The 205,498-nt window shown below is 59.7% G+C and carries 170 protein-coding genes, 6 tRNA genes, 1 other RNA gene, 3 pseudogenes and 1 riboswitch; of the genes and pseudogenes, 28 read left to right on the top strand and 152 right to left on the bottom strand.

The annotated features are described in order from the left end of the window. Nucleotides 1-239: 239 nt before the first annotated feature. On the bottom strand, nt 240-3,041 hold the full coding sequence (gene ileS, locus AAA021_RS04025; protein ID WP_349088100.1) for an isoleucine--tRNA ligase: 2,802 nt from the start codon (nt 3,039-3,041) through the stop codon (nt 240-242). 486 nt (nt 3,042-3,527) lie between these two features. Between ileS and AAA021_RS04020 the strand changes: the two genes are divergently transcribed. Continuing rightward, on the top strand, nt 3,528-4,616 hold the full coding sequence (locus tag AAA021_RS04020; RefSeq protein WP_349088099.1) for an iron-containing alcohol dehydrogenase family protein: 1,089 nt from the start codon (nt 3,528-3,530) through the stop codon (nt 4,614-4,616). A gap of 46 nt (nt 4,617-4,662) precedes the next feature. On the opposite strand, the gene AAA021_RS04015 is transcribed toward AAA021_RS04020, so the two are convergent. Continuing rightward, a complete protein-coding gene (locus AAA021_RS04015) occupies nt 4,663-5,118 on the bottom strand; it encodes a DUF523 domain-containing protein (RefSeq protein WP_349088098.1) in 456 nt (151 codons plus the stop codon). Nucleotides 5,119-5,194: 76 nt separating this feature from the next. Next, nucleotides 5,195-7,087 (bottom strand): ATP-dependent zinc metalloprotease FtsH, encoded by a 1,893-nt coding sequence (ftsH, locus tag AAA021_RS04010; protein ID WP_171021520.1) that lies wholly within the window; start codon nt 7,085-7,087, stop codon nt 5,195-5,197. 122 nt (nt 7,088-7,209) lie between these two features. Here ftsH and AAA021_RS04005 point away from each other — a divergent pair, with 122 nt between their 5' ends. Further along, nucleotides 7,210-7,665 carry a cob(I)yrinic acid a,c-diamide adenosyltransferase gene (locus AAA021_RS04005; protein WP_349088102.1) on the top strand — a complete coding sequence of 152 codons (456 nt, stop codon included), beginning with the start codon at nt 7,210-7,212 and terminating at the stop codon, nt 7,663-7,665. An 84-nt stretch (nt 7,666-7,749) separates the two neighbouring features. Here the strand turns inward: AAA021_RS04005 and AAA021_RS04000 are convergent, their stop codons facing one another. The 4 genes from AAA021_RS04000 to thyA form a co-directional block, all read right to left on the bottom strand. Next, on the bottom strand, nt 7,750-9,099 hold the full coding sequence (locus AAA021_RS04000; protein ID WP_349088097.1) for an MATE family efflux transporter: 1,350 nt from the start codon (nt 9,097-9,099) through the stop codon (nt 7,750-7,752). Between the two features lie 124 nt (nt 9,100-9,223). Further along, the gene (locus tag AAA021_RS03995) at nt 9,224-10,138 is read right to left on the bottom strand and encodes an RNA methyltransferase (protein WP_349088096.1); all 915 of its coding nucleotides are present in this window, start codon (nt 10,136-10,138) and stop codon (nt 9,224-9,226) included. A 109-nt stretch (nt 10,139-10,247) separates the two neighbouring features. Further along, a complete protein-coding gene (locus AAA021_RS03990; RefSeq protein ID WP_349088095.1) occupies nt 10,248-10,766 on the bottom strand; it encodes a dihydrofolate reductase in 519 nt (172 codons plus the stop codon). Between the two features lie 9 nt (nt 10,767-10,775). Next, nucleotides 10,776-11,624 carry a thymidylate synthase gene (thyA, locus tag AAA021_RS03985; protein WP_055286410.1) on the bottom strand — a complete coding sequence of 283 codons (849 nt, stop codon included), beginning with the start codon at nt 11,622-11,624 and terminating at the stop codon, nt 10,776-10,778. Between the two features lie 218 nt (nt 11,625-11,842). Between thyA and AAA021_RS03980 the strand changes: the two genes are divergently transcribed. Further along, entirely contained in the window at nt 11,843-12,607 is a 765-nt protein-coding gene (locus AAA021_RS03980; protein WP_055286408.1) for a NifB/NifX family molybdenum-iron cluster-binding protein, read from the top strand. Between the two features lie 115 nt (nt 12,608-12,722). On the opposite strand, the gene ffh is transcribed toward AAA021_RS03980, so the two are convergent. The 27 genes from ffh to AAA021_RS03845 all read right to left on the bottom strand — a co-directional run bounded on the left by ffh (nt 12,723) and on the right by AAA021_RS03845 (nt 44,395). Next, on the bottom strand, nt 12,723-14,198 hold the full coding sequence (gene ffh, locus AAA021_RS03975) for a signal recognition particle protein (protein WP_271807279.1): 1,476 nt from the start codon (nt 14,196-14,198) through the stop codon (nt 12,723-12,725). A gap of 10 nt (nt 14,199-14,208) precedes the next feature. Beyond that, nucleotides 14,209-15,126, bottom strand: coding sequence for a signal recognition particle-docking protein FtsY (ftsY, locus tag AAA021_RS03970; RefSeq protein WP_152068077.1), 918 nt, complete (start codon nt 15,124-15,126; stop codon nt 14,209-14,211). Beyond that, nucleotides 15,126-18,662: a chromosome segregation protein SMC gene (smc, locus tag AAA021_RS03965; protein WP_349088093.1), complete on the bottom strand. Its 3,537-nt coding sequence runs from the start codon at nt 18,660-18,662 to the stop codon at nt 15,126-15,128. The genes ftsY and smc overlap by 1 nt, the downstream gene beginning before the upstream one ends. A gap of 10 nt (nt 18,663-18,672) precedes the next feature. After that, nucleotides 18,673-19,398 (bottom strand): ribonuclease III, encoded by a 726-nt coding sequence (gene rnc / locus AAA021_RS03960; protein WP_195503185.1) that lies wholly within the window; start codon nt 19,396-19,398, stop codon nt 18,673-18,675. A 3-nt stretch (nt 19,399-19,401) separates the two neighbouring features. Then, on the bottom strand, nt 19,402-19,644 hold the full coding sequence (locus AAA021_RS03955) for an acyl carrier protein (protein ID WP_055286398.1): 243 nt from the start codon (nt 19,642-19,644) through the stop codon (nt 19,402-19,404). A gap of 124 nt (nt 19,645-19,768) precedes the next feature. Further along, entirely contained in the window at nt 19,769-20,788 is a 1,020-nt protein-coding gene (plsX, locus tag AAA021_RS03950) for a phosphate acyltransferase PlsX (RefSeq protein WP_349088091.1), read from the bottom strand. 87 nt (nt 20,789-20,875) lie between these two features. Continuing rightward, the gene (gene rpmF, locus AAA021_RS03945) at nt 20,876-21,055 is read right to left on the bottom strand and encodes a 50S ribosomal protein L32 (RefSeq protein WP_022094017.1); all 180 of its coding nucleotides are present in this window, start codon (nt 21,053-21,055) and stop codon (nt 20,876-20,878) included. Between the two features lie 64 nt (nt 21,056-21,119). Beyond that, nucleotides 21,120-21,674, bottom strand: a complete 555-nt coding sequence (locus AAA021_RS03940) for a DUF177 domain-containing protein (protein WP_161145464.1) — start codon at nt 21,672-21,674, stop codon at nt 21,120-21,122. After that, nucleotides 21,674-22,171, bottom strand: coding sequence for an ATPase (locus tag AAA021_RS03935; protein ID WP_040358176.1), 498 nt, complete (start codon nt 22,169-22,171; stop codon nt 21,674-21,676). Before AAA021_RS03935 ends, AAA021_RS03940 begins: the two co-directional genes overlap by 1 nt. 68 nt (nt 22,172-22,239) lie before the next feature. After that, nucleotides 22,240-22,737: a pantetheine-phosphate adenylyltransferase gene (gene coaD, locus AAA021_RS03930; RefSeq protein WP_161145463.1), complete on the bottom strand. Its 498-nt coding sequence runs from the start codon at nt 22,735-22,737 to the stop codon at nt 22,240-22,242. Continuing rightward, on the bottom strand, nt 22,730-23,386 hold the full coding sequence (gene rsmD, locus AAA021_RS03925; protein WP_349088090.1) for a 16S rRNA (guanine(966)-N(2))-methyltransferase RsmD: 657 nt from the start codon (nt 23,384-23,386) through the stop codon (nt 22,730-22,732). Before rsmD ends, coaD begins: the two co-directional genes overlap by 8 nt. After that, complete coding sequence (locus AAA021_RS03920) at nt 23,383-25,560, bottom strand: ATP-dependent DNA helicase RecG (RefSeq protein ID WP_349088088.1); 2,178 nt, start codon at nt 25,558-25,560, stop codon at nt 23,383-23,385. Before AAA021_RS03920 ends, rsmD begins: the two co-directional genes overlap by 4 nt. 10 nt (nt 25,561-25,570) lie before the next feature. Next, nucleotides 25,571-27,232: a DAK2 domain-containing protein gene (locus AAA021_RS03915; RefSeq protein ID WP_349088086.1), complete on the bottom strand. Its 1,662-nt coding sequence runs from the start codon at nt 27,230-27,232 to the stop codon at nt 25,571-25,573. A gap of 27 nt (nt 27,233-27,259) precedes the next feature. Further along, nucleotides 27,260-27,616, bottom strand: coding sequence for an Asp23/Gls24 family envelope stress response protein (locus AAA021_RS03910; RefSeq protein ID WP_022093773.1), 357 nt, complete (start codon nt 27,614-27,616; stop codon nt 27,260-27,262). A 194-nt stretch (nt 27,617-27,810) separates the two neighbouring features. Then, nucleotides 27,811-27,885: transfer RNA gene (locus tag AAA021_RS03905), tRNA-Asn, on the bottom strand. Nucleotides 27,886-27,919: 34 nt separating this feature from the next. Continuing rightward, nucleotides 27,920-27,994, bottom strand: a tRNA-Asn gene (locus tag AAA021_RS03900). Nucleotides 27,995-28,154: 160 nt separating this feature from the next. After that, the gene (gene rpoD / locus AAA021_RS03895) at nt 28,155-29,501 is read right to left on the bottom strand and encodes an RNA polymerase sigma factor RpoD (RefSeq protein WP_349088084.1); all 1,347 of its coding nucleotides are present in this window, start codon (nt 29,499-29,501) and stop codon (nt 28,155-28,157) included. Nucleotides 29,502-29,611: 110 nt separating this feature from the next. Continuing rightward, on the bottom strand, nt 29,612-31,726 hold the full coding sequence (dnaG, locus tag AAA021_RS03890; protein ID WP_349088083.1) for a DNA primase: 2,115 nt from the start codon (nt 31,724-31,726) through the stop codon (nt 29,612-29,614). Beyond that, a complete protein-coding gene (ribF, locus tag AAA021_RS03885) occupies nt 31,719-32,726 on the bottom strand; it encodes a riboflavin biosynthesis protein RibF (protein ID WP_349088081.1) in 1,008 nt (335 codons plus the stop codon). Before ribF ends, dnaG begins: the two co-directional genes overlap by 8 nt. Continuing rightward, nucleotides 32,723-33,655, bottom strand: a complete 933-nt coding sequence (gene truB, locus AAA021_RS03880; protein ID WP_349088079.1) for a tRNA pseudouridine(55) synthase TruB — start codon at nt 33,653-33,655, stop codon at nt 32,723-32,725. The genes ribF and truB overlap by 4 nt, the downstream gene beginning before the upstream one ends. A 15-nt stretch (nt 33,656-33,670) precedes the next feature. Further along, nucleotides 33,671-34,714, bottom strand: coding sequence for a DHH family phosphoesterase (locus AAA021_RS03875; protein ID WP_349088078.1), 1,044 nt, complete (start codon nt 34,712-34,714; stop codon nt 33,671-33,673). Beyond that, entirely contained in the window at nt 34,707-35,117 is a 411-nt protein-coding gene (rbfA, locus tag AAA021_RS03870; protein ID WP_006234038.1) for a 30S ribosome-binding factor RbfA, read from the bottom strand. The genes AAA021_RS03875 and rbfA overlap by 8 nt, the downstream gene beginning before the upstream one ends. Before the next feature lie 11 nt (nt 35,118-35,128). Then, a complete protein-coding gene (gene infB / locus AAA021_RS03865) occupies nt 35,129-37,843 on the bottom strand; it encodes a translation initiation factor IF-2 (protein ID WP_349088076.1) in 2,715 nt (904 codons plus the stop codon). Nucleotides 37,844-37,934: 91 nt separating this feature from the next. After that, nucleotides 37,935-39,182 (bottom strand): transcription termination factor NusA, encoded by a 1,248-nt coding sequence (gene nusA, locus AAA021_RS03860; RefSeq protein ID WP_006234042.1) that lies wholly within the window; start codon nt 39,180-39,182, stop codon nt 37,935-37,937. A 1-nt stretch (nt 39,183) separates the two neighbouring features. Continuing rightward, a complete protein-coding gene (gene rimP / locus AAA021_RS03855; protein WP_227790729.1) occupies nt 39,184-39,678 on the bottom strand; it encodes a ribosome maturation factor RimP in 495 nt (164 codons plus the stop codon). A gap of 258 nt (nt 39,679-39,936) precedes the next feature. Then, nucleotides 39,937-42,513 carry a leucine--tRNA ligase gene (gene leuS, locus AAA021_RS03850; RefSeq protein ID WP_349088075.1) on the bottom strand — a complete coding sequence of 859 codons (2,577 nt, stop codon included), beginning with the start codon at nt 42,511-42,513 and terminating at the stop codon, nt 39,937-39,939. Between the two features lie 370 nt (nt 42,514-42,883). Continuing rightward, on the bottom strand, nt 42,884-44,395 hold the full coding sequence (locus AAA021_RS03845) for an IMP dehydrogenase (protein ID WP_349088074.1): 1,512 nt from the start codon (nt 44,393-44,395) through the stop codon (nt 42,884-42,886). A 193-nt stretch (nt 44,396-44,588) separates the two neighbouring features. On the opposite strand from AAA021_RS03845, the gene AAA021_RS03840 reads away from it, so the two are divergent. Further along, complete coding sequence (locus AAA021_RS03840; RefSeq protein WP_349088072.1) at nt 44,589-44,933, top strand: LysR family transcriptional regulator; 345 nt, start codon at nt 44,589-44,591, stop codon at nt 44,931-44,933. Here the strand turns inward: AAA021_RS03840 and AAA021_RS03835 are convergent. The 11 genes from AAA021_RS03835 to AAA021_RS03785 form a co-directional block, all read right to left on the bottom strand. Next, entirely contained in the window at nt 44,923-45,921 is a 999-nt protein-coding gene (locus tag AAA021_RS03835) for a PLP-dependent transferase (protein WP_349088071.1), read from the bottom strand. The genes AAA021_RS03840 and AAA021_RS03835 overlap by 11 nt on opposite strands. Before the next feature lie 213 nt (nt 45,922-46,134). Continuing rightward, nucleotides 46,135-46,704: a DUF4956 domain-containing protein gene (locus AAA021_RS03830; RefSeq protein ID WP_349088069.1), complete on the bottom strand. Its 570-nt coding sequence runs from the start codon at nt 46,702-46,704 to the stop codon at nt 46,135-46,137. After that, nucleotides 46,692-46,943: a hypothetical protein gene (locus AAA021_RS03825; RefSeq protein WP_349088068.1), complete on the bottom strand. Its 252-nt coding sequence runs from the start codon at nt 46,941-46,943 to the stop codon at nt 46,692-46,694. The genes AAA021_RS03830 and AAA021_RS03825 overlap by 13 nt, the downstream gene beginning before the upstream one ends. 235 nt (nt 46,944-47,178) lie before the next feature. Then, nucleotides 47,179-47,997 (bottom strand): hypothetical protein, encoded by an 819-nt coding sequence (locus AAA021_RS03820; RefSeq protein WP_349088067.1) that lies wholly within the window; start codon nt 47,995-47,997, stop codon nt 47,179-47,181. Between the two features lie 2 nt (nt 47,998-47,999). Beyond that, nucleotides 48,000-49,100 (bottom strand): AAA family ATPase, encoded by a 1,101-nt coding sequence (locus tag AAA021_RS03815; protein ID WP_349088066.1) that lies wholly within the window; start codon nt 49,098-49,100, stop codon nt 48,000-48,002. 656 nt (nt 49,101-49,756) lie between these two features. After that, on the bottom strand, nt 49,757-50,422 hold the full coding sequence (locus tag AAA021_RS03810) for an RloB family protein (protein WP_349088065.1): 666 nt from the start codon (nt 50,420-50,422) through the stop codon (nt 49,757-49,759). A 1-nt stretch (nt 50,423) separates the two neighbouring features. Beyond that, complete coding sequence (locus tag AAA021_RS03805; protein ID WP_349088063.1) at nt 50,424-51,641, bottom strand: ATP-binding protein; 1,218 nt, start codon at nt 51,639-51,641, stop codon at nt 50,424-50,426. Between the two features lie 308 nt (nt 51,642-51,949). Continuing rightward, nucleotides 51,950-52,177: a DUF2188 domain-containing protein gene (locus AAA021_RS03800; protein ID WP_349088062.1), complete on the bottom strand. Its 228-nt coding sequence runs from the start codon at nt 52,175-52,177 to the stop codon at nt 51,950-51,952. 371 nt (nt 52,178-52,548) lie between these two features. Beyond that, a complete protein-coding gene (locus AAA021_RS03795; protein WP_349088061.1) occupies nt 52,549-54,174 on the bottom strand; it encodes a hypothetical protein in 1,626 nt (541 codons plus the stop codon). A 725-nt stretch (nt 54,175-54,899) separates the two neighbouring features. Next, on the bottom strand, nt 54,900-55,226 hold the full coding sequence (locus AAA021_RS03790) for a hypothetical protein (protein ID WP_349088060.1): 327 nt from the start codon (nt 55,224-55,226) through the stop codon (nt 54,900-54,902). 119 nt (nt 55,227-55,345) lie between these two features. Further along, entirely contained in the window at nt 55,346-55,540 is a 195-nt protein-coding gene (locus AAA021_RS03785; RefSeq protein WP_349088059.1) for a hypothetical protein, read from the bottom strand. Between the two features lie 257 nt (nt 55,541-55,797). Between AAA021_RS03785 and AAA021_RS03780 the strand changes: the two are divergent. From AAA021_RS03780 to AAA021_RS03770, 3 genes and pseudogenes are all read left to right on the top strand, one after another. Further along, nucleotides 55,798-56,094: pseudogene (locus AAA021_RS03780) on the top strand (transposase); the annotation flags it as partial. After that, a pseudogene (locus AAA021_RS03775) lies at nt 56,095-56,283 on the top strand (transposase); the annotation flags it as partial. A 261-nt stretch (nt 56,284-56,544) separates the two neighbouring features. Next, nucleotides 56,545-57,240: a hypothetical protein gene (locus AAA021_RS03770; protein WP_349088058.1), complete on the top strand. Its 696-nt coding sequence runs from the start codon at nt 56,545-56,547 to the stop codon at nt 57,238-57,240. A gap of 141 nt (nt 57,241-57,381) precedes the next feature. Here AAA021_RS03770 and AAA021_RS03765 read toward each other — a convergent pair whose 3' ends face one another. Continuing rightward, nucleotides 57,382-58,320, bottom strand: a complete 939-nt coding sequence (locus AAA021_RS03765) for a hypothetical protein (protein WP_349088057.1) — start codon at nt 58,318-58,320, stop codon at nt 57,382-57,384. A 291-nt stretch (nt 58,321-58,611) separates the two neighbouring features. Between AAA021_RS03765 and AAA021_RS03760 the strand changes: the two genes are divergently transcribed. Both AAA021_RS03760 and AAA021_RS03755 read left to right on the top strand, forming a co-directional pair. After that, entirely contained in the window at nt 58,612-59,283 is a 672-nt protein-coding gene (locus tag AAA021_RS03760; protein WP_349088056.1) for a hypothetical protein, read from the top strand. A gap of 178 nt (nt 59,284-59,461) precedes the next feature. Further along, nucleotides 59,462-61,366: a transglutaminase domain-containing protein gene (locus AAA021_RS03755; RefSeq protein WP_349088055.1), complete on the top strand. Its 1,905-nt coding sequence runs from the start codon at nt 59,462-59,464 to the stop codon at nt 61,364-61,366. Here AAA021_RS03755 and AAA021_RS03750 read toward each other — a convergent pair. The 12 genes from AAA021_RS03750 to AAA021_RS03695 all read right to left on the bottom strand — a co-directional run bounded on the left by AAA021_RS03750 (nt 61,363) and on the right by AAA021_RS03695 (nt 74,916). Further along, the gene (locus AAA021_RS03750; RefSeq protein WP_349088054.1) at nt 61,363-62,604 is read right to left on the bottom strand and encodes a Coenzyme F420 hydrogenase/dehydrogenase, beta subunit C-terminal domain; all 1,242 of its coding nucleotides are present in this window, start codon (nt 62,602-62,604) and stop codon (nt 61,363-61,365) included. The two genes, AAA021_RS03755 and AAA021_RS03750, sit on opposite strands and share 4 nt — an antisense overlap. A gap of 13 nt (nt 62,605-62,617) precedes the next feature. Continuing rightward, the gene (locus AAA021_RS03745; protein ID WP_195239716.1) at nt 62,618-64,021 is read right to left on the bottom strand and encodes an oligosaccharide flippase family protein; all 1,404 of its coding nucleotides are present in this window, start codon (nt 64,019-64,021) and stop codon (nt 62,618-62,620) included. Continuing rightward, nucleotides 64,021-65,097 carry a polysaccharide pyruvyl transferase family protein gene (locus AAA021_RS03740; RefSeq protein WP_195239714.1) on the bottom strand — a complete coding sequence of 359 codons (1,077 nt, stop codon included), beginning with the start codon at nt 65,095-65,097 and terminating at the stop codon, nt 64,021-64,023. The genes AAA021_RS03745 and AAA021_RS03740 overlap by 1 nt, the downstream gene beginning before the upstream one ends. 3 nt (nt 65,098-65,100) lie before the next feature. Then, the gene (locus AAA021_RS03735) at nt 65,101-66,135 is read right to left on the bottom strand and encodes a glycosyltransferase family 2 protein (protein WP_195239712.1); all 1,035 of its coding nucleotides are present in this window, start codon (nt 66,133-66,135) and stop codon (nt 65,101-65,103) included. Between the two features lie 529 nt (nt 66,136-66,664). After that, complete coding sequence (locus AAA021_RS03730) at nt 66,665-67,660, bottom strand: glycosyltransferase family 2 protein (RefSeq protein ID WP_195239710.1); 996 nt, start codon at nt 67,658-67,660, stop codon at nt 66,665-66,667. Next, on the bottom strand, nt 67,653-68,768 hold the full coding sequence (locus tag AAA021_RS03725; RefSeq protein WP_195239708.1) for an EpsG family protein: 1,116 nt from the start codon (nt 68,766-68,768) through the stop codon (nt 67,653-67,655). The genes AAA021_RS03730 and AAA021_RS03725 overlap by 8 nt, the downstream gene beginning before the upstream one ends. A 194-nt stretch (nt 68,769-68,962) precedes the next feature. After that, on the bottom strand, nt 68,963-69,955 hold the full coding sequence (locus AAA021_RS03720) for a glycosyltransferase family 2 protein (protein ID WP_195239706.1): 993 nt from the start codon (nt 69,953-69,955) through the stop codon (nt 68,963-68,965). 4 nt (nt 69,956-69,959) lie between these two features. Further along, nucleotides 69,960-70,793, bottom strand: a complete 834-nt coding sequence (locus AAA021_RS03715; protein ID WP_195239705.1) for a glycosyltransferase — start codon at nt 70,791-70,793, stop codon at nt 69,960-69,962. After that, nucleotides 70,794-71,480, bottom strand: coding sequence for a sugar transferase (locus AAA021_RS03710; protein ID WP_349088053.1), 687 nt, complete (start codon nt 71,478-71,480; stop codon nt 70,794-70,796). A gap of 99 nt (nt 71,481-71,579) precedes the next feature. Further along, nucleotides 71,580-72,167: a hypothetical protein gene (locus tag AAA021_RS03705; RefSeq protein WP_349088052.1), complete on the bottom strand. Its 588-nt coding sequence runs from the start codon at nt 72,165-72,167 to the stop codon at nt 71,580-71,582. 327 nt (nt 72,168-72,494) lie between these two features. Next, nucleotides 72,495-74,258 carry a threonine--tRNA ligase gene (gene thrS, locus AAA021_RS03700; RefSeq protein ID WP_349088051.1) on the bottom strand — a complete coding sequence of 588 codons (1,764 nt, stop codon included), beginning with the start codon at nt 74,256-74,258 and terminating at the stop codon, nt 72,495-72,497. A 226-nt stretch (nt 74,259-74,484) separates the two neighbouring features. Next, nucleotides 74,485-74,916 carry a zinc ribbon domain-containing protein gene (locus tag AAA021_RS03695; protein WP_055251579.1) on the bottom strand — a complete coding sequence of 144 codons (432 nt, stop codon included), beginning with the start codon at nt 74,914-74,916 and terminating at the stop codon, nt 74,485-74,487. 406 nt (nt 74,917-75,322) lie between these two features. Here AAA021_RS03695 and AAA021_RS03690 point away from each other — a divergent pair, with 406 nt between their 5' ends. The 4 genes from AAA021_RS03690 to AAA021_RS03675 all read left to right on the top strand — a co-directional run bounded on the left by AAA021_RS03690 (nt 75,323) and on the right by AAA021_RS03675 (nt 80,073). Further along, complete coding sequence (locus AAA021_RS03690) at nt 75,323-76,777, top strand: NAD(P)/FAD-dependent oxidoreductase (RefSeq protein WP_349088050.1); 1,455 nt, start codon at nt 75,323-75,325, stop codon at nt 76,775-76,777. Nucleotide 76,778: 1 nt separating this feature from the next. Beyond that, the gene (locus tag AAA021_RS03685) at nt 76,779-78,125 is read left to right on the top strand and encodes an FAD-dependent oxidoreductase (RefSeq protein ID WP_349088048.1); all 1,347 of its coding nucleotides are present in this window, start codon (nt 76,779-76,781) and stop codon (nt 78,123-78,125) included. A gap of 4 nt (nt 78,126-78,129) precedes the next feature. Next, nucleotides 78,130-78,528 carry a DUF1667 domain-containing protein gene (locus AAA021_RS03680; protein WP_349088047.1) on the top strand — a complete coding sequence of 133 codons (399 nt, stop codon included), beginning with the start codon at nt 78,130-78,132 and terminating at the stop codon, nt 78,526-78,528. A 456-nt stretch (nt 78,529-78,984) separates the two neighbouring features. Further along, complete coding sequence (locus AAA021_RS03675; RefSeq protein ID WP_349088046.1) at nt 78,985-80,073, top strand: aminopeptidase P family protein; 1,089 nt, start codon at nt 78,985-78,987, stop codon at nt 80,071-80,073. A 222-nt stretch (nt 80,074-80,295) separates the two neighbouring features. Here the strand turns inward: AAA021_RS03675 and AAA021_RS03670 are convergent, their stop codons facing one another. The 30 genes from AAA021_RS03670 to AAA021_RS03525 all read right to left on the bottom strand — a co-directional run bounded on the left by AAA021_RS03670 (nt 80,296) and on the right by AAA021_RS03525 (nt 123,298). Then, nucleotides 80,296-86,022: an Ig-like domain-containing protein gene (locus AAA021_RS03670; RefSeq protein WP_349088101.1), complete on the bottom strand. Its 5,727-nt coding sequence runs from the start codon at nt 86,020-86,022 to the stop codon at nt 80,296-80,298. Between the two features lie 455 nt (nt 86,023-86,477). Further along, nucleotides 86,478-87,821 (bottom strand): Mur ligase family protein, encoded by a 1,344-nt coding sequence (locus AAA021_RS03665; protein WP_349088045.1) that lies wholly within the window; start codon nt 87,819-87,821, stop codon nt 86,478-86,480. Between the two features lie 280 nt (nt 87,822-88,101). After that, complete coding sequence (locus AAA021_RS03660; RefSeq protein WP_349088044.1) at nt 88,102-90,798, bottom strand: valine--tRNA ligase; 2,697 nt, start codon at nt 90,796-90,798, stop codon at nt 88,102-88,104. Nucleotides 90,799-91,135: 337 nt separating this feature from the next. Further along, a complete protein-coding gene (gene clpX / locus AAA021_RS03655; protein ID WP_349088042.1) occupies nt 91,136-92,545 on the bottom strand; it encodes an ATP-dependent Clp protease ATP-binding subunit ClpX in 1,410 nt (469 codons plus the stop codon). A 1-nt stretch (nt 92,546) separates the two neighbouring features. Beyond that, complete coding sequence (locus AAA021_RS03650) at nt 92,547-93,167, bottom strand: ATP-dependent Clp protease proteolytic subunit (RefSeq protein ID WP_022095182.1); 621 nt, start codon at nt 93,165-93,167, stop codon at nt 92,547-92,549. 163 nt (nt 93,168-93,330) lie between these two features. Continuing rightward, nucleotides 93,331-94,632 carry a trigger factor gene (gene tig, locus AAA021_RS03645; protein WP_349088041.1) on the bottom strand — a complete coding sequence of 434 codons (1,302 nt, stop codon included), beginning with the start codon at nt 94,630-94,632 and terminating at the stop codon, nt 93,331-93,333. 88 nt (nt 94,633-94,720) lie between these two features. Continuing rightward, nucleotides 94,721-94,804 (bottom strand) — tRNA-Leu (locus tag AAA021_RS03640). Nucleotides 94,805-95,225: 421 nt separating this feature from the next. Beyond that, nucleotides 95,226-98,057, bottom strand: a complete 2,832-nt coding sequence (locus AAA021_RS03635) for a molybdopterin cofactor-binding domain-containing protein (RefSeq protein WP_349088040.1) — start codon at nt 98,055-98,057, stop codon at nt 95,226-95,228. After that, nucleotides 98,057-98,959 (bottom strand): FAD binding domain-containing protein, encoded by a 903-nt coding sequence (locus tag AAA021_RS03630; RefSeq protein WP_349088039.1) that lies wholly within the window; start codon nt 98,957-98,959, stop codon nt 98,057-98,059. Before AAA021_RS03630 ends, AAA021_RS03635 begins: the two co-directional genes overlap by 1 nt. Nucleotides 98,960-99,201: 242 nt before the next feature. Further along, the gene (gene gdhA, locus AAA021_RS03625) at nt 99,202-100,557 is read right to left on the bottom strand and encodes an NADP-specific glutamate dehydrogenase (RefSeq protein ID WP_006234098.1); all 1,356 of its coding nucleotides are present in this window, start codon (nt 100,555-100,557) and stop codon (nt 99,202-99,204) included. A gap of 256 nt (nt 100,558-100,813) precedes the next feature. Next, nucleotides 100,814-101,209 (bottom strand): DUF3343 domain-containing protein, encoded by a 396-nt coding sequence (locus AAA021_RS03620; RefSeq protein ID WP_349088038.1) that lies wholly within the window; start codon nt 101,207-101,209, stop codon nt 100,814-100,816. 15 nt (nt 101,210-101,224) lie between these two features. Beyond that, nucleotides 101,225-101,857, bottom strand: a complete 633-nt coding sequence (locus tag AAA021_RS03615; RefSeq protein WP_349088036.1) for a molybdenum cofactor guanylyltransferase — start codon at nt 101,855-101,857, stop codon at nt 101,225-101,227. A 154-nt stretch (nt 101,858-102,011) separates the two neighbouring features. Then, nucleotides 102,012-102,108 (bottom strand) — tRNA-Sec (locus AAA021_RS03610). Between the two features lie 36 nt (nt 102,109-102,144). Beyond that, complete coding sequence (selB, locus tag AAA021_RS03605; protein WP_349088035.1) at nt 102,145-104,112, bottom strand: selenocysteine-specific translation elongation factor; 1,968 nt, start codon at nt 104,110-104,112, stop codon at nt 102,145-102,147. Next, nucleotides 104,112-105,566 carry an L-seryl-tRNA(Sec) selenium transferase gene (gene selA, locus AAA021_RS03600; protein WP_349088034.1) on the bottom strand — a complete coding sequence of 485 codons (1,455 nt, stop codon included), beginning with the start codon at nt 105,564-105,566 and terminating at the stop codon, nt 104,112-104,114. Before selA ends, selB begins: the two co-directional genes overlap by 1 nt. A 76-nt stretch (nt 105,567-105,642) precedes the next feature. Further along, a complete protein-coding gene (locus tag AAA021_RS03595; RefSeq protein ID WP_349088033.1) occupies nt 105,643-107,760 on the bottom strand; it encodes a molybdopterin-dependent oxidoreductase in 2,118 nt (705 codons plus the stop codon). 122 nt (nt 107,761-107,882) lie between these two features. Further along, complete coding sequence (locus AAA021_RS03590) at nt 107,883-108,722, bottom strand: formate/nitrite transporter family protein (protein ID WP_349088032.1); 840 nt, start codon at nt 108,720-108,722, stop codon at nt 107,883-107,885. Between the two features lie 39 nt (nt 108,723-108,761). Continuing rightward, nucleotides 108,762-109,265, bottom strand: a complete 504-nt coding sequence (hycI, locus tag AAA021_RS03585; RefSeq protein ID WP_349088031.1) for a hydrogenase maturation peptidase HycI — start codon at nt 109,263-109,265, stop codon at nt 108,762-108,764. Continuing rightward, nucleotides 109,265-109,846, bottom strand: coding sequence for a formate hydrogenlyase maturation HycH family protein (locus AAA021_RS03580; protein WP_349088030.1), 582 nt, complete (start codon nt 109,844-109,846; stop codon nt 109,265-109,267). The genes hycI and AAA021_RS03580 overlap by 1 nt, the downstream gene beginning before the upstream one ends. Next, nucleotides 109,847-110,629 carry an NADH-quinone oxidoreductase subunit B family protein gene (locus AAA021_RS03575; protein WP_022095195.1) on the bottom strand — a complete coding sequence of 261 codons (783 nt, stop codon included), beginning with the start codon at nt 110,627-110,629 and terminating at the stop codon, nt 109,847-109,849. 2 nt (nt 110,630-110,631) lie between these two features. Beyond that, nucleotides 110,632-111,348 carry a formate hydrogenlyase complex iron-sulfur subunit gene (locus AAA021_RS03570; protein ID WP_196022398.1) on the bottom strand — a complete coding sequence of 239 codons (717 nt, stop codon included), beginning with the start codon at nt 111,346-111,348 and terminating at the stop codon, nt 110,632-110,634. A 1-nt stretch (nt 111,349) separates the two neighbouring features. Continuing rightward, nucleotides 111,350-113,122 (bottom strand): hydrogenase large subunit, encoded by a 1,773-nt coding sequence (locus AAA021_RS03565; protein ID WP_349088028.1) that lies wholly within the window; start codon nt 113,120-113,122, stop codon nt 111,350-111,352. Nucleotides 113,123-113,126: 4 nt separating this feature from the next. Next, a complete protein-coding gene (locus AAA021_RS03560) occupies nt 113,127-114,692 on the bottom strand; it encodes a hydrogenase 4 subunit F (protein ID WP_349088026.1) in 1,566 nt (521 codons plus the stop codon). A 3-nt stretch (nt 114,693-114,695) separates the two neighbouring features. Next, a complete protein-coding gene (gene hyfE, locus AAA021_RS03555) occupies nt 114,696-115,349 on the bottom strand; it encodes a hydrogenase 4 membrane subunit (RefSeq protein WP_349088024.1) in 654 nt (217 codons plus the stop codon). Between the two features lie 10 nt (nt 115,350-115,359). Continuing rightward, nucleotides 115,360-116,817, bottom strand: coding sequence for a hydrogenase 4 subunit D (locus AAA021_RS03550; protein ID WP_349088022.1), 1,458 nt, complete (start codon nt 116,815-116,817; stop codon nt 115,360-115,362). Nucleotides 116,818-116,833: 16 nt separating this feature from the next. Next, on the bottom strand, nt 116,834-117,757 hold the full coding sequence (locus AAA021_RS03545; protein WP_006234113.1) for an NADH-quinone oxidoreductase subunit H: 924 nt from the start codon (nt 117,755-117,757) through the stop codon (nt 116,834-116,836). A 17-nt stretch (nt 117,758-117,774) separates the two neighbouring features. Continuing rightward, entirely contained in the window at nt 117,775-119,793 is a 2,019-nt protein-coding gene (hyfB, locus tag AAA021_RS03540) for a hydrogenase 4 subunit B (RefSeq protein ID WP_099431573.1), read from the bottom strand. Further along, nucleotides 119,786-120,403, bottom strand: a complete 618-nt coding sequence (locus AAA021_RS03535) for a 4Fe-4S dicluster domain-containing protein (protein ID WP_117746396.1) — start codon at nt 120,401-120,403, stop codon at nt 119,786-119,788. Before AAA021_RS03535 ends, hyfB begins: the two co-directional genes overlap by 8 nt. A gap of 78 nt (nt 120,404-120,481) precedes the next feature. Next, complete coding sequence (fdhF, locus tag AAA021_RS03530; RefSeq protein ID WP_082421866.1) at nt 120,482-122,704, bottom strand: formate dehydrogenase subunit alpha; 2,223 nt, start codon at nt 122,702-122,704, stop codon at nt 120,482-120,484. Nucleotides 122,705-122,779: 75 nt separating this feature from the next. After that, entirely contained in the window at nt 122,780-123,298 is a 519-nt protein-coding gene (locus AAA021_RS03525) for a 4Fe-4S dicluster domain-containing protein (RefSeq protein ID WP_022095206.1), read from the bottom strand. Nucleotides 123,299-123,725: 427 nt separating this feature from the next. On the opposite strand from AAA021_RS03525, the gene AAA021_RS03520 reads away from it, so the two are divergent. Both AAA021_RS03520 and AAA021_RS03515 read left to right on the top strand, forming a co-directional pair. Beyond that, nucleotides 123,726-124,049, top strand: coding sequence for a type II toxin-antitoxin system RelB/DinJ family antitoxin (locus AAA021_RS03520; protein WP_349088019.1), 324 nt, complete (start codon nt 123,726-123,728; stop codon nt 124,047-124,049). Continuing rightward, complete coding sequence (locus tag AAA021_RS03515; protein ID WP_349088017.1) at nt 124,042-124,518, top strand: hypothetical protein; 477 nt, start codon at nt 124,042-124,044, stop codon at nt 124,516-124,518. Before AAA021_RS03520 ends, AAA021_RS03515 begins: the two co-directional genes overlap by 8 nt. A 141-nt stretch (nt 124,519-124,659) precedes the next feature. On the opposite strand, the gene AAA021_RS03510 is transcribed toward AAA021_RS03515, so the two are convergent. The 17 genes from AAA021_RS03510 to glp form a co-directional block, all read right to left on the bottom strand. Further along, entirely contained in the window at nt 124,660-125,661 is a 1,002-nt protein-coding gene (locus AAA021_RS03510) for a hypothetical protein (protein WP_349088016.1), read from the bottom strand. A 334-nt stretch (nt 125,662-125,995) separates the two neighbouring features. Continuing rightward, a tRNA-Gly gene (locus tag AAA021_RS03505) sits at nt 125,996-126,069 on the bottom strand. 6 nt (nt 126,070-126,075) lie between these two features. After that, nucleotides 126,076-126,152, bottom strand: a tRNA-Pro gene (locus AAA021_RS03500). A gap of 91 nt (nt 126,153-126,243) precedes the next feature. After that, nucleotides 126,244-127,602, bottom strand: a complete 1,359-nt coding sequence (gene brnQ, locus AAA021_RS03495) for a branched-chain amino acid transport system II carrier protein (protein ID WP_349088015.1) — start codon at nt 127,600-127,602, stop codon at nt 126,244-126,246. A 67-nt stretch (nt 127,603-127,669) separates the two neighbouring features. After that, nucleotides 127,670-128,809 carry an aminotransferase class V-fold PLP-dependent enzyme gene (locus AAA021_RS03490; RefSeq protein ID WP_349088013.1) on the bottom strand — a complete coding sequence of 380 codons (1,140 nt, stop codon included), beginning with the start codon at nt 128,807-128,809 and terminating at the stop codon, nt 127,670-127,672. Beyond that, on the bottom strand, nt 128,806-129,057 hold the full coding sequence (locus AAA021_RS03485; protein WP_117736415.1) for a DUF3343 domain-containing protein: 252 nt from the start codon (nt 129,055-129,057) through the stop codon (nt 128,806-128,808). The genes AAA021_RS03490 and AAA021_RS03485 overlap by 4 nt, the downstream gene beginning before the upstream one ends. 19 nt (nt 129,058-129,076) lie before the next feature. Next, complete coding sequence (gene yedF / locus AAA021_RS03480; RefSeq protein ID WP_055286145.1) at nt 129,077-129,703, bottom strand: sulfurtransferase-like selenium metabolism protein YedF; 627 nt, start codon at nt 129,701-129,703, stop codon at nt 129,077-129,079. Between the two features lie 61 nt (nt 129,704-129,764). Further along, a complete protein-coding gene (selD, locus tag AAA021_RS03475; protein WP_349088011.1) occupies nt 129,765-130,814 on the bottom strand; it encodes a selenide, water dikinase SelD in 1,050 nt (349 codons plus the stop codon). Further along, a complete protein-coding gene (locus AAA021_RS03470; protein WP_349088009.1) occupies nt 130,807-132,024 on the bottom strand; it encodes a glycosyltransferase family 4 protein in 1,218 nt (405 codons plus the stop codon). The genes selD and AAA021_RS03470 overlap by 8 nt, the downstream gene beginning before the upstream one ends. 14 nt (nt 132,025-132,038) lie before the next feature. Next, nucleotides 132,039-132,803: an acyl-CoA dehydratase activase gene (locus AAA021_RS03465; protein WP_349088007.1), complete on the bottom strand. Its 765-nt coding sequence runs from the start codon at nt 132,801-132,803 to the stop codon at nt 132,039-132,041. A 155-nt stretch (nt 132,804-132,958) separates the two neighbouring features. Next, nucleotides 132,959-134,122 (bottom strand): double-cubane-cluster-containing anaerobic reductase, encoded by a 1,164-nt coding sequence (locus AAA021_RS03460; RefSeq protein WP_349088005.1) that lies wholly within the window; start codon nt 134,120-134,122, stop codon nt 132,959-132,961. Nucleotides 134,123-134,272: 150 nt separating this feature from the next. Then, nucleotides 134,273-135,556, bottom strand: coding sequence for a double-cubane-cluster-containing anaerobic reductase (locus AAA021_RS03455; RefSeq protein ID WP_349088003.1), 1,284 nt, complete (start codon nt 135,554-135,556; stop codon nt 134,273-134,275). A gap of 429 nt (nt 135,557-135,985) precedes the next feature. Next, nucleotides 135,986-137,056 (bottom strand): ATP-binding cassette domain-containing protein, encoded by a 1,071-nt coding sequence (locus tag AAA021_RS03450; protein WP_349088001.1) that lies wholly within the window; start codon nt 137,054-137,056, stop codon nt 135,986-135,988. 3 nt (nt 137,057-137,059) lie between these two features. Continuing rightward, entirely contained in the window at nt 137,060-138,502 is a 1,443-nt protein-coding gene (gene modB, locus AAA021_RS03445) for a molybdate ABC transporter permease subunit (RefSeq protein ID WP_349087999.1), read from the bottom strand. 68 nt (nt 138,503-138,570) lie between these two features. After that, nucleotides 138,571-139,446, bottom strand: a complete 876-nt coding sequence (gene modA, locus AAA021_RS03440) for a molybdate ABC transporter substrate-binding protein (protein ID WP_349087997.1) — start codon at nt 139,444-139,446, stop codon at nt 138,571-138,573. A 203-nt stretch (nt 139,447-139,649) separates the two neighbouring features. Further along, nucleotides 139,650-140,129 carry a MogA/MoaB family molybdenum cofactor biosynthesis protein gene (locus tag AAA021_RS03435; RefSeq protein WP_349087996.1) on the bottom strand — a complete coding sequence of 160 codons (480 nt, stop codon included), beginning with the start codon at nt 140,127-140,129 and terminating at the stop codon, nt 139,650-139,652. Between the two features lie 10 nt (nt 140,130-140,139). Continuing rightward, nucleotides 140,140-141,402 carry a gephyrin-like molybdotransferase Glp gene (gene glp / locus AAA021_RS03430; RefSeq protein WP_349087994.1) on the bottom strand — a complete coding sequence of 421 codons (1,263 nt, stop codon included), beginning with the start codon at nt 141,400-141,402 and terminating at the stop codon, nt 140,140-140,142. A gap of 210 nt (nt 141,403-141,612) precedes the next feature. Between glp and AAA021_RS03425 the strand changes: the two genes are divergently transcribed. Continuing rightward, entirely contained in the window at nt 141,613-143,034 is a 1,422-nt protein-coding gene (locus AAA021_RS03425) for a chloride channel protein (protein WP_349087992.1), read from the top strand. An 86-nt stretch (nt 143,035-143,120) separates the two neighbouring features. Then, on the top strand, nt 143,121-144,083 hold the full coding sequence (locus tag AAA021_RS03420; protein WP_349087990.1) for a diacylglycerol kinase family protein: 963 nt from the start codon (nt 143,121-143,123) through the stop codon (nt 144,081-144,083). Nucleotides 144,084-144,169: 86 nt separating this feature from the next. On the opposite strand, the pseudogene AAA021_RS03415 reads toward AAA021_RS03420, so the two are convergent. The 5 genes and pseudogenes from AAA021_RS03415 to AAA021_RS03395 form a co-directional block, all read right to left on the bottom strand. Next, nucleotides 144,170-144,481 (bottom strand): annotated as a pseudogene (locus tag AAA021_RS03415) (peptide chain release factor-like protein); the annotation flags it as partial. Nucleotides 144,482-144,633: 152 nt separating this feature from the next. Then, nucleotides 144,634-145,212 carry a xanthine phosphoribosyltransferase gene (locus AAA021_RS03410; protein WP_022095227.1) on the bottom strand — a complete coding sequence of 193 codons (579 nt, stop codon included), beginning with the start codon at nt 145,210-145,212 and terminating at the stop codon, nt 144,634-144,636. Between the two features lie 159 nt (nt 145,213-145,371). Next, a complete protein-coding gene (locus tag AAA021_RS03405; RefSeq protein WP_349087987.1) occupies nt 145,372-145,647 on the bottom strand; it encodes a hypothetical protein in 276 nt (91 codons plus the stop codon). A 21-nt stretch (nt 145,648-145,668) separates the two neighbouring features. Continuing rightward, nucleotides 145,669-146,676 (bottom strand): MFS transporter, encoded by a 1,008-nt coding sequence (locus tag AAA021_RS03400; RefSeq protein WP_349087986.1) that lies wholly within the window; start codon nt 146,674-146,676, stop codon nt 145,669-145,671. Between the two features lie 141 nt (nt 146,677-146,817). Continuing rightward, the gene (locus AAA021_RS03395; RefSeq protein ID WP_349087984.1) at nt 146,818-148,101 is read right to left on the bottom strand and encodes an O-acetylhomoserine aminocarboxypropyltransferase/cysteine synthase family protein; all 1,284 of its coding nucleotides are present in this window, start codon (nt 148,099-148,101) and stop codon (nt 146,818-146,820) included. A gap of 231 nt (nt 148,102-148,332) precedes the next feature. Here AAA021_RS03395 and AAA021_RS03390 point away from each other — a divergent pair, with 231 nt between their 5' ends. Continuing rightward, a complete protein-coding gene (locus tag AAA021_RS03390; protein WP_329737890.1) occupies nt 148,333-148,779 on the top strand; it encodes a C-GCAxxG-C-C family protein in 447 nt (148 codons plus the stop codon). 68 nt (nt 148,780-148,847) lie between these two features. Here AAA021_RS03390 and AAA021_RS03385 read toward each other — a convergent pair whose 3' ends face one another. The 3 genes from AAA021_RS03385 to rpsA all read right to left on the bottom strand — a co-directional run bounded on the left by AAA021_RS03385 (nt 148,848) and on the right by rpsA (nt 151,419). Beyond that, nucleotides 148,848-149,486, bottom strand: coding sequence for a YigZ family protein (locus AAA021_RS03385; protein ID WP_349087982.1), 639 nt, complete (start codon nt 149,484-149,486; stop codon nt 148,848-148,850). A gap of 78 nt (nt 149,487-149,564) precedes the next feature. Further along, nucleotides 149,565-149,926: RNase P RNA component class A (gene rnpB, locus AAA021_RS03380), an RNA gene on the bottom strand. A 326-nt stretch (nt 149,927-150,252) separates the two neighbouring features. Further along, nucleotides 150,253-151,419: a 30S ribosomal protein S1 gene (rpsA, locus tag AAA021_RS03375; protein WP_022095232.1), complete on the bottom strand. Its 1,167-nt coding sequence runs from the start codon at nt 151,417-151,419 to the stop codon at nt 150,253-150,255. 315 nt (nt 151,420-151,734) lie between these two features. Here rpsA and AAA021_RS03370 point away from each other — a divergent pair, with 315 nt between their 5' ends. Next, nucleotides 151,735-152,493 (top strand): HAD family hydrolase, encoded by a 759-nt coding sequence (locus tag AAA021_RS03370; protein WP_349087980.1) that lies wholly within the window; start codon nt 151,735-151,737, stop codon nt 152,491-152,493. Here the strand turns inward: AAA021_RS03370 and AAA021_RS03365 are convergent. Beyond that, on the bottom strand, nt 152,490-153,809 hold the full coding sequence (locus AAA021_RS03365; protein WP_349087978.1) for an L-serine ammonia-lyase, iron-sulfur-dependent, subunit alpha: 1,320 nt from the start codon (nt 153,807-153,809) through the stop codon (nt 152,490-152,492). The genes AAA021_RS03370 and AAA021_RS03365 overlap by 4 nt on opposite strands. A 271-nt stretch (nt 153,810-154,080) precedes the next feature. Here AAA021_RS03365 and rpiB point away from each other — a divergent pair, with 271 nt between their 5' ends. Then, nucleotides 154,081-154,548: a ribose 5-phosphate isomerase B gene (gene rpiB, locus AAA021_RS03360; RefSeq protein ID WP_035138007.1), complete on the top strand. Its 468-nt coding sequence runs from the start codon at nt 154,081-154,083 to the stop codon at nt 154,546-154,548. Nucleotides 154,549-154,699: 151 nt separating this feature from the next. On the opposite strand, the gene ndk is transcribed toward rpiB, so the two are convergent. From ndk to AAA021_RS03340, 4 genes are all read right to left on the bottom strand, one after another. Then, complete coding sequence (gene ndk / locus AAA021_RS03355; RefSeq protein ID WP_006234152.1) at nt 154,700-155,104, bottom strand: nucleoside-diphosphate kinase; 405 nt, start codon at nt 155,102-155,104, stop codon at nt 154,700-154,702. A 385-nt stretch (nt 155,105-155,489) separates the two neighbouring features. Next, the gene (argH, locus tag AAA021_RS03350) at nt 155,490-156,920 is read right to left on the bottom strand and encodes an argininosuccinate lyase (protein WP_349087976.1); all 1,431 of its coding nucleotides are present in this window, start codon (nt 156,918-156,920) and stop codon (nt 155,490-155,492) included. Nucleotides 156,921-157,038: 118 nt separating this feature from the next. Further along, a complete protein-coding gene (locus AAA021_RS03345; protein ID WP_349087975.1) occupies nt 157,039-157,209 on the bottom strand; it encodes a hypothetical protein in 171 nt (56 codons plus the stop codon). A gap of 231 nt (nt 157,210-157,440) precedes the next feature. Next, nucleotides 157,441-158,667, bottom strand: a complete 1,227-nt coding sequence (locus AAA021_RS03340; RefSeq protein ID WP_349087973.1) for an argininosuccinate synthase — start codon at nt 158,665-158,667, stop codon at nt 157,441-157,443. Between the two features lie 554 nt (nt 158,668-159,221). Between AAA021_RS03340 and AAA021_RS03335 the strand changes: the two genes are divergently transcribed. Then, nucleotides 159,222-160,049: an HAD family hydrolase gene (locus AAA021_RS03335; RefSeq protein ID WP_349087972.1), complete on the top strand. Its 828-nt coding sequence runs from the start codon at nt 159,222-159,224 to the stop codon at nt 160,047-160,049. Between the two features lie 266 nt (nt 160,050-160,315). On the opposite strand, the gene polA is transcribed toward AAA021_RS03335, so the two are convergent. After that, entirely contained in the window at nt 160,316-163,063 is a 2,748-nt protein-coding gene (polA, locus tag AAA021_RS03330; protein WP_349087970.1) for a DNA polymerase I, read from the bottom strand. Between the two features lie 166 nt (nt 163,064-163,229). Here polA and AAA021_RS03325 point away from each other — a divergent pair, with 166 nt between their 5' ends. Beyond that, nucleotides 163,230-164,627, top strand: a complete 1,398-nt coding sequence (locus AAA021_RS03325; protein WP_349087968.1) for an aminopeptidase — start codon at nt 163,230-163,232, stop codon at nt 164,625-164,627. A gap of 105 nt (nt 164,628-164,732) precedes the next feature. Next, complete coding sequence (locus tag AAA021_RS03320) at nt 164,733-165,542, top strand: YaaA family protein (protein WP_349087966.1); 810 nt, start codon at nt 164,733-164,735, stop codon at nt 165,540-165,542. Nucleotides 165,543-165,677: 135 nt separating this feature from the next. Here AAA021_RS03320 and AAA021_RS03315 read toward each other — a convergent pair whose 3' ends face one another. Next, a complete protein-coding gene (locus AAA021_RS03315) occupies nt 165,678-166,199 on the bottom strand; it encodes a hypothetical protein (RefSeq protein WP_349087964.1) in 522 nt (173 codons plus the stop codon). Nucleotides 166,200-166,262: 63 nt separating this feature from the next. Beyond that, nucleotides 166,263-166,378, top strand: a riboswitch (TPP riboswitch). On the opposite strand from AAA021_RS03315, the gene thiC reads away from it, so the two are divergent. Both thiC and thiD read left to right on the top strand, forming a co-directional pair. After that, entirely contained in the window at nt 166,371-167,705 is a 1,335-nt protein-coding gene (thiC, locus tag AAA021_RS03310; protein ID WP_346979693.1) for a phosphomethylpyrimidine synthase ThiC, read from the top strand. Its footprint overlaps the riboswitch before it by 8 nt. Nucleotides 167,706-167,886: 181 nt before the next feature. After that, nucleotides 167,887-168,717 (top strand): bifunctional hydroxymethylpyrimidine kinase/phosphomethylpyrimidine kinase, encoded by an 831-nt coding sequence (gene thiD, locus AAA021_RS03305; protein ID WP_195363330.1) that lies wholly within the window; start codon nt 167,887-167,889, stop codon nt 168,715-168,717. A 61-nt stretch (nt 168,718-168,778) separates the two neighbouring features. Here thiD and AAA021_RS03300 read toward each other — a convergent pair whose 3' ends face one another. The 4 genes from AAA021_RS03300 to AAA021_RS03285 all read right to left on the bottom strand — a co-directional run bounded on the left by AAA021_RS03300 (nt 168,779) and on the right by AAA021_RS03285 (nt 171,901). Continuing rightward, the gene (locus AAA021_RS03300; RefSeq protein WP_349087961.1) at nt 168,779-169,438 is read right to left on the bottom strand and encodes a GDSL-type esterase/lipase family protein; all 660 of its coding nucleotides are present in this window, start codon (nt 169,436-169,438) and stop codon (nt 168,779-168,781) included. 78 nt (nt 169,439-169,516) lie between these two features. Further along, on the bottom strand, nt 169,517-170,650 hold the full coding sequence (locus AAA021_RS03295) for a TIGR02452 family protein (RefSeq protein WP_349087960.1): 1,134 nt from the start codon (nt 170,648-170,650) through the stop codon (nt 169,517-169,519). Between the two features lie 137 nt (nt 170,651-170,787). Beyond that, nucleotides 170,788-171,483 (bottom strand): Bax inhibitor-1 family protein, encoded by a 696-nt coding sequence (locus tag AAA021_RS03290; protein ID WP_349087958.1) that lies wholly within the window; start codon nt 171,481-171,483, stop codon nt 170,788-170,790. A 79-nt stretch (nt 171,484-171,562) separates the two neighbouring features. Beyond that, nucleotides 171,563-171,901, bottom strand: coding sequence for a hypothetical protein (locus tag AAA021_RS03285; RefSeq protein ID WP_055309824.1), 339 nt, complete (start codon nt 171,899-171,901; stop codon nt 171,563-171,565). Between the two features lie 249 nt (nt 171,902-172,150). Between AAA021_RS03285 and AAA021_RS03280 the strand changes: the two genes are divergently transcribed. The 3 genes from AAA021_RS03280 (at nt 172,151) to AAA021_RS03270 (ending at nt 174,709) form a co-directional block, all read left to right on the top strand. Continuing rightward, nucleotides 172,151-173,200, top strand: coding sequence for an inorganic phosphate transporter (locus AAA021_RS03280; protein ID WP_349087956.1), 1,050 nt, complete (start codon nt 172,151-172,153; stop codon nt 173,198-173,200). Nucleotides 173,201-173,267: 67 nt separating this feature from the next. Next, nucleotides 173,268-173,891, top strand: a complete 624-nt coding sequence (locus AAA021_RS03275; protein WP_138112201.1) for a DUF47 family protein — start codon at nt 173,268-173,270, stop codon at nt 173,889-173,891. 287 nt (nt 173,892-174,178) lie between these two features. Further along, nucleotides 174,179-174,709 (top strand): nitroreductase family protein, encoded by a 531-nt coding sequence (locus AAA021_RS03270; protein ID WP_349087953.1) that lies wholly within the window; start codon nt 174,179-174,181, stop codon nt 174,707-174,709. Nucleotides 174,710-174,813: 104 nt separating this feature from the next. On the opposite strand, the gene AAA021_RS03265 is transcribed toward AAA021_RS03270, so the two are convergent. From AAA021_RS03265 to AAA021_RS03130, 28 genes are all read right to left on the bottom strand, one after another. Beyond that, complete coding sequence (locus AAA021_RS03265) at nt 174,814-175,932, bottom strand: IS1249 family transposase (RefSeq protein ID WP_349087951.1); 1,119 nt, start codon at nt 175,930-175,932, stop codon at nt 174,814-174,816. Between the two features lie 305 nt (nt 175,933-176,237). Next, the gene (locus AAA021_RS03260) at nt 176,238-176,912 is read right to left on the bottom strand and encodes a DivIVA domain-containing protein (protein WP_006234242.1); all 675 of its coding nucleotides are present in this window, start codon (nt 176,910-176,912) and stop codon (nt 176,238-176,240) included. A gap of 61 nt (nt 176,913-176,973) precedes the next feature. Continuing rightward, on the bottom strand, nt 176,974-177,219 hold the full coding sequence (locus AAA021_RS03255) for a YggT family protein (RefSeq protein WP_227790178.1): 246 nt from the start codon (nt 177,217-177,219) through the stop codon (nt 176,974-176,976). 57 nt (nt 177,220-177,276) lie between these two features. Next, complete coding sequence (locus tag AAA021_RS03250) at nt 177,277-177,999, bottom strand: cell division protein SepF (RefSeq protein ID WP_022094497.1); 723 nt, start codon at nt 177,997-177,999, stop codon at nt 177,277-177,279. 60 nt (nt 178,000-178,059) lie between these two features. Next, nucleotides 178,060-178,797 (bottom strand): YggS family pyridoxal phosphate-dependent enzyme, encoded by a 738-nt coding sequence (locus AAA021_RS03245; RefSeq protein ID WP_117746754.1) that lies wholly within the window; start codon nt 178,795-178,797, stop codon nt 178,060-178,062. Nucleotides 178,798-178,916: 119 nt separating this feature from the next. Beyond that, on the bottom strand, nt 178,917-179,774 hold the full coding sequence (locus AAA021_RS03240; protein ID WP_349087949.1) for a PhoU domain-containing protein: 858 nt from the start codon (nt 179,772-179,774) through the stop codon (nt 178,917-178,919). 92 nt (nt 179,775-179,866) lie between these two features. Continuing rightward, a complete protein-coding gene (pstB, locus tag AAA021_RS03235) occupies nt 179,867-180,670 on the bottom strand; it encodes a phosphate ABC transporter ATP-binding protein PstB (RefSeq protein ID WP_006234249.1) in 804 nt (267 codons plus the stop codon). Nucleotides 180,671-180,682: 12 nt separating this feature from the next. Continuing rightward, nucleotides 180,683-181,588, bottom strand: a complete 906-nt coding sequence (gene pstA / locus AAA021_RS03230) for a phosphate ABC transporter permease PstA (protein WP_055309816.1) — start codon at nt 181,586-181,588, stop codon at nt 180,683-180,685. A gap of 3 nt (nt 181,589-181,591) precedes the next feature. Beyond that, nucleotides 181,592-182,518, bottom strand: a complete 927-nt coding sequence (gene pstC, locus AAA021_RS03225; RefSeq protein ID WP_117820381.1) for a phosphate ABC transporter permease subunit PstC — start codon at nt 182,516-182,518, stop codon at nt 181,592-181,594. A 1-nt stretch (nt 182,519) separates the two neighbouring features. Continuing rightward, nucleotides 182,520-183,356 carry a phosphate ABC transporter substrate-binding protein gene (locus AAA021_RS03220; protein ID WP_055251678.1) on the bottom strand — a complete coding sequence of 279 codons (837 nt, stop codon included), beginning with the start codon at nt 183,354-183,356 and terminating at the stop codon, nt 182,520-182,522. Next, nucleotides 183,353-184,153 carry a polyphenol oxidase family protein gene (locus AAA021_RS03215; protein WP_349087947.1) on the bottom strand — a complete coding sequence of 267 codons (801 nt, stop codon included), beginning with the start codon at nt 184,151-184,153 and terminating at the stop codon, nt 183,353-183,355. The genes AAA021_RS03220 and AAA021_RS03215 overlap by 4 nt, the downstream gene beginning before the upstream one ends. 210 nt (nt 184,154-184,363) lie before the next feature. After that, on the bottom strand, nt 184,364-185,518 hold the full coding sequence (gene ftsZ / locus AAA021_RS03210; protein ID WP_022094491.1) for a cell division protein FtsZ: 1,155 nt from the start codon (nt 185,516-185,518) through the stop codon (nt 184,364-184,366). A gap of 198 nt (nt 185,519-185,716) precedes the next feature. Beyond that, a complete protein-coding gene (locus AAA021_RS03205) occupies nt 185,717-186,505 on the bottom strand; it encodes an FtsQ-type POTRA domain-containing protein (protein ID WP_239057629.1) in 789 nt (262 codons plus the stop codon). A 424-nt stretch (nt 186,506-186,929) separates the two neighbouring features. After that, entirely contained in the window at nt 186,930-187,841 is a 912-nt protein-coding gene (murB, locus tag AAA021_RS03200) for a UDP-N-acetylmuramate dehydrogenase (RefSeq protein WP_349087945.1), read from the bottom strand. A 5-nt stretch (nt 187,842-187,846) separates the two neighbouring features. Beyond that, nucleotides 187,847-189,265, bottom strand: a complete 1,419-nt coding sequence (gene murC / locus AAA021_RS03195) for a UDP-N-acetylmuramate--L-alanine ligase (RefSeq protein WP_349087943.1) — start codon at nt 189,263-189,265, stop codon at nt 187,847-187,849. Between the two features lie 97 nt (nt 189,266-189,362). Further along, nucleotides 189,363-190,478: an undecaprenyldiphospho-muramoylpentapeptide beta-N-acetylglucosaminyltransferase gene (gene murG / locus AAA021_RS03190; RefSeq protein ID WP_349087940.1), complete on the bottom strand. Its 1,116-nt coding sequence runs from the start codon at nt 190,476-190,478 to the stop codon at nt 189,363-189,365. Further along, nucleotides 190,468-191,829 (bottom strand): putative lipid II flippase FtsW, encoded by a 1,362-nt coding sequence (ftsW, locus tag AAA021_RS03185; RefSeq protein ID WP_349087938.1) that lies wholly within the window; start codon nt 191,827-191,829, stop codon nt 190,468-190,470. The genes murG and ftsW overlap by 11 nt, the downstream gene beginning before the upstream one ends. Before the next feature lie 167 nt (nt 191,830-191,996). Then, nucleotides 191,997-193,403: a UDP-N-acetylmuramoyl-L-alanine--D-glutamate ligase gene (murD, locus tag AAA021_RS03180; RefSeq protein WP_349087937.1), complete on the bottom strand. Its 1,407-nt coding sequence runs from the start codon at nt 193,401-193,403 to the stop codon at nt 191,997-191,999. A 9-nt stretch (nt 193,404-193,412) separates the two neighbouring features. Further along, nucleotides 193,413-194,432 carry a phospho-N-acetylmuramoyl-pentapeptide-transferase gene (mraY, locus tag AAA021_RS03175; RefSeq protein ID WP_349087936.1) on the bottom strand — a complete coding sequence of 340 codons (1,020 nt, stop codon included), beginning with the start codon at nt 194,430-194,432 and terminating at the stop codon, nt 193,413-193,415. 3 nt (nt 194,433-194,435) lie between these two features. Then, nucleotides 194,436-195,860 carry a UDP-N-acetylmuramoyl-tripeptide--D-alanyl-D-alanine ligase gene (gene murF, locus AAA021_RS03170; protein ID WP_349087935.1) on the bottom strand — a complete coding sequence of 475 codons (1,425 nt, stop codon included), beginning with the start codon at nt 195,858-195,860 and terminating at the stop codon, nt 194,436-194,438. 126 nt (nt 195,861-195,986) lie between these two features. Next, nucleotides 195,987-197,687 (bottom strand): penicillin-binding protein 2, encoded by a 1,701-nt coding sequence (locus AAA021_RS03165; RefSeq protein ID WP_306421710.1) that lies wholly within the window; start codon nt 197,685-197,687, stop codon nt 195,987-195,989. Nucleotides 197,688-197,869: 182 nt separating this feature from the next. Beyond that, nucleotides 197,870-198,340 carry a hypothetical protein gene (locus AAA021_RS03160; protein ID WP_055309808.1) on the bottom strand — a complete coding sequence of 157 codons (471 nt, stop codon included), beginning with the start codon at nt 198,338-198,340 and terminating at the stop codon, nt 197,870-197,872. 90 nt (nt 198,341-198,430) lie between these two features. Beyond that, on the bottom strand, nt 198,431-199,396 hold the full coding sequence (gene rsmH / locus AAA021_RS03155; RefSeq protein ID WP_006234266.1) for a 16S rRNA (cytosine(1402)-N(4))-methyltransferase RsmH: 966 nt from the start codon (nt 199,394-199,396) through the stop codon (nt 198,431-198,433). Nucleotides 199,397-199,416: 20 nt separating this feature from the next. Continuing rightward, nucleotides 199,417-199,851, bottom strand: coding sequence for a division/cell wall cluster transcriptional repressor MraZ (locus tag AAA021_RS03150; RefSeq protein ID WP_006234269.1), 435 nt, complete (start codon nt 199,849-199,851; stop codon nt 199,417-199,419). A 462-nt stretch (nt 199,852-200,313) separates the two neighbouring features. Further along, on the bottom strand, nt 200,314-201,255 hold the full coding sequence (gene xerD, locus AAA021_RS03145) for a site-specific tyrosine recombinase XerD (protein ID WP_349087934.1): 942 nt from the start codon (nt 201,253-201,255) through the stop codon (nt 200,314-200,316). Between the two features lie 2 nt (nt 201,256-201,257). Further along, entirely contained in the window at nt 201,258-202,919 is a 1,662-nt protein-coding gene (locus AAA021_RS03140; protein WP_006234274.1) for a CTP synthase, read from the bottom strand. A 178-nt stretch (nt 202,920-203,097) separates the two neighbouring features. Then, entirely contained in the window at nt 203,098-203,436 is a 339-nt protein-coding gene (locus AAA021_RS03135) for a hypothetical protein (RefSeq protein WP_349087933.1), read from the bottom strand. 256 nt (nt 203,437-203,692) lie between these two features. Next, nucleotides 203,693-205,174 carry a DUF1846 domain-containing protein gene (locus AAA021_RS03130; RefSeq protein WP_006234276.1) on the bottom strand — a complete coding sequence of 494 codons (1,482 nt, stop codon included), beginning with the start codon at nt 205,172-205,174 and terminating at the stop codon, nt 203,693-203,695. Nucleotides 205,175-205,498 lie beyond the last annotated feature (324 nt).

Below are 205,498 nucleotides of genomic sequence, written 5' to 3'. Positions count from 1 at the left end.
GGGCGGACCGGGACGGGTTCAACGGCAGGCCCCGCCGACCGATTGCAAGCGGTCGGCGGGGCCATTGTGGCTCTTGACAGCGGATTGGGTCATATGAGCGAAAGCCCGCCAGAGCGAGCAAGGTGCCCTGAAACGAGGCGGCATAGACCTTCTGGTCATGCCGCCGAAGTTGAAAGGCAGATTGCCGCTCTGGCGGGTTTGCAGTGTCAACCTGTTACGCGGTTTGAAAAACCGCGTAACTACAAGGCATTCGCGCAGCGCTTGCAGATATGCGCGTGGCCGTTGTACTCGCCGACGGTGGTGCGGTAGTTCCAGCAACGGTCGCAGCACTCGCCCTCGGCTGCCTCGATGGCAACGGAGAGCTCCTCGCCCTGGGTCAGCTCAACATCGGAGACGATGTAGAACTCGGCCAGGTCGACGGCCTTGTCGCCGGTCAGCAGCGCGTACATCTCGGCGGGAACGACCGCCTTGACGCGGACCTGCTGGCTCTTGGTGAAGGTGCCGGCAGAACGGGCATCCTCAAGGGCCTTGGTCACGGCGCTACGGAGCTCGAGAGAAGCCTCGAGCACGCCCTCAAACTCGTTGGCCTCATCGACCGTGATGGGCGACTTGTACCAATCGAGCAGCGCGGCGTACTTCTGGTGGTCGACGCAGCCGGCGGGCGCATAGGCCATGGCCTCGTCGACGGTGTAGGACAGAATCGGCTGCAGATCGCGCATGAGCATCGAGAAGAGCTCGGCCAGCACGGTCTGGGCACTGCGGCGCTCGAGCGAGCCGGGCTTGTCGCAGTACAGACGATCCTTCAGGGCATCGAGATACACGTTGGAAAGCTCGGTAACCACAAAGTCGTAGAGCGCACGGTAGGCGCGCGGGAACTCGTAGCTGGCGTAGGCGTCGTCGACCTCGGCCTGGACCTGGGTCAGACGAGCAACCATGAGCTTGTCGAGCGGCAGCAGGTCGGCAAAGGCGACGCCGTCGGTCTCGGGCTCAAACTGGCCCTCGAGCTCGGAGAGCAGGAAGCGCAGCGTGTTGCGGAAACGGCGATAGGCATCGGACGTACGAGCGAGAATCTCGTGGTCGATGGAGACGTCGGAGCTGGTGTCGACAGAGGCAACCCACAGACGGATGATGTCAGCGCCCATCTCGTCGCAGACCTTGTTGGGGTCGATGACGTTGCCGAGCGACTTGGACATCTTGCGGCCCTGGCCGTCGAGCGTGAAGCCCTGCGAGACGACAGCCTTGTACGGAGCGTGGCCGTTGGCACCCACCGAAGTGAGCAGCGAGCTCTGGAACCAGCCACGATGCTGGTCGGAGCCCTCAAGATACACGTCCGCCGGGTACTCCAGCTCGGGACGGTACTCGCAAACGGCCTTCCAAGACACGCCGGAGTCCCACCACACGTCGAGGATGTCCTTATCGGCCTTGAGGTGATGGCCGCCGCACTTGGGGCAGACGCAGGCATCGCCCAGGTAGCTCTCGGGAGCGTCAGTGAACCAGGCGTCGGAGCCCTTCTCGTGGAAGAGCTTGATGACGGCGTCGAGCGTGGCGTCGTTCATGACCTTCTCGCCGCAGTCGGCGCAAGTGTAGCTGGGGATAGGCACGCCCCAGTTGCGCTGGCGGCTGATGCACCAGTCGGGACGTTGCTCGACCATGGCGCCAATGCGGTTGGCGGCATGGGCCGGATACCACTTGACGTTCTCGCGGACCTCCTTGCCAGCCTGCTCACGCAGACCCGTCTTGTCCATCGAGACAAACCACTGGTCGGTGGCACGGAAGAGCACCGGGTGCTTGCAGCGCCAGCAGTGCGGATAGCTGTGCGTGATCTTCTTCTCGAGGACCAGGGTGCCGCGCTCGCGCAGGAACTCGATGATATGCGGGTTGGCCTCGTCGGTATCCATGCCGCTGAAGGGGCCGCCGGTACCAAACTCCTCGCCGGTGTAGAACTTGCCGTCGTCATCGACCGGCATGCAGATATCGGTGATGCCCTCCTTGAGGCAGGCAAAGTAGTCGTCGACGCCGTGGCCGGGCGAGTTGTGGACGATACCGGTACCGTCATCGACACCGACGTAATCGGCCAACAGCGCCACGCCCTCGACACCGTCAAAGATCGGCTGCTTGTAGTGGATGTGGTGGAAGGTCTCGGCGGGAACCACATAGGGCTTGCCGTCGACCATGACCGGGGTGTACTCCCAGCCAAACTCCTCACAGCACTTGGGAGCCAGGTCCTCGAGCATGACCTCGGCACGGCCATCGTGCTCAACGGCGACATAGGCGGCGCCGGGCTTGAGGGAAACGGCCTGGTCGGAGGGGATGGTCCACGGGGTGGTCGTCCAGATGATGAAGTCAACCGGGCCGTCGAAGTTCTCGAGGCCGGCGGGCTTGGAGGTCATCTCAAAGCGCACGAAGATGGAGGGGCTCGTCTCGTCGGAGTACTCAATCTCGGCCTCAGCGAGTGCGGTGTGGCAGTGCTTGCACCAATGGACGGGCTTGTGACCGCGATAGATCATACCCTTATCGAACATGGCCTTGAAGACCTCGATGTCGGCAGCGTCATGCTGGTGATAGAGCGTCAGGTAGGGGTTGTCCCAGTCGCCAAGCACGCCCAGGCGACGGAAGCCGGCCTTCTGCAGCTCGATGTTCTCGACAGCGAACTTGTTGCAAAGCTCACGGATCTTAGCCGTGGAGGTCTGGTTGAACTTCTCGGTGCCGAGCTTCTCCTTGACCTTATGCTCGATCGGCTGGCCATGGCAGTCCCAACCGGGAACATAGGGAACCTCATAGCCCTGCATCATCCAGTAACGGTTGATCATGTCCTTGGAGATCTTGTTCATGGCGTGGCCGATGTGGATCGGGCCGTTGGCGTACGGAGGGCCGTCGTGCAGCACGAACTTCTTGTGACCCTCGTTCTTCTTCAGAACCTGCTCGTAGACCTTGTTGTCCTGCCAGTCCTTGAGTCGCTTGGGCTCGGACTTGGAAAGACCGGCACGCATGGGAAAACCGGTCTTGGGCAGATTCATCGTCTGCTTGTACTCGTTTGCCACGGTACCCCTTTCATGTCGTGGGCGCGCACGCCCGTTGGGCACCAAAAAAGCGCCCGTCCCTACAAGCTGGGACGAAGCGCCACAAAACGGACTGTACGCCCGCAAAAGCTCTTCGTTTAACCACCCAGCTTAGATGCCCTCGCCCGCGTATTCGCGCGCTCGCATCCGTTACTCGGCTGGCCTGTATCGACGACCATCTCGGCGATATCTACTAAGACGAGCCTGTGCGACGCGTCCGTTGGGACCGCAGCTCCGGGGTGATTTTCATCGGTCGCATGCACGGGTTCTCAGCGCTCCCCGCTCTCTGTAACATGCGGACGGCCGACTACTCGTCCCCATCAACGCTTATGCGGAGTATGCTAGCACGTTCCGCGCCGGCGAAAAACCCTCAACACTGGTTTTATACGTTCGAAATTTCTCGCGGCTGTGGACCTTCTCTAGGAGCAAAATACCTGAAAGCACTTTATCGAAAGAAAGAAGGTTGCCATGCGCACGATTGGAATGAGTGATTATACCGTTGGCGAGGATTGCTTTACCGAGCTGCCCGCCGCACTGGCCGAGTACGGAGCGACCAAGGTCGCCATCATCGGCGGCAAGCGAGCCCTGGCTGCGGCGCTGCCGGGAATCGAGGCGGCACTTGAAGGTACCGATGTCGAGGTCCTGGAGACGCGCGTCTATGGCACCAACAGTACGCGTGCCAATATCGCCAAGGTCGTGAACTCCCCTGCCTGCCAGGAAGCCGACGTGCTCATCGCATGCGGCGGCGGCAAGGCGCTCGATACCGTCAAGACCGCAGCCATCGAGCTCAAGAAGATCGTCTTTACCGTACCGACGATTTGCTCCAACTGCTCGGCCGCGACCGCCATTGCCGTTGTCTACAATGACGATGGCTCGCTCGAGGGCTATTCGTACCCCAACCGACCGGCGCACATCTTCATCAACCCCAAGATCATCGCCGAGGCACCGGCAGAGTACTTCTGGGCCGGCGTGGGCGATGCCCTGTCTAAGCAGCCCGAGGTCGAGTACGCCACGAGCGCCGGTAATTTGGAGCACACCGCCGGTCTTGGCCTGGCACTCGCCCACACCTGCTCCGAGCCGCTGTTTACCTATGGCGTCCAGGGGCTTGAGGACGTGCGCCAGGACCTGTCGAGCGAAGCCGTCAAGCAGATCGCGCTCGACATCGTGGTCAACACGGGCTATGTCTCGAACCTGACCAACCAAAACGATTACTACTACAACTCGAGCGTGGCGCACGCGTTCTACAATGCGACGTGCAGCATTCCGCGCGAGGGAACCTATCTGCACGGCGAGGTCGTAAGCCTGGGCGTGCTCGTGCTGTTTGCCTATACTGGCGATACCGAGAACCTTGAGCGCTACGCCGCCTTTAACAAGCAGATGGGCCTACCCGTAACGCTTGAGCAGGTCGGGCTTTCCGAGGCCGACATCCCTGCCCTGTGCGAGTATGCCCACGCCACCAACGAGTGGAAGCAGGGTAACCCGGAGCCCTTCACCAACGAGAAGTTCGCCGCCGCCATCAAGGCAGCCAACGCCTACGGCCATTCTATCCTGGCCTAACCGACCAAAACCGCCACAAAGGGGACAATACCTTTGTGGCGGTTTTTTATTGCCGTAACATGCTCGAGTCGAACTCGCTAGCCGGGATAACGCGATAGCCGTGGCGCAGGAGCAGGTCAACGAAGACACCGTTACCTGTTGTGAGCGTGCCGCTGAAGGATCCGTCGTAGATATGGCCCACGCCGCACGACGGACTGCGATCCTGCAAAATGCACGCAACGATCTCGGACGGACCGCCCGCTTGCTCGCACATATCGAGCGCACGTTGAGCGCCCAGACGAAATTCGCGATCGACCGAGATACCCTCGCAGGTACGAACTTCTCCGTTCACAATCTCGGACGGCTTGCGCGGCGTGGGCAGGCCGCCAAAGACCTCAGGGCACACCAAGAGGACCTCGGTCCCCGTGCGCTCGCAAGCCTCGATCAGCTCTCGATGATAGTTGTCGAGCCCGTTATACTTGCAGCTCTCGCCCATTAAACAGGCGCTCACCACGATCTTCATATACAACACTCCCCACGCAAAACGCCCCATTTGAGATGGACACTCAAATGGGGCGATTGACACTGCGCAACTAGTATTACTGTTGCTTGGGCATCAGCGGATTCTCGCGCGTGAGGAGGTTCATGAACTCCTCGCCCGTGATGGTCTCCTTCTTATACAGATAACGAGCCAGCTCGTGGAGCTTAAACTTGTTCTCCTTCAGAATCTGCAAAGCGCGGTCGTGCGCATCCTCGATCAGCTTGGCGACAATCGCGTCCACGCGCTCGGCCGTACCGGGGGCGCAGGTGAGCGACGTGTCCTGATTGAGATACGCGTTCTGCACGGTACCGAGCGCCATCATGCCAAACTCGTCGGACATACCAAAGCGCGTCACCATATTACGGGCGAGCTTGGTGGCCTGCTCGATGTCGTTGGCGGCGCCGGTCGTCATCTCTCCAAAGATGAGCTCCTCGGCTGCGCGGCCACCGCAATAGACAGCGAGCTTGTCCAAGACCTCCTGGCGCGTCGTCAGGAAGCGCTCGTCCTCCTCGACCTGCATGGTATAACCAAGAGCACCGCTCGTGCGCGGCACGATGGTGATCTTCGTGACCGGCGCAGAGCCCTTCTGGCGGGCAGCGACGATGGCATGGCCGATCTCGTGATAAGAAACGACCTGCTTCTCGTGGTCGGACAGCACCGTGGACTTACGCTGTTGACCGGCAATGACGACCTCCACCGACTCCTCGAAGTCGTCCTGGGTTGCACGCTTGCGACCCTCGCGAACGGCGCGCAGGGCGCCCTCGTTGATGATATTGGCCAGGTCGGCGCCCGAGGCACCGGGCGTGGCGCGGGCAATCGCGGTCAGGTCGATCGGCGGCTCGGTCTTCACGCTCTTGGCATGCAGCTCGAGGATGTTCTTGCGGCCGGTCAGATCGGGCAGCTCAACGGGGATGCGGCGGTCAAAACGACCGGGGCGCAGTAGAGCGGGATCGAGACTGTCGGGACGGTTGGTTGCGGCAAGGACAACGATACCCTTGTGGTTATCGAAGCCATCCATCTCGGTCAGCAACTGATTGAGCGTCTGCTCGCGCTCGTCGTTGCCGCTAAAGCCGCCGCCATCGCGCTTCTTACCGATGGTATCGATCTCATCGATAAAGACGATACACGGGGCCTTTTCCTTGGCCTGCTTAAACAGGTCACGAACCTTTGCGGCGCCGCGACCAACAAACATCTCAACGAACTCAGAGCCCGAAATGCTAAAGAACGGAACACCGGCCTCGCCGGCAACAGCCTTGGCAAGCAGGGTCTTACCGGTACCCGGAGGGCCAACAAGGAGAGCACCGCGCGGCAGCTTGGCGCCGATCTCCTCGTAGCGCTGCGGCTTCTCCAGAAAGTCGACGACCTCCTTGAGAGACTCCTTGGCCTCTTCCTGGCCGGCGACGTCCTTAAAGGTCACGCCCACGTCCTTGGAGGCGATCACGCGCGCGCCGGACTTACCCAGTCCGCCGCCGCCAAAACCGCCGCCGCCAAAGTTCATCGACGGGCCGTCATCGCCCATAGCCTTCTTCATGCGGCGGTTGAGCCACCAACCGATGAGGAAGAAAATCGCCATGGGAAGAATGAGTGTGAGCAGGTAGTAGGTCATCAAACCCGAGTTCTTATCGGGAACGACCGACTCCAGCGAAGCGCCAGACTCAAGCACGCGATCGGTAAAGCCCGCATCGTTCGGCACACCGGTCGTCTTATAGGCGATGTTCTCGTCCTCGCCCTTCTTGGTGTAATAAATCGAGTAATCGTCCGTGTTGTACTCGACCTTGTCGACACTCTTCTTATCGAGCGCCTTGACAAACGTCGAGTAATCGGTCTTCGTAATCTGCTGCGTGTGACCGATGTTGGGGAACAGAACGGTCGAGAGCACGAGGTAGACGACGAAGGCGATGAGCACGTAGAGGATCATATTCCGTCTACGCTTGTTGTCATCCATCTCCATCTGCTTGAACTCCATCTACTGGGGTTGATAATGCTTTCTAGAATACCCAACCCGGACGGCGATAAACCGACGCCGGGCACGAAAGGACAGAGATGGCATCACTGTAAGTCGGCAAGGTTCAAATCTATACAGGCGACGGCAAGGGCAAGACGACGGCTGCGCTGGGGCTCGCGCTGCGCGCGACGGGCTACGGACTCGACGTTCTTAGGCTGCAGTTTGCCAAGAAACTTCACTGCGCCGAGCATGATGCGGCGCCCCGTTTGGGTCTGCGCATCGTACAAGCCGACCGCGACACGCCCGAGGCCTGCGCGGCGCAGATCATGGAGCTCGCATGCGAGCAGATATCACAGGTCGATGTTCTGATTTTGGACGAACTCGGCGAGGCCATGCGCCGAGGTTTCGTGACGCGCAAGGATGTGGAGGGGCTGATCGCACTGAAGCCTACCACCACAGAGCTCGTGCTCACCGGCCGCGGGCTGCTGCCGTTGGCCGACCTCGCGGACTTAGTCACCGAAATGCGCCCCGTCAAACACTACTTCGACGAAGGCCTCTTAGCCCGCCAAGGCATCGAATACTAATTGATCCGAAGGGGACGGAGGAAAACGGATCATCGACATCGCGACGGAGAGCAATGATCCATTTTCCTCCGCCCCAAGGGATCATTAGGCGGTGGCGCGGCCGAGCCAGTTGCCGCTGTGGTGGTAGATGGTGAACATCGTGGCGGTGATGAGCCAGGTTACGGGGTAGACCAGCAGCAGGTGCTCAAGCGACGGATCGAACGGCATAATCGCAAACACCCAGATCACCCTGAGCACGACGGTGCCAAAAATCGTGAGCAGCATCGGCTGCAAGCTCACGCCGGCACCGCGGATGGAACCCGAGGCATTCTCGATAATCGAGAAAATCGCATAGAACGGCGCGATGAAATGAAGAATCGTCGTGGTGTACGCCGAAATCGAAGCATCGTCGACAAACAAACGCGACAGAGGACCCGAGAACACCAGGAGCACGGCAGACAGGCCGCCAATGAGCATAAAGGACAGCACGAGCGACGTATGGTAACCCTTGCGCATGCGCTCGTAGTTGCGCGCGCCAAAGTTCTGTGCCGAGAACGTGGTGATCGACACACCAAGCGCCTCGGTAACCATCCAGACAATGCCATCCAGGCGGCCCGAAAGACCCCACGCCGTGGTGACATCGGCACCAAACGAGTTGACCGACACCTGAATCAAAACGTTGGAAATCGAATACGCAGCAGACTGAAAGCCAAGCGGCAGACCGCATGAGATCATGCTCTTACAAATGCCCGGATCGATGCCGAGCTTAGACAGCGAAAGACGCCATGCACCCGGAGCGTGCATCATACGAATCACAATCATCGTGGCGTTGGAGCAAATGGTCAGCGCCACCGCGATGCCGCAGCCCAGAGCCTCCATATGAAGCACGGCAACGAAGATGACATCCAGCACCGCATTAACAAGGCAGCCGGAAGCGATGATCACAGCAGGCCCGCGCGTGTCGCCCACGGCGCGCAGCAATGCCGTTCCCATATTGAGCAGCAGTGCCGCAACCATCGCGGCAAAATAACAGCGAGCATAGGCCACGCCCTCGGCCAATAGTTCATGCGGCGTGTTCATAAGCACCAGCATGGGCTCAACGAACACTATGCCAAGAATCGAGAAAACGATACCGCCCACCAGCGCGAGCGTCATGGCTGTATGGACCGAACGACCCAGTCGCTCATCATCGTGCTGGCCAAAATACTGACCGGTAATGACCGCGCAGCCGGCGCCGACGCCAACGCAAAAGCCAATGCAGAGCTCGGTGAGCACCATCGTGGCTTGAATGCCACCCAGCGCGAGCTTGCCGCCAAACTGGCCAACGATATACGTACCGATAAGCGTGTAGGCCTGCTGAAAAAACGAACTAAAAAAGATGGGAACGCACAGCGACAGCAGCTGTTGCCAAATGACACCCTGCGTTACATCGATAGCCGTAGATTTCTTAGCCACACGCCCTCCCCGCCAGCGTACGTCAAACAACATAACGGCAATTTAAGACCAAAGCCAATACTAGCTTAGCACCGACTGGCGGCGACCGAAACACCCCGAATTAGAGCACGGTGCGGAAAACTGCCTAGTGATACAAACCTGGCTGGTAGTGATACTCATTACTCACGTGCGGGCACAGCTGCCAAAAGGCGACGGCGCTCGCCGCGGCCACGTTGAGCGAATCGACCCCGTGCGCCATCGGAATACGCACGGCTCGGTCGCAGCCCGCAATGGTCTTGGCGCCCAAGCCAGCACCCTCGGTGCCCATAAAGATTGCCAGGCGATCAATCTCCTGCAGCGCGGGATCGTCCAACGATACGGAATCGTCCGTCAACGCCATGGCGGCACACGAAAAGCCGGCATCGTGCAGCGCCGCCAGCCCATCATGCGGCCATACGCGCGCCTCGCTGCCAATGCGCGTCCAAGGCACCTGGAAAACCGTGCCCATGCTCACGCGGGCCGAGCGACGATACAGCGGATCGCAGCACGTAGGGCTTACCAGAATTCCGTCGACATTGAGCGCGGCACCCGAGCGGAAAATCGCGCCGACATTGGTGTGATCGACAATACCCTCAAGCACGCACACGCGCACCGGACGATCCCCCGCCGCCTCGACGACGCCGCCCAAGAACTCATCAACCGGAATCTGACGCGGGCGACGGAACGCCGCCAGCGCGCCGCGCGTCACGTTAAAGCCCGTCAACTGCTCCATGAGCTCCATGGAGGCCACGAACACGGGAACCGGACCCGCTCCCTCGCGCACGACAAGCTGGTCAAACAGCGGCATCATCTGGTCGAGCCAGCGCTCGCCCAGAAGAAAGCTCACCGGCTCATATCCGGCGCGCACGGCACGCTCGATGACCTTGGCGCTCTCCGCAATATAGATGCCCTTTTGCGGCTCCAGCACGCAGCGAAGCTCACGCTCGGTCAGTCGCACGTAGGCATCGAGCCGCTCGTCCTCGAGCGAATCAATTCGCAGAACCTCAACGGCATCAGTCATAGCAGCCAGCCCACACCCTTCTTTACAGCACATCTATACCAAACGAGGCGACGCTAAGCGCCGCCCCATGCATTCAATCAACCCGATGATACCGTTCACGCCAGACGATTTACGCCTCAACGCGATGATACGTCACGAACTCATAATCGACGCCCTCGTCACCCTCACCGGCGGCAATCGTCGCGACCCCGCTACGCTGCGCAATCTCCCACGCGGGATCGGCGTCCAAGTCGGGAAAGTACGTGTCCACGGGATGGACGCAGTGGTTATGAGTGACCTCGGCCTCCACGCAGTACGGCAAAAACTGCCGATAGACATCGCCGCCACCGATCACCCAGGCAACGAGCTCATCGGCAACCGCAGAGAGCGCTTCGTCAACGCTATGCACCACGTCGACGCCCTCGGGGGCAAAGCTCTCGTCGCGGGTAAGCACGATATTGCGGCGGTTCTTAAGCGGACACCCGCCGGGAAAACTCAGCAGGGTCTTGCGCCCCATAATGACCGGGCACCCCTTGGTACACGCCACAAAATGGCGCATATCGGCGCGATTGAAGACGACCATGTCGCCCTCGCAACCAATGCCCCAGTCATCGCACACGGCGACAATGGCAGAAAGCTTACACGTCATGCGCGTCACCTACACCGCAATGGGAATGTTCTTAACCTGCGGACCGTGCTCGTAGCCCTCCACGATCAGGTCGTCGGTCGTAAACGCGTAGAAATCATGCACATCGGGGTTAAGCGTTACCTTGGGAGCCGCAAACTGCGGACGCTCGATAAGCTCGCGGACGATATCGACATGACGGTCGTAAATGTGGGCATCGGCAATCACATGCAGCAGCTCACCGGGAATCATATCGACCGACTGCGCGACCATCATCAGCAAAATGGCGTACTGGCACACATTCCAGTTGTTCGCGGCCAAAATGTCCTGACTGCGCTGGTTGAGAATCATGTTGAGCGTGGGCTTATCGTCCTGCGGGCGCTGCGTGACGTTATACGTCACGCTGTACGCGCACGGATACAGGTGCATCTCGGAAAGGTCGCTAAACACGTACGTGTTGGTCATGATGCGGCGGCTGTACGGCGTATGCTTAAGGTCGTACAGCACGCGGTCCATCTGGTCAAAGTCGCCCTCGGCATAATGGCTTTTCTGGCCAATTTGGTACCCGTAGGCCTTGCCGATGGAACCGGTCTCGTCGGCCCACTCATCCCAGATATGGCTGTTGAGGTCATGGACGTTATTTGACTTCTTTTGATAGATCCACAGGATCTCGTCCATCGCAGACTTAAGCGCCGTGCGACGCAGGGTGAGCGCGGGGAACTCCTCGCGTAGGTCGTAACGCGCCGTAACGCCAAAATTTTTAATGGTATAGGCAGGGGTGCCATCCTCCCACACCGGTCGGACCTTTTGACCCTCGGTGGTGGTGCCATGGTCCAGAATATCGCGGCACATGGATACAAACTGTTGATCAGCCTTACTCATTGACCCTCCTGTCGGTAGCCTATAGGCTATTTTTAATTCTATCCCAGGTGCGCGAGTGTCGGATTGGACACTTAGTTCGGCACATGCAATGCACGGCAGCGCGGCTCCGCAATCGCACACACAACTCCTCTGCATTTTCTGACATATGTCAATAATGCCTTGCGCTGCTCCACGCATGCGTTATCCTATTGTTGACATATGTCAGATAAGGAGCGTGTATGGCGGGAAGACGCGAAAAACTGCGCCGCGTCGGGATCATCCCCGAATATCGCGGCTTTACCCCCGATGGCCTTGCCAGCGGAGACGCTATCGATATGACGGTCGATGAGCTCGAAGTACTGCGCCTGTGCGATCTGGAGGGCCTCAATCAGGAGGCCGTCGCCCTGCACATGGGCATCGCCCGCGCCACGGTGGCTGCAATCAGCAGTCGCGCGCATCGCAAGGTGGCAAACGCGCTGGTCAATGGACGGGCGATCGTCATCGAAGGCGGCAACATCGCGTACTCCCCCATCACCACGACGACGGCCGCATGGCCAGCAAAGGAGGTCGGCACCATGAGGGTGGCAACAACGTACGACAACGGCAACATCTTTATGCACTTTGGCCGCAGCGAGCAGTTCAAGATCTACGACATCCAGGATGGCAAGGTGCTCAACGAGCAGGTCGTAGGCACCGGTGGCACCGGCCACGGCGCCTTGGCGGGCCTGCTTGCCAACGGTGGCGTTGACACGCTCATTTGCGGCGGTATCGGCGGCGGCGCTATCAACGCGCTTGCCCAAGCCGGCATCACGGTCTATGCGGGCGCCCAGGGCAGCTGCGATGCCTGCGTCGAGGCCCTCATTGCCGGCACGCTCGCACAGAACGGCGAGGCCACCTGCGACTGTCATGGTCATGACCACGAGCACACCCATGAGCATGGCGAGTCCTGCGGCTGCCATGGCCATCACGAGCACGTGGGCCACGAGGGCTGCGGCTGCCACTAGCGGCAAGCACCTCGTCGAGAACACGCTTCCACGCGTGCGACACCAGCGAACAAACGGCGAAGGCCGCCTGGAATACCATCCAGGCGGCCTTCGCCATACACGACTCAACTAGTCGTTACTTCTTGTTGCGCATCTGCGCTTCCATCTGGCGCAGCAGGTCCATATCGGACTTGGGGCCGCCCGTTCCCAGGCCGCCCATGCCGCCCAGCCCCATAGCATCCAGACCGGGAATATTGGGCATGCGCATCTTTTTGCCCTTCTTACCCTTCTTGCCCTTCTTGCCGCCGGCCTGCGCCTGATTGGCCATCGTGCGCATGCGGCCCATCATCTTGTTCATCTCGCCCCACTGCTTCATAAGGCTATTGACCTCGGTGGGAGTCACACCGGCGCCCTTGGCAATGCGGGCACGGCGCTGACCGTTGATGATGGAGGGACGCAGGCGCTCCTCCTTGGTCATCGACATGATGATGGCCTCGTTCTTGTCGAAGATGCCCTCGTCCAGGTTACCGCCCATCTGATTGAGCGCACGCTGGCCACCGGGGAGCATGCCCAGAATACCCTTCATGCCGCCCATCTTCTTGACGGCTTTCATCTGGTCGAGCATGTCGTTCATGGTAAAGCCCTCGCGCAGCATACGCTCGGCGGCCTCAAGCTGCTCGGCGTCGGCCGCCTCCTGGGCCTTCTCGATGATGCCGACAACATCACCCATGCCCAAGATTCGCTTGGCCATACGGTCGGGATAGAACGGCTCCAGCGAATCGGGCTTCTCGCCCATGCTCACGAACTTGATGGGCTTGCCGGTCACCTGGCGCACGGAAAGCGCGCCGCCGCCACGGGCATCGCCGTCGAGCTTGGAAATGATCACGCCGTCAAAGTCGGTGCGATCAGCGAAGGTCGAGACGACGTTGACGATATCCTGGCCGGTCATGGCATCGACGACCATCAGCACCTGATCGGGCTTGACGGCCTTCTTGATGTCCACGGCCTCCTGCATCATCTGCTCGTCTATCTGCAGACGACCGGCTGTATCGACGATGACCACATCGCGCAGGTGGTCGACGGCCTCCTGGATGGCGCCTTTGGCGATGTCGACCGGGTGCTCGCCGTCACCGCGGAAGACCGGCACGCCAATCTCGCCGCCAAGCGTGGCCAGCTGGTCGGCAGCTGCGGGACGGTAGACGTCGCACGCGGCGAGCAGCGGCGAGCGGCCCTGCTTCTTGAGCAGGTAGGCCAGCTTTACGGCCGCCGTAGTCTTACCGGAGCCCTGCAGGCCCACGAGCATGATCACATTGGGAATGCGGTTGCTAAAGACGAGCTTGCTCTCGGTGGAGCCGAGCATCTCGGTAAGCTCGTCGAGCACGATCTTGACGACGTTTTGTGCCGGCGACAGCGACTCCATGACCTCGGCGGTCATGCAGCGCTCCTTGGTCTTGGCGACAAACTCCTTGACGACCTTGAAGTTGACGTCGGCCTCGAGCAGCGCCATGCGAATGTCGCGCATAGCCGAGGTGATATCGGCCTCGGTCAGTTTACCTTTGCCGCGCAGGCGGTCAAATGTGTCGTTGAGGCGATCGCTCAGAGAATCAAACACTAGTCACTCCTTAATTGGACTCGCCCACCAGGGCGCGGCAGAAATCTTTGGCATTGAACTCCTGCAGGTCATCGACCTGCTCGCCCACGCCGATGCGCAGGATTGGGAGCTTGAGCTTCTCGGCCACGGCCATGGCGATGCCACCCTTAGCCGTGCCGTCCAGCTTTGTCATGATAATACCGTCCAGACCCAACGCCTCGTTAAACTCAAGCGCCTGGTTCAGACCGTTTTGGCCCGTTGCGGCATCGATCACGAGCACGACATAGACGGGCATGGGGCCGGCGGCCATATTGGCGGCGCGCTTACGCGTCACGTTGACCACCTTGGCAAGCTCGCGCATGAGCTCGGGGCTCGTGTGCAGACGGCCGGCGGTGTCGATGAGCACCAGGTCGCTGCCGCGCTTGTCGGCCTCATCGAGCACGTCGTAGCAAACGCTCGCCGGATCGGAGCCGCGGTCGCGCTTGATGACGGGAACGCCGGCGCGCTGGCCCCACACATCGAGCTGTTCGATGGCGGCGGCGCGGAAGGTATCGGCCGAGCCGATCACGACGTTCTTGCCGCGGGCAGCCATAGCGCTCGCGATCTTGCCGACCGTCGTGGTCTTGCCGGCACCGTTAATGCCCACAAACAGCACGCAGCTCGGCGTATCGGAGAACGGATCGCGCTCGATGGGCACAAAGTGCTGCTCAAGCTGCTCGGCCAGGGCGCGACGGAGTTGCGGGGCGGTCTTGAGGTTCTTCTTAGCCGCGGCATCACGCAGGTCATCGGAGACCTTTATGGCGACCTCGGCGCCCATGTCACCCATGACGAGGGTGTCCTCAAGGTCCTCCCAAAAATCCTCGTCGACCTCGCCGCCAAAGTAGAAGACCTCGTTGAGGGCCTCGCGGCTACGCTCAAGTCCGCGCGAGAGTGCGTCAAAGAATCCCATTATGCATTCACGACCTTTCCGGTTTCGCGATCGAGTTTTTGCGAGACGACGCGACTGACGCCGTCGGCTTGCATCGAGACGCCATAGAGGACGTCAGCGTCCTCCATAGTACGGCGCTGATGCGAAATGACCAAGAGCTGCGTGTCGGAACGCAGCACATCGAGGGCACCGATGAGCTTGGACAGGTTGGCGTCATCAAGTGCCGCCTCGACCTCGTCCAGCACATAGAACGGCACCGTACGCGTGCGATACACGGCAAAGAGCAGGGCGAGCGCCGTCAGACTCTTCTCGCCGCCCGACATGAGCATCATCTTGGTGATGCGCTTGCCGCGCGGTTGCGCCACGACCTCGATACCCGTCTCGGCAGGATGCTCGGGATCGGTCATCTCCAGATGAGCCTGACCGCCCGGGAAGAGCATAGCGAAGATCTCGCGGAAGTTCGCGTCGACCTTCTCAAACGTCACCAGGAAGGCCTTCCGCATCTTGCGATCAATGGCCACCGTGATCTTGGTGAGCGCCTTGCGCGCGCTCTCCAGATCGGCCAGCTGCTCCTCGATGTAATCGGCGCGGCGCTTGAGCTGCTCGTACTCCTCCATGGCAACTTGGTTAACGGGACCAAGGTTGTTGATCTGGCGCACAAGCTGGTTGAGTTCGCGCTCAGCGGCATCGCGGTCCGTGGGCGCCGGAAGCATGAGCGCTTCCTCGAGTACCGTGGTGCCATCGGCGGTAATGGCCTTAATGGCGGCCTCTACCTGCACCTCGAGCTTGCCATGCGCGACCTTGAACTCGTTTTGCGTGGCGGAGGCGGTATCGACTCGCTCCTTAGCGCGGGCAACCTCTGCCTTGGCATCCTCGATGGTCTTCTTGAGCGAAGCGGAGTCCGCCTCCTCCAGAGAGGCCTGGTCACGCAGGCGCGCTGCCCAATCCGACGCGCGCTCCAGCAGGGCCGAATAACGCTCGTGCATGGGATCAACGCGCAGGCGCAGCAGCTCGAGCGAGCGCGAGGCCTGGCGTGTTCCGCGGATACGACGGTCGATGCCCTCAAGACGATGCTCAAGGTCGGGCACGCGGCCCTTCAGCGAACGCAGGCGTTCGCTCGTCTGGGCTAGGCGAACCTTGGCGTCGGCGAGCTTGCCGGCAGCCTCGGAATCGTCACGGCGAACGCGGTCGAGTTCGTCGTTGGCCTCGGAAATCTGCAAGCCCAGATCGCTTGCCTGCGCGCGGACCTCGTCACGCGAACGGGTGAGCTCGTCAACGCGCGGGCGCGCAGCGCGAACGGCTTCGGAGGCCTGCTCGCGGCGCTTGGAGATGCGCACGCGCTCGACCTCGGCATTGTTGGCGCTTTGCTCCAAGCGGCCGATCTCGGAAAGCAGCGAGCGGCGCTCGCCCTCAAGACGGGCGATCTCACCGGCGGCATCGCCCTCGGCGGCACGGGCCTCCTCGACGGCAGCGTTGGCCTCAACGACCTGATCCGACACATGCTCAAACACAGCGGCCAAATCGGGCTCAAGCCCCTCCAGCTCGCGAATGCGACGCTTACGCTCCAGAGCACCCGACGCCTCGCCGGCATCGAGGCCCACACGCACCAGGCCGCCGCAGGCGACGCGGGCGCCATCGGGGGTCACGTAAGTCACGCCGTCAACGACCGGCGCCGAAAGCGCGGCAGAAAGATCGTCCACTACGTAATAGCCGCCGAGCAGCGCCTCGACGACGGGTCCGTAGCCTGCGCGCACGGACAGACGATCAACCAGGCGGGTACCGGCAGCGCCCTCAGCGGCGGTAGAGCCGCTCACGCCGCGCGCCACCAGCAATGCCTCGCCCGAGGCCTTCTTTTGGTCCAGAGCCGCACGACCGGCACGCTCAAGCGTGGCGGCGTCATCAAACAGCAGCGCATCGATATCGCCGGCGAGCAATTGCTCAACCAGGCCCTCAAGCTCGCGCGGGGCCTCCAGCACGTCGCCCAGACGACCCAAGACATCGTCGCCCAGCGCACCCACCAGACGGCTCACGAGCGGCGAGCTGTCGGCCATGCGGGCATCGAGTTTCTTTTGGCTGGCAAGCTCCGAGCGCACCTCGGACAGCTTGTTGCGCGCCTCACTCTCACGATTACGCAAGTCCTTCAGGGCTGCACGGGCGACCTCGGTGGCCTCACGCGCATCGGCCTGGGCCTGGCGCGCTTCCTCAAGAGCGCCTTCAAGCTCCTCGGCGCGGTCACGACGGCTCTCGAGCGAGGCCATGACCTCCTCGAGCTGCTCGTCAATCTGCTCCAGGCGCGAGGCATACATGTTGTCCTCGACCTCGGCATTGCTCAGCGAGTCCTTCACCTTGGCGAGCTCGAGCGCGGCGTTATCGGCTACGCGCTGAACATCGCGATGCTCACGCGTAAGCTGCGAAATCTGATTGTCGAGCGCCACGCGCCGCTCGTGGAGCTCAGCGGCGGCAGGACCAGCGGCGTCAACGTCCTCCTGGGCCTGCATATGCGCACCGGTCACTTCCTCAAGCTGCGCACGCGCGTCCTCAAGCTCCTCGACCACGCGACGACGCTGATGCTCGGAGCTCGAAATCTGCCCGCGCATATCAGACAGGCGCGACACCATGTTGTGACCCTTTTCCTCGAGCAGGCGCATGTCGGAGTTAATGCGGCCGACCACATCTTGCATATGGCGGCGCTGCTCGCCCAGGTCGCCCACAAACAAGCCTTTTTCCTCGAGCATAACCTGGAGCTTCTCGAGCTCGCGCTCCTTTTCGCCCATGCGGTACTGCGCAAGCTCCAGCTCGGCGGCACCTTCCTTGGAGCGGCTCTCCAGATCGTTCCACTGCGACTGCAGCGAACGCAGCTCGTCGACGGCCAGCATCTGCGTAAGCTCGTTCGCGCGAGAGGACAGCTCTTTGTACTTGCGTGCGCGATCGACCTGACGCTCCAGCGGTCGCAGCTGACGGGCGATTTCCTTATTGATGTCGCGGGCACGCGTCAGGTGCTCGTCCATCGACTTAATCTTTTTGAGCGCGCGCTCCTTGCGGCGCTTGTGCTTGGAGATGCCGGCGGCCTCCTCGATGAGGGCGCGACGCTCCTCGGGGCGGCTCTGCAAAATGGCGTCGAGCTTGCCCTGGCTGATGATGGAATGCGTATCCTTGCCCAGGCCCGAATCGTGCAGGATGTCCTGAATGTCCATCAGGCGGCACGGACTCGAGTTGATAAGGTACTCGCTTTCGCCCGAGCGATACATACGACGGGTGATGGCAACCTCGTCAAAATCGACGGGCAGCATATGGTCCGAGTTATCGAGCACCAGCGTGACCTCGGCGACACCCACCGGCTTGCGAGCCGACGAGCCCGAGAAGATGACATCCTCCATGGCCTGGCCGCGCAGCTGCTTGGCGCTCTGCTCGCCCAGAACCCACAGGATGGAGTCAGAGATGTTCGATTTTCCCGAGCCGTTGGGACCGACGATGACGGTCAGGCCCGGCTCAAACGTCATATGGGCGCGGTCGGCAAACGACTTGAACCCTTTGAGCGTGAGGGACTTGAGATACACGGTTCCTCGCTTACACGTGCTTCTTGTTCAGAATCACGCCGTTGGTGGTGTAACCCATGCGGTCGAGCGCTTCGAGCGCGGCGGCTCCCTCGGCTTCCTTCTTTGAGGAGCCGGAGCCGCGACCCTGACGAATACCATCGATCAACACCACGGCGGTAAAGGTGGGCGCATGCGCCGGGCCCTCGGAGCCAACGAGCTTATACGCTGGGGGCTCGTGACCGTCGGCCTGCACGCACTCCTGCAAAAACGACTTGGGGTTCGCAGGATGCTCGGCACGCTCGGAAGCCAAATGCGGCTTAAGCGTACGGTGAATGAACTCCGCCGCCGCATCCCAGCCGGCATCCAGGTACAGCGCACCCACGAGCGACTCATAGACGTTCTCGAGGGCCGAATGCAGGCCGCGCGCACCAGTACCGGTCTCAGAGGCACCAAAGATGATGATGTCGTCGATGCCCAGCTCGTGAGAAACCTCGGACAGCGTAGCGCCCGAGACAAGCGACACCTTCAGGCGCGTGAGCTTGCCCTCGTCAAACTCCGGATAGGACTCAAACAGGGAGCGTGCGACCACAGCGCCCAAAATGGAATCGCCCAAGAACTCAAGGCGCTCATAGCTGGCAGAAACCGGCTGTCCCTCGACTGCCGAGGGATGCGTAAGGGCCGCGCGCAGCAGCACCTTATTGTTGAACTCGTGGCCCAGGATTTCCTGGGCGCGCGTAAGTCGGTCGGATAAAGCCAAGACTTAGGCCTCCTTGGCAGCTTCGATAGCGTCGACGGCGTCGGCGACAGAGTTGAGCGAGAGCAGGGTCTCGTCATCGATCTCGAGGTTGAACTCGTCCTCGATAGCCGTAACCAGCTGCAGGCGCTCGAGCGAGTTGGCATCGAGGTCGTCAAAGGTGGTCTCCTCGCTAATTTCAGCAACATCGACGCCCAGAACGTCAGCAGCGACCTCGGCGATCTTGTCGAAGATTTCGGAGCGGTCCATAGCGCTTCCTCTCATAGTGCATGAATACCAAAAGAATGGTACCGCCCGGGCGGTACCAAGACACGGTTCTGATTCTACCCCACGGCGTGCACCGCGAAGCACATAACAGCGCTCTAACTCGCTCTTATAAAACGATACCATCCATAGAGTTGGCGACATTCTCGACCAGCCCGGCGCGCACGGCTTCGGCCGCCGCGAGCGTACCGTTTTTGACAGCCTCGACTGAGGTGGCACCATGGCCGATCAGGACCACGCCGCGCAGGCCCAGAAGAATCGCGCCGCCCTTGGCGTCGCCAGAGAGCTTGGCCTTAATCTCGCGCATCTGCTTTTTAATGAGCAGCGCGGCGATCTTGGTGCCGAGCGAGGCCATAAAGGCGCCCTTGAGCTCCTGCAGCAAAAACTTGGCAGCGCCCTCGGTGGCCTTGAGCGCAATATTGCCCGACATGCCATCGGCAACGATGACATCGAAGTTACCTGAGGTGAGGTCGGTGCCCTCGCAGTTACCAACAAAGCCGGGAACGGCGGCCTTCATAGCAGGGAAACAGGCCTTGGTAAAGTTGGAGCCCTTCTCGTCCTCGGTGCCGTTGGCGAGCATGCCCACGCGAGGATGCTCGATGCCCAGGACGACGCGGGCATAGGCGCTGCCCATCTGGGCAAAACGCACCATATCGTCAACCTCGACATCGGGGTTGGCACCCATGTCGCACAGCACCGTCAGACCGCCGGCGCGATTGGGCAGTGCATTGGTCAGACAGGGGCGCACCGGCTGCTTCTTGCCTTCGGCCTGATACCTAAACGGCGTCACGTAGGCGGTGGCAGCGGCGGTCATGGCACCGGTCGAGCCGGCGGAGAAGAACGCATCCGCGTTGCCCTTCTTAATGGCGCGGCAAGAAAGCACGATCGACGACTTACGCTTGGTCATCACGGCGCGAATGGGATCGTCATCCATGGCGATAACGTCAGGTGCCTCAAGGGCCTCAACACGTGCATGGGAAGCTGCAAAGGGATTGACGATTTCGGCGGGGCCAGCTGCCAAGACCTCGATATCGGGATCGGCGGCAAGCGCAGCCTCGATACCATCGAGAACAACCTGAGGTTTCTCGTCTCCGCCCACAACGTCTACACAAACGCGAACGTTACTCATATACATGCTCCTTATACAAAAATGGCCGACTCACTGAGCCGGCCATTGTGGTTCCATTTGGAACGGCATCGCATCCAGAGTATACCGTTACTCGGTAACGATAACCTCGCGGTCCTTGTAGAAACCGCAGCTGGGGCACACGTGGTGCGGAAGCTTGACAGCGCCGCAACGGGGGCACGTGGACTGAGCCGCAGCCGAGATCTTCATGTTGGCGGAACGACGGGTGTGAGTGCGGATACGACCCTGCTTTTGTTTAGGTACGGGCATAGTGACCTTCCTTATGAACTATCCAGTGTGGCGATTACGCGCAAGTAGCGATACTACCACAGTTTTACTCATCGAGCTTGAGATTCTTCAATGCTGCAAATGGATTTTCCGTGGCAGCGGCCCATTCTGCCTCTGCCTGGGCGGCGCAATCGCATTGCTCGACGTTGAGATTGCAACCGCAGGTGGGGCACAGACCACGGCAATCGGGCTTGCAGAGCACCACAAACGGCGTGTCCATAACGACCGCGTCATTGATGGGCTCACCCAGATCGACGATGCGGTCCTCACCCAGGAGCTCGTAGCCGTCCTCGTAGGCCTCGGGATCCTCGGGCTCCTCAAAGAGGTAGAACTCCTCGATCTCTCCGGCGATATCAAACGAGGCGGGCTCCAGGCAACGGTCGCACTCACCGGTGGCGTGCGCGCGGACCATGCCCGTGAGCAAGACACCGGTACCGGCATTGGTAAAGACAACGTCGTAGTCGATGCCGTCCTGTAGCTGGTACTCCTTCTCGCCCACCGTGTAGGTGGCGACATCGACCTTACCGGTCAGCGGAAACGAATCTCCAGGAAACTCGAGCTGCTCGGAAAGATCGACGGTAACGCTCGGGAACTCAGCCATTACCACTGACCATTCTGCTGGGCGGCACCCTCGTTGAGCTGCTGACGGCAACGGGTAACGGTGCCGGTCAGGCTCTTGAGGTTCTCCTCCAGGTGCGTAAAGACCTGCTCTGCGTAGTCCTCGGCAGCATAACGCGTCTCGCGCTCGTACTGCTGGGCACGATCGCGGATGTCGTCGGCCTGCTGCTGCGCAAGGCGGACAATCTCCTGCTCACCGGCAATGGTGAGGGCCTGCTGCTGAGCATCGGCGATGATGGAATCGGCCTGAGCGGCGGCGGAAGCCATAAGCTCCTCGCGCTCTTTGAGGATACGGCGGGACTTCTGCCATTCCTCGGGATAGCTCATGCGGATCTCATCGAGGATGTTGAAGAACACGTCGGCGTCGATGACCTTGAACTGAGCGTTCTTGCCGAAAGGCGGCTTGGCTTCCTCGATCAGCCCTTCGAGCTCATCGACCAAGCTGACGATCCTATCGCCAGGAAAATTCTCGCCCGGCATCCGGTCTCCTTTCATAGGTAACATATCATCGTGCTAGTTTACCACATGCCACCAGGCAATAAAAAACGTCACGAAAAGCGATGTCTGAGCGCTTCGACCACGTTGGGCGGCACAAACGTCGATACATCGCTGCCGAGCGAGGCGATCTGGCGAACGACCGAGCTCGAGATGTAACCGTACTGCGGAGCACTCATGACAAAGATGGACTCCAGCTCGCTATCCAAGCGATAATTGAGGTCGGCCTGCTGCAGCTCATACTCAAAGTCGGTCATGGCGCGCAGGCCCTTGACCACGGCCCCCGCCCCCTGCTCACGAGCGAAGTCGACCAAGAGGCCGGTAAAGGGCAGGACTTCGACGCCGTCGATATCACCGAGCGCCTCGCGGGCCAGCGCCACGCGCTCATCGAGCATAAACGTGGTGCCCACACCGTTTTTACCCTGCGACTCTGCAACAGCGACGATCACACTGGGAAAGATGCGGCGGGCGCGACGGATGACGTCGATATGGCCAAACGTGATGGGATCGAAGGTACCCGGGACGATCACGCGGTTGATGGTGTCACTCATGGGCGTCCTCCTGAAACGTCGTGGCATCGTTGTTATCAGCATCGGCGACGGCGCTAACGCCCTCACCGTCGTCATCGCCGACCCAACGAAGCAGGTCGACCGAGGTAATGCCGTAGCGCTTCTCACGTACAGTCTCAAAGCCTGCCGGATGCGCGCCCGCATCGGCGGCGGCATGCTCAAACAGGGCATAAGCGCCAGGTGCAAGCAGACCCTGCTGGGCCAGATTCTGCAGCAGTTCCTCGACCGGCTCGGCACCAAAAGCATAGGGCGGGTCGAGCAGGACCAGATCAAAGGGGCCGCCCGGTACACGACCGCGCGAGGCACTCGCCAGCATGTCGCCCGTGACCACGCGCCAACGCGCACGGTCACGGCAGAGCGACTCGATATTCTTGGTAATGAGCCGCGCGGCGTTGCGATCGATCTCAAACGTCGTGAGCGAGCGGGCCCCACGAGAGAGCATCTCTAACCCTAAGGCGCCGGAGCCGCCAAAGGCGTCCAGCACACGAACCTCTTCCAAATCGAAATCGAATGCCGACATGACCATAGATGCGCATGCCTCGCGCACGCGATCGGTCGTGGGGCGGGTGACATCGCGACCACGGGGCTCCTCGATCTTACGACCGCGCCATTCGCCGCCGATGATTCTCATCCTCCGCTGACCTCCTTAAAAATGTGTCGATATCGCATGGCGACCGCATCGCGCAGGGGGCGCGTCGCCACGGAGTCAAGGGTGCAAGCATACCGCAAGAGCTCGACCGCGTCCAAATGGGCCCACTCAATCAGCTCCTCGTCGGCATCCAGGTCGACAAAGCGCAGGGTCACACCGCCATGCTGGCGGTACCCCAGGATTTCGCCCTCGTGGCGCAGACGCAAGTCCATCTGGGCGAGCGTAAAGCCATCCGAGGTTTTTTCGAGCGATTGCAGGCGATCTTGCGCTGCCGAAGCGCCGCCGTTGCCCTTGGAGTGCGTCATGACCAGGCACGTGCCCGACACGCTGCCGCGGCCCACGCGACCGCGTAGCTGATGCAGCGCCGCCAAGCCAAACCGCTCACCGTTCTCGATGACCATGACGGTGGCGTTGGGCACGTCGACGCCCACCTCGACCACCGTAGTCGAGACGAGCACGTCAATCTCGCCACGCTTGAAGGCGTCGATCACGCGATCCTTCTCCCCCGCTGGCATACGGCCGTGAAGGCGCTCGATGGCAAGACCCGGCAACGCCAGACGCAGGCGATCGAGCTCGGTCGCCGTATCGTGCAGCGGCACGGGGACCGTCACGCGGCCCTCGTCGTCGCGGGCAATACCGGGCACGTCCTCCAGCTCATCGGCCGAATCGCTCGGCTCCACGAGTGGGCAAATCACGTAGGCCTGCTGACCCTTTTCGTGCGCCTCGCGAATGGCGCCATAGGCGAGGTCACGGCTCGACTCGGTGAGCACGCGTGTCGACACGCCAGCGCCAGGGACGGGCCGATAGCGGATGATGCTCGTATCCAGATCGCCGTAGACCGAAAGCGCCAGCGTACGCGGGATGGGCGTCGCCGTCATAACGAGCAAATCGGCACCCGGGCCCTTGGCGCGCAGGGCGTTACGTTGGCCGACGCCAAACCGGTGCTGCTCATCGATGACCACGAGCGACAGATGCTTGAACGCAACGTTATCCGAAAGGACCGCGTGGGTGCCAAAGAGCACGTCAAGCTCGCCCGATTCCAGCTGCACATGGATGCGCTCGCGCTCTGCGGCCGGCGTGGCACCCGTCAGAAGCGCCCAGGACATGCCAGCCTGCGAGAGCAGAGGGCCGGTCTTATCGGCATATTGGCGCGCCAGCACGCCCGTGGGCGCCATAACGCAGGCCTGCGTGCCACTATCGGCAGCCACAGCCAGCGCGCAGGCGGCAACGGCGGTCTTACCGGTACCGACATCGCCCAGCAGCAGGCGGTTCATCACGCGCCCGCTATCGCACATATCGCGCAGGACATCTTGGAACGCGGCCTCCTGCTCGTCGCTCAGCGAAAACGGCAAGGCTTGCTTAAGCGCGGCCAGGTGCTCGCCCGCGGTGTGGGCATAGGGAACCACATCGACCAGGCTGCCGTCGTTGCGCAGGCGCAGCGCCAGCTGCAGGTAGAGGCACTCCTCGTAGGCCAAGCGACGACGCGCGATGTCGCGCTCTGCCATACTCGATGGAAAATGGATTGAGCGCAGCGCGCGGGCATTGCTCATCAGGCGACGCTTAACGCGCAGCGGTGCCGGAATGGGATCAAAGGGATTGCCGACGACCTCGAGCGCGCCGCTCACGATACGGCGCATCCACGCCTGGCTCACGCCATCACTCACGTAATGGACCGGCAGGATAGTTCCCGCGGCACGTCCCTCCTCGAGCTTTTCGAAATGCGGAGAGGCCATCTGCTTAAAGCCGTAGGCAAACTCGACCTTGCCCATCACGGCCAGGCGGTCGCCCTGTTTTAGCTGCTGGGCAATCCAGGGCTGGCGGAAAAAGGCGACCTGAAGCACACCCGTCTCGTCAACGAGTGAGACTTCGGTAACCTGCATGCGCGGACGCGGCTGCTTTTGGACGATGCGGTCGACCGTGGCGACAATCGTGCAAACGGTGCCGATGGGCGCCATCTCGATGGACCACGAGCGGGTAAAGTCGAGGTATCGATGAGGGATATGGAGAAGGAGGTCCCCCACCGTCCGAATTCCCAGACGGCGAAGGGCCTCCTCACGTTTACCCGAAACATATTTGAGTCGCGCGATATCCTCGTCGAGCGCATTGCTCTGGGCAAAGCGCTCCGAGACGCGCGGCACGGAGCACAGCTCGGACATGGGCAGTTGCCTACTCGATCGAGAAGATCACGGGATAGAGCGGCTGCTCGCCACGATGGGCGTCGACCTCCAGATCGGGCTGAGCCTCCTCAATGGCGTCGACGATCTCCTGGAAGGCCTCATCGGACAGTTCCTCGCCGGCCAGAATCGTCAGCGCGTCGCCCTCCTCTTCCTCCTGCATACGGTTGATGCAATCGAGCGTGACCTGCTTCACGTCAGAGCCGACCACGTCGATGGAGCCGGCGATGATACCCATGACGTCACCGGAGTGAATCGGAGAACCGTCAGAGGCACTAGAGTCGCGCACGGCGCGGGTGACCTCGCCATCGCGGACCTCGCTGATGGCGTCGACCATGGCGGCGACGGCATCCTCGAGCTCGGAATCGGGCAGGACTGCGAACAGCGCGGAGAAGGCCTGCGGGACGGTCTTGGTGGGAACGACGGCGACCTTCTTGTCGGTGCAGGCAGAGGCTGCGGCCTCAGCGGCCATGCGGATGTTGCCGTTGTTGGGCAAGATGATGACCGAGGTCGCGTTGACCTGGTCCACTGCGCCCAGCAGGTCGGCGGTCGAGGGATTCATAGTCTGGCCACCGGAGACGACCACGTCGACGCCAAGGGACTTGAGGATGTCGGCCTCGCCGGAACCGGCGGCAACGGCGACAAAGCCCAGCGCCTTGGCGGCCTCGGCGGCCTTTTCCTGATCCTCGTGGATCTTAGCGGTACGGTCGTGGGCCTCCATCTCCATGTTGTGGATAAAGACCTCGTAGATCTGACCGAGCTGCAGCATGTGCTCGAGCACCAGGTTGGGCGTGTTGGAGTGCACATGGATCTTGTAATCGGGGTAGGCACCCACGAGCAGCTCGCAGTCGCCCATGGAGCCCAGGAACTTAAGGCACTCGTCCTCGTCAAACGGGGCGTCGGCCTTAAAGAGGAACTCGTTGCAGTAGCGGAACTCCGAGCCCTCCCAATCGTCGTTAGCCTCGATCTCAACGCGACCGAGAGCCGCGTCGCGGGCAGAACCGGCGGAATCAAACGTGGCGGAGAAATCCTCGACAACGGTGCTGCGGCCAAGCGCGGCGGCAACAAAGTTCTCCAGGAAGATGGCAAAGCCAAAGGCGCCGGAGTCGACCACGCCGTTCTCCTTCAGAACGGGCAGCAGGTCGGGCGTGCGGGCAACGGACTGGTAGGCCTCGACGACGATGGCATCGAGCGCGTCCTCGACCGAGAACTTCTTCTTTTCGCACTCATCGGCCTTGGTCGAGACATCGCGAAGCACCGTGAGGATCGTGCCCTCGATGGGCTTGCGAACGGCCTGAAAGGCGACCTTGACGGCGCGACGGAAAGCGAAGGCGATGTTGGCGGACGTAATGGGCTCGTCGACAGAGACGAGACCCTCGGCCACGCCGCGCAGGATCTGCGAGGTGATGACGCCGGAGTTGCCGCGGGCACCCATCAGGGAGCCGTGGGTGATGGCGCCGGCGATGGCCTCCATATCGGCATCGGCGGGAAGGGCGGAGAGCTCCTTGGTCACCGAGGCGAGCGTGAGCGACATGTTGGTGCCGGTGTCGCCGTCGGGTACGGGGAAGACGTTGAGCTTGTTGATCTCCTCGGCCTTGTCGGAAACGGCAGCCGCAGCGATCGGAAAACAGGTGCGAATGGTCTTTGCAATCATGGGTATTTGAATCTCCGTTTTCGGATGCTAGTTCAGACGGCTCTTGAGCGCGTCGATGTGGATGCCGATCTTAAGGCTGGCGGGATCGATCTGGGCGATCTCCTGCAGGGTGAAGGCAACAGAGCTCGAAAGATTGTGGCAGACGGACTTCATGTTGACGCCGTTCTCGAGCACGACGTGAAGATCGACCGTAAGGCCGTTCTCGTCGGCGGAGACAAGCACGCCCTTGCGGAGGCGCTGACCGGCAAGCAGGCGCACGCTCTCGGCGCCCTGGAGCTGTTCGGCCATACCGACGACGCCATAGCACGTCATCGCGGCATAACCGGCAATATCGGCAATAACGTCGTTCGAGACGCTCAGGCTGCCGTTAATGGTCTCAGACACAAGAATCTCCTTATCTGGTGCTCACGGCACCATCTCGTGGGAGCAATCATTCCAATAGTTTACAACGAGTGCGCCATGTTGAGGTGGCGGGGTTCGCGATTACATCCTCGACACGAAATGTTGATACGGTAACGTTCGCCACAGGCGATCGCGGCATGAAAAAACCCGCCGCATAAGCGACGGGTTTTACAACCTGGCTCCCCGGGTAGGACTCGAACCTACAACAGCGCGGTTAACAGCCGCGTGCTCTACCATTGAGCTACCGAGGAATTTAAAAGCCCAGCGGAATGGGCTGAGAAATTCTGGCTCCCCGGGTAGGACTCGAACCTACAACAGCGCGGTTAACAGCCGCGTGCTCTACCATTGAGCTACCGAGGAATAGGTGCGTGCTCTCAAGCAACGAAGTTTATTATACGGACGAATCAGCTTAGGGCAAGAACTTTTTTGAGAGTTTTTCCGACCTAGTCATTGGGGACGTCCCCAACGACTACATGAAAGCGCCCTCAAGCGGATGTGCTTGAGGGCGATTCTTGCTTGACTAGCTTTCGATGTAGTCTTTGAGCTTGCTGGAGCGGCTGGGATGGCGGAGCTTGGCCAGGGTCTTGGACTCGATCTGGCGGATGCGCTCACGCGTGACGCCAAACTCGCGGCCGACTTCCTCGAGCGTGCGAGGATGTCCGTCGACAAGGCCAAAGCGCAGCTCGATAACCTTGCGCTCACGATCGGCAAGCGAGTCGAGCACCTGGGTGAGCTGCTCCTGCAGCATGGAGAAGCTGGCAGCATCGGGCGGGACGATAGCCTGGGAGTCCTCGATGAAGTCGCCCAGCTGAGAATCCTCTTCCTCGCCGATAGGGGTCTCGAGCGACACGGGCTCCTGCGAAATCTTCTGGATCTCGCGGACGCGGTCGGCGCTCATGTCCATCTCGGCACCGATCTCCTCGGGGGTCGGGTCGCGACCCAGGTCCTGGAGAAGCTGGCGCTGCACGCGGACGAGCTTGTTGATGGTCTCGACCATGTGCACGGGAATACGGATGGTACGGGCCTGGTCGGCGATAGCACGCGTGATGGCCTGACGGATCCACCACGTGGCATACGTGGAGAACTTAAAGCCCTTCTGGTAGTCGAACTTCTCGACGGCGCGGATCAGACCGAGGTTGCCCTCCTGGATCAGGTCCAGGAACAGCATGCCGCGACCGACATAGCGCTTGGCGATGGAGACGACCAGGCGCAGGTTGGCGCTGATGAGCGCCTGCTTAGCCTCGAGACCGACGTTCTCGATACGGGTCAGGCGACGCATCTCGGCGCGAGTAAGCTCGATTTCGCCCGCCTCGGCGGCCTCGAGCTTCTCGGTGGCATCGAGACCGGCCTCGATCTTCATGGCCAGATCGACCTCTTCGGAGGCGGTCAGCAGGTCGACCTTACCAATCTCCTTAAGGTACATACGGACCGGGTCGCCGGTCAGCATCACCGTGGAGGCATCGATGCCACGCACGCGCGAACGCGAACGGGACGTGCGCACGGTGCGTTTCTTCTTGCTCTTGGAAGAGCCCATCTCGGCATCGGCCTGACGGGCCATCTTAAGCTCGTGATCGTCGAGCGAGCCGGTATCGTGCTCGTCGTCATCGAAATCGTCGGTATCGCTATCGTTATCGTCATCGTCGACGTCCATGGGGGCGTCGTCGTTACCGCTCGCGGAGATAATCTGGATGCCGCTGTTGCGCAGCGCGGAATACACCGCGTTGAGCTGCTCGTCAGATACATCGATATCCTTCAGGGCGACCTGAATCTCGTCCTCGGTTACCGAAGTCCTGTTTGAGCCGTTGCCCATGAGCTTTGCAACGTAGGATTCCAGCCCAGTACCCGTGCTCTCACTCTTATTTGGCACAGATTCTCCCTTCATAGTCCACAGGACTCATTACTTTAGCACACACATTGACGTCTATACCCAAAATTCAGACTGGATATAGGCGCGAATACGCTGGTTGACCACAACATCTAGGCCTGGTCGGCGTCCGCGGTCTCCAAACCGATCAAACGGAACGGGTCTGCCACGCCGCCGATCGACTTTTGGAGTTCGCGCTGGCGCTGAGAATCTTGCATCGCCTGCATCGTCAGCACACGGCGCGCCTCATCGTCGAGCGACCGGTCCTGGCGAAGCTTGGCCTGTGCGGCGCGCATGCGGCGCTTGATGGTGTAGAGCTCGAGGGTATCGAGCATAAACACGATGTTCGTCTCGGTGGGGTGCTTGCTCGTCGACGAAATGCGCCCGGCGCTGACAAGCGACGCTGCCTCGGGACACACCGCGCGCGCCGCATCCATGCACGCCGTGGGGTCGGTGCCCGGCGGCGTCGCGAGCACGGCCCACGCGATGGACTCGTGGCGCGGATCCACCCACTCGATCGAGCAGATGCGGTCGGCATACGTGCGGAACAGGTCGGGGTAGCTCGTGAGCATCGTCAGCAGCTCGCGCTCCCCCGCCAAAGACTTACGCTCCAGGTCGGTCAGCACGATCGGCATCGTCGGCGCCGCAGACGCGCCCGTTGCATCGGCAACCGGCGCCGCACCATCCATACCAACCGACACATCAATCGGCGGCATATCGTCGACGACCTCGACCGGCGCGGCCCCATAGGCCTCGAGCGGCACATAGTCGTACGGCTCTTCCTCGACCGGTGTGGACACCGCCGGTGTCGCCCCCGACGCCCAGGCGCCGCGAGACGCCCCCTGCGAACCGGACGCCCGACCGCCCGCGCTGCCTGCACGCTCGGCCTGCGCCCGCTGGCGCTCGTAGTTCTGCTCGCGACGACGCTCGGCATCCTCGCGCTTGGCAACATCGCGAAACACACGGCCCGAGCTCGAGCGCACCGTCTCCAGATCCAAACCCAAAAGGTCCGCAATCTGGATAAAGTACGTATCGATCATGTAGCTATCGCGCAGCGGATAGATGAGCGTCAGTGCGTCTTCGAGCGCCTTGGCGCGACCGCCCGGCGTGGAAATGTCGCTAGACTCCTGCAGTGAGCGGCACACAAAGTCCATGAGGGGCTCGGCGGCATCGATGCGCACCTGCAGTGCCTCGCCGCCATGCGCGGTGATGAACTCCATGGGGTCGTTGCCGTCGGGAAGCACCACGCAGCGCAGGTCCATCGAATCCTGCTCGATAAACTGAATCGCGCGGCGAGCGGCCTTTTGACCGGCGGCGTCGCCATCGAACATATACACGATGCGCTTGGCAAAGCGGGTGAGCGTCTTTACATGATGTTCCGTCAGCGCCGTGCCCAGCGTGGCGACGACGTTTTTAATCCCCGCCTCCCAGCAGGCGATACAGTCGGTATATCCCTCCACCACAATAGCGGTATCCTGCGCGACGATAAACTCCTTAGCCCAGTTAAAGCCGTAGAGGTTTCGCTTTTTATGGAACACGCTCGTCTCGGCGGTGTTGAGGTACTTCGGCTGGCCATCGCCCATAATGCGCCCGCCAAAGGCGATGTTATGACCCTGCTCGTCAAAGATGGGAAACATCACGCGGTCGTAAAAACGGTCGGCAAGCTGCCCGCGCCCACGGCTCACGGCCACGTTGGCGTCGATCATCTCCTGCGGGGTAAAGCCCGCCTGCGACAAATGAGACACCAGCGCGTTGCGACCCGGCGCAAAGCCCAGGCAGTAGCGGCGGCAGACGTCGCCACCCATACCGCGGCTCGCAAAGTACTCGCGCGGACGGCTATCCTTACCGCGCATAAGCATGGTGTGATAGAACTGGGCGGTTTCGGCACACAGGTCATAGATGCGGGCGCGCTTGGTGCCGCGCTCGCGATAAGCGCCGGTATCGTGCAGCTCAATGCCGGCACGGTCGGCCAAGTAGCGAATCGACTCGGGAAAGCTCAGGTTCTCGCGCTTCATGATGTAGGTGAAGACGTCGCCGCCCTCACCACAGCCAAAGCAGTGCCACACCTGCGTGGCGGGGATAATGTGAAACGACGGGGTCTTTTCGCCATGGAAGGGACAGCAACCCCAAAACTCATGGCCGCGGGGCTTGAGCTCAACCGTTTCCTGCACGATGGCAACCAGATCGGACGCAGCGCGCACCTGGTCTTTTTCCTCATCGCTAATCACGGATGCTCACCCCCTGCTCACCCAAATGATGACGAATATCGTCAATATTACCCTCGACGGTCGCGATAAGCTCGTCCAGCGAATCGAACACGCGCGACGGGCGCAGCCAACGCGTAAACGCCAGCGACACCGAGGCGCCGTACAGGTCGCCCGCATACCCGATCAAATTGGCCTCGAGATGCGCCGAGGCGGCATCGTCGGCATACGTCGGCGGCAGGCCCACGTTGACAGCGGCAGGCCATACGGTATCGTCGACCAGCACCAGGCCCTCGTAGACGCCATCGGCAGGCACCTGAATGCCCTCGGGCACCTGAATATTTGCCGTAGGAAAACCCATGTCGGAACCCTGGTGACGACCGCCGGCAACAATACCGCGCAACATGTACGGGCGGCCGAGCAGCTCGGCAGCAAGCTCAACATGACCCTGGCGCAGCTCCTGGCGAATACGGGTAGCGCAGATTGTCTGCCCATCGACGCACAGCAGCTCGTGGCCATAGACGTCAACTCCGTGCTCGGAACCCCATGTCTGCATCTCGGCAACGCCCGAGGCGCCGCCGCGACCCAGCCTAAAGTCGCTGCCCACACGAATCGAGCGGATATCGACGACGCGCAACAGCAGCTTAAGAAAGCCCTCATGGTCGAGAGCCGCCACCGCAGGCGTGAAGGGAACGGCCACGACCGCATCGACCCCGGTGAGAGCCAGGGCATGCAGGCGGTCGGCCGTCGTCATCAATTTTTGAGCGGGCGAAGAGCTCACCACCACGTCCGGGTCGGGATCGAAGGTGACCACAACAGCCTTGCAGCCGTGGTTACGCGCATCGCGAACGACCGCGTCGATCAGTTCGTGATGCCCCCGATGCACGCCATCGAACACGCCGATGGCAATCGACGCGGCGCCCAGGCACGCGCAATCATCAAATGCATCGGCGGTGACGATGCGGGCCTCTTCCGACTCGCCCGCGAAAAAAATACGCGCGAGCTCGTGGGAGGCCAGCATCATCGAACACCGCCGATCGCCTGCGGAAAGACATGCTCCATTACAAAGCGACCACCCTCGATGCGGGCAAGCGCCTTAAGCCCGCCATCGAGCACCAGCGCAAACGGCGCCTTCGACGCATCGAAGCCCACAAGCGCGCGCTCAATAGGAATGCGACGTCCGCACAGCAGATCGTCGGCAAGATCGCCCGGCAAGTCGACGCGCGTGGCGCCCAGTGCCGCAATGGGATCCAAGGCAAAGTCGGCAGCGGACTCGGCAGAAAGCTCCTCGACCGCATGGCAGGCACCGATGGAAACAACGCCGGAGGCTGTACGGCGCAATGCGGAAATATGCGCCGCGTTGTCACAGGCACGACCCAGGTCGCGAGCGAGCGCACGGATATAGGTGCCCTTACTCACCGAAAACGCCACGGTCCAAACGCAAGCATCGCCCTCGCCGCCCACGGCAATCAGGTCGGCGGAATATACCTCGACCGGACGCGGGGGCAGCGACACGGCATTGCCCTCGCGCGCAGACTTATAGGCGCGCACGCCGTTGACCGAAATGGCCGAAAACGCCGGCGGCACCTGCATCTGCAGGCCCAGCATGGCGGACAGGCGCTCGCGAGCATAGGCTGGATCGCGCAGCTCGGCGGCTATAGGCACCGTGCGGACGGCCTCGCCCTCCGCATCATCAGTATTGGTCTCGACGCCAAACGAGATGTCGGCGACGTAGCTTTTGGTATCGAGCGTGAGCATGCCCAGCAGACGCGTTGCCTGACCCACGCCCACCACCATGACACCCGATGCCATGGGGTCGAGCGTTCCGGCATGACCGACGCGCCGCTCATGGAGGGCGCGCCGGCATTGCGAAACCACGTCGTGTGACGTGCAGCCCACCGGCTTATCGACGGCGAGCAGCATATTAAGTTGAGAGGGTGTACGACGAGCCATGTACCATCCAAAAAGTTAGAGCTCGACGGTCACCGAAGCGGGATCCTCCCCTACCAGCTCGGCCAGCATGGGAAGTGCCGCGGTGAGCGTCTCGGAAATCGTTCCGGCGTTGGTAAAGCCGGCGGCAGCGTGGTGCCCACCTCCGCCAAAGTTGGCCGCAATCTCGGAAACATCAAGATCGCCCTTGGAGCGCAGGTTGCCGCGCACCTTGGTATCGCCCTCGATGCCCTTAAGGAACAGGCAGACCTCGACGCCCATCACCGAGCGAACCACATCGACCAGGCCGTCGCACTCATCCGAGGTGACGCCGCAGTCCTTAAGGTCGCTCTCGTACGCGTAGCTATATGCCACGCGCCCGTGCGCAACCGTCTTGATGCGACCCATGACGATGGACTTGAGGTGCAAGAACTCGACACGCATGCTCTGATAGACCTCGAGCGCGACGCGCGCCGGATCGGCACCGTGCGCCACCAGACGCGAGGCGGCATGAAAGGCTGCGGCATCGGCGTTCTGATACTGAAAACGACCGGTGTCGGTAACCAGGCCGCACAGCAGGCAGGTGGCGATGCTGTCGCTTGCAGTAATGCCACAATCGGCCAAAAAGCGGTCGATAATCATGGCGCAAGCAGCGGCATTGACACACCTAAGGCTGACCTCGGCAAACTCCTCGCGTGCCGGGTGATGGTCAAAGCACGCCACGTGAGCCGAACGACGCAACACCTCGGCGGAATTATTGAGGCGCTCGACGACCGGCACGTCCACCGAGATGAACAGGTCCGGGTTGTCGGTGTAGGCAGAGGCCGGTACCAGCAGATCGGCGCCCTCCATAAAACGGTAGATGCGCGGAACGGGATCGTCGTCTGCCAGCAGCAGGGCGATGTCCTTGTCGGGGAACACCTTCATGAGCGAAAGGCCCAGGCCCAACACGGAGCCCAGGGCATCGCCGTCGGGAGAGGTGTGACCCGAGATCGCAATGGAGGACGCACCCTCGATAAGCTCGAGGATGCGTCGTTTAATATCTGCAGACTCGCACAAGGCGAGATCGGCGGAATTAGTCATCTAAAGCTGCCTCCTGGGCGGCATCCGCTATCGGGTAGCCGTCCTCGTCCTTTTCGATCGCAAGCGTGGCCGGAACGTTTTCCAGCGCACGCGTAATGCGCTCGGCCTCATCGGTCGAGCGATCGATGCGAAAATCGAGCTCGGGCGTGACGCGCCAATCGAGCGAGCGAGCCAACAGGCTGCGAATACGGCCCTTGGCGCTGGCAAGCGCCTCCATGACCTCATCGTAGCGGCTCGCATCGCACGACACGTACACGCGCGCGAACGAACGGTCCACCGCGACCTCGACCGCGGTCAGGGTGACCAGGTCGAGACGCGGATCGGAAACCTCAAAGAGCAGGATATAACCGAGCTTCTCGCGAAGCTGCTCGCCCAAACGGCGGGTTGCCTGCGTTTGCTTCATAGCGCTACCCCCTACTCGGTACGGGCAACCTGGTCGATGCGGTAACCCTCGATCTGGTCGCCGGGCTTGATGTCCTGGAAGTTCTCCAGGCCAATGCCGCCCTCGGAACCGCTCTTGAGGCTCTTGGCCTCGTCCTTGTAGTGGCGCATCGAGGCGATCTTGCCGTTGAAGACCACGATGCCGTCACGCACCAGGCGCACGGAATCGGTCGCGGCGATCTCGCCCTCCTCCACGCGGACACCGGCGGCGATACCGACTTTGGGCACCTTGAAGGTGTCCAGGACGGTCGCGGTACCCGTGGAGACCTCGACCTCGGTGGGCTTGAGCATGCCGATGCGGGCAGCGTCGAGCTCCTCGAGGCACTTGTAGATGACGTCGTAGCAACGGATCTCGACACCCTCGCGCTCGGCAGCGGAGCGGGCCTTGCCGTCGGGACGCACGCCAAAGCCGATGATGATGGCGTTGGAGGCGTCGGCCAGGACGACGTCGGTCTCATTGATGGCACCGACGGCGGAGTGAATCGTGTTGATACGGACCTCGGACTGATCCATCTTGTCGAGCGAGTCCTGAAGGGCCTCGATGGAACCCTGGACGTCGGCCTTGATGATCAGGTTGAGCTCCTTAACCTCGGCGTCGGCGATGGTCTCGAAGAGGTTCTCGAGCGTGACGTGCTTCACGCGGCTCTGCTCCTCAATACGTGCCTTGAGCGAACGCTCATCGGCCAGGGCGCGAGCCTCGCGCTCGTCCTCGAACACGCGGAACTCGTCGCCGGCATTAGGCACAGACTGCAGGCCCAGGATCTCGACGGCGTCGGAGGGGCCGGCCTCGGTGACGGCGTTGCCCTTGGGATCGAGCATGGCGCGGACGCGGCCGTAGGTAAGGCCGGCGACCAGCGTATCGCCCACGTGCAGGGTACCGCGGGTCACGAGAACCGTGGCAACCGAACCGCGGCCCTTGTCGAGCTTGGCCTCGAGGACGTTGCCGGAGGCAAAGGTGTCCGGGTTGGCCTTGAGCTCGAGCACGTCTGCCTGGAGCAGCACGGTCTCCAGAAGGTCGTCGATACCGATCTTCTGCTTGGCCGAGATGTTGACGAACATGTTCTGTCCGCCCCACTCCTCGGGGATGACGCCGTACTCGGTGAGCTCCTGACGCACACGGTCGGGGTTGGCTCCCGGCTTATCGATCTTGTTGACGGCGACGACGATGGGTACGCCGGCGGCCTTGGCGTGGTTGATCGACTCGACGGTCTGGGGCATGACGCCGTCGTCGGCAGCCACGATCAGAATGACGATGTCGGTCACCTTGGCACCACGGGCACGCATAGCCGTAAAGGTGGCGTGACCCGGGGTATCGATAAAGGTGATCTTGCGGTCGTTGATCATGACCTGCGAAGCGCCGATGGCCTGCGTAATGCCGCCCGCCTCGCCGGCAGCAACGCCGGTGTGACGGATGGCGTCGAGCAGCGACGTCTTGCCGTGGTCGACGTGGCCCATGACGGTGACGACCGGGGCGCGCGGCTTAAGGTCGGCGGGATCATCGTAGAACGAGAAGGTGTTCTCCTCCTCGGGGGTGATGATCTTGATCTGACGGCCCAGGTCGTCGGCGACGAGCTCGACGAGGTCATCGGACATGGACTGCGTCATGGTGAGCGGCGTGCCCAGCAGGAACAGACGCTTGATGATGTCGTTGGCCGGAACGTCGAGCGCCTCGGCGAGCTCCTGGACGGTAACGCCCTGAGAGACCTTGATGGCGTCGAGGTCCTCGGGGTTCACACCCTGGGCCAACGCCTCCTCTATCTTGCGCTCCTCCTGAGCCTTGGCAGCCTCGCGCTCGCGCTTCTCCTTGCGCTTCTTGCGACGACCGGTGGACTCGCGAGAGGCCTCCTCGACGGCGGCACGAGCCTCCTCGAGCACCTTCTCGCGGCTGTACTCCTCGGCCTCGCGAGCCATGCGGCTGTAGTGGTCCTCTTCGTTGTTGTGACCGCCCTTGCGCTTCTTGCCCTTGCCCTGCTTATCGGGGTTGGGGAAGTCCATGCCGGCAGCAACGTTGTTGCTGGCGTTGGTGCGATGGCTGTGCGGACGGCTCTCGGAGGCGTTGCGCTCGGAGTTGTTGTCAGAGGCGTTGCGATCGTTACGACGGCCACCGCGGCGGTCGTTGTTGCCGCCACGACGGTTACCGCGCTCGGCAGCGCGCTCGGCCTTGGCCTTGTCCTCGGCGTCCTTCTTCTCCTTGAGCACGGTCTCCTGTGCGGCGATCTGGTCGAGCAGCGAACGGAAGCGCGAACCGGAGTCGGAAGCGGGAACGGCGCGGCGCTGGGCCTCGCGGGCAGCCTCCTCCTTCTCACGGGCAAGGCGCTCCTGCTCGGCCTTCTTCTTGGCCTCGGCCTCGGCGCGGGCAGCCTCCTCAGCAGCCTGGGCTGCGGCAAACTGGCGACGCTCCTCCTCGCGGGCCTTCTCGGCGGCGATGCGCTCGCGCTCGGCCTCGGCGGCGCGTGCGGCCTCCTCGGCGGCAGCTGCCTGCTCCTCGGCCTGCTTGGCGGCCTCGACTTCCTGGGCGCGGGCCTCGATCACCGAGGCGAGCTGCTTGCGGACCATGGCGACATAGGCGTCCTCCAAGGTGGAGGAAGCGGACTTAGCGGGAATCTTCATTTCGGCGAGATGACCCATCAGTTCCTTGGAGGTCATGCCGAACTCTTTGGCCAGGGTGGACACACGGACTTTTGCCATATGACTTCACCTACCCTTTCTGGCACCTTGGGTGCCTAGAGACTGAACGAGCGTGGGAGACGCGCCGGGACCCGCCCGGCGCGACCGCGCGCTAGATCAGGTCCTCCGCATCATCGAAGGCGTCGGTGTCGTGGACACCGCAGAAACGGGAGCCGGGACGAGCCTGGTTGCGGCACTGGATGCCGTCCTCGGACACATACTCGCAGCGGCGGACGTCCTCGTCCTCCTCGTCACCGATCAGGTCGGCGGCGGGCTCCTCGTGAACGGGAACGTTCTTGAGGATGTCGGCGGCAAGCGTCTCGGACTTGATGTCGATGTGCCAGCCGGTCAGGCGCGCGGCGAGGCGGGCGTTCTGGCCCTCCTTGCCAATGGCGAGGGACAGCTGGTCGTCGGGCACGATGACGCCGGCGTAGGCCTTCTCCTCGTCAATGAGGACGCGGGTGACCTTAGCGGGCGACAGGGCGTTAGCGACGTAGACGGCAGGATCGGCATCCCACAGGATGACGTCGACGCGCTCGCCACGGAGCTCGCCCACGACAGCGCGAACACGGCTGCCCTTGGGGCCGACGCAGGCGCCCACGGGATCCAGACGGTCGTCGAGCGAGTGGACGGCGACCTTGGAGCGCTGGCCGGGCTCCCGGGCGATCGACTTGATCTGGACGGTGCCCTCATAGATCTCGGGCACCTCCTGCTCAAACAGACGACGCATGAGCTCGGGGTGGGTACGGGAGATGACAATCGGCGGACGGCTGTGCTCGCCACGAACCGGCTGCAGGTTGGAGTTGGGGTCGCGAACGTCGATGATCACGGCCTTGATGTGCTGGTTGTGCAGGTAGCGCTCGCCCATCGGACGCTCGTTGCGCTCGTTCTCGTAACGGCGCTGGTCGAAGTGCGGCAGCTCGGCCTCGACGCCCTCGCGAATCTTGACAATCGTGAAGTCGGGTGTGGACTGCAGCACGGTACCGCTGATGAGGTCACCGATGCGGCCGGAGAACTCCTCGTAGATCTGCTCGCGAGCGGAGTTACGCACGATGGCGTTGATCTCGGCCTTGGCGTGCTGGGCAGCTATGCGGCTCGTGTTCTTGGGGGTGACGTCAATCTCCTCAAACTCGGTGAAGTTGCCCTCCTCGTCCATGGAATCGTCAATCGGCTCCAGGCGGTAGACGTAGATCTTACCGGTGGTGCGGTCGATGGTCACCTTGGCGCCCCACTCAAGATGCAGGATCTCGGCATAGCTCTTGGCGAGCGACTGCTCCAGGCGGTCGATCAGGTAGAGCTGGTCGATGTGCTTCTCCTGGCAAAGCTCCATCAGGGCGGACATCATGTCGGATGCTGCCATCTTACTTTCCTTCCTTCGCGGGCTTGAAGTCGTAGGTGGGCTTCAACTTGCACTTTTTAACATCAGAGAAATCGAGGGTAACGGACTCGCCGCCCTCGAGCTCAAGGGTCACGTTCGTCTCGGTGGCGGCGGCAATCTTGCCGGCGTACTTGCGACGGCCCTCGGTGGCGGTGGAGGTGAGCTCACAGTTCTCGCCCACAAAGCGGGCAAAGTCGCACGGGCGGCGTAGCGGGCGCGCCATACCCGGGCTCGACACCTCGAGCGTATAGCTCGAAGAGATGGGGTCGAGCTCCTCAATCACATCGCCGACCCATTTGGTGTTGGCTGTGACGTCGTTGAGCGACAGGCTCTGACCCTCGGCACCCTCGATACGCACGCGTACACAGGGGGCCTTGGTGGCACCCACAAGCTCGACGTCGACGATGTCGACATCGTGCTGGGGAGCGACGGCCTCGAGCGCGTCGATGATCGCCTGCTCGGTCTTGGTCTTGACCATTGCGGCACCTCCATCCATACAAAAAAGAAGCGGGGCCGAAACCCCACTTCTTTCAATTACAACTTCATTTGCAAACAAACTATACCAATAGCTGCGGAAACGTGCAAGCACAGTACGAACCTGCAGGTCAGCGTGCGCACAGCTTCTCCACAAGAATAGGACAATTGACCGCAGACATCAGGGCAGGTACATGAAAAACGAGGGACGACCCAACCGGATCGCCCCTCGTCTTTTATGCGTCAGTTAAGCGCGCAATGCTTACTTGACCACCAGGTTGACCAGCTTGCCGGGCACGCAGATGGCCTTGACGACCGTCTTGCCGTCGAGCCACTTGGCGACGGCGGCCTCGGCGGCAGCCTGCATATCCTCATTGGAGGCATCGCGGGCAACGTCGACGCGGCCGCGGACCTTGCCGAGCACCTGGACCACGATCTGCACCGTGTCCTCAACGGACTTGGCCAGGTCGAACTCGGGCCAGGCGGCGGTGTAGGCGTTGCCCTCGCAGCCGAGGGCCTCGTGCCACAGCTCGTCGGCCCAGAACGGGCAGATGGGGGCAAGGACGCTCACGATATCCTTAGCCACGCCGTAGCACAGCGCCTTGTCGCGGGCGGTACCCTCGGTGGCGTTGAGATAGGCGCTCGCCGCGTTGACGAGCTCCATGACGGCCGAGATCGCGGTGTTGAACTGGCCGCGATCGAAGTCCTCGGTGCACTTGGCGATGGTGCGGTGACGCTCGCGATAGAGCTTCATCGCAACCTCGTCGAGTGCGGACTTGTCGAAGGTCACGTTGGCATCGCCGGACTGGACGAGCTGCCAAACGATACGCCAGGCGCGCTTGATAAAGCGGTTGGCGCCCTCGACGGCCTTGGGATCCCAGTCGAAGTCCTTCTCGGGCGGGGCGATAAACAGGATCGCCAAACGCATGGTGTCGGCACCGTAGGGCTCGATGACCGAGCTCGGGGGCACGACATTGCCCTTGGACTTGGACATGGTGTCGCCGTTCTCGTCCTTGACCATGCCCTGGCACAACAGGTTAGTGAAGGGCTCGTCAACACTCAGCAGACCCAGGTCGCGTAGTGCCTTGGTAAAGAAGCGGCTGTAGAGCAGGTGCAAAATGGCGTGCTCGATGCCGCCAATGTAGTTATCGACGGGCATCCAACGGTCGGCGGCCTCACGGGAGAAGGGCAGCTCGGTGTTGTGCGGATCGGTATAGCGCAGGTAATACCAGCTGGAGCATGTGAAGGTGTCCATGGTATCGGTCTCGCGCTTGGCCGGGCGGCCGCAGACCGGGCAGGTGGTCTCGTAGAACTCCTTGCACTCAGCAAGGGTTTCGCCGGCGCCCAGGTCCAGGTTCTCGGGCAGCGTCACCGGCAGCTGATCCTCGGGCACGGGCACGATGCCGCAGTGCTCGCAGTGGATGGCCGGGATGGGGTTGCCCCAATAGCGCTGGCGGCTGATGAGCCAGTCGCGGAGACGGAACTCGACCTTGCGACGACCGCAGCCCATGGCCTCGAGGTCGGCCACGATCGCAGCCTCGCCCTCGGAGTGCTTCCCGCCGCGCATGCCGGTGTACTTGCCGGACTGGACGAGCGTGCCCTCGGCAGCGTGGGCGCAATCCCAGTCGACGGTCTCGGCATGGAAGGTATCGATGGTCTCGCCGCTGGCCTCGACGGCAGCACGGTCGTCATCGTCCAGGATGATCGGCACGATCGGCAGGTCGTACTTACGGGCAAACTCAAAGTCGCGCTGGTCGCCACAGGGAACGGCCATGACGGCACCAGTACCGTAGTCGGCAACGACATAATCGGCAACCCACACGGGGACCTTCTCGCCGTTGACGGGGTTTACCACATAGCGGCCCGTGAAGGCACCGTGCTTCTCGAGGGTGCCCTGGGCACGCTCGACGGCAGAGATATGCTTGGAGTCCTCGACGATCTTGGTGACGGCCTCCTCGTACTCCGTGCCCACGACGAGCTCGTGCAGGCCAGCGTACTCGGGAGCCAGGACAAAGAAAGAGACGCCAAAAAGGGTATCGGCACGCGTGGTGAAGACGGTGATCTTGCCCTCGTCGCCCTCGATGGGCTCGCCATCCTGGTCGCACAGGGTAAAGTCGACCTCGGCGCCCTCGGAGCGACCGATCCAGTTGGCCTGCATCTGCTTGACGCGCTCGGGCCAGCCGGGGAGCTTCTCCAGGTCGTCGAGCAGCTCCTGAGAGTACTCGGTAATCTTGTAGTACCACTGCTCAAGGTCGCGTTTCTCGGGCTCGGTGCCGCAGCGCCAGCACTTACCCTCGGTGACCTGCTCGTTAGCCAGAACAGTCTTACAGGTGGGGCACCAGTTGACCGGGTTCTTCTTGCGGTAGACCAGGCCCTTTTCCCACAGCTTTTCAAAGATCCACTGACCCCAACGGTAGTAGTCGGGACTGCAGGTCTTGACCATGCGATCCAGATCGTAGGAGAAGCCCATGCGCTTCATCGTGGCGAGCGCCTGGTCCATATTCTTATACGTCCAGGCGGCAGCCTGCGTGTTGTGCTTAATAGCGGCGTTCTCGGCAGGCAGGCCAAAGGCGTCAAAGCCGATGGGGTGCAACACGTCGTAGCCGCGCATGCGGGCCTGACGGGCCATGGCATCGCCGATGGTATAGTTGCGCGCGTGGCCCATGTGCAGGTCGCCCGACGGATACGGGAACATCTCGAGCACATACTTTTTGGGCTTGCTGTCGTCGGTGTCGACGGCAAAGAGGTTGGAATCCTCCCAGGCCTTCATCCACTTGGACTCAATGGCCTGCGCGTCGTAGGCAGGGATCTCGTCCTTATGATCTGTGCAATCGCACATATCAGCTCCTTTAATCTTAGCTGGGGTCGGTCGGCTTAGCTTTATTCGCTACTGCGGACAGTCCTGCGCAAGACGAAGAGCACATTAAGTGCTCTTCTTTGCGTGCGGAACTTGTAGCAAACAAAGCTAAGCCGACCGACCCTAAGGTTAACTTGACTGATGATAGCAAATACGACAAGCGAGATGCCTGCGACTTGCAGGCATCTCGCTTTATCTAAATAACGTGGTTGTGAATCAACCGCTAATTGTTACCCGCCCAAGCATGATCGGGTTTTCCAGGTGCCGCAGATTGCCGTGAAAGAGGAGCGCCGCGTACTTTGGTACGCGAGCGACGGTTTGAACGGCAAGGTGCGGTGCTTGGGAAAGCCGCTTAGCGGTAGCTAACGCTTTGCTGAGAATCCTTCACGACTACGTCGTGGGCGCCGCCTTCGACGATTGAGGTGGAGCTTACCAGGGTCAGGCGTGCCTTTTCCTGGAGCTCGGGGATCGAGAGGGCACCGCAGTTGCACATCGTGGACTTGACCTTGTAAAGCGTACCGCCCACGCCGTCCTTGAGGGAGCCGGCGTAGGGAACGTAGGAGTCGACGCCCTCGACGAAGCTGAGCTTCGCGGCGCCGCCCAGGTCGTAGCGCTGCCAGTTGCGGGCACGCGCAGAACCCTCGCCCCAGTACTCCTTCATGTACTGGCCGTTGACGTTGACGCGCTCGGTCGGGCTCTCGTCAAAGCGGGCGAAATAGCGGCCCAGCATCATAAAGTCGGCACCCATGGCAAGGGCGAGCGTCATGTGGTAGTCGTAGACGATACCGCCGTCAGAGCACACGGGCACGTAAACACCGGTCTCCTCGTAGTACTCGTCACGGGCGCGGCAGACGTCGATCAGCGCGGTGGCCTGGCCGCGGCCGATACCCTTGGTCTCGCGGGTAATGCAGATGGAGCCGCCGCCGATACCGACCTTGATGAAGTCGGCGCCGCAATCGGCCAGGAAGCGGAAGCCCTCGGCGTCGACGACGTTACCGGCACCGACCTTGACGTCCTCGCCGTAGTTGGCGCGGATCCACTCGATAGTGCGCTTCTGCCACTCGCTGAAGCCCTCGGAGGAGTCGATGCACAGAACGTCGGCACCAGCCTCGATGAGCAGCGGCACGCGCTCGGCATAATCGCGGGTGTTGATACCGGCGCCGACCATGTAGCGCTTGTCGTTATCGAGCAGCTCGTTGGGGTTAGTCTTGTGGCTGTCGTAGTCCTTGCGGAAGACAATGCCCATCAGGTGATCGTTGTCGTCGACAATGGGCAGGGCGTTGAGCTTGTTGTCCCAGATGACGTCGTTAGCGACCTTGAGGCTGATGTTCTTGTCGCCCACGATGAGCTGCTCACGCGGGGTCATAAACTCGGAGACCTTTGTCTGGTGATCATCGCGGCTGGGGCGATAGTCACGGCTGGTGACGATGCCCAGGAGCTTACCCTTGGGAGTGCCGTCGTCGGTGACCGGCATAGTGGAGTGACCGGTCTTCTCCTTGAGCTCGATGACCTGCTCCATGGTCATGTCGGGGGTCAGAGTGGAATCGGACTGAACGAAGCCAGCCTTGTGATCCTTGACGGCCTTGACCATAGCGGCCTCGGACTCGGCGCTCTGGGAACCGTAAATGAAGGACAGGCCACCCTCGGTAGCGAGCGCGACACCCATGTCGACGCCCGAGACGGACTGCATGATGGCGGAAACCATGGGGATGTTCAGGGTGATTGCCGGCTTCTCACCGCGCTTAAAGCGGGTTAGCGGCGTCTTAAGAGAGACGTTGTTGGGGATGCACTGCGAGGACGAGTAACCAGGGACCAGCAGATACTCCGAAAACGTGTGGGACTCAGCGGGAAAGAACGTAGCCATGTTTCTCCTTTTTCCATGCGACCGGTCGGCTGCAGGCCTCGTAGGACCCAGCCCAACCTTGGGCGCCCAATACTGGGGAAGTATCTTAACGCACTTTGACTGCTACAATGCATGTTTTAAGAAGAGCACACGAGGGTTTGACGCAGGCTTTGCGTTTGCCCAGCAAACACTTTAGCGGGGAGACGTGGAGCACATGGAGTACAAGACGACGGCAAAGTTGGTCATTCAAGCGTGCGACAAAGATCTGCCGGGCGTGTTCGGCCACGGCTGCGTCTTACTGCTGCAGGGCATCGCCCGCGAGCACTCGCTCAACCGCGCCGCCAAGAGCATGGGCATGGCGTATTCCAAAGCGTGGCGTATTGTAAACGAGGCTGAAGGCCAGCTGGGCTGCAAGCTCATCGAACGCGACGGAGCCCGCGGATCCACGCTCACCCCCGCCGGCGAGCGAGCCATAGCGGTCTACGAGGAGCTGCAGGCCGACATCAACAACGTCATCGCCACCAAAGCCGACGCCCTCATCGCAAGTATCAAAGAGTAGCTAACTTGCGAAGGGCGTTGTCGAGGGTGGCGGCTACCTGTAAAGGGTCGTCGGTGCCGGCGAAGAGGCGGATGGTGCTCCCCTGTTTGCCACGTAGGGCCGAAAGGCGCGTCGTTGCACCGCCGGCGGGCGATGTGCGGAACTCCCCCGGTAAAGCATCAAACAAATCACCCGCACTACGCCCGATTAGGTCAAACTCAACTGCCGGACCAAAGCCATGCTCGAGGATTCCCGTTGCAACCGCATGGTCGGGATGCAAGCTCAGACCGGGATAGCGCACGTCGCGCACCATCTCATTGGCAGCCAAATACTCAGCCAGCGCACGGGCGCGGTCGAAGTGTGCCTGCATGCGGGCATCGAGCGAGTCCAGCCCGCGTTCAAGCACTTCAGCCTCCTCAACAGACAGATCGAGTGCCGACGCATCGCAGTCCACAAACAGCGCATGCGTGCACTCGGCAGCAGCATCCACACGATGGCGCTTGAGCTGCGAGCGCGCGACCGATACGGCAACCAACTTTCGCGGAGCATCGCCGGCGCATACGCGATCGAGCGCCTCGAGCGACAGCGCAGCACCCAGCCGCAGCGGATCGCAGCCAAAAGCAGACGCCACGGTGTTGTCCACAACCAGCAGCGCATGGGCCTCACGCGCCGCCCGACCGAGCGTGCGCAGATCGGGCACGCGCAGTCCAAACCCGCCGATGGAGTTGACGAACCACCACAGGTGCGGCCCCTCGACCTCAACCGAAGTATCAAAGCCCTCAGACGCAGCAGCAAACGCCGCAACCGATGGCTCCCCCACCATAGCCACGTCGCAGCCATCAAAGCCGTGCGCAAGCACATCGACAAAGTCATCGGCAAACGCAACCAGGCGATCGCCGGGACGTACAATCCCCAACAAAGACAGCGCCGCCGGCACATGCGAGGCCGCAACAAGACGCGCCTCACGCGCACCAGTCCTTGCAGCCCAGACCTCTTCTAGCCGTTGCATGTCCACACGGCACCATCCCTTAATTAAAACCGAACCAAATAAACTTTCCAGGTTGAGAATAGCTAGCGAGCGGGCAGCTGCCGTGGCGAGGTGCCGCGAAAGAGGAGCGAAGCGTACTTCATGTACGCGAGCGACGGTTTGAGCGGCAGATCGCCCGGCAGATGCCCGCGCAGCGTCGAGCAGTCCGGCGTTCGTTAGAACGCCGGAACATAGTTATCCATGATACTCGCCGTTGTACTGGATGAGGGTCAGGTCCTCAACGCCATCGAGCGTGCGAATCGCGTCGGCATAGGGCATGTCCACGCCGTCCGAGAATACCTCCACGGCCATCTCGACTCTGTCGCCGTGCATCGTCTTGGACTTAACGGTGAACTTGGTACGCCCAAACGCGCGCACGATATCGTCGCCGGTGGTCTGGCCCGTGTAGTGAATGACCATCATGTACACGCGCGCCTTGTCCTGATGGCTCGCAAACCCGGCGATCATCACCACGATGACAACCGCCGTGAGCGCCACGAGTGCGTACATGCCGGCGCCTGCCGTAATGCCCGTGGTAATGGACCAAAACAAATACAGCAGGTCGAGTGGGTCCTTGACCGCCGTACGATAGCGGACAATAGACAGGGCACCGACCATACCGAGCGAGATGACCACGTTCGTCGAGATCGCGAGCGTGACCATGCAGGTAAGCACGCACATGCCCACAAGCGTCACGGCAAAGCTGCGCGAATACACCACGCCGGTAAAAAAGCGCTTGTACACGTGATAGATCAGGATGCCCATGGCGAGCGCCACGAGCAACGACAGGCCGATCTTGGCAGGGCCGACCTGACAAAACCCGCGCCCGGCGGCACCATATCACGCACCGGCTGCGAGCAAAACTCAGTAAACTTGACCTCCATCACCAGTTTGCCGGGCTCCAGTACGGGCAATGCGGACAGCGTTGCATCAAAAATGTCAAAGCTTCCCACCGCCACGTGCATGTTCATGTCAAACGAAATGCGCACGGTACCTTCGTCCATCACCCACGACTCACGCTCATAGTCCACGATGGCCCACGGGCGCATCATGTTGCAGATTCACTCGATGTAGAACTCGCGACAGAGCGGATAGGGGCTCACCAGCAAAAAGTCGTAGTCGCCAGCCAGAATCTGCTCAAACTCACCGCGTGTAAGCGGCGTGTCCTCCTTGTAGATCCAACTGCCGTACTTCTTTTTTGCGCTCGAGCTTAATCACCTTGTCGCTGCCGTTATAGATTTAGAGCAAACGAATACCCAAACCCCTCTTAATCGCCTTGTTCCAAACGTCGTTAAGCCTCTTGGGCCAATTTGCGATAAAGAAAATGCAGGTGCAACAAGCACAAAATGAACCATTCTGCAAACGACCAATCTCGTTGAGCAAAAGTTCAGAATGGTCAACGCCGGCCACAGCCGCAGCTAAGTCAGCCACAGACTCGTTTGCATTTTGCGTTACCTGCTCATTAGTTAGCCATAGCGACCTCAGGGCATGGACGGCAATAATGCAAGCAAATGTAAAACCATCAATACGCCCAATATCCGCAAGCGAATCTCCCCTCCTGGCAACCCAGTCCTTATAAGATCGCTGACCAAAAATCACATCTGAAGGAACAAGGGCGTCATCCAGAGAGTGATACTTCAGGGGATCAAAATCACGATATGCTTCAACCGATGGATAGCTTAGATATAGTTGACCCATATCAGTACTATCGCAGTAATAGTCTTGCATTAGCTCAAGCCGCTTAAAATCGTGCCGATTGTCCTGAGGATCTAAGTCAAATATGAGCAAGGTGTCAGTAAAACTGGATTCGAGAAGCTCTGTCGCATCATCTTTATCCGGAAGAAGCTCGGCAACAAAGGACCTAAGATCAACGGCCTCAAAATCGCAACCGTATTCTTGAAAGAGCTTGTCTAGAAAGTCATGAACATTAATCTCGACATGAATAATTTGATGATCATCTGCGAGGCTAAAAGAATCAAACATGCGCTCCATCAGCTGAGGCTCGCGTTTAGCACCTTCGACAATGAGCAGGACGTTCTTTACGGACGCATTGTTCATGACTAGTCAAACTCTCCAGCACGGAGGAGCTTCTCAATGTTGTTGCCAAGCCTCAACTCGCGATCGGTGGAATCGGCCAAAGTTCGAATGCCCCCTTTTGCAGAGATTTGATAAACGCAGTCAGGCCTCATTACGCCATTCTTAACAAGCGAGGTATTGTGAGTCGAGCACAGTATCTGACACGATGCCTTTGAAGCAAAGAACTTCAAAAGGCTCTCTGCCATCTCAAAGTGACAAAAAGCGTCAAACTCATCTATGAACAAAAAACTGGCCGACTCGTTAAGCTCAAGCTCAGAGAACAACTTAACCAGGGTTCTTGTACCGCTAGAACATGCCTCGACAAACGGGATGCATCGCATAGGGTGATTGAAATACAGAACAGGCGAGCCGTCGGACTCTTTAATAACGATCAGAGACTCATCGACTCCAAAATTGCGAATAAATGACTCAAATTCCGCAACTTTGTTCTCGCGTATGATCTTGTCGATTACCCTTCTTGTTTCAAACCCTTTTAATCGAAAAAAGTCCATGCGAATCAGCCTCATGCGCGAGACAAATCGTCGCAACTCCGCCAAGACGCCTAAAACATTAGTTGGAAGACTGCTCGTTATATATGAAAGAAGGCTCAACGAAGTATCGGAGAATTCAAAATTGATCCCAGCAGCACCGATTCGTTCAAGATGGTTCTCTTCGAAAACGCCGCGTGCATTATTAAAATCGAAAATTCGTTTCTTATCAATCGATAGGGTCTCGTGAAGCCAAGTAGTCGGAGAAGACTTCTCATAGCTGTAATTGATTTCGCGACCGTCAAATTCAAAGACATAGGTGAACTGTGCCGTACCTCGCCCGCAGTCAGCATTCAAAAACAGACGATCATCCTGGTCAGAATAATCGAATGCCTTTGGAAAGCCGAGCGTAATGTCGAATAAAGCTGAACCGAAATTCGATTTACCAGACGCATTTCTGCCGATCAAAAGTGCAGTTTTCACGGTTCCGTTTTTAACGTTATTTTCTGCAAACTGGTAATCACGAGAAGCTGCAAAATTAAACGAAACCGGAGTCGAAAAATTCCTATAGCCATCAACAGTAAAACGCTTAAGCATGAGAGTCTCCTATCTCTTGCCGTAATTATATTACGGCAAGAGATAGGAGACCTGCATCAATTATTTCACTACGGGAAACGTCATGTAACCAGAGCCCATCCGAACCGTGAAAACCTACTGCGAGAGCCGATCAAATCTGAAGCATGCGGCAAAATCTAGACATGCAGACCACACTGGACAGCGACAACGCTTCTACCAGCGGTTTTGTTGGGAAAAATCTGGTTGTGTTCGGCGATTTCCACAGACCAAGCCGGACATACCGTCGCAAGGCCTCATCACAATTGGATCTGTAAGGAAAAGCCCAATTCCGGTCAATCCCTTACCGGCAACCACAGCGAATGGAGACTGAGCAACAACACGTCAGCAAAGTTACATACGAGCAGAAAATCGCACGCAATTTCGCCTTTTCTTTATTGAGATGTAAATTTTGACAGTCCGAATCTTACATCCATACAAATGATGAAAAGGGGCGGTAATTCAAAAGAAAAGCCGCCCCCGCAGGACGCAGGCCCGTAGGTTGACTGCGTCAATACCGCTAGATTCGGCCTAGTATCCTATCGGGTCCCAAAAGGTCAATCCAGTTAAAGACGGCAGGCAGCCCGAAACAACATCTTTCATGAATCTCCAGTCCCATCAAGCCCGATCGAACTTGACCGTCAAACCAGATACGGCCCAATCACATCAAATATCTCGCCAACCTTAGTTGAAGGGTTTTGCGCAGATGGCTTAATGTTACCCAGTTCCCTATGGTACGCGACGAGGCGCCCAGCACGCTGCAATGCTTCGCCTCGCCTATCATCCACTGCCCCAAACATCCCGTCAAGGTTCTTGCGGTACTCGATGCCCAAATTCTTCGACATCTCCTGCGCGAGGGCATGCTGGCAGTCGGACGCGGACATATGCGCGGTCGTGTAGCGAAAGTGCAAAAGCGGCCACAGCTCGAAACAGGGGTTGGACCACAACGCGTGGAAGGTCCTCGAACCATCAGAGAGCTCGTTGCACTTACGTTCCATCGCGTCGAAGTCGGACGCAGGGAAGTCATCCTTGTCATACACGAGCCACACGTGGTCGAACGTCTCGGGCGCATAGAGGCAGTGTTCGACGGCGAAGTCGAGCAGGTCGAGAGTATGTTTGCCAGTCCCCTTAACGACTACGGCAACCTTCCGCTCGTTTGCTGCGCCCAACGCGGCGCGCACGCCCTCGAAGTAGCGAGGCTCAGTCTCCTTGCCCTCGGTCACCACGAGATGGCGCGTCATCTGTACCATGCGAGAGCGTCCCTCGCGCTTGCCGCTGCGCCAGTCCCTCGACTTTTTCGCGGCCATACTAATCCCACTCCTCAATGCGCGTGAGATACGGGTCGGCACCATAGCGGCCAGACAGGTACTGCTTGTCGAATGCCGCGTTCTTGCTGACCAGGTTGCCATTTGACTCGTGGATGTCGGCGAGCGACCATAGCTGGCTCGCCTCCCCCTCGCCGCGTGCGGCAAACCATATCTCGTCGCGGCGAAAAACATCGTTTCGCATAATGGACACGTCCTGAGACGAGAAGATGAGCTGCGCGCCGCTCTTGTTGACTTCGGGATCTTTGAACAGCAGGATCACGTAGCGCAGGAGCTTCGGATGCAACCTGGCGTCGAGTTCATCGACAACGACGGTACCGCCGCGTTCGAGCGCCGCCAGCAGAAACGCCGCCAGCCCCATGAGCTTCTGAGTACCGGCCGACTCCTCGGACAGGCGCAGCTCATAGCCCTTACCGTCCACCTCATGCTTTACGAAGACGCGCTGGCCCCGCCATTCCGGAGCTTTCTCAACCCTAAAGCCATCGATACGCACGTCAACGGCACGCAGAAAACGCGTGATCTCGGGTGAGTCATCCTCATCGAGCAACTGTTCGAGCATCTGCTCCAGATAGGAGCTGTTGTAGTTCAGGAATACCCCATCAAGAAACCAACTGGCAGCCTCCTTGATCACCGGCGCGTCAAAGTTGATGCAGAGAAACGACAGGTATGGCAGGCTCGGGTTGAATCTCGCGGCCGTCACGAGCTTACGCAGCGTGGGACCAAGCTCAACCCCCGTGCCCTCGCGCTCGAAAAGCATCGCCGTGCGTGACGCCCCCAATTTGCGCCGCCACAGTCCTTCGGACACGATCTCGTCCGCATGCACGGACAGGGCATAGCGGTACTCATGCTCACCCGCGCGATAGTAGAGCTCGAACTCGGTGGGCTTAGCAGCCGACACGTCATCGAACTCGAACGCAGAGCAACGGGGTATCGAAGGGCGATCACCCCCTGGTGCATCAGCACTGGCAGACAGCAGCCTAATCGGTCTGGCTACCGCCGAGCGAACGTAATCGAGAGCCTCGAGCAGGTTTGACTTACCGCCAGCGTTGGGTCCGTACACCGCGGCCACTGGTAGAAAGCCCTGCCCGTCAGGGCACACTATGAGGGAGCGCTCGAACTCCTTCATCGGCGTCGCCTGCATGGAAAGCTCCGCCTCATCGCGATAGGATCTATAGTTCCTGAAGGTGAACTGGCAAAGCATCGTCCTCAACATTCCTTTCATTGTTTTGAAAAGATATTTCAGAGTTTTTATTTGATTATAGACCTTAAATAGCATCAATCAAGTGTTTGCAGCATCTGGAGCAAAGGGTACAAGGCCAAAACTCGGAAGTATGCGGCAAATCCCTAGCGTGCCGAGCGCTCCGGAATGCCGTAATGCTTCTGCCTGCGGATCCTTTATGTGGAAAAGCTGTTGTGCTCGGGGGTTCCAGAATTTGCCGCATACTTCCGGCAGGCGTTGCGGCTGCGGACACGCTAATCCATGCCCGCAGCCGCAATGGCGTCAAGTCCCTATCCTCTCGGCGGGAAGGGATCGTGCCCATGGGAATCCTTTGCGCGGATCCTGCCATCAGGACGATGGGTGATTAGCTCAGAGTGCTGATTAGAACTAATTTGACGACCGCGCTTTATAGCTTCGCCCTGGGTCGTCGTAACAAAGGAAGCGCGACGCGCCCCCTCGCCCTTAACCTGCCAATTGCCATCCGACCGCTTCGTAACGTGCTGGTTTCTACCTTTCATACTCACCTCGCCTTCACGACCGATTGATTAACGTGCTCACAGCATGAGGCTCGCAGCAAGTTCACTCGTGCCGCTTTGCTTAAAGCATAAATACTGGCGCGGACATAAGCCGGACCTGAAAGGTGTCAGTATATGGAATCTCGAAGAAGTACAAGCCGGCCTCATGCTGAAACCGCCGTATCGCGCATAGCCCATTCCTATAAACGCAGCTAGTGCTACATAAACTCAGAAAATAAGGAGGATACACATTGAAAGTTAATTGGACCTGTCTCTATCTATAGGAAATCGGAAGGTCTTGATGCAAGAATATCTAAATCCGCCAACTGCAACAGCCTTGTTTCCCTAGCGCATGACAGCCCATCACCCTGCAATTACTCTTTCCGATCGTCGGCAGGTTTTAAGGCCTCAGTCAACTCGTTCAGCATGGTCGTAAGCCGAGCAATAAGTCTTTTCGCATCTTCTCTATGGTCTTCGGTGACCACATCGCCGTAAAGCCTATCGTATTTTGAGCCCTTACCGTGCGCTGCCCCCGCCGACCGAAGGTTCTGAAGATCACGGAGAGGCTTTAGGTCGATCACGATGTCATTCCCGCTAAGAAAGGCCTCCAACTTGTTAATACTACCCTTCGCATCAGCGTCCTTTAGAGCACTTTCATCAATGTAGTCGACGAGGGCTCTCGTGAGGGCCATAGTCACGGACTCAAATTCAAACTCGCCGTTGCCAGATGGAATGTGGATTTGTTCAAGAATGCCCTCGTCTGCACGGTGGAAAGGCCTATACAGCGCCAAGCCAAACCGTTTCCTCCATGCTTTATCAAGTTCCATTCGCGCTCGCATAAGCATGGAAACAGGGCCCGACGGATCTTTAACCCACATATTGAGCAAATCTGTCTTGAATACCTCATCAGAAATGCGCTGGTCAACGGGAGACATCTCGAAGGAAAGGAAATGAGTGCGCTCACTCTCGGGAAGATCGCGTCCCAAATCGCCGAGATAAACCATAACTCTGTCCGGGTCAACATTGTCAATCTCGCACCTCCACTGGCTCCCACATGAAATGTGACGCTCGCTGACATCGAAGTGAGGGCTACTCCTGTACTTATCAAGTACAGCGGGCTTAAAGAAAACGGGGGTTAAGTAATGTGGGGCGCGAGGCTCCTTATCAAAGTAGGTGCCAAGCTTATTCGGGTCACATGTGTATCGAACGAGCGAGCCGTCAGGCCGTTCGCCGATGACGAACTCGGGGTACCGTTCATTTTTCTCATCGAACGGCCATACGCCACAAGTCTCGACGTCGTCGGGCTCGATAAAGCTTCGAGCGTAGAGCATGGACAGCAGATAGCCTTCATCAATATCGCTCGTGTACCACTGTCCGATATGGTAGTTCCCTCCGACTTCATCACTCTCTGAAATGCACTCAGTGCTCCCCAAAGGATAGTTGGACGAAGATGCCAGCCGAGCGTCAACAAAGTAGACGAAGAAGCATTGCTTAGCTGCAATGAAGCGCAGTATATATTTGGTCCTGACACGCACCTCGTCTCCAGCAAAGTCAACGACTTTTTCTCTCTCGCCGCACTTGTCGACGCTATAGTAGCAACCGTCTTCGCCGCGGTAGAGTTCAAACAGCATGACAAATTCCTGGTTGACCAGAATCTGCGCTTGGTCGAGCGGATAGAAATACTGCTCGGCAACAATAAAGTCATAGCCCTCATCGCGCCCGTCATGATAAGTGACGTCATCTGCACATACGCAGAAGCCTGGCGAGAAACTGGAAGCATGCTTCAACCAATCATCACCTGCAAGAATCTCCTGCTTCCGTGCAAGGTCGGCAAAACAGGCAAAAACGGAAGGCCTTCCATCAGCAGCGTCATGGTGCGAATAGACGGTAACCCATGCTCCGGAAAGGGGGTTCTTGACCAGCTCGATCACTTTCTCCTGCTTGAATGGTTTAGCGTCGAGCCCCAGCCTGGCTAAAACCCTAAAAACCGCTTCGTTCATATGCACCTCTTACCATTTGGCACCATCACCGTAAAATGAAGCGAAAATGAACCGTGAGAAACTATCACGGACCAAAATCGTTTAAGGAAATTGTCCATCATTGCGGGGACAAAGAAAAACCGCCAGGACGACGGTCGGAAGCTTTAAAAGACTAATTGACAAGAAATAGAAGGTATTCCCATCAAATCTGACCAACGCATTCACCCATTAGCAAACCGCCAAGAATCGAATCGTACCAGCACTGCCGAGAAGACTAAACACAGCACTTAATAAAAAGCTTCCCGAACGGTGTTAGCCTAAAAACATGATGTACGCAATCAAACCGCCATCCATCAGAAGGCGTATTATCCTTCTTTATATTTCGGATCCTGTCAGAATCCTCAATCCCAAGATAATCGTCTTCCCCCTCGTAACAGTACGTTTCTTCGCTTAAAAGTTTCAGTCGCTCCAAGTTATTCAAATACAAAGACACATTCTCAGGACATTGAACGATAGCATCGAATACGTTCGTATAATTTTCGCAAAGCACTCGCCACCGAGCTTTAATTGGCATGTCATCGTCTTCGACAACGCGTAAGTCAATAACCGGAATATGATCTTTACCAAGCCCTTCAGAAAGCCACGACATCATTTTGGCTTCATCGGGAGTCAGTTGTCCGATTATGCTAACAAAACTCGGATGGACGAGAGGAGAAACCCTTTTATCCATAGAGGACGCGAGTAAATTAACGTACAGCCCCCCTTAGGTCCTGACTGTCGTACGAATATGACAGTTGCTGAATAGCCGGCACCACAACATTCTGTGCAGGCTCACAGAAGCAGTCCTCCGGGACGTCTTCCATCTTTTCTTCGATTTGCCGAATCGCCTCCTCAATATTGCTCTCGCCGTTAACCACCCATTTCTTCCAGGGGCCAAGCAATACGCCAACGGTTCTGGGAACTAAACTCAGAGTGTCTCCGACCGATGAGAGCACAGGATGCAGAGCATCATCATATGCTTTACTCAATACATCAGATGGCAGAGATGCAATTTCTTTGGAAAGCTCGTCCACTTTGTCTCACCCTATTCATACCGACATCAAGTCCATGATATATAAGGCCCACATTGATACAGCCAACAACGGGGAGGGATTGCAGTACCTAACGGCCTGACATTCTGAGTATCTCGCCCTCACTCCCCCTTCTTCTTGCGCAGCACATCTATCGCGTGTTCGCCCAAGATCGCCGAGGACAGCTTCAGTGCCGCACCCTTAACGGTGTTGAAGAAGTTCTCGAGAAACGGTGCGTTCATGTCGTAGTAGTTCATGTTCCTAAACAGTGCATAAATCGCGAGGAACGTTTGGGCAATGACCACTACAACACTCATTGCAAGAGCGTTGTAGGGCGACTGGGAAATCCGCACCAAGGGTCTCAAGCGCAGTTGGGCAAACCAATCTCCGGCGACCAACAATCCGTCTTGGGCAGTCTTAATAACCCATAGGGAAAGTAGTTGCGCATAAGGAGGTGACGCATAATTTCTTTCACAAATTGACAAACACATAGAGGGACACGGTCCACGCGTATTCATATGATTTCTGGCGACTAGACAATAAACCATCGAGGAAAGGGGCACGGGCAGTATATGCGAACATCGTATCAGTCGACGACGAGTCGTCCGAGCCCGTCGGGGCCGAACGCTACGAGAGGGCGGCGGGCCGGGAGGTCTACCGCAGCGGCCACTACGCGAGGAAGTTCGTCACCGAGGCCGGGGAAGTCGAGCTCGGCGTGCCGAAACTCCGCGGCGCGACCTTCCGGACGGCTGTCATCGAGCGCTACCGCAGGCGCGAGACCTCTGTCGAGGAGGCTATCGTCGAGATGTACCTGGCGGGCGTCTCAACCAAGAGGATCGAGGACGTCTCCGAGCTCCTCTGGGGGGCGCCGGTGTCCACCGCGAGGACGGTGAGCGACGGGTTCGCCGAGACACTGGCCTACACGGAATTCCCGCCGGAGCACTGGCGCCGGATCAGGACGAACAACGGGATCGAACGCATCGACCGCGAGATCAGGAGGAGGACGAGGGCCGTCGGGACCTACCCGGACGGCAACTCGGTCGTCATACTGGTGTCAGCGAGACTGAAGTACATAGCGGAGCACGAATGGGGCAAGAGGAGGTACCTGGACATGTCCAAACTGGAGGAGATGGACGAGCTGAAGGGAAAAGCGGAGGGCTAGAAGAGGACGAGGCCGAGGACGGCTAAATCAATTTACGAAAGTATCTTGACGGTACCCGAAAATGTGACCCAACCCCTCGCTTTGCCGTCGAGCCATTATGATAATTAACAACGTACAACGATGAGGAGCCCGATCGGAACTCAAGTAGACGGGAACAACGTGCAATCAATCGAACATCTAAAGTCCACGGACGGTCTGGGTGAAGGCAAAGGCGGCATTTGGAAAAAGTGGCCTTGGAAAGATCTAGATCACTATGAATTAATGTCTGATCTTATTCTTAAGGCCAACTACAGCATTCAAGACTTCAATGCTGCCATCAAAGACGGATTTTCTCCCAACATTAAGGACACCGTATTTCTAGTAGCACTCGCCACCTGGATTAAAGATGCATACTGGCAGATTAATTACACCTGTTTGAAAGAAGTAATTAGAACCAAATTCGAGTTCTCGAGACAGAATGAACTCACAGAGGCGCGTAATTATCTTGAAGCGGTTCGCTCAATCGTAATTGCTCACCCCCTGAATTCGACGAGGCATGAAGAATACGGCTTTGGTCCAGCGGGGCGAATTTGTATTGATGTGAGAGGGAAAAGCCTTCTCGACTCATATCCGGGCGCAGTAATCTATCGCATCTCACCAAAAGGATTAGAAGAGACTGATAACGTTGCTGAAAACGAAATCGCACTCATGACTTGTCGTAGCACTCAAACAGAAACTGGCAAGCTACATTTTGAAAGATGCTGTCTAGATATGCGCGATATCCGCAACTCAGCCCAGGTCTACATTGACGCTTTATACGAACTCGACCGATATCTCGGTCGGCTAAAGAAGAACGACTTTTTTAATGAAGCGTAGCCATAGATAGCTAAGCAGATCCTGGATTTTGCTGGGATAAAAAACCTGGGCTAATGGAACTCTGGACGCAGACTACCGGCAACCGCAGAGGCACCCGTCCGACCGCAAACATGAGCAGAACCGCAATGCTGGAGCTATTCTCTAGCGAATTGATCTGCGCTCAGCCGCAATTGCATTTCGAGCATCCTTTAGATGCTTCTGTGCCTTTCGGTGCATATCTTTTAATTGCTTAACTGGGTCAACATCAACTTCATCATAAACATGGGTCATATCGCCATCAACATATGCAACAAAGGAAGAGCCGCCCAGCTTGCCGACTGCTTTGCTGTGCTGCAATAGCAAACTCTGCATATCCTTACGAGCGGCGCGTATTCTGGGCTCGGCACATTTCAGGAAATGACAGAATAACTCAATAACAAGTTCGTTGTACCTCATGTTTGTATATCGAAAACAAAGATACGGACAATCGGATGAATCATGGTCTTTGATTTTCGAAATTGTCTTGTTTAGAAAGGCGCGAAGTTTTGGCGAGGTATTGTATTCGCGCATATCAACAATTTGATCAAGATCAAATCTAACCCTAGTCGCATCATTTTCCCTGACAAGCGAAACAACGGTTTGACCATGCTGAACTGGATTTCGAATCTCATACATAAAAACATAGAGGCCACCTTCGTCATACCAAGAAGAAGGCAGTTTCCAATAGTCTTTATAAAGTTCTTTATTTGAACCTCGGTCATACTTCCGCATAACTGCCTGCATTCTATCGACAAGACCACGGGCTGCGGAAACATAATTTCCAAAAGCAGCGTTAACAACAGTCCTCTCGCCAAAACCCCCATTGGCAAAGCCGTCGGGTAAGAAGTCAAACTGATCACACGGAACCAAGCGCCTCAGTTCACCATAGTTCCATCGAAACTGTTCATACAGTTGCTTAGCCTCCCAAAGTGACCGCACAACGTCGTCATACTCTTTCACTTTGGTTACAGAATCACCCTCGAGATACTCAATCTTTGAGAGCGCTTTCTGAGCTTCGACACTCACCGATTTGAACGGCAAAACATGGACTAAATCTGCCAAGGGAATCCCCCTAATAGAGCAATAGCCATACATATGGCAATTAACAACGTTCCTGGCAAGGCGAACACTAGGGATGCTAACACCAAATGCCAACGGTTTTGTGGACATGACAAATGGAGTCGACGCAGGTCTAAACTTCTTGACCGCCCAGTCATCTCGAAAAAGCACAGTCCAGGCAAACGCCACACACCACTCCCGCACGAGGATCCCACCAGACGCCCTTACCTTGGTAGCAAGCAACCCGGACGCACAAAGCGACCTGGGACATCACTACCAAAGAAAGGAAACACCATGCCCAACAACGACATCGTCTACCTACTTAAGTTCGCGCCCAAAGAGGCGTTCATCGAAGACCTACTGAACGGTCGCCTCTACATGAACGCGGCCGGCTACTACCATAGCCTGCCTGGCGAACAGGGCGATCCGCTCGAGGCGTCTATGGCTCCCGGGGTGTGTCTCTACGGATATACTTGCCTGCCCATCTACTGCATGTACACGGTCCGCGAGAACGATATCGTCGACAACGCCGTGAAAATCCCGATGCGAATGATCCAGGAGTTCGGGTGCGCGGACGGGTGGATCGGCATTGTGCAGTACGACAGCTTCACGCGCCTCGCCGACAGACACACCACCGACGACGAAAACATCTACGCCCACGGTCCCATCTCCTACGGCATCCCCGGGCCAAAACTAATCCGCGAGATCTTTGAGGGCATCCCGCACAATCTCGTTATCAAAACGCCCAAGTACGCATATCAGAAGGAGTATCGAATCATAGGGTCGCAACCGGTCGAATGCCGTCTTATACCCGACGAGAATCACCCTGGGTGCAAAATTGAAGAATACGACCATGTAAAGCTTGACCTTGGCAGCAGCCTCGCGGACTTTTCCTGGAAGGCCTCGGTGTCGAGTCTCGAAGAGGCGCAGGACGGCCTCATGTTGGAGTTGCAGCATCGAGCATAGTCAACCCGACGCGATCCACAACGCCACCGGGCAACCAAACACCCCTCCCCAACATCCCCCAGAAAGTTCGCTGATGTTGACTGGTGTTCCCGTAAAATAATCCCCAACAAAATATGTGCGGAGTGCTGGCCTGGAGCTGCCTTCGGACCCTATTGGCTGCTCACCGAGAGGCTCCGCTATGAAACGACCCCTTTACTACCTGCTCTGCGCGATCGCGTGCACGTCCATGGTCAGCTCGACGATGCCCATGGCAGCCATCGCGGAAGCCATCCAGCCTCAAGCAGCCGCCGAGCAGCAAGCGCAAGCCGACGCCACGAACAGCGACACAGGCAAGGCCGAAAACGGCACCAACACAAATGCGACAGCAGATACCGTAGAGGACAGCACCGCAACATCCACCGGCGCCAGCGCAGCCAACACGGAAAGCGCTGACGGCACCAGCGCAGCCAACACGGAAAGCGCCGACGACACCAGTGACGGCACCACCGCCGCAACCGGCACCCCCGCCCCATCTCTCCGAGCCCAGACCATCCCCACGCCCGAGGCAATCTCCATCACGTCACAAACCACCTACGCCCACTCCGCAACGTCAACCCAAAACGGCGTCACCTTCACCGTCTCGTGGAACGACGCCCCCGCGGGCACCGCGACGACCTTCCACGTAACCCAAACCAACGGCTCGTCCCAGGCCAAGGCGCGCATGGACGTGCCCACCTACTGGGACGGCGGCAGCCAGGAAAGCGTCTGCGACCCGTCGCGTCCGGCATGGGCCGGCTACTACAGCCTGGGCACCGCGGGCCACGACTTTACCTTCGACTTCACGGCATCGGGCACGTACCGCATCTATTTCTACTTTATGGACAGCGACAGAAACGACCCCCAAAACGACAAGGGGATCTACTACCTGCGCGCCACGGCGGAGGTGACCGTAAACGACGCCTCACGCCCAAGCGTCACGCAGATCGTCAACAACGCCGTGGCCCAGTGCAGGCAAGAGACAGACGGCTCGGAATACGACATGGCGCTGTGGCTCCACGACTGGACGCTCGACCAGCTGGAGTACGACCATAGCCTCAACTACTGCTCGGCCGAAAGCGGCCTCACGCGCCACCAGGGCACCTGCGAGAGCTACCAGCGCATCTACTCCAAGCTCCTTGACGCCGCGGGCATCGCCAACGGCCGCATCACCGGCAACGGACACACCTGGAACGCCGTAAAGATCGACGGCAAATGGTGCCAGATGGACCTAACCTGGGACGACACCAGCGACAACTGGTACGGAGACCTGGACCAGTGCCATCTGTACTTTGGCCTGACTGACGAGCTCATGGCAATCGCCCACTCCGACCACACGGCTAACTATCAGAAGGACGACTACACCTACCGCTCGACCGACCTATCCAACAATTACTTCGTGCGAAATGGCAAGGCCGATGAATGGGCCGAGAAGTATGCCGATCGCATTCAGCAGCACCTGGATGCCAAAGAAGAGAGCTTTTCCATCGATGCCGACAACCAGTCCTTCCCGCCGAGCATCTCGGGGATTCAGAACGGGACTGTTGCGTACGCGATGAACCAGAGGGAATGGAAAGTTCAAGGCGCCAAGGCTGAGCTTACTGCGGCATCAAACGTCTCCAAGGAATCGAACAGCAAATGGAGCGCCAGGTACGACCTGGCAGCAAAATACCGAATCGCAACATTAGAGAAAGTTATAGACGACGGCTCCTACCGCCTCGCGGCCGCCCTCGACGCCCGGATGGCCGTGTCGGCCTCCGCATCGGGCTGCTCGCTGTCCTCGGGCGCGGGCGCCCTCTCCCTCGAGCGCGACGGGGCGACGGGCCTCTACAGGGTCTCCTCGGGCGGCCTGATGCTGACCGAGTCGGGCAACCGGGCGGTGCTGGCCGAGGCGGACGGCTCCGCCTCGCAGCTGTGGCGCGTCTCGGCCCTGGGCGGAGGCCGCTACTCATTCACGTCCGCCTCCGGGCTGGCGCTGGACGACCGGGGGCAGCGGACCTCGGAGGGCAACACGGTATGGCTCTACGAGCCCAACGGGGGGCCCGCCCAGGCGTGGGTCCTTACCTAGTCTGCAAGATCTTTCAAATACTTTTTGACAATCTCCCGAAATGATTCAGGGAGAAGCCTTCGTGCTATTTTCTTAGTATAAAAAAATATTCCCCGCTCACGCCTTTTATACATACACTCAATGGCATGCCAACCACCTTCGACAAATGCGTCAATATAGAGCTGTCTGTCTTTTGGAAGGGTGCTCGGGCGGCGGAGCTGATCGTTGCCTTTAGCGATATCGTCAAATTCGACAGGGTACAAGTCCAGAGCGTTGCTGGATTCAATAAACTCCCTGCCGCGGTCGTTATTCACCAGCAAGCAGGAGACACCTTTCATCTGATTAAACTTCTCAGCATCTTTCAAAACGTCGGGCCTATTAACGTCGACGCCCCAAAAATCACCGATGGTAAGATCGCCGGCGCGAAATCTCCCTGCATAGGGGCACCTATAGCAGCTATCGCGAAGAGTCTTGAGGTTCAGGAACATGTCGTAGTAGGGGGATTTCGCCGCAGGAATGGTGACCTCTCTTCCGTCCTCAAGAAGAAGAAATAGAAGAAGAGAGTTGTCCCACCCCTCGCGCTTGCACCTAAACCGGAAATCAACCACGGGAGACCCAAGCTGTCTGCCATAGCCCTCAACGCAATCCGCGAACATGCGGCCGGAAGGGACGCCGTGGCAGACCAGGTCAACGGTTGTCAGGTTCTCATAATCGCCTCCGAGAAAGCCCCTAAGGCCGGCGACTTGGCAAGGCGTACCGCAGAAAAGAACCCGCCTCCCCTCGCGAAGGTCCGCCTTCACGTCGGCAAAACAAGCTCCGGCATCACTCTGCACATATTTTGAGTTAAGCAGTGGACGAAGCCCGTCAACGCTCGCCGCGCGACGGTGCCGCACCCGAAGGATGCTCCCCTCGCGCTCATAGGCAGCGCCATATGCGACCCCACCAGAAGCAATAAGCTCACGCGCAAATGCACCAAAAACGCCACCGGAGGCGGACTCCGAGACATCGTCCCTACCGGCGGCGGCAAAGAACGGTCCGGCGGAATTAAAGCCTATCCCTCGGTTAAGACCGCACGCCTTAATGCACGCGCCGCAGCCAATGCAAAGATCACCATCAATTACAGGAAGAACGAACCCATCCTTACCCTCGGACATGGTAACGGCGCCTCTAGGGCAACTAGCGGCACACGCTCCACAACCGCAGCAATGCGATGGCGACTCAAACAGCGTGGGAATTTCTCCCCTTTTCACAGTAGACATGCAGTTACCCCCCCTATTTATGAACCGAAAGCAACTTGCGCAGAATGTCCGCATTCATATAACCGAAAAAAGCCAACGCAATTGCAAGACAGGCAATAGCGCTCAAAAAGCCAGCACCGTAGGCTGACAGATAATAAAAGGCGAACACTCCAAGAATTGAAACCAAAGTCAGAATCTGCTCAGCCCGGTCTTCGACAAGCTTCGCAAACTTAGCGACTTTAATCCTGCGGTACTCATTCACCACGATCATCGCCAAGAGGGTTGCAAAAGACGCTCCATATAGACCAAAGCGTGGAATCAACAAGACACACAGCAGGGCGCAAAGAGCAGCAGACACCGCAGTAGTGGTTCCCATAATTCCAGTCTCTTTATGTGCGGTGAAGATACCGCCATAAAAACCGGAAATATTGCTGAAGTACGTCGCCAAGAGCAATATCGGTACATACAACATGCCCTCGCCGAATGAACCCTTAATCAGGACGCCATACACAAGAGGCATAAGCGCGGACATAAGCAGAACGACGCTCATCATGAAACGCCTTAGCGCCCGATACACAGAGTTATAGAAAGCCGACTCATCCTCATCAGAGTTTAGGGCTCGAGCTGAACTCTCCTTCCAAGACTGATAGAAAAAGCCATACACCTGATCCATGATACCGGGGAACTTGTACGACACTGCATACACGCCGGCAGCAGAAGGCCCAAGCGTACTCATGATAATGAGCCTGTCCAGCAAGTTATTAATAGTCCAGGAAACCTTATTAGGGATGAGCGGAAATGAATACCGTAGAAGGTTTAAAGCATAGGAGATAGAGAGAGCCGACGGATCGATATAACGCCAGAGCCTCCGCATTACCATGAACACGAGAGCAACACCGCCCTGCGCAATGACCGTTGCAGATAGCATACCCACAACGCCCCAGCGAAGAACGGCGATAAAGAGAACATTGAGCAAAATGGTAAAAGCACTCGCGGCAAAGTTCATGACGGAATATCCCACGGTATCCCCGAAACCACGAAGGACAGCAGAAGCCATCTGCAGAAGCGCGCCAGCAACAACAAGTCCCACGACCCAGCCAAGATTTTCAGGCTCAAAAAGCAACCATACCAGAATCGCCATGACTGCAAAGCATACGCATCCGGCAAGAAGTACAGCGCATGACGCTGTCACGGCTGTAGACCGATCCTCATCGGTACGGCAGTCAATGAGAAACCGAAACAGCGCTTCATCCATAAGCAGCGAAACCGCAGGAACGCAAAATAAAGCAATAGTATTGATGTAGTCTACGGTGCCGTAATCAGCAGTGGAAAGAACCGATGTATAGAGCGGAAGCAGAAGAAACGACACGAGCTTTGTTGCCATGCCGCCAACTGCGATAATGCCGGTATTTTTGATAAGTCGGCTTGTCTCTCCCATTACGAAAGCGCCTTTCTAAGATAAGCCCACGAATGCTCACGCAGAGAATCAAGAAGAGAGTCCACATCACCCCAGTCACAAGGAGGAACATCGTCGGCACACATAACGTTGACGCAACGGTCAGACAGCCCGATATTGCCCAGCAAGTCGCGCATACGCGCACCAGACTTATCTGTTGCATATACGCGGAAGGGCTTATGGAAGAGAACAGAGAATACAGTTGCATGAAAGGAATTGGTAACGATGAGGTCTGCGTGTGCGATAAGAGAAACGAACTCTTCAGGGCCAACGCCAAACAGGTTAATTGAATTTGGGATATCTAGATTATTCTCAGATATATAAGCCACCTTCATGCCTGTTGCCTCCGTCATCGCGACGGTGCTCTCGATAAGCTCAGGACATTCACGCAAAAGATACATGAAAATATATTCACCTTGCAAGACATCTTTAGATGCCATGTCGGTATAGTCATCGGATTCCAACAAAAGTGTGGGATCTAAAACAACGTCGATAGGCGTATCGACAAGTGGCTGAAATAGCGGAACCGTCTCCTCCTCGCGAACAGACAAAAAATCAAATCTTGAAAGTAAATCGGATACAAGTTGCTCATCAAAATTCTCCGGTCTAAAGAAAGTATGAGCAAGACTGGGAGCGTAAGCAACTCGTCGACTATCTCCGGCAAATGAAAGGAAATAGGGGCCAACAACACCTTGTGTGCAATCGAGATTCCAAATTTGATCGCTTCCGCAAATAAAACAATCAAACTGCTCAGCGAGTTCGTACATATCACTTTCTTTTTTCCAGAAATACGGTCTCTTTGTAAGCCTGAAATACTTTTTAGAAAATTCCGCGAATGCAGCCTTTCTAGACGACTGCTTACGCCAACAGCGCATTGCGCGCAGCGTCATCTTCGGGTGGCGAGGTTGGAAAAACCTATATTGCTCATAGTCACGAGAACGATAGTCGATTATTCGCACCTCATGCCCCATGCCTTTCAAGACTTCTTGAAGCGCATAAGACTGAAGTGCAGACCCGAAATTTAAAGCACCGTGGAAAGTAATCGTTCCAATCTTCATTATTTATCTGTTCCTGTTCACCCAAATATGAATAGCATCTGAAAGGCTGAGTCCAGTTACCCCATCAGCAGCTAGAGAAAGCGATGCGAGAAGATAGCGGCTGTAATCCGAAGTGCGCAGAGCCTTCTCAATATCCTTCCATCTACCATTCATCGAAGTACTCACCCTGCTGAACTCATCAATTGAATTGAACGTGTCACAACAACAAGCAAATAAAATCTTACGAGCGCAGTTGTCCAGAGCGACAGTTCTCCCAAGCAAGAGCGGTCCGAACAAAGGAAAAATGCGATTGAAGTCTTCCTGACTATAATTAATCCCCAGCTCTGCACGTAAAGAAATCAACTCATCAAGAACCCAATACGAATCAAGCCCTTTAACATTCGTAGGGGTAGACTGCATTATGGATCCAGGACGGATTCGGTAATAATAGCCACTCAAATCATAACAAGGTTCATCGTTAAAGCGACAATCTATCCATACCGGATGAATCAGATCTTCGTACCATGCACCAACGGGAAAACCTAGTCGATTCCAGACTTCACGACGATATAGTCTGCCCCACGGCACCATCCAACTAGCTCTATCGTTCTCTATCTTGCCAAGCAAACCATCATCAGACATATATCTAAAAGTCGATGTAACGAAATCCGCAGATGTTTCATCGAGTCTGCTCCGCATATCCTCAAGATACCCTGGCCCGATCATGTCATCAGAATCCACGAACATGATGTACTTACCGCGAGAAACTCTAAGACCCGCATTACGTGCTGCGGAAAGGCCGCCGTTTATTTGGTGAATTACAAGAACATTAGGCATTAGTCCATACGAATCGGCTATAACGCCAGAATCATCTTTAGACCCGTCATCTACAATAATAACCTCAAACTTGCCAGAAAACTCCTGTGTCACAATGGAATCAAGGCAAGGTTTGAGGTATTTTTCAACGTTGTATACAGGCACAATAATAGAAATGTCGTAAGATATGCCTTCCTTAAAAACAATAGGCATGAACATATTGGATGGTCTCTTGGAAACCATGCTAAGCTTCGCCTTAGACGCATAGGATATAGAATCGGAACGACGACATAACCTAAGTAAGCCATCATAAATAGGGCTAGAAAGTAGAAGTTTTATAGCCTTCTTAATTAAATTAAGAATATGCAACAATTGACTCCTCCCATCTTCAAAGTCGAATAAATATGCGCTTCCATCAATTCGGACATTTAAGTTATGATGCCCCAACATGCAATCAACAAGACCAATCGCAGACGGCACCCCATAGAGGAATAGACTACAAACAATAAATCACAAACGAAAGCGTCTATTGACTCATCCAGACCATGGGGGCGTTGGAGAACTTCTTTGAAAAAACGTGCAAAGACCAGCTTCTAAGCATCGACCGAAATAACTAAAGCCCAAGGAATGAATACACCGCACGACAAGACTGAACCTTTGATATCGGTTCAATCGTAAATTCTTGTCACTTAATTGAAAGCTAAGGACAAGCTCGGTCAGGACTAATAATGCTCCAACTAAATATATTAGAAAAAAGCAATAATGACCTGCATTATACAAATAGACGACGGAGACATTTAAAGCAGCTTAGTAAGTGCCGAGCAGAAAAAGAAACGATACTGCAATTTGACAAAACAAGACTATGAACTAAGTCCGGACAATTGCTGATTCGACTCTGATACTCGCTTTTAATTGTTTTATCAAATTGCCTTTTCACCTCTTTATCCACTTCACAATGCCAAAGAACTTCATCAAGATCACAATAGTGTCGACAGATACCCCTTTTGGCATTTTTTACTGAATCGCTCGACCATTCACTCGCATAACGAATCAACTCGTCGCTTACAAAGCTCCAATCAGTTATCTGATCCTCTTTAAACTGCTTCGTACTATTAGCGCCATGCTGACGATAGTAGTAAAGCGGCTCGTCAATGTGAAATAAACTCTTTGCAATATCGAAAACAGGAAGAAGTTGACAAAGATCCTCACCGTGCATAAGGCCAACTCGTTTCGAGTACCACTCATCACTGGCAAACAAATCTCTCCGAATGACCTTATTCCAAACGCTATTGAAATCGCATCCGCACAACAGGTTTTTAACAGCATCAAAAGATTCGCCCGTATGCATACCAGAACAGATATCAACTTTTAACGAGGGTTTAATAGGCATCAATCCCATGGTAAAGTCAAATGAAATGATATCAGCACCAGTCGAGGCAATTACATCGCATACCTTTTTGATGCAGCCTTCAAGAAGAGCGTCATCGGAGTCGAGCGAAAGAATATAACGCCCACTCGCCTTACGAAGACCGTCTCGACGTGCAGCGAGAAGACCTTCGTTGTCCTTATGAATAACGAAGGCTCTCTCACGCTTATCGCAATAAGCATCGCAAATCTCGGGAGATCCATCGGTGGAACCATCATCCACAAGAATCACCTCAAAAGAGCCGGTCCCTTGAATATCAATAGATTCCAGACAAGCGGGAAGAAAACGCTCGGTGTTATATACCGGTACAACAATACTGATGTCAGGCGTTTCGTCATGCATAAATAACTCCTAATAGCGCCGACGAATACGGAAAAAGATCGCAGCTGCCGCCATATACAAACGTAATGACAAAATAAAACACGAAAAATAAAAAGCCCAGAGTTCCAGTTAGAAACCGCTCTCTACCAAGGTTTTCAGATAAAAAGGGGTAAACCAAACCTGAAATGAAAAGAAAAGGGAAACTGAGTCGAATTAGCTCAGGACTGATGCTTGCAAATTGAGCGAATAAGGAAGAAATTATGCCACAGCTCGTATAAAAATTAAGTGTCCATCGATCAATGCTCGTGGTCAAACCCTTACTACCCAACATCCATATAGCAAGGCAAAATAGAAAATAAATAAGCATTGTGATATTAAATGAGCCCATTCCAGCGTGTTTGATCTGAAAGCTATATGACGACGTAAATAGAGACACGAGTTCCATTACATCCGGTCCAATCATAATCACACAAATAGCAAAAATGATAACGCCAACGCATGCAAGAAGTGCAACGGTCTTGTATGAACGTTCTTGTCTGCGGTTGAAGCATGAAATATAAATAATCCAAATTAAAAGTCCTATGATAGACATTTTGTGAAAGCCAACTGCAAGAGCCAAATAAACAATAGCGGGGACGCGCTTCTCACGGAACAGCTCATAGAGCATCATGACGAGCATACTAGTAGCAAGACATTGCCTAATTATGTTTAACGTATAACCGAACACAACGAAACAAAGAAAGAAACCTACGACAGGATACCCGCGAGGATACAACTTCCTAACAACTAAAATATAGGGAAGGAGAACGATGGCTTCACAAAGAAAAAGAACAGCGTGGAAATCACCAGTCAGTCTCCCCAGGATCCAGAAGAGAATTACGAATAGCGGCTCTTGATCTGAGCAAGCACCCATAGCACCTGTGAGCGAATAATACTGCGAGGCGTAAAAACACCTGAGAGGATATGCCGAGGTATCGGTACCGACAGATGCATCGCGCAGCCCCGCCACCAAACAAAGGGGGAGAACCGCGATAACCGCTAGAAGAAAACTGACGCGCTTATTAGGTATCTTTACCGAAAAATATAGCAATGCAATATGGGACACAAAGGCAATGAAATAGATTGGCATCTCTACACCTGCTTTGCATATCGTTTGTAAACCGTCGATTTACCTCCGGTCGAAACCACGTCGAAAACACCAACACAGCAGTTAAACACATCTTGAAAATAGATGTTATACAAAAAGCTGCCATGGCATTCAGTAACGTTAAACAGATACGCGCTAATAGAAAAACTCACCTTATCAACCTTTTATCACAGGAGTTACCCGATAGCCTTACCAGAAATTGCAGCATATAACGCATAGAAAGCGTTATGAACCCTAGGAGAGATAGAAAAGAGAGCACAGCGTAACCTCCATTTTGAACAAGCATATGGGTTCCTCGACGCCCTCCAGGCAAGCCCTCGAGCATTCCTCAAATATTTCTGGGCGTCAGCCTTACTATCAAATCCGTCCGGATCAACCCTCATTGCAACGCGAAGCGTACAGAATGATTGAAAACACTCAAACTCGCCCTGAAATTCAGACCCGGCAAATCGTCGAACAGTCTCAATAGTCCTGTCCATGTCTTTAGCATGCTTGGAACCCTGCTTTCTGAGCGTTGTAATGGAACCAGGTCTCGTCACGTATGCATAAAAGCACGCATCAGAGAATGCAACCTTTTGAATTTTGGAACAAATTTTAGCAATTACGCCCATGTCTTCGAAGAGCTGCCCCTCAGGAAAGACAAGGTCGTTAATAAGAGATCGTTCAAAGAGCTTTCCGCACGCAGAGCCGCTCTCACCGCTTAATAAAAGTAATTTTCGTAAATGCTCAATTCCAGATTCAACATGGAATTCTACATTCTGCCCCATCTTATAGTTATCAAGAACAGGCGTCTTCGCAAAGGAGCCGATAACGAGCGAAACTTGATACTTGTCAGCCGCTTCGACCATCAACTCAACAGTTCGCGAATCAATCAAATCGTCCCCATCAACATACATGACATAATCGCCGTGGCACCTTTGAGTACCAAAGTTACGAGCAGAAGAAAGACCGCCGTTTTCCTTATGCAAAATCTTAAATCGCGTGTCTGATCCAACGGCATCTTCAATAAGATCAATAGTATTATCAGTACATCCATCATCCACAATAATATATTCGATATTCGAATAAGTCTGACCAAGCAATGAGTTTACGCAAGGAAGCGCGAACATACCCACGTTGTACATGGGGACAATGACACTAACCAGAGGCTTAGCAACATCAGAAGCCATATATCTAAGACCTCCTGAGAACAAAACGATATATCAACGCTCTAACGGAATTTGGCATCAGACAGACGACGGCATGCGGTAAATAAGAACAGATATAATCGCATTTTGTGAAATAGCCACGCTCAACTTGAGCACGCTTAAATGCTTTAGCGTACTTAAGATACTGCGAGCCCCCCCTGCGAGCATAGAAATCCCCACTAACGCGCATCGCAACAAGCGGTTCCTTCAGGTTATCCGCCTTGCAGCCACATGCGAGCATCCTGTTAAAAAGGTCCCAATCCTCAAAGTAGAGAAAATCGGAACTGTAGTTACCAGCCTCCATGACTTTCGACTTTCTAAACGTCATAGGAGGATGACGAAAGGGATTTCGCCTTTTGGAATAAGAACGTATAGCGTCGATGCCCTTGGGAAGATCTGTGGACGCAACAGGTTCATTGGGAGTCGTGACGAATTCGATAACATCGCTTCCGACCATATCGAGACCACTATCAATAGCGGCAAGCTGTTTCTCCATACGATCCGGACGAGCTATATCATCAGTGTCCATGCGTGCAACAATTTCGTTAGAGCAAGCAAGGATGCCTTGGCGCAGTGCATACCCAAGTCCATGGTTTTTTTCATACGAAACAAAATTGAACAGTCCGGGATGCAGGAAGTCATAATCTTGGAGCACGTCTTCAAGCTCATGCGTAAGCGGACCATCCTTGACCATGACGATCTCGGCAGGAGAAACCGTTTGATTCAGCATGCTGTCTAAAGCTTGAATTAAAAAGGCAGGATTTTCTTTTTTGTAAATGCTCATCAACACACTGTAAGAAGAAGAAAAGTTTGTCTGCATCTATCGTCCCGTTCTCTTCTTTCCAAACATGGCACCAAAAGTGCCAGTAAAGCACTTCCAATCCATCGCAAAACAACGGTTTTGGACATAGCGAAGCTCAATCTTCTGGCGCAGGCCGCTCTCGAAGGTTGCCTCATTACGATCGGTTGCCTGCCAAAGACCAGTAATACCGGGCTGAACAGAGAGCAGCTCAGCCTTTTCCTCGTCGGAAAAGTGCTGTTCAAGCTCATCCCTTGTAATGGGACGCGGTCCAATAACGGAAAGATCGCCGTTAAGCACGTTCAGGAACTGAGGCATCTCGTCGATAGAGCACTTACGAATAAACTGACCAATCTTGGTAATACGAGGGTCATCGTCAACCTTGCGTTCGACTTCCCACTGATGTAGCTGCTCGGGACTCAGATACTTCTGTACATCGCCAGCATCGGCGACCATACTACGAAGCTTAAAAAGCTTGATAGTCCTTCCGCCTCTGCCGACGCGCTCTTGCGTATACATGGGGCTGCCGGGCGATTCGAGACTAATGAGCACGCACACGATGGCGATAGGAATAAGCAGCAGTACGCTCATCAAAAGACTGAACACCAGATCAAACAGCCTCTTAATAAAGCGGTAACCAAGCGTACCGCTCGGCTTAATCTCTTTAATAGCTAGTGCATCCCCCATTGATGCACAGCTCTCTGTCATTTCCTTAGCAGTCACAGTCAAACTTACGTCCCCGTTCCCCAGGGATCCCCCAATCGGTAAATTCAAAAATGCGAACGAATAGCTGGTGCGACGTCTCCCTTACGTTTTGCTAGGAACGTCGAGCGGTAGCAGCTCCCTAAATGCGGAGTCACCTTCGCCCACGTCTACCAGGCACCAGCGTTTATGGCGGTCGATCTTTTTAACGCGGGCCTCTTGCCCCACCAAGGGACCCTGCTCTATGTGCAACACGCCGTCTTCTATGCGCGCTACGCTGTTGCGCACAACACCGTCGTCCAACACGCTGCGGTACCAGTCCTGTGCATCGTCCGGCATGGGCATGTACGCCCGCTCCCTACTGCCGGCGATGCGACAGCCAAAGCTCAACTGGGCCAAAGCCCTATCGAGCGCGGCGGCATCGTGCGTAGCGACGAAGAAATATTCCTTGTACATGGGTTTGGTTTGGAGCGACCAGGCTCCGTCCCGCTTAAACCAGAACTCCTTTTGCATCACAAAAGCGTCCTGCATAAGGTTGTGCGGAATAATACGGCGGACCTTTTCGCAGGTCTCGCGCTCTTTTCCATGGGGGGTGTGAACCAGATACCAGCGGACGCGGCCGTGCTGGCTGTTGGTGGTGACGCCGTTAAATGCGCCCGGCAGCTGCTCTTGGCGCCGTGCCGTCTGTTCCATGTTCTCGCCCCCCCTCTTTTGGCTTTGCGATGCACGCAAATGCAGGGGCGTTTAGAACAGGCTTCTCGCTCGCAGCTAGGCGCAGTCGCAAAAGTACAGGTTTTTGTATCTTTCGACAGATGACATTATACGAGCAATAAAACAGCGTTTGCCCAAATTACGCAAAATGTACTGCTAGTAGGTACATCTCCATACCCCTCTACAAAAACCTGTACCTTTTTGTGCAACAAAAAAAGCCGCTCAACCAGCGGCTTTCTTATTTCGGCATGAAAAAAAGCGACCGCCCTGTGTGGACGGTCGCCTTTGTTAATTGTTGTGCAGCTTGCCTTAGGCGCGAGTCTCGATCTCCTCGGTCACCTTCGCAACAAACTCGTCAACACTCATCTGAACAGTCTCGTTGGAGCGATCGCGGACGGAGATGTTGCCGGCCTCGACCTCCTTCTCGCCCAGGATGAGCATGTAGGGCACGCGGTCGATGCTGCGGGCCTCGCGGATCTTGTAGCCAATCTTCTCGTCGCGGTCGTCGCAGACCACGCGGATGCCGGCCGCCTCCAGCTTGGCGCACACCTCGTGAGCGTAGTCGCGGCTCTTCTCAGAGACGGGAAGCGCCTTAACCTGCACGGGAGCCAGCCAGGTGGGGAACTTGCCCGCAAAGTGCTCAATCAGAATACCGATGAAGCGCTCGATGGATCCAAAGCACACGCGGTGCAGCATGATGGGGCGCTTCTTGGTGCCGTCGGCGTCCACGTACTCCAGGTCAAAGTTGAGCGGCATCTGGAAGTCGAGCTGGACGGTGCCGCACTGCCAGGTACGGCCGAGCGAGTCCTCCAGGTGGAAGTCGATCTTGGGGCCGTAGAAGGCGCCGTCGCCCTCGTTGACCTCGTAGTCCATGTGCAGCTGCTCCAGAGCGGTGCGCAGGCCCTCCTCGGCGCGAGCCCAGTCCTCGTCCGAACCCATGGAGTCCTCGGGGCGGGTGGAAAGCTCAACGTGGTATTTAAAGCCAAACTTCTGGTACACGGAGTCGATGAGGTTGACCACGCCCACGATCTCGTCGGTCAGCTGGTCGGGACGCACAAACAGGTGGGCGTCGTCCTGGCTAAAGCAGCGCACGCGGAACAGTCCGTGCAGGGCGCCGCGCAGCTCGTGGCGGTGCACCAGGCCAATCTCGCCGGCGCGGATGGGCAGCTCGCGGTAGGAGTGCGGTTTGGAGGCGTACACCAGCACGCCGCCCGGGCAGTTCATGGGCTTAATGCAGTACTCTTCGTCGTCAATGACGGTGGAGTACATGTTGTCCTTGTAGTGGTCCCAGTGGCCCGAGGTCTTCCACAGCTGCTTGTTCATGATGAGCGGCGTGGAGATCTCCACGTAGCCGGCCTTGCGGTGAATCTCGCGCCAATAGTCCAGCAGCGTGTTCTTAAGGATCATGCCGTTGGGCAGGAAGAACGGGAAGCCGGGGGCCTCGTCGCGCATCATAAAGAGGTCCATCTCGCGGCCGATCTTGCGGTGGTCGCGCTTCTTGGCCTCCTCCAGCATGTGCATGTGCTCGTCGAGCTCTTCCTTGGTGGCAAAGGCAACGCCGTTGATGCGGGTGAGCATCTTGTTGTCCTTGTCGCCCTTCCAGTAGGCGCCCGAGACGCCGGTGAGCTTAAAGGCCTTCAGCGCCTTGGTGTAGCAGATGTGGGGGCCGACGCACATGTCGATGTAGTCGCCCTGCTGGTAGAAGGTGATGCGGGCGTCGTCGTCCAGGTCGCCGATGTGCTCGACCTTGTACTTCTCGCCGCGCTCCTCCATAAGGGCGATGGCCTCGGCGCGGGGCTTCTCAAAGACGGTGAACTTAAGGTTCTCCTTAACGATCTTTTTCATCTCGGCCTCGATCGCGGGGAAGTCGTCCTCGCTGATCTTGACGCCCTCGGGCAGGTCGACGTCGTAATAGAAGCCGTTGTCGGTCGCGGGGCCGTAGGCAAAGTCGGCCTCGGGGTACAGGCGCTTGATGGCCTGCGCCATGATGTGCGCGGCGGAGTGGCGGATGACGTGCGTGACCTCGTCCTGCGGGAGCTCGGCCACCGAGCCGTCATTGTAGAGTGCCTTCATGGGTATGTTTTCTCCTCTCGGATGTCTGATGCAAGTGCGTGCGATGCGCTCGGCGTTTTTGACTTGCATCATTATAGGCAGGTTGCCTTGGTATACAAGCGCCCGCCGCACCTTAATGGCACGGCGGGCGATTTTCTACGCATGCTTCATCGTGTGGGGCGGGGCTGCGGGGCGCGCATGGCTTGAGGCGTGCCCGTGGCTTGCGGCCGGCCCGGCGATGGATGCGCTACTGAATGCGAGTTCGGCAGTAGGGGCAGACCTTCCAGTGCGCATCGAGCGGGCGATGGCAGCTGGGGCAGACGTTGCGAACCTGGGTGTCGCACACAGGGCAGACGACGAAGTCCTTCTCGATGGGCGCGCCGCACTGCGGGCAGGTGCCGTACTGGGCAAGCTGACGCTCGCGCAGGGCCATGTCCAGCTCCTGCTCCTCGCGGTCGGACGCGTAGGAGTGCGGGCGCAGGACCAGGTAGGCGATGAGGCCTACAAACGGGATGAGGGCGATGATGCCCCATGCCACGTAGGCGCTGGCGCCGCGGCGGCGAGCGTCGATGAACACATAGACGACCGACAGCACATACAGGGCGATGATAAAGCCAACGAAGGCATAGACGACGCCCATGAGCTGCGGCGACATGAGCTCGGAGATGTACTTGGACATTACGGGTACCTTTCGGAATATTAACAGTCCGGTCAAGTTTACCACGGGGTTTGTTTATATGGGACCACGGCTAGGGGCGGGGCTGGCGCGGACACAAACATCTCAATCTGTAACAAGTGGGAGCGGAATCCGGGTCTAGATGTTACAGATCGAGACAAACGGAGGACCCGCATGGCAAATGTCTCAATCTGTAACAGCCACTCGCCAAAAACAGTCCCAGATGTTACGGATTGAGACAAATCTCAGACACCAGGGACGGCAGACGAGGTTATCGACGTTACAGAGTCTCCCCTCGCCTGCCGTTGGCGGGTGTTGCGAGGCTGTTCGCCGCATTGCCGCCGCACTGGGGGTGTGCGGACCGTAGAATAGTCGTATTGACGGCCTGTCAACTCGTCTGGGAGGCACTGTGACAGAAACGTTTGATATCGCGATTGTCGGCGCGGGCATCACCGGATGCGCCATCGCGCGGCAGCTCGCGCGATTTGACCTTTCCATTTGCGTGGTCGAGGCGGCCAACGACATCGCCTTGGGCGCATCGAAGGCAAATGGCGGCCTGGTGCACGCCGGCTACGATCCGGCGCCGGGAACCGTAAAGGCACAGGTCAACGCCCGTGGTTGCGAGTTGTACGGTACGTGGGCACAGGAACTGGGCTTTCTGTTCTGCCGCACCGGGTCAATGGTGTTGGGCTTTAACGACGAGGACCGTGCGCATCTGGAGCAGCTACGTTGCAACGGCCTTGCCAATGGCGTGCCCGAGCTGTCGATCGTCGGACCCGACCACATCCACGAATTAGAGTCGCGCGCCAATGCCGATGCAACGTGCGCGTTGTGGTGCCCCTCGACTGGCTTTGTTGACCCGTTTGAGGTTGCCATCGCCGCGCTGGAGAACGCCGTGGCCAACGGGGTGACGTTTATGCGGTCCGCGCCGGTGGAAGCGATTGAAGTCGCGGGCTCGGGCGACGACGCGCGCTTTACGCTGGCGACGCCCGTCGGCGATGTGCGCTGCCGCTACCTGATCAATGCCGCGGGCAACGGCGCCGCGGACATCTCGCATATGGCGGGCGCCGAGGAGTTCCAGATGGTCTGGCGTCAGGGCAACATCGTGGTGCTGGACAAGGAGCCGCGCACGCTCATGCCGCTCTACCCCGTGCCGACGCCGGTGTCGAAAGGCGTTATCGTGACGGGCACCGTGCATGGCAACACCGTGATCACCGCCACGGCTGCCGTGCGCGAGCCGGGCGACACGCAGACCTATGCGAGCGATGTGAACGCGCTGCTGACCGGCGCGCGAAAGCTGGTGCCCGATCTGGATACGCGCCGCGTGGTGCGCGCATTTGCCGGCGGGCGTCCGGTCATTCAGGGAACGAACGACTTCTTTATTGGACAGTCGGCCGTGGTGCCGGGGCTTTTCCAGGCGGCAGGCATTCAGTCGCCGGGCGTGGCGAGCGCGCCGGCCATTGCCGAGCGCATGGAGCAGGTTATGCGCGACGCGGGTGTGGTTTTGCGCGAACGGGATGACTGGAACCCAATTCGCCGCGCGCCGGACGACTTTGACCGCGCACCACTGGCGCGCAAGGAGGAGCTGATCGAGTCCGATCCCGCGTGGGGCCAGATTGTCTGCCGCTGCGAGACGGTGCCCGAAGCCGAGATCGTGGCCGCGATCCGACGCCAGCCGGGCGCGGTTTCGGCCGAGGGCGTCAAGCGCCGCTGCCGTGCCGGTATGGGCCGGTGTCAGAGCGGCTTTTGCCAGAGCCGCGTGGTGGCGATTCTGACGCGCGAGTTGGGCTGCAACCCTAGCGAGGTATTACTGGAGGACGCCGGCTCCTGGTTGGTCGAGGGACCTTTGAAGGGGGTGCGCTAGGATGGAGGAGTTCAAATCGAGTGCGATTGATTGCGGCGTCGTAGAAGCCGTACAAACGCAAGCCTTCGACGTGGTCGTTATCGGCGGCGGGCCTGCAGGCATGGCGGCCGCGCTGGCCGCGCATAAGGCCGGCGCACGCGTGGCCATCGTGGAGCGCGAGCAGCACCTGGGCGGCATCCTCCGCCAGTGCATCCACCCCGGCTTTGGCCTGTCGCACTTTAAACAGGAACTCACCGGTCCCGAATACGCACAGCGCTTTATCGACCAGGTGCGCGCAACCGACATTACGCTGTTCCTGGACTGCATGGTGATTGGGATTGATTCGGGCGAGCCTACGGAAGACGCCGCGGTCCATACCGTCACGCTCATGAGCCCCGCCAGCATGCTACGGCTCACCGGGCGCGCGGTCATCCTTGCCATGGGTTGTCGCGAGCGCACGCGCAGCGAGATCAAGATTCCCGGCAGTCGTCCCGCCGGCGTGTTTACGGCCGGCCTGGCGCAGCGATACATCAATATCGAAAACCTCAAACCCGGCTCGCGTGCCGTCATCTTGGGCTCAGGCGACATCGGGCTTATCATGGCGCGCCGCTGCACGCTCGAGGGGATTTCGGTCGAGGGCGTGTACGAGCTCATTCCGTACGCTAACGGCCTGCGCCGCAATGTGAAGAACTGCCTGAACGACTTTGGCATTCCGCTGCACCTGTCCACCACCGTCACACGCGTGATCGGGCACGACCGCGTGGAAGCCGTCGAGGTAAGCCAAGTCGACGAGCGCCTGGCGCCCATTCCGGGGACCGAGCGCATCGTTCCGTGCGACACACTGCTGCTTTCGGTGGGCTTGATTCCCGAGAACGAGCTTTCGGTTGCCGCTGGCGTAGAGCTTGACCCGCGAACGCGCGGCGCCGTGGTGGACCAGAGCCTGCAAACGGGCGTGCCGGGCATCTTTGCCTGCGGCAACGTGCTGCACGTGCACGACCTGGCCGACAACGTAACGACCGAGTCCGAGAGGGCTGGCGCAGCTGCAGCGGCGTACGCGCTGGGGACCGGCGCGGGCACCGTTCCGGACTGGGAGCTCACGGTCTCCCCTGCCGGCATCGCGGGCTACGCGCTGCCGGGACGCATTACGACCGTGACACTCACCAGACTCAACTTCCGTGTGCGCCGACCGGTCGATGCCGCCCGCGTGCGTATTCTAGCAGGCGACGAGGAACTACTTACAGGCAAGGTCCGCCCGTTTAAACCGAGCGTCATGGAGAGCCTCCCGCTGCCGCCAAAGGTGATTCAGCGCGCACTCGACCTAGGTGCTAGCGAAATTGTCCTGTCCGTCGATCCCATCGAGGAGGCGTAAGACCATGAGCATAAACGCGATCGAAACGTTGCAGTTCAACTGCACAACCTGCCCATCTGAGTGCCTCCTGACCGTAGAGGTAGAGCGTGACGAAGACGGCGCCGTGGTAGAAGTGCGCTCCGTAACCGGCAACAACTGCCCGCGCGGCGATAAGTTCGCACATCAGGAGCTCACCTGCCCCATGCGCGTGCTCACCACCACCGTGGCCGTATCCGGAGGCGACGAGGCGTTGCTGCCCGTGCGCACGGCCGAAGCCATCCCGCTGGCACTTCACGCCCAGGTCATGGACCTCATCCGCGGCATGGTCGTCAACGCCCCCATCCGCATGGGCGACGTCGTGCTAGAGAACCTCCTCAATACCAATATCGACCTCATCGCCAGCATGAACATCGACCCTGCCTAAGCAGCTCATTTGGGTCGGGGGTCTTTTAGCTACCCCGCCATCCACCCAGTCCCACCTCAATTGCAGTGAAATAGTTCCTGATTTCCGCCAAAACCCCGGCATCCAGGAACTATTCCACCGCAACTATCCTTGGAATTGGTATTTAGTTTGTGCCTACTTTAGTGCCATTTCAAAACTATGCCGGATTACGGGGCTGATTCGGAGACCCCCATCCATACCGGCAATTTTCGATTTTTGATAAGCCGTCTACCTGCGGTTTTAATTTCGCGATTTTTCCCATGGTCAAGTAATACAGGTCCAGCCCCGTAATCCGCCATACTTTTGAAACCAGCCCATTTGGGACGGGCCTCTTTTAGCTGCTTTTGCCCGCATGGTTGCCAGAGTGACCATGCCAAGGAGTGTCCCAAAGTGCCGGGCTTGGGATACCATGGTGGCAACCTAGCGAAAGGATGATTCATGGCACATGTCGATGACCAGCGTGTGGCGCGCGTGCTCGATGCGCTCGAGGCTCAGCACCCCGGCGCACAGCTGCTCGTAAACGACCCATGGTCGATCTATTACCTGACCGGCTTTTATGCCGATATGTTCGAGCGTTTTTGCGGCGTGCTGCTCGCACGCGGCACCGAGCCGGTGATCCTAGTCAACGCCCTGCACCAGCTGCCAGAGTATGACAATGCGCGCGTCGCCTACCACGCCGATACCGATGTCGTGGCCGACGCCATCGCGCGCGAGATCGACCCGACCAAGCCGCTTGGCATCGACACCGTCATGCGCTCCGGCTTTTTGATGCCCCTTCTGGAGCGCCATGCCGCCAGCGAGTTTTTCCTGGGTGACTTTGCCGTCACCGCCGCACGCACCCACAAGGATACCGCCGAGCAGGAACTCATGCGCGTGTCCTCGGCCGCCAACGACGTCGTGATGGCCGATGTTATCAAGCTCGTCCACGAGGGCGTGACGGAGCGCGAAATTGCCGACCAGATGCTCAGTCTGTATCGCAAGCACGGCTGCGAGGGCTTTAGCTTTCCGCCCATCGTGAGCTTTGGCGCCAACGCCGGCGACCCGCACCACGAGCCCGACGACACGGTACTCAAGCGTGGCGACGTGGTGCTGTTCGACATTGGCGGACGCCATCGTAACTACTGCTCGGACATGACGCGCACGTTCTTTTGGGGCGAGCCGGACGAGGAGACGGCGCGCATCTACGACATCGTGCGCCGTGCCAACGAGGCCGCCGAGGCGCTCATCGCCCCGGGCGCGCGCATGTGCGACCTGGACCGTGCAGCGCGCGACGTGATTGAGGACGCTGGCTACGGCAAGTACTTTACACATCGCCTGGGCCACTCGATTGGTCTGCAGGACCACGAGCCGGGCGACGTCTCGCTTGCCAACGAGCAGGTTGTCGAGCCGGGCATGACGTTCTCCATCGAACCGGGCATCTACCTCCCCGGCCGCACCGGCGTCCGCATCGAGGACTTGGTCCTAGTTACCGAGTCCGGCGTCGAGATTCTAAACGCCTACCCCCACGATCCGGTCCGCTTAGGCTAACCTCATCCCCAAGTCCCCAAACTAAGTTGCGGTGAAATACGGACTGCTTAAGGCTTCTAGCCCATAAAATAGTCCCTATTTCACCGCAACTGCCAAGGGGACCAGGGTAGTCAAAAAGCCCCGTCCCAAATTAGCTGCCCTGATGGCAAAACGAAAGGCCTCCCGATTCCCCAACGAGAACCGGGAGGCCTTCTTGTGACCTAAAGCACTACGCTCTCGACGCTACTCCGCGCGATGGCGCAGTTTTTCGATCGCCGCGGCAATCAGCGCCAGCAGGCCGGTTCCGCCAAGCGCTGCGACGGCCACGGCAGTGTTGTCACCCGTCTCGGCCAGGCTTCCCTTAGCGGCCTTCTTGCCATTCTTCTTGCCCGAAGGATCCTTGGCATCGGGCTTGGCACCGTTATCCTTGCCGCCTGTCGGTTCCTGTACAACAACAGGCTCAACAACCTCGACGGTCACCGAAGCAGTGAGCTGCTGAGGCACCGGCGTCTCCGCAGCGCCATCTTCGGCAAGCGTCGCAATAGCCGCGGCGTCGCCGTCAACGGGCATCGTCGCCGTAATGACGACGGTTCCGTTCTTGAGGGCCTTGACCTTGCCGTTCTCGACCGTAGCGATCGTCGGGTCGGACGAGGTCCACGTCACGTTACCACGCAGCAGCGCGCCATCAGCCGCATTGCTCGCCGCGGCAGCAAGGTCAATTGCCTTGCCGCGCTCTACCTTGAGCACGGTTTCGGCAGTCGTGGCCTTCCCGTTTTGGTCAACGATAACGAGGTCCTTGGCTGCCGGGCGCGGCTTAACGCGCACCATGCAGCTGACCGTAAGCTCCGTGCCGCGAACCTTACCGCCCACGGTCACATCATCGGCACCCCAATCCAGTGTGGGGACATTCTCCCAATCGACGTCGTAGTCCTCCTGGCTGCCATCCTTCATCATCACGGAGACCTTCTTGGGCAGCGCCTTCAGCACATCGGCGACAGAGCTTGCCTCAAACACCTCAACGGGAGCGAACGTCGCAGGCCTCACGGGAATCTCGCTTGCCGGCGTCTCGACGACCAGCTTGCAGGTCGCCTTGAGCGTCGTGCCCTCAACGGAGCCCTCGAGCGTGTACTCGCCGACAGAGGGAAGCTGCTTGTCCAGGCCATCCGTATTCCATGTGACCACGGCCTCATCCGTGTGGCCATCGGAGTACGTCACGGCAACCTTCTTGGGCAGCTGCCCCGTCACGGTGTCGGCCTTGGCATCGCGCTCAACCGTAATCTGCGGCACATCGGCTACCTTATTGATCGTCGTCGTGGAGGTGACGACAACTTCGACAGGCAGGTTGCCGTTCACCGTCACGCCCTTGGCGACGACGCTGTTGCCGTACGCCGCAGCCGCGGCGGGAACCTCAGACCACGTAACCTCGGACTCCACCTTCGTCTTACCGTCTTTCATAAGGACCGTCGCCTTAACGCCCTTGAGCGCCTCGCGCACGGCGTCAGCAGACGAACCCTCGGGAACGCTAACGCCCGCGACAGGCTCAACAGACGCCGGAATCTCGGCATCGCTCTTCACGACCGTAATCGTGCACTCTGCCTTTTGATCGGTACCGGCAACCTTGCCCTTGACCGTGACCTCGCCCTCCTTGGCAAAGTCCTTGTCGGAGAGACCCTTGGTGTCCCACTTCACGTCGACATCGAACTCGGTATCATCCGAGTAAATCGCCGTGACCGTGGCAGGCAGCTTAGCCAAAACGTCGTCCGCCTTGGTGCCGCGCACGACCACAATGTCTTCAGCGACATCGATGTCGACAATATGCGCCGTCACCTTGACCTGAGCCTTAACGGTCATGCCGTTGTCCGTTAGACCCGTAACCTCAAACTCGGTGCCGGCACGGCCCAGGCTGTCGACCTGAGACCACTTAACGGGCGTCTCGTTCTTGGTCTTACCGTCCTTCATGACAACCGTCACCTTGGACGGCAGCTTTTCCATAAGGTCGCTGACCTTGGCATTGTCCGCAATCTCAATAGCATCGATCGGCTCGACGTGGTCGGGCGTCTGGGCATCCTGATCCACCACGGTCACATTGCAGGTCACCTTGGCACCGTTGAGCTTAACCGTGCCCGTGATCGCCACGGTGCCGGTTCCGTTGAGCAGCTTGTCCGTGACGTTCGAAAGATCCCAAACGTCAATGTCGAGCAAATCGGTCGAGCCGTCGGAGTAAGTCGCCACAACTTGCTTGGGCATCTGGGCGTACAGATCCTGCTTGGACGTGCCCTTGGCAACACTAAACGACTTGGCCTCGAGCTTGGTAATGGTTCGCGGCGCCTCGGAGACGTTGACGTACACGATAGCGTTGACGTTGTCGACATCCTTGAGCTTACCGACGAGTTTGTATGTGCCCTTCTTGGCGAGCGGCTTGGAGAGGTCGATGCCGTCGGTGTCGGTCCACTTTTCGATCTCGATGCCGCCTAAACTGCCCCGAGTATCCCGCGCTGAGCCATCCGAGAAATATACGGACACGGCATCTGGCAGCTCCAGCATCGATCCGACCGTGGTGTTGACCACGACCGCCTCGGGCTGCAGTGCAACCTTCTTTGCCTTCTTATCGGCAACCGTCACCTTGGCAGTCACGTTGCCGTTCTCATCCACACCGACCTTCTGGCCGTCATCGTCAAGCAGCGCCATAACAGCAGCGGCATTAAAGCCGACCACATGGCCCGTCGCATAGAACGTGCCAGGCCGCTCGTACTTCTCGGGCGCAATCGGATCCCAATCAATAGCCGCCGTCGAAACGGAGCCGTCGCTCATCTCGACCGCCATCTTGGAAGGCATGGCAGGCGCAGTGCCCGCCTTGGTGGTCACTGCGGTCTCGCCGTTATCGATTGCCTTCTCAACACCTTGGATAACGATCTTGGTCTGAACAGTGAGACCGGTGTTAGTGCCGTCACCGTATCCGTCGAGGCCGCTTGCAAACAGCGTGCCAGACACTGTCGTGACCTGACCCGACTCTCCGGTATAAACCGAGGGACGAACGTAATCCCATTGAACCTGGGCATTATGAGTTTTGCCGTCACTCGTGGCAACCGAGACATTCCACGGCAGCTCGGGGAAAACACCGCTGGCCGTATTAATGCGCTCAGGAACGCTAACGGAGGTGACGGAACAGACGTCAACAGTGATTGTCGCCTCGGCACCACCTTGGAGCTTGCCCTTCACCTTAAACGAACCGTCCTTGGCATACGCGTCTTCGGCGACACGGTCCCATGTGACCTTTTCGCGCTGGGGCTCAGAAGACACATCGTTGTCGTATCGAACCTCAAGGTATTCCGGCAGCATCGGCTTGGTGCCGGGGACGGTCCATATGGTTCCGCCCTGAACCGAGGTTGCCTTACTCGCGATCTTAACGGTGGCAGTAATCGGAACGTCAACCGCCTGCATGCCGTACCCTGCATTAAAGCTAATTGTTGCAGTGCCGCGAACAACGCCACCCTGAGTCCAATCAAAACCTTTCGTGTTCCACTTGACCTCGGCGTATTTATGCGAATAGTCCGGATGTTCTGCCACATCAGAACTGACAAGATCGACATAGCTGGGAAGCATAGCGGTACCGTCGCTGCCCTTGAGCACTGTAATGGTTTGTGGCTGAGCCTCCCAGTTTTTAGTCACGATGACGTGCACTTTCACGGGGATATTCGTTCCGACGACCGTTCCGGTAATCGTGCAGTCCTTCTGGGGGCACCTATCGTAGGTATCCCAGTTGACGCCAAGACTGTCAAAAGTCGTTCCATCCTGCAATACGCCGGACACGTAGAAGTAGTCCAGATTGACTTCCTCGCCGGGATAGATAACGCGCCAGTCCTCGTACGACTGTCCAAGCGTCACACCGTTATCGCTATAGTTGTTAACGCCCTTGACCTCGCCGCACGCCGCTGTCGCATGGATCTTTGCCAACGAGCCAGTGATAGTACCGGTAATTTCGTACTCGCCAGGCTTGCCGTCCAGCAGTTCTTGAGAAAACTCATCCCAGCTATAAGGCTGCCCCGACGAATACTGGGGATAGAACGAGCTGCCATCCGACAAATACAGCGTGGATGTGTAGCGCGGAGCCAGAAGTCCGGCGCCGGGAACATAAGCAATCTTGCCGATGTTGCTGTCCTCGAGATCGCAGACGTTGACCGTCGCCGTAGCCGGAATGTTAGAGCCGGTAAAATATCCGCTAACCGTAATCTGGCCAAGGTTCTTTAGGGCGTCCTGACTAATCGTCGACCACTGAACGGGGAAATTGCCTCGCGAGCCATTCCACATCGTGGCCTCGATTGAACCCGGCATATTGGGCTGGCAACCGATAAGCGTGCTTGTCGATGTCGAGGAAGGCATCTGCAGGGCGCGGACGGAGATGGTCGCCGTGACTCGGTTGCTGTCACCCAGCTCCACCTGAGTAGACGATGAAGATGAGGTATTGGTCCAATACGACAGCGAACCGGAAAGCTTAAACGACCCCTCGCTTGCCACCTGCGCGTCCAAAATGGGGTCCCACGCAATGTTGCACTGCTTCTTTGTACCGTCGGTGAATGCAACCTCAATGCTGTAGGGAAGACCGCCGCCCGTTGTAGGACGTACGCCGACGGGCGTGTTAACGGGAGCAAGAGCGTCGATAGAGGCAACTTCTTTGACCTCGACCTGAGCAGTTACCTTTAGGCCATTAGCGGCTGAAGATTCGTTATATGTCACAAGCGTGCCCGTGACCGTATAGGTACCTGCCTTTTGAAATTGAGACACGTCGGCGTTGTCCCAATTAACCTGATAACCTTGGGTGTATGTAGTGTTATTTGACTGCGTAAACGGGAAATAGACATACGTGCTAAGAGGAGAAATGTCGCCGACCACGCGCTCGAACCTCAGAGAATTAAGATCGAGTACGTCCTTAGGATCTTTGACGGTAACGGTGCAGGTAACCTCACGGTAATCAAAACCGTTTAGTTTACCTTTAACCGTAAACGAGCCCACCTTAGAGTAAAGCGACGCGTCGAAAGAATCCCAAGACACCGGGATCTGCTCGGTGGCGCCGCTATCAAAGACAACCGAAGCAGAATACGGCAGAGACGGGACCTCACCAGTTAGGGTCGTACACGTCAACTCGGTCTGGACGCTCTTAACAGAGCGGACTGCGACCGTGCACTGTGCGAGCATAGAGGGATAGCTCTTCAAATGTCCCTCGACAACAAAGGTTCCTTCCTTTTGGTACTGATCAGCCGAGATCTCATTCCACTCAACAGGGCATGTATAAGATTGACCATTTGAATAATTGACCGAAATGCTGGACGGAAGCGCGGGAGCAATACCAGCTGCAGTCCATACCCATGAGCCATTACTGGTTGAACGGGGAACGTACACCTTGAGCACACCACTCACTTTGTACGGCTCCGCGAGCGTGATCCAGTTGTTGTTCACGCTAACGCCGGTAATCTGTCCGGTAATGGGGACTTCGGATTCCTCCGTCGCCGTATCAAATGCCGTCTGCGACTTTTCGTCCCAATCAACATACGCCGAGGTCTCGGTGCCATCCGACAGCTTTACCTTAACGCTCGAAGATTGGATCTGGCCGTAGTAATCGGCACCGACGTATTTTTCCAGAATCGGGTTGGCGTCGATCGACTCGACCGTAATGCCACTTTCGTTACTCGTCTCTGTGACATCGGGGGCGTTTACTGCCGCCGGATCTACCACTGCCGGGTCCGCCGTAACAGCTTCGACAACCACGCGCTGCTTGACCGTCTGCGTGGTGCCGTCGACGGTACCCTCAAACTCATACGAGCCGGCAGGCAGCTGTACCAGAGTTGCCGGAGCATCAGCGCCGTTCAACTTCCAGGTGACGTTTTCCTGCTTGGTGGTACCGCTCTCGTAGGTTGCCGTTACAGTCTGGGGCAGCGTGGCGTCGGAACCCTCAGCAACATGAAGCTCGTTCAGGCTGGCAAAAGAGGCAATCTTATCTTCACTCTGGTCTTGCGAGGTTGCCTGACCGGTGTCCGCAGACGCGGCAGCCGCACCCGTCGCATCACTTTGTTCGGCAACGACTTGGGTGGTATCACCCTACATCATCTCGGCGAACGCCTGCGGCGGCACCGAGCCGACCGTCATCGTCAGAGCCAGACCCGCGGTAATGGCCGCGTTGACATGCCTTCTGTTCATGTTTCCTCCCGACACGCTCAACGGACCAAACAGCACTGGTCCGATTGGCAAGTTAAGTTGAGCGTATCCTTCGCCAATGGAGGTTTGCAATATGCCACAGGTTAAGCGGCATAAATGGTTTCGTAAACGGGCACCCAAGCGCAGCCAATTTGAGTTGCGGTGATATACGGACTGTTTGAGGCTTCTGGCTTGTAAAACAGTCCGTATTTCACCGCAACTGCTGAGGGGATGGGTTAGCGCAGCAGGCCGGCTACTTCGCCGGCTAGGGTGATGGTGCCGGCTGCTACGAAGGGCTCGCCCGCGGCATCGAGGGCTGCAAGGGCCTCGGAAACGCTGGGGTATACGCCCGCGAGCTTATCGGCGTCCACAAGGGCGGCGAGCTCCTCTGCCGGCAGGGCGCGATCGGAATCGGTCTGGGTTACGACCACACGCGGGAAGGCCGGAATCAGAACATCGACAATACCGGCCACATCCTTGTCGGCCAGTGCGGCGCACAGCAGCGTGGGGCGATTCTCGACGCACGGATCTATCTCGTCCAGCGCGCTCACAAAGTTCTCGCAGCTCTGGGGGTTATGGCAGGCGTCGATCAGCTTGAGCGGATCGGTTCCCAGCACATCAAAGCGACCCGGCGTGGGGCAGCCCATAAGAGAAGCGTCGAGCGACTCGTGGTCGAGCTCGCGGACCAGATAGCCCTCGCACAGCATAATCGCACACGCGGCATTCTGCGGCTGATATGCCGGCTTGACCATACTCGACGTATAGATCGCACGCGGCGTGGTGCAGCTGAACTCAACCGTGTCGCCCACATGCGCCGGCACCTTAGTCGTGGCGTGGCTCACCACAAGCGGCACGACGCCGCACTCGCGACAACGAGCATCCATCGCGCGTTGAACGCTCGCCTCGTGTGTACCCTCGCCCAAAACAACCAAGCGCCCGGGTTTGATAACCGCAGCCTTCTCACCCGCAATGGCCTCGAGCGTGTCGCCCAAAATACGTGTGTGATCGAGCCCAATGCCCGTAATGGCAACGGCGACAGGATCGGTCGCACTCGTAGCATCCCAGCGTCCGCCCATGCCGACCTCAAGCACGGCCACGTCCACGCAAGCCTCGGCAAACACCACAAGTGCGGCGGCCGTCAGCAGGTCAAACGGAGTAATGGTATAGGCGCGCTCCCCCGCCGCCACACGGTGCGCATTCACCCGACGTCCCGCCTCAACAGCGGCAGAAACGCCACGGGCAAAGGCCTCGTCACTCACAACGCGCCCATCGACCTCCATGCGCTCGGGATAACGCACCAGCTGCGGCGACGTATACAGCGCGGTCTTGAGCCCCTCGCCGCGAAGAATAGCAGCCGAAAAACGCGTGGTCGAAGTCTTGCCATTGGTACCGGCAACCTGAATGCAATCAAAATACTCATCCGGACGCCCCAGCTCATCGAGCATATCGACAACCGCCTCGAGCAGAGGACCAGCATCCCCAGAAATCCGCCCCGTATCAGCAGCCAGCCCAACAGCCTCATCAAACGAAAGCAACTCAAACGAGAAAGGAACGACATACGACCCAGAACGCTTAGCCATAACCCAAAGTCCCCCATAACAGAAAAAGAGACCCACCAAAAAGAATGAGCCCCTCGCGTTGACAATATCAGCCTTTATCCGCTTGCAGCGAGATCAAGGCCACAACCAAGTGGCCCCAACCTACCAGTTGTAAACAACCACGTAAGCGAACTAGGAGCGGCCCGACGCTTTGCTCGCCGCAAGTTCCGCACGCAAAGGACAGCACTTAATGTGCTGTCCGTCTTGCGCAGGACTGTCCGCAGCGGAGAGCAAAGCGTCGGGCCGCGTCCCCCAGTACCGCCTACGAGAAGTCAGCAACCTGAGCAGTCAGCGCCGCCAGGATCTCCTTGAGCTCAGCTGCACGGTCCCTCTTCTTCTGGACCACCGCGGGCGCGGCCTTGGCCACAAAGCCCTCGTTCGCGAGCGTCTTCTCGCAGCCGGCGAGCTCCTTCTGGGCCGCGGCAATCTCCTTCTCCAGGCGCGCCTTCTCGGCCGAAAGATCAACCTTGCCCTCGAGCACCACAAAGACCTCGACGCCGCTATCAACCACGGCGATGCTCGCAGCCGGCTTCTCGACGTTGGTACCCATGACCAGCGAAGCGGTGTTGGCCAGCGGCTCAATGGTCGAGCGCAGGCTCTCGAGCTTCTCGATGTCCTCGGCACCGGCGCGCACGACCACGTCGAGCTCGGCCTTGGGGCTCAAGCGATAACGCGAACGCGTGGCGCGGGCGGCGGAAACGACCGTGCGGCACAGCTCAAACGCGCGCTCGGCGTCCTCGTCAACATACTTGGCGTAGTCGGCGGGCTCCGGCCACTTGGCGATCATGAGCGCCTCGGCGCGGTTCAGGTTGCCCTCGGCGTCCAGGTCGAGCACGCTCGCCGGCATGTTGTCCCAGATCTCCTCGGTAACAAACGGCATGAGCGGGTGCATCAGGCGAATGGAGGTGTCGAGCACAAAGATCAGGTTGCGCTGGGCCTGCAGACGGCCCTCGCCCTTCAGGCGGGCCTTGGTGACCTCGACGTACCAGTCGCAGACCTCGTTCCAGAAGAACTGCTGCACGCCGCGGGCCATGTCGCCAAAGGTGTAGTTCTCAATACCCTCGGTGACCATCTTCACGGCCTTGGCCAGGCGGCTGAACATCCAGGCGTCGGCCGGCGTCTCCACGACGGGCTCGCCGGGCGTGTAGCCCTCCATGTTCATAAGCAGGAAGCGGCTTGCGTTCCAGATCTTGGTCACAAACGACTTAGCCTGGTCGGTACGCGGGCTGTCGATAAGCTTCTTGGTCTTCTTATCGATGTTCGCATCGAACTTGACGTCCTGGTTGTTGGTGCACAGCGTCAGCAGGTTGTAGCGCATGGCATCGGCGCCGTACATGCCAATGAGGTCCATGGGGTCAACACCGTTGCCCTTGGACTTGGACATGCGGCTGCCGTCCTTGGCAAGAATCGTCGGGTAGATGACGACATCCTTAAACGGCACCTCGTCCAGGAAGTACAGCGAGCTCATGACCATGCGGGCGACCCACAGCGCGATGATGTCGCGCGCGGTGACGAGCGCCGTCGTGGGATGATGGCCCTCGAGCAGCTCCGGCTTTTGCGGCCAGCCCTGCGTGGCGAAAGTCCACAGCTGCGAGCTGAACCAGGTGTCCAGCACGTTCTCGTCCTGATGCACGTGATGACCGCCGCACTTGGGGCACACATCGGTGTCCTCGGTCAGGGCATCCTCCCAGCCGCAGTCCTCGCAGTAGAACACGGGGATGCGGTGGCCCCACCACAGCTGGCGGCTGATGCACCAGTCCTTGAGGTTCTCCATCCAGGTGGTGTAGGTCTGCGTCCAACGCGCGGGGTGGAAGGTGACCTTGCCGGAGTTGACGGCGTCGAGCGCCGGCCCCTTGAGCTTGTCGACGGCCACAAACCACTGCTCGGACAGCCACGGCTCAAGCGCGGCGTCGCAGCGGTAGCAGTGCATGACGGAGTGATCGAGGTCCTCGACGTGATCGAGCAGGTCGTGCTCCTCGAACCACTTGATGACGGCCTCGCGGCACTCGTCGCGGTTCATGCCGGTGAACTCGCCATAGCCCTCGACGACCACCGCGTGCTCGTCAAAGATGTTGATCTGCGGCAGGTCGTGGGCCTGACCCATGGCGTAATCGTTGGGGTCGTGGGCCGGGGTAACCTTGACAAAGCCGGAGCCAAAGTTGGCGTCGACATGCCAATCCTCAAAGATGGGAATCTCGCGGTCGACGATGGGGAGCTTGACGGTCTTACCCACAAAGGCGGCCTTCTCGGGGTCCTTCGGGGAAACGGCGACGCCCGTGTCGCCGAGCATGGTCTCGGGGCGCGTGGTGGCGACGACGATGTAGTCCTGGCCGTTGACCGGCTCGGTCAGCGGGTAGCGCAGGTGCCACAGGTGGCCCTTCTCGTCCTTGTACTCGGCCTCGTCGTCCGAGATAGCGGTGGTGCAGTTGGGGCACCAGTTGACGATGCGCTTGCCACGGTAGATCAGGCCGTCGTGGTACCAGTCGCAAAAGACCTTGCGTACGGCCTGCGCGTAGTCCTCGTCCATGGTAAAGCGCTCGTTATCAAAGTCGACGGAGCAGCCCATACGCTTGATCTGCTCGACGATGATGCCGCCGTACTCGTGGGTCCAATCCCAGCAGGCATCGACGAACTTGTCGCGGCCAATCTCCAGACGACTAATGCCCTCGCTCTTGAGCTTTTTGTCGACCTTGGTCTGCGTGGCGATACCGGCGTGGTCGGTACCCAAGACCCAGCGCGTGGACTTGCCGCGCATACGGGCCATACGGATGATGGCGTCCTGGATGGAGTCGTCGGTGGCGTGGCCCATGTGGAGCTTGCCGGTCACGTTGGGAGGCGGAATGGTGACGGTGCAGTCGCCCACGCCCTCGCGGCGCTTATAGTAGCCGCCGTCGAGCCACTTCTGCAGGATCGCCGGCTCGTTGGTCGACGGATCGTAGTTCTTGGGCATCTCTTCCATATATCTCTCCCTTGCCCGTCGGCGTGTCCGCCTGCTTGGTTTTCGCTCGGTCAGGTCCTGACTCGCACGAAGAGCACATTAAGTGCTCTTCGGCTCGTGCGGAATCTACGAAAACCAAGCAGGCGGACACGCCTTAGGTATCGATTACTTCAGTCTGAAGGTACTAACTTGACAATCTCACAGAATAGCACAGGCATACCTGCCGAAAAGGGACAGGTTTATTTTGGTAGGTTTTATCAGGGGAAACGACATTTGCCCATATAAAACCGACCAAAATAAACCTGTCCCTAAATGGCAGGCCCCGCGGTGGTTGCCGCGGGGCCTGGATTCAATCTATTTACCCGTAGATGCGCTGGGGCTGCTCTTCGCCCTTTACGGAGGCTTCGGTCACGACGACCTTGGAAACGCCATCCTCGCTGGGGAGGTCGAACATCGTCTGCTGCAGCACGTCCTCGCAGATGGAGCGCAGGCCGCGGGCGCCGGTCTTGCGGGCGAGCGCCATGCGGGCGATCTCGTGCAGGGCCGCGTCCTCAAACTCAAGTTCAACGTCCTCGAGCTGGAACATCTTGCGGTACTGACGCACCACGGCGTTCTTGGGCTCGGTCAGAATCGACACCAAGTCGTCCTCGTCGAGCGCCTGCGTCTGGGTGACGACGGGCGTACGTCCCACAAACTCGGGGATCATGCCAAAGGCGTTGAGGTCCTGCGGGAGCACCTGGCGCAGCAGGTCGTTCTCGTCGACCGAGGTGGGGCCGGCGATCTCGGAGTTAAAGCCCACGCCCTTGTTGCCCACGCGGTCGGCGATGATCTTGTCCAGACCCACAAAGGCACCACCGCAGATGAACAGGATGTTGGTCGTGTCGATCTGCAGCAGCTCCTGCTGAGGATGCTTGCGGCCGCCGGTGGGCGGAACACTTGCCACCGTGCCCTCAAGAATCTTAAGCAGCGCCTGCTGAACGCCCTCGCCCGAAACATCGCGGGTGATGGAGAGGTTCTCGGCCTTGCGGGCGATCTTGTCGATCTCGTCCACGTAGATAATGCCAACCTGTGCGCGCTCAATGTCGCCATCGGCGGCGTTGATGAGCTTGAGCAGGATGTTCTCCACGTCCTCGCCAACGTAACCTGCCTCAGTAAGCGCGGTGGCATCGGCGATGGCAAACGGCACCTCGAGGATGCGCGCAAGCGTCTGGGCGAGCAGGGTCTTGCCGGTACCAGTGGGACCGAGCAGCAGGATGTTGGACTTGGCGAGCTCCACCTCATCCATATCATCGTCGAGTTGCGAGTCCAAGCCGTCGTCAAAGGCAGACACCGCAGCACCGCCCTCGATCACGCGACGGTAATGGTTGTACACGGCAACCGACATGGCACGCTTGGCGTCCTCCTGGCCCATAACATAGGCCGAAAGCTCGTCATAGATCTCGTGCGGCGTCGGCACATGTGTAATGACCTGACGGGCATCATCCTCGAGCTCAAAGCCCTCGGCCTCGGGGTCAACGGCGGGCTGGGACGCAGCCTGGCCGTGATCGTTGAGGAAGCCCGGCAGCTTGCCGTTGCGGGCAGCGTCCATAAAGTCCGAAGCCAGCGACTCCTCCAAGATCTCGGAGCAGGCGGCGACGCACTCGTCGCAGATAAAGATGTTGGTCGGGCCCTTCACCAGACGGCGAACCTGCCCCTGCTCTTTTCCACAGAAGGAGCAGCGGATGGGGTTGCCGTTCTCGTCGAAGTTGTCCTGCATGTTACCGGCCATCCTAGGCGTCCTTCGCGGCAAGGTCGCGCGAGGTGACGATACGGTCGATCAGGCCGTAGTCGAGGGCCTCGGCAGCGGTCAGGTAGTTATCGCGCTCGGTATCGGCCTGGACCTTCTCGATGGGCTGACCCGATGCGTCGGACAGGATCTGGTTGAGCTCGCGACGGGTCTTTTTGATCTCCTCGGCCACGATCTCGATTTCGGTCTGCTGGCCCTGGGCACCGCCACTGGGCTGGTGAATCATGACCTTGGAGTGCGGCAGGCAGAAGCGCTTGCCCTTGGCGCCGGCCGAAAGCAGCACGGCGGCCATAGACGCGGCCATGCCGACGCAAATGGTCGAGACCTGCGGCTTAATGAAGTTCATGGTGTCAAGAATCGCCAGACCGGAGTAGACCTCGCCACCGGGCGAATTGATGTAGAGCGAGATATCCTTCTCGGCATCCTGGCTCTCAAGATGCAGCAGCTGGGCAACGACCAGGTTGGCGCTGACGGAGTTGATCTCCTCGCCCAAGAAGATGATGCGGTCGTTGAGCAGGCGCGAATAGATATCGTAGCTGCGCTCGCCGCGCGGCGTCTGCTCGATAACGTATGGCACGAGGGCGGAATCGAACTTAGCGATCATACGCATCTCCATTTCTCTCTTGCGGACCAAATAGGTTCTAGATAAACGTACGGTGCCCGCATGCTATGCATTGGCTGGCACCGTACGAAGCAACCGGATAACCGGTGTATAACTTTACCCCATCACGGGCGCACCCATGCGCTCGCGGGCAAGGTGGCGAGAATTACTCGGCGTCCTTGGCGGTCTCGTCGACCTCGGTCACCTTGGCGTTCTCGACCAGGTGGTCGACAGCCTTGGAGCGACGGATGGACTCGCGGACGGCAGGCATGCGGCCATCGGCGATGAACTCGGCCTTGGAAGCCTCGACGTCCTTGACGCCAGCCTTCTCGAACTCGGCGTTGATGTCGTCCTCGGTGACCTCAATCTTGAGCTCACGGGCGAGGGCGTCCAGAGCCAGGGACTCACGGGCAACGTCGTTGGCCTGCTTGTGAAGGTCGCCGATGAACTGCTCCATGGTCAGGCCGGAAGCGGGCAGCCAAGTGTCCAGGGTCATGCCGCGGGCAGCGAGGTTGGACAGGAAGTTCTGGCCAAGCTCCTCAAAGACGGACTGCTCGTAGTCGGCATCCATCTCGTCGAGCTGCAGGCGCTCGGCGAGAGCGGAGACGCAACGGTTCTCCTTCTCGGCCGGCAGGCGGGAAGCCTTGTCCTGCTCGATCTCGATCTTGATGGCGTCGCGCATGGCATCGATGCTGTCGAAGCCAAAGTCGGACTTGACGAGCTCGTCGGTGAGCTCGGGGGTGTTGCGGACCTTGATGCCCTTGACGGTGACCTCGACGGTGTGGGTCTCGGCCTCCTCGCCCTCCTCGACCTCGTCGGTCCAGGTAACGGTCTTGACGTCGTCAACGTTAGCGCCGATCAGGGCCTCGTTGAACTCCTTGGGGTTGCTGTCGCTACCGGCGATGAGCATACGGCCCTCGGCGGCAAAGTTGTCAGCGTTCTCGACGGCCTTGAGGTCGACGGTGACGTAGTCCTCGGCCTCGACGGCGCGACCCTCGACGCCCTCGAAGGTGGCACGGTAGTTGAGGAGCATCTCGACCTGGTTGTTGATCTCGGACTCGGTGACCTCCGCGGGGGGCATCTCGATCTCGACAGCGTCGAAGGAGGAGAGCTCAGCAGCAGGACGCAGGGAGAACTCGACGGTGTAGGTGTAGTCCTCGTGATCCTTGGCGAGGTCGAGCTCCTTGTAGTCACCGTTCTTGGTGGGGACGATGTCCAGCTCGTTGAGGACGGCGGGCTCGTTGGCGGCGATCAGGTCGTTGGTGGCCTGAGCGAGGGTAGCCTCGGCGCCAAGTGCGGAGTCGATGACCGGACGGGGAGCCTTACCGGCACGGAAGCCCGGGAAGCGGCACTTCTTGGCGGTGTCCTTGTAGGCCTTCTTGATCGCGGCGTCGACGTCAGCGGCCGGGATGGTGACCGTAGCGGTGAGCTTGGCGTCCTTGACGTCAGAAGCGGTGATGTTCAACACGTTCCTCCTCATACTGCCCAGCTTATCTGAGGTGCTGGTACCTTTATGCAACAAAGTGTCGCGACGGCCGAGGCCGACGCTGGTGCGTTGGTGCGGGCGAAAGGACTCGAACCTTCACGGGAATCCCACCAGAACCTAAATCTGGCGCGTCTACCAATTCCGCCACGCCCGCATGAGCGCACAGACTAGGAATGATAGCAGATACGAACGACAAGCGCACGCACACCTTTTACAAGCTCACGACCTCACCACGAGTGCGCATCGGATCCCCCGCCGCCCCATCGAAGTTGCGGTGGAATAGGGACTGTTTGGGGCTCCAGTCCTCCAAAACAGTCCCTATTCCACCACAACTTCGGCGGGACTCGGCAGCCTGGCGATGCTGGCCATGCGCCGGAAAGCGTGTCCCGGTTTGGGGCCTCGGAATGGGATGTAATTTCCGCTATAGCCATCAACCGGAAACTGCAACCCGTTTTGAGCCCCTATTCCGGGATGCACTTTCCGCCAGGGGCCTCAAACGGAAACCGCATCCCGCAATTCGGACGAAAAGCGGGATGCGGTTTCCCCGGGCTTGCCAAAGGGCGGCGGCGCCTCGTCTACTCCCCCAGCAGGGCCTTCTCGGGCGTGATGGGCAGTGAGCGAACCTGATGGCCGGTGGCGTGCGCCACGGCCGAGGCAACGGCGGCGAGCGGCGTGTTGATGACGACCTCGCCGATCGACTTGGCGCCAAACGGGCCCGTCGGCTCGTAACTCGGCTCAAAGGCCACGCGAATGCTGCCGATATCCAGGCGCGTGGGCAGCTTGTAGCTCATAAAGTTGCCGGTGCGCAGGCGGCCGCGGTCATCGTGCTCAACAATCTCGTAGAGCGCGTGACCGATACCCTGGGCAATGCCGCCCTCGGCCTGGACGCGCGCGAGCGCCTCGTTGATCACGGTGCCGCAGTCGACGGCCGCCGCGTAGTCCACCACGGTCACCTTGCCGGTGGCCTTGTCGACCTCGACCTCGGCAATGCCGGCCATAAACGGCGGAGGCGAAACGGACAGGCAGGCAGAGGCATGCGAGGTGAGCGCGTCGCCGCCCGCGATGTTCTTGACGCACAGGTTGGCAAAGTCGCGCAGCGTGAGGTAGCGGTTCTGCTCGCGCGCGGCACGCTCGTCGGACAGACGAACGTACTGCCCATCGAAGACCACGTCGGCGGCGTCCACATCCCACATCTGGGCTGCCTTGGCGCAAATCTTCTCACGGAGCTCGCTCGCAGCGTTCTTGGCGGCAAGGCCCGTCACGTACGTTCCCGAGCTCGCGTACGAGCCGGCGTCGAACGGCGACACGTCGGTGTCCACGCCGCGCACCACGATCAGCGAGCTCTCAACGCCCAGCTCCTCGGCGGCAATCTGCGCCAGGATCGTGTCGACGCCCATGCCGTTATCGGTGGCGCCGGTGCCGATGGTAATGAATCCATCCTCTTCCAGGCGCATGTCGATGCCGGCGATATCCACGTTGGAAATGCCCGATCCCTGCATGGTGAGCGCGCAGCCCAGAGCACGCACGCGATCGCCCAGGTCAACGGCCAGCGGCTTGTCGCGCCAGCCGATCATGTCCATTGCGCGCAGCAGGCAGCGGTCGAGCGCGCAGGCGTTGAGTTTCTCGTTGTAGTACTGCGGCATGATCTCGCCCTCGCGCACGATGTTCTTAAGGCGCAGGTCGGCGGGATCCATGTGCAGCATGTCGGCGAGCTCGTTGACGGCGCTCTCCACGGCAAACTGGCCCTGGGTGGCACCGTAGCCGCGATACGCGCCGCCGCGGTTGGTGTTGGTGTAGACGGCGTCCCAGCTAAAGCGGCTCGCCTTCACATGGTTGTAGATGGGCAGGCTTTTGTGGCCCGAGAGGCCGATCGTCGTGGTGGCATGCTCGCCATAGGCGCCGGCGTTGGACAGCGTGTGCAGGTCGATGGCCGTGATGGTGCCGTCGTTCATGGCGCCCAGCTTGACGGTCATCTGCATCTGATGTCGCGAGTTGCCCGCGGTGATGGTCTCCTCGCGGGTGTAGCAGCAGTAGCTCGGACGACCGGTCTGCTGGGTCACGAACGCCACGAAGATCTCGCAGCAGCCCGTCTGCTTGGAGCCAAAACCGCCGCCGATGCGCGGCTTGATGACCTGCACCTGCGACTGCGGAATGTCGAGCGACTGCGCGACCATGCGGCGCACGTGGAAGGGCACCTGCGTAGAGGTGGTCACCGAGATGCGCCCAAACGCGTCGGTCGTCGCGAAGGCGCGGAAGGTCTCCATGGGCGCGGTCTGCGTGGCCTGGCTGGTGTAGGTGCGGGTGAAGACGATGTCACTCTGGGCGAATGCCTCGTCGAGGTTGCCAAAATCGCTGGTACCGCTGCACACCAGGTTGCGGGGCACGTCGCCGCCCTGCGGGAACATAAAGGTCACGTCGCCCTCGGGGTGAACCACGATGTCGTTATCGAGCGCCTGGGTAAAGTCGAGCAGCGGCTCGAGTACCTCGTAGTCGACCTTGATGAGCTTGAGCGCCTTGTCGGCGGCCTCCTCGGTCTCGGCAGCGACGATCGCCACCTCCTCGTTTTGGTAACGGACGAGGTTCTCGAGAATCAGGCGGTCGTAGGGACTCGGCTGCGGATAGCTCTGGCCGGCAATGGTAAAGCGGCGCTTGGGCACATCCTCGTAGGTGTAGACGCCCACGACGCCGGGCACCCTCAGGGCGCGCGACGTATCGATGGAGCGGATCTTGGCGCGGGCATACGGGCTGCGCTTGAGCTTAACGATAAGCGCGCCGGCGGGCACCATGTCGCCCGTGTAGACGGGACGGCCCTCGAGCAAGGCCTTCGAATCCTTCTTGGGCTGCTTGTGGGTGATCTGCTTGTACGCGACACCGTCGCAGCTCGTGTCGTTGACGGGCAGCTCGGGCATCTCGAAGCCCACCTGCACGCCGGACTCGTTGAGGAAGCGCACGATAGCACGCAGCTGGCTCTCGTAGCCGCTGCAGCGGCACAGGTTGCCGGCGAGCTGGCGCGAGAGCTCCTCGCGCGTGGCGACGAGGCTCGGGTCCTCCTTGGCGGCGCGGGCAAGCGCCAGCACGTTCATGATAAGGCCGGGGGCGCAAAAACCGCACTGCTCGGCGCCTTCGGCAGCCATCGCACGGGCGAGCGCCTCAGACTCGGCCTTGAGGCCCTCGAGCGTAGTGATGGAGCGACCCTCGACGCGCGCGGCGGGAACCGAGCAGCTCAGCACCGGGTCGCCGTCGAGCCACACCGTGCACAGGCCGCAGTTGGTGGTCTCGCAGGCGCAGCGCACCGACGCGCAGCCCTGCTCGCGCAGCAGCGCAAAGAGCATGGTATCGGGGGCAATCTGAACCTTGACCTTACGGCCGTTGAGCGTAAAGGAAAGATCGATGAGTTTGGCAGCCATTAGCGCACCTCGCTAGAATCGACGCCGGGCACGCGGCGGCAGGAATACTCGTCCGTGGCAAACTTAGGCACTTGCACGGTCTCGAGCTCGCGGGCAAGCGCGGCCGAAAGCTCGATGCCGGCGGCGCGGCGCACGGCCTGGATGGCGAGCGGGGCCGAGATGCGGCGACGGTAGTCGGCTGAGCCCCACAGGTTGGTGCCGTAGCTCAGCGTGCGTACGGAAGCGGCCAGGGCGCGCAGCTCGTCCTCGGAAGGCTGCTCGCTCAACAGGCCGCACGCCTCGCCCTGCAGCAGGGTCGCGCGCAACGGGCGGGCACCCACGGTGACATGCCAGCTGTTGTCCCACCAGGCGACGGTGACGTTGAGCGAGGGGAAGTCGGTCGCGGCCTTGCGCACGGCCTCGTAGCTCGCACGGTAATCGTGCTTAACGACCACCACGTGCTCGATCACGTCGCGCACGTAGCCCATGTCCACGAACTCGGCGAGCGGCACGCGACCGGCGCCCGTCAGCTCAACATAGGAATCGAACGCGAGAAAGGCGGAGAGAACGTCCGAGAAGCCAAAGCGACCGTAGATGCTGCCGCCCACCGTGGCGGTATTGCGCAGCTGCACGCCCACAATGTCGTGGACAGCAAACTCAAAGACATTGTTGACAAGCGCGTTGAGCCCGGCATGACGCTCGAGCTGGCGCAGGGTGCACATGGCACCGATGCGAAACTCGGTCTCGGTCTCCTCGATCTGATCGAGTCCGCAGGCCGAAAGGTCAATCGCCGTCGCCACGCGACGCGAACCCAGGCGCATCCAGATGCCGCCGCCCACAATCTTGTTGTTGCGGTTCTTCTGTAAGAGCTCATAGGCTTCGGCCGCGTTTCCAACACGGACGTAGGTACCGAACTTGAGCACGTTCTCCCCCATCTCTTCACTTGTCCAGTACTTTTAAGTGTACCAAACGAGGGGCCGCACACCGTTTTAGGACAAAATCCACCCACCCATCCATAACTTGCGGTGATATACGGACTGATTAGCCGTTCTGGGACGCAAAACAGTCCGTATATCACCGCAAGTTATGAGGAGTCCTCCGGGATAGAAAAAGCTCCCAGCCAAGATGACTGGGAGCCTTCTGCGATGCTATATCAAGCGAAGATTTAGCAGACGCCCTGAGCGAGCATGGCATCGGCGACCTTAAGGAAGCCGGCGATGTTGGCGCCCATGACAAAGTTGCCCTCCTGGCCGTACTCCTTGGCGGTGTCGTCCACGTTGTGGAACATGCCGCGCATGAGCTGCTCGAGCTTGCCGTCGACCTCCTCGAAGGTCCAGGACAGGTGCTCGGCGTTCTGGCTCATCTCCAGGCCGGACACGAGCACGCCACCGGCGTTGGCAGCCTTACCGGGCATAAAGGCGACGCCGTGCTCCTGGAAGTAGGTCGTGGCCTCGATGGTCGTGGGCATGTTCGCGCCCTCGCCGACCACCTTGCAGCCGTTGGCGACGAGTGCCTGGGCGTCCTCGAGCAGCAGCGTGTTCTCGCGAGCGCAGGGCAGCGCGATATCGCAGGGAAGCTGCCACACGCCACGGCCGTCACCCTCATGCCACGTGGCATTGGGCTTCTCGTCGACGTACATAGCGAGCGTAACGCCCTTGTCGTGGCCGGAGCGCTTCTTGTTGTAGACATGCTCGAGCACGGTGTAGTCGATGCCGTCGGGATCCTCGACCCAGCCATGGGTGTCGGAGCAGGCCAGCACCTTGCCGCCGAGCTGGGAGACCTTCTGGACCGCGTAGATGGCGACGTTACCGGAGCCGTGAACGACGACGTTCTTGCCCTCGAAGGAGTCGCCGCGGCTCTTGAGGTACTCGTCCACAAAGTAGGCCAGGCCGTAGCCGGTGGCCTCGGTACGGGCGAGCGAGCCGCCAAAGGAGAGGCCCTTGCCGGTAAGGACGCCGGTCCACTCGTTGGTCAGGCGCTTGTACTGACCGAACAGGTAGGCAACCTCGCGGCCGCCAACGCCCAGGTCGCCGGCGGGAACGTCGGTGTTGGGACCAATGTGGCGATAGAGCTCGGTCATGAAGGACTGGCAGAAGTGCATGATCTCGTTGTTGGACTTGCCCTTGGGGTCAAAGTCGGAGCCGCCCTTGCCGCCGCCCATGGGAAGGGTGGTCAGGCTGTTCTTGAGGATCTGCTCCAGACCCAGGAACTTGAGCATGCCCAGGGTGACCGTCGGGTTAAAGCGCAGGCCGCCCTTGTAGGGTCCAATGGCAGAGTTGAACTCGACGCGGTAGCCGCGGTTGACCTGGACCTTGCCCTGATCGTCGACCCAGGGGACACGGAACATAACGATGCGCTCGGGCTCGACAAGGCGCTCAAGCAGGGCGGCCTCCTCGTACTCGGGATGGGCGTCGAGCGCCGGCTGGATGGTGCCGAGAATCTCGGTCGCGGCCTGGATGAACTCAGGCTGCTCGGGATAGCGGGCCTTGAGCTCGTCGAGAACTTTCTGCGTGTAGCTCATGCTTCCTCCAATTGATGGAAAAGAAAAGTATCGTTCGAGGCGCCCCATGCGCCGCGAGCTTTATCGATTATGGATAATATCGCACTGTTGCAGCAAAGTTACGCATAAGCCGACGAGCAGATGTTTCGTTTTGATTACGATGCAGGTAGAAGCGTTTTTGAGTGCCTGACGTGCAAAACCTGTGTTTCAAACCTGTTTCGTCCACGTGTTCCAAACCACAACAAAGGTGCCTGTCCCCAATGTGGTGGTGTGGTGGTTAGAGGACGAGCTGATGGTAGTCGGCGGGGGTTATGCGGCCCTCGGTGGCGGCGCGGAAGGCGGCGAGCGCATCGCCCGAGAACGGCATGGCCCAGCACAGGCCGCAACCTTCGGTAATGGAGCCGGGCAATGGCATGATGCGCCCGGGCACGCCGGCATCCAGGCACAGCTGCTCGCATTCCATCACATCGAAGGTGCTATCGAACGAAACGATGATCTTGCGTTCATGGTCGAGAGCATCACCGGATGGGCCTTCGCGGTGTGAATCGCGATACGCCGCGGCGGCCGCTTCCTCTTCCGCAGTATGTCCACAGCCACCGCAACCGCAGGTACAGGGTTCGGACCCGTCGCAAGTGCAAGGTTCTCCCGTGTCGGGACAAATATCGTGAGACATGGCAACTCCAATCGTCTAGGCGAGTAACTCGGCCGCCGCAAACTCCTCGGGCGTATTGACGTTCTCGAAGCAGAGCGTCGAGCCCGCGGCCTTAACGATCTGCGGCTCATCCATATAACCGGCCTGAACGCGATTGATCAGGCAGCGAATGCGCTGTCGGTCGCAGGAGAGCAGCTCTTGGGCAACCGGCGCACACGCGTCACGGCGCCAGACGGCGCAAAGCGGCTCAATTCCCCGCTCCTCGCGCGGCACGCACACGTCGAGCACCTCGGCCTCAACACGATCGGCAAGCACGCCGATGAGTTCCGGCGAGACAAACGGCATATCGCAGGCGACGATCGCCACGAGCGGCAATCGCGCCGCGGCCAACGAGCTCGCGATGCCGCGCATAGCGCCCGCCGGCCCCTCAAGGTCCGGAACTATTCGCGGCGCAAGGCCGCCAAACGCGCGCTCCTCAAGATAGGCAAGCTCGCTGGGACGCGAAGTCGTCACGATCAACTCGCCGGCAACTGGCGCCAGCCGACCCAGCACGCGCTCGATGAGCGGTTCGCCGCAAAACGTCATGCGCGCCTTATCGCGGCCCATGCGTGAGGACAGCCCGCCCGCTTGGACGACGCAAGAAAGATCGACCCGTCTTACGGTAGTCATACGGCAAAACACCTCCATCGGCATGCTCGAAACCCGACACACGAAGCCAAATACCGCCGCAGAAATAGCAGCGCTACGAAAAGCTCGTGCAAAAACAAAACAGCGCCTTTGCGGCACGCAGCAAGACCGCGAGCACAAAAGCGCTGGTAGCGTATGGCGGGAACGTATGTGAATCGAACACATCCAAGACGTTTTGCACGCCTCGCAACGGTTTTGAGGACCGCGGAGCCCACCGGAGCCCATCCGTTCCCAAGTGCGGCGGTATTTTACCAAACCGAGCAGCCAATCTAGCGCAGGGAGCGCAGGCCGCCAGAATCCTTGTCGAGCACCGTAAAGCGCACGGCATCTAGGTGCTCCAAGATGCTGATTGCACGTTTGCGCGACACACCCAGGGCCTCGCGCAGCACGCTCGTGGTGGCTGCACCGCCGGCTGCCTCAATGGCGGCGGCAACAAGCTCGCGCGCATGGGCCTCGGCGGCAGCGGACAGGGCAACGTCGCGCTCGACCTTAACGATCGAGCGATTGAGCGAAAGCTCGCGCAGGGCACGCGTCATGGTGTCGCGATCGAGCTGCAACTGCTCGCCCACCTCGGGCAATATCGGTGCATCGAGGCCGGCTTCGTCCAGCAAGGCAACGATACGTTCGCAGGCCTCGCGCACCACGCGTGCCGCCGCGGCGGCCGAATGCGGATCGAATACCTCGGCGCCCTCAGCGGCGCACACGCCGCGCGAGCAGCCCTCGGCAATCAGAGCCGCGGCAACGCCTTCATCAGCGGCAGGCCACGCAGCATGGGCAACGGCGCCGGGCGTAAAGCCCGTCTCCTTGGGAGACGCCGCATGCATGGCTGACAGGGTCGTCGCCAGTGCATCCATCGCGGCGTCGAGCGCGGAAGAATCTGCATACAGCGAGCCACCCGAGCCAGCAAGCGCGCAAGCAGCGCCCTGCGCCACCAGCCCGCGCAGCGCCGCCTCAGCCTCACCGGCAACAAGATCGAGCGCCGCGGTAACATCGGCAGCCGCAACCGGCAGCGCTTGCAGCGCCAGCCACGCATCCACAGCGCCCTCAATATCTCCGGCCTCGAGCGCCGCATACAGCGCACGCTCCCCTTCGGCAAGCTCGCGAGAGCGGCGGCAGCGAGAAAGCAGCACGCGCCCGCCGCCGATAAGCATCACGGGCGAATAGGACAGCACCACGGCATGGTCTCCGGCACGCAGCGGCAGCGGATCATCCAGGCGCACCTGCACGGTACGGGTCTCGCCCACCGCCATGGGGGCCTCGCCCTCCAATAGCATGATGCGGCCGACGACCTCGGCCGTGCCGGCCATCACATGCACACGCGCGCCCGACTCGAGCACGCGCGGCTTGGCGCCCTCGCGGCCGAGGTAGGTGAACGTCATCATAAAGCGCAACGTCTGGCCAAAGCGGTCCGCAACGCCCAGCATCTCGCCACGGTCAAGCGCCGCGGCACCGTCACCAACTAGGTTGAGCGCCACACGCTGACCAGGCAGCGCGCGCGGCGTATCGCCATGCACCTGAATCCCGCGCACGCGACAGACCGTACGCGACGGCAAGGCCATCAGCTCGTCGCCCACCGCAACCGGCGCGTCGTGCAGCGTTCCCGTTACGACAGTACCGACGCCCTTGATCGTAAAGCAGCGGTCAATCGGCAGGCGCGGCGCGGCATCGCCACGATCGGCACGCTCGCGACAGGAATCCCAGCAGGCACTTACCTGCTCGTCGAGCACCGCAAGGAGCCCGTCGATCCCCTCGCCCGTCTTAGACGACACGGGCACAATCGGCGCGCCCGCAAACACGGTACCCGACAAAAAGTCATCGACATCGAGCTCGGCAAGCTCGGTCATCTCGGCATCGGCCAGATCGCGCATGGTCAGCGCCACCACCATGTGCGTGACACCCAGCAACTCCAGTACATGCACGTGCTCACGCGTCTGCGGCATCACGCCCTCAACGGCAGAGACCACCAGCACGGCAACATCGATACCCGTGGCGCCCTGCACCATGGCGCGCAAGTAATGCGCATGCCCCGGCACGTCGACCAGGCCGACGATCTTGCCACTCGGCAGTGCCAGCTCGCCAAAACCCAACTCCACCGTCATGCCGCGACGACGCTCGACCTCCAGGCGATCGGGATTCTTGCCGGTCAACGCCTCGATCAGTGCGGACTTACCGTGGTCAACGTGGCCCGCCGTGCCAACGATAACGGGACACTCCACCAGCGCTTGAACCTCACTCATCATGCGACCGCCTTCTCAACGCACGCGACGAGCGTCGATGCCGCCGTCTCGATATCGCGGTCGCCCACGAGCGTGCGCACATCAAACAGAATGCGGTCGTGCGAGGCGCGCGTGACGACCGGCGTATCGAAGTCTTGGACGAGCGAGCGCTTGAGCGCATCGACGGACAGGCGCCCGTCAACCGGGCAGACGGCCACGCACATCGTGGGCAACTCCACGGTAGGCAGCGAGCCGCCGCCGGGAGTCGACGACTCCTCGACGATTTCCACCTGCACGGCGCACGGGCAGCCAGCCTTATCGAGGCCTGCCACCATCAGCTCGCGCAGCTTGCGTGCGCGACGCTCCAGATGAGCCTGCGGAAGCGTGAGCATGTTGAGCACCGGTACCTCGCGATGGGCAACATCGGCGCCGTCCATGTAGATGCGCAGCGTAGCCTCGAGCGCCGCCAGCGCGAGCTTGCCCGGGCGCAGGGCGCGCATAAGCGGATGCGACCCGCAGGCCTGGACCAGATCGCAACGGCCCATGATAATGCCCGCCTGTGCGGCACCGAGCAGCTTATCGCCCGAGCATGACACGATATCGAGCCCCGCCGCGACCGAAGCCGGCGTGGTTTCTTCGCCTCCGCGCACCAAGATGTCGTCGGGCAACAGCGCGCCCGACCCCTGGTCCTCGTAGAACAGCAGGCCATGCTTGTGGGCCAGAGCAGCAAGCTCCCGAGAGCCTACCTCCTCGTGAAAGCCCTCGATGCGATAGTTGGAAGGATGGACCTTGAGGATCATGGCCGTATCGGGTGTGATGGCTTGCTCATAATCTGCCAGGTGCGTGCGGTTGGTGGCGCCGACCTCGACGAGTTTGGCGCCCGAAGCCGCCATGACATCGGGGATGCGGAAGCTGCCGCCAATCTCGACAAGCTCGCCGCGGCTGACGATGACCTCTTTACCCGCGGCATGGGTGGCAAGCACCAGCAGCACCGCGGCGGCGTTGTTGTTAACGACCAGCGCGTCCTCGGCACCGGTAAGCGAGCGGATGAGCTGAGCGGCATGCTCCTTGCGCGACCCGCGCGAACAGGTGTCGACGCTGTACTCGAGCGTGCTATACCCGCGCGCGACATCGGCCACGGCTTTGGCAGCTGATTCCGCGAGCGGGGCGCGCCCCAAGTTGGTATGGATAACCACACCCGTGGCGTTGACGGCGGGACGCAGGCTCGGCAGCGCGGAGCGATGCGCACGCCACTCGATGGCCGAGGCCAGCTCGCGCTTGGAACGCGGGGCGGCGCCGGCACGAATGGCGGCGCGCTCCTCGTCGAGCTCGGCCGTGACGGCGGCATGCACCACCGCGTCGCAGGTCTCCCCCGCCGCCTTCACAACCGGCCACTCTGCGAGCAGCTCGTTGACGGAGGGAATGGCGCGCAGGCGGGCGCGCACCTCATCGGACATGTTCTGGCTATCGCTCATGTGCGACCTTTCAAAACCAAAGGTGAATCAATCGTTCGAACGTCAAACTATCAGCCAATTCGATCGGCTGAGTCAATCAATCGCTATTATCCTCGCGTGCCGCGATCTTTTCCACGCGAACGGCGTTTTCCTGGGTGAGCGCGGCGCCCGTCAACGGGTCCCAACGCAACGGTGTATGGTCGAGCGGGCCCACGCCCAAGGCTTGAGCGCCGCCGGCATCGGCACCAAACGAACGCCCGCCGGGAGCGGCCGAGGTGAAGATGCACGCCGGATGCAGATACGGCGTCGTCTCCACGCGCACGCGGTCGCGGCCCATATCGCTCACCAGCTCGACGACCTCGCCATTGGCGATACCCATGCGTGTGGCAACACCGGCATTCATCTGCACGGCGTCCAAGTCGGAACCCGCCTCGGCGGCACCTGCTGCCGCGAGCCTGCGCGAGGTATGCGACTCAAAGGGTCGATTGCCGCTAATGAGGCGAAACATCCCCGGGCTGGGCTCCACCATGGGCGCGATCCAGTCGGGCACACGACCCATGCCGGCTCGCTCCCATATGTCGCTTGCCAGCGCAATCTTGCCGCCGGCAAGCGGAATCACCGGCTCACCCGTGCGCGTCGGCAGCGCCATGCCCGTATCGGCCCAGCCGCGCTCCATGAGCTCGTCCAGATCGATCCCAAAAGGCGCCACCTGGGCAGCCGCCAGATCGTCAGACGTAAACTGGAAGTACTCGCCCACGCCACACGCCTGCGCCAGACCGGCAAAAATCTCCCGACCGGGACGTGTGTCGTCATGCTGCACGGGCAGCACGGCGTTGCGGTAGAACACGCGCGCATCGTTGGCGCCCGTCACCGTTCCCACGCCGCGGTCAGCCTCCAGATACGTTACGTCGGGCAGCACGAAGTCAGAAGCACGCGCCGTCTCGGACCAGCGAATATCAATCGTCACGAGCAAGTCGAGCTGCTGCAAAATACTCAACCAAGCCTGTGCATTGCCATAGCCCGCACCGGGGTTACTGGCATAGACGATGAGCCCACGCAAATCGCCGGCAAGAATCGACTGACCGATAGTCGTGCACAGGCCGCGCACCGGATCGACCAGCGGATAGCGCTCGGACCCCAGCTTGGGCCCGCGCGGCACCGGCGGCGTCGCAAAGCATGCGGGATCGAGGTCGCCCAACACAAGCGGCGTGGGCGGGTTGAGGGCACCGCCCGCGTGTCCGATGCAGCCCAGCAGCACGTCGACCAAGCAAATAGCGCGCGCGGTCTGGGTGCTATTGGCATACGCGATTCCGATGCCACCATGAAAACCCGCATCCACCACAGCGGCAGGCGCGGCGGCAGCGAGATCGCGCGCCGTGGCGACAATCTCTGCGGCCGGCACGTCGCACATCGACTCGGCCCACTCGGGCGTCCAAGCAGCGGCTGCCTGTGCCAGCTCGTCAAAGCCTGTGGCGTAGCGGGCAACGAACTCGTGATCGTACAGGTCCTCGACAATCAGCACGTGGGCAATACCCAACAGTAGCGCCAAGTCGCAGCCCGGGCGCACGCGGAGCCAGCGATCGGCAATAGCAGCCGAACCGCTGCGCCGGGGGTCAACCACGATGACCTTCGCCCCGCGCCGGCGCGCATCGTTGAGCGCATCAACGGCCCCCATCGTCGACGAATCGACAATGGAACGCCCCAAATACATGATGCAATCGGTATGTGCCAGGTCGGAGGCGGGACTATAACCCAGGCTGTGCTCCCAACCGGTAAGTCGGCTTACCTCGCAAGCACCGTCGGCACCGTACACGTTGGGCGAACCCAACGCATGCATAAGGCGATAGGCCCAGTAGCGGTCGAACGAGGGCACGCCGAGCGTCATGCCCAGCGCACGAGGTCCGCGCTCGTCAATAATCCCCAAAAGACGCTTGGCAATCTGAGCGAACGCCTCGTCCCACGAAATCGGATCGAACCCCGAGCCATCAGCTCGTCGGCGCATGGGATGCAAAATCCGGTCGCGCTCGTCAAACGGCATTGCCAGGCGATGCCGTCCGCGGGCGCAGAGGGCACGCGCCGCGCACGGATGCCCCGGCACCGGCAGCTCGGCCACCGCGCGACCGTCCTCAACGCGTGCCGCAAAGGCGCAATCGGCATAGCATCCCCCGCATGTGGTCACCACGGCGCGACCGTCACGCTTCACAGCAGATGCCATCTCGATTACCCCTTTCATCAGCCAAACACAACAGGCCAAAAGCCCGGCAACGAGCCCCAGACCCAAAAAGCCTCCCGCACGGCAACGCCCCGCGGGAGGCCCAACGTCAAACAGACGGTACCTTACGCCTCGGACTTCTTAGCGTAGATAAACCAGTAGCCGAGCGCGATCAGAACCGCGCCGCCCACGATGTTGCCCAGCGTGGCGGCGGACAGGTTAAACGCAATGCCCGCAGCGTTGAGCGAATCGGCGCCGGCGACGTCGGCACCATAGCCGCACGCGTGCATCACGGCGCCCATGGGCAAAAAGTACATGTTGGCGACGCAGTGCTCAAAACCGCAGGCCACAAAGGCGGCGATGGGCAGCAGAATGCCCACAACCTTATCGACCACGGTCTTGCCGGCGGTACCGATCCACACGGCCAGGCACACAAAGATGTTGCACAGGATGCCGCGGAAGAAGATCGTCACCCAGTCGATCGTCACCTTGCCGGCGGCGACGCTCACCATGGAATTGGCGACCGCCTCGCCGTTGAGCTTGTAAATGCCGGCCATGTACACCAAAAAGACGATGAACAGGGCACCGACAAAGTTACCGACCCATACGACGACCCAAGCCTTGAGCATCTGGACCAGGGTGATCTTTTTGCTCTTGAGTGCGCAGACCATAAGCGAATTGCCAGTAAACAGCTCGGCGCCGCACACCAGCACCAGCACCAGGCCCAGGCAAAAGCACAGGCCGCCCACGACGCGCTGGGCACCCCAGCCCAGCGTGCTGTCGCTCAAAAACACCGTAAAGAACAGGCCGCCGAAGGCGATAAACGCACCGGCGAACATTGCCAACAGAAAGGCCTTAGCGACCGGCAGGTTAGCCTTGGTCACGCCGGTGGTCTCGGTCTTGGCCTCGATCGCGGCGGGCGCCAGGCAATCGGGAGCGGGGTACTCCACCTTGGAATCTGCCATGTCAATCACTTCTTTCCTAATCAGCAGGGACAAGCACTCCTATTGCTCCTGCCCCAAGCGGACAAAGTGGGAAAAGTCGTTGGCGGCCACGGCGTCGTACACGGCGTCGACGGCCTCAAAGACCTCCGGGGACATGGGGTTATAGAACTCCGTATCGCCCGGCTGAATCCCTATGAAGACGATATCTTCGCACGATCGCTCAATCTCTTCGATCAGAATCGACAAAGGGAGCGAATGCGTGGTGAACATCGACTTACGGGCCACATCACGTTTGTCGAGCAAGCGGATGGCGCCGACGGGCAGCGCCATATCGGCGGCATCGACCAAAACCAAACGCGGCGGACGCTCACGCTTGACCTCGATGATGTCATCCTCGGGCGTCTGACCGCCATCGATGGTGTACCAGCCGGCAAGCGGCGCGTCCTCCATCTTTTTGGAGAGCACGGGGCCGGCGGCATCGTCAGCACGCAGCACGCTTCCCGCCGTGAGCACAATGCCCGCAAACGGGGCGCCGTTCACACGACCATCCACAACGCGACCCATTACTGCAACCTCCCCGTCAGATACACGCCCGACACATCGCGCACGCGTTCAATCAGATCGCGAAACTTCATTAAGAACGCGACCTGCTGGGCATGCAGGCCAAAGTCGTCATCGAACACCGAGATGCCGGCCTTGGCCGAACCGCGAAAACCGCGATCGTCGAGCAGCGTGTCGCAGGCCTCGAGCAGCGACGGCACCGCCGCCTTGTCGAGCTGGCACTCACCAAAGGAGCGGATGGCCTCGAACTTGGTTTTGGCCTCCCCCTCCGGCAGCGCGTCGAGGAGCGAATAGAACACGTTCACCGACACCGACAGGCGCGGCTCAAAGCAGTCGAGCACGCCGGTGTGGTGGCCCACGGCGAGCGTGTAGTACAGCACGTCGCAGGCCTCCTGGGGAACGTCTTCCTCGGTCTCCACAAACTTACGCGTGAGCTCATAGAAGACCACCTGGTCGGGCGTATGGCCCAGGCAGGGGTCGGCGACGCCCTCGGCGGCCTCGTCGCTTGCGCGCGAGGCATCGCCAAAAGAGCCGCCGAGCATGCCGGGGCCCGCAAAGTAACCAGAGCGGTCCGTGAGCTCCATCTAGCGACCTCCGGCCAGCACCAGATCCTGCAGCGCCGAGTAGACCTCAACGCGGCGAGGATCATCCTGCTTGTCGATGAGCAGCGCCATGGCACCGCGGATATCGCCCTTGGGCGCGCCCTCGAGCGTATCCATAAACTCGTTGGCCAGGTCGCGGCCGTAACGGTAGCCGCTCATGGCGCGAGCCTCGCGCTCGATGGCAACGCGCAGCTTGTACGGCACGCCGGGGTGCAGGATATCGGCCTGCTCGCCGGCGGCCTCCACCGTGGTCTCGGCATGGAGCTTTTGGTCCAGCAGACCGAGCGCCATGGCAAAGCCGTAGATGGTCTGCGCGGGGCTGGGCGGGCAGCCGGGGATGTAGACATCGACCGGCAAGATCTTGTCCGTGCCGCCCCAGACGCAGTAGTTATCGTAGAAGATGCCGCCGGTGCAGCCGCACGCGCCATAGGACACCACGATCTTGGGATCGGGTGCGGCCTCAAAGGCGCGCAGGGCCGGCATGCGCATGGCACGCGTCACGGCGCCGGTGTACAGCAGCACATCGGCGTGACGGGGCGAGGGCACGACCTTGATGCCAAAGCGCTCGACGTCGAAGACGGGCGTGATGGAACCGAAGATCTCGATCTCGCAGCCGTTGCAGCCGCCGCAGTCGACACGGTAGACGTACACCGAGCGTTTGATCTTCTTAAGAAGGGTCGCCTTGGCCTTCTCGATGCTCTCGTCGAGCTCGATCTTGGTCGGGCGGTACTGGAGCCGCTCGGGCAAAAGCGTGGGTTCGGCCATGGTTACTCCTCCTTCGTTTCAAAATCCATGATGATGCCCTCGACCGGTGCCGGACCGGCGGGAATCTCGGGCGCATCGGGGTTGAGCTCGCGGTCGATATACTCCGGGTTCACGCCGTGGCCGCCCAGATACTCCATGCCGGGGCCCTGGGGCTCACCGGACGCAAGCGTCTCGTTGGCAGCCATGCCGTGCGCGTTGCCGGTCTTTACGGCCGAGGCGGCGCGCAGGGCGTCGAGCTCGCGCTTGCACTCCTGGCACATACCGACGGTACGGGCGGCCTGCTCGGCCTCCATGCCGCCGGCCTTTTGCAGCAGGCGCTTGGCGTAGTCGATCTCCTTGTGCGGGGCAAACGGCTTGCCGCAACGCGAGCAGTGCTCGAGCGTATAGACGCTCTTGCTGGTGAGGTCGTCCTTGCTCATGACGGCCAGCTCAAACTCCTCGGTAAGCTTGATGGCCTCCATGGGGCAGGCTTCCTCACAGCGACCGCAGAAGATGCAGCGGCCGTAGTCGATCGACCAGGTAATGGTATCGGCCGCAAGGTCGGTGTCCATGCGAATGGCATCGGCCGGGCACGCCACGCCGCAGGCACCGCAGGCGATGCAGAGCTCGGCATTGTGCTCGGGCTTACCGCGCATGTCCTTGTTGGTGGGGAACGGCGCAAACGGGTACTTGACCGTCGCGTCGCCGGCCTTGGCGTTAACCTTCCAAAGCTTCAGCATATTAGAGCGCCTCCTCATCGAGCGGAGCGGCCATGGTGCCCTCGCCCGCGAGCGGCGACTTGTCGCGCCAGACGTTCTCGAACTGCTCCTTGTCGAGCACGTGGTCGCGCTTGGCGGCGACATCGGTCACCGTCACGCGGTCGGTGCAGGAGTAGCACGGGTCGAGCGAGCCGACGATCAGCGCCGCGTCGCCCACGGTGTTGCCGCGGAACATGTAGCGCAGGACCGGCCAGTTGCTGTACGTGGCGGCCTTGGCGCGCCAGCGGTAGCACTTCTGGTTGTTGCCGAGCATGGCCCAGTGCACGTCCTCGCCGCGCGGTGCCTCGGTGGCGCCGATGGCGTACTTGTGCGGGGTGTACTCCCAATCCGTAGTGAGGATGGGGCCCGACGGGCAGTTCTCGAGCATGGTCTCGATCATGTCGATCGAATCGTAGACCTCCTGGATGCGAACGGCGGTACGGCCGAAGGCATCGCAGGTGTCTGCCGTGGCGGCGTGCATCTTTTGGACATCCGGATCGGCGTAGCCATCGAAGGGATGGTCAAAGCGCACGTCGCGGGCATAGCCAGAGCCACGCATGAGCGGGCCGACCGGCGAGAAGTCGCGAGCGATCTTGCGGTCCAGAATGCCGATACCGCTCGTACGCTCGATAAAGTTGGGCGTGGAGAGCAGCATGTCGACGAGCTCCTGAACCTCGGAGCGCAGCTGGTGGATGGTCGTGAGCGTGGAGAGCTTCTGCTCGGCCAAAATGTCGCGACGCACGCCGCCGATCACGTTGAGGCCGTAGGTCTTGCGGTGACCGGAAAGCTTCTCGGCCAGGTCCATGGACTTCTCGCGGACGCGGAAGAACTGCTGGAAGCCGGAGTCGAAGCCCGTGTAGTGCGATGCCAGGCCAATGTTGAGCAGATGCGAGTGCAGGCGCTCAACCTCGAGCATGATAGCGCGGATGTACTGGGCGCGCGGCGGGACATGAATGCCCTGGGCGCGCTCGACGGCCTCGGCATAGGCCACCGAGTGGGCGCAGCCGCAGATGCCGCAGATGCGGTCGGCGAGGAACGTCACGGCGTCATAGTTCAGGCGCGTCTCGGCGACCTTCTCCATGCCGCGGTGCACGTAGAACAGACGGTAGTCGGCGTCGACGATCGTCTCGCCCTCGACGAACAGGCGGAAGTGGCCGGGCTCGTCGGAGGTAATGTGCAACGGGCCCATGGGGACGAGCGTGGTCTCCTTGCCCTTGGTGTCGGCCAAGAACTCGTAGTTTTCCATGTCGCTCGCGGGAGCGGGACGGAAGCGGTAATCCATGGAGTCCTTGCGCAGCGGGTACAGGCCGCTGGGCCAGTCATCGGGCAGCACCAGGCGGCGACGATCGGGCAGACCCTCGGGGATCAGGCCGAACATATCGCGCAGCTCGCGCTCGCCCCACACGCAGGCGGGGACGAACGGCGTCACGGACGGGAACGTCATCTTGGCGGGATCGACCTCGGCACGCACGGTCACCCAGCCGGGATCCTCCCCCTCCATGGAGATGACGTAGTACACGGCGTAACGGCCGCACAGGGAGCGCTCGTCGTTGCCGACAATCACGGGAATCCAGCCGTAGCGCTCGTAGTACAGGTAGTGGACGGCCTCAGGCAGACGGTCCAGCTTGACGGTGATCGTCAGCTGGTCCTCGCACTGCCACTCAACCTTCTCGATAGCGCCCGGCACTGCGGCGCGCAGGGCCTCGACGTGGCTTTCGCAACGACGAGCGTAGTCCTTCTTTTCAGGTTCTGCCATGGTGCTAATTCACCTCGCTTGTCTTGGTCTGGGAACTGAACACCATGCGGTAGAGAGGAGCCTCGTGGAGCTCTTCGACGCTCTGGTTCAAAACGACGGACGTTGCATCCTCGACGCCGCTCGTAATGGCGACCGGGGTGGCGATACCGAACCATATGACCACGATCGCGAGGGCGATCTCGGGGATGATCATGAGGGCGGGCACCTCGTGGCGCTTCATGCCCTCGGGCGCCTTGCCGAAGATGGACTTGAGCGCAATGCCGGTAAGGGCAAAGTACACGCCGGTGAGGCCGATGGCCACGAGCACGACCACCCAGATGGGACCGGACTGGATGCCGGCCACGAAGGTGAGGAACTCGGAGATGAACAGGGCGAACGGCGGGAAGGCGGCGAGCGCGAGCAGGGCGATGATGGTGAGCGCTGCCGTGACAGGAGCGATCTCGACGACGCCCTTGATCTTGTTCAGGTCGCGGGTGTGGTAGATGTGCTGGATGTTACCGGCCATGCAGAAGGCGAGCGCCTTCGTGAAGCCGTGGAAGATGCAGTGCAGCAGGCAGGCGGCGATACCGAGCGGACCACCGATACCCAGGCACAGCGCGACCACGCCGACGTTGTCGACGGAGGAGTACGCGAAGCGGCGCTTGATATCGTCCTGCTTGAAGATGCACAGGGCAGCCACCAGGATGGACAGCGTGCCCAGGATGAGCAGGAGCGTTCGCGGATAGGTGTCGCCCACCGTGATGATGGACAGGGAGTAGAAGCGGATGATCACCAGCATGGCGCACTTGAGCAGCACGCCCGAGAGCAGCGCGGAGACCGGGCTCGGAGCCTGGGAGTGCGCGTCGGGCAGCCAGGTGTGCATGGGGAACAGGCCCGCCTTGGTGCCGAAGCCGATAACGATGAACGCGAACGCGAGGCGCACGAGCATCGGGTCGAACTGGTCGGCGTAGGGCATGATGGAGGTGAGGAAGGCGGCCTCATGCGCGTTGGGCATGATATCGGCGGCGTTCGCGTAGATGAGCAGCGTACCGAACAGGCCGAAGGCCACACCGGCGGTGCAGACCATCGCGTACTTCCAAGACGCCTCGAGCGCCTGCTTGTTCTTGTAGATGCCCACGAGGAACACGGTCGACAGCGTAGTGGCCTCGACCGCCGCCCAGGTGAGGATGATGTTGTTGGACAGGCAGGCGAGCAGCATCGTGAAGACGAACAGGCTGAACAGCGCGTAGTACTGCTTGGTGCGCTCGGCCGGCATGGTCTTCTCCTCGATATCGATCTTGATATAGGAGATGGAGTACACGCCGGTGATGAACCCGATGATGCCTACCAGAAGGACGAAGATCGACGAGAGCGAATCGAGATGGAGCCACAGGCCCAAAGCGTCGATATTCTGCCCGCTCGAGAGCATGGTTCCCGCGGTGACGACCGAAAGGACAAGGGTCGCCGCGACGGAGATGGTGTTGAGCCCCGCGAAGACGTTGTAGGACGTCGTCTTGGGGAGCGCAGCCATAATCAGGGAGAACACGAGAGGACAAGCGAGCAGGGCGACCGTCAGCATTGAAACATCCATGGCCTACCCCTTCAATTCGGTCAGGTCGTGGGAGTCGAGCGACTTGGTGTCGTTCCAAATCCTCACGACGACGGCGGACATGATGATGACGGCGAAGATGGCGTCGGTGGCGATGCCGATCTCGATGATCTCGGGGGCCGTGGGCGCGAGCAGAGCGAGCGTCACGTGGCTACCGTTCTCCATAAGGCAGTACCCGAAGATTTGCTTGAGGATGTTGCGCTGGGAGATGATGCACGTGAGGCCGACGAAGAAGTGCGCGAAGCTGATGGCGAGGGCCGGAGTAGCCACCTCAGCGGTGGGCAGGCTCAGGCGCGTGACCACCGCGAAGCAGATGGCCACCTCCAGACCGGTGAGGATGATGGTCCAGGACGGCTTGATGGAGGAGGTCAGCGTGCTATCGGCAGGCGAACCCATCTTTTTGTAGGCACGGTTGAGAATGAACGGAACGAGGATCACCTTGGTGACGAAGGCCGACGCGGCCCACATGAGAAGCTCGGTGGCACCGGTGGTGAGGCCCAGGGTGAGCAGCACGCCCACCAGGACAACCGACTGGATCGCGTACCACTTAATGGCGGACGGGATGGTCTTCGAGACGACCACCATGGTGGAGGTCACGATCAGAAGACCGCCCAGGATATTGACTAACGAATAACCCATGTCCTACCTCCTAACCCATCCAACTAGAGGACAGAGGACCGGCGACGACGACCATGATCATGAGGACGACGAACACGAACGCCATGACGCGCGGAAGGGGCTGGCCGGCGGCCACGGTCTCGCTCGGCTCACCGGGCAGGACCTTACCCATCCAACGCAGGAACCATGCGAAGGTGGCGACGGTCTCGACGACCATGACGCACACGAGGACAAAGATGACCGTGTTGGTAGCACCAACCGCGAAGCCACCGGAAATGATCTGGAACTTGGAAAAGAACGTGCTCATGGGGGGCACGCCGGCGATAGCGGTCGCGGCGACCGCAAAGCCCACGCCCGTGACCGGGTACTTCTTCATGAGGCCCTGGATCTTGGGCAGCATACGGGTTCCCAGCGTGAAGCTGAGAGAGCCAGCGATGAGGAAGAACAGGGTCTTGGTGAACGCGTGGTTGAAGATGTGCTCGACGGCGCCGTTAAACGCCATCTGGCTTCCGAACACGGAGAGGCCCAGGCCAAAGAACACGTAGGCGAGCTGCGCGATCGTCGAGAAGGCGAGCAGGCGCTTCATATCCTTCTGGGGCAGGTACATGAGGAAGCCGAAGAGCATGGTCACGACGGCGTCGATGATGGCGACCCAACCGACGATCTCGGGGATATCGCCGGCGCTCGCAAGAGCGCGGGCGAACACGCACACGCCGACCTTAACCATGGACGCGCCATGAAGGTAGGCGGAAACGGGCGTGGGGGCCTCCATTGCGGAGGGCAGCCACATGTAGAGCGGGAACTGGGCGGACTTGGCCCAAGCAGCGAACAGGATGAGCAGCAGCACGACGGTCTTCATACCGGAATCGAGCTGGGAGATCGCGCTCAGCGCGAACGTGCCGGTTCCGGCGAACAGGAAGGCCGCGCCGATGTAGAGTCCCAGAGCGCCGATATGGGTGATGATGAGCGCCTTCATACCGGCCTTCTTGGCCGTGGGCGTCATGTAGTAGCTGATGAGGCCCCAGGAGCACACACCGGTGATCTCGAAGAAAACGAGCTGGCCGACGATGGTGGAGCTGTAGGCGAGACCGGCCATGGCGCCGATGAATGTGGAGAAGTACACGTAGAAGCGACGACGGGGCGCGTCGGGATGCTCCTTATTCTTATCGCTCATGTACGGGAACGAATAGATGACGACGAGCAGGCCGATAGCGACGAACGCGGGTGCGAGCAGCGTGCTCATCCGGTCGAATATGAAGCCCATGACCAAGGTCTGGCCCATACTCGCCCAGGTTACATCGACCGCGTTCATGCCGCTTCCGGCAAACGTCGCGGCCAAGCCAACGGAAGCGACCGTGGCGATGCCGCCGGCAAAGGCGCAGATCCATTTAGCGTAGGGACGCGGCAGCATGACGATGAGCAGGGAGCCCAGCATGGGGACGGCGATCGCCACCATGGCAAAGAGGGACAAGCTCGATTCGATTGACATAGTTTCTCCCTTCTCCCTACACGCCTACGACGACGAAGACGAACGCGAGGACCGCGATGCCGACGACGGCCCAGGTCTGGTTACCGAGCACCTTGAAGCGCGAACGGGAAACGGAGTTCTCGAGCACGCCGCAGACGACGAAATCGACCAGGCACTTGACGAGGAAGACGACGGCGCCCACGAGAGCGGTGACGCCGATGGTCGCGGGCTCTCCCCAGGGGATGAAGATGGAGGTGAACCAAGCGACGACCACGACCTGCTTCATGCCCATGGCGAGCTTCATCATGGCCAGGGACGGGCCGGAGAGCTCGGCGAGCGGGCCCTCCTGGAGCTCCTGCTCGGCTTCGGCCTGATCGAACGGAAGCTTGCCGAGCTCCATGTAACAGGCGGCCGCGAAGGCGACGCCGGCGAGGATAACGGCGACGACGCTCGAGACGTTGCCCGTAACGATGTGCTGACCCATGGTCGCAATGTCCGTGGAGCCGCACACGATGGCGACGGTGAACAGCGCGATGAGCATGGACGGCTCGATGAGCACGCTCATGAGGAGCTCGCGGATACCGCCGAAGCCCGCGTAGGCGTTGGAGGAATCCACGCCGGACAGCGCGAAGAAGAAGCGGGACAGCGCGAGCGCGTACATGATGGTGATGGCGTCACCAAAGACGGGCATGGGGCTCTGGAGCGTGAACATGGGCAGGCCCATGGCGAGCATAAACGACACCGCGAGGAACAGCGGCGGCATGATGCGCAGCACGAAGCTCGAGTCGGAACTCACGGACTCGGGACGCGCCATGAGCTTCGCGAGGTCCCGGTAATCCTGAAGGATGGACGGACCGCGGCGATTGTGCATCTTCGCGCGAATCACACGGGCGAGGCCGGAGAAGAAGGGCGCGACCAGCATGACCACGAGGCCCTGCGCCATCGCAAGAACGATGTTCATAATATCCTCTCCCCTCTCTAGACCATGACCACGGCGAGCACGAGGAAGACCACGAGCGCCGCGACGATGTAGCAGATGTATACGGAGTAGTTGCCGCCCTCGATCTTGGAGGCGAGGCCGGCCAGCTTGTCGGCACCCTCGCTCGGTGCATCGACCAGGAAACGGTCGGGCAGGGGCTCGACGCCCTGGGCGACACCGGTGAGCTTCTGGAACACGTGCGCGATGGACCAGCAGATCTTGGTGCATACCTCGCGCAGGGTGTAGAGCGGGCCCATGAAGAGTTCGACGTCGGACGCGAAGCTCGTGGCGACGACGGGCATGTGCTCGTTGGGCTCGTAGCCGCACGCCCAAGGGTCGGTCTTCTTAGCGGGGGCCTTGGCGCCGAGGCAGGACCTCAACGCGAACGCGAGGCCGGTGAGGACCACGAGCGCGATGGCGATCGCGGGGGTGGAGGTGGCGGCACCGGAAATCTCGTTCACGAGAGACACGCCCGAGGTGGCTGTGACGGCGGAGCCGGCAAGCACGCTCTGGGCGACGTCGCCCAGAACCGGGGCGATGACCGGGGAGCCGATTCCCAGTACCACGCAGATGGCCGCGAGGAGCATCTGCGAGAACAACATCGGAGCCGGGGACTCCTTGGCGTTCGCGGCCTCCTGGGAACGAGGGCTGCTCGCGAACGAGACGCCGTAGGCCTTCACGAAGCACGTGACGGCCAGGGCACCGGTGATGGCGAGGGCGGCCGCGGAGGCGACGGCGAACACCATGACGACCGGGTCGGAGAGCGTCGAGATGTTGAACAGGGACTGGTAGGTGAACCACTCGGAAACGAAGCCGTTGAGCGGCGGGATGGCCGAGATGGCAAGGGCACCGATGAGGAAGCAGACGGCCGTGACCGGCATGCGGCGGAACAGACCGCCCATCTTCTCCATGTTGCGCGTACCCGTGGCATAGAGCAGGGAGCCCGCGCCGAGGAACAGCTCACCCTTGAACATGGCGTGGTTGAGCGTGTGGTAGAGGGCGGCCATGAGCGCGATCGTCGCGATGACGTCGTTGCCCAGGGCGTGCGCCGTCATGGACGCGCCGACACCGAGCAAGATGATGCCGATGTTCTCGACGGAGTGATAGGCAAGCAGGCGCTTGATGTCGTGCTCGTGGAGGGCGTAGACGACACCCAGGACCGACGAGATGGATCCGAAGACCAGGACCATGAGGCCCCACCAGAGCTGGACGCCCGAACCCGCGAGCAGGTCGAGACCGACCTTGAGGATTCCCAGGATGCCGATCTTGATCATGCCGCCGGACATGAGGGCGGACACGTTGGACGGCGCCTCGGGGTGCGCCTGGGGCAGCCAGGAGTGCAGCGGAATGATACCGGCCTTCGCGCCAAATCCGAAGAACGCGAGGACGAAGCACGCGGAGGAGACGGCGGGTCCAAAGTCATGCGTACGGAAATCACTGAAGCTGAAGGAACCGCCCACGCCGTTGGTCATGAGCAGGAAGCTCGCCATGATGAGAACGAAGCCCACGTGCGCGATGACGAAGTAGAGCCAACCGCCCCTAATGGAGTTCTTGTTCTCCTCGATAACGACAAGGAAGTAGCTCGTAAGGGACATGAGCTCAAAGGCGACCAGGAACCAGAACACGTTGTCGGCGGTGATGACGAGCATCATCGAGGCGACGAAGGTGTTCATAAAGAAGCCGGCGCGCCCGACCTTGCCCGGGTACTCGTCGAAGTAGGACAGACCGTAGATGAAGCCCGCAAAGGCGAGAATCGAGATGAGGACCACGATCAGGCCCGCAAGGCCGTTGAGCAAGAGCTCGAGACGGGCGAACGGGAAGAAGAAGACCGTGTTGAGGGACGAAACGTCGCCAAGCACGGCCTCGAGGCCCGCGATGAACGACAGCACGGCCGCGACGGCGCCGATCAGGCAGCCGGCGGTCTTGGCGGCGTTGTCGGCCTTGATCAGCAGAACCGAGGCGAGCGCACCGATGCACGAGACGGCAAGCGATGCGATAAACAGCGTCATGCTATCCATTGTTTACGCTCCCTTCTGCTTTCTCGGACAGGCCCTGGGCCACAGCGGTAACGTCAACGGACGGACCGTTTTCAATCGAGCGCAGGCGCTTGGCCTCGTCGAGCTCGCGATCGGCCGCGCCGCCCATGACGGTCAGCGCCTTGGTGGGGCACGCCGCCACACAATGCGGGCCGTCCGGATCGAAGGCGCACAGGTCGCACTTGACAGCGCAGGTGTACTGGCCGGGAGCCCACGTAAGCAGGCTGCTCAGGGACTTAGGATACGAAGGCGTCGGGTCGCACATGCCTGCGACACCGGCGATAGACGTGCCATCGGGATGGATGGCTCCGAAGGGGCACGCGATGGCGCACAGCCTGCACCCGATGCACTCCTGCTCCTTGACGTGGATGCGGTCGCCATCGTGCTCGATGGCATTCACCGGGCAGACCTCGGCGCAGGGGGCACCCTCGCAATGGTGGCAGGCAAGGGCGGCCGAAATACCGCCGGTCTTCACGAGCGCCAGGCGCGGCGTATCCTGAAGACCCTGCATCCGGTGGGCGTCGGCACAGGCGGACTGGCATGTTCCGCAGCCGATGCACCTCTCCGGGTTGATGTCGATGAAGCGGTTCATCCCCACTTCCTTTCAAAATAACGGGCCGGGCTCCCGAACGTACGGGACGCCCGGCCCAAAAAGCCAACGAGAACGGGACTACACGATTTGATTCACGTGTGTCTCGTCGTCGAACTTGGCGGCGCCGGGCTCAACGTCCTGGGGAGCGGCGGCGTCGACCAGAGCCTGCTTGAGCTCGGTGTACTGACGCTCCACCTCGCCCTCGGCCCAGACCTGGTCGGCGATAGCGTCGACCTGGCAGGCGGAGAACTTGTCCTCAGGCGTATGCGAGACCGGGTCGACCTTGTGAATGGTCAGCTCGTTGCACTTGCCGATCCACCACTGGTAGGTCATATAGACCGTGCCCTTATTGATGCGGTCACTCACGTCGGCGCGGCTGTATACCTGGCCGCGGCGGCTGTGAATCGAGACGATGTCGCCGTTCTTGATGCCGCGCGCCTGGGCGTCCGCGGGATTCATGCGGACAAAGCCGGGCTCGTCGGCAAGCAGCGCCAGCGTCTTGCAGTTGCCGGTCATCGAGCGGCAACTGTAGTGGCCGACCTCGCGGACGGTACACAGGATGAGCGGGTACTCATCGTCGGGAAGCTCAGAGGGCGCCTCCCAGTCGTGCGCCATCAGGTTGGCGCGGCCGTCCTTGGTGGTGAACTTGCCACCAGCGAACATGTCGGGCGTACCGTGGTCGTTCACATCGGTGCTCTTGACCGGCCACTGGGCGTAACCGCCCTCGGGAGCCATCTTCTCGTAGGTCGCGCCCACAAAGTTGGGGCACAGGCTAATGCACTCGTTCCAGATCTGCTCGGTGTTGTCATAGTGCATGGGATAGCCCATGCGCGTGGACAGGTCCGCGAAGATCTCCCAGTCGTGACGGCACTCGCCCTTGGGCGGAACGGCTGCGTCAAAGTGCTGGAAGCTACGGTCGGATGCAGTAAAGACACCCTCGTGCTCGCCCCAAGAGGTGGCAGGCAGGATGACGTCGGCGAGCATGGTCGTCTGCGTCATAAAGATGTCCTGGCAAATGAACAGGTCCAGCTCGGAGAGCGTCTTGCGCATACCGGCCGAATCGGGCTCGGTCTGCACCGGGTCCTCGCCGTAGTTGTAGAAGCAGTGCACCTTGCCCTCGTCGACCAGGTGGCCCAGGTCGGTGAGCTTGTAGCCCTCCTCGAGCGGGAGCTTTTCCTCGGGCACGCCCCAAGCCTTGGCAAACTTGGCGCGCACTGCCGGGTCGGTGACCTTCTGGTAGCCAGGGTACAGGTTGGGCAGCATGCCCATATCGCAGGAGCCCTGGACGTTGTTCTGACCACGCACGGGCGCGAGGCCGGAATTGGGTTTGCCGATCTGGCCGGCAACGCAGGCGATGGAGGCGATGGTGTGCACCGTCTTCAGGTTCTGCTTCTGCTGGCATACGCCCATGCCCCAGCCAATGATGGCGGAGGGCTTCGCCGTGGCGTACATCTCGGCAGCTTGGTGGATCAACGCGGGCTCGACACCCGTGATGTCCTGTACGGATTCGGGAGTGTAGTTCTTGATGGTCTCCCACCACTCGTCAAAGCCGTTCGTGTGCTCGGCGACGAATTCCTTGTCGTAGAGGCCATCGTTGACCAAGCAGTTGGCAAAGGCGTTGAGGAACGCAACATTGCAACCGTTCTTGATCGGAAGGTAGAGATCGGCGATACGCGCGGTTTCGATATGGCGCGGGTCGGCGACGATGATCTTGCAACCCTTTTCTTTGGCTCGCACGATACGCCTTGCGACGATGGGGTGCGAATCGGCAGGGTTATAGCCGAAGAGGAAAATGCAGCCCGCATCCTCCATACCGGGGATGGAGCATGACATGCAACCTGAACCAACCGTGTCCATCAGACCGAGGACAGTAGGGCCGTGTCAAGTACGGGCGCAGTTGTCTACGCTGTGGGTGCCGATGCACGCACGCGTAAACTTCTGCATGACGTAGTTCGCCTCATTGCCGCCGCCTCGCGAAGAGCCGGTGGTCATGACAGCGTTAGGACCATATTCGTCAATTATGGCCTGCATCTTAGATGCGGTGAAATCCAGTGCCTCGTCCCAGCTTACGCGCTCAAGATCCGCGCCCTTGGTGCGGCGGATCATCGGGTGCAGTACGCGAGGAGTCAAGATCTTAGTGTCGTTGATGAAGTCATAGCCGCTCATGCCCTTAAGGCACAGCTCGCTCTGGTTGGTGATGCCGTTGAGCGGCTCGGTGCCCACGACCTGGCCGTTTTGGACCAGGAGGTTAAACTGGCAACCGGCGCCGCAATACGGGCAGATCACTTTATGCTTCTCCATGACACCCTCCTTCCTTTTTCTGCTACCGAATGCTCGGTACTTATTTGACAATCATTGGGCCTGTCGCCCCAACGCTTACGCCTCGTTTTCGATGGTGGCGCGGGCACGCTCGGCAGTCAGTTCTGCCAAACGTTCCTCGTCTACCAGGGTGAGGCCCTTGGTCGGGCACGCCTCGGCACACGCCGGACCGCCGGGACGGTCCACGCACAGGTCGCACTTGAGCACGAAGCTCTTGGTCTGCGAACCCACGCGAACGTCGCCCATCAAGACGGGGACCTGCGTGGTCGCCACGCTCACGGCGCCAAAGGGGCATGCCATGACGCAGCTCTTGCAGCCGATGCAGTTGTCCTCGTTGACGCCGATGCGATGGTTCTTTGGATCAAAGAACAAGGCGCCCGTAGGACAGGCCTTCGCGCACGGGGCATCCTCGCAGTGATGGCAAGCCACCGGTGCGGAGATCTCGTACGTACGCGTCACGCGCAGGCGCGGCGCGGCGATGTTACCGGGGATGTCGTGCGCCTCGATACACGCCGCCATGCAGGTTTGACACCCAATGCAGCGCGAAGAATCGGCTACGACTCGCTTATTACCCATGTTGTTCACTCCCTCCTGAATCCCTTGCCGGAGAGACCCTGTCGACATTGACCCAAGCCGCCCGTGGCCTGGCATCGACGAATCGAATGCATGCGGCGAAACATGCACTCGGTAGAGTTTCTCCAACGATATACAGGTTAAATATACGCAGTTGCAGGGGGCAAACTTGAGCATAGGCCCTGCAATACGGGTGTATTGCAGGGGTTTTGGCAGGTTGGAATTATTCTCTAGAAGCTATAAAGGTGAGTGTATTACATGCGTACATCCTGGGGAGATTTCACACTCGTTTATAAAGGATGTAATACGTTTGATATATATTTCGCGCTCATTAACTCGAGTGCAATAAAGCAGTGGTTATAAGATTGGTTATTATTAGCCAATGTTGTATTTGACCATTCATATTGCACGCTCATTAAGGGGGCCAGTGATGTCATCGACGCAAAAACGAGCCATCCTGCAGGTGCGCATTCGCGAAGAGGACAAACAGCATGCCGAGCGCCTCTACGACGCCATGGGCACATCGCTTGCCGAGGCCGTTCGCCTTTTTGTCGCGCAGAGCATTTTGATGCGCAAGCTTCCCTTTCAGCCGGTCGCCGTGCGCTCAAAGGACGGCACCGCCGCCTATGGATCGCTCAAAGCATATGGGGACCCCAATCGCCGCTCCGAGGAGCGCAATGCCTGGATTGAGCACCTTGCTACAGAATGCGACGATTCGATTTTGGGTCCCGAGGAAGTAGATATCCATGAGTAGCACCATCATCGACGAGACCGTCATCCTACGCTACCTGCTTGACGACGACGAGGTCCTGTCACCGCGCGCCGCCAAGGTCATCGCCACGCGCACCGCTCGCGTCTACCCCGAGATTATCACGCGCGTCGTGGTCACGCTGCGCGACGTCTATAAGGTTCCCCGCGTTGAGATTGCTACGGCCATGAGAAGGCTGCTCGATGACGTCATGGTCGACGAGCCCACCGTTGTCGCCCTTGCCGTCAAACTCTTTGGCAAGACCCATATGGACTTTACCGACTGCCTCCTCGCAGCCCGAACCGCCATCTACAACGATGATGTCGTGAGCTTTGGCAAGCCCATCATCCAAGGCATGATCGACTACCGCCGCAAGCGCCAAACCGCCGCCGATGCTCGCGACCGCGCCGCCGAAGCCCACAGCCGAAGCACCGACTCCACCATCGACAAGCTCCGCCACCACGGTCGCCACTAACCGGCAGGCAACGGCATCGCCCGCCCCTCAGCCCCATCCCCTCCTAAGTTGCGGTGAAATACGGACTGTTTCATGCCTTTAAAGGCCTCGATAGTCCGTATTTCACCGCAACTTATTGAAGGTTGGCTGCGAACGATTTCTCTATCGGGAGTCGGCGTAGGGTTTTGTTGTCGGAATACCGTAACCGCACATCATGGCACCGAACGATTCTACTTCGTAGGTGTCCGAGAGTTTGAAATGAATGACGTTGTGGCCCATGGCGCGAAGGTTCGCATCGCGCATGAGGGCCGCTCGATAGGTTTTTGCCGCCGCTTGCTCCGGATCATTTTGAGCTTCGTCTTCAAACTTACCCAGCCCATGCAGCTCTGCCAGCGTCCATGAGCCGTCTGGCATCTGCCAGCCATAATCTGCTAGATAATAGCCAGCGTTTCCTGGTCGCGGTATCTCAACTTGAAGCTCAGGCGCGGCAACCCCAGCGAGAATCATCGCTGCTCTCGCCTCGGACTCGCCGCCATTGTCTGACCTGCCATCCATATGCTCAAAAACGTCAAAAGCACGCGCGATGCCATGCAACCCTCGGCAATTTGCCTGCGCATATGCCCGCAGCTCTTCGCGTTCGACATCGTACTCACGGGCCAAGCCATCGACATAGCCCAGCGCATAACGAAAGGCGCTCGTTCGAGCGATATCAACAACCGTTCGATACGGATCCGTCAGCGTAAACAGACCGAGACGCCACACTTCGCCCACCCGCCAGCGCTTGTATTCAACGAACTCATACGTATCACGCCTTGTAGACCGTGGCAGCAGTACTTGCACTTTATCCAGAAGCGTATACGCCGAGCCGATGCCGTAGAGCAGCGCTGCTGTCGATCCGCAAAACACAGCATCCGGTTCAACGACCGCAATAGCGGATGCCAGCTGAAAGATGCGATCTTCAACCCCAAGATTATTCCAATAGACCGGATCCGCATACACGTGGTTGTAAAGACGAAGCATGAGCTCTTCCTGCATAAGCTCACGCGCACGGCGTTCATCCCAAGGATCAATTGTTATAAGCAGCTGTCCATCTTGATGAATTCCAACGGCCGAGAATAGCATTCTTGCATATGACTGCGGAAAATGTTTGCCTTTATCGAGCATGGCCAACCCCATAACCATCACGGCGGAGAGAATACCATTACGCTATCGCATGCTTCCGTCCGCAGGCCTTGCCAAAAGCTGACCAAAAGCTTGACGTCGCAGGTCAGAGCTTCAAAAAATATTTCCACTCTCGGTAGACGGTCGCTACGACCCTCCCAACGGCATCAAAATCCAACCTTACAAATAGTTGCGGTGAAATACGGACTACATGGGCCATAAAAGCCGAAAAACAGTCCGTATTTCACCGCAACTTAGGAGGAGATGTGGGGTCCCCGGCATGTATATGAAAATGGCTCTGATTCCCAAAAGGAACCAGAGCCATTCATCTATCCTATGGAGCGGGCGACGGGAATCGAACCCGCGTCATCAGCTTGGAAGGCTGGGGTTCTACCATTGAACTACGCCCGCAAGATATGGTCGGGACGACAGGATTTGAACCTGCGACATCCTGCTCCCAAAGCAGGCGCGCTACCAAACTGCGCCACGTCCCGAAGGTGTTGAGCAGCTAAGGTCTAAACCTTGCGTGTCCCAAAGCGAAGGAAATTATAGGGGAGACTCCCCGCCTGTGCAAGCATTGATGCCTTAGCTCCTCGAATGTGCGACAAAACGACTATGGAGCAGACCGATCACAAATGCCACCACAGCAACCGGTGCCCACGCAGCACCGATATCTGCCAGCGGCAACGCATCGAACGGCAGCCACGCGCCCGCAAAGAACGCATCGCGGACCGAGGTGATCACGCTCTGCACCGCGACCACACCGCCGACCCAGACCCACACCTGCGGATGAGCGTCGCAAAAGCCGTGCACCAGGCCCATCAGTACCAGCACGATGGCAACGGGATACAAGGCGTTGAGCATGGGCACCGAGAGCATAAGAATCACGTCGAGGCCCACGTTGGAGAGCACACACGAAAACGCCGCGAACACAAAGGCGAGAATCGCAAAGGGACGGCGCATGGCCTCCTCGGAGGCCTCTGCTCCCCCTTCGACCACATACGTCTCGCAGAAGTAGCGCGAGCAGCAGCTGATGAGGCCGATGCACACGTTCATGCAGGCGAGGAAGAAGATGGCGAAGACCACGACCGTGCCGGCAAGGCCAAAATGCATAGAGGCAGAACGGGCAAGGATGGCGGCGCCGTTGGTGGCGTCGGGCATCACGGTGCCGAGCTGCATTCCGGCAAGGCCCAAGCCACAGTAGATGATGGCCATGAGCACGCCGGCGATCACGCCGGAACGCGAAATCTCAAAGGCCACGCGCTTGTCATCGGTAACACCCAGCTCGTGGATGGTCTCGGCGATGATAATGCCGAAGGCGAGCGACGCAAGCAGGTCCATGGTCTGATAGCCGGTCAAAAAGCCCTGCACGGTAGCACCGGCATTGTAGGGAGCCTGCGGCGCGGCAGCCGGTCCCAGCGGCGAGATCACGGCAGCACCCACGACCAGCACGATGAGCGCAATGAGCGCGGGGCCCGTAATGCGGCCGAGCACGCGCGTGATGACGCCTGGACGCAGCGTGAGCGCAAACGCGACTACGAAGAACCCGATGGCAAAAACCAGACGTGCCGTGCCGAGCGAAACACCCTCGGGCAGCAACGGTACCAGCATCTCAAACGCCGTGGAGCTCGTACGCGGAATGGCAAGGCAAGGGCCGATGGCCAGATATACTGCCGCGACAAAGAACTCGCCAAACTTGGGATGCACGCGGCCGGCAAGCTCACGCGCCGTGCCGGCAAGCGCCACGGCGATAAAGCCCATGACGGGCAGGCCGATGGCGGCAATCAAAAAGCCAACCATGGCAAGCGGTGTGGCCGCGCCGGCCTGGAGCGCCAGCAACGGCGGAATGATGAGGTTGCCGGCGCCAAAGAGCATCGAGAACAGGGCGATGCCGACGGTAACGACATGGTCGGAGCGCAAACCGCGCGGAGCGGATGAGGCCATATGCACACCTTTCGGGTCGAAACAAAAACGGGACGGGCAAAAGACCCGTCCCGCAAGTATATACGCTCTAGCAGGCTAAATCGCGCAAAGCATCAATCGCGGTGTCAACTTCCTCGTCCGTGTTGAAATACCCAAACGAGAAGCGGACGACGCCCTGGCGCTCGGTCCCCAGCGCGCGGTGCATGAGCGGAGCGCAATGAGCACCGGGGCGCGTCGCAATCCCCCACCCTTGCATGAGCGCGTCCGAAATCTCGGCAGAGTCGATATCACCCACGTTGAGTGATACGATCGCCGAGCGCACGGACTGGTCAAACGCACCGTAGAGCGCAATGCCGGGGAGTTCGCGAACACCGGCGAGGAAGCGCTCGGCAAGCGAGTGCTCATGCGCCGCAATCGCCTCGACCCCGCCCCGGGCCTCAATAAAGTCGAGACCCGCAGAAAGTCCCGCAATGCCGTGACCGTTGAGCGTGCCCGCCTCAAGGCGCGTGGGCCACTCAAGCGGCTGCAGCGCATCGAAGCTGTGCACGCCCGTGCCGCCCATGGCCCACGGCGCCACGTCAATGCCCTCCGCCACGGCCAGGCCGCCGGTCCCTTGCGGACCCATGAGCCCCTTGTGGCCGGTAAAGCACACCACGTCGAGCCCCATGGCCTGCATATCGATATGCGCCGTGCCGGCAGACTGCGAGGCATCGACAATCACAAGCGCGCCGGCCGCATGGGCTATGGCGGCCACGCGCGAAACGTCGACCGCGTTGCCGGTCACATTAGAGGCGTGCGTCACCACCACGGCACGCGTATCGGGCGTGACCAGCCGCTCGAGCTCGTCGTAGTCGAGCAGGCCGTTCGCGTCGCAGCCCGCATGCTCAACGGTCACGCCCTGCTCTGCCGCCAAGCGGTTGAGCGGACGTAGCACCGAGTTGTGCTCAAGCACCGTCGTGACCACGCGGTCGCCGGGGCGCACCACGCCATTGATAACGGTGTTGAGCGCCGCGGTGGAGTTGGGCGTAAAACAAACATGGCCAGCACGCGGGCAGCCCAGCAAGCGCGCAAGCTTGGCGCGGCAGCCGTGGATGGTACGTGCCGCATCGAGCGCACCCGAGGTGGCACCGCGCCCAGCATTGCCGAGCGAGCACATCGCTTGCGTCACGGCATCGATGACCGCCTGCGGCTTGTGCATGGTTGTCGCCGCGTTATCCAGATAGATCATCGCACGACCTCCCACATATCGATCACGGTATAGCCCTCGGTGGGAACGCCCGCCGCGGTAAGCTCACTACGCAGCAGTTCCTCATCGGCAGGCAACGCCTTCCACGCCAAACCGCAGCCGGCAGCGACCTCCCCGGGCACGGGAATCGTTCGCCCGGGAAGGCCGCGCTCGATGCACAGGGACTCGCAACCCATGGCGGCCGCCGTGGTGGGAAACGTGATGACAAGCGCCGGGCGCTTCTCCCTCATGGCAACTCCAACCAATACGCTACGGGCGCACGACGCGCACAGCCTGCTCCATCTTCTCCACGATCACGTACATGTTGGTGACCTCGCCCACCGCAAGCTGGTCTTTAATGCCATAGTGGTCGAGGCAGGTACCGCAGGTGAGAATCTCGACGCCCTGCTCGGCCAGGCCCTTCAGGTCATCGAGCACCGGCGAGCCCTCGACGGTGAGCTTGGCGCCGCCGTTATAGAACAGCATGGTCGCGGGCAGCTCCTCCTGCTGCGTCACGGCAAAGATAAACGCCTTCATGAGCTTGTGGCCCAGCTCGTCGTCGCCGCGACCCATGCAGTCGGTGTAGACGGAAATGACGAGCTTGCCCTTGCCGGCGCTGGCATCACAGAAGGCAGCGCCATCCTGCTCGGGATCGGCCACGGCAACGGCGCCAGAGGTCGCCACGGTCACGTGCCACTCGGCGTCAGAAACCTTCTCGACCGAGGCCGTGCAGCCCTTCTCCTGCGCCATCTTGGAGATGTTCTTGACGGCGGTCTCGTTGTCGACCGAGGTCACCACGGCACCCTCGCCATCGAGCTGCTTCAGGGCTTTGAGCGTCTTGACGACGGGCAGCGGGCAGGCATCGCCCATGGCATTGACTTCAATTTTGGTAGACATAGCAAATTCCTTTCGAAAGAACCGTTCTAGAGAACGGCAAACAGTTACATAAACGTGCGGGCTAGCGAACAACGCGGACGGCAGGACCGCCCGGCACCGCCTCGCACACGCGCCCGACAACGGCCGCGATGCGCCCCTCGGCACGTAAACGGCGCGCAAGCTCATCCACATCGGCAGCAGGCGCCGCAATAAGCAAACCACCCGAAGTCTGCGGATCGTACAGCGCATCCAACATGCCCGGCTCCAGCTCATCGTCAGCCGTCACGCGCGGGCCAAAGAAGTCCTGGTTGCGGTAGGAGCCCGCGGGGATAATGCCCAGACGCGCCATGTCGAGCACCTGGTCAAAGAGCGGCACCGACCCCGACGCAAGCTCAACCTGCACGCCCGAGCCCTCAGCCATCTCACACGCGTGCCCGATCAGGCCAAAGCCCGTGATGTCGGTACAGCCGTGAAGCTCGAGTCCCTCGGCCAGACGAATCGGGGCCTCGTTGAGGGTGCGCATCGAGTCAAACATGGCTGCGGCCTCGTCCTGCTCGATGAGCTCGCCCTTAATGGCCGTGGTGATGATGCCCGAGCCGATCGCCTTGGTCAGCAGCAACGCATCGCCCACGCGCGCGCCGCTGTTGGCGAGCATACGGTCAAGAGCGACAAACCCGCTCACGGACAGGCCGTACTTGGGCTCGTCGTCGTTGATGGTGTGGCCGCCCGCGATGGAGCAACCCGCCTCGACGCACTTATCGGCGCCGCCCGCCAGAATCTGACCGGCAACCTCAACGCCCAGGCAACTGGGTATGCAAAGCAGGTTCATGGCATGGCTCGGCCGCCCGCCCATGGCGTAGATGTCCGACAGCGAGTTGGCCGCAGCGATCTGGCCAAACAGGAACGGGTCATCGACCATCGGTGGGAAGAAGTCAATGGACTGCACGAGCCCCAGGTTCTCCCCTACGCGGAAGACGCTCGCATCGTCGGAGGTATCGAACCCCACGAGCAAGTTGTCGTTATGCACATTGGGTAAATCGCCCAGGACCTGGGCGAGGGCTCCGGGGCCCAACTTAGCGGCTCAACCGCTCGCGGCCGTCATGGACGTGAGCCTCATGGTGTCCTTAGCCATACGAACCCCCTTCCATCAAATCAACGACTTTAAGTATACGCCCCAGGCACGCTTCCCAAGAGACCGCCGACGGCTCGAACGTCGAAGGCGGCGCCGCAAGCGCCTGCGCGATAGCATCTGCCAGTGCGCGCTCAAACAACGGAAGGTCGGTCGCCACGGGCGTGTCGACATCCGTCATACGCGGCGACGCCACCCACGTCACGGGAGCACCGGGAAGCATCGCCTCCATCCAGGGACGAACGCCGGGCAAATCGGTCGCCACAACTTTGCAGCCACACGCGAGGGCCTCGATCGTCACAAGCGGCAGACCCTCGTAAAACGAAGGCAGCACAAAGACGTCGGAACTGCGGTAGGCACGCACGAGCCCATCGCTATCCAGGCGCCCCGCCAGCGTCACCGGCACATCCGAGGCCGCGGTCAAGCGCTCGATACGCGCGTACTCGGCATCGTCCCCGCGGCCGCCCACAAGTACCAAGCCAGATGGGCGGACGTCATCGTCACTCGGCAATGACACAGCTCGAACCAGCGACTCGACGCCCTTTTTAAAGCAAATCTTGCCCACGTACACAAGCGATCCCGGCTGCCTCGCCACGCTTGCGTCGCGGCAGAAGACGCGATGGTCGTAGCCCGTCCCAATCACGTGGATACGATCGGCATCGACGCCGCACACCAGGCCAATCTGCTCAGCCTGCTCAGCATGGAGCGCAAAGACGGCATCGAGCCGACGAACCGCACTTACGATGCGATCGCGTTCGAGCGCATGCGAACGCAGCTGGCGCAGGTCGGTCGAATGGCACACGGCAACAACCGGCACGCCCCGGACGCACTCGCGCGCCAATGCGGTCACCAGATACAGGTGATGGCAGAGCACCAGATCGGGCCGAAACTCAGCCACAGCCCGATCGATTGCAGCAGCAAATGCCCGCTCAAATGCCTTGAGCATCGAAGGCGTCAGGTCACGATAGCGTGTGGAGGGATAGGGCATGACATCGGACATACCGCAGATGGGAAACGGCAGCTCGGGCGACTCGAACGGCACGGTAAACACGGCAGCACGCCGGTCCAGCTCGCCTTGGGTATCACCCGGTGCCGCGCCGCAAAGCACGGCGGCGCGATGCCCCGTCTCGATCTGCTCGCGCACAAGCGCGGCAAGGTAGGTGCCGCTGCCGGTGCTATCTGGTTTTTGGGCCGAGATGTTGAGGATGCGCATGTCGCGGTACACCCCTAGGCCAAGGCGGAGGCGCGGACAGCCGCGCCGATCGCTCCGGCAAAGCGAGCCTGGGGCGAGGTGGTCACCGGCGACCCCAGTAGCTCGCCCAACCGCTCCACCACGAAGGCGTTCTCGCACAGGCCGCCGGTCAGGTAGTACGGGGCGCCCGCGGCCTGCCCGGCCATGGTCGCCACGCGCGACACGACACTCTCAATCACACCGCGGGCGATGTTCTCGCGCGGCTCACCGCGACCGATCAGGCTGATGACCTCGCTTTCGGCAAACACCGTGCACATGCTGCTGATTTTGGTGGGCTCGCCGGTACGCGCCAGGTCGGCCATCTGCTGCTGGGAAATGCCCAGGCGATCGGCCATGATCTCCAAAAAGCGCCCCGTACCGGCGGCGCACTTGTCGTTCATGGCAAACTTGGCCACGCGGCCACCCTTAAGTTGGATGACCTTGGTGTCCTGACCGCCCACGTCGATCACGGTGCCGTGGTCGCCAAACAGGCGCACGGCACCGGCACCGTGGCAGGTGATCTCGGTCACGACCTTGTGCGCATAGGGCACGGCGACACGACCGTAGCCGGTCGCGATCACGCGCACGTCGTCGGCAGCCACGTCATAGCCGGCCGCTGCCAGCGCCTCGCGCAGCCGCTCGGAAGCATCGACCGAGGAGAACCCGGTTGGCTGCACGCACGTCCACGCCACCGAACCCTCCCCGTCGACCACAGCAGCCTTAGCCGCCGTAGACCCGATATCGATCCCGATCCCTATCATGGCTCTCTTCCAATCTAAACATCAAAGGTAGCGGCGCGTTCAGGCGCCTTAGCTCTAGGTTTCTTAGGTGCCGGAGATTGCCCCGAAAGAGGAGCGCAGCGTACTTTGGGTACGCAAGCGACGGTTTGAGGAGCAAGATCCGGTGCCTGAGGAAGCTAGAGGGTTTCGATGAAGGCGGCGATACGGGTCTCGATCTGGCCCATGTCGCCGTTGCTGTAGTCGGTCTCGATCTTCATGTACGGAATACCCGCACCCTCGACGGCCTCCTGCATGCGCGCACTCTCCACGTTAAAGGTGTGGCAGGCCTGTAGCACGCTCTCTACCACGCCATCGACGTGGTACTTCTCGCACATGGCCTGCGTGTTTTCCATACGACCGTCGTTGGGCGTCATGACCGAGCAGTTGATGTCGAGGTAGCGGTCGGCGATGGCGCGCAGGATGTCGGGAGCCTCCGGGTCAATCATCATGGCCGCCGTGCGCTCGCCCGAGCAGTCGTCCATGCACACGACCACGCCGCCGTTGGACTCGATGGTGCGACCGATCTTGTTGATTACGCCGCCCACCGGGCAGCCGGTGATCAGAATGCGCTTGGCGTCTGCCGCAACCGGGCGCTCGCCCGCGTCGTAGGCCTCGCGCAGCTTGGCAACCTTTTGCTCCAGCTGCTGCGTATAGGCCTCGATATCAAAGCTAAACGTACCGGCGAACATGGTGCTCATCAGGTCGACGCCGCTCATGGCCGCCGGTTGGTTAGCCTGCAGCGCAAACATCTCGAGCTGGGCGGCACGCAAGCGGTTGCGACGACGGACGGCAGCGCGCAGGTCATCGTCGGTAATCGTGATGCCGTAGAAGTTCTCGAGCTCCTCCTTGAGCAGACGGCACTCCTCGTACCAGCCCTCGCGCTCGTAGGCACGGTCGCGACCCTGCGGAAGATGCAGAATGTGCGTGCGCTTGAGCTCGTTGAGCAGCTCGTACATCTTCTTCTTGCCGTCGCAGGTGGTCTCGCCGATGATCATGTCGCTAAAGTACGTAAACGGGCACTTTTGCGAATAGGCAAAGCCGTACGTCGATTTGATGAGCGGACACAGGTTTGCCGGCAGCACCTTCTCGGCCTCGGGAATCACCTCATCGGACGTGCCGCACAGCGCCACGCTCGCAGCCCCCGCGGCATCGATAATCTCGAGTGGCGTATAGCTGCACAAGAAGCCGACCAGGCGATTGCCTGCCTGTTTGTAATCCTTAACGCGAATAAACGCCGTCTTGCGCTGTTCGTTGAACTCCTCAAACGTGGACGGCAACGGCTGCTCAATATTTTCCGACATATAACTCCTAAACCTTTTAACCAACCAAGGAAACTGCTTTCCCAGGTGCCCGAGGTTGCCGTAAAAGAGAAGCGCCGCGTACTTTGGTACACAAGCGACGGTTTGAACGGCAAGACCGGGTGCCCGGGAAAGCCGCCGGGGCGGATAGTCCTAAATGGTCTCCAAGAAAGCTTCGATCCTGGTTTGTAACTGACCTGCATCCTCGCCAGCGTAGTCGGTCGTGATGTGCATAAACGGAATGCCTGCCTCCTCGGCGGCCTTCTCCACGGCGAAGGACTCCATCTCGTAGAGCGTGCAGAACTGCAGGGCCACGTCGACGATGCCATCGGCATGCAGGTCCTTGGCCATCTGGACAATGTCCTTCATACGCTGATCGTTGGGCGTAAAAACGGCGCAGTTGATCTTGAAGTAGCGCTCGGCGATGGCGTCGAGCATCTCGTCGACCGTCTCGCCGGACTCGTCGACCAGGTCCTTGTAGTAGCGCGAGCCCGTGCAGGACTCCTCGCCCACCACGACGCCGCCGGCCTTCTCGATGAGGTTGAACAGCTTCCAGTTGGGCACGGCCATGGGCGTGCCGGTATACAGGATGCGCTTGGTCCCCTTGGGCGCCACGCCCTCGCCGGCCTCGACACGCTGCTCGCACTCAGCCGCCATCTCGTTGATGGCTCCGGTCAGACGCGGCGTGTCGTCCATAAAGGCGGCCTGAACGGTCAGCAGGCTGTCGAGACCGCTGATGGGCGCCGGGTCGGCAGCGCGCGTGGCAGCGAGGCGCTGCAGGGCGCGACGCTTCTCATTGACGGCGTGGATGGCGGCCTTCAGACGCTCGGGCGTGATCTTGACGCCGCACTCTTCCTCGATCTTGGCGGCGAGCTTCTTGACCTCGGCCTTCCAGGTCACGAGCGTCGACTCGTCGTGTACGTTGGGAATATCCATGACGTACATGTTCTTTTGCGTGGCAAAGAACTCGTAGGCCTTTTTCTTGCCGTCGCAGGTGTTCTCACCCACCACCAGGTCACTCGACTCAATGTAGGGGCAGACCTCGCCCAGCTTAAAGCCGGCAAAGCTCTTGATAAGCGGACAGGTGTTGCGCGGCAGGTGCTCCTCGACCTTATCGGTTGCCCAATCGGCACCCGAGCACAGGCCCACGGGGATGCCATCGCAGGCAAGCACGATCTCCTCGGGCACGTACACACAGAACGAACCGACGATCTTGGTGGCCTCGCCGGCGTCTTTCTTGTCGAGCATCTCCTTAATACGGCCGCTGTGGATGTTGGTGGCGACAAAATCCAGGTAGGACGTGGACTTGGGGCGATTGTTCTGCGTCAGGAACATATCGCCGTACATCTGGCCCACGGCGCCCAGCAGCATGTCGTGATCGGCAAGATTCATGCCGAGGCTCTCCCACATCGGATGGAAATCAAATTCTTCAGCCATGACGGTTCCCCTCTCGAACCAAAAACGGATAACAGCGGTATCGATGCACGACGGACGGCGATTGCCCGGCCGTGCTCAAACCCGGAATTTTAGGGAACCTGCTTTGCGGTCGATTATTTAGTTGTGCGTCGTCTCTCCCGGAGCCGTAAACATACCTGCTCATATGCGACTCCGAGCCATGTATAGGGCACGCGCAGCAACGCGGCGAATGTATGTCGTCTGCGGCATGTGCGCACCCTCCTTTACAAGATAAGGTCAACTATATCAACGGTCGTCGACCATGCGAACACCGTTGACATTCGTACGACAGCCTCGTATGCCGTCGTTTAATAAATAATTATCTTGATTGATAAGAGTTTGTCATCCTTCATTCGGCGAACGGCAAGACAAAGCCGCCGAGGCCTATATCCCCGACGGCATTACCCGGCGCTATCGACAAACCAAATGGATCCTACTCGCATCGAAGTGCATGCGCAGGTTCTCGCCTGCTTGCGGCAGCTCGTCGACAGGCACGCCCACTTTGTTGACCTTCCACTGCAGACGCGTGGGCGCATCAGCGCGCGGCACGTCCAGCAATACCAGCCGCTCAAAGCGCGAATCGCTCACACGGGCCACATGCAAATCGTAGCTGTTACGGCCCCGCTCAACGCGATTATCAACATGGAAATAGCTTGCGCGAACGCCCAGGTACGCCACATTATCGGGAACCTCGCGACCCACGTTAAAAGTCATGCCCCAGTCGAGGGCCTCAACTTCTTCGTCGCCGATCTTGCGCGCCCGGCTTGTGTTCTTGCAGCCCGTCAGGCGCAGTGCCGCCAGCGTCTGCGGACGGCGGACCACGTCCTCGACGGAGCCGATCTCCTCAACATGCCCGTCGTGCATCACACAGATACGCTGGCACAGGCGGCACGCTTCGTCGATGTCGTGGCTCACGTAGAGCACGGTGCGGTTGCACACATCAAAGAGGTCGAGCATGTTTTGCTCGAGCGCGCTCTTAAGATAGGAATCGAGTGCGCTCATGGGCTCGTCGAACATAAAGATGCCCGGGTGTGCCGCTACCATGCGGGCAAGCGCCACGCGCTGCTGCTGGCCGCCCGAGAGGCGCGCGGGATAGCGGTCGGCAAAATCGGCCAGGCCAAAAATGCCCAGGTAGCGCTCGGCAAGCTGCTTGCGCGCGGCGGCGTCGCCCGTGTCCTTTACGCCGGCGCATACGTTATCGGCCACCGTCATGTTGGGAAACAGCTGATAGTTTTGGAACAGCAGGGCGCATTTTCGCTCCTGGGGCGACAGGTTGATGCCCGCCGCAGAGTCAAAAAAGGTCACGCCGTTGACGACGATCTTGCCCTCGTCGGGCGTCTCCACACCGGCAATGCAGCGCAAGGTGCAGCTCTTGCCGCAACCCGAGGCACCGAGCAGCGCCACACGCTCCTCGCCGGCCTCGAGCTGCATGTCGAGGATAAAGCCGGGATAGCGCTTTTTGATATCCAGAACGAGCGACATGGCCTATCGACCTCCCTGCAAAGCGGCATCATCGCGCATGAGCTCGGTCAGCGCCTCGCGATCGATACGCAGCGCATCGCCGCCCGCCGGGTCGAGCGAATCGCCCTGTCCGGCAAGATCTTTGATCCGCTTGCGCTCCGCACGGGAAAGGCCCCGCTCGCGATACTTTTGCGAATAAGCGGTGTACATGTTGATGAACAGGATGACTAGGAAACTAAACACGATCACGACGACGACCCAAAAGAGGGCCACCGACGTGTTGCCGCCCATCCACTCAAAGTAGATGGCGATGGGAATGGTCTGCGTAATGCCGGCGTAGTTGCCCGCAAAGAACAGGGTGCAGCCAAACTCGCCCATGGCACGCGCGAAGGCGAGCACCGTGCCGGCGGCAATCGAGGGCCAGCCAAGCGGCATCATAAGCTTGGCAAAGATGCGACGTTCGGACCATCCCAGGGTTCGCGCGGCGTCGAGCATCTGCGTGTCGAGGCTCTCGAAGGCTCCGAGTGCCGTACGATAGACGAGCGGGAACGACACCACCACGGCAGATATCACCGCTGCGGGCCACGTAAAGACGATCGAGATGCCGTGAGCGATAAGCCACTGGCCGACCCCGGTCGAACGTCCAAACAGCATAAGCAGCAAAAAGCCGCACACCGTGGGCGGCAGCACCATAGGAATCGTAAAGACCGAATCAAGCAAACCCTTCACGCGGCTCGAGGTACCCATGGTCTTCCATGCGGCAAACAGGCCCAGCGCAAACGCGATTACCAGGGCAAGTCCGCTCGTTTTTATGGACACCCAAAATGGGCGATAGTCGATGTCGCCCAATAAGGAGGCCAGAGAGGTCAAGGGCCCCTGCTCATCCCGCAATACGACAGACGATGCTTCTACCATGTGAGTGCTATCAAGCCAACGCGCGCCGCCCTTGGCATCACCCGAGGCTGATGCAATCACCACATAACGGTCCCCATCCGCACCGCGCTCGTCAAAGCTATAGGTATACCCGCCGGCATCAAACGTTGTTTCCGCCGTGACATACCAAGGAAGATCCACGTCCCCCAGCTGCGCACCTCCCATGCAGTTTGCGCTGTCGAGCTTACAGACGAGGGCCTTGAGACCCGATACGCACTCGTTGTCCTGCGGATCCAATCCATACTTCTCGACCGCCTTGGGCGATATCCACACCACAACGCGATCGGCAGCAGGCGCCACTACAAGATCCACGTCCTCGTCAACGGGAAACCGGTAGCCCTCAGGCTGGCCCTCCATGGCACGAGCGGTCCCCCTGGCCAACCGCTCAAAACCCTCGATCCCATAGGAAAGCCCATGAGCGGTCGCAGCAACCTGGGCCCCGTCCTCAGCGTCCCCAGCAAACGCAAATCCCGGCACCCAGCAAAGCGCGAAGATCAAAGCACAGGCGACAAGCATGCGGAATCTATTAAGCACGAAAAGCTCCAAGCGAATACAAGGACGGAGTGAAACACAAAACGATGGAATTATCGCGCCAAGCCGCACTACGCGGAAAGCTCAAAGCCGTATTTGGCCCAAATCTTCTGGGCCTTCTTGTTGGTCAGGCAGAAGTCGATGAACGCCTTGGCCTCGTCGGCGTGCTCGGAGCCATCGGCAACGGCACCCGGGTACACGATGGGCTTGTGCGAATCCTCGGGGCACACGAAGGCCTCCTCGATGCCGTCGTAGCGGAAGATATCGGAGCTGTAGACAAAACCGGCCACGCAGTCGCCTGTGGACACATAGGCGGCGGCGGTGCCCACCTTATCGGCCAGTGCGACCTTGTCGGCGATCTCGGGCGCATACTCGCCGTCGTCGCCCTCGGTGCCGGTGTAGAGGCCCACGGAAGCCAGGGCCTGGTTGGCGTACTTGCCGGCGGGGACGGTCTTGGCGTCGCCAATGGCGATCTTGCCGTCCAGGTTCGCGACGTCGGCGATGGCCTCGATCTTGGTGTCGGAGCCCTCGGCGCGAATGATCACAAGGTCGTTGACGAACATGTCCTCACGCGTGTCGGTGTCGATGAGCTCGGCGGCCTCGGCGTCATCCATGGTGCCCTTGGAAGCGGTGATGAGCACGTCGACCGTGGCGCCGGCACGCATCTGCTCGACGAGGTCGCCGGACGCCTTAAACTGCGTGTCGGCAAACGTGGTGCCGGTCTGGTCGGTGTAGAGCTCTTGGACCTCGGGAAGGGCCTTCTCGAGGGAGTTAGCAGCGAAAACCTGCAGCTCGACAGCCTTCTTCTTAGAGGAAGACTTGGCGGAGCCGGCATCGGAACCAGCGGGCTCGGACGTCTTGTTGCCCGAGCAACCGGCAAGGCCAAGGACGGCAGCGGCAACAGCAGAAAGCGAGACGAAACCGCGGCGTGAAACCATATCGAACATATTCAACCCTTTCGGATCTTGTGCCCGGGTACCCCACCGCGGGCTTTAATCTGCAATCAGATTATACTTCTGCGCGAATAATGATAGTGAGAAATTATTCTCGCCAGAGAATATAGTTTCAAGTTACCGTGCACCTCGGCGTCGCTTCGGCGGAAAACAAAAGCGGAGCAGCCGTTCAGGTCGCCCCGCCGCAGGTAAACCGCTTAGTTGGTATGTCCGCCGCCCGCTGTCATCTGAGCCGCATGCTCCAGCTGGTCCGCTATGGCCTCCCAGCTTTCGCGGGCGGCCTTCGTAGAACCGGGAAAGTTTACGACAAGCGTATGACCTCGTTGCATGCAAATAGCGCGCGAGAGCATAGCGCGGCGTGTCTTGGTCATGGAGTAGGCACGAATTGCCTCAGCAATACCCGGCACATCGCGGTCGCAGACGGAACGCGTCGCCTCGGGCGTTACATCGCGCATCGAAAGCCCCGTGCCGCCGCAGGTGAGCACGACATTGGCGTGGCACTCATCGGCGGCCTCCACGATGGCATCACCGATCTCGCTGACGTCGTCGCGCACGACCACATGTGAGGCGACCGTCCAGCCCTGCGCCTCGATAAGTTCCTCGAGTGCGGCTCCGGCCTCGTCCTGAGCAAGATCACGCGTATCCGAGCACGTCACAATCGAAATCTTCAGCTCCATAGCATTCCTCCTATAGCACCGTGCCCTCAGGCAGGTCGACACGCACGACATCCACGACGTCGCCCGCCGCAAGGTCGCACGGTCCTTCGTCAATACGCAACAGGCTGTTCGCACGCTGCATAGTTCCAAGCAGCGCCGAATTCTGTGTCTTAGCCTCGGTCACCAACAACTCACCGGTCTCGGGGTCGCGCAAAACCGTGGCGCGATCGAAAAAGCGGCGATGCTGTCGCTTTTTTACGCCGTGTGTGAGCGTCGCCTGCTGCACGGGACGCGCACCCTCGGCAAAGCCGCGCATCTTGCGAATCGCCGGGCGGGCGAGCATCTCAAAGCCCACATACGCCGCGGCCGGATTGCCTGAAAGCCCCAGGTAGGGCTTACCCCCGAGCAAGCCAAACGTGATGGCCTTGCCCGGACGCATCGAGATGCGGTCAAACAGCACCTCGCCCTCGCGCCGGACGAGCGCCGTCACATAGTCGTAATCGCCCGCCGAGGCGCCACCGCTCGTAATGACAAAATCGCACTCCTGCACGGCACGATGCACCAGTTCGGCGATCGCCTGCTCATCGTCGGGCGCAATGCCGTAGAACACGGGCTCGGCTCCTGCATCGAGCGCCTCGGCCATCAACGCCGACGAGTTGGAGTCGCGAATCTGACCGCGCGCCGGTACCTTACTCGGTGCGACCAGTTCCGTCCCCAGCGAGATAATGCCCACGCGCGGCGCGGCGTGCACCTTCACGCTTGCATACCCGGCGCTTGCCAGCAGACCCGCGCCCGCCGGGGCCACAACCTCTCCAGCACGCATCACAACATCGCCGGAATGGGCCTCCTCGGCAGCAGAGCGAACGTTCTCCCCTACCTTGGCCGGCGCCGAAAAGCGAACGTGCGAGCCCTCGTTGCCGTCACCGTCGAGCACATCGACGATCTCGTACTTCACCACGGCATCGGCACCCTCGGGCACCGGCGCGCCTGTCATGATGCGGACCGCCTCGCCCGCACCGATTGCGCCCTCAAACACATGGCCCGCGGCCTCGTGTCCGATAACGTCGAGCGTCACCGGCGCCTCGCCAGATGCCTGCACCAAGTCCGCCGAGCGCACGGCATATCCGTCCATAGCGCTGTTGGCAAACGGCGAGATATCGATATCGGCCACCGCGTCCTCGGCCAAGGGAAAACCAGCCGCCTGCCACACGGGAATCTCGACGAGATCGGTCGGAGCAACGTGCGACAGGACAATCGACTGTGCGTCCTCCAGTGGAATGAGTTTCTCTGCCATATGCACCTCTTAATGCCACAGCGCACAACAGGGGCGCCAATTCTTTATGCTTGTCTCAGTATAATCCCCCAACGCACGACCGCGACTCGGCCTGTACCCGCAAATACACCTGTCGGTTGCAGGCCGCGAAACAGAATGGAAACCAACCCACCGGCTCGTCGCGTTTACCGCGTTTTATAATGCTTGCGTTGCAACCTAAAAGAGGAACGTATGGCTCATAACGACAAACCCGAAAGCGCAAACAAAGCGCAGGATCATTCCCAGCCGCTCGACGACGGCGGCTTTTTCTCCCTTAATGACGTCATCATGGCAGGCAGGCATCAACTTACCCGCTCCGAGCATCTCTTGGCTGCCGACACGCGCCGCAACGCCCGCAACCTACTTGCGAGCGCTAAGTTGCTCGTACTCGTCGTCATCGTCTCGCTCGCCATGGGCGTTGCCGCTTGGGCGTTTTTGGCCTCGTTGAATATCGCGACCGACTATCGCGAGCACCATGTGTGGGTCTACGCCTTGCTTCCCGTTGTGGGCGTTGCCACCGCATGGGTGTACAAAAATCACGGTCTTGCCGCCAAGCGTGGCAACAACCTGGTCATCGACTCCGCTCTGGGCACACGCCTCATCCATATGCGCATGGCCGTCCTCACCTTCGTCTGCTCCACGCTCACGCACCTAACGGGCGGATCGGCCGGTCGCGAGGGAGCTGCGGTGCAGATTGGCGGCACCATCGCCAGCAACATCTCGAGCCTCGCCCACCTCAAAAAGCATGACCACCACGACCTCATGCTCGCCGGCATCTCGTCGGCCTTTGGCGCCGTATTCGGTTCGCCCCTTGCCGGAGCTTTCTTTGGCATGGAGATGTGCTTTATCGGCAAGATCGACTACACCGCGGGCATCTACTGCCTGGTCGCCTCGTTTACCGGCTACTTTACATCACTCGCCCTGGGTACCGAGTACGAGGCGAATGTTATCGCCAGCGTTCCCAACATGACACCACGGACGGTTGTCATCGTTGTTATCAGCGCCATTATCTTCGGTCTGACGGCACGCCTCTTTGCCTGGTCAGTTCGAACCGTCAAGAGCCTGTACGGTCGCTTTATCACCAATTACCTCGTTCGCGCACTCATAGGCGCACTCGTGGTGCTCGTGGCCTACGCGATGCTCGACGCCTGGAAGTATGCCGGGCTTTCCACATGGCTTTCCGGCGCCGGATTTGCCGGCAACACCACCCTGGCGGACGCAGCCATCAAGCTGGTCGTCACGGCGCTCACCCTGGGCGCCGGCTTCCAAGGCGGCGAGGTCACGCCCCTGTTTGGCATCGGTGCGGCACTCGGTGGCTGGATCGGTTGCCTTACCGGGCTCGACCCCAGTTTTCTGGCGGCTCTCGGCATGCTCGGCGTGTTCTGCGCCGGCCTCAACGTACCCATCACCACCTGCATGATGGCCATCGACCTGTTCCACGGCACGGCCGCCGGGTTCTTTGTCATCGTGGCCTTTATCAGCTACCTAACCGGCGGACACCGCGGCGTGTACCCCGCCCAACGCATCATCTCACCCAAGCGCCGTTCGCTTATTGTGGATGAGGGCGGTACGGTAGCGGATGCTATCGAGCGCCACAACGACCTGATAGAGTAGATGTAATAATCGCCGTGCAGCCACAATCGGGGGCAATTCGACCTGAGCGCGACCGCACTGTCATGCCACACGCCGGGAGTCGCCCCATGCACGCAACTGATTTTGGTCGCACGCTCATCATCGCCAACCCAGCCGCCCAGTCGGGCGCCGCGCACGAGGTTGCCGAGCGCCTGCAACGCTTTTTGGATATGACCGCGCGCGCATCCCAGTTTGACCTTGTGCTAACCGAGCGCATGGGACACGCCAAGGAACTGGCCGCCCAGGCAACGGGCTATCGCACCGTTATCACCCTTGGCGGCGATGGCGTGATCCACGAGGTCGTCAACGGGCTTATGACGCAGGATGAGGCGGTCCGGCCCGCCCTTGCCGTCCTGCCCGTGGGCTCCGGCAACGATTTTGCCCAAACGCTCGGTATCGATGATTTCTCCGGCAAGGATTTTGGCGCGCTGCTCACCTGTGAGCTGCAGCGTCAGGATATCGGGCAGATTCGCTCATGGAACCCCGCAAGCGGTAGCGGCGAGGCTTCCGTTGAGTACTACGACCAGACGCTTTCGGTCGGCATCGATGCCGCCATCGGCCTTGGCACCACCGAGCTGCGCAAAAAGACGGGCTTGACGGGCGCGCCGCTCTACACTCTCTCGGGACTTGAGCAGTTTGGCCTACGCTATCGCAACTACCCCATGTCAGTCAGCTTTGACGAGGCGCCCGCCGAACGCGTGAGGGCGATCATCATGGCGATTCAGCTGGGTCCTACGTATGGCTCGGGCTATCGCATCTGCCCCGATGCCGACCCCTGTGACGGCACACTCGACGTCTGCTACGCCTGCGGCCCCGTCCCTCGCGCGGTTGCCCTGCCCATGTTCCTTTCGGCCAAAGACGGCCACCACACCAAGCTGCCACCGGTTCGCATGCGCCACTGCCGCCATGCCGAGCTCACTTTTGAGGAGCCAGACTACCCCATCCAAGCCGACGGCGAGCCCATCGTCGCCTCGCGCATCGAGGTCGACATCCTTCCCGCCGCTCTCGAAGTCTGGCACCCAACCCGCTAACCCCCCATAAGTTGCGGTGAAATAGGGACTGTTTATGCAGTTAAAGCCGCAAAACAGTCCCTATTTCACCGCAACTTATGGGGAAGCTATTCGTCGCTGCCCGGCTTGCGACGGTTGGCCTTTTTAATGGCGTTGAAGTGCTTGTCATTGAGCCTGCGCTGGCGAGAGCGCTGAGGCACCTTGGTCTTTACGCGTCGGCGCGGTGGACGCCCGCGACGCTCAAGCTCAGCGCGCAGCTTACGCAGGCAGCTGCTACGGTTTTGGAACTGACTGCGGCTCTCGCGCGCCGTCACGGTAATCCCCGTGGGCCCATGCTTCATGCGCACCGCCGAGTCCGTCGTGTTGACGCCCTGTCCGCCCGGGCCCGTCGCGCGAAACACCTGAACCTCGCAATCGCGTGCCAACTCCTCGACCGACATCTCGGCATAGTGCGCATACTCACGCCATCCCATCTTGTTCTCATCCATATCAACACCTCCCCTCATACAAAAAATGTGACAAAGGGACAGTCCCTTTGTCACATCGCATACCAATCGCTTGTGTTGCGCACTTAGGCGAAGGTGATCTCGCCGGTCTCGCAGTCCATATCGGCGATACGGGCCAGGCTCTCGACGCGGAAGCCGCGCTCGCGGAGCTTATCGCCACCGCCCTGGAAGCCCTTCTCCACCGCAATGCCAATACCGGATACCTCGGCACCCGCAGCCTCGCAGATCTTGATAAGACCCTCGAGCGCGCAGCCGTTGGCCAGGAAGTCGTCGATAATCAGGACCTTGTCGCCCTCGGACAGGAAGCGCTTGCCAACGATGACCGGGTACTCCTTCTGCTTGGTAAAGGAGTAGATGGTCGTGGCATACTGCTCGCCGTCGAGGTTGATGGACTGCGCCTTCTTGGCAAAGACAACCGGCACGCCGCCAAAATGCTGGGCCGCGATGCAAGCCATGCCAATGCCCGAAGCCTCGATCGTCAGGATCTTGTTGATCTCGACACCCTCGAACAGACGGGCCCACTCGGCGCCCATGTGGTCGAACAGTTCAACGTCGCACTGGTGGTTGAGGAAGGCATCAACCTTAAGGACGTTACCGGCCTTTACGATGCCGTCATGGCGAATACGATCCTCAAGCTCCTGCATGGCGCAACCCCTTCTCGCGGCAACGATACCGCGCGATTAATAAACGTTGTTCGATAGTCTACCACGGACCGACCCCCGCCCGTCCCACAAGCCGCATCGCACCATAAAGCCGCAAGACAAGTAGATAGGCCCGATTCGTGGCAAGCCTACCTCCACAAGCTAATGGCGGGCGCGCACCCTCACCAAACGCACCATGGCGAGCGCAAAGCCCACAGCGGCCACAGCCATCAACACATAGAACACCGAACGGAAACCAAACAAAAACACATCCGGACGGCCCGCAACAAAACTGGTCACGGCCTCGCCCATCGCCACGCTCATCTGTCCATACAGGATATTCGACGCCACCGTAATGCCGAGTGCCATGCCGGCGTAGCGCGCCAAACTGCCCAAGCTGCCCGCAAAACCGAGCGCTTCGCGCGGAGCCGAGCCCATATACAGCGAGTTATTGGGGCTCTAGAAAATCGACGTGCCGCACGACATAAACGCGACGCAACACACGATTACAGGGATAGAAGAGTGCTCGTCGAGCGTGCTTACCGCAAAGAGGCCGCACACGTACACGCCCAGGCCGACCGCCGTGGGACCCTCACAGCCAACACGGTCCGAAACCGTACCCGAAAGCGGACCGATAAAGGCATTCACCATCGGCAGCGCCAAAAAGAGCAGTCCGGAAATGTCAGAACCAAAGCCGTGGGCGTCCTGAAAATAGAACGGCAGAATAAACTCGGATGCGCCGATACCAACGAACACGATGAGCATGCAGGCAAGGTTGATGGTGAAGGCCGAATTTGCAAAGCAGCGACGAGCGGCCTCGATCAAGGACATGGGGCGCTCGCCGGCCTCCGGCTTAACATGCGGCAGCGTGTAGAGCCCCACGATAAACGAGATGACGCCAATGGGCAGGTTGATGAGGAAGATACTCTCCCAGGGAAAGCTTGCCACCAGCATGCCACCGAGGACGGGGCCACACATCATGCCGAGGGCCACGAAGGTCGCGAGAATACCCATGGCACGACCTCGTTCGCGCGCCGGAAACGACTCGGTGATGATGCCCATGTTGTTAGCCATGGCCGCCGCGCAACCGACGCCCTGAACAATACGTGCCAGGATAAGAACCTCGAGCGAGGCCGAAAGGCCGCACAGCAGCGAACCGACCGAAAAGACGATGACGCCCAGCTGGAACACATTCACCTTGCCGCGCACGTCGCCCAGACGGCCAAACGGCAACATAGCCACGCAAGTCGCAAGCAGATACACCGAGCTTACCAGCTGAATGCGATCGAGGCCCACGCCCAGCTCCTTTTGCATCACGGGCAGCGCCACGGTCACGACGGTCGAATCCAGACACACCATAAACGTCATGATAAGCACGGTAAACAGAATCGCCCATTTGTTCTTGCCATGAGTGTCGCCCTCTAGGGCAATGTGTTCGCGGCGCAGCTGCTCAGCGGTTTTCTCCATATCCATCCTTTCGAGTGGCACAACGCAAAAACGGGGCCCCAATCGCCTGCGAACAGCCGCGATTGGGGTCCCGCCTACGGAATCGGAACGAAAGGTCGCCGAAGCTTTCTGCCAGCATCGGCGCCTTGTGCGAACGCTAGCCTAGCACTGCTCGAGCGCCTGCTCAAGGTCGGCAATCAGATCGGCCGTGTCCTCGAGGCCGCACGACAGGCGTACCATGTCGGCGGAAATGCCACAGGCGATGAGCTCTTCATCGTTCATCTGGCGATGCGTAGCGTTAGCAGGATGCAGGCAACAAGTGCGGGCGTCGGCCACGTGCGTGGCGATCTGGGCGAGCTTGAGGCTCTTCATAAAGGTCTCGGCCGCCGCGCGACCACCGTTAAAGCCAAAGCTCACAACGCCGCAGGTGCCGTTGGGCATGTACTTCTGAGCCAGGTCATAGTACTTGTCGCCCTCCAGGCCCGGATAGCTCACGAAGCGTACCTTGGGATGGCTCTGCAGGAACTTGGCAACGGCCAGGCCGTTCTCGCAATGACGCGGCATGCGCACATGCAGGCTCTCGAGCGAGCTATTCAGGAAGAACGCCGCTTGCGGGTTCTGCATGGGACCAAGGTCGCGCATGAGCTGCGCGGTGGCCTTGGTAATGAAGGCGCCCTCGCGACCGAACTTCTCGGCATACGTCACGCCGTGGTAGCTCTCGTCGGGCGTGGTGAGACCCGGGAACTTGTCCGCATGGGCCATCCAGTCAAACTGGCCGTGGTCGACGATCACGCCACCCAGATAGGCCGCATGGCCATCCATGTACTTAGTGGTGGAGTGCGTAACGATGTCGGCGCCCCACTCAAAGGGACGGCACATCACGGGCGTCGGGAAGGTGTTGTCGACCATCAGCGGCACGCCGTGGTCGTGCGCGGCCTTGGCAAAGCGCTCAATATCGAGCACGGCGAGGGCGGGATTGGCGATCGTCTCGCCAAAGACGAGCTTGGTGTTGGGTTGGAAGGCTGCCTCCAACTCCTCATCGGTGCAGTCGGGGGCAACGAACGTGCAGGTCAGACCCATGCGCTCCATGGTATGGGCGAGCAGGTTATAGGTACCGCCGTAGATGGCAGAGCTCGCGACCACGTGATCGCCGGCACCGGCAACGTTAAAGATCGCAAGGAAGTTCGCAGCCATGCCCGAGCTCGTGAGCATCGCAGCGGTACCGCCCTCCATCTCGCAAATTTTGGCGGCAACCAAATCGCACGTGGGATTCTGCAGACGACTATAGAAGTAGCCCGACTCCTCCAAGTCGAACAGCTTGCCCATGTGCTCGGACGTATCGTACTTCCACGTGGTTGACTGGTAGATAGGCACCTGACGCGGCTCTGCATCACCCGGGCGATAACCGCCCTGAACACACGTCGTACCGATGGTCTGCTCGCTCATATCTAGCTCCCTTGCCTGGGTTTTAGTTTTATTCGGTTCACGATACCGCTACCCTGCACCCCTCTCAACCCATCCCCAAGGTAGGTTATGGGACAAATTGATCAGGGGTATTTATCTCAAGCCTTGGGCATTTGCTCGATAGATAAAAACGAGGCATACAAGAAGCTCTCGATGATTACATGCCCCGTCACGGGTACCATAGGCGGGTACACCGTGACCAAGGAGACAACGATGAAGCAAATCGATACGGCCCAGCTCGACATCACCGCCTGTCAGGCTCAGGCTGCCGAATACCACGCCCGCGGCTTTAACTGCGCCCAGGCCGTCGCCTGCACGCTCGCGCCCGCCGTCGGGCTCGACCCCCAGGTCGCCTTTACCCTCACCGAGGGCTTTGGCGCCGGCATGGGCGGCATGACCGAAACCTGCGGCGCCATCTCGGGCGCCGTGGCCATCATGGGCTTTGTAATGAGCGACGGCATGGAAAATCCCAAGACTAAGGGCCAGACCTACAAGCTGTCGCGCGAGATCGCCAAGCGTTTTGGCGAGAAGAACACGACGACCGTCTGCGGCACGCTCAAGGGCATCGGATCGGATAAGGGTCCGCTCCGCAGCTGCCCCGGTTGCATCGACGATGCCATCGAGATCGCCTGCGATGTGCTAAAGCAGCTCGCCGAGTAAACGGCAGCAACATAAAAACAACGGCCGGCGCGCTTGGGATTCATCCAAAAGCACGCCGGCCGTCGTCGTTAGAACTCGGCAAATTCGGGAGCGCCGACCTCGATCTCCTCGCGCCCCGCCATAAGCTCGCGCATCTTAGCGCAAAACGGCTCCTGCTCCCCCGCTTTAAACACCAAATGAAGTGTCACGGCATCCGCGTAATCGGTATCCGAAACCTTGGCACCCGAACCCTGCGCCAAACGAAGCACCTGCTCATACTGCGGATAGGCCACATGCACGTCAACCGGTACGACACTCGTCATCTCAACGATCTGCCCAGCCTCCCGAGCGGCCGCCACCGCCGCCTGCGTCACCGCGGTATAGGCGCGCACTAATCCACCAGGCCCCAATAGCGTGCCGCCAAAATAGCGCGTCACTACGCAGCAAACATTTTTGAGCCCTGCGCCGCGCAACACCTCGAGCGTCGGCATACCGCTCGTGCGGCTCGGCTCGCCGTCATCGCTCTGGCGCTCGCGTCCATCGACCAAAATCCACGCGGGAACATTGTGTCGAGCGTCGTAATGGCGCTTGCGAACCATCTCGATAAAGGCATTCGCCTCATCCTCGGACTCAATATGGACCAGCTGGGCAATAAACCGGCTCTTGCGGTCCACAAACTCGCCCGAAGCCTCAATATTCAATTGCAGAGTAAAATAGCTGTCCAACAAAGCCCCTCAACAACAAGCAAAGCAACAAACAGCCTCAATAATACGGCAAAGGCCGTACCGATTGTCAGGGTAACAAAAATGCCAAGTGGGCCTATAAGCCGGGTTCTGTCGTGAACGGTCATTTATCTTGTCTGCACGTTACCGTGCAGCTCCACGCACGCTACCCGAACGCGGACCGGGCCGGCCCATAGCGTTCCTATTCGCGCTTGCTCCGGATGGGGCTTGCCAAGCCGCCGTGTTACCACGACGCTGGTGGTCTCTTACACCACCGTTTCAGCTTTTCCCTTTACGCCTTGCGGCGCAGGTGGGAGTCTTCTTTTCTGCGGCGCTTTCCGTCGGATCACTCCGCCCGGCCGTTAGCCGGCATCCCGCCCTCTGGAGCCCGGACTTTCCTCACGCGTGCTGTAAACAGCACATCGCGCGACCGTCTGGCCCACTCAGCAGTGCAAGAGTGTAGCACACCGTTGCCGCAGGCAATGGCACAACACAAGCGTTCGACACGATAAACTAAGAACCACGCCATGCAGTACAATAGGGTTGTCGATGGGCAACGTCGTCAGTCGAGACGCGACCGCGCTCCGCACCCCTCCGTCTACTCGGTGCGTTCCCGCCTCCTCCCCGAGGCGGGATGTCGGTATTTTTCATGCACCGACAACCCGATAGCCTGTGGACAGCCCGGGCAGTATTACGCATTTCGACACCAAATGCAAAAAGGGACCCGTCCATTGCGGACGGATCCCTTAAAACAGGTGATCGTCAAACCGATTTACTCGGCGTCGGTCTCCTCGTCCTTCTTCTCGGAAGGAAGCGGGGTAACCTCGATCTCGACGCCCAGAGTCTCAGCAGCAGACTTCATGGACAGGGAGATGCGACGACGGTCGAGGTCGATCTCCATGACCTTGACCTGAACCTTGTCGCCCACGTGGGTGACCTGAGAAGGCTGGTCGACGTGCTTGTTGGCCATCTCGGAGATGTGCACCAGGCCCTCGATGCCCTCGCCCAGGTCGACGAAAGCGCCGAACGGGACAAGCTTGGTCACAGTGCCCTCGACGATAGCGCCGACGGGGTACTTCTTGACCAGTGCGCGCCACGGATCCTCGGTGGTCTGCTTGAGACCCAGGGAGATGCGCTCGCGGTTGAGATCGACGTCGAGAACCTCGACCTCGACCTCCTGGCCGACCTTGACAACCTCGGAAGGATGGTTGACGTGGTTCCAGGAGAGCTCGGAGATGTGGATGAGGCCGTCGATACCGCCGAGGTCGACGAAGGCGCCGAAGTCGACGATGGAGGAAACGGTGCCCTGGAGACGCATGCCAGACTTGAGCTTGGACAGGATCTCGGAGCGCTCGGCCTTACGGGACTCCTCGAGCACGACGCGACGGGAGAGGACGACGTTGTTGCGGTTGCGGTCCATCTCGATAACGCGGGCCTCGATGCGGGTGCCCATGTAGGAGGTGAGGTCCTTGACGCGACGGAGGTCGACGAGGGAAGCGGGCAGGAAGCCACGCAGGCCGATGTCGAGGATCAGGCCGCCCTTGACAACCTCGATAACCTCGCCCTCGACGTTCTCGCCGGAGTTGAACTTCTCCTCGATGCGGTTCCAAGCACGCTCGTACTCGGCACGCTTCTTGGACAGGACCAGACGACCGTCCTTGTCCTCCTTCTGGAGTACCAGAGCCTCGATGGGATCACCGAGTGCAACGATGTCTGCAGGGTTAGCGTCCTTGCGGATGGACAGCTCGCGGACCGGGATAACGCCCTCGGACTTGAATCCGATGTCAACGAGCACCTCGTCATGCTCGATCTTAACGACAGTGCCGTTAACGAGATCGCCCTCATCAAAGTCGGTAATCGTACCGTCGATGAGGTTGTTCATCTCCTCCTCGTTGACATCGTCAAGAGAGAAAATGGACGAGTTCTGAATCTCACTCAAAGGTGGACCCCTTTCGAACTACGGGGCCCCGATTGCTAGGACCTACAGAAGGGTGCGACAAGCACACAACGTTTAGGAACACTCGGGAGCCGACAGATACTAATGTGACGCTTATGCAATCACGTTCGTATAGGTTACGGGGAAATGGGTTCGATTTCAAGCGTGAACTGCGATTTTTTACTCGTGTGGAGACTTTTTCGTAATCTTATGAACACACGTCTCCACAACTTGACGATAACCAGCCAGGCATTTGGCTTTGGGGTAAAGTATCCGGAGCCAACGATTCTGGAACGATTTATCGAGAAAGGTGCCCGCGTGCTCAAAGCAGTCGTTTTCGATATGGACGAAACGCTTCTTAGCATCAACCTCAACGCGTTCATCCTTCGCTATTTTAAGGATGTCTCTTCGATGCTCACGGATATCGGGCGCCGCAGCCGCGGTGGCACGATGGCGCGCCTCGGCACCATCCTGGTCGACCTCAACGCCAATCGCCGCAGCGGCACGGACAACCGCACCAATCTTGAGTTTTACCAAGAAGAGGTCGAGCGCCGATGCGGGATCTGCCTCTCCGATCCCCTCATCTACGAGGCGTTTACCTACTATGACCGCGAAGTTCTTCCGTACAAGAACGACGAGGTCATTAACGCCCACGCCATGCCGGGCGCGCACGCCGCGCTCCAGGCCGTACAGGACGCTGGACTGCGTTGCGCGCTCTTTACCAACCCCAGCTTTCCCCAGGGGGCCATCGAGTGCCGCATGGGCTGGGGCGACCTGGCCGACGCCCCCTTTGAACTCGTGACGCACATGGGAAACGCCACCCGCTGCAAGCCCGATACCACCTACTATCTAGAGCAGCTTCAGGTGATGGGGCTCGAGCCGCACGAGGTCCTTATGGTGGGCAACGATCCCAAGCGCGACTTCCCGTCCCCCGATTGCGGCATCCAAACCGCCTTTGTGGGCCAAGGCAAGCCCAGCCGAGCCACCTGGCGCGGAACCATGGAAGACTTCGCCCGCGACTTTAACGCCGTAATCGAGGCCTTCTACGAGCACCAAGTAGCCCACGAACTGTCTTAACAGACCTGGGTTTTGCCGATCATGATGTTGAGGATCTCGACGTCGGTGTCCTTCATGCCCACGCGGCCCACGTAGCCCATGCTGGCGATTGTCTGCTCAACGGTATCCTGGATCAGGCCCTCGCCGGCGCGGAAGCCGCGACCTTGCATAGCCATATCGTGGCCCAGAATCGCCGCATCGACGGCAGCCGAGATCTTGGCGGCACAGCTCGCCTTGGCGCCGTCGCACACGATGCCGCCCACGTTACCGAGCGTATTCGAGACCGTCGCGCCAATCTGCTCGCGCGTGCCACCGCACAGCCAGGTAATCGCAGCGCCGGCGCCGCACGCGGCGCAAATAGCACCGCAAAACGCCGAGAGCGCACCAATATAGCTCTTGATATGCACGGCGATAAGATCGGACAGCATCACGGCGCGCACCAGGCGCTCGTGGTCGCAACGCAGGTACTCGGCATACTCCATGACGGGCAATGCGCAGGTAATGCCCTGATTGCCCGAGCCGCACACAATGGCGACCGGCAGCGCGCAGCCGTTCATGCGGGCGTCGGACCCGGCGGCCGCACGGGCACGGGCACGGCAGGCGACGTCATCGGCACGAGCACCCAGCAGCGTGCGGCCCACCTCGGCGCCCCAAGCGTGCGCAAGGCCCTCGGCACTGATCGCGCCATTCAGCTCAATCTGACGCTCAACGGCAGCGCGGGCGTCCTCAATGTCGCCGTCCTCAATAAAGTCGATGATGGACTCAATCGACATGGGCGTGTCGGCCTTATCCGCCGCCCGCTCGGCCACCACACGCTCGGCGCAGGCGGCACACTCCCCCGCCGACTTGCCGCATACCGGAATACCGTCGAGCGTATGGCACGTGACATTGGTGTGATGATCGGTAATCTCGACGACCGCGGTATGGCCCCCGGCCGTGGCAGTCACCTTGATGTAGAGGTTGGGCACACCCTCGACAAGCGACACATCGCAGTAGCCGGCGTCGGCGAGGAGCTCGGCCACGCGTGCACGGTCTTCATCGTTAACGCTCTCGAACACCTCGAGAGCGCTCTTAGCGTCGCCACCCACGGCACCCAGCACGGCTGCCGCCTCAATACCGTGCATACCACCCGAGTTGGGCACGGTCACGCTCTTAACGTTCTTGATGATGTTGCCCGAGCAGGCAACATCCATATGATCGGGCTCGCAACCGAGCGTCTGGCTCGCCAGCGCCGCTGCATAGGCAACGGCAATGGGCTCGGTGCAGCCGAGTGCACAGACAAGTTCGCGGTTCAAAACATCGCAAAACGCGGCATCACGGATGGAATCGGTAGGCATAGGTATCTCCTGCTTGCATAACGGGCTGGGCTCTCAAAAAAGTTACCTCCTTTATTTGATAACAATGCATCAAAAACCGCAACCATGGTTCCGGCAGACGGCGCTCAAGCGCAAACTGACGACATTCATTCACGAGAAGCCAGTCTTGTTGCCTGCTAAAGCGTTTGACCAAAAAACGCTCGAGCGTTTACGCAAAAGTCGCGCTATCATGCAGTCGAACGCGGTAAACACCTTTAGCATTTGCGCCGCACAGACCAGAGAGGAACCATCCATGAAGATCGGTATCGGTAACGACCACGCCGCCGTCGAGCTCAAGAACATCATTTCCGAGCACCTGAAGGAGCGCGGCTGCGAGGTCGTGAACTTTGGCACCGACACCTCCGAGAGCTTTGACTACCCCATCGCCGGCTACAAGGTGGGTAAGGCCGTTGCCAACGGCGACGTCGACCTGGGCATCCTCATCTGTGGCACCGGTGTCGGGATCAGCCTGGCTGCCAACAAGGTCGAGGGCGTACGCGCCGTTGTGTGCTCCGAGCCCTTCAGCGCCAAGCTCTCCCGCATGCACAACAATACCAACGTGCTCGCCTTTGGCGCCCGCGTCGTGGGCTCCGAGCTCGCCAAGATGATTGTCGACGAGTGGCTCGACGCCGAGTTTGAGGGCGGTCGTCACGAGCGTCGCGTTAACCTCCTCAACGAGATCGATCACACGCGCGGCCTTAAGATCGTCGACGAAGCCTAAACTATTCAGTGCCACAAGCTAACAGCAGGGGCCCGCTCGGAACACATGTCCGAGCGGGCCCCTGCATAGATTTTGGAATAAAAGGGCACCGCAGATGGAGTTCCGCGGCGCCCAGGCCACACGCTAACAGCTTTAAGGAGTCAAAGCTGGTTTAGCCAAAGAAGCGCTTGATCTCAATCTCGGCGTTCTCCAGGCAGTCGGAGCCGTGGATCACGTTGGCGTTGACATCGACGGCAAAGTCGCCGCGGATGGTACCAGGAGCAGCGTCAAGCGGATTAGTAGCGCCCATGAGGGTGCGCATCTTAGCAACAGCGGAGAGACCGGAAACGACCATCTTGACGACCGGACCACTCGTCATAAAGTCGCAGAGACCGCCAAAGAAGGGCTTGTCGGCCAGATGGGCGTAGTGCTCCTCGACGGTAGCGCGCTCGAGCGTGGTCATCTCCATGCGCTCGATGACAAGGCCGCTGCGCTCAATGCGAGCAACGATCTCGCCGATCTTGCGGTCGCGCACGGCGTCGGGCTTAATCATGATGAAGGTCTTCTCGATAGCCATAAAAGTAGCCTTTCAAGTAGGTTCGCGCGTGCCCAAGTCCCATTCCGGCACCCGCCTGGACTGCATCGTAACAGAGTTTTAGCTGCAGTTAAACAAAAAGCTGTTTATTGAAACGTTGCAATTTATTAAAGCGCTCCATATGTGTCACTTCTGTTTCGAAGCCCGATTAGAGTACCATCCGACCGCCCATCAACCGCATCGAACAGAGCAGGCGGTCGGTTGCCGCCCGCGAACGTAACCCCTTCACAACCCGCCCAAAGGTCCTACAGAAGTTCTCGACAAGCCCCTCCCCCATAGCAACAAAATACGGGCGCCCACATCAGCAGGCGCCCGTAAAGTGAAAACGATTTATCAATAAATGGCCAAAACGGCTTCAGCCAAATCCCTACTTTACCCCGTGGCCCATCTCGACGACCTTAGTCAGCGATCCAAACACGCCCTCGTCGGCCACGAGCTGTGCCTCGGCGCGCTGCAGCTGCACGGCAACGGCGGCAGGGGCGGTGCCGCCCTCGGTCGTGCGCGCGGCGACAATCGACGGGATGTCGAGCGCCTCGGTAATGTCGCGCTCAAAGAGCGGGCTTGCCTCATGGAACACCTCAAACGGCAGGTCCTCAAGATTGCAGCCGCGCTTCTCACACATCAGAACCAGATGCCCCACCACGGCATGAGCCTCGCGGAACGGCAGACCACGCTTAGCCAGGTAATCGGCAACATCGGTGGCGGCAAGGTGACCCACGCCGCACTCGCGCGCCATGACATCCTCGTTGACGGCCCAAGTCGAAATCATACCGGCCATAACCGACAGGCACTGCATGAGCGTATGGGCGGTATCGAGCGCGCCCTCCTTGTCCTCCTGCAAATCCTTGTTATAAGCAAGCGGCAGGCCTTTCATGGTCACGAGCAGCTGCACCAGGTTGCCATACACACGGCCGCTCTTGCCGCGAATAAGCTCGGCAAAGTCGGGATTCTTCTTCTGCGGCATGATAGACGAGCCGGTGGAGTAGGAGTCTGAAAGCGTGATAAAGCCAAATTCGGAGCTCGACCACAGCACGATCTCCTCGGAAAGACGCGACAGGTGCATCGCCATGACGGATCCGGCGTAATGCAGATCGAGCAGGAAATCACGGTCGGAAACCGCATCGAGCGAGTTGGGAATCACGCCCGCAAAGCCAAGTTCGGCAGCCGTCATCTGGCGATCGAGCGGATAGCTCGTACCGGCAAGCGCGGCAGCACCCAGCGGGCAGTTGTCGGCGGCATCAAAGGCGGCCTTCAGGCGCGTAAAGTCGCGCGCGAACATCCAGGAATACGCCAGCAGATGATGCGAGAGCAGCACGGGCTGAGCGTGCTGCATATGCGTGTAGCCCGGCAGAATCACCTTGTCGTACTTCTTAGCCGCATCCACCAGCACATGGCGCAGCTCAAGATTGGCCTCCATGAGCTCCTTGGCCAGCGCCTTGACGCCCAGGCGCGTATCGGTCGCCACCTGGTCGTTGCGCGAACGGCCGGTATGCAAGCGCTTACCGGCCTCGCCGATGCGGCGCGTCAACTCGCTCTCGATGGACATATGAATGTCCTCATCGTTGATATCGAAGGTAAAGTTGCCGGCATCGATATCCTGTTCGATTCCGGTCAGGCCCTTGGCAATCGCCTGCTCGTCCTCGGCACTGATGATGCCCTGGGCCGCCAGCATTTTGGCATGCGCCTTAGAGCCGGCGATATCCTGCTTATAGAGATGTTTGTCGACCGGCAGCGACGCGCCAAACTCCTGCGTGACCTCGGCCACGCCTGCCTCAAAACGACCGCCCCAAAGAGCCATGGAACCGTCCCCTTTCTCCAAATACCAAAACAAGCGCCCAAAGCAATGCGCCATATCGCTAAAGCGATTTTTCAACCGCTAGTTTTACACATTCCCCACCGTGTGCGGTGCCATGTAGCTAATTTGCAAAGAAGTGACGCGCCATGCACTTGGCGCCCAACGTCTCCCTCCGGATGTTGCCCTGCGAACCATCGATCCAGGCCATCAGGCTCATAGGGACGTCCTTGACCCTTGCAGCATCGAACTCGGGCGCGAGGGCAAGTAAAGCATGCGCGATAGCATTGAACATAATGGATACTCCTCATATATAGGCGCAGAGCCGCCAAATTGATAGAAGGAGCCCCGCCGGACAACCCCGGCGGGGCTCGGACTCAGCCACAGTCGCGGCATCATATATGCGGGCGGAACGTAGGGGCCACCGATGTTAAGAAGTGTCAGCAAGCATAACGAAAGGTAGGGACCCCGTGCGCCCGTTATGTATCACGCAGATGGGCCGCGCGGATACCAAGGGAAGGAGGCGCTAGGCCTGGGCGGCAGCAGAGCTGGGGCCCTGGACCTTTGCCCACGTCTTGAGCGACAGCGTATCGATCTCGATAAAGCCGGCGCTGGCCTTCTCGTCAAACGTGGTGTCGCGGTCGTAGGTAGCCAGGCCGTAGTCGTAGAGGCTGAAGGGACTCTTGCGGCCGACGACATGGCAGTTGCCCTTAAAGAACTTCAGACGGACAGTGCCGGTCACGAACTTCTGGGTATCGGCCATAAAGGCGTCGAGCGCGTTCTTGAGCGGGCTGTACCACTGGCCGTTGTACACGGCGGTGGCCCAATCCTGCTCGAGCTTGATCTTGGTCTTGAGCAGGTCGCCCTCGACGCAGATGTCCTCGAGCGCCTTGTGGGCGGTGATGAGCGTCAGGGCGCCGGGAACCTCATAGCACTCGCGGCTCTTGAGGCCCACCAGACGATCCTCGACCAGGTCAAGACGGCCAAAGCCGTTGTCGCCCGAAATCTTGTTGAGGGCGATGACGATCTCGGAGAGCTTCATCTTCTTGCCGTCGACGGCGACAGGCTTGCCGGCCTCAAACTCGATCTCGGTATAGGTCGGGGCGTCAGGCGTGTCCTCGGGGTTCTTGGTCATAACCCAAGCGTCATCGAGCGGCTCATTCCAAGGGTCCTCCAGGTGACCGCACTCGATGGCGCGACCCCACAGGTTGTCGTCGATGGAGTAGGGGTTATCGTTGGCACCCTCGGGAACCGGCACGTTGTGGGCGTGGGCATAGGCGACCTCGTCGGGACGGCACTTCAGATCCCACTCGCGCACCGGGGCGATAACCTTGAGCTCAGGGTCGAGGGCCTTGACGGCAGCCTCAAAACGAACCTGGTCGTTACCCTTGCCGGTGCAGCCGTGGGCGACGTAGGTCGCGCCAAACTCGTGGGCGACCTCAACAAGCTTCTTGGCAAGCAGCGGGCGAGACAGGGCGGAGAGCAGCGGATACTTGTTCTCGTACATGGAGTTTGCTGCGATGGCTGTGGTCAGGAACTCATCGGAGAACTCGTCGCGCAGGTCGAGCACCTGGCAATCGAGAACGCCCAGGTCGAGCGCCTTCTGCTTCTTGGCATCCAGTCCGGTCTCTTCCTGGCCCACGTTGCCGCAGACGCAAACGACATCGAGATTCTTCTCGTCCTGGAGCCATTTGACACATACGGATGTATCAAGACCACCGGAATATGCGAGAACGACTTTTTCCTTGCTCATGGCTGTTTCCTTTCGCCCTTGGTAGCTAGTTAGAACATCGGTCAGTTGCAAGTCATTTCAAGGTCATATACCGTGCAATATCAGGTTAAATAGCAAAAATCAGCACATACATGCCCTAGAAACATGCAGCAATGTCGTGCTAAAACCCAACGACCTCAAAATGACTCTGTTGAGGCAATTCGCCCCATGCGGACAGAGACGATTGTTATCGTCGTCGGGAAATTGCGCGCTGGCGTCGGATGGCATTGTCTGCAGTGGTGATGATCTTTACGAACTGCATCTGCCTCTCCTTTCACGTATCGCCGGGCGCAATTCAAATATCGTAAACGGTACCTTTTACTCGGTAAGCGGTTGTTTTTCCGTCTCCGTTTTCGATGGTCGCTATATTACGCTAAAGTGCCCGCAGCACAAGCGACAAATTCAAATTTCTGAAAAGTTTTTTCATTAGTTTGTGAATAGTGATGCAAATACGCGCCAATCCTGCGAAAATACGGCCGACTAAGAGTTGATGGTTATAACGTCTGAAACAAACTCGAAACGAAAGGCTCGCTTTTATGCAAACTTACGAATCGGACGCCAATATCGGAAACATTAAGATTCTCGCCGTCGATATGGACAAGACGTTACTAACCGACGAGCGCGTGTTACCACAGGGTCTTGATGAGCGCCTGGACAAGCTCGCCGACGCCGGCATCGTATTCTGCCCCGCCAGCGGGCGCCCTGCCCCCAAGCTCGAAGAGATGTTCGAGGACATCAAGAACCGCATCGCCTTTTGCCCCGATAACGGAGCGTGCGTGATATATCGCGGCAACTATATCTATAAAAGCAATATCGATGTGGCGCTGTATCAGCAGGTGCTCGCTCGTGCCTCGGAGGACCCGCGTGCCGTTCCCGTCCTGTGCTGCTACGACGAGTTCTATGTGCTCGCCCGCGACCATCAGTACCACGACGAGATCAGCGTGTACTACAACACGATCAACTACGTCGATAGCTTTGAGGGCATTGATATCGAGTCCAACAAGATTTCGATCTTCTTCCCCGCCTACGATGCCGAGCCAGCGTTTCGCGAGGACTACAACCCGGCGTTCTCGGACCGACTCTATGTCACCAATGCGGGCCGCGAGTGGATCGACTTTATGAACCTGGGCGTCGACAAAGGCGCCGGCGTCGCGCATCTGTGCGAGCAGCTGGGCATTGATATCGCCGACGCCGCTGCCGTGGGCGACACCTACAACGATATCCCCATGCTGGAGCGCGTCGGACACAGCTTTATCGTGGACAATGCCGAGGAGCACATGAACGCGCATGCCAAGTGGCGCATTCCGAGCAACAACGACGGAGGCGTACTGACGCTCATCGACGCCATCCTGGCGGCTCGTTAAACTCGCCGCCATGCCCGGGGCCGGCCGTTTGATTTTTGTTCGGTCAGGTCCTGGGCTCGCTCGAAGAGCACATTAAGTGCTCTTCGGCTCGTGCGGAATCTACAAAAATCAAACGGCCGGCCCCGGGCATGGCTACGTTGACTTGCTTGCCGCCTGAATGGCGTCTTGGCGTCTAGATACTTGGCTGATTTTTTGGAATGAAGGGGGCTCCTTGTTGGCAAGGAGCCCCCTTCTGTTTTGGTTACTTTGGGATTGTTGGTGCGTCTTTACTTGGCATCGGCCCAGGTTATGCCGGTACTGGCTTCGGCGATTAGGGGTACGCGTAGGTCTACGACATGTTCCATGACGTCTTGGACCATGGTGGTCAGGCGCTCGACTTCGTCGACCGGGCACTCAAAGTCCAGTTCGTCGTGTACCTGCAGGATCATGTGGGCGGCAAAGCCTTCTTCTTCCAGACGGCGGCTTACGCGGGCCATCGCGATCTTGATGATGTCGGCGGCGGTGCCCTGCATGGGGTGGTTCATGGCCGTGCGTTCGCCAAAGCCGCGGAGTTGCGGGTTTTTGGCCTTGAGCTCCGGAATATGGCGACGGCGGCCGTACATGGTCTCGGCGTAGCCCGTCTGCTTGGCACGTGCCACCACGTTGTCGAGGAACGTGCGCACGCCCGGGTAGGCCTCGTAGTAGCGGTCGATCATGTCGCGCGCCTCGGCCATCGAGATATGCAGCGACTGCGACAGGCCATAGGCCTGCTGACCGTACACGATGCCAAAGTTCACGGCCTTGGCGCGACTGCGCAAGTCGGGCGTCACCTCGGACACCGGCACACCAAACACGCGCGCGGCGGTCTCGGCGTGGAAGTCCTCGCCCTCGTTAAAGGCGCGCACCAGGTGCTCATCGCCCGAGAGATGCGCCAGCAGACGCAGCTCAATCTGCGAGTAGTCCACCGCCAAAAAGACACTTCCCTCGCCTGCCGAAAACGCCGTCTTGACGGTACGACCCAGCTCCGAGCGCGTCGGGATGTTCTGCAGGTTCGGGTCGCTCGAGGACAGACGCCCCGTTGCCGTGATGGTCTGGTTGTACGTAGTGTGTACGCGACCGTCACCACGGCGTAGCGGGCCCAGCGTGTCCAGATAGGTGGACTTGATCTTAGACTTCTCACGCCAGTCCAAGATCAGACGCACGATTTCGTGGTCACGCGCAAGGTCACTCAGCACCTTGGCGTTGGTCGAATAGTAGCCGCGCTTGGTCTTTTTGAGGCCCTTGGTCGGAAGCCCCATAACGTCAAACAGCACGTGCGAGAGCTGCATAGGGCTGCCGATGTTAAAGGTCTCGTCGCCTGCCAGGTCGCGAATGCTGCGCTCGACCTCGGCAATCTGGGTAGCAAGTCCCTCGGACAGACTATGCAGACGGTCGGGGTCCACGAGCATGCCCGCGCGCTCCATCTTGGCAAGCACCGGCACGAGTGGCATCTCAATCCCATCGAACACGTTGGCGGCGTTCTCACGAGCCATGCGATCGCGCAGCGGCGCCACGAGCGCCAGCGTCAACGCCGCGGTACGGGCAGCAGGCGCTGGAGCGTCCTCACCAGCACCCTCTGCGCCGCGCGCCGCAGGCAGCTCCATCTGCAGATACGTATCGGCAAGATATGCCTCATCGAACTCGGAGCGGTCGGAATCTAACAGGTAGGCGGCAACAACGGTATCGAAAATACGCGTGGAATCGGCAGCGAGCGGATCCATGAGCTCGGGCTCAGAAGAATCGATGGGCGAAAGCTCGTGCAACAGCGCCTTCATATCCGGGCTCGCCACGCGACCCTCCATAAACAGACGCGCGAGCACGCCGGCAATCACGCCGTGGGCAAAGTTGAAGCCATCGACCACGGCAGGCGAACCGCCGTCGCCCTCCTCAAGCGCAAGCAGCCCCCTGGACGTCATCAGCCACAGCGTGCGCGTCAGGCCAAAGAGCGCGCCCTCCTCCTTGTCATCGTCCACCACGGCGGCGACCCACTCGCCGGCATCAATCGCGCGGGAGACCTCAGCCGCAACGGCACCAAGCGCGTCAACATCGCCGGCGGCTGCGCGAACCATCGCAGGCATCTCAAACACACTGGAGGCAGCAGCCCCGCCCTCGTCACCGATCAGCGCCAAGAAACGGTTCTGCATGGCGGTAATGCCGAGCGTACCCAGTGCCGCGGAAACCTCATCGGCAGAAAACGCCGGGAAGGACGTCGCCTCAAAATCGAGCTCAACGGGCGCATCGGTGCGGATGGTCGCCACCTTACGGCTCAGCAGTGCATCGTCGATGTGTGCACGCAGGTTCTCGCCCATCTTGCCCTTGACCTCGTCGGCGTGTGCGATAACCTCGTCCAGGCTACCGTACTGCGCAATGAGCGCGCTCGCCTTTTTGGGGCCGATGCCCGGCACGCCGGGGATGTTATCGGACGTGTCGCCCTTCAGACCGTAAAAATCGGGCACGAGCGCCGGCGTAATGCCGTGATACAGGTCATCCACGCTCTCAGGCGTCATGATCGCCACGTCGGACAGGCCCTTACGAGTCGAGACCACGTTGACATGCTCGGTCACAAGCTGATACATGTCGCGGTCGCCGGTCACCAGCAGCATGTCGCAGCCGGCCTCCTCACCCAGGCGCGCCATGGTTCCCAGGATATCGTCGCCTTCCCAGCCCTCGGACTGCAGAATCGGCACGTTGAGCGCGGTGAGCAGCTCCTTAATCATAGGGAACTGCGCGTGCAGATCGGGGTCCATGGGCGGGCGCTGCGCCTTATACTGCGGCAGCATCTCCATGCGCACGCGCGGTTTGCCCTTATCAAACGCCACGACCACACCGTCGGGGTTAAAGGCATCGATCATCTTGAGAAACATGTTCAGAAAGCCAAAGATCGCGTTGGTGGGGCGACCATCCGGCGCGTTCATGGTCGGCGGCACGGCGTGGAAGGCGCGATGCATGAGCGAGTTGCCGTCGATAACGGCAAAAGTGCGGCGCTTGTCAGACATATTGAATACCTCGCTTTGGGCTGGGCACGGTTTGCTCACATCAGTTTACACGCTCCCCGCCCTGCGGCCACCTCACATCAAGCTTCCCCGCCTCCGTGAGCCCGCGCGTGATACGATGGCTCACGGTACATCAACCAGCACGATCGATCCGAAAGGAGCCTGCGTCATGGAGCGTCCCTGCGCATGGAAAAAGTACACGTCACAGCAAATCGAGGAGCTCGAGGAGCTTTGCCGCGGCTATAAGCAGTTTTTGAGCGAGAACAAGACCGAGCGCCTGTGCGTCAAGGCCGGCATCAAGATGGCCGAGGAGGCGGGATACGTCGACCTGGAGACCGTGATCGCCGAAGGCCGCGAGCTCAAGGAAGGCGACAAGGTGTACGCCGCCAATCACGGCAAGGACCTTATGCTCGTCAACCTGGGCACTGCCCCGCTCGAGCAGGGCTTTAACATCCTGGGCGCCCACGTGGACTCGCCGCGCCTGGACCTCAAGCAGAACCCCGCCTTCGAGGCCGGCGACATGGCCTACCTCGACACGCACTACTACGGCGGCGTCAAAAGCTACCACTGGGTGGCCTCCCCGCTCGCACTCGTGGGCGTCATCTGCAAAAAGGACGGCACCACCGTCGACATCAACATCGGCGACAAGGCGGACGACCCGGTCTTTACTATCTCCGACCTGCTGATTCACCTCTCGAGCGAGCAGATGTCCAAGCCTGCCAAGGACGCCGTCGATGCCGAGGTCCTCGACGTGATCGTGGGCGGCCGCCCCGTCAAGTTCAATGAGGACGACAAGGACGCCCCCAAGGAGCCCGTCAAGCAGATGTTCCTGGACATCCTCAAGGAGCAGTACGACGTCGAGGAGGAGGACTTCCTCTCCGCCGAGATCGAGGTCGTGCCCGCCGGCCCCGCCCGCGACATGGGCCTCGACCGTTCCATGATTCTGGGCTATGGCCACGACGACCGCGTCTGCGCCTACCCCTCCATGCTCGCCCAGATCGACGTCGCCAACGTGGAGCGCACGAGCATCACGCTCATCGTCGACAAGGAGGAGATCGGCTCCGTGGGTGCCACCGGTATGACGAGCCGCTTCTTCGAGAACACCGTCGCCGAGATCATGACGCTCGCCGGCGAGGACAGCCCGCTGGCCCTTCGCCGCGCGCTCGCCCGCAGCCGCATGCTCTCCTCTGACGTGTCCGCCGGCTTCGACCCAGGCTATGCCGGCAAGTTCGAGACCAAGAACGCAGCCTTCATGGGTCGCGGCCTGTGCTTCAACAAGTACACGGGCAGCCGCGGCAAGGGTGGCTCCAACGACGCCGACGCCGAGTACGTGGCCCTCGTCCGCGACATCATGGACGAGGCGGGCGTGGACTTCCAGACCTGCGAGCTCGGCCGCGTCAATGCGGGCGGCGGCGGCACCATCGCCTACATCATGGCCAAGTACGGCATGAACGTCATCGACTCCGGCGTTGCCGTCCTGTCCATGCACGCCCTGTGGGAGGTCGCTAACAAGGCCGATATCTACGAGGCCTACCGCGGCTACAAGGCCTTCCTCGAGCGCGCCTAGCCAGTCTCCTTTTAACTTGCGGTGAAATACGGACTAAACTAGCCCATAAACGGCCAAAACAGACCGTATTCCACCGCAACTTCCTTTTTTGGCAGAGGAGTGTCCATGCTGCAGGTCGTCATTTCGCCCGCCAAACAGATGCGGACAGCTCAAGATGCCTTTGACGTTTTGGGCATACCGCCTTTTGCACATCAGACGGCCCGGGTCCATCAGACACTCCTGAGTATCGAGAGCGAGGATGGCGCGGCAGGTCTTCAGGCTCTTTGGAACGTGAGCAACAGGCTGCTTACAACGTGCCTGGATACGCTTCACGAATTTATGCCCGTCCTGAGCGATGCCGACCTCGCCGATTCCGATATCGCGCGTCGAATCTCCCCCGCCGTCATGTCCTACCACGGTATCCAATACCAAAGCATGGCGCCCGAGGTCATGGATGCCGCACAGCTCGCATGGCTGCAAGACCATCTATGGATCCTCTCCGGATTGTACGGATGCGTGCGGCCTTTCCATGGCGTTGAGCCCTATCGGCTCGAAATGGGGGCCAAGCTCGCCGTCGACAACGCCCGTGACCTCTATGCGTTTTGGGGCGACAAACTTGTATGCGCCATTGCGCCGACCGGCTCCAACACCACGGTCGTCAACCTTGCCAGCGCGGAGTACGCCAAGGCCGTTCTACCCCATCTCGCAGGCGACGCCACGACCGTCACTTGTCTCTTTGGCGAAGGCATCCGCAACGGCAAGCCCATCCAACGCTCGACCGCCAGCAAAAAGGCGCGCGGCTCCATGGTGCGCTGGATGGCAGCAAACGGACTCGAGGACGCCGACCGTCTCACCGGGTTCAACATCGGCTATCGCCACGCCCCCGAACTCTCATACCCAGGCACCCTCGTGTTCATCAACGAACAGATGCTCTAGAGCCGGCACCCAACACTGACCCGCCAGCCTTCTCTATATAACTTGCGGTGGAATAGTTCCTATTTGAGCCTTTTATCGCACAATCGGGAACTATTCCACCGCAACTTTTATGAATTGGCTGGCTAGGCTCGACACCTATTCTGCTAGACCGTCGGCCTTTGCAATCCCGTTTGTCGAACCGTCCTGATAGGTAATCTTGACATGCTCCACCTCGGACACCTTGACGCCCGACGGAGGCTCCAGACGCCATTCCGTCAGGGCGATATCCATGGTCGTGGGCACATCTCCTTGATCTTTGAGCTTCACCGTCAGCGTTTTGAGCGCCGCGTCAAACGTCACGCGTTCGATTTCTTCGCCTGGAATGGACCCACCACTCAGCTGCAACTGCACAAACTCATCGCGCGGGTACCAATAATCGCCCGGAATGGCGAGCGTATTGGCATTACCGCCAGTACTCCTCACCGTCATAATCGGTAGGCTATCATCGGCCTCAAACTCCCAGGCAGCGCCGCCGCGACCGCCAAACGTCCAAATACAAAGGGCAATCACCAGCACGGCAAGCACCGCGAAGCCAATCGCGACCAACCCATGGTGCGCACGGCCCTCCTCGGCCGATATGTCCCATTGTGTCTCTCGATATAGATGCTTGTCTTCCATGTTCGCCTCCCCGCGGGCATGCTCATCGCGTCAATCGTACCCATTCGAGCTATACTTGAGCCCACCACATAAACGGGGAGCTTGCAGGACAAGACGGCAGGCTGAGACTGGGCGCGCCCGCCCTGACCCGCAAACCTGATATGGGTAATGCCAACGAAGGGAGCCGTGCCAATGAGCACACAGACCGAGTCCAAGCTCGTCACGCAAATCGACTTCGCCCGCGCCGGGCAGATCACACCGCAGATGAAGGAGGTCGCCGAGCGCGAGCATCGTGACCCCGAGTACATCCGTGAGCGCGTGGCAGACGGCCGCATCGCCATTCCCGCCAACATCGTGCATATCAAAAAGGGCATGCGCGCCTTTGGTGTCGGTGAGGGCCTGTCCACCAAGGTCAACGTGAACTTGGGCATCTCGGGCGACAAGGCCGATGCCGCCGAGGAATGGAAGAAAGTCAAGATCGCCGAGGACTTTGGCGCCGACGCCATCATGGACCTCTCCAACTCGGGCAAGACGCGCCAGTTCCGCCAGCAGCTCATCGACGAGACCCCGCTCATGGTGGGCACCGTCCCCATGTACGACGCCATCGGCTACATGGAAAAGCCGCTGGTCAAGCTTACCAAGGACGACCTGTTCGAGGTCGTGCGCGCGCACGCCGAGGACGGCGTGGACTTTATGACCATCCACTGCGGCATCAACAAGTCGGTCACCAAGACCTTTAAGGAGACCGGCCGCCTCATGAACATCGTGAGCCGCGGCGGCTCGCTGCTGTTTGGCTGGATGGAGGTCACCGGTAACGAGAACCCGTTCTATGAGTTCTACGATGAGTTGCTCGAGATTTGCCACGAGTACGACGTGACGATTTCGCTCGGCGACTCCTGCCGCCCGGGCTGCCTCTACGACTCCAACGACGCCACCGAGACCGCTGAGATGATCGAGCTGGGCAAGCTGTGCAAGCGCGCTTGGGCCGCCGGCGTCCAGGTCATGGTCGAGGGCCCGGGTCACATGGCGCTCGACGAAATCGCCGCCAACATGAAACTGCAGAAGCGCCTGTGCCACAATGCTCCGTTCTATGTGCTCGGGCCGCTGGTGACCGATATCGGCGTGGGTTACGACCACATCACCGCCGCCATCGGCGGCGCCATCTCCGCCAGTTCCGGTGCCGACTTCCTGTGCTACGTGACACCGGCAGAGCACCTATGCCTGCCCAACGCCCAGGATGTGCTCGACGGCCTCATGGCCACCAAGATCGCCGCACACGCCGCCGACATCGCCAAAAAGGTGCCCCACGCCCGCGACATGGACGACAAGATGGGCCAGGCACGCCGCAAGCTTGACTGGGACGCCATGTGGGAGTGCGCGCTCGACCCGGTTACGGGCAAGAAGCGCTACGAGGAGTCCCCCGCCGCCACCGAGGGCACTTGCACCATGTGTGGCAAGATGTGCGCCGTCCGCACCGTCAACAAGATCTTCGAGGGCACCACGATCGACCTCGGCATGGAGGACTAGCCTGTCGCCGTGGCCGCTTCTGTCGGCGAGCTGGTGCCTGTCAATTGTTGACGTGTGAACATTTGCTTGCATTTGCGTAAAGATTGCATCGCCCGCCCGGGTTCGACATAGAGTCGGCCCGGGCATCTTTATAATGCTGGCTTAAAGACCCATTTGATTCCGACCGAACAAGGGAGCGAACATGGATCGTAGTAAGGTACCTGCCGTCCTGTCCATCGCGGGATCCGATTCCAGCGGCGGCGCCGGCATTCAGGCCGACATCAAGACCATCACGGCGCACCGTCTGTATGCCCAGACGGCCATCACCGCCATCACAGCGCAAAACACACTGGGCGTTACCGCCGTGCAGGATATCTCGCCAGATATCGTAGCCGCGCAAATTGACGCCGTTTTTGACGATATCCGCCCGAGCGCCGTCAAGATCGGCATGGTTTCTTCTGTCGAGATTATCGATGTTATCGCCGACCGCCTGAGCGCCTGGAAGGCGACAAACGTGGTAGTCGACCCCGTCATGGTAGCCACCTCGGGCGCACGGCTGATTGCCGAAGATGCCGCAGAGGCGCTCACTCGCCGCCTGTTCCCGCTAGCGACGGTTATCACGCCCAATATTCCCGAGGCCATGGCCCTGCTCGACTACGAGGTCGACTCCGAGCGCACGCAGCAAAATGCTGCCATGCTCCTCACCCGCCGCTTTGGTTGTGCATCCCTCGTTAAGGGTGGGCATCTTGTCAACGAGGCCAACGATGTACTGGCCGAACCCGCGCCACTCGATGACGAGGGCAACCATCTGGGAGATCCACTCACCACGTGGTTCCGCCACAAGCGCATCGAGACCGACAACACGCACGGCACCGGATGCACGCTCTCGTCCGCCATCGCCTGCGCGCTGGCTCAGGGCATGGATCTTGCCGACGCCGTCAACGCCGGCAAGGCCTACCTAACCGGCGCTCTGGCCGCCGGCCTGAACATGGGCAAAGGCTCCGGCCCTGTCAACCACATGTGGCAGTATTAAGATTCGCAGTCCAAAACCACCGCAAAGGCGCCCGTCCCCTTTGCGGTGGCTTGGGGTCGCGCTACTCTCCGAGCATCTCTTGGAGCTTGGCTGCCACGGCGTGACCCAGGCTCTCATGGCTTTCGGGCATCATATGCAGATAGTCGATATCGCCCGGCTCGGCAAACTCCGCTGCATTCAAAAAGTCGCAGCCAAACTGCTCGGCTACGTGCGCATAGTACTCGCCAAAATGCTCAGATGCCTCAACGGAATGATCGTCATAGTCGGTCATATACACATCGGCGATCTGCGGCTTGATCTTGATAGGAGCCATCAGCAGAATGCGCGGACAAGGCGCAGCGTCGGTCCACGGAAACGCGCGGACGGCGCGAATCAGCGCCATGGCGCCACGGGCGATATCGGCAGCCGTCACGTTAAAGACCGTCTTGCAGTCGTTGGTGCCCAGCATGATCACAATGGCGTCCAGCGGCTTATGGGCCTCGAGCAGCATCGGAAGTGCGCGGATGCCGTTAAGATTGGTGTCCAGATGGCACATGTCGTCGCGTACCGTCGTGCGGCCGTTGAGGCCTTCTTCAATTACATGCCAGCCCTCGCCTAAGTCACGTTGGGCCACGCCGCACCAGCGCACATCCTGCGCATAGCGCACCGCGGTGCCGTCGCGCATACCCGCCGGATCATAGCCATAGGTGTTGCTGTCACCAAAGCACAGAACGTTTTTCATCTTGAGCTCCCCATTCCGTAAAAAGCCGACGGGGGCAATCCCTTCCGCCGGCTTGGCATATCACATCGCGCGCACCGTTTACAGGTACTTGCGCCAGTCGTCCTCGTCCTCATCATCCTCGGTAGCAGCCTGGATCTGCTCGGCGGCGCGAGCTGCCGCAGCGCGAGCGGCAACCTGGGCATAGGACTCCTCGTTGCGCTCGGGGAAGTTTGCCAGCACGTGCTCGAACTTGGCAAAATCCTCATCCCAGCGCGTAGAAGGCACGGCAAAGAAGACTTGCTTGACCTTAAAGTCGCCCGACGCGAGCTCCTTGCGGAAGAGCTCGGCCACGGCCTCGGCGTCAAAGCCGTTGTTGTCGCAGCCCCAAGCGCCCAGCACGAGCTTCTCGCGACCTAGCTCGTCGCAGATGGCAAGCACAAAGCGAATGCGGTCGCGCAGGGCATCCAGCAGAGCATCGTCGCTCACGCGATACTCCTGGCGGGCGCGCTTAACGTTGGGCGCGGCGGCCACGATCACGTCGGCGTATGCATGCACGTGGTTGCGGTCGAAGCGCACCGCAGGCACCACCAGCGCACGGTTTCGGTAAAGCTCGCAGTTGATGTTGCGGCGACGGTTCTCGCCGTACCATTTGCGCTGCTTATCGAGAACGTTGTACAGATACGAATCGGCGCACAGCGTGGCCTCCTGGCCCAGATAACCCTGAATATAGCCACCGCCCGGATTGGTGAACGAGGCAAAGGCGAGCACGGCCATGTCGCAGAACTGCGCATAGCCACGACCGTTGTCCAAGATGGCCTGCGTGGTGGAGGCATCGAGCACGGTGACCTCGGGCAGAACCGGAGCGGGCTCCTCGGCGGCAGGCGCGGACTCGGTCTCCGTGGCCTCCTCTGCGTGTGCAGGCTCGGCCGTAACCTCGGTCTCGGCGGACGCAACCTCAGCGGTCTCGGCCTCGGCGGCCTCAGACTCCTCGGCAACCTGTTCTTCGGTGGCCACAGCACTCTGAACCTTGGCCTTCATCGCCGAGACAAAGCCGGCAGGCATACCATCGAACTCGCACACGCCGGCAAGCGAACGCTCGATATCCTTGGCGCACGCTTCGGACACAGTTGCCACGTGACGCTCGGCGGCCTTGGCACGGGCCTCGCGCTTGGGATTGGGCTGACCCGCTCGGTTGGACCTGCGGTTACGGTTCCTGTTGTCGACGTCTGCCATAAGTGGTCACCTTTCCTGTCGCTGCCGCTATCGGCTTTTCCCATCCATGATACCCCGCCGAGTACAAAAAAGACGGCCCCGAAGGACCGCCTTTCGCATCGATTTACACGCACGGCAAGCACCGCCGCAATTCGCCACTAGTCGCGACGGCCAAGGATGTTCAGGATGCGCAGGAACACGTTGATAATGTCCACGAACAGATTGGACGCCATGAGCACGGCGTTGGGCAGCGTAGGCGGCACCGTCGTGGCAACATAGGTGTCGTAGCCAATAAAGCCGGCGAACACCACGATTACGATCAGATCGGTGATGGTCTGCGAGACGCCCATGAACATCAGCACGATCTCAACCAGAATAGTGGCGAGCAGAATGCCAAAACCGATGCCATATACGCGCTGGAAAAACTTGGGGAACGTCACGCCCAAGGCGCCAAAGACAAAGGTGATGGCGGCCGTGGCGATAAAGGCAGTGTTGATGGTGGGCAGGTCGTAGTTGGCAAGGCCAAACGACGCGGTCAGGCCAAAGGTGCTCGCAAAGATTACGTAGCCCACAAGGGACAGGCCCACGGACTGCTTACTGGCGGCGGCCAACATCATGACCATGCCGACGATGGTCAAAATAAACGAGCCAAAGACCAGTGGCAGGGCGGCGCCGCTCATCATCATGCGGGCAAACGCCATGGTGCTCGTAAAGTAAGCACCAGCGCCCATGGCACAAAAGCCCAAGAAGATGAGGGCAGACATGGCAAGATTATACGCACGCGGCGACATCTCCTTGGCACGGCTTGCGCCGGTTTCGATGGGGCCGTTCTGATAGCCCTGAATATCGTTCATAATTTCGTCCTTTCAAAAGCGCCGCGACAACGCAGTAGCTGACAAGATTCCTGTCATTGTACCCGAATGCCGTACGTCCTTACCTACGGCGCTCGCCCTCGAGCGTGCGATCAAAGGCCCAGACCCACCAACGCATCACGTGTGCCTGCGAGCCGTCCGCCCGCTCGCGCGTCTGGTCCTCCAGATACAACTCGGTCGCGTGCCCGCCAAAACGCACCTTATAGGTCGCCGTACGAACACCGTGAACCGTTAAGCCAAAGCCCGTGGACGAGACAATCTCGTCAATCGTAAAGCAGCGACCGTCGACCCAGCAGACGGTAACCGGCACGACTTGTCCGCCCGCGAGGATGCGAGCCACGACGTCCACATACTGCTTGTGTACGCGCCGAGTTTTGCCGTCTGTCTGTCGATATTCCATGCCTCCTATTATCGAACGCATGTTTGCATGTTGTAAAGCGAACAGACTGTGGTTTTGGAGTGTCGTAGTAATCGCACGTGTCCGCATGGCGTGTTAGCAAAAAGAACACCCGCGGTCAACAGGGCTAATATTCAATTTTAGTGCCAAAAGTTCACTTCTCCCATCAGAACTCGGTAAAGAGACCCGCAGGAGGTGATACGATTTATCATGTTTTTGTAACGTGTCTGCAAACTTCGAGAAAGCCCATATATGGACGTAACGTTCTCAACCTTCCTCGGCCAAATTGTGTCGAACCCAGTCCTTGCCGTCACCGTGATCCTCGCGTTGGGCGCCATCTTCGTCAATGGATGGACCGACGCGCCCAACGCCATCGCGACCTGCGTCACTACGCGTTGCATGCCCGCCCGCGCCGCCATTCTCATGAGCGCCGCATTCAACTTCCTCGGCGTGCTCATCATGACGCACTTTAACGCGAGCGTCGCCAACACCATCTCACATATCGTCGACTTTGGCGGAAACAGCACCATGGCGCTCGCCTGCCTATGCGCGGCGCTGTTCTCCATCGTCGTCTACGGCGCCACCGCGTCGCGTTTTGGCATCCCCACCTCGCAAAGCCACAGCCTTATCGCCGGCCTGACCGGTGCCGCCATCGCCCTCGGCGGTGCGAGCAGCGTCAACGTCCACGAGTGGATGAAGGTCATCTACGGCCTGGCGCTCTCCATCGGCCTGGGCTTTGTCATGGGCTGGGTCCTGTGCAAGCTCGTCTCGATTCTTTTCGTCGCCGCCAACAGGCGACGTGCCAATGTCTTCTTTAAATACGCTCAGATCGCGAGCGCTGCGGCCATGAGCTTTATGCACGGCGCGCAGGATGGACAGAAGTTCATCGGCGTGCTCTTTTTAGGCGTGGCCTTTGCCAGCGGCCAGACGAGCGTCGGCGATGCAGGCATCCCCATCTGGATTATGCTGCTGTGCTCGGCCACTATGGGCATCGGCACCAGCGTGGGCGGCGAGCGCATCATCAAGTCCGTCGGCCAGAGCATGGTTAAGCTCGAGAAGTATCAGGGCTTCTCTGCCGACCTCGCGGGCGCCGCGAATCTGCTGCTTGCCACCCTTACCGGCATCCCCGTGTCCTCCACACACATCAAGACCTGCGCCATCATGGGCGTCGGTGCCGTCAAGCGCCTCTCGGCCATCAACTTCGGAGTCGTCAAGGACATGATGTTCACCTGGTTCTTCACCTTCCCCGCCTGCGGACTCATCAGCTTTGTCATGGCCAAGCTGTTCATGATGTTCCTCTAATCAAACCGAACGTCCATCCGGACCGCAACACTTCGCCCACCCGTCTTCGCCTCGAAAGGACCCACCCATGGCAAAGAAACCCGATTCGTTCTACTTTGACAACTACGTCGCTTGCGCCGACCTCGCCGTCCAGGCCGCAGAGCTGCTCACCAAGATTTTTGAGAACTTCGATCCCGCGCAGATTCACGACATGCTCAATAAGATGCATGCGATTGAGCATGCGGCAGACAAGAAACACCACGAGCTCGAAGACGCCCTGCTCACCGCCTTTATCACCCCGCTCGAGCGCGAGGATCTGGATCTGATGAGCTGCGCGCTCGACACCGTGCTCGACCGCATCGAGGGCGTCGTGCAGCGCGTCTACTTCACCAACATTCAGAGCATCCATCCCGACGCCATCGTCATCGCCCACAAGGTGACTGACGCCTGCCGCGCCATGAAAGACCTGATGGTCGAGCTTCCCAACTACCGCAAGTCCAAAACGCTGCGCGAGCTGGTCATCCAGATCAACACCATCGAGTCCGAGGCCGACGAGCTCTACATCAACGCCATGCGCAACCTGCACGTTAACGGCAAGGATCCGCTCGAGGTCATCGCTTGGCGTGACGTCTACGCCTTCCTGGAGTACTGCGCCGACTGCTGCGAGAATGTGGCCGATGTTGTGGATTCGATTGTCATGAAGAACAGTTAATTGGGGGTACATGTCCCACCGGTCGCGGGCCCGGCCACTAATAACCTTTTTCACTCCGGCTGCAAGCAGAGTCGTTCAAAAGGTTATTAGTGGCCGGGCCCGCTCCCTTATGCACCACCATTGGGAACTTTGGCTGATAGGTTTAGCGCAATGGGGGGTTTGGCTGAAGGGACCTTTGGTATCCGTTCGGACACTTTGGCCCTTGATGAGCGTTTGGCCGATTGCTGCTTTGGGTACTGTTTGGGTTACTTTGGGTTTGTTTGATTTTTAATTGTTGGAGGGCTTGTATGTCTTATTTGGATCTGGCTCGGGGTCGGTATTCTTGTCGTGAGTTTGAAGATCGGGCTGTGGAGCAGGCTGTGGTGGATGCCATTGTTGAGGCTGGGCGTATTGCTCCTTCTGCTTGTAATAATCATCCAACCCGTGTGATGGTGTTGGATACGCCTGAGCTTCTGGAGAAGGCTGCTGCTTGTCAGCCTCGGTTTGCTCGTGATGGGTCTATCTTTGGGGCTCCGCTTGTCTTCCTTATTTGCAGCGTTACCGATGACGCTTGGGTGCGCCCCTATGACCAGATGAATTCCAGCGAAATCGATACGTCCATCGTGTGTGATCAGATGATGATGGAGGCCACCGAGCAAGGCCTGGGAACGTGCTGGGTGTGCCATTTTAAGCCTGAGGTGGCACAAGAGCAGTTCAATCTGTCCAAGGGCGTCTATCCCTATCACATGCTCGTCTGCGGATATCCTGCCGACCACATCGCCGATTCCGAGCATCGCGAGGCCCGTACCATTCCCCTCTCCGACTTCCTCCTCAAGTAGATTTTGGGACATGCCCTAAAACCTATCCTTGACCGCTCACCGGTTCGCCGAGTTCGGCTTATAGGACAAAATGTGTGTCCCGATAGAACATCCGTTTCCATCCATTAATCCAGCCAGAACGGGTACGGGTCCCTGTGGTGGAGGTCCTCCCACACGGCCCTGTCGCCCCACTCCGGCCCTCCGTCCTCGCGCGACGGCGAGGCGGAGTAGACGCTGAACAGGAAGTCGATGTCCGCGTCGGTCGGCATCGTGGCGAGCTTCTCGCGCGCCGTCCTCGCGTCCCCCGAGTGCGCGTGGCACCACCAGAACACCGCCTTCACGCGCTTGACCGACGTCAGCCCCCGGTGGTTGCGCAGGACGGCCCTCAGCTGCGAGTTCACCCCTCCCTCGATCATGTTGTTGGTCGACGGCAGCGGGCCGGCCTTGGCCAGGGCGGGGTCGAGGTAGGTGAACAGCGTCCCCGCCGACACCAGCGACGACAGCGACGGGCGCGCCCGCCTCAGCCTCTCGTGGGTGTAGACCCTCCTGCCGTCCACCACGGTCCTGTCCTCCAGGAAGTCGGCCCAGAACCCGCACCAGTCGAGGTAGCGCTCGACCCAGATCTCGGCCTGGTGCAGCGCCTCGATGCCCATGAGGTCGCGCGCGATGAGGTAGAGCTCGCGCCCCGCCTGGAGCTTCGGCCGCGTCGTCGTGTAGCGCTTGACCTGCGAGAAGGCGTGGAAGGTGCACCTCTGGACCCTGGTGCGCGGCCAGGTCTCGCGCACGGCCTTGGCGAACCCGCTCCCGCCGTCGGTGACGACCACGTCGGGCGCCGGGATCGGCGACATGAGGGCCGACCACGCCCTCGAGTTCTCCGACCTGGCCATGTACCAGGAGACCACCCTCTCGCCGCTGCAGCATATGAGCACGACGAGGTCGCGCGCGACCCAGATCCCGTCGACGTAGAGCACGCGGTGCAGCTCGCCGTCGGGGACGGGCATGGGCCAGACCTCCCAGAACTCGGCCGTCCTGCGCCTGAAGGACCGCCCGCCGCCCGGCATCGTGGCCTGCGAGTCCTTCGAGAGGAGCCACCCGAGGAACTCCTCGAGCCTTGTCGCCGTGTCGTCGTACCTCACCGTCGTCGACGCGCCGCAGGCCGTGCACCTCCACCGCTGGGACCCCGACGAGGTCCTGCCGTTGCGCTTGGTCCGACCGCCGCAGTAGGGGCAATAAACGGCCTTCATGAGCACCTCTTCCGAAAGGGTATTTAACGGTTCCGGAAAAGGTTATCTACCTGCGGGAACGATAGGCAACCGGACACACATTCTGTCCGAGCGGTTAAAAGCGGGCACGGAATTTAAACGGCTGAAAAAGGGGCATCGACCTGCGCCGATGCCCCTAAAGCAGACACACATTTTGTCCTATAAGCCCCGAGTTCTGCGCCACTATGTGCAGGGCTCGGTTTTTTATGTTGCGCGCCCCGGTACAGTCATAAAAAAGGACCCGCAAGCTGCGGGTCCTTTCTAGGCACTAAATTGTAGGCCGAATGTTAGTCCAGGTCGTCGGCAGCGAAGTTGTCGATCGGGGCGAAGGGATCGGCCACGGGGACAACCGGGTCAGCGACGGGCAGCGGCTCGGCGGGAACAGTCACCGCAGGAGAAGCGGCAGAACCGACCGGCGTAGAGGCCATCAGATCGGCCGGGAAGGAGTTCTGGGCATCGTCCATAAAGTGCTGGATGAGCTTGAGATACTCGGCCTTGAACTCCTCACGGGAAGCTTTGAGACGATCGATCTCCTCGAGCTCGGCCTGCTTTTCGGTCAGAGCCTGGCGGATAACCTCGCGGGCCTTGGCGTCAGCCTCGTTGCGGATACGCTCAGCGTTCTCGTTGGCATCGTTGACGATGGTCTCAGCGGTCTGCTGGGCAGCGATCAGGGCAGCGGAAATCTGGCGCTCCTGAGCGGAGAAGTCAGGGGCGGGAGCAGCCACGGGGGCGGCAGGAACGGCCTGGGCGGTGGCATCCTGAGCCTGGGCAAGCTGAGCCTGCGCATCGGCAAGCTGCTGCTCGGTAGCAGTCAAACGACCCTTAAGGTCGACGATCTTAGCGAGCATAGCGTCGACCTCGGAGGACAGCGTCTCCAAGAAGACGTCGACCTCAGCAGGATCGTAGCCACGCTTGGCCTCAGAGAAAGTCTGAGCCTGGATGTCTGCAGGGGTAATAGCCATAACAAGTCTCCTTTTTCATCGCCTCGGCGCTACACGCCCGACGTAAGTTACTAAGTCAGTTCTACACGAGTATACCTATAAGAAGCTGCAGAACCAGCCTCTGCACCAACTGCAACGCAATAATCGCAACGACCGGCGAAAAATCGATACCGCCCATCGGCGGGATGAAACGACGGAACAGGTTGAGCCACGGACCGCACACGCTATCAAGCACCGCGGCAATATCCTGAAGCAAACCACCCTGCTTCATGGGAATCCACGTCATAAAGCAGTAGACGACAATGAGCGTGGAATAGAAGTTGAACAGCGTGTTGACCAGCTGGACGACAGTGTAGATGTTGATGGGAATCTCCTCGTCTTGTCTTTACTTAAGGTAGCCGTCGGCACGAAGCTTCTTGAGATCGGAATCTTTGACCTCGCAACCGGCGGGCAGCACCATGAACACGCGGTCGCCCACCTCCTTGACCGTGGCACCCAGACCGCAGGCAAAGCCGTAAGAGAAGTCCAAGACGCGCTTGGCAACTTCGGTGCGTACGCCCACAAAAATCAGTGCGACAGGCTGCTTGGTGCGAACGCGGCGCACCACGGTCTCCACGTCGTCATAGCTCTCGGGGCGCAGGACATAGGCCGGCAGCTGCGGTGTGGCGTTGATGATATTGCTCGCATAGGCCGAGGCATCGCTCGGTGCAGGCGCGGGCGCAGCGGCGGCACGGGCGCGGGTGTTCTCGGCGTAGCTCGACGGCGTGTCATAGGCACCAGGACGATAACCGCTCGCAACACTGTCCTGCGAGCGCGAAGGCGGGTTATACGTCGTGGCATGGCGAGAGTCATCGCCGACCAGCTGTCCGGAGCGTGTATACACGGCAACCGACTCAGCTTCACCACGGCGCGTCTGACCAAGCAGGCCGTTGCTCGGCTCGTCTTGGGTGTAGAAGCCCTCGCCCGAAGCACCGCTGTAGCCGTTGCCCTGATAGCCATCGTCATAGCCATCATCGTAGCCGTAGTCGTCGTCCTGGCCATAACCCTGGTCGTAACCCTGTTGGCCGCCCAGGTGCATCTTATTTTTAATCTCGTCAAGGAAGCCCATGGTTGTGTCCTCTCGCGGTTTAGTGCAGGCGCCCCGATAATCAGTGCGCACTTCAGAGCCTTATTTTACTGCAAACTCCGGGCTAAATACTACCCTGCCCAGGCGAACGAGCGTAGAGCCCTCCTCAAGGGCAGACTCAAAGTCCTCGCTCATACCGCAGGAAAGCTCAGGCAGGTTCAAATCGGGATGCGCCGCCTCCAGCTCATCCCTCAGCTCACGAAGCCCCGCAAAGGTGCGGCGTGCCACATCCTTATTCCCCCGGGGCGCCATAGTCATAAGCCCCTGTACGCAAATTCCCTCAAGTTCTGCAAGCTCACCCGCGGCGGCGCGAATCTCATCGGGTGAAAAGCCTCCCTTCGACTCCTCACCACTCACATTGACCTCAATGAGCACACGCTGGGGGCCGACGAGCTCGCCTGCCTCAATCTTGCGAACAGCACGGCTCGAGATCGCCTGCGCCAGATGCAGCGAACCCACCGAGTGAATCAGCTCGGCTGAGCCCAGCACCGCATTGATCTTATTGGTCTGCAGGTTGCCGATCATATCGAAGCGCACCTCGGGCAGCTCCGGATGCTCCGCCAGACCCGTGAGCTTGCGAACCAGCTCCTGCGGGCGGTTCTCGGCAAAATGGCGATACCCCGCCTGGATGGCGGCAACGGTCTCATCGACACCAACGGTCTTGGACACGGCAATGAGGCTCGCGGCGTCGTGGGGACGGCCCGCGCGATCGAGCGCCGCATAAAAACGTTCCAGAATCTGCTCGCGGCGAGCGCGCATCAAGTCCAAATAGTTATCCATTGCCAATCGCCTCCGCTGACAGCCAAACAAGTAGTCCCATGCTAACGCAAGAGCGCGGCCCCGCATGTGCAAGGCCGCGCTCACTTAGGTATTTACAATCTTTCGACGAACGGGGTTACTTACTCCTCGTCGTCCTCGCCATCGTCCTCATCCTCAAGATGATCGAGCAGGTAGCGAAGACCCTCGCTGACCTCGTTAACGGGCACCTTGGCAACGTAGCGTGCATCGACGGCGGGCCTCATGATAACACCCTCGCCCGAAGGCACGCGCATGCTCTCGAGCTCATCCTCATCAGTGCAGGCGATATCACCGGCAGTCATACGCTGTCCGGTCAACAGGAAGGTCAGACGGCAGGCGGCATCGATGGAAATCGAGGCGATGCGATCGAGATAGCGCGATACCATGATGGCGCGGCGCAGGTCGTCATAGTTGCTGTCGTCGTCCATAAAATCGCCCGTGTCCATGCGGTTAAAGGTGCGGAAGAACTTCTCGTAGGCGGCGTGCACTGGCTCGTCCTCGACGCCCAAGTTGCAGATGATGGACATGTCGTTGGTGACGAGCGCAGAAAGCGAAAAGCCCAGTACCTGGTAGACGGCCTCAGCCTCGGCCTCGACCGTGCCGACAAGCTCCTTGGGCAGCGAGATGTCGGCCTTGATCATATGACGCGTGGCGCGGCAAATCTGGCGAACCTTATCGGTCATGCGCTGCAGGTTAAAGTCGACGTAGATGATCGTCTGCAGCAAGCGGAAGTCGGAGGCGACCGGTGACTGCGTGGCAATCAGGTTGTAGCAGACGGCCTCCAGGTTGGCGCAGCGTGCGTCAATCGAAAGCGTGCGCTTCTTGGTCTTGGTGGCGAGCTTGCGGTCGTCGGTCACATAGGCCTTCACGGCATCGTGGAGGGCCAGATCGACGGCCTCGTAGATGCTCAGCATCTCGTGACGGGCCTCGATGAGCTGACGGGAAAACAGTTTGCGCATGGTTCACTCCAATCAGTTGGGTGCGGTCATGCCGCCCGCACAGTGAATACGCACCGGACCAGATCCGATCGGCTTGGGACTAGTCGCACCGATCAGCCAAAGCGGCCGGTGATATAGTCTTCCGTCCGCGAGTCCACCGGGCTGGTGAAGATCGCGTCGGTTTGACCATACTCGATGAGCGTAGCGGGCTCGCCGGCAACTTCCTGCAAGAAGAATGCGGTGTAGTCGCTAATGCGAGCTGCCTGCTGCATTGAATGCGTGACGATGATGATCGTCATCTCGGGCGCCAGCTCGGCCATCAGATCCTCGACCTTAGAGACGGACGTGGGGTCGATGGCGGAGCAGGGCTCGTCCATCAGAAGGACATCGGGTTGCACCGCAAGCACGCGCGCGATGCACAGACGCTGCTGCTGACCGCCCGAGAGCGCCAAACCATCCTTGTTGAGCTGATTGGATACCTCTTTCCAGAGGTTGGCGCGTTTGAGCGATTCTTCCACGATGTCATCGAGGTCACTTTTGCTAGTCACGCCCTGCAGACGAGGGCCAAAGGCGACATTCTCGTAGATGGATTTGGGAAACGGATTGGGCTGCTGAAAGATCATGCCCACGCGGCGACGGAGGTCGACCGGGTCGACACCCTCGGCATAGATATCGTTGCCGTCGAGCGTCATGGTGCCCTCGACGCGCGTACCCTCGATCAGGTCATTCATGCGGTTGATGCAGCGCAAAAACGTCGACTTGCCGCAGCCCGAAGGGCCAATGAAGGAGGTGATGGCGTTTTTGGCGATGTTGAGGTCAAGCCCCGTCAGCGCATGAAAGTCACCGTACCAAAAGTTGAAATCCTTGGCCGTAATGGCCGCTTGCTCCAACGCGGGAGCGGACTGATAAACGGACATGGGACTCCTTAACTAGCGACGCTTACGCGACAGGAAGCGCGCAAACAGGTTGAAGGCCAAAATGATCACCATCAGCAAGAGCGCAGTGCCGTAGGCTGCGTTCATGTTGATGCCGTCGTTGGCAAGCAGGTACAGGTGAACCGTCATGGGGCGGCCGGAATCGAGCGGCGAAATAGGCAGGTTGATGGCCTGGCCCATGGTGTAGAGCACCACCGCGGTCTCGCCAATGGCACGGCCGATGGCGAGGACGATGCCCGTGGCAATACGGCCAAAGGCAGAAGGAAGCACGATCTTGGAGACAACCTGCCACTTGGTGGCGCCCAGGCCGTACGCGCCCCAACGGATATAGCGCGGAACGGCGCGAATGGCCTCTTCGGTGGTGCGCATGACGATGGGGAGCATCAAGAGCGCGAGTGCCAGAGCGGCAGAGACCATCGAAAGGCCCAGGCCCATAGCCTCGACAAACAAGGCGTAGCCAAACAGGCCCATAACGATGGAGGGCACCGAGGCCAAAGCGTCAGCAGCGTAGCGAATGAGATCGACGACCTTGCCCTGCTTGGCGTACTCGGCCAGATAGACGGCTGCCAGCACAGCGATCGGCGTGCAGATAAGCATAGCGAGCGCCGTCACGTAGACGGTCGAGACGATCGTGGGCCAAATGCCGCCCTCGGCGTTGACGCCCTGGGGCCAACCGAAGATAAAGTCGAGCGAGATATGTGGCAGGCCGTTAATGACCACGTAGGCGATGATGGCGACCAGCACCAGCGTGGTGATGTAGGCAGCGGCACGAAACACGCCAAGCATGATCTTGTTGGACAGGTCCTTGTTGATGCGGCCCTTCTTGCCGTGGGAAAGGGCACGCTTGATGCGCTCGCGCGACGAGGTCGTATCGACCGTCGTGTCAACGGAATCGGACATAGCCTACCCCCTCTTCTTCTTGGAAATCAGACGGACGATGCCCACCAGCGTGGCGGAGATGATAAACAGGACCACACCCATGCCGAACAGCGCCGAGCGATGCAGACCCGAGGAATAGCTCATGTCGAGCGCGATCTGGCTCGTGAGCGTCGAGATAGGGCTCGCAATGCTGTCGGGAATAACCGGGGCGTTACCCACGACCATGAGCACGGCCATGGTCTCTCCGATGGCACGGCCCATACCCAGCACGATGGCATCAACGATACCCAGCTTCGCGGCAGGTAGCACGACCTTATAGATGGTCTGCCACTTGGTGGCGCCCATGGCATACGATGCCTCGCGAATGCCCATGGGAATGGAATTGAGAGCATCGATGGTAAGCGTCGTGATGGTAGGGACGATCATGATGGCGAGCACAAACCACGCCGTCAGCGCACCAAAACCAAGGCCGCCGGTCAGTTGTGCGATAAACGGGCGGATGATGATCATGCCAAAGAAGCCGTAGATGATGGAGGGTATGCCCGCCAGCAGGTCAACGGCGGGGCTGATGAGCTTGCGCACGCGCTTGCCGGCGATCTCAACCAGGTACACGGCCGTGCCCACACCTAGCGGCACGCCCATGGCGAGCGCACCGACGGTCACCAGACCTGAGCCGGCAAGCAGCGACATGATGCCGTAGTGGCCCTCAGAGGGCGCCCACGTAAAGCTAAAGAAGTCCGCCAGACCGATGTCGGTAAAGACGGGCAGCGCCGAGTACGTGGTAAAGACAAAAATCAGGATGACGGTAACGACCGCCAAAAACGCGCAGGCAAAGAAGATCCACTGCAGCGCCTTCTCCTTGATATAGGTACTGCGCGATACGAGCGCCAGCTCGCGCTTCTTGGGTGCCTGAGCATTCTGCTCAGTCTGGGAGTTTTCCTGTGCTTCCATGCTACTCACTCCCCTTCTCGTCGTTGGTGACGGGAATAAAGCCCGCCTCGCGAATCTGCTTGTCCATCTTTTCGGACGTCACGTAGTCGATGTAATCCTGCGCCTGCTGCGAAGGCGCACCCTTCACAAAGAAGTAAAGGTCGCGCGAGATGGGATAGCCGCCACTCGCGACCGTCTTCTCGGACGCCTCAACATGATTGACCGAGACGGCCTTGACCGAGGTCTTGGCGTTGAGGCTATCGACGAAGCCCAGCGAAATGTAGCCGATGGCCCCACGCGAACGAGATACCACGTCGCGCACCTGGCCCGTACCCGAAAGAACAGCCGAGCGGCGATCGAACGGCGTGCCATCCATCACGATGGTACGGAAGGCCTCGCGCGTACCGGACGCCTCGTCTCGGTTGATGACCTGAATCCTCAGGTCCTCGCCACCGACCTCTTTCCAATTGGTAATCTTGCCGGCGTAGATATCGCGGAGCTGCTCGGTCGAGAGGTTATCGACGGGGTTGTCGTCGTTCACGATGACCGCAATACCGTCGTGGGCAATGACGATGGGAGTCAGGCCCAGATCCTGTTCGTCGGCATTGAGTCCACGGGAGGAGCTGGCGATATCGGCCGTGCCGGCGCTGACGGCCTCGATCCCAGCGGAAGAACCCAAACCGGAAACGAGCACGTCGATGCCGGTCTCCTCCTTAAAGCCCTCGGCCGCAATCTCGGCGATAGGAAGGCAGGTCGTGGAGCCGGCCACGGTAATGGAAGAGGTAGAAGATCCCGAAGAACAGGCGCACAGCGTAAGCGTAAGCACAGCGGCGCTCAGGACCGATACGATCTTTCTCATAGCATCACGCCGATCGCAGCATGGCGCCCACAGGTGCCGTCCTCGTTACGGTAGGAATAAAAGCGGTCGTTCTGACGCACGGTCGAAAGCTGGGTATCCACGATATTATCCGCGTCGACACCGACATCCACCAGCGCCTCGCGAATGGCAGCGGAAAGATCAAGCATGCGAGAGGTATTCGCATCGATGCAAGAGAACTCGGCGGCAAAGCGATCCATGAGTTCCTGGGATACCTCATATTCGTCACCCAAGATATGGGGGCCGATATAGGCGGAAACGTCGCTCGCATCGCAACCGGCAGCATCGCAAAGCGCCTGGCACGCCTTGGCGGAAATACGTGCAATCGTGCCCTTCCAACCGGAGTGCACCACGGCAAATCCGCCGGGGGCCACCAGCACCACGGGAACGCAGTCGGCAAAGCAGAGCAGCACGGGCACGTTATGCGCCGTGCAGACGATGGCATCACAGCCCTCGGCAATCTGCTCGCGAACGTCCTCAAGGTCATCGGCGCCGTTCGAGGTCACCGCAACGATATGGTCACCATGGACCTGATTGGGAACGAGCAGGTTGTGCTCGCACTCGGCGGCACCCATAGCCTCGAGCGCACGACAACGATTTTCTTGAACAGCAAAGGGGTCATCGCCAACATGCGAGCCCAAGTTGAGTGAGGAGTACGCATCTTCGGAAACGCCACCGGCGCGCTCGGTGAAGGCAAAGCGAACATCGGATGTCGCGCCCTCCACCAACGTAACTCCATCATGGTCGACACGCGAAACGTTGTCCGCACGTGCTGCCATACTAAAGCCTCCTAATAACACAAGTACCGCGGCATCGCCGCTACAGCCCGCGTTTATACGGCTGTCATACTTCTCTAAAAGGATACCTGCTGCGCTGGAGGCAATCGTAAAGGGAACGTAAAGAGATTGGAGGTTCTAGTTTACAAAGTCGAAATAAAAAGGGCGCGTCCATACGGACACGCCCCTGTACACAACAATGCAAAGAACGACTTAGAAGCTACCGCGCTTCAGGAAGTCGGGAAGCTCGAACTGATCGTTGCCGAAGTTAGGAAGCTCGGTGCCACCGACGTTGCGGGTCGGAGCGGCCTGAGCCGGGCTCGTGGCAGGAGCGGTGCGCTGCGGCTCAGCGGAGGCAGCGGCCTTGCTCTGAGACTGCTGAGCAGCAAAGAGCTCGTCCTGACGGTTGACGTTGGAGTCGGAGAAGCCCGTAGCGATGACGGTGATACGCACCTGATCGCCCAGGGACTCGTCGACAACGGTACCGAAGATGATGTTGGCCTCGGGGTCGACGGCGTTGGCGACAACGTCGGCGGCGTCGCTGATCTCCTGGATGCCCAGGTCCTTGGAACCGGCGATGGAGAGCAGCACGCGCGTGGCACCATCGATGGAGCTCTCGAGCAGCGGGCTGGAGATGGCCTGCTGGGCAGCGTCGACGGCACGGGTGTCCCCAGAAGAGGTACCGATACCCATCATGGCGGTACCGGCCTGCTTCATGATGGTCTTAACATCGGCGAAGTCCAGGTTGATGATACCGGGGACGGTGATGAGGTCGGTGATGCCCTGGGTGCCCTGGGAAAGGACGCCATCGGCAATCGCGAAGGCCTCGAGCATGGTGGTCTTCTTCTCGGCGATGTCGAGCAGCTTATCGTTAGGGATGACGATCATGGTGTCGACGCAATCGGAGAGGGTCTTAATGCCCTCCTCGGCGCTCTTCTTGCGCTTGCGGCCCTCGAAGGTGAAGGGCTTGGTCACGACGGCGACGGTCAGCGCACCGACCTCGTTCATCGCGATATCGGCAACGATGGGAGCAGCGCCGGTACCGGTGCCACCGCCCTCGCCGCAGGTGATGAACACCATGTCAGCGCCAGCGAGCGCCTCGGCAATGTCGTCGCGGGACTCATCGGCAGCCTTGCGGCCAACCTCGGGGTTGGCGCCGGCGCCCAGGCCGCGGGTAAGGTCGGTGCCGATGTGCACCTTGATATCGGCATCAGAGATCGCGAGTGCCTGAGCATCGGTGTTGATGGCAACAAACTCGACGCCGCGGATGCCCTCTTCGATCATTCGATTGACCGCGTTGGTACCGCCGCCGCCGACGCCGACCACCTTAATGACGGCAAGGTAGTTGTTGATCTCTGTCTCGTGCATGTCGGTCCTCCGAACAAAGGTTATAGCCATAGCATGGGTCGACCCCGCGCACATTAACCTTCAGGTTGAAAGTAAATGCAAAGGTAAACCGTATTATGGTTGCACATTATGAACGTATCAGTCAAATAATTGACCGTGAAAACCAAACAAACCAGATAAACGGCGTGGTATGGCCCCTCAACAAAGCATCAACCAGCGCTACGAGGTCGGAGCGTTCCTAAATGTATAGTTACCCGGAGAGCGCACATTGATATACGTTACGCCCTCTACCTGCGAAAGCAGCTTGGTGACTACGCGCTCCTTCTTGACGATATCGTTCGAATCACCCAGCGACACCTCAATGCCGTTATTGAGGTTTGCCGAGATGGCTTCGACCGAAGGCGTGGAAATATCCTTGACTTGTCCCAAGAACTCGCTCGAAAAACCACGCACATAATCCAAGCCAGCCTTAACGGCCTTGGAGCTCACCGCCTGGCCGGAAACCGGAGCGACATCCGCCGAGACATCGGTCAACAACACCGCGCCATAGTGCTTAGCGAGCGCCAGCGCGGCATCAATGCCGGTCAGGGTATTTGAGCCCTGCCCCGTCGTGATGACGTTGCCCTGGTCATCCACTTCGACCGACGTCGACAGCGGGGCGATCCAGGTGTCATCATCCCCGATGGCCCAGGCAAGGTCATCGGAGCTGATATAGGCAATTGCGATGACCTTGCGCTCCATCGGCGTAATGATGAGCGTATGCGGGAACTGACGCTGGACATCCACGCCCGACACCCACGGGTTCTGCTTGAGGTCCTCGGTAATCTGGTCAGGATCGACGTTAAAAAGCGACGTTCCCTCGGGCAAATCGATCAGCTGGATAGCATCGTGCTTCGTCACATGCTCGCTGCCTTGAATCTGAATATCAGTGGCGGTAAACAATCCAGAGTTGATCACCACGACGGCAACGACGACGAGCACGGCCAAGACGGCCAGAACGCCGCCCACGATTTTGCCTTTGCCTGTAACGAGAGAAGCGGCGTCTGACGTTTTATTTGCCATCGCCCCAAGTGAAGACAACGGGTTGACGCCTTTTTTACCCGAAGGCTTCTTGGCGGTAGCCGGCACCGATGTCAGCGAGCGCGGTTTCGATGCGCCCAGCGTGCGACCCGGACGCGCCGCCTTAGTTCCCGTCGAGGGCTTAGGAGTTGCCATGGGACGGGCAGGTTTGGCGCCCATAACAGGCTTTGACGTCACCGAGGGACGCGAGGACTTTTTTGCGGCCGGACGATTACCGAGCTGCGAGCCGACAACCGGACGACTGGTCTGTCGAGCATGCCCGACAGACTTAGAGTGCGCGACGGTATTGCGTTGAGGTTTGGCAGGCGCGCCGGAACGCCCTCCGGCGCGGCGGAAGGTGGGTTTCGATGCTCTAGAAGCCGAGGAATTTAACTTCCGGTCTGAGCTCGATGCCATACGCCTCCCTCACCTTTCCGTGCACATGTCTGATAACCGCGGCAACGTCATCGGCCGAGGCAGTTCCGTTATTAACGATAAAATTAGCGTGAACGGGCGAAACTTCCGCGCCGCCAATCGAAAAACCCTTTAATCCACAATCCTCGATAAGCTTGCCCACGCTCGCATCGGGCGGATTGCGAAAGACCGACCCGCAGGATGCGCGACCCATGGGCTGTGTACGCTTGCGCCTCGTAAGGTACCGCTCCATGCGCTCGCGAATGTCGGCCTTGGGCGCCGGTTTAAGCTTGAGCACGCACTCGAGGATGATCTCATTGCGGGGAAGGCTACATTCGCGGTAGCCCCAAGTGATCTCGGACCCCGCATAATGCTTGATACCGGATGCCGGGTCAAACGTTACGACATCCTCAACCAGCGAGCCAATCCACTCGGTCCGTGTGCCGGCATTCATAGATATCGCACCGCCAACCGAGCCAGGGATGCCAACGGCAAACTCAAGGCCCGAGAGGCTACGCGACAGGGCATCGTTGACCAGGCGCGCAAACATCACGCCCGCACCGACCGTCAGCGTACAACCGTCATCGGCAACAACCGTGCACTGAAACTCACGTCCGAGCGAAATGACGGCGCCGCGATAACCGCCATCGGCAACCAGCAGATTGGAGCCCTTGCCGATGATGACCCACGGCACCTGCTCGCGATCGAGCACCGCCACGGCGCGGCGAAGGGCATGATAGCTATGGCACGTCACAAAGAGGTCGGCCTTGCCGCCGATACGATAGCTCGTATGACGCGCAAGGCGCTCGTCCTCGATCACATCCGTGTCGATCATGCCCGAGAGCGCCATGACGGCGTTAAACAGACCCATTAGACTTAAGCGTCTTTCTTGGCAGTCAGATACTCAATGAACTCGGGACCGACGGTCGTAACGTCACCAGCACCCATAGTGAGCAGCAGGTCGCCCTCGCCCACCATCTGCTCGAGCTCCTGATTGAGCTCAAGACGGCTGGAGCAGTACACGACCTCCTTGCCAGGATGCTTGGCGCGCACGGTATCGGCGAGCATCTTAGAGGTGACACCCGGAATGGGCATCTCGCCAGCCGAGAACACATCAATCAGCAGCAGTTTATCGGCATTGGCAAATGCATCGGCAAAGTCGTCGCACAGGGCCTGCAGGCGCGAATAGCGGTGCGGCTGGAACACGACGTCGACGTGCTTGTAGCCCAGCGACGAAGCGGCAGCAAGCGTCGCCTTGATCTCGGTGGGGTGATGGCCGTAATCATCGACCACGGTGATGCCATCGATATCGCCCACGTGGGTAAAGCGACGGCGGACGCCCTCAAAGCTCGAGAGCGCCTTGGCGGCGGCGTCGATGTCAAGGCCCAGGACATGGGCGACGGTGAGCACCGCCGTGGCGTTGAGCATGTTGTGGCGACCGGGATTGCTCTTGATCTCCACAGCGTGTTCAGTGCCGTCCTCAAAGCGAACGATAAAGTCGCTCTGGATGCCCTTGACATCCGGGTGCATGCAGACGATGTCGTTGCTCTCGGCAAAGCCGTAGGAAAGCACGTGACGGCCCGTCGACTTGGCGAGCCCGACCAGATGCGGGTCCTCACCGCAGACGATGACGGTGCCGTCCTCGCCCACCAGGCTCATGAATTTGGCGAAAGTTGCCTCGATCTCCTCGATACCCGAGTAGTGATCGAGGTGGTCGGCTTCGACGTTGGTCACAATGACTACGTTGGGGTTCAGGAACAGGAAGGAGCTATCGGACTCGTCGGCTTCGGCGACAAAGTAGTCGCCCGAGCCGTTCTTGCCGTTCGTGTCATAGCCCTCGACGATGCCACCGATCAGGAAGCTCGGATCCAGACCCATGCGGTCGAGCATGGTGGCGCACATCGAAGACGTGGTGGTCTTGCCATGCGTGCCGGCAACAGCGACGGTGGTGTAGCCGTGGCCCAAAGCAGAGAGCATCTTGGCACGGGGCCACACGGGAATACCAAGCTCGCGAGCGCGCACGAGTTCAGGGTTGGACTCCGGAATAGCGGTGGAGACAACAACCACGTCGGGCTTGACCTCGTCGATCGTGGCAGCCTCATGGCCCACATGCACCTTCACACCAGCGCGGGTAAGCTGGCGGATATAACGTGACGTCTTAAGGTCGGAGCCGGTAACGGCATAACCGCGCTCGTGCAGAACGAGAGCGATGCCGCTCATGCCGGCGCCGCCGATACCGATAAAGTGGGCGCTCTTAAACTCGGGCGCGGAGGTTGCAGTCTGGGAATCAGCCATGTGCTCGTGTACTCCTTGCGTAAACACTGCCTGTAACCCGTTAACTGTACCGCACCTACCGCATCAGCGCGAGGGCGACCGACGATATCCCGTCTAACTAACGCAAACCCTCTACCGCATCCGCCAGAAGAGCGGCGGCCCTATCCTGAGCCAGACCACGCGCCGCCTGACGCATGGCGTCGCGCGCCGCCGCGTCATCGACCAGGTGCAGCAGCTCATCGGCAAAGGCAGAACCGTCGATATCGGCATCGGCGCAGAGCACGCCGGCCCCGGCGTCGACCAGATAACGAGCATTGGTGGTTTGGTGGTCGGCTGTCGCATGCGGATACGGCACGAGCACCGAAGGCACGGCGAGCGCAGCGATCTCGGCCACGCTCGATGCGCCCGAACGCGAGAGCACCAAATCGGCAGCAGCCAGCATATCGCCCATGTTGTCGATGTAAGGCTGGACGCGGTAACGCTTCGCCTCCTCGGGCGTCAGCGCCAAAGCGCGCTCGGTCTCCTCAAAGCCGTCGGCACCCGTCGAATGCAACACATAGAGATTCTTGCGCGAAAGCAGCTCGTTTTTGAGCGAAGCCACGCGCTCGTTGAGGTGCTGGGCGCCAAGTGAACCGCCAAAGACGAGCAGCAGCGTAGCGTCCTCGGGAACGCCAAGTGCCTTGCGGCCGCGAGCGCGATCTCCCTCGATCACCGAGCGACGTACGGGATTGCCGGTCATGAGCACGTGGTCAGGGTCACCTTCGCGCTCAAAGACCGAGCGCGCTGCCGGCACCGAGATGCACACGCGGGCGGCGTGGGAGTTCATCATCTTGTTGGCCAGGCCCGGAACAGAGTTCTGCTCATGCAGCAGATACGGCACGCCTGCGTCCTTGCACCACCCCAGCAGCGGAACCTCGACATAGGCACCAAAACCGATGGCGGCATCGGGCTTGCCGACCTTTGAGAAATGACTGGCGATCGCACGCTTGGCCTTGTTGACGCGCCACAGCGAGGTCAGCGCCGTCCAAGGGCGGGAGCGGTCGAAGCCCGTGACCGTAATGGGCACAAAATCAAACCCAGCCTCGGGGACCAGACGACCCTCGAGCTTGCGCGACTGGCCCACGAACACAACGCGGTGGCCACGGTCACGCAGCTCTTCGGCCAAGGCGAGCGCGGGGTTGATGTGTCCTGCCGTGCCGCCGGCTGCAATAGCAACGGTCATTTTATCGGTCATGGTAGTCCCTTCGTACACGCGGTCCCTGGTCGTCGGTGCGCAGACGTGCCGACGGGTCCGAGTTCAAATCGATTCGATTATATCCGCCGCCCGCGTTGCGAGGGCTGGGGCGCTGCGGACGACCTTGCGGAGCCGTTCGCGGGCGTGGACGGGCTGCCGGCTCGGATGCAGAACCATCCAGAACGGTAAAGCCGCTACGCGAAGGTCGTTCACCGCGAACATGGGCCACGCCGGCGGTGCTCTCATCCATAACGGCAAAGCTCTCACGGCGGCGGTCATACTCATCGCGGCGGGCGCTCTCGTACGAAACGCGCAGAATCAACCCGGCAAGCATAAGCGACACAATAATCGACGAACCGCCGTAGCTAATAAACGGCAGCGGTTTGCCCGTCATGGGAAACACGTTGAGGATGCCCAGCGCGTTAATCAAAAACTGCACTGCGAGAATGACCGCGGAGCCAGACGCCATAAGCGCGCCCCGGCGATCGGTCGCCTGCTCGGCAATGCGAAACGCCGAGTAGATCAGCATCGCAAACACCAAGAAGAACAGCACGGTTCCGACAAAACCGACTTCCTCGCCAATGATGGCCAGGATGTAGTCGTTGTGCGCCTCGGGTAGATACGAGTACTTCATGGTTGAGTTGCCGATGCCACGGCCGAACAGACCGCCCGAGGCAAAGGCCATAATGGCAAGCGTGGCCTGATAGCCGTCACCATACTCGTCGGCCCAAGGGTTCAAGGCAACCTGAATACGCACCATACGGTACGGCTCTGCGACAAGCGCAATCACGATCACGAGAATGCCGAAGATTAGCACGCCGATGATAAATCTGGGGTCGAGACCCGCAAACAACGCCATGCACATGAGGGTCAACAGGATGATCAGGACAGTACCGAAATCGGGCTGGATAAAGATCAGAAAGAGCGAAATGCCCAGGTAGATGCCCATCTTGCGAAGGAATTCGTTGATGTTGCCACCGGGCGAAAAGAAGCGATCAAGCATGATGGCCGAATACGCAATGGCAAATGGCTTTAAAAACTCGGAAGGCTGGAACTGAATACCGGCGATGTTGAGCCAGCGCGTGGCGCCGCGGCTGCCGCTGCCCACCAAGAACACCAGAAGCAGTAGCCCTATCATGCCGATAAGGAAGATCCTGAGCACATCCTCCCCAAACCAGCTGTCCGGCAAAACGCGCACGATGGCAATCAGCGCCAGAACACCGACCACGGCAAACGCGGCCTGTCGACCCAGAAAAAACGTCGCCGAGCCATTCTCGTGCAGCGCCTCGACCGAAGACGCCGAGTACACCATCAGCAGGCCAAAGCATACCAAGGTAAACAAGCAGGCCATGAATATCAAACGGGGGCGCATGATACGGGCGGGAACGCCGGCAATATAGCGTTCGCTAAACGACTGCCCACCGCGGCTGGAACACGATGTGATGCGCCGTGAGGAAGCACGGTCCGAGTCGGGCCTCCTCATACCTTGTCGGGGGCTCTCCTCTCTCACCGCAACCCCTATTCCATTTGTGATTTCGCTGTAGCGGCAAGCTGAGCCACGTAGTCCTTAAACACGCGGCCGCGCTCCTCATAGCCCGAGAACTCATCGAACGAAGAGCAGGCAGGTGAAAGTAAGATCACGTCACCACGGCTCGAAAGCGAACGGGCAACGTCCACGGCGTCGCGTAGGTCATCCGCCTGGGCGATATCCACATCGCCATCGACATCGGCCTCGTCCATAGCGGCGGTGAAGCGCTCGCGCGCATCGCCAAAGCAGACGACCGAGCGTACGTTATCCATAACAACGCGCGCGAAGTCCGTGAGCGGCGTGCCCTTATCGTGGCCGCCGAGCAGCAAGATCACGTCGTCATCGGGAAATGCCGTCAGCGCCTTCTCGACCGCATCGGTGTTGGTCGCCTTGGAATCGTTGACGTAGCGCACGCCGTCAATCTCGCCACACGGCTCCACGCGGTGCTCGAGCGGCTGGAACGAGGCAAGACCGCGGCAGACACCATCGACATCGGCACCGACCGCCAAGGCAGCCGTGGCAGCGCACAGGGCATTGATAACATTGTGATGGCCCGAGATCTTGAGCTCGGATGTAGCGATGAGCGGGGTCTCGACGCCCTTCAGACGCACGACCATCTTGCCGTCGCGCACAAAGGCGGCATCCTCGCCCTCAGGCTCGTCAAAGGCAACCTTGCAGATGCGACGACCCGGCGTGTAGATGTACTCATCGAACTCGTGAATGCCGGCGTCTTCGACGTCGACAACCACCAGATCGTCATCGACCATATTGTCAAACAGTTTGATCTTGGCAAGCGCATAGTTCTTATGGCTCTTATGCCAGCCCAAGTGGTCGGGAGTGATGTTGAGCAGCACCGCCACGCGGGGGTGGAGCTCGGTTGTCGTAGCAATCTGATAGCTCGAGAGCTCAGCCACAAACCACTCGTTGTGGGCTCGGCCGTCAATCTCGTTGACCGGCGGCTCGCCGATGTTGCCGACAGCAACGCTGGCCTCGCCGGCAGCCTTAAGCAGAAAATCAGTCAGCGACGTGGTGGTCGTCTTGCCGTTGGTGCCCGTGATGGCAATCCAGTTATCGGGCGACAGGCGATAGGCAAACTCGGGCTCACCCATAATCTGGGCGGCATGCTCGCGCCCGGCCTTAAAGAAGCCCGAGAACTCCGAGATGCCCGGGCACGTCACGCATACGTCATAGGCGCCCTCGACCTGTTCGGTCCCATAGACAAACGACGCACCAGCAGCCTCGAGCGCACGCGTGGCGTCATTGGGCTCAGAGGTGCCGCCGCCATACACGGTAACGGCGCTTACGCGCTCGGGATGTGCCAGCGCCCAGCGGGCGACATCGAGACCGGATTTGCCCTGACCCAAAACGAGCAGGCTAAAGACATCAGCAAGAGGCATGAAAGACCACTATCCCAACTGGAAGAACAGGGCAAGGCCAACGGCACCAAAGGCCGCAGCGATAATCCAAAAACGGATGACGACCTTGGTCTCGGCCCAGCCCTTCTTTTCGAAATGATGATGGATGGGCGCCATAAGGAAGACGCGCTTGTGCGTAAAGTGGAAGTAGACAACCTGAATCATGACCGACAGGGTCTCAACGATAAACAGGCCGCCGATGATGAGGGAGACGACCTCGGTGTTGGTCATGATGGACGTGCAGGCAAACGCGGCGCCCAGGGCAAGCGAGCCGGTATCGCCCATAAAGATGCTCGCCGGATAGCAGTTGAACCACAGAAAGCCCAAGCAGGCACCGGCACACGCGGTGCAGAAGATGGACAGGTTCACGTCTCCGTGCAAAAACGCCATGGCAGCCATGGCGAGCATGGCAATCATGGAGGTGCCGCCGGCAAGACCGTCAAGGCCATCGGTCAGGTTCACGGCATTAGAAAGACCGGCGATCATCAGCCAGCAAAAGACAATGTAGAGCCACGGGAACGAAAGGCCGCAGATGGTGGTCGAAAGCACGCCAAGGTCAATCGTCAGGCCGCCGGGAAAACGAATCTCGGGGGCGACGCCGCACCAGTTGACGGTAAGTACCGTAAAGGTGACACAGATAATGGTTAGGCCGATCATCTTGGCATGAGGCGTCAGACCGAGCGAGCGCCCATGCGTAACGGAGGTCAGGTCGTCGATCAGGCCCAGCACGCCGGTCGCCAGCGTGGCGAGCAGCACGAGCACGAGCTCGGTGGTGAGCTTGCCCATCAGCAGGCAGGTCAGCGAAATCGCGACGAGAATGACAACGCCACCCATGGTGGGCGTTCCCTGCTTAACCAAATGACGCTTGGGGCCGTCGGCACGAACCTGCTGGCCGATACCCTCGACCTTGAGCAGCTTGATCCACCACGGCATGAGCAGCAGCGCAATGGCAGCGGCGATGCCAAGCCCCAAAAAAGCCTGATACGTTGGATACGAGGGATTGCCGAACATGGGCTAGCACACACCTTCCACAAAGCGGTCGAGCTCAACAAAGCGGGAACCCTTGACCAGTACAACATCATGTTTTTCAAGCGCGCCGCCCATGCGGTCGAGCACCTGCTGATAATCGGAGAACACCTGGATGCGGTCCTCGTCCATGCCCATCATGCGCGCGGCATCGGCCATAAGCTGGGCCAGCTCACCACCCACGCACGCCAGCATGTCGAGCTTCTTGGCGGCGGCATAGGCGCCCACGAGCTCATGCATGCGAGGAGCCTCATCGCCCATCTCGCCCATCTCGCCCAGGATCGCCATGCGAGACCCCGTGCACGAAAGCGAGCACAGCAGATCGAGGCCAGCAGCCATGGATTCGGCACTGGCGTTATAGGAATCGTCGATGACGCGGGCACCGCTCTTGGCGCGCTTGATCTCCTGGCGGTGACCGGTGATCGTGAGGCCCCTAAAAGCAGCATCGATCTGCTCGGGCGTCACGCCCAGGCGATAGGAAACCGCGGCGGCCTTAACGGCATTAGGAACGGACTGCACGCCGGGGATGGCAAGCATGATATCGATCGTCTCACCCTGGCCAAAATCGAGCGTAAAGACCGGACGTCCCTCGTCATCAACACGAATGTCGCGGGCACGGACCTCATCGTCGTCCGAGACGCCGGCCAGCATAACGTCGATACCAGCAGGCTGGGCGAACGTATCGCGAATGAACGGCGTAAAGTCGTCCTCACCGCCCAAAACCAGCAGCGGCAAGAAGTCGCCGGCGGCGCACATACCCTGGACAATCTCGGCCTTAGCGCGGGCGATGTTCTCGCGGCTGCCCAAAATGCCGATGTGAGAGGTACCAATCTTGCTCACGATGGCAAGGTTGGGATTGGCGGACTTGGACAGGCGCTCAATCTCGTGGAAATGGTTCATGCCCATCTCGAGCACCAGGACCTCGGTATCGGCCGGAGCGGAAAGCACCGTGAGCGGCATGCCGATCAGGTTATTGAAATTGCCCTTGGTGGCCCAGACACGATAGCGCTTGGCGAGCACGGCGGCGAGCACGTCCTTGGTCGTCGTCTTGCCGATAGAGCCGGTAATGCCAACGACCAGGCAGCCAAGCTCCAGGCGATACGTGTGCGCCAAACGCAGCAGAAACTCCTCGGGATCATCGGTCAGCAGGATGGCGCACCCCTTGTCCTGTGCCAGCGAGACCAGCTCGGCCTCGGGCTCACGCGTCATCACGACGGCGCCGGCACCCGACTGGACGGCACGGGAAGCAAAATCATTGCCGTCGACGTTTTCACCGGGAAAGGCGACGAAAATCGTCCCTTCCTCGACCTGGCGCGAGTCGATAACGCACCCGCGGCATACCCGATCGGCTTCTCCCGTCACGGTTCGGGCCCCTGTTGCGGCCGCGAGGTTGTTGACGGCGATCTCTATCATTGCAGCTCCCCTGTAAACCTAATAATGCTATCGGCGTATTGTATCCCAGCGCCGCACATGCGTGGTGCAGGGCATGTGAACACCCTCATATGGGACAACAAACCACGCCCCAAAGATTGTAACCCCCTACTTCGTGTGCGGGATACCCAGCACGTCGAGCGCGTTGGCCATAATGGACTGGAACGGCACCGCAGCGGCATCTGAGCCGCTCGGCGTTCCGTCGAGCGTGATATAGCACAGCACCTTGGGCGATTGTGCCGGTGCAAAGCCCATAAAGGACGACATGTAGTTCTCCTTGAGGTAGCCGCCGTTCTCGTCGGCACGTTCGGCCGTACCGGTCTTACCCGCCACGTCATAGCCGTCAACCGCGCCGCCAACGCCCGTTCCCTCGGACACGACCGTCTGCATGCACGATGTCACCTGGGATGCGGCGTCCTCCGAAATCGCGCGCTCGCCTTCGCCCCAGTCCTTCTCGTCGCCTTTGCTGGACTTATAGAAGTGCGGTGTCATCATCACGCCGCCGTTGGCGATGCCGCCCACGGCACGTGCGATCTCAATCGGCGAGACGGACAGTGCCTGTCCAAAGCTCATCGAGCCCAGCGTGGCGCCGTCATACTGGTCACGCTCCTTGACGATACCCAGGCTCTCTCCCGGAAAATCGACACCCGAGCTGTGACCGATGCCCCACTTGTCCACATAGGCGGCAAAGTCGTCGGCACCGATCTTGCGCCCCACTAGAACAAAGCCCACGTTGGACGAACGGCGCATCATCTCGCGCACATCCATGGTCATGGCATAGTCGCGCTTGTCGGCATCGGTGACGGTATCGTCGCCCACCTTGATGCTCGCCGGCACCTCAAACGACGTACTCGATCGCACGACGCCCAAGTCGAAGCCGGCGCCCGCCACGAGCGTCTTAAAGACCGAGCCGGGCTCGTAGGCGTCGGTGACCAGGCGCAGATTCATATCCTCGGTCTTGGCATTCTCCAGATCGGTCTGGTCGTAGGTCGGGTACGAGCAGGCTGCCAAAATCTCGCCTGTCGTAGGATCGGTGACCAGCGCCGAGCCGTTCTTGGCCTTAGTCTTCTCAACTGCCTCTGCCAGGGCATCCTCGGCCGCACGCTGGATATTGACGTCGAGCGTCGTCACGATATCAACGCCGTCGACCGCAGCCACCTTTTTATAGGCACCGCCCGCGATATAGCTGCCGTCCCTCGCGCGCTCGCGTACGAGAGAACCGTTCGTGCCGGTCAGAAGCTTGTTGTATTGCTTTTCGAGACCCGTCAAGCCGTCGTTGTCTACATTCACTACACCCAGCACCTGCGATGCCAGATTGCCGTATGGATATACGCGCTTCATGGCCTGCTCAAAAAGCACGCCGGGCAGGTTCTTCTTCTCCAGCGCCGCAACATCGTCTTCGTCCACCTGGCGCTTGATATACACCCAGGTTCCATCGGACTCAACGAGCTTGCGGCAGGTCTTTTTATCGATTCCAGTTGCCTTGACCAGCGCCGACACCGTCTTGTCAACATCCTCGACAAGCTGCGGGTTCACGGCGATGTTGCGACATTCGACCGACGACGCCAGCACGTTGCCGTTGCGGTCGTAGATGGTGCCGCGTTTGGCATAGAGGGTCTGCGCAAGCAGGCGGCGCGCATCGGCACGCTCGCGCAGTTTATCGGCTTCGACAATTTGATAGTCGGCAAGGCGAAAGACGCCCAAGCCCAAGCCAAGCCCGATGAAGCCCATGACGGCTTTGCGGCGAGGCAGAGGCGCGCCTGTGAGCCATTCGGTCGACGAACTCTTGCGCGACCTGGTGTTATGCACTTGAGGGCCGCCCGAGCCGCGAAGTCGCGACGCCGGGTCGTTGCCACGGGACCGCCCGGCGTTGTAAGATTGCCGACCCGTTCCTTGATAACCAGAACGTCCCCGCGACGAGGGACGTCCAGAACCGCGGCCCCCATCGGAACCGCGGCGATAGTCATTTGTCATACTCAGCTACCGTCTTGCTACTGAGCGGTCGCGGTCGCGTTGGCGCCCGCGGCTGCATCCTGCGAAAAGTCAAGTGTAACGCTCTCGCTGGGCTCCACCATGCCATAAGCGCCCGCAAGGTCGCGAATGCGCGTGTCGGCGCCATAGACCGAATGCATGACCTCCAGGTCGGAGCTCTCATCGGTCGCCTTTTCGAGCGTGCTGGTAAGCTCGGCGTTGCTGTTGAGCACCTGGGCCGTAACGCCGGCGAGCGCCACGCGGGCGACGCCGATCGTCATGAAGATAGCCGCAATGATGCAAAACGTTTTAAGAACGCTCATGAAAACCGGGCTTACCGCCTGGTTTGCCTGACGGCCCGCGCCCGTGTAGACATCAAAGCGCGGCGCGCGCTGCTCACGGGGAGCAACGGGGGCCTGCGGCGTCTCACGATAGGCGGGCATGGCGTTCATATCATAGGCGAGTGCTGCGCTTGAAGTGTTGTAGCCCATGATATGCCGCCTCCCATCCCGAGTACGTTGGTAGTGTGTTTAAGCTTCGTTTATGGTGCGAGCGGGAGGTCCAATATCGCGCGGTCGCGCCTACAGACGCTGCGCCACGCGGATTTTGGCTGATCTCGCCCGAGGGTTGCGCTCAACCTCATCAGGCTGGGCAACCAAGGGTTTGCGGGTGATGACCTTGAGTATCGGCACGTTGCCGCACACGCACACCGGAATCTCCGGCGGACACGTGCACCCCTGGCTCATCTCCTTAAAGTGGTTCTTTACGATACGGTCCTCGAGCGAGTGATACGAGATGACGCAGATACGTCCGCCCGGGTTGAGCCACCTGGTGGCGGCATCAAGCCCTCGTTCGAGCACATCGAGCTCGTGATTGACCTCGATGCGAATGGCCTGGAAACTTTTCTTGGCCGGGTGTCCGCCATGCCGACGAGCGGCAGCCGGGATACCCGCCTTGATGATCTCGACAAATTGGCCGGTGGTTTCGATCGGTTCTTGCTCGCGGCGGCGCACGATCTCGCGCGCAATCTGCGAGGCGAACTTCTCTTCTCCGTAGACGCGTAGAATCCGGGCGAGGTCGTGTTCGTTATAGGTGTTGATGACCTCAGCTGCGTTTAAGGTGTTATTACCCGGATCCATCCGCATGTCCAATGGGGCGTCCTCGTTATACGAAAAGCCCCTGCCAGGGATATCGAGTTGCGGTGACGAAACGCCCAAATCGAACAGGAAGCCATCGACCCCGGGCACCTCGGCCGAGCAAAGCAGCTCGTCCAAGTCGCCGAAGTTGCCCTTCAGCAGCTGGTGCGGAACGCCGGGAACCTCGCGGTCCAGACGGGCACCAGCGGCCTCGAGGGCCATGTCGTCCTGATCGACGCCGAGCAAAAGGCCCGTCTCCCCCACCTGCGCGGCCATCTTTACCGAATGGCCGGCACCGCCAAGGGTGCAATCGCAGACAACGGAGCCGCTCTTTAGCCGCAGCGACTCAAGCACTTCGCCGAGCATGACAGGTTCATGCCGATATTCTTGTGTCAAGATCCCACGCTCCATCCGTTTCCCGTGCCTTGCCCTTACGAGAAGAAGAGGTCCAGCAGGGCCTCATCGTCATCGTCCTCATCGGCCGCGGCGCGATCCCAAACCTCAAGGTGGTCGTAGTTGCCCACAACCGTGACCTCGCGGTCGAGGTTCGCCTGCTTGCGGAGAGACTCGGAAAGACCGATACGACCGGCGCTGTCCACGTCCATCGACGTGGTGCGCTTGTTGATCGCCCTCATGAGCTTCTGGTCGTTAATGTCACGCGGGTTAAAGCCCTCGTGGCCCTCACGACCCGCGAAGAGTCCTTCGACCCACTTATCGAAGGCCTCGGCAGAGAACACGTACAGAGCATCGACATCCAGGGCTTTGAACACGCGAACGTGCTCTCCAAGCTCCTCGCGAAGGGGTGCAGGCAGGGATAGACGACCTTTTGCATCGAGATTGCGCTCGTATGCACCAGTCATTCCCATGTGCGCCCTCCCCCCGGTTACTCAGATGGCACGTACGCGGGGAACCACCCCGCCTGTCGACGTCATTAATAATATGGGGAACTGACCCATTTTTCAACACCTTTCCCCACCCCTTCCCCCACTCCGCCCCACCACTCCACCCACCATATATCGCAAAACACCCCCAAGCATATGTTCGAAAACACAATATGTTGTGTTTAGAGCAAAGACGGGATGCCACCTGTAGCACCCCGCCTTTCAACCTCAACCTTCAAGTTGACCTTGAGGCGATTTTTACGTCCCTTTACATGCCGTTCACATCGCCCCCAAACTCCCCCACCCAAGGCACGTGCGGCCCACCACCGCGACGACAAGTGGCGAAAAATGGGACGGGCCCCAGATTGCCCATGCGCGCGCAAAAGCACGCCGCAGCAATCTGGGGCCCGTCCCCAAATACCTATAAATATGCAGGCCAGCGATGTGTTAACGATGCGCCAGCGGATGCGCCGCCAGATAGACCTCGGTCAGTTGCGTGCGGTCGACATGCGTGTAGACCTGCGTGGTCGAAATATCGGCATGGCCCAAAATCTCCTGCAGCACACGCAGGTCGGCACCGCCCGCGAGCATGTGGGTGGCAAAGGAGTGGCGCAAGGTATGGGGATGGAGCCCCACCAGCCCCACCTGACGCCCATACCGCTCGCATATCGCATGCACGGCCTGGCGCGACAGGCGACGTCCGTTCTTATTTAAAAAGACCGCCGAGGTCTCGGTTCCGCGGGCATGGGCCGCCAAGCGAGAACGTCCCTCAGTTACATAGAGCATCAGAGCTCGCGCCGCGCTTCCCACCAGCGGGGACAGGCGTTCCTTTGAGCCCTTACCGCGAACGAGTACAAAGCCATCGTCAATATGGATATCGCCCACATCGAGCCCCACCAACTCGCTCACACGCAAACCGCATCCGTAGAGCACTTCCAAGATGGCATGGTCGCGCAAGCCCATCTCGCCCTCGGGGAAGTCTTGATCGAGCAGAGCCGAGACATCCTCCACCGATAGATACTCCGGCAAACGCTCAGCCTTTTTAGGCAGGCGCAACGCCGCCGTTGGATTTTGGGCTACAGCCCCATCGCGCACCAAAAAGGCATGCAGGCCCTTCACGGCTGCAAGCGCACGCTCCACCGAGGCATCGGAATAGCCCCCATCGCGACGGTCGGCGACAAAGCCCTCCACGACCTGACGAGTCACCTCTTCAAAAGACACAATACCCGCCCGCTCCAGATAGGCGCAGTACGTCGTCAGGTCACGACGATAGGCCGCGATCGTGTTGCGCGCCAAACCCCGCTCGACCGCGCGGTAATCGAGATACTCCCCCGCCGCCACGGCGAGCGACGAGGGAGTAGCTTCGGTATGTTCCTTATTCGCCGGCACCCTTAGTCCGTAGCGAGGTTCATGGGCGTCACCTGCAGACGGTCGACACCCTCGTGCTGGCCGATCGAAGCGCGTACGAACTCGCGGAACAGCGGCTGCGGGTTGGTCGGGCGGCTCTTGAACTCGGGATGAGCCTGGGTTGCCACATACCACGGATGCACGTCGCGCGGCAGCTCGACCATCTCGACCAGGCGCTCGTCAGGCGACAGACCCGAGATAACCAAACCGGCGTCCTCGAGCTGGTCGCGGAAGGCGTTGTTGAACTCAAAGCGGTGACGGTGACGCTCGTAGACGAGTTCCTCGCCATATGCCTCGCGAGCAAGGGTATCGGCGGCGAGCTTGCACGGATAGGCGCCCAGGCGCATGGTGCCGCCCTTCTCGGTCACGTCCTCCTGCGAGCTCATCAGATCGATGACACTATACGGGCCATCCGGATCGAACTCGGAGGAGCTGGCGCCGGCAAGGCCGACGACGTTGCGCGCAAATTCGCACACGGCCACCTGCATTCCCAGGCAAATGCCCAGATACGGAATCTTGTGCTCACGGGCAAACTCGGCCGCGAGGATCTTGCCCTCCAGGGCGCGCTTGCCAAAGCCGCCGGGGACCAGGATGCCCGAGGCGTCGCCCAAAACCTCGGAGACATTCTGCTCGTCGAGGCTCTCGCCGTCGACCAGCTGGACGTCCACATGGCGATCGTAGAAGACGCCTGCATGGTGCAGGGCCTCGATAACCGACAGGTACGCATCGGGCAGCTGCGTGTACTTGCCCACGACGGCGATCTTCACCTTGTCGGCGTGATGGTTGGCGTGATTCTGTTTGCGCAGGAACTCGTTCCACTCGCTCATGTCGCGCTCACGCGGATCCAGACCCAGGCGCTCGCAAATGCGCAGGTCAAAGTCCTGCTCGGCAAGCAGCTGCGGAACATCGTAAATGCTCGCGCAGTCCTCGTTGGTAAAGACGCAATCGGTGTCGACGTCGCAGAAGCTTGCGATCTTTCCGCGGATAGCGTCATCGATATGGTGGTCGGAGCGCAGCACGATGATATCGGGCTGGATGCCAAAGCTGCGGAGCTCCTTGACGGAATGCTGCGTGGGCTTGGTCTTGACCTCGTGGGCGGCGGCGATATAGGGAACGAGCGACACGTGGATGTAGCAGACGTTCTCGGGGCCGGCCTCCTTGCGGTACTGACGGATGGCCTCGACAAACGGTTGGGACTCGATGTCGCCAATCGTGCCGCCCAGCTCGGTGATGACTACATCGGAGCCGGTCTGCTCCTCGATGCGGCGGAACTTATCCTTAATGGCATTGGTGACGTGAGGAATCACCTGCACGGTGCCGCCCAAAAAGTCGCCGCGACGCTCGCGGGCGATTAGGCTTTTGTAGATGGCACCGGTCGTAAAGTTGGAATCGCGGGTCAGGTTCTCATCAATAAAGCGCTCGTAATGACCCAGGTCCAGGTCGGACTCGTAACCATCCTCGGTAACGAAGACCTCACCATGCTGGAACGGGCTCATGGTACCGGGGTCGACGTTCAGATACGGGTCGGCCTTCTGCATCGTTACTTTGTAGCCACGCGACTTGAGCAGACGGCCCAGCGAGGCCGCGGTAATACCCTTGCCTAGGGACGAAACCACGCCACCGGTTACGAACACATGCTTGGTCATATTGAGTTACCTGCGCTTCCCGTAGAAGTTGTTTATCCACATCTTACGGGTCTTCATTGTAATACTCGCGCCGCGGACCGTTCGCAATTTTTCTCGCGTGCGATTGCATTTCTCAATCTTGAAACAAAACGCCGCCCGGTTTCCCAGGTGGCGTCGCTATGGCAAGGGTTACATGCTGCTATCGATCAGCAACCTCGTCCTCAAGCATTTCTTGAACGAGCATGCCAGTACGGACGCCCTCAAGATACCACTCGCCACGTTCGGTGAGGCAAATGCCATTTGCAAGCTGACCGCCGTCGTCGCTATAACGCGAGACGACATCAATCATGCCTTCGGAATCCAAGCGATCGATTGCGGCGCGGGCACGATAAGGAGACACCCCCACGTGCTCGGCAAGCGTTTTGCGCGAGAAACCATACGGCCCGCCATTGTCTTCGGTTTGCTGGTCGATCTCCATCAACACCAGCACCTCGACACGCTTCATATCGTTGACACTCGCACGACCCTTGCCCGCCATAGCAGCCTCCTCAAACCGAGCACGAGCATCTAACGCGCCGTGCGCGACCGACACACCTCACGATGGCAGGTAATATCCACCATGCGGCATCCCGCTAAGGATGAAACAGTTACGGTTATTGTATACCGCTCAAATTGTTTCTAGGCAGGTAAACGGCTATTTTTCGCCGAAATAGGCGCTTTATTGATCAAAAAGCCGTACCGGGCGCTAACCCGATACGGCCAAAATGCAATGCAATTACCGCGGTGCTTCAAACTTAGCGATGGAAGAAACCGCGGCGCTCAAACTTGGGCTCGCAGCACACGTTGATACCCAGTTTGCGCAGTACCGTCTCGTCCGTCGGCGAGATAATCACGCTAAAGAAGGCATCGCAACCGCGCAGCTGCTCCAGGCCCGAAAGGACGCGAGCGGCCGTCTCACTCGTGGCCGAGGTGATCGACAGCGCCATAAGCGTCTCGTCGGTGTGGAGGCGCGGGTTTTTGCTGCCCAGGAAATGCGTCTTGAGCTTGCTGATGGGCTCGATCGCTTCATCGCTAATGACCTCGAGCTCAAGGTCGACGCCCGAGACATGCTTAAGTGCATTCATGATGAGCGAGCTCGCGGCGCCCAGGCGCGTGGAAGTCTTGCCGGTCACCACGGAGCCATCGGGCATGACCATGGCACCCACGGGACCACCCGTCAGCTGCTCCCTGGTGAGGGCCGCCGAGCGCGCCGGTGAGTAGTTCTTATCGATGCCGGCTTTCTTCATAATAATCTTGAGACGGTCGACTTGCTCATCGCCCACGCCGGTACGGCGCACATTTTCGACCGCGGTAAAGTAGCGGCGGACGATCTCCATCTTGGAAGCGTCGCGGCAGGCATCGTCATCGGTGATGGCAAAGCCGACCATATTGACGCCCATGTCCGTAGGGCTCTGGTAGGGGCTCTTGCCCAGGATCTTTTCCATCAGGGCACGGACCACCGGGAAGGCCTCGACGTCGCGGTTGTAGTTGACCGTGGTCTTGTTGTAGGCCTCAAGGTGGAACGAATCGATGATATTGGCGTCGTCGAGGTCAGCCGTGGCGGCCTCGTAGGCAATATTGACCGGATGCGTCAGGGGAAGATTCCAGACAGGGAAGGTCTCGAACTTGGCATAGCCGGCGGCCGTGCCATGCTTGTGCTCGTGATAGAGCTGAGACAGGCAGGTGGCAAGCTTGCCCGAGCCAGGACCGGGGGCAGTGACCACGACGAGCGGTCGGGTGGTCTCGACAAACTCGTTCTTGCCGTAGCCATCGTCGGACACGATCAGATCGACATCGTGCGGATACCCCTCGATGGGATAGTGCAGCTTGGCGGGAATACCGAGCGCGTTCAGGCGGTTGCGGAACACATCGGCAGCGGGCTGGCCGGCGTACTGGGTGATGACCACAGCCGCGACAGCAAAGCCGTTGCCGCGAAACAGGTCAACCAGGCGCAGCACATCCTCGTCATAAGTAATGCCGAGGTCACCACGAGCCTTGTTTTTCTCGATGTGGTTCGCGTTGATCGCGATGATAACCTCGACATCGTCGGCGATACTCTTGAGCATGCGGAACTTGCTGTCCGGTTCAAAACCCGGCAGCACGCGGCTCGCATGATAGTCATCGAACAGCTTACCGCCAAACTCCAAATAGAGCTTGCCACCAAACTGCGAGATGCGCTCCTTAATGTGAGCAGCCTGCAGCTCGATATACTTCGCGTTGTCGAAACCCTGGCGCATATATGGCTCCCGTCCCGTTTCCATTTAATGTTCTAGGCGATTATAACGGAGCCCGCCCTCCCCGATACCCAGACCATCAACAGGCACCAACCAAACATCCGTCAAACCTCTTGTCGGACATATTTGGTGCAAACTAACCTGACCCCATTGCACCGCCCCATTACACCAACAACGGCAACATCGCAGGTGGAGCATAAGTCAGACACTATGACCCAATCCAGGGGCACGGAAACGACAGGAGCCCCCGCTCGTGACCGCGGGTCGGGGCTGCGACAATGTTGTTGAAGTGCCAGAGGCGCAGCCGCGCCGCAACGAGGTTGGGAG

Source organism: Collinsella sp. CLA-JM-H32, assembly GCF_040098165.1.
In the GTDB taxonomy this organism is placed as follows: Bacteria; Actinomycetota; Coriobacteriia; order Coriobacteriales; family Coriobacteriaceae; genus Collinsella.
The sequence above is the reverse complement of the archived record's forward strand: the minus strand, read 5'-3'. Positions and strand labels throughout refer to the sequence as shown.

Bases quoted from the DNA above. Each gene is read 5' to 3' on its own strand.
- AAA021_RS04020 (WP_349088099.1), top strand. From the start codon at position 3,528: ATGCGCACGATTGGAATGAGTGATTATACCGTTGGCGAGGATTGCTTT.
- AAA021_RS04015 (WP_349088098.1), bottom strand. From the start codon at position 5,118: ATGAAGATCGTGGTGAGCGCCTGTTTAATGGGCGAGAGCTGCAAGTAT.
- ftsH (WP_171021520.1), bottom strand. From the start codon at position 7,087: ATGGAGATGGATGACAACAAGCGTAGACGGAATATGATCCTCTACGTG.
- AAA021_RS03995 (WP_349088096.1), bottom strand. From the start codon at position 10,138: ATGACTGATGCCGTTGAGGTTCTGCGAATTGATTCGCTCGAGGACGAG.
- AAA021_RS03990 (WP_349088095.1), bottom strand. From the start codon at position 10,766: ATGACGTGTAAGCTTTCTGCCATTGTCGCCGTGTGCGATGACTGGGGC.
- thyA (WP_055286410.1), bottom strand. From the start codon at position 11,624: ATGAGTAAGGCTGATCAACAGTTTGTATCCATGTGCCGCGATATTCTG.
- AAA021_RS03980 (WP_055286408.1), top strand. From the start codon at position 11,843: ATGGCGGGAAGACGCGAAAAACTGCGCCGCGTCGGGATCATCCCCGAA.
- ftsY (WP_152068077.1), bottom strand. From the start codon at position 15,126: ATGGGATTCTTTGACGCACTCTCGCGCGGACTTGAGCGTAGCCGCGAG.
- AAA021_RS03955 (WP_055286398.1), bottom strand. From the start codon at position 19,644: ATGGACCGCTCCGAAATCTTCGACAAGATCGCCGAGGTCGCTGCTGAC.
- plsX (WP_349088091.1), bottom strand. From the start codon at position 20,788: ATGAGTAACGTTCGCGTTTGTGTAGACGTTGTGGGCGGAGACGAGAAA.
- rpmF (WP_022094017.1), bottom strand. From the start codon at position 21,055: ATGCCCGTACCTAAACAAAAGCAGGGTCGTATCCGCACTCACACCCGT.
- AAA021_RS03940 (WP_161145464.1), bottom strand. From the start codon at position 21,674: ATGGCTGAGTTCCCGAGCGTTACCGTCGATCTTTCCGAGCAGCTCGAG.
- AAA021_RS03935 (WP_040358176.1), bottom strand. From the start codon at position 22,171: ATGCCGGGCGAGAATTTTCCTGGCGATAGGATCGTCAGCTTGGTCGAT.
- coaD (WP_161145463.1), bottom strand. From the start codon at position 22,737: ATGAGTGACACCATCAACCGCGTGATCGTCCCGGGTACCTTCGATCCC.
- rsmD (WP_349088090.1), bottom strand. From the start codon at position 23,386: ATGAGAATCATCGGCGGCGAATGGCGCGGTCGTAAGATCGAGGAGCCC.
- AAA021_RS03920 (WP_349088088.1), bottom strand. From the start codon at position 25,560: ATGTCCGAGCTGTGCTCCGTGCCGCGCGTCTCGGAGCGCTTTGCCCAG.
- AAA021_RS03915 (WP_349088086.1), bottom strand. From the start codon at position 27,232: ATGATTGCAAAGACCATTCGCACCTGTTTTCCGATCGCTGCGGCTGCC.
- ribF (WP_349088081.1), bottom strand. From the start codon at position 32,726: ATGATGCTGGCCTCCCACGAGCTCGCGCGTATTTTTTTCGCGGGCGAG.
- truB (WP_349088079.1), bottom strand. From the start codon at position 33,655: ATGGCTCGTCGTACACCCTCTCAACTTAATATGCTGCTCGCCGTCGAT.
- AAA021_RS03875 (WP_349088078.1), bottom strand. From the start codon at position 34,714: ATGACTAATTCCGCCGATCTCGCCTTGTGCGAGTCTGCAGATATTAAA.
- rbfA (WP_006234038.1), bottom strand. From the start codon at position 35,117: ATGAAGCAAACGCAGGCAACCCGCCGTTTGGGCGAGCAGCTTCGCGAG.
- infB (WP_349088076.1), bottom strand. From the start codon at position 37,843: ATGGCAAAAGTCCGTGTGTCCACCCTGGCCAAAGAGTTCGGCATGACC.
- nusA (WP_006234042.1), bottom strand. From the start codon at position 39,182: ATGGCAGCATCCGACATGATGTCCGCCCTGATGGAGCTTTGCCAGGAG.
- rimP (WP_227790729.1), bottom strand. From the start codon at position 39,678: ATGGTCAAGACCAAGACCGAGCAGGCGATCATCGACGCGCTCGAGGCC.
- leuS (WP_349088075.1), bottom strand. From the start codon at position 42,513: ATGTGCGATTGCACAGATCATAAGGACGAGATCCCTGCCTACGACGCG.
- AAA021_RS03845 (WP_349088074.1), bottom strand. From the start codon at position 44,395: ATGGCTACGTTCTTTCCCGCTGAGTCCCACACGTTTTCGGAGTATCTG.
- AAA021_RS03840 (WP_349088072.1), top strand. From the start codon at position 44,589: ATGGAGTACAAGACGACGGCAAAGTTGGTCATTCAAGCGTGCGACAAA.
- AAA021_RS03835 (WP_349088071.1), bottom strand. From the start codon at position 45,921: ATGCAACGGCTAGAAGAGGTCTGGGCTGCAAGGACTGGTGCGCGTGAG.
- AAA021_RS03830 (WP_349088069.1), bottom strand. From the start codon at position 46,704: ATGGGCATCCTGATCTATCACGTGTACAAGCGCTTTTTTACCGGCGTG.
- AAA021_RS03825 (WP_349088068.1), bottom strand. From the start codon at position 46,943: ATGGACGAAGGTACCGTGCGCATTTCGTTTGACATGAACATGCACGTG.
- AAA021_RS03820 (WP_349088067.1), bottom strand. From the start codon at position 47,997: ATGAACAATGCGTCCGTAAAGAACGTCCTGCTCATTGTCGAAGGTGCT.
- AAA021_RS03815 (WP_349088066.1), bottom strand. From the start codon at position 49,100: ATGCTTAAGCGTTTTACTGTTGATGGCTATAGGAATTTTTCGACTCCG.
- AAA021_RS03810 (WP_349088065.1), bottom strand. From the start codon at position 50,422: ATGGCCGCGAAAAAGTCGAGGGACTGGCGCAGCGGCAAGCGCGAGGGA.
- AAA021_RS03805 (WP_349088063.1), bottom strand. From the start codon at position 51,641: ATGCTTTGCCAGTTCACCTTCAGGAACTATAGATCCTATCGCGATGAG.
- AAA021_RS03800 (WP_349088062.1), bottom strand. From the start codon at position 52,177: ATGAAAGGTAGAAACCAGCACGTTACGAAGCGGTCGGATGGCAATTGG.
- AAA021_RS03795 (WP_349088061.1), bottom strand. From the start codon at position 54,174: ATGAACGAAGCGGTTTTTAGGGTTTTAGCCAGGCTGGGGCTCGACGCT.
- AAA021_RS03785 (WP_349088059.1), bottom strand. From the start codon at position 55,540: ATGAGTGTTGTAGTGGTCATTGCCCAAACGTTCCTCGCGATTTATGCA.
- AAA021_RS03760 (WP_349088056.1), top strand. From the start codon at position 58,612: ATGCCCAACAACGACATCGTCTACCTACTTAAGTTCGCGCCCAAAGAG.
- AAA021_RS03755 (WP_349088055.1), top strand. From the start codon at position 59,462: ATGAAACGACCCCTTTACTACCTGCTCTGCGCGATCGCGTGCACGTCC.
- AAA021_RS03750 (WP_349088054.1), bottom strand. From the start codon at position 62,604: ATGTCTACTGTGAAAAGGGGAGAAATTCCCACGCTGTTTGAGTCGCCA.
- AAA021_RS03745 (WP_195239716.1), bottom strand. From the start codon at position 64,021: ATGGGAGAGACAAGCCGACTTATCAAAAATACCGGCATTATCGCAGTT.
- AAA021_RS03740 (WP_195239714.1), bottom strand. From the start codon at position 65,097: ATGAAGATTGGAACGATTACTTTCCACGGTGCTTTAAATTTCGGGTCT.
- AAA021_RS03735 (WP_195239712.1), bottom strand. From the start codon at position 66,135: ATGGTTTCCAAGAGACCATCCAATATGTTCATGCCTATTGTTTTTAAG.
- AAA021_RS03730 (WP_195239710.1), bottom strand. From the start codon at position 67,660: ATGCATGACGAAACGCCTGACATCAGTATTGTTGTACCGGTATATAAC.
- AAA021_RS03725 (WP_195239708.1), bottom strand. From the start codon at position 68,768: ATGCCAATCTATTTCATTGCCTTTGTGTCCCATATTGCATTGCTATAT.
- AAA021_RS03720 (WP_195239706.1), bottom strand. From the start codon at position 69,955: ATGGCTTCTGATGTTGCTAAGCCTCTGGTTAGTGTCATTGTCCCCATG.
- AAA021_RS03715 (WP_195239705.1), bottom strand. From the start codon at position 70,793: ATGCAGACAAACTTTTCTTCTTCTTACAGTGTGTTGATGAGCATTTAC.
- AAA021_RS03710 (WP_349088053.1), bottom strand. From the start codon at position 71,480: ATGACAGAGAGCTGTGCATCAATGGGGGATGCACTAGCTATTAAAGAG.
- AAA021_RS03705 (WP_349088052.1), bottom strand. From the start codon at position 72,167: ATGGAACAGACGGCACGGCGCCAAGAGCAGCTGCCGGGCGCATTTAAC.
- thrS (WP_349088051.1), bottom strand. From the start codon at position 74,258: ATGAAGGCACTCTACAATGACGGCTCGGTGGCCGAGCTCCCGCAGGAC.
- AAA021_RS03695 (WP_055251579.1), bottom strand. From the start codon at position 74,916: ATGTCCAAGTACATCTCCGAGCTCATGTCGCCGCAGCTCATGGGCGTC.
- AAA021_RS03685 (WP_349088048.1), top strand. From the start codon at position 76,779: ATGGAGGAGTTCAAATCGAGTGCGATTGATTGCGGCGTCGTAGAAGCC.
- AAA021_RS03680 (WP_349088047.1), top strand. From the start codon at position 78,130: ATGAGCATAAACGCGATCGAAACGTTGCAGTTCAACTGCACAACCTGC.
- AAA021_RS03675 (WP_349088046.1), top strand. From the start codon at position 78,985: ATGGCACATGTCGATGACCAGCGTGTGGCGCGCGTGCTCGATGCGCTC.
- AAA021_RS03665 (WP_349088045.1), bottom strand. From the start codon at position 87,821: ATGGCTAAGCGTTCTGGGTCGTATGTCGTTCCTTTCTCGTTTGAGTTG.
- AAA021_RS03660 (WP_349088044.1), bottom strand. From the start codon at position 90,798: ATGGAAGAGATGCCCAAGAACTACGATCCGTCGACCAACGAGCCGGCG.
- clpX (WP_349088042.1), bottom strand. From the start codon at position 92,545: ATGGCCGGTAACATGCAGGACAACTTCGACGAGAACGGCAACCCCATC.
- AAA021_RS03650 (WP_022095182.1), bottom strand. From the start codon at position 93,167: ATGATCGCTAAGTTCGATTCCGCCCTCGTGCCATACGTTATCGAGCAG.
- AAA021_RS03635 (WP_349088040.1), bottom strand. From the start codon at position 98,057: ATGGCTGCCAAACTCATCGATCTTTCCTTTACGCTCAACGGCCGTAAG.
- gdhA (WP_006234098.1), bottom strand. From the start codon at position 100,557: ATGAGCTACACGCAGAAAGTTCTCGACGAGCTCAAGGCCCGCTATCCC.
- AAA021_RS03620 (WP_349088038.1), bottom strand. From the start codon at position 101,209: ATGTCTCACGATATTTGTCCCGACACGGGAGAACCTTGCACTTGCGAC.
- AAA021_RS03615 (WP_349088036.1), bottom strand. From the start codon at position 101,857: ATGACTACCGTAAGACGGGTCGATCTTTCTTGCGTCGTCCAAGCGGGC.
- selB (WP_349088035.1), bottom strand. From the start codon at position 104,112: ATGAGTGAGGTTCAAGCGCTGGTGGAGTGTCCCGTTATCGTTGGCACG.
- selA (WP_349088034.1), bottom strand. From the start codon at position 105,566: ATGAGCGATAGCCAGAACATGTCCGATGAGGTGCGCGCCCGCCTGCGC.
- AAA021_RS03595 (WP_349088033.1), bottom strand. From the start codon at position 107,760: ATGGCATCTGCTGTGAAGCGTGACGGTCGCGCCGTGGTGACCACATGC.
- AAA021_RS03590 (WP_349088032.1), bottom strand. From the start codon at position 108,722: ATGGCAGATTCCAAGGTGGAGTACCCCGCTCCCGATTGCCTGGCGCCC.
- hycI (WP_349088031.1), bottom strand. From the start codon at position 109,265: ATGGGTCGCGTTGTGGATGGTCGTGTGAACGGCGCCCCGTTTGCGGGC.
- AAA021_RS03580 (WP_349088030.1), bottom strand. From the start codon at position 109,846: ATGGAGCTCACGGACCGCTCTGGTTACTTTGCGGGCCCCGGCATGCTC.
- AAA021_RS03575 (WP_022095195.1), bottom strand. From the start codon at position 110,629: ATGGCCGAACCCACGCTTTTGCCCGAGCGGCTCCAGTACCGCCCGACC.
- AAA021_RS03570 (WP_196022398.1), bottom strand. From the start codon at position 111,348: ATGCTGAAGCTTTGGAAGGTTAACGCCAAGGCCGGCGACGCGACGGTC.
- AAA021_RS03565 (WP_349088028.1), bottom strand. From the start codon at position 113,122: ATGGCAGAACCTGAAAAGAAGGACTACGCTCGTCGTTGCGAAAGCCAC.
- AAA021_RS03560 (WP_349088026.1), bottom strand. From the start codon at position 114,692: ATGGATGTTTCAATGCTGACGGTCGCCCTGCTCGCTTGTCCTCTCGTG.
- hyfE (WP_349088024.1), bottom strand. From the start codon at position 115,349: ATGGGTTATTCGTTAGTCAATATCCTGGGCGGTCTTCTGATCGTGACC.
- AAA021_RS03550 (WP_349088022.1), bottom strand. From the start codon at position 116,817: ATGTCAATCGAATCGAGCTTGTCCCTCTTTGCCATGGTGGCGATCGCC.
- AAA021_RS03545 (WP_006234113.1), bottom strand. From the start codon at position 117,757: ATGAACATCGTTCTTGCGATGGCGCAGGGCCTCGTGGTCATGCTGGTC.
- hyfB (WP_099431573.1), bottom strand. From the start codon at position 119,793: ATGGATAGCATGACGCTGTTTATCGCATCGCTTGCCGTCTCGTGCATC.
- AAA021_RS03535 (WP_117746396.1), bottom strand. From the start codon at position 120,403: ATGAACCGCTTCATCGACATCAACCCGGAGAGGTGCATCGGCTGCGGA.
- AAA021_RS03525 (WP_022095206.1), bottom strand. From the start codon at position 123,298: ATGGGTAATAAGCGAGTCGTAGCCGATTCTTCGCGCTGCATTGGGTGT.
- AAA021_RS03520 (WP_349088019.1), top strand. From the start codon at position 123,726: ATGTCATCGACGCAAAAACGAGCCATCCTGCAGGTGCGCATTCGCGAA.
- AAA021_RS03515 (WP_349088017.1), top strand. From the start codon at position 124,042: ATGAGTAGCACCATCATCGACGAGACCGTCATCCTACGCTACCTGCTT.
- AAA021_RS03510 (WP_349088016.1), bottom strand. From the start codon at position 125,661: ATGCTCGATAAAGGCAAACATTTTCCGCAGTCATATGCAAGAATGCTA.
- brnQ (WP_349088015.1), bottom strand. From the start codon at position 127,602: ATGGCCTCATCCGCTCCGCGCGGTTTGCGCTCCGACCATGTCGTTACC.
- AAA021_RS03490 (WP_349088013.1), bottom strand. From the start codon at position 128,809: ATGATCTATCTGGATAACGCGGCGACAACCATGCACAAGCCGCAGGCG.
- AAA021_RS03485 (WP_117736415.1), bottom strand. From the start codon at position 129,057: ATGAGGGAGAAGCGCCCGGCGCTTGTCATCACGTTTCCCACCACGGCG.
- yedF (WP_055286145.1), bottom strand. From the start codon at position 129,703: ATGTCTACCAAAATTGAAGTCAATGCCATGGGCGATGCCTGCCCGCTG.
- AAA021_RS03470 (WP_349088009.1), bottom strand. From the start codon at position 132,024: ATGCGCATCCTCAACATCTCGGCCCAAAAACCAGATAGCACCGGCAGC.
- AAA021_RS03465 (WP_349088007.1), bottom strand. From the start codon at position 132,803: ATGATAGGGATCGGGATCGATATCGGGTCTACGGCGGCTAAGGCTGCT.
- AAA021_RS03460 (WP_349088005.1), bottom strand. From the start codon at position 134,122: ATGTCGGAAAATATTGAGCAGCCGTTGCCGTCCACGTTTGAGGAGTTC.
- AAA021_RS03455 (WP_349088003.1), bottom strand. From the start codon at position 135,556: ATGGCTGAAGAATTTGATTTCCATCCGATGTGGGAGAGCCTCGGCATG.
- AAA021_RS03450 (WP_349088001.1), bottom strand. From the start codon at position 137,056: ATGTCGCTCGTTCTGGATATCAAAAAGCGCTATCCCGGCTTTATCCTC.
- modA (WP_349087997.1), bottom strand. From the start codon at position 139,446: ATGTTCGATATGGTTTCACGCCGCGGTTTCGTCTCGCTTTCTGCTGTT.
- AAA021_RS03435 (WP_349087996.1), bottom strand. From the start codon at position 140,129: ATGGAGCTGAAGATTTCGATTGTGACGTGCTCGGATACGCGTGATCTT.
- glp (WP_349087994.1), bottom strand. From the start codon at position 141,402: ATGGCAGAGAAACTCATTCCACTGGAGGACGCACAGTCGATTGTCCTG.
- AAA021_RS03425 (WP_349087992.1), top strand. From the start codon at position 141,613: ATGGCTCATAACGACAAACCCGAAAGCGCAAACAAAGCGCAGGATCAT.
- AAA021_RS03420 (WP_349087990.1), top strand. From the start codon at position 143,121: ATGCACGCAACTGATTTTGGTCGCACGCTCATCATCGCCAACCCAGCC.
- AAA021_RS03410 (WP_022095227.1), bottom strand. From the start codon at position 145,212: ATGCAGGAGCTTGAGGATCGTATTCGCCATGACGGCATCGTAAAGGCC.
- AAA021_RS03405 (WP_349087987.1), bottom strand. From the start codon at position 145,647: ATGGGCTCGGCTCCGCGCGAAGCGCTCGGTTTTGCGGGCAGCTTGGGC.
- AAA021_RS03400 (WP_349087986.1), bottom strand. From the start codon at position 146,676: ATGGAGAAAACCGCTGAGCAGCTGCGCCGCGAACACATTGCCCTAGAG.
- AAA021_RS03395 (WP_349087984.1), bottom strand. From the start codon at position 148,101: ATGAGCGAGCAGACCATCGGTACGACGTGTGTTCAGGGCGGTTATCGC.
- AAA021_RS03390 (WP_329737890.1), top strand. From the start codon at position 148,333: ATGAAGCAAATCGATACGGCCCAGCTCGACATCACCGCCTGTCAGGCT.
- AAA021_RS03365 (WP_349087978.1), bottom strand. From the start codon at position 153,809: ATGCCTACCGATTCCATCCGTGATGCCGCGTTTTGCGATGTTTTGAAC.
- rpiB (WP_035138007.1), top strand. From the start codon at position 154,081: ATGAAGATCGGTATCGGTAACGACCACGCCGCCGTCGAGCTCAAGAAC.
- ndk (WP_006234152.1), bottom strand. From the start codon at position 155,104: ATGGCTATCGAGAAGACCTTCATCATGATTAAGCCCGACGCCGTGCGC.
- argH (WP_349087976.1), bottom strand. From the start codon at position 156,920: ATGGCTCTTTGGGGCGGTCGTTTTGAGGCAGGCGTGGCCGAGGTCACG.
- AAA021_RS03345 (WP_349087975.1), bottom strand. From the start codon at position 157,209: ATGTTCAATGCTATCGCGCATGCTTTACTTGCCCTCGCGCCCGAGTTC.
- AAA021_RS03340 (WP_349087973.1), bottom strand. From the start codon at position 158,667: ATGAGCAAGGAAAAAGTCGTTCTCGCATATTCCGGTGGTCTTGATACA.
- AAA021_RS03335 (WP_349087972.1), top strand. From the start codon at position 159,222: ATGCAAACTTACGAATCGGACGCCAATATCGGAAACATTAAGATTCTC.
- polA (WP_349087970.1), bottom strand. From the start codon at position 163,063: ATGTCTGACAAGCGCCGCACTTTTGCCGTTATCGACGGCAACTCGCTC.
- AAA021_RS03325 (WP_349087968.1), top strand. From the start codon at position 163,230: ATGGAGCGTCCCTGCGCATGGAAAAAGTACACGTCACAGCAAATCGAG.
- AAA021_RS03320 (WP_349087966.1), top strand. From the start codon at position 164,733: ATGCTGCAGGTCGTCATTTCGCCCGCCAAACAGATGCGGACAGCTCAA.
- AAA021_RS03315 (WP_349087964.1), bottom strand. From the start codon at position 166,199: ATGGAAGACAAGCATCTATATCGAGAGACACAATGGGACATATCGGCC.
- thiC (WP_346979693.1), top strand. From the start codon at position 166,371: ATGAGCACACAGACCGAGTCCAAGCTCGTCACGCAAATCGACTTCGCC.
- thiD (WP_195363330.1), top strand. From the start codon at position 167,887: ATGGATCGTAGTAAGGTACCTGCCGTCCTGTCCATCGCGGGATCCGAT.
- AAA021_RS03300 (WP_349087961.1), bottom strand. From the start codon at position 169,438: ATGAAAAACGTTCTGTGCTTTGGTGACAGCAACACCTATGGCTATGAT.
- AAA021_RS03295 (WP_349087960.1), bottom strand. From the start codon at position 170,650: ATGGCAGACGTCGACAACAGGAACCGTAACCGCAGGTCCAACCGAGCG.
- AAA021_RS03290 (WP_349087958.1), bottom strand. From the start codon at position 171,483: ATGAACGATATTCAGGGCTATCAGAACGGCCCCATCGAAACCGGCGCA.
- AAA021_RS03285 (WP_055309824.1), bottom strand. From the start codon at position 171,901: ATGGAATATCGACAGACAGACGGCAAAACTCGGCGCGTACACAAGCAG.
- AAA021_RS03280 (WP_349087956.1), top strand. From the start codon at position 172,151: ATGGACGTAACGTTCTCAACCTTCCTCGGCCAAATTGTGTCGAACCCA.
- AAA021_RS03275 (WP_138112201.1), top strand. From the start codon at position 173,268: ATGGCAAAGAAACCCGATTCGTTCTACTTTGACAACTACGTCGCTTGC.
- AAA021_RS03270 (WP_349087953.1), top strand. From the start codon at position 174,179: ATGTCTTATTTGGATCTGGCTCGGGGTCGGTATTCTTGTCGTGAGTTT.
- AAA021_RS03265 (WP_349087951.1), bottom strand. From the start codon at position 175,932: ATGAAGGCCGTTTATTGCCCCTACTGCGGCGGTCGGACCAAGCGCAAC.
- AAA021_RS03260 (WP_006234242.1), bottom strand. From the start codon at position 176,912: ATGGCTATTACCCCTGCAGACATCCAGGCTCAGACTTTCTCTGAGGCC.
- AAA021_RS03250 (WP_022094497.1), bottom strand. From the start codon at position 177,999: ATGGGCTTCCTTGACGAGATTAAAAATAAGATGCACCTGGGCGGCCAA.
- AAA021_RS03245 (WP_117746754.1), bottom strand. From the start codon at position 178,797: ATGGATAACTATTTGGACTTGATGCGCGCTCGCCGCGAGCAGATTCTG.
- AAA021_RS03240 (WP_349087949.1), bottom strand. From the start codon at position 179,774: ATGCGCAAACTGTTTTCCCGTCAGCTCATCGAGGCCCGTCACGAGATG.
- pstB (WP_006234249.1), bottom strand. From the start codon at position 180,670: ATGTCCGTTTATCAGTCCGCTCCCGCGTTGGAGCAAGCGGCCATTACG.
- pstA (WP_055309816.1), bottom strand. From the start codon at position 181,588: ATGTCCGATTCCGTTGACACGACGGTCGATACGACCTCGTCGCGCGAG.
- pstC (WP_117820381.1), bottom strand. From the start codon at position 182,518: ATGGAAGCACAGGAAAACTCCCAGACTGAGCAGAATGCTCAGGCACCC.
- AAA021_RS03220 (WP_055251678.1), bottom strand. From the start codon at position 183,356: ATGAGAAAGATCGTATCGGTCCTGAGCGCCGCTGTGCTTACGCTTACG.
- AAA021_RS03215 (WP_349087947.1), bottom strand. From the start codon at position 184,153: ATGGCAGCACGTGCGGACAACGTTTCGCGTGTCGACCATGATGGAGTT.
- ftsZ (WP_022094491.1), bottom strand. From the start codon at position 185,518: ATGCACGAGACAGAGATCAACAACTACCTTGCCGTCATTAAGGTGGTC.
- murB (WP_349087945.1), bottom strand. From the start codon at position 187,841: ATGGGTCTGTTTAACGCCGTCATGGCGCTCTCGGGCATGATCGACACG.
- murC (WP_349087943.1), bottom strand. From the start codon at position 189,265: ATGGCTGATTCCCAGACTGCAACCTCCGCGCCCGAGTTTAAGAGCGCC.
- murG (WP_349087940.1), bottom strand. From the start codon at position 190,478: ATGACCGATAAAATGACCGTTGCTATTGCAGCCGGCGGCACGGCAGGA.
- ftsW (WP_349087938.1), bottom strand. From the start codon at position 191,829: ATGGCCTGCTTGTTTACCTTGGTATGCTTTGGCCTGCTGATGGTGTAC.
- murD (WP_349087937.1), bottom strand. From the start codon at position 193,403: ATGCCTCTTGCTGATGTCTTTAGCCTGCTCGTTTTGGGTCAGGGCAAA.
- mraY (WP_349087936.1), bottom strand. From the start codon at position 194,432: ATGTTCGGCAATCCCTCGTATCCAACGTATCAGGCTTTTTTGGGGCTT.
- murF (WP_349087935.1), bottom strand. From the start codon at position 195,860: ATGATAGAGATCGCCGTCAACAACCTCGCGGCCGCAACAGGGGCCCGA.
- AAA021_RS03160 (WP_055309808.1), bottom strand. From the start codon at position 198,340: ATGGGCTACAACACTTCAAGCGCAGCACTCGCCTATGATATGAACGCC.
- rsmH (WP_006234266.1), bottom strand. From the start codon at position 199,396: ATGGAGCGTGGGATCTTGACACAAGAATATCGGCATGAACCTGTCATG.
- AAA021_RS03150 (WP_006234269.1), bottom strand. From the start codon at position 199,851: ATGGGAATGACTGGTGCATACGAGCGCAATCTCGATGCAAAAGGTCGT.
- AAA021_RS03140 (WP_006234274.1), bottom strand. From the start codon at position 202,919: ATGACCAAGCATGTGTTCGTAACCGGTGGCGTGGTTTCGTCCCTAGGC.
- AAA021_RS03135 (WP_349087933.1), bottom strand. From the start codon at position 203,436: ATGGCGGGCAAGGGTCGTGCGAGTGTCAACGATATGAAGCGTGTCGAG.
- AAA021_RS03130 (WP_006234276.1), bottom strand. From the start codon at position 205,174: ATGCGCCAGGGTTTCGACAACGCGAAGTATATCGAGCTGCAGGCTGCT.